The organism is Bordetella genomosp. 13 (genome assembly GCF_007679965.1).
Lineage (GTDB): Bacteria > Pseudomonadota > Gammaproteobacteria > Burkholderiales > Burkholderiaceae_B > Bordetella.
In genome coordinates this window covers 56,081-220,929 of sequence record NZ_VEHL01000011.1, presented here as the reverse complement: position 1 = coordinate 220,929, position 164,849 = coordinate 56,081, and the positions used below count along the sequence as shown (strand labels likewise).

Genomic DNA, 164,849 nt, shown 5'->3' with positions numbered 1-164,849 from the left:
TTGAAACGCTCGTCGTACTTCGCCATGCAAAAACCCCCGAAGGTCGGATCTCGTCCAACTTTCAGGGGTCAGTTCAAAGTTGCGGGCTTTTTTACACATATCGTAGCCATATCGCTGTCTTTTTTCGCCCTTATGCTGACGGACGTAATGCCTTTGCTATTGATGTGAACAATTGTGTAGTCGCAATAAAAAGGGTCGGTTGTTGCGGCACAATTACGCCCGTGGCGAAACAGCCCTGTCATTTCAATAGAGGAAGCTAATATGACTTCGCGAACGATTGGAGATTTCCGTGTGCGTTGTACCGTCGTCCAGGAAGAAGACAGGGGCTACGGGATCCGCATCTGTACCCGCCGCATCGGCGGCACCGCACCGGAAAAGCTCTGGCAGGTTCCTGGCCTGGCGTCCTACGCCAGCCGCGACGAAGCCGAACAGGGCAGCCAGGAAATCTTCGAGAAGGTCAATGGTGTGCGTTTCAACGGAGAACCCGAGTTTGCCCATGCGTCCGCATAATGGTTGGTGGCGCGCCTCTAGCGCCCCGCGCCGCTGGATCGACCTGATCCGCGAGCACTCTTCCCAAGCCGATGGCATTCAGCCCACGGCACCCCTGCATGCACGGTCTCCCATGCCCGTGCCCACGCCGCAACCCATGAAGTCGGCATGAAAACGCCGCCCTGGGGCGGCGTTTTTCATTCCAGCGACAGCCACTGCACGCACGCCCTCCTGGGCTAGCGGCGCCAGCCGCGATCGTGGTGATGATGGTGGCGGTAGTGGCCACGGCCGCCGCCGCCATAGTACCGGGGGCCGTAATACACCGGCGCCGGGTAATACACGGGCGGCGGCGGAGCCACGTACACCCGCGGCGGCGGCGCGACGTATACCGGGCGCGGGGCCACGTAAACGGGCGGCGGCGGGGCCACATACACCGGCGGTGGCGGATAGCCATACCCCGGAATGCCGATGCTGACGCCCACGTCGACACGGGCCAGCGCCGCGCTGGACAGCAGTACGCCCGCTGCGCCCAAGCCTGCGATCAGCCACTTTTTCATGATGCTCCTGCCTTGCTGCCCTGGGACAGCCAAGTTGAAAATATCCAGATCCATTGTCGGACGGTGCAGCGGGAAAAGCATGTCGGAACCGCGATGACTGGCGACGATCCGCAACAGAGTGCCCACTGCGCTCGAGACCATATTGCGCCGTCCCCGAGGACCGTGCAAGCTGGATGACAGGGTTTGAAATCGGCTGAAATAGGCGCGATGTCAGTCCTTGCCGCTGCCCTCGGAGGGCCTCGGTAGCATACGTTTACGCCTGTGGCGCCGCCGCCGCACCATCACTTTGCAGGGATACCCGCCATCATGACGACCGCCTCTCACGACCTGAAGCCTGGGTACTACTGGTACACCATGGAAAACGATCCGCCGGCCATCATCCACATCCATGACGATGGCGGGGCGACCCTCATGGGCACCGATCTGCGCATGGACGCCGACGAGGTATCCGGCATGATCGCCCAGGGTGAACGATTCTTCTGGATCGAGCCGCCGCAGCAATAGGCCGCGTGGTGTGGGCCGGGGCTTCCGGCCCACACTTTTCCATTGTTGACACCACAGTTTCTCTTCATTCCCGGCCACGCATTGCCGCCGCAACCGCTGCTGGCCGTCTAGCCCGCCATCTTCAACTCGCGCGAATCTCTTTCTTTCCGCATGAAATCACCGCCAGCAGGCATGCAATGTGCTGCAGAATGGTAGCGCTGCCAAAATCGCGTATTTTTTCAGCGGATTTTGGAGAATGATGCAATCGCGTTTTCCCTGCTTTTGTATGCGCTCCTATCAGGTACTCCCGGACTTGTGAGTATGTCATTATGGTTATGGATCCCTGACGGATATTTGTGCATTTTTGCGAGGAGGATAGCTTGGAGGTGACACGGGATGGACGCGCGGTGACGTATGCAGGTCGGCGCTACGAGTTTCTTACCGTTGATCAGGCGATGGGCTTTGCCAGATTTCTGTGCCAGGACAAGGGCCTGGATCACGCATGCAAAATCTGGAAACCCAAGCGGATCGTTGCTCATGCTCCGCCGCCCAGCGCGGGGCAGGGCCGCGTCGCCAGTCAATAGTTGCCCGACCCCCGGCGTTGCAACAACTGCGATCGATGCGCAGTCGCCCGGGGTCACTCCAGCTGTAAGCGAAAGTTCACAAAACATTCGAATAATTTCATGCTTTGTGAATATTCCTGCTAAGGTTCGCAGGAATTCATCAGTCCTGTGCAACACTCTGCGCAGTGGCGCCAGGTTTCGGGATACGGCATGGGTGGGTCGCGGACCTTACGTAGAGGGCGGTTGGGCATGCAGGTCTGGAGGGGCCAGCATGCGTGGTGGTTTGTCGTGCAGGCCGTGCTGGTATTGCTGGCGCCGGCCGTGCTGTGCGCCTTCGCCTCGCTCAGCGAGGCGCGGCGCCTGACTTCCACCCAGGCGGACATCGCCGCGCGCGTGCTGATGCACCAGGCGCAGACCATGTCCGCCTATGCATGGCGGGTGGTCGACGAACTGGGACCCCTGGCTGGGCGACCGTGCTCCATGGCGGAACCGACGCTGCAGTACATGGGCTCGATCTCTCCCTATCTGCGGTCCCTGTTGTTCGCGCGGGACGACGTCATCGAGTGCGCCGCGGGCGTCAACAGCAACGTGCGCCGCCTGTCGGTGCTGCTGCCCACTTTGTCCGCGTTGCCCCAGGGCCGCTCGATCGCCTCGGTGGGGGTCACGGCCGCCAGCGAGACCCGGCCCGCGGTGATCTTCGCGCAGAATCTTGACGATGTCACCGTGCTGGCGGTGCTCGATGGGCAATACCTGATCGACCTGCTCAATACCGTAGCCGACCTGCGCTCATACCATGTAGAGATGCACTTCGGCACCGGTGTGTCCATCCGCAGCCAGGGTTATCAGGGCGGGGCGGCTGGCTCCATGGCGCAGGTGCGCCGCCTGCGCTCCGACGACGATGCCGTGCAGGTCTCGGTCACCGTGCCCGCCGAGGATGTGTATGCCGCCTGGCGCCGCGTGGCGCTCGAGTTCCTGCCCGCCACGCTGCTGCTGGCCGGGGCGCTGGGTTTCATCGCGTGGCGTTTGCGGCTGCGCCAGCTCTCTCCGGTGGAGAGCCTGCGGCGAGGCATGCGCGCCGGCGAGTTCTATCTGTGCTACCAACCCATCTACGACGTGAAACTGGGGCTGTGCATGGGCGTGGAGGCGCTGATGCGCTGGCGCACGCCGTCGGGCGAGGAAGTGCGGCCCGACATCTTCATCGCGCAGGCCGAGACGCACGGCATGATCGTGCCGCTGACCTTGCACCTGTTCGAGCTGATCGAACGCGACGTGGCGCAATGGCCGCTGCGTCCGGGACTCCACATCGGCGTCAACCTGGCGGCCGAACACCTGGCCAGTTCGCACTTGGTCACCGACGTGTCGCACCTGCGCAGCGTGCTGCAGCAGCGCCAGATCGTACTGGTGCTGGAGATCACCGAGCGCAGCCTGGTGTCCGACGACGACACCGCGCGCCGCAATCTCGAGGCCTTGCGCGCGACCGGCGCGCTGGTGGCCATCGATGATTTCGGCGTGGGCAACTGTTCGCTGTCCTACCTGCATCGATTCCCCGTGGACTACCTGAAGATCGACCGGGGGTTCGTCAGCGCCATCGAATCGGTCGACGGCGAGGCGCCGGTGCTCGACGCCATCATCGCGCTGGCCGGGCGCCTGAAACTGCAGGTCGTGGCCGAGGGCGTGGAGACCGAAATGCAACTGCGCTATCTGCGGGCCCGTAACGTCTCGTATATCCAGGGCTACCTGTATGGCAGGCCAATGCCATGCGCGGACCTCGTTCCCTGGCTGCTACAGGACGGCCACGAGCCGCTGGCACCCTCGTTGGCGGCGTCTGCCGCGCACCTGCCGGCCTGACCGGCGCCACCGGAAATGCGCAACCAGGCGTGACAGGTTTGGTTGCCCTTTCTGGCCTTATGTCAGGCCTCGCTCACGCCAGTAACAGGCGGGCGGAGTAGAGTTGTTCGCACCCCATTAACAAAGTGGTTCGCCCACTGAAAGGAGAAGCACCATGTTCGGAACTTCCTCTATCCTGCGCCGCAGCGGCCTCGCCGCCGCCACCGTCGCCCTGGCGGGCCTGACCTTCGCGGGCTGCACGACCAACACCCAGAACAATTCGGCCACGCCGGCCCAGCAGCGCTCCGAGATCAACTCCGGCGCCGACTCCACGTTGTCCAAGCTGTACCAGGCTTCGCCGCAGTCGCGCGAACTGGTCCAGCGCGCCAAGGGCGTGCTGGTCTTCCCGGCGGTGCTGGGCGGCGGCTTCATCGTGGCCGGCGAATACGGCAAGGGCGTGCTGCGCGTGGGCGGCCAGCCGGTGTCCTACTACACCACCGCGGGCGGCTCGATCGGCTTCCAGGCCGGCGCCCAGTCGCGCGCCACCGTGCTGCTGTTCATGACCGACGCCGCGCTGAAGAAATTCCGCGAGAGCAACGGCTGGACGGTCGGCGCCGACGCCACCGTGGCCGTCGCCAAGATCGGCGCCAACGGCAGCATCGACAGCAATACCTACCAGCAGTCGGTCGTCGGCTTCGTGCTGAACAACGCCGGCCTGATGGCGGGCGTGTCGATCGACGGCAGCAAGATCACGCGCGATACGGGCCTGTAAAGCGTGTAGATACGGGCGGGCGCTCAGTCCGCCTGCTTGCCCAGGCCGGCGCGCGACGTCGTGCGCCGGGCCAGGCGCTGCACGGCCGGCAGGCTGTGGCGCAGGCCGCGGGCGGCCACCACGAAGGCGGCCTGCCCCAGATTGAAATCCACGCGCGCCATCAAGCCCGTGAAGTCCACCAAGGCGTTCACCAACGCGGGTTGATTAAGATTCTTTTCAATTAAGGCTCTCATGATAGGCTCCGTTCATGGAAAGGTATTCTATGGACGGCAGCGAATCGTATAAAGAGTGCCTATCGAAAGACACTTGTCCGAATTTGGGAACAATGGCCGCGACCCGGCCCGATTGTTCGAAGGCTCGGGCGTGCCGGCACCGGGCACGCCGGAATCGATTCCCGCCAGTAGCGGCGGGCGGCCGGATCGCCTCGGCCTGGCGGGCTCAGGTGTCCAGCTTCACGTCGAAGCCCCGCTTGACGCCCGGACGCGCCATCAGCGTGTCGTACCAGCGCCGCACGTTCGGGAAGTCCGCGAGGTCGACCTGGTGGCGCTCGTGGCGCCACGCCCAGCCGACGATGGCGAAGTCGGCCACAGACAGCGGTCCCGCCACGAACTCCGCCTGCGCCAGCCGGCGGTCCAGCACGCCGTACAGCCGGCGCGTCTCGTCCACGTAGCGCTTGGCGCCATAACGCCTGTCGTCCTCGTTCTGCAGGCCCAGGAAGTGGTGCGCCTGGCCCGGCATGGGGCCGAAGCCGCCCATCTGCCACATCAGCCATTCCAGCACGGGGATGCGCTCGGCCAGCGGCGCGGGCAGGAACTTTCCGGTCTTCTCGCCCAGGTAAAGCAGGATGGCCCCCGATTCGAACACGCTGACCGGCCCGCCCTGCGGGCCATCGGGATCGACGATGGCCGGGATGCGGTTGTTCGGGCTGATCGCAAGGAAGGCAGGGTCGAATTGCCTGCCGTTGCGGATGTCGACGGGGTGGACGGAATAGGGCAGCGCCATTTCCTCCAGCGCCACGCTGATCTTGCGGCCGTTCGGGGTATTCCAGGTATGCAGTTCGATGGTCATGGCCGGATGGGCTCCGAGGACGATCAGCTGAGGGCGGGGGCGATGTGCTGGCGGAAGGCGGGCCGGTCGTGCAGGCGCTCGTACCAGGCCTGCAGGTGCGGCGTGGACGGCCGGCGCAGGCTGGCCATTTCGTCGCCCAGGTAGCGCCGGCAGTAGGCGCCCAGCACGATGTCGGCCAGCGTGAAGGTTTCGCCTTCGACGTAGGCGCGGTCCCGCAGGCGCTCGTCCAGCACCAGCCACAGCTTGCCGGTCTCGTCCGCGGCCTTCTGCAGGGCGGCCATGTCGCGCTGTTCGGGCGGTGTGCGGATCATGCCCCAGAACAGCGGGCGTTCGGCCGGCTGCAGCGAGGCCAGGGTCCAGTCCAGCCAGCGCTCCATGCTGCCGCGCGCCCGGGCGCCCTGGGGATACAGGCCGCTGTCCTGGCCGTATTGCAGGGCCAGGTAGCGCAGGATGGCATTGGATTCCCACAGCACGAAGTCGCCGTCTTCCAGCGTGGGCACTCGGCCGTTGGGATTCATGGCCAGGTATTCGGGCTCGTTGTTGCGGCCGTGGTGCAGGCCGGCGTCGATGCGCTCGTAAGGCAATTGCAGTTCGTCGCAGCACCACAGCACTTTCTGCACGTTGACGGAATTCGCGCGGCCCCAGATCTTCAGCATGCTGTCTCCTCGTCGTAGGGGTGTCCAGGACCTGCCGTGGCAACGGCGCGGCGCCGGAACGTTCGCCGAAATTCTATGCCTATTCGGGCCCGCGCAGCGGCCCGATGCGACAGCCGGTGGCCGGCCCCGCGCTCGGCTATCATCGCGGCATATCCAGGCAGATCGCTTCGCATCCCATGTCCGCATCACGCCGTACCGCCATTGCCTTCGTTTTCGTCCTCGGCGTCCTGGGCGCCGCGCCTGTCCTGTCCGCCCAGGACAACGTCCCGGCTCGCCTGGGCGTCGCGGGCGGCAAGCCGGTGTTCCAGCCGCCCGGAGACTGGCGGACGGTATCGCAATGGGACAAGGAGGGCACGCACTATGCCGAGTACCGCTTCCCCTTGAAGTCGGTGGCCGGCCAGTTCGCGGTGGCGCGCCTGTCGCTGCGGCTGCTGGCGCGCTCGATCGACTATGCGGACCTGCCGGCCGAAGAGGCTCGCGCGCTGGAGCATGCCAGCGACGAGGCCATCCAGGACACCATGCGCGAGGTCGAAGGCATGCCCGGCATGGAGTTCGAGGCCGGCGGCGCGCAGCTGATCTACACGGCCCTGGAGAACGGCAAGCGCTATCACTACGTGCAGTTCATCAGCGTCAAGGGCGTGACGCAGGACGGCAGCGAGGCCAAGCCCGCCGTGGCGGTGGGCCTGCGCTGCCGCAGCGCGGTGGACGAGGATTCGCCGCAGCGCGCCGCCGCGGCGGAAGAGCTGGAGTCGCGCTGCTACGACCTGCTGGCCGACCTGGGCGGCGTCGAAGGCGGCGTGGCGGGGCCGGGCGGCGACGTGGATGCGCAAGGACAGGATACGGCGCCGGCCCCTTCCGCACGCTAGCCAGGCCTAAAAGCCATTTCGTATGGATTGCTGGCATGTAGAAGGGTTTGGTAGGACTTCCTTCGCCCAAGGCTTGCACAATCTCGGGGCACTTCCCCGCGCGGCGGACTGCCGTCGCCTTCAAGCCCGCCGCCAGAAGGATGCAAGCCCATGCCGGACATGCTGCTGTACAACGAGACCCCCTTCGCCGTGCCGGCGTTTCGCATCATCGCGTTGCTGGATGGCGAGATCTCGGACGAGGCGAACCGGGGCGCGTTGGCACAGGCCTACCAGCATTTCGAAGAGGCCTGGGGCGCCGCTGCCTACATGGCCTCTTATCGCTTCGGCAAGCATCGCGGCAAGATCCGCAAGCTCAACACCGGCCTCGTGGCGCAGGGCAGGGCCTTCTTCGAGCAGGCCGCCACGGAATATGGCGATGGCCTGCGCCGCTACGGCTACGTGCTGTCCGAGTTCGAAGATCCCGCGCTGCCGTATTTCGGCGTGGAGCAGCGCAGCGGCATGGCGTTCTTCGAGATCGACCTGCCGGCCGAGCACGCGCACAACGTCGCGTTCGCCAACCTGATCACCGACCTGCTCCTGGGCGCCAAGCTGATCTGCGGCGTCATGGGCATGGGTTTCTTCCTGCCGCCGCACAAGAGCAGCCTGGAATTCGAGCTGGCGCAGCAGTTGGACCGCTACCCGGCGGCCATCCACATCTCGCCGGCCATGGTGATGGACGGCGTGCGGCGCGAGAACTCCATGCATCGCTGGGCCGCCGACGAGCAGCCGGGCATTGCCGACATCGGCTGGCGCACCCTGATCGGATGGCCGTTCTTCGGCCGGGTCACCCACGGCCTCGCGGCGCTGGAGCGCGAGGTGGGCGTGTCCACGCGCTGCGGCAACAAGGCCATTGCCGTCACCGCGGGCGCCGAACCGGTATGGGGCGACGCGAGCAAGCACGAAAGCATCTCGGCCTACCGCGCCGTGGCGCGGCATCTGGCTCCCATCCGGTTTCCGCGTGGCTGCGCGCGCTGCTTCATGTTCGGCGGCAACGCCAATGACGACGCGCGGGCGGCCGAGCGCCTGGATGCGTATCTGGGCCGGTTCGGCTGAGGACGGCTGGATTCCACGCGCCTGCATCCGGCATGGCCGAACGCCCGGGACGGCGCGCGGTCAGCGGGGCTGCCGCGGCATCACAGGCGCGTGCTGCGCCATCAGCTCCACCATCCAGTCGATGAACACCCGCAGCTTGGCGCTGACGTGCCGGTTGGGCGGAAAGGCGACGTACATGGGCATCGGGTCCATCCGCCAATCTTCGAACAGGGGCACCAGTTCCCTGCGCGCCACGGGCCCTTTGGCCATGTAGTCGGGCAGCCACAGCACGCCCAGGCCGGCCAGTCCGGCTTCCAGGTAGGCGTTGCCGTCGTCCACCGCCAGCACGTAGCGGCCATGCAGGTGCAGGTCTTCCGCGCCGCGCCGCATGGCGTAGGGCAGGGCCTTGCCCAGCCGCGCCCACAGATAGCCCACCACGCGGTGGTGCGAGTTCTCCAGTTCCAGCGGATGGGCCGGCGTGCCAGCGCGCGCCAGGTAGGCAGGCGCGGCGTACACCCCCAGCCGCAGGTCGCCCACGTGGCGGGCCATCAGCGACTGGTCGGTCAGCTCGCCGCCGCGCACCACGCAGTCCACGTTCTCGCCCAGCAGGTCCACCATGCGGTCGCTGACGCCCATGTCGAACTGGATGTCGGGATAGCGCGCATGGAAGGCCGGCAGCGCCGGCACGATGATCGTGCGCGCCAGCGGACTGGGCACGTCCACGCGCAGCCGCCCGCGCGGCGCGGCCGACGCGCTGGACAGGCTGGTCTCGGCATCGTCCATGTCGGCCAGCAGCCGCACCACGCGCTCGTAGTACGCGGCGCCGTCGGCCGTGACATGGACGCGGCGCGTGGTGCGGTTCAGCAGCTTCACACGCAGCCGCGCCTCGAGCTGCTGCACCAGTTGCGTCACCGTGGCCCGGCTCATATGCAGGGTGTCGGCGGCCTTGGTGAAGCTGCCGGCCTCCACCACCCGGGCGAAGGCCTGCATCGCGTCGAATCGGTCCATGGGAGAGCTCCTTGGCAGCCGCGAAATCAGGCGGGTAGTCCGGCCTTGCGCAGGCCGCGGGTCAAGGTGTCCAGGTCGTCGGGCTTCTGGATCGGCAGCAGGTCGCGCAGGTTGGACAGCCGCAGCGCCGGATCCAGTTCGCGCAATCGGGCCAGGGCGTTGGCCGCCGCCATGTCGCGGCCGGCCAGCGCCTGGCTGGCCGCCAACACCGCCGCGGCCAGCAGGAAGCTCGGCAACTCGCGCAAGGACTTCTCCGCCCAGGCCACGGATTCGTCATGGCGGCCCTGGAACAGATGGGCCGCCGCGATGCCCGCCTGCATGCGGTACAGCTCCATGTCCAGCGGGCTCTGCCGCATGGCGTGCGTGAAGTGCTCGATGGCCGTGTCGGTCTGGCCATCCCACAGGCGCAGATAGGCGCCCAGGAACCAGGCGGGCGCCAGGTTGGGGTTCAGGGCCAGCGCGCGGTCCACCAGCGCGATGCCGCCCTTCAGGTCGCCGCCCAGATGGGCCGCGACCGGGCCGCAGCGAGTCAGCGCCACGGCATCGTTGTTGTCCAGCTCGATCGCGCGGCGCGCCAGGCGCAGGCCTTCGGCGATCTCGCGCGGGCGGTCCGTCATCCAGCCGTTCAGCTTGCGCCAGCAATGGCACCATGCCGCCATTGCATACGCCGACGAGAACTCCGGATCTGACGCGATGGCCTTTTCGAACAGCGGCAGCGCGTGGTCGATGGCCAGGCGGGTGCCTTGGTGCAGCCACGCCATGCCGCGCAGATAGCAGTCGTAGGCGTCCATGCTGTCGGTGGGCGTGTGGCGGGCGCGCTCGATCTCGGCGCGTTCCAGCTGGGGGGCGATGGCGCCCACCACGTCGCGCGTGATCTGGTCCTGCAGTTCGAAGATGTCTTCCAGCACGCCTTCGAAACGGCCGGCCCAGTGCAGCGCGCCGGTGGCCGCGTCGATCAGCTGGCCCGTGATGCGCACGCGGTTGCCCGCCTTGCGCCAGCTGCCTTCCAGCACGTAGCGCACGCCCAGCTCGCGGCCCACCTGCTTCACGTCCACCGCGCGGGCCTTGTACGTGAAGCTGGAATTGCGCGCCACGACGAACATCCAACGGTATTGCGACAGCGCCGCGATCACGTCCTCCACCACGCCGTCGGCCAGGTACTCCTGTTCCGGATCGCCGCTGAGATTCACGAAGGGCAGCACGGCGATGGACGGCTTGGCGGGCAGCACCGCCGGGGCGGCGGCTTTCGTCGCGGCCTGCCCGGTGGCCGGCTGCGGGGCCCCATCGGGCTGCGCGGCCCCATCGGGCGGCTGCAGGCCGGTTTCGCGGGCCTGCGCAACGAAGCGGAACCCCTTGCGGGCCACCGTGCGGATCACGCCCTGCTGCTGGCCGCTGTCGCCCACTGCCTTGCGTACGGCGTTGATGTGACTGGCGAGGGTGGATTCCGACACGATGCGGCCGGCCCAGACCGCCGCGATCAGGTCGTCGCGGCTGACCACGCGTTCGCGGTTCTGCGCCAGATAGACCAGCAGGTCGAAGACCTGGGGCGGGGTGGCGACCACCTGCGACGCCCGCGAGAGTTCCCGCCGGTCCAGGTCGATCACGCAGTCGTCAAACGCCAGCAGCATTCGGGCTTTCCTTGTTCTTCTGCCTGCCGGCGGTCCGGCCAGGAGGGGCTGTGCCCCGGATATGCGCTCGATAGTAAGCCAGGCGCCGCCGCCTGAAGGTATTCCCAAGGGAAAACCAAGGGAAAACAAAGGCCGCGGCAAAGCCCGGGGCGCGGCCCGTGCCCATACTGACTCCATCGATCGACGCCAACGGGCAGTCGACAAAACCCAGGAGAACACTATGAAGATCGTCGTCATCGGCGGCACCGGCCTGATCGGCTCGAACGTGGTGAGCCGGCTGCGCAGCGTAGGCCATGAAGTGGTCGCGGCGTCGCCCCGTTCGGGCGTCGATACGCTAACCGGCGAGGGCCTGGACCCGGCGCTGGCCGGCGCCAAGGTGGTGGTGGACGTGTCCAATTCGCCCTCGTTCGAGGCCCAGGCCGTCATGGGCTTCTTCACCACGTCCACGCGCAACCTGCTGGCCGCCGAGGCCCGCGCCGGCGTCGAGCATCACCTGATCCTGTCCATCGTGGGCGCTGACCGCCTGCCCGACAACGACTACCTGCGCGCCAAGGCCGCGCAGGAGGCGCTGATCGAGGCGTCGCGCCAGCCGTACACCATCCTGCGCGCCACGCAGTTCTTCGAATTCATCGGCGGCATCGTCGAAGCCGGCACGCAGGACGGCGTGGCCCGCCTGTCGCCCGCGCTGTTCCAGCCCGTCGCCGCGGACGACGTGGCGGCCGTGCTGGCCGACCTGGCCGTGGGCACGCCGTTGAACGGCACGATCGAGACCGGCGGACCGGATCGCTTCCCGCTGGACGAGCTGGCCCGCAGGTACCTGGCCGCGCAGGGCGACACGCGCGACGTGGTGGCCGACGTGCACGCCCGCTATTTCGGCAGCGAACTGGATGACCGCTCGCTGGTCACCGGCGAAGGCGCCCGCATCGCGCCTACGCGGTTTCAGAACTGGCTGATCCGCGCCGCGGCGCGCCCCTGAACGAACGGCGGCCGGCGGGATTGCCGCCGGCCGTCCGCGACGCTTTCCCTCCACGCTTCAACGAATACCTTCAATCAAGGAACAACCATGACCTCGCGCATCGACTATCAAAAGCAATCCTCCGAGCTGTTCAAGAAGTTCGTCGCCTTCAGCATGGCGCTGAAGCAGTCGCCCGTGGAAGAGACCGTCCGGCACCTGGTGGACATCCGCGCCTCGCAGATGAACGGCTGCGCCTTCTGCCTGGACATGCACGTCAAGGAAGCCACCAAGCACGGCGAACGCCAGCTGCGCATGCACCACGTCGCCGCGTGGCGCGAGTCGAACCTGTTCAACGACCGAGAGCGCGCCGCGCTGGAGTGGACCGAGATCCTCACGCAGCTGCCCACCTCGGGCGTGCCGGACGCGGTCTATGCCCGCGTGCGCGAAGCGTTCTCGGAAAAGGAGCTCTCGGACCTGACGTTCCAGGTGATGTCCATCAACGCCTGGAATCGCGTCAACGTCGCGTTCCAGGTCGAGCCGGGCATCTACGACAAGGCGTTCGGCATCGACGGTTCGGGTCTGGTCTGAGCCGCGCCCGCCCGCGCGCGCCCCTGGCGGCGCGCGACGGGCACGGCCATCCCGCCTTGATGGGCTTCGAAAAGGAAGAATCATGCGTACATTCAAGACGCTTGCCGCGTCGCTCCTGCTGGCCGCGGCCGGCATGGCCCAAGCCCATGCGCCCGCCGACGCATCGGCCCCCGGGCCCGACGTGAAACCGCTGATGGCCCAGTTGCTGTCCGACAATCCCGGCAAGGAAGTCGTGATGCTGCTGGTCGAGTATCCCCCGGGCGGCGCCGACCCGGTGCACACGCACGACGCCCACGGCTTCGTCTACGTGCTGGAAGGCTCGGTGGTCATGGGCGTGCGCGGCAAGGAGCCCGTCACGCTGCAGCCCGGCCAGACGTTCTACGAAGGCCCGGACGACGTGCATACGGTCGGACGCAATGCCAGCCAGGACAAGCCGGCGAAGTTCCTTGCCATCCTGCTGAAGAACAAGGACAAGCCGGTGTTGACGCCCGTGCGGTAAGCGCCGGAACGCGGACGGGGCACGCGTCGCGAGGGCCTCGCCCGCGTCGTTGCAGGCCCGGCGCCACGGACGAGCAACTGGACGCCTTCGAACGGCGCTTCGCGCTGAAGCTGCCCGAGGAGTTCAGGGCGCTCTACCGTTGGCGCAACGGCCAGGACCCGATGAACATGGAGGCCCTGCAGGGCAACTGGATGTTCGCCTCGCTGGAGGACAGCGCCGACAGCAAGGACGTCCTGGACGGCATGATCGGCTACGACTTCGAAGACCCCGCCTGGTGGCGCGCGGGCTGGGTGCCTTTCCTGGACAACGGCGGCGGCAGCCATCTGTGCCTGGACCCGCGCGCCGAGGACGGCGGGCAGCCGGGGCAACTGGTCGAGTTCTGGAAGGCCGACGCGGATCGCCCGATCGCGGCGTGGCCGGGGGATCTGGTGGCGTCGATGGAAGGCGGGACGCTAGAGCTGTCGTAGCGGGGCCGTCGCCTGCCTTTATCATTGCCCTCGTCGATGTAGAACGCGAGGCAGGACATGTTCAGAACGATCGCCGCCGCGGCGGCACTGGCGGGGCTGGCCGGATGCGCGGGCAGCGTGCAGACCACGGACCTGGAGTCCGGCAAGCCCATCCTGTTCCTGTCGGTGCGCTCGGCGGACGATGTCTACGCGTGCATCCAGCCCACGGTGGACCAGTGGGGCAGGGCGGCGGACGTGGCCCGCTTTCCCGCCGAACACCGCGTGGACGTGACGGTCTATCAGGACAATTTCCCGCAGCGGCAGGACTACTACCTGCTTCGCGTCGAGCCCACCCCGGGCGGCTCGGCGTCGCGGCTCTACAGCACCGGCGCGGATCATCCGCGCATCCCGGCAGCCAAGGTCGAAGACCTGCTGCGCGGCTGCACGACCTGACACCCAAGCGCGCGCGTCGGACTCGTTAAATCCCCGCTTTCCCAGCCCGTATGGCCAGCCTGGCCGGCATGCGCGTGCCTGTTCGGTTTTCAACAGAAAATCTTCAAATGTAATCCTTGTTGTCTGTCATCCCGCTGGCATGTAGCAAACCTAGCATTGTCGCGATCGTGAAATAGTCCGACCCAATTTATCTGCATTCAATTAAAACCTGAATAGAGTGGGACCATGAACAGAGTCGTCGTCGCGGAAACCGCCTTGGGCGCGGTGCTGGAGTTCAAGAGCATGCATGGACGGGAAGCGTTGTCCGAACTGTATGCGTTCGAAGTGGAACTCGTTGCGGAAACCAGCGCGATCACCGCCGACTCGGTACTCGGCAAACCCCTGACGCTGGAAATCGAAACGCAGAACGGCGCCAGGCGCCATCTCAGCGGCGACGTGGTGCGCTTCGCGTACGTGGGACACGAGGCCGGCGGCTTTCGCCTTGCCCGCTATCGCGCCACCGTATGCCCCTGGCTGTGGTACCTGACGCGCAACCGCGACTGCAGGATCTACCAGAACAAGAGCGTGGTCGAGATCCTGGACGAGGTGCTGGGCTCGTATTCCGGTTATGCCTACGAGAAGAAACTGCAGGGCAATTACCGCACACGCGAATATTGCGTGCAGTACGAGGAAAGCGATTTCGATTTCATCAGCAGGCTGATGGAACACGAGGGCATCTATTATTACTTCGAGCACGGCCAGAACCAGCACACGCTGGTGCTGGTCGACGACATCGGCGAGCACGAGCCGCTGCCGGATTATCCTTCGCTGGATTATTTTCCCCAGGAAGGCAACGTCGAGGAACAGGGCATCCATGCCTGGACCAGCGAGGAAGAGCTGCGCGGGCTGGAATACGTCGTCAACGACTATGACTTCAAGAAATCCAGCCTCAACCTGCAAAGCCGCCTGAAGGAAAGCTATTCGGTCCAGCAGGCCAACCACGAGATCTACGAATGGCAGGGCGGCTACGTCGACATCCAGGACGGCGAGCACTACGTCAAGGTGCGGCTGGAAGAAACCCGGTCCGCCAGCGAGCGCAGCAGCGGCACCTCCAACGTGCGCGGCATGGCGCCCGGGCACACGTTCCGCCTGCGCCAGAGTCCGCGCAAGGCGGACATCCGCGAATATCTGCTGATCTCGGTCGAGTACTTCCTGACCGAGGCGGGCTACCAGTCCGGGGAAGGCAACGGCGAATACCGGCTGGACTTCACGGTCCAGCCCACCAGCCTGCCGTTCCGCGCGCCCATGAAGACGCGCATTCCCAAGACCACCGGCCCGCAGACCGCCGTGGTCACCGGGCCGGCCGGCTCCGAGGTCTATACCGACTCGTACCAGCGCGTGAAGCTGCATTTCCGCTGGGACCGCTACAGCCCCATGGACGAGAGCAGCTCGTGCTGGGTGCGCGTTTCGAACGACTCGGCGGGCAGCGGGTACGGCGCCATCAGCACGCCACGCGTGGGACAGGAAGTGGTCGTCGATTTCATCGGCGGCAACCCGGATCGACCGCTGGTCACGGGGCGCGTCTACAACGACCGCCAGATGCCGGCTGGCGGTTTCGTGCCGTCGCCCACCATGGTGGGCTTCAGCAGCCGCTCGCATTACGGCAGCCCGGCCAACGAAAGCCATCTCTACATCGAGAACAAGCTGGGCAGCGAATATGTGAAGCTGCACTCCGAGAAAGACCTGCACGTGGTAGTGGAAGGCCTGGAGACGCGCGACGTGGGCCAGTCGCGCGTCACGCACATCGGCACCTTCGAGGAAAACACGGTCGGCGATTACCAGAAGAACATCGTCGAGTCGTATCGGGACACCACCGTCAACGGGTACGACACGCTGAAGGTCACGGGCGGCGACCGTACCGAGGATTTCGAGCATCGCTACATCAACGACACCAAGTCGGACATCGAAGTGACCTCCGCGGACGGCCACATCCACATCAAGGCCGACACGGGTTACGGCAAGTTCGAGGCCAACGACATCATCCTGGTGAAGTCGACCGGCGACAACAATGTGAACGTGCAGAAGGGTGGCGACGACCATCAACTGGGCCTGGAGGGCGACAACGCCATCCTGAAGGCCCCTACCGACGTCACCATCACGGCCACCGGCGGCAATGGTGAATTCTGGTCGTCGGGCACCATGAAGATCTTCGCGGACGCGGGCCCGCTGGACATCCAGCGCGGCGGCGCCGGCCACTCGATCAACATGGCCGGCGACAACATGACGATCAAGGCGCCGGCCAGGATCACGCTGGAATCGCCCGAGCTGATCTGGAACGGCTCGGCGCTCAAGGACACGCACAAGTCCCAGTTCACCAGCGGCATCTGGAAGGGCGAGGCGTTCGTCGAGGTCTTCCAGGCCCGGGCCTTCCACCAGTCCGCGTCGGTCCTGCGGCACCAGCTCAATGCGTCGCAAAGCACGTTCTACGTGATGAAGTCGGACACCGGGGTGCTGAAGCTGGACGTCTCGGCGTTCAAGGGCAACAACAACGCGACCGACATCAAGTTGGGCACGTTCCGGACGTGGTTCCAGGCCTTCATGCTGATCGTCTGAGCCACGCCCCGCCGATCGATGAAAGTCATCAAGCCCAATCGCCTGTCCGGCCTGACGCGTCCCTACCGATACCTGAAGCAAGACCACCTGGCCATCACCGCCTATGCGATGGTGGATTTCTCGGCCGGGTTCTGCCTGGTCGACGAGCAGCAGCTGTGGGGGCTGTTCGGCGAGGAGTCCGCCCAGGTGTTCGGGGCCGAGGCGCTGGATTTCGGCATTCCCAAGCCCAGGCCCGAGATCATCCTGAACGCCTACGGTTTCGGCAGATATGCCATCGACGGCAGGACCGCCGTGTCGGTCAGCGTCAACAACGTCAGGAAGGACCTGTGGGTGACCGGAGACCGGTACTGGTCCGACGGCAGGCCAAGCACGCCGCTGCCGTTCGAGCGCATGCCCATCTGCTGGAAGAACGCCTTCGGTGGCGAAGGTTTCCTGGAGAACTCGCAAGGCAAGGGCTACGGAAAGACCGTCGTCGACGGAATACCGGTGCGGTTCCTGCCCAACATCGAGGACCCCGCCAGCCCGGTCGTGCTGGAAGGGCAGCGCTATGCGCCCGCCGGGTACGCGGCCATTCCCATCGAATATCCCGGCAGGAACCGGATGATGGGCACCTACGATGAAAACTGGCGCGTCAACGAGTTTCCCGGCTTCGCGCGCGACATCGACTGGGAATACTTCAACCAGAGCCCGCCCGGGCAGCGGCTGAACGACCTGCGCGCGGGCGACGCGATCACCTTTACGCATCTGCACCCCGAGAAGCCGCATCTGTCCACGACCATCCCGCCGCTGGTGGCCAAGGCCTTCATCAAGCGGGCCGACAGGCCGGAACAGGAGAGCGGCTTTCTCGAGGCCGTTTCGTTGCGGCTGACCACGTACTGGGCATTTCCCCATCTGGAGAAGGCCATCCTGATCTTCCAGGGAGCGGCGCCCATCGACGAGGACGACGCCAGCGACATCAGCCATGTCCTATACGCCGCTGAGCATGCCGATGCGCCGCGCGCGCCGTCGTACTACGAAGCCATCTTCCACCAGCGGGTCGATCCTAAGACCGGCGGGCTGCATGCATTGCTGGACGCGGAACTGGTCGATTCGCGCTTCATGCGCACGCTGGCGCGCGACGAGATCGAACTGTCGCCGCTGCTGCGCAACAAGCTGGTCAAGCTCGAGAAGGAGATGGGTCCGAGTCTTTCGCGCGTGCAAGCGGGCGAGACGCCTGCGCGCGCCGCCGAGATACAGGCCGAACTGGCCTGGCTGGAGAAAAGCCGCAGCGGGAAGATCACGCGCGATGACCTCATCGAGGACATGCTGAAGAGGCAATCGTCCCAGAAGGACACGCTGCGCGACGCCAGGCGTCAACTACGGGAAAGCCTCAAGGAACTTGCCGCCAAGTCCGACGACGTGCCGCCGTCGATGAAGGAGGAGCGGGCCGCTTTCCTGCGGGAAAGCCGGCAATCGCTGCTGGCATCGCTGCGCGAATCGGCCGAAAGCCGCACCGTGCCCAGCGTCGCGGGCGTGGCCGACAGCAGCGCCGCGCAGGACACGTTGCGCCAGCTACGCCTGAAGCAGGCCGCGCAGTTCGAGGCGCTGCTGGACCGGGCGCCGGGCGCGACGCCGGCCAGGCGCGATTACTCCGGCCGCCCAAGAACGCTGCACCGCATTTTCGGCCTGCAGCAGCGGGTAGTGGAAGCCTTGCCGCCAGGGTGCGAGGGCTACGACCTGCGCGACTTCGTTGCCGCCGGCGCGTCGTATGCCGGCTGGGACGTCAGTGGCCTGACCCTGCGCGACAGCCGCATCTCCGGGTGCGACTTCGGCCGGTCGCGCATGGTGTGCGGCGACTTCGAGCGGGTCGTCTTCACGGGCTGCGATTTCTCGTCGGTGGATTGGAGCCTCGCCCATTTCACGCAATGCCAGTTCATCGATTGCCGCCTGCCGGACGTGGTGTCGGACAAGGCCAGGTTCGACGGCTGCCATTTCCTGCGTTGCGACCTGGCCCAGTGGATGCACTTCCGGATCACGATGCAGGGCTGCGTATTCGACCAGTGCCGCTTCGTGAACTTCTGCTACATGCGCGCCCGGTTGCGGCGGCTCGAGTTCAAGGACTGCCATTTCCTGCGGCACGCCTTCATCAAGACCACGCTGGCGGACTTCAGCATGGCGTGCTGCCACATCGATTCCATGGCATTCGCCGAGATGAGACCCATGGTGGGCTTTCGGGTGTCCCAATGCCAGGCCTCCAAGGTCAGCATTGCACCCGGAAGCGCCATCCAGGATTTCGAGATTTCCCATTCCACGTTTTCGGCGTCCGGCTTCCGTAAGGTGGATTTCAGCGCCGGCCGCATCGTGGCCAGCGATCTCGGTCATTGCGATTTCTCGGAGAGCCGCCTGCGCGACGTCAGTCTCGACGGCAGTTTCTTCAAGCGCTCGCTGTTCGTGCGCACCGACCTGTCGCAGGCTCGGATCACGAATTCGGATTTCAGCGAGGCCCAGATGAAATCGGCGGACCTGGCGGGCACGCACATGCGGCACGTTTCCTTCTTCAGCGCAGACCTGGCCATGATCCGGATCGACGAGACAACGATCCAGCAGGACATGTTGATTACCCGGTCCAACGTCTATCCGTTGCGCAATTGATCATGACACCCGAAGAGATAACACAGCAGTTCCTGGCGCAGGTCGGTGATGGCGATTCGATTGCCGGCCTGCTGTACAAAGGCCTGCACTGGCAGGACGCGTGGCGAGGCGCCGAGATACGGCAATGCATCTTCGAAGAGAATCGGTTCGCCGATACGGAATGGCAGGCTTGCCATGTGGACACGACGATTTTCGTAGGCGGCAATTGGTCGCGCATGGCGTTGAAGGATTGCGTCTTCTCGAATTGCCGGTTCGTGGACTGCGTGTTCGATGCCAGTACGTTCAACGCGCACCAGTTCGTCGGCTGCGCGTTCGAACGATGCGTGCTGCGCGGCTGCGACGCCTCGGAGGGCGCGGTGGTCAACAGCGAAACGCTCGACCTGCGTATCGAGGACTGCCGAATCGAGAAGTGGGTACTGACCGGCAGCCAGGACGTCCGGTTGCACTTCAAGGACTCTTCGTTCCTGCATCTGGCGTTGGCGGATTTCGATTTCTCCGGTCTGGCGATCGAGAACAGCCGCTTCACGAACCTGATCGCACTGGAGTGCACGGCCAAGGACTACGACTTTTCCGGCCTGCATCTCGTGCAGAGCCAGTTCACCGACAGCCACATGGCGGGTTGCGACTTCTCGCGGGCGGAATTGTCCCAGTCGTGCTTCAAGGGATGCGACCTCGAGGCGTGCCGGTTCGACCGGGCCACGCTCCGGCAGGCCTTGTTGCTGGAGGCGAATGCGGCGTACGCGGTGTTTGCCGGCGCGCAGATGGAATGCGCCAATCTGGCGGGCGCCAACTGCGAGCGCGCCGTGTTCCGCGGCGCCGACCTGAACATGGCGATCCTGAACCAGTGCAACCTGCAGCACGCCGATTTCGGCGAGGGCAGGATGCCGTTCACGGATTTTTCCTATTCCAACATCAGCCACGCCGATTTCCGCGGCGGGCAGTTCATGCGCAGCAAGCATCATGCGGTGATCGACGGCGGTACGCGCTACGGCGGCCGCGACGGCATTCTCGCGCCGGACCGTGAGCTGCTGCAGGCCGAGCAATGGGTGAGACGATGATCCAACGCAGACAGGACAGCGACGCGCAGGCGGACGTTGGGCAACAGGCCGATCCCGGACAGCCGGATGCGCTGCATCCGCTGCTGCAGCGCAAGGCCAACGTCTATACCGGAGACGCTCCCATCCACGGCGCGTTTCGGGTGGATGCCGCGGACGACATCGGGTTCATCGTCGGCGATCAGGCGCGTGGACGCCAGTACCCGGTCAGGCGGGCGGCCAGCTGCCTGCTGATGCCGCAGCCCGGCGACAAGGTGCTGGTATCGGGCGATGCGGCGGGCGGCCTGTACATCATCGCGGTGCTGGAGCAGGCCCAGCGCGGCAGCACGACCTTGCACGTCGAGGGCGAACTGGCCCTGTCCGCCGACGTGCTGGCCCTGAAGGCAACGAGCCGCGTGTCACTGGAGACCGATGCGTTCGCGCTGCGCGCCCGGTCGGGCGCCGTGGATGCGGCGGACTGGACGGTCAAGAGCCACTCGTACACCCTGGCCAGCGTGAACCTGAGCGTAGCGTCCATCGCCGCCCGGTACACGGGCGACCATCGCGAGTCGTATTTCCAGTCGGTGCGTGAAACCACGGGCCAGTCCACGCGCTACGTCGCGGGCACGGATACGGTCCAGGCAGTCAACCTGGACTATGCCGCCGATTTCATCGCCCGCCTGAGCGGCGACACGACCTTCATCAACGGCGAGACCCTGGTCAAGGCCGACGGCAAGCAGATTCTCGTGGGATAGCCGGGCGGCGCCCCTTATCGGAGGAAAAGAACATATGTTCGCAAACGCGCAGTTCGGTGGCATGGACCTGGGATTTCCCGACATATGCAAGACGCCGTTGCCACCCATCCCCTATCCGAACATGGCGTTCGGGCCCATGACCATTCCTGTGGCCTTCAACATCCTGCTTTGCGGCGGGCCGTGGCATAACATCATGAGCGTGCGCCCGATCTCGCTGGGCGACACGCCGGGTATCGGGGGCGGGCTGATCTCGCAGACGGTGATGTCGCGGCAGCAGCACCTGACCGGGGCGTTCACGGTCATCGTGCGGGGAACGCCCAGCACCCGGGTCACCAGCCTGGGGCCGACGAACCTGATCAATTGTCCGTCGGTGCGCGTGGTGCCCAGCCAGATCAAGACGCTGGTGCTGGCGCCGTGATGCCTGCCGGTGCGGCACGTCATCGCGTCAGGCCGCTGATCTAAAACTCGGGGATTCGAGAATCGTTATGGAAACTCTGGTGGCGTTGCTGGCCTGGACCATCGACAAGGTCTGGCCGTTTCCCGTATTCATCATCTGCCTGGTGCTGATCGTGCTGGGCATTGCGCGGCTGATGGGCGTGCAGCAGGGCAGCGTGCCGTTGATGGTGGTGCTCGTCCTGCTGATGATCTGCATTCCCTTCGGCACGCCGGTATTGCTGATCTGGGGGCCGGGCATGATCTCGCCCCTGGTGTATCGCTACGGCACGCCGGGGCAGGCGGTGATCGTGTCGTCCAGGGAGACGGGCAACGTCTACAACAACCGGCCCGTGCTGCGCTATGCCGTGTCGCTGCAGAAGGCCGATGGCGTACGCATCGACACGAAGTTCGACAGCTCCGATTTCAACGTCTATCCGTCACGGAGCGAAGTCGTCTATCCGGCCGCGGGCAGGCCTTTTCCGGTGCGCTATCTGGACAGCCGGCCGGAGAATTTCGTCATCGTGATGGATGGCGGCGGGGCGGCGGCCAGGTCCGCGCGATGACGGCATGGCATGATTGCTGCCCGTAAAGGCGCGCTGAGGGCACTGACGGCGCCATGCGATCTACGCCGGACGTGCCCGTCACATTGGGCCCGCTCGAAGGCCTCTCCAAGGACAGCCCATGCCTGACATCGACGAGTATCCCCTGCAGATCGGACCCGGCTACATCTGCTTCTGGGAAAACAGCGAGACCGGCGAATACTCGGCTCCGGAAGACGAAGCGCACTTCACGTATGCCTTCATCCAGGAGAAATTGGCCGAAGTGTTCGCGGTGCCCGACAGCTTCATCGGCGTGACCGACGCGCACGGCAACACGCTGCAGTTCGACGTCCAGTTGCCGGACGAGATCTGGCTGGATATTCCGTTGCTGGACAAGGCCGGGTCGCTGAGAAAGCAGACCGACCTGGCCGAGGCGCAGGCGTTGATCGGTCGACAAGCCGATGACCTGGGCACGTTGGAGATCGATGGGCTGATGTTCCAGGCGTGGGAATAGCGTCTTTCGGCCTACCGGCCGGACAGGTGCGCCAGGTAGGCGTGCCGAAAGTTCTCGGGCAGTTCGGCCAGCACCGCTTCGCACGCGGCCGCTGGGAAGGCGATTTCCCCTTCGCCCCAGCGGTCGTATTCCATGCAGATTCGAAGCGTGCCCTTGCCGAGATCCGCCCAGCAGTGATCCAGCCCGCCTCCGTGCTGGAGCTGCCAGCCGTGGGCCGCGAGCCAATCGCGCAGGGCATACCAATCGTCCGTGCGGATACTTGCAATGCGGATCGTGTCCATGCTGCCACCTGCCGCTGGGTTGGACGAGTCTGTCGCGGGCTCGCGGAACCAGTGTAGCGGCGGCCGTGGCACCCGCCCACAACAAAAAACCCGCAGGGCCTGTCGCCGTGCGGGTTTCTGGACTTGCTTGAATCCTGGCAGCAGCCAGGACCCGATATCTGGCGGAGAGGGTGGGATTCGAACCCACGGTACGGGGTTACCGTACGCCTGATTTCGAGTCAGGTACATTCGACCACTCTGCCACCTCTCCGGGTATCCGTTTTTCCTTGTCAAACCCCTTAGAGCCTGACCTGGAACGATCGCCTGCAGCATCTGGGTTTTTCAACCCTGGGGGTGTTGCCATCCCCGCGCCGTGGTCGTTTGGCTTTCGTCCGGACCTTCGCTTCCGTAAAAGCGAAGACCGCGACTATACCAGAAAATTTATTGCTGGGTAAACGTCCCGGCCACTTTTCGCCGAAGAACCGTTCCGGCAGGCCGGACGTCCTCCAGACGGACGAACCGCCGCGCCCGATTCCTTGTCAGAATGGCGTTCCCGCTCCCGCTCCCGCTACCCGCCGGCCCGCATGCAACTCCTCACGCTCCTGCTGCTTGCCGCCGTCCTCTGCGTGCCGCTGGCCACGCGGCTGGGCCTGGGCGCCATTCCGGGCTACCTGCTGGCGGGCATGCTGATCGGTCCGTCCGGGCTGTCCATGGTCTCCGACGTGCCCGCCATCCTGAGTACCGCGCAGTGGGGCGTGGTGATGATGCTGTTCCTCGTGGGCCTGGAACTGGCGCCCGCGCGCCTGTGGGCCATGCGTCGCGAGGTCTTCGGCGTGGGGGCGCTGCAGATGGCGGCCTGCGGCCTGCTGCTGGGCGTGACGGTCGGCCTGGGGCTGCGCCACCTGGCCGGCATGACCTGGGTCGGCGCGATGCTGTGCGGGCTGTCGCTGGCGCTGTCGTCCACCGCCGTGGCCCTGCGCCTGCTGGAAGAGCGCGGCCTGTTGCGCACCCCGCTGGGGCGTTCGGCGCTGGGCGTGCTGCTTTTCCAGGACATGGCCGCCATTCCCATGCTGGTGGCCGCCGGCCTGCTGGGCGCGGATGGCCAGTCCGAGCCCTCGGCCGACGCGGCGCTGCTCGCGGTGGCCGTGGTGGCGGTGGGCTACAAGCTGCGCCTGCTGGACTGGGCTGCCCGCTCGCAGCTGCACGAGCTCTTCACCGCCGCCGCGCTGCTGGTGGTGCTGGGCACCGCGCAATTATTCGACTATGCCGGCCTGTCGGCCGGGCTCGGGGGCTTCCTGGTCGGGGTGCTGCTGGCCGATTCGCGTTATCGCGACGAGCTGGAACGCAACATCGAACCCTTCAAGGGGCTGCTGCTGGGCCTGTTCTTCCTGGCCGTGGGCATGTCGGTGAACCTGCACGAGGCGCTGGTGTACTGGCCATACGTGCTGCTGGGCGTGCTGGCGCTGCTGGTGCTCAAGGGCATCGTGCTGTACGGCATCGCGCGCCTGGTGGGGCTGCCGCAGTATCACCGCCTGATGTATGCGCTGGTGCTGGCGCAGGGCGGGGAGTTCAGTTTCGCCATCTTCGCCGAGTCGCTGGACAACCACATCGTCACGCAGTCGCAGAGCGACCTGCTGACCATTGTGGTGGCCCTGTCGATGGGCGTGGCGCCGCTGGTGCTGAAACTGGCCGAGCGCCTGCCGCCGCGCTATGGCGGCATCCGGGGCATGGCGGTGCGGCCGGCGGGGTTCCAGGAGCCGGAGAACCCGGTGGAGGATGCCGTTCATCTTCCCTCAAGCCGGCAGGAGTAGCATGCCGGATGTCACTGTCCCCGTAGATCCCGCGCCCGGCGGCTACACTTGCCGTCCTGCGCATTCCTCTGTAGGAGCACGTTCATGCTGAAAGGTAAAGTCGCCGTCGTCACCGGTTCCACCAGCGGCATCGGCCTGGGTATCGCCACCGCCTTCGCGCAAAACGGCGCGGACGTGGTGTTGAACGGTTTCGGCGACGCCGCCGAAATCGAGAAGCTGCGCGCCGAGCTGGCCGCGCAGCATGGCGTGAAGGTGCTGTACGACGGCGCGGACCTGTCCAAGGGCGAGGCCGTGCGCCAGCTGGTGGCCAACACGGTGCAGAGCCTGGGCCGCATCGACATCCTGGTCAACAACGCCGGCATCCAGCACACCGCGCTGATCGAGGATTTTCCCGTCGAGAAGTGGGATTCGATCATCGCCCTGAACCTCTCCGCCGTGTTCCACGGCATGGCCGCCGCGCTGCCGCACATGAAGAAGCAAGGCTGGGGCCGCATCATCAACATCGCCTCGGCGCACGGCCTGGTGGGCTCGCCCAGCAAGTCGGCCTACGTGGCCGCCAAGCACGGCGTGGTCGGCCTGACCAAGGTCGCCGCGCTGGAAGCCGCGGGCCAGGGCGTCACCGCCAATGCCATCTGCCCGGGCTGGGTCCGCACCCCGCTGGTCGAGAAGCAGATCACCGCCATCGCCAAGGACAAGGGCATCTCGCAGGACGAGGCCGCGCGCGAGCTGCTGGGCGAGAAGCAGCCCTCGCTGCAGTTCGTCACGCCCGAGCAGCTGGGCGGCACCGCCGTGTTCCTGGCCTCGGACGCGGCCGCGCAGATCACCGGCGCGTCGATCTCGGTCGACGGCGGCTGGACGGCGCGCTGAGCGCATCACCCTCAAGGAAAAAATCACCATGCTGTTCCTGCTGTCCCCCGCCAAGAAGCTCGACTACGACTCGCCCCTGCACGTGCAGACGCACACGCAGCCGCTGTTCGTGGATCAGGCCGCCGCGCTGATCAAGGTGCTCAAGACGAAGTCCGCCGAAGACATCGCCGGCCTGATGGACCTGAGCGCGGCGCTGTCCGAACTCAACGTCTCGCGCTATGCCTCCTGGAAGCGCAGCTTCACGCAGGCGAACTCGCGGCAGGCGGTGCTGGCCTTCAACGGCGACGTGTACGAAGGCCTGCAGGCGGGCAGCCTGTCCGAGCGCCAGCTCGAATGGGCGCAGGAACACGTGGTGATCCTCAGCGGCCTGTACGGCGCGTTGCGTCCGCTGGACCTGATGCAGCCGTACCGCCTCGAGATGGGCACGCGCCTGGAAACCGCCAAGGGCGCCAACCTGTACGAGTACTGGGGCACCACCATCGCCGACTACCTGAACGAGCGCCAGGACGGCAAGCGCGGCCCGGTGGTCGTCAACCTGGCGTCCGAGGAATACTTCAAGTCGGTGGACCGCAAGGCGCTCAAGGCCCGCGTGGTGCAGTGCGTGTTCCAGGAATGGAAGAACGGCGCCTGGAAAATCATCAGCTTCCACGCCAAGCGCGCCCGCGGCCTGATGGCGCGCTACGCCATCGAGCACAAGATCGCCAAGGTCGAGGGCCTGCAGGGCTTCGACGCCGAAGGCTATGCGTACGACGCGAGCGCTTCCACCGAAGACAAGCTGGTGTTCCGCCGCAAGCAGGACTGATCCGCCCGCAGGCGCCGCCGCTGCCTTCGCAGGCAGCGGCGGTTTTTTCTATGCCGACGGACCGTCGTGGTCGTGGAGGAAATGCCTGCACGGCGGCGCGGGCCGCGTGCGCACCGGGCTGCCGGTCGTCAAGCCGTCGCCGTGGGCTGCGTGGCCGGCCGCACGGTGGGCTCGGCCAGCCCGATCAGTTCCTGTCGGATCTGCGTGCCCGCGCGCAGCATCTGCTTCAGCGGATAGGCCAGCGCGGCCAGTTCGCCGTCGGTCTCGAACTGGCTGGGCAGCGCGGCGGGGGCGGGACGGTTCTCGTCCAGCAGGTCCAGGATGCATTCCAGCGCGGTGCGCATGCTGTCGGGCATCTGCGGCAGCGCGGCCAGCAGCGGCATCGACGCCGTGATCTGCGAGGCCAGCACGTGGTTCTGGATCAGCAGGTTGTTGAACTCCGGCACGTTCACCTGGTGCGACTGAGGCTCGCTCATCATGCGGTAGAACGCCTCGGCATAGTTGCTGAAGGCAATGTGCACGTTCTTGCGGGCCAGGCGCCAGGCCACGTCGGCCTCGAGCGCTTCGGCCGAGGCCTCGGCGGTCAGTTCGGCCGGCGCGATGCCCGCGTTGCGCTGCACGGCGCGTACGTACTGCAGCCCCGCCTGCAGGTATTCGCGGTTGGCGCGCGTGGCGGCCTGCGCCAGCGGCTTCATGTAGCGTGCCTCCCACCACGGCAGCACGTAGCTGCACACCAGCGCCACGGCGCAGCCCAGCACGGTGTCCAGCGCGCGCTCGCTGATCACGGCCAGCGACACCGTGTCCGGCGCCACGAAATGGAACACCAGCACCACGTACAGCGTGTTGAAGATGGCGCTGCCCATGTAGTTCAGCAGCACCAGGCTGTTGCCCATGATGCATGCCGCCAGCAGGGCGGCGAAGAGGATGGCCGGCTTGTCGGTGATGGCGAACAGCCCCAGCGCCAGCAGGCAGCCGATCAGCGTGCCCATCAGGCGCCAGCCGTTGCGCTGGCGGGTCAGCGCGAAGCCGGGCTTCATGATGATGATGATGGTCAGCAGTACCCAGTAGCTGTGCGCGGCCAGGTTGGTGGCCAGCACGCTGCCGATCAGCCCCATGGCCACGGCGGCAGCCAGCGCGACCCGCACCGCGTAGCGGAAATGCGGCGAATCGAGGCGCAGGTTGCTGGTCAGCATGCCCAGCCGCAGCTCCTGCCGCGACATGAAGCGGGTCAGCGACTTGTCGATGCGCAGGTCGCTGGTGGGTTCGGGATGCACGCTGTCCTGCGTGTCGACGGCCAGCCGGTCGACGATGCGGGAGGCGTTGCGCAGGCGCCGCAGCACCTGCACCAGCAGGGCGATGATCTCGGGGTCCTTCTTGGTGATCTCATGGTTGCGCAGCTGTTCGATCTCGTATTCGATGGCGCGCAGCTCGGCGCGGGCGCTGCTGCGGTACTGCGTGGCGCGGGCGCGCGACACGTCCAGCGCGATGCGGTTCAGTTCCAGCGACATCTTCACCATGGCGTCGCGCACGAACAGCAGCACGTCGTGGCCGGCCAGCACGCGGCGCAGCGTGGCGTAGTCGGTCTGCGTGGCCACCAGCGTGTCCAGCAACTGCAGCATGTCGACGAACATGTTCCACAGCATGGTGCGCGCGCCGTCGCGAAAGCCATGGCCGCGCGGCAGGCTGCGCAGCACCACGTCGCGCGCGGCCTGGTGCTTCTCGGTCATGACCGACTGGCTCTGGATCAGGCGGCGGTACGACTCGTCCATGTCTGCGGTCTCGTCGTAGAAGCTGGCGCGCGCGGCCATGTAGTCGGCCGTGGCGAACAGCGCCACCGACATATTCTGGCGCTCTTCGCGCAGCCAGAAGATGCGGCTGAAGCCCAGGCTGAAGGCCACGTAGAACAGCGCGCCGCCCAGCGTGGCGGCCGAGTGCACGAGGATCTCGCTGGGGTGCAGCGGCGAGTGCATGGTCAGCGTCATGATCAGCAGGCCGGCGAAGCCGATCAGCCCGCCGCGCTTGCCGAACACCGAGAACATCGAGAACACGAAGCACTGCAGGATCACCACCAGCCACAGCAGCACGGGGAAGGTCGAGGCCATGCCCGTCAGCGTGACGGCGACCGTGCCCAGCAGGGCGCCGCCCAGCATCTCGTTGGCGCGGTGGCGCTGGGGGCCGCCCGGCTGGTCGATGATGGCCACGCATTGCGCGCCGAAGGTGGCCACCAGGCCGGTGGCGTAGTGCCCGAACAACACGCCAAGCACCAGCACGGGCAGCAGCATGCCCGCGGCCTGCCGCACGCCGCCGAAGAAGTAGTGGCTGTACAGAAAGCGCCGGATGCTGGCGATGCGCAAATCCATGGTGCGTGCGGGGTGACCGTAGAGAGATGCCAGGATGGGCCATGCGTAGCCCGATCAGGGCTGGTGCTTCACGACAGTATAGTTAAGTACGACCCCTTTTTGCCGCCGGGCCGCCCCAAGGCAAAAAGCGCCCCCTTGGGGGGCAGCTAGCCGAAAGGCGCGGCGTGGGGGCATCGAACGACGGTCTTTTTACACACGGATAAACGATTTGCTCCCGCTGCCGCAACGCGGTAAAGTTCCCCGCTTGCGCCGGAAGCCTATCCGTACCGGCGCGCGGGACAGCGGGCCCGCCGGACCACCTACCGGTCTGCCCGCCCCAGCATTATCTGCCGTTGGCCGCGCCAAAAGCGTGTGTTGCCAAGGCTTCCATTTCGACCTCCGACGTCCGCACTCCGGGCGTTTTGCACTGCGATCCTGACGGGCGCGTGCCGGGTCGGCAGGGTGTCCGGGTGGCGTGGCTCCGTGAGTCGCTAAGCGCCGGTCATGTTGTCGAGACGGTTCTCGTTCAGTTGCCGCCGTATCAGGGCGGGCAGCAGCCAGGCGAGCAGGGCCGGTTATGAAAGGAATACAACATGGAAACCAATGGCGCCGATATCGTCGTGCGCTGCCTGGCCGATGAGGGCGTGGAACACGTCTTCGGCTATCCCGGCGGCGCGGTGCTCTACATCTACGACGCAATCTTCAAGCAGGACAAGTTCCAGCACATCCTGGTGAGGCACGAGCAGGCCGCCGTCCACGCCGCCGATGCCTATTCGCGCGCCTCGCAGAAGGTCGGCGTGTGCATCGTCACCAGCGGCCCGGGCGTCACCAACGCCGTCACCGGCATCGCCACCGCGTACATGGACTCCATTCCGATGGTGATCATCAGCGGCCAGGTGCCCACGGCGGCCATCGGCGAGGACGCCTTCCAGGAGTGCGACACGGTCGGCATCACCCGTCCCTGCGTCAAGCACAACTTCCTGGTGCGCGACGTGAAGGACCTGGCCGAGACCATGCGGCGCGCGTTCTACATCGCGCGCACCGGCCGTCCCGGCCCCGTGCTGGTCGACATTCCCAAGGACATCACGCTCACCCCCTGCAAGTACGTGCCGCCCAAGGGCGAGATCAGCATGCGCTCGTACGCGCCCGTCAACAAGGGCCACCAGGGGCAGATCAAGAAGGCCGTGCAGATGCTGCTGCAGGCCGAGCGGCCCATGATCTACACGGGCGGCGGCGTGATCCTGTCCGAGGCCTCCACCGAGCTGCGCCAGCTCGCGGCACAGCTCGGCGCGCCCGTCACCAACACGCTGATGGGCCTGGGCGCCATGCCCGCCAGCGACCGCCAGTTCGTCGGCATGCCCGGCATGCACGGCACGTACGAAGCCAACATGGCCATGCAGCACTGCGACGTGCTGCTGGCCATCGGCGCGCGCTTCGACGACCGCGTCATCGGCAATCCCAAGCACTTCGCCCAGAACGCGCGCAAGATCATCCACATCGACATCGACCCCTCGTCGATCTCGAAGCGCGTGCGCGTCGACGTCCCCATCGTGGGCAACGTCAAGGACGTGCTGCAGGACCTGATCGCGCAGTACGAAACCGCCCGCGCCGAAACCAGGCCCGCCTCCATCGAGAAGTGGTGGCAGCAGGTCGAGGCCTGGCGTGGCCGCGAGTGCCTGAAGTACGCGAATTCCGACGAGGTCATCAAGCCGCAGTTCGTGGTCGAGAAGCTGTGGGAAGTGACCGGCGGCAATGCCTTCGTCACCTCCGACGTGGGCCAGCACCAGATGTGGGCCGCGCAGTACTACCGCTTCAACGACCCGCGCCGCTGGATCAACTCCGGCGGCCTGGGCACCATGGGCGTGGGCCTGCCGTACGCCATGGGCGTGCAGATGGCCAACCCGGGCGCGCAGGTTGCCTGCATCACGGGCGAGGCCTCCATCCAGATGAACATCCAGGAGCTCTCGACCTGCCAGCAGTACCGCCTGACGCCCAAGATCGTGTGCCTGAACAACCGGTTCCTGGGCATGGTGCGGCAGTGGCAGCAGATCGACTACGGCTCGCGTTATTCCGAGTCGTACATGGATTCGCTGCCCGACTTCGTCAAGGTCGCCGAGGCCTACGGCCACGTGGGCCTGCGCATCGAGCGTCCCGCCGACGTCGAGCCGGCGCTGCGCGAAGCATTCGTGAAGCACAAGGATCGCCTGGTCTTCCTGGACTTCATCACCGACCGCACCGAGAACGTGTGGCCGATGGTGAAGGCCGGCCGCGGGTTGACCGAGATGCTGCTCGGTTCCGAAGACCTGTAGGAGGAAAGCGATCATGAAACACGTGATTTCGGTGCTCATGGAGAACGAACCCGGCGCGCTGTCGCGCGTGGTCGGCCTGTTCTCCGCGCGCGGCTACAACATCGAGACGCTGACCGTGGCGCCCACCGAGGACGCCACGCTGTCGCGCCTGACGGTCGTCACCGTCGGTTCGGACGAGGTGATCGAACAGATCACCAAGCACCTGAACCGCCTGGTCGACGTGGTGAAGGTGGTCGACCTGACCGAAGGCGCCCACATCGAGCGCGAACTGATGCTGATCAAGGTTCGCGCCGTGGGCAAGGAACGCGAAGAGGTCAAGCGCATGGCCGACATCTTCCGCGGCCGCATCATCGACGTGACCGACAAGTCCTACACCATCGAACTGACCGGCAACCAGGAAAAGATCCAGGCTTTCATCGAGGCCCTGGACCGCAGCGCCATCATGGAAACCGTGCGCACCGGCGTGTCCGGCATCGGCCGCGGCGAACGCATTCTCAAGCTTTGAGCGGCGCGCCGCGCCAAACAAATCCCGCATTCAACACATCAAACATTCGAAGATACCGGAGCAACCCATGAAAGTTTTCTACGACAAAGACTGCGATCTCTCCCTCGTCAAAGGCAAGACCGTCGCCATCATCGGCTACGGCTCGCAAGGCCATGCCCACGCCCTGAACCTGCATGATTCGGGCGTCAAGGTCGTGGTCGGCCTGCGCAAGGGCGGTGCCTCGTGGAACAAGGCCGCCAACGCCGGCCTGGAAGTCGCCGAAGTGGCCGACGCCGTCAAGCGCGCCGACATCGTCATGATGCTGCTGCCCGACGAGAACATCGCCTCGGTCTACCGCAACGAAGTGCACGCCAACATCAAGGCCGGCGCCGCGCTGGCCTTCGCCCACGGCTTCAACGTGCACTACGGCCAGGTCGTGCCGCGCGAAGACATCGACGTCATCATGGTCGCGCCCAAGGCCCCCGGCCACACCGTGCGCGGCACCTACAGCCAGGGCGGCGGCGTGCCGCACCTGGTGGCCGTCTACCAGGACAAGTCGGGCGCCGCGCGTGACGTGGCCCTGTCTTACGCCAGCGCCAACGGCGGCGGCCGTGCCGGCATCATCGAGACCAACTTCCGCGAAGAAACCGAAACCGACCTGTTCGGCGAACAGGCCGTGCTGTGCGGCGGCGCCGTCGAACTGATCAAGGCCGGCTTCGATACGCTGGTGGAAGCCGGCTACGCGCCCGAAATGGCGTACTTCGAGTGCCTGCACGAACTGAAGCTGATCGTCGACCTGATCTACGAAGGCGGCATCGCCAACATGAACTACTCGATCTCGAACAACGCCGAATTCGGCGAGTACGAGACCGGCCCGAAGATCGTGACCGACGACACGCGCGCCGCCATGCGCCAGGCCCTGAAGGACATCCAGAACGGCGAGTACGCCAAGCGCTTCATCCTGGAAAACGCCGCCGGCGCCCCGACGCTGACCTCGCGCCGCCGCATCAACGCCGAATCGCAGATCGAGCAGGTCGGCTCGAAACTGCGCGCGATGATGCCCTGGATCGCCGCCAACAAGCTGGTCGACAAGACCAAGAACTGATGCCCGCGGCGCGGTAGGTGGGCCTGCGGGTCCACCTACCGCGCCGGGTATCGAACCAGGCCGGCTTCGGTCGGCAACCTGGCACCATACGGCACGCCTGTCCGGGCGTGCCGTTTTCTTTTGCGCCGGGCATGACAAGGAAGAGGCAGCCAGCATGGCAGGGGGGGGGGGCGACGTTTTCTGACTGAATTCTGAATGTAGTTGACAGGTGACGCCGGGATTGATGTAATCGCGATTCACTCTCTCGGGGAGTAGCCGGAGTCTGAAGTTTGGGCTCCTGCAGTGTCGTCAGTACGGAAGCCGGGTGGCCGTTGTCGCCGCCTCGGAATCCCGGCACTGTGGTCCGCGTCACGAACGCGGCTGGCGAGACCGGCATGGGTTTTTACATCCTCCCATCCCGTCATAAAGGGTCTCGTCATGGTATCTGTCGGTACGCCACTGCTGTGGTCGTTGTTCACGGTTTTCGTGATCGTCGCACTGCTTCTCGATTTCTTCGCCCTCAATCGCCAGGGCGCCCAAAAAGTCTCCATCCGCGCTGCCGCCGTCTGGTCCCTGATCTGGGTGGCAACCAGTTTCGTGTTCGTCGGCCTGCTGTGGTGGGGCCTGGGCGGCATGGGAGAGGACGCGGCCGCACGCGCACTGGCCAATGACAAGGCGCTGGAATTCATCACCGGCTACCTTGTCGAGAAGGCGCTGGCCGTCGACAACATCTTCGTCTTCCTGCTGATCTTCAGCTACTTCGCGGTGCCGGCGGAGTTCCAGAAGCGCGTGCTGATGATCGGCATCCTGCTGGCGCTGGTGCTGCGCGGCATCCTGATCCTGGTGGGGGCCTGGCTGATCGCGCAGTTCCACTGGATTCTCTACGTCTTCGGCGCCTTCCTGGTCTTTACCGGCATCAAGATGTGGTGGGCCGCGGGCCAGGAACCCGACCTGGAGAACAACCCTGCGCTGAAGTGGGTGCGCCGCAAGCTGACGATTTCGCCCGACTATGACGGCGAGCGTTTCTTCACGAAGATCGATGGCAGGAAGATCGCCACGCCCATGCTGGTGGTGGTGCTGCTGATCGGCATCGTCGACGTGGTGTTCGCGGTGGACTCGATCCCGGCGATCTTCGCGATCACGACCGACCCCTTCATCGTGCTGACCTCCAACGTCTTCGCGATCCTGGGCCTGCGCGCCATGTACTTCCTGCTGGCCGGCATGCACGAGCGGTTCCACCTGCTGCCCTACGGCCTGGCCCTGGTGCTGGTGCTGATCGGGACGAAGATGTTGCTTATCGACATCTACAAGATCCCGGTCATGTGGTCCCTGCTGGGCACGGGCACCATCCTGGCGGTGACCATGATCCTGTCGCTGCTCATCCCGGCCAGGACGGGCGAGTCCGCCGGCGGCGCCTATCCCTTCGGTGGCAAGGGCAAGGACGGTGAAAAGAAGGCTTCCTGATCCAGGAGCGCGGCCTTCGTCGAACTGCCTCCGAAGTCGGGCATGGATTCGACTTCGGGGGTATTTCACGTGAGGCATTATTTTCCGTGGGTCCGCCCCATTGCAGGAAAGGGGACGCTTAAATGGAGCGGCAAGCCGAGTCCGCCACGTGGAAGCTTTCAGGATGTCGCGCCGCAGCATGCAATGTCGCATATCCCCGGCGCGCAAGGGCTGGACATGGGTTAACCTGTCAGCTGTCCCCGGTATGTGCGAGTCCTAGCCACTGATGCCCCAATTTTCCATGCGCGATCCCGAGAATCGCCATCGCAGCATTTATCTGCTGCCCAATGCCTTCACCACGGCCGCGTTGTTCGCGGGGTTCTACGCCGTCGTGCAGGCCATGAACGACCGGTTCGAGACGGCGGCCATCGCCATCTTCGTGGCCATGGTGCTCGACGGCATGGATGGGCGCGTGGCCCGCCTGACCAACACGCAGTCCGCCTTCGGCGAACAGTACGATTCGCTGTCCGACATGACGTCCTTCGGGGTGGCGCCGGCGCTGGTGGCGTACGAATGGATCCTGCAGGACCTGGGCCGCTGGGGCTGGCTGGCGGCCTTCGTCTACGTGGCGGGGGCGGCGTTGCGCCTGGCCCGCTTCAACACCAACATCGGCGTGGTCGACAAGCGCTTCTTCCAGGGCTTGCCCAGCCCGGCCTCGGCCGCGCTGGTGGCGGGCTTCGTCTGGCTGGCCATCGACAACAAGCTGCCCATCCACGATACCTTCATGGCGTGGGCAGCCTTCATCATTACCATGTATGCCGGCGTGGCCATGGTGTCGAACGCGCCGTTCTTCAGCGGCAAGAGCTTCGCCCTGGGCCGCAGCGTGCCCTTCTGGGGCATCCTGGTCGTGGTGGCGGTGTTCGTGTTCGTGTCCAGCGATCCGCCGGTGGTGCTGTTCGGCCTGTTCGTGCTGTATGGCCTGTCAGGCTGGGTGGTGATGGCCTGGCGCTGGAATCGCGCCCGCCGCCTGCAGCAGGAGCGCCGGCGCGTGCCGCCGGTCTGAGGGGCTTTCAGGGCAGGGTCGTCATCGGCCCGTCCGCTTGCCGCGTCGGGGCGCCCTGGGTGCCCCGTCTCGTTTTCGGGGTTGGCTCACCAGAGGCCGAACTTGTCGTCGTCATACATGGGATCCGGCCCGGGGTGGAAGCGCGTGACGCGCGTCCCGTCGCGGCCCATGTACACGTACATCAGCGAATTCCACACGCTTTCCTGGCGGTAGCGGTAGGCCCACACGACTTCCCGCACGCTGGGCATGCCCACCTGGTCGATGCGGGCCGGCGGCCCGAATTCGCATTGCACGCGCTGGGCGGTCCATTCGGTGCCGTCGGCCAGCTTCTTGAAGTGCTCGTCGGTCAGCAGCGCCTCCATGCGGACCACGCGGCCGTCGGGCGTGACGTCGGTGCCCCAGGCATATTGGCCCATCGGCTGCTGGGTCCAGATGGCGCGCTGGCCGCCGTCGGGCTTGGTGCAGCTGAAGTTGGCCCGGCCGAACTGGGCCTCGGCCGTGGCGACCGGCGCGCCCGGTGGGACGTCCTGCACCATGGTGGTGCATGCGGAGAGGGCGGCCACGGCGGCCGTCAGGGCAAAACAGCGGGCAAGCGGACGGATGGGCGACATGGCCTGTCTCCTGGAAGCGACTTGCAGGGCGCGGACGGGCGCGCGGGTTTGGGACATTCTAACGAATCGGCTACAATGCTTTTTGCCCGACGAACGTTGTCGGGCATCGTTGTTTGAGAAGCACCGAAGAAGTATCCACTAGCAGTACCAGAAAGGCAGTACAGAAGAGCACTACCAGAAATACGGCGCGCGGGATGGCCTGCGCGCTATTTGCCAACCCACGGCTGGGCGCCTCGGCCCTGCCGCATGTCCGAAGAGGTCATCAATGTCTGTCGCTGACATCAAAAAGTCTGAAATCGTCTCGCAATTCCAGCGCGCTCAAGGCGATACCGGTTCCCCCGAAGTTCAGGTGGCTCTGCTCACCGCCCGTATCAACGAACTGACCGGTCACTTCAAAGAACACATGAAGGACCATCACTCGCGCCGCGGTCTGCTGCGCATGGTCAGCCGCCGCCGCAAACTGCTCGACTATCTCAAGGGCCGCAATCCCGACTCGTATCGCGCTCTGATCGAAAAACTCGGTCTGCGCAAGTGATCGACGGGGCTGGCTCCCCTTGGGGTATAGGCTCCCCATAGCAACCGTGGTCGGTGCGATCTATCGCAGCGGCCACGGTTTTTTATTTGCAAGGGATATCCGTCATGTTCAATAAAGTCACCAAAACGTTCCAGTACGGCCAGCACACGGTCACGCTGGAAACCGGCGAGATCGCTCGCCAGGCATCCGGGGCCGTCGTGGTCTCGATCGAGGATACCGTTGTCCTGGCCACCGTCGTGGCCGCCAAGAAGGCCAAGGCTGGCCAGGATTTCTTCCCGCTGACCGTCGACTACATCGAGAAGACCTACGCCGCGGGCCGCATCCCCGGTGGCTTCTTCAAGCGCGAAGGCAAGCCGTCCGAGAAGGAAACCCTGACGTCGCGCCTGATCGACCGTCCGCTGCGTCCGCTGTTCCCGGAAGGCTTCTACAACGACGTGCAGGTTGTCCTGCACACGCTGTCCGTCAACCCGGAAATCGATCCCGACATCGCCGCCATGATCGGCGCCTCGGCCGCGCTGGCCATCTCGGGCATCCCGTTCAACGGCCCGATCGGCGCCGCGCGCGTGGGTTACATCAACGGCCAGTACGTCCTGAATCCGACCGCTACGCAGGTCAATGATTCGGACCTGAACCTGGTCGTCGCCGGCACCGAAACCGCCGTGCTGATGGTCGAATCCGAAGCCAAGCAGCTGTCCGAAGAAGTGATGCTGGGTGGCGTGGTCTACGGCCACGAGCAGATGCAGACCGTCATCAACGTCATCCATGACCTGGTGCGCGAAGCCGGCAAGCCCGACTGGGACTGGAAGCCCGCCGCCAAGAACGAATCGCTGATCGCCGCCGTGTCGGCCGCCGCCCAGGAAGGCCTGGTCGCCGCCTACCAGATCCGCGAGAAGCAGGCCCGCACCACCAAGCTGCGCGAAGTCTACGCCGACGTGCACGCCAAGCTGGCCGAGCAGGCCGCCACCGCCGGCCAATCGGCGCCGGACGGCGTCACCGTGGACAACGTGCTGTTCGACATGGAAGCCCGCATCGTGCGCGGCCAGATCCTGAACGGCGAGCCCCGCATCGACGGCCGCGACACCCGCACCGTGCGCCCGATCAGCGTGCGCCTGGGCGTGCTGCCGCGCGCGCACGGCAGCGCGCTGTTCACCCGTGGCGAAACGCAGGCGCTGGTCGTCGCCACGCTGGGCACCAAGCAGGACGAGCAGATCATCGACGCGCTCATGGGCGAGTACCGCGACCGCTTCATGCTGCACTACAACATGCCCCCCTTCGCCACCGGCGAAACGGGCCGCATCGGCGTGCCGAAGCGCCGCGAAATCGGCCACGGCCGCCTGGCCAAGCGCTCGCTGGTCTCGCTGCTGCCGGCTGCCGAAGACTTCCAGTACACCATCCGCCTGGTCTCCGAGATCACCGAATCCAACGGCTCGTCGTCGATGGCCTCGGTGTGCGGCGGCTCGCTGGCCATGATGGACGCGGGCGTGCCGCTGAAGGACCACGTGGCCGGCGTGGCCATGGGCCTGATCCTGGACAACGGCAAGTTCGCCGTGCTGACCGACATCCTGGGCGATGAAGATCACCTGGGCGACATGGACTTCAAGGTCGCCGGCACCGACAACGGCATCACGGCCCTGCAGATGGACATCAAGATCCAGGGCATCACCAAGGAAATCATGCAGGTTGCCCTGGAGCAGGCGCGCGAAGGCCGCCTGCACATCCTGGCCAAGATGCGCGAAGCCCTGGGCGAATCGCGTGGCGAGCTGTCGGCCTTCGCGCCGCGCATGCTGACCATCAAGATCAACCCCGAGAAGATCCGCGACGTGATCGGCAAGGGCGGCGCCACCATCCGCGCGCTGACCGAAGAGACCGGCACGCAGATCGACATCTCCGACGACGGCACCATCGTCATCGCCAGCGTGGACGAGAGCAAGGCCAAGGAAGCCCAGCGCCGCATCGTCGAGCTGACCGCCGACGTCGAGGTGGGCCAGATCTACGACGGCTCGGTGCTGCGCCTGCTGGACTTCGGCGCCATCGTGCAAGTGCTGCCGGGCCGCGACGGCCTGCTGCACATCTCCGAGATCGCCAACTACCGAATCGCCAACATCAACGACGTGCTGAAGGTCGGCCAGGCGGTTCGCGTGAAGGTCATCGAGGCCGACGACAAGGGCCGCCTGCGCCTGTCCGTCAAGGCCATCGGCGGCATCGAGCAGCAGCAGCCCCAGGCCGCTGACGCCGCGCCGGCTCCGCAAGCCGAGTAATCCGGCGGTGCGCGGTCCGGTTGGACCGCGAGCCCTTCCGGCCACGCAAGGCCCCTTCCGGTTTCCGGCGGGGGCCTTGTGCTTTTTGGGCCACGGTTGCGGCCGCATGGGGGTTTTACGGTAAAGTCATGCCACCCTCGATGGGCGATCCCACGCGATGGGCTGCTGGCGGCAGGCCGCGGCGCGGCGTGCTGGCGACGTATCCCTTTCAGACGGAGCACGATGGCGACCTGGCTGCCGACGGCGCGCATATTTGGACTGGCCGCAGCCCTGCTGCTGGCGGGCTGCGTCATGCCACAGGGCACCGTGCCGTCCAAGGGGCCGCGCCAGGAAGGCATGTCGGCCGACCAGCTGATGCAAACCGACTTCAACCGGACGGTCACGCTGGCCATGCGCGACAACCTGTCCAGCCTGTACACGCTGCTGGACAAGCTCTACCGGCGCAATCCACGCGAATGGCGCAAGGCCGGCCAGGCCGACCAGGCGGCCGCCGTGGCCCGCGTGCGCGGCATGATCGAGCAGCGCCGCGCGCCTCCCGGGCTGTCGGGTCTGCGAGACATCCAGGTGCTGGCGGTGGCGCTGGACCCGGCCTACCAGGGCGACCGCGTGGCCGCCTTCGTCTACGGACTGGCCGACACCATCCTGGCCGCGCACGACGGCAAGACGCGCTTCTATGCCACCGACGCGCTGGACGGCCAGCGGATCTACAATGCCGCTCGCAATGTCGAGGCCGCCGCGTGGCTGCTGGCCTCGCGCCGCGGTCCGCAGGGCGGACCGCTGCTGCTGGCCAACGAGATGTCGGACGAGGCCATCAACCTGAGTTTCGAGCGCGAGTTCGGTGCCCTCATCGGACGGCTCGACCTCATCGCCAATCTGCTGGGCGAAAACACGCGGCGCATCGGCATCAATTACGCGCAAGGGCTGCTGTTCTTCAATTTCCTGCCCGTGCGCTGAACCGGAAAGACCTTATCGTGATCGACCTCGCCGCCATCGAAGCCGCCCGCACCCAGTTGCGGGGGCAGGTGCTGCAAACCCCTTTCACCCATTCCCGCACGCTGTCCGACATCCTGGGCGCCGAGATCTGGCTGAAGTTCGAGAATCTGCAGTTCACCGCCTCGTTCAAGGAGCGCGGCGCGCTCAACCGCATGCTGGCGCTGTCGGAAGCCGAGCGCAGGCAGGGCGTCATCGCGGTGTCGGCCGGCAACCATGCGCAGGGCGTGGCCTATCACGCGCAACGCATGGGCGTGCCCGCGGTCATCGTCATGCCGCGCTTCACGCCCACCGTGAAAGTGGCCAACACGCGGCGCTTCGGCGCCGAGGTCGTGCTCGCCGGCGATACCTTCGACGACGCCAAGGCACACGGCTACGAGCTGGCGCAGAGCCGCGGCCTGGTCATGATCCATCCGTACGACGATCCCGCGGTCATGGCGGGGCAGGGCACGCTGGCGCTGGAAATGCTGGAGGCCCAGCCCGACCTGGACATGCTGGTGGTGGCCATCGGCGGCGGCGGCCTGATCTCGGGCATCGCCACGGCCGCCAAGGCGCTCAAGCCAGCCATCGAGATCGTGGGCGTGCAGACCGAGCGCTTTCCGTCGATGTACGCCGCGATGCAGGGCGTGCCCATGGCCTCGGGCGCCTACACCATCGCCGAAGGCATCGCGGTCAAGTCGCCCGGCACGTTGACGGAGCAGGTCGTGCGACGCCTGGTCGATCGCATCGAACTGGTCAGCGAGGGCGAGATCGAGCATGCCATCGTGGTGCTGCTGGAAATCGAGAAGACCGTCGTCGAGGGCGCGGCCGCCGCGGGCCTGGCGGCGCTGCTGCAGGCCCAGGCGGCGGGGCGCACCGATTACCGCGGCAAGCGCATCGGCCTGGTGCTGACGGGCGGCAACATCGATCCGCTGATGCTGGGCGAACTGATCGAGCGCGGCATGGTGCGAGCCGGCCGCCTGGCGCGCATCCGCGTCGACCTGCGCGACCTGCCGGGCGCGCTGGCGCATGCCACCAAGCTGATCGCGGACGCGCATGCCAACATCACCGAGGTCCACCACCAGCGTGCCTTCACGGCGCTGCCCGCCCGCAACGTCGAGGTGGATTTCGTGCTGCAGACGCGCGGGCCCGAGCATATCCAGGAAGTGATCGAGGTGCTGAACGCGGCGGGGTTCGCGGCGAGCAACCACGACCATTGAAAAAGCCGGGGCGCCGGAACGTCCCCTTTGGTTCGTGGCCTGGCTCCGCTTCGACGGGGCGCATCGGAACCGTGCCGGAGAAGACGCGATGGCGGAGCGCGTCGCCCGACACGCGTCGAAGTGCAGGCGGCGCCGTACTGCACCGTGCCTGCGTATCCGGACGCCTACGCCGTCACCAGCCTCTTCAGTCGATAGAGCCTTTCGCGGTGCAGCGTGTTCTCCAGCGGCTCGGGTTCGCGGCCCAGCGCCACGTAGTCCTGCGAGACCTGCCGCACGGCGGCATCCAGCCGCTGCGCATCGGCCTGCCACCACTGCGCCAGGAAATGATCGGGCGCATAGGCGTCCAGCCCCTGGCGGCGCAGTTCCGAGCGGTTGAAATCCTTCAGGTTCCACGTCATCACCTGCACGGTGGGCGTGGCCTGGAGCCCGCAGCGTGCGCGGCGCGCCAGGCCCGCCGCGATCACGTGGAAATCCTTGGGATCGCTGTAGCGCAGCACGGCCTCGTAGGCCTGGATGTCCGATTCCATCGCCCCGGGAAAGCGCCGGTTCATGTCGTCCCATTGCGCGACCAGCATGTCCTGCGGCATCTGCCACAGGCGCGCGGCGTTGCGCCGCCATTCCTCGCCGATACGCTCGGTCCAGACCGGCTGGAAGACGCCCAGGTCGGCCACGCGCAGCAGCAGCCGGCGCAGCACGGTGGACATCAGCACGCAGGCGTCCAGGACGACGAAGGGAGGGGAAGCGATGGGCATGGGCATGGAGCAGGGCGGCGCGGCGGCCTGGGAGGTGCCGCGATTGTGGCGCCAACGGCAGGGATTCGGCAAATCCGGCCCGCGGCGTCATGGCATTTCGGGCGCCGCATGTCCGGGGCGATCAGGCCCCGGTCCGCTGAAACCGTGGTGCCCTGGCCCGGACCGTCTTTATTGCGTTCCCTGCACCGCCGCCATGCTCAGGCGGGTCACCAGCAGCAGCAGTTCGGCCTGGCGGCGCGTGCCCGTCTTCTGGAACAGCGAGGCCAGCTGCGTCTTCACCGTGGCGTAGGACACGCCCAGCGATTCCGCGGCCTGCGCCAGGCTCAGGTCCTGCTGCAGCAGTTCCAGCAGGCGCGCCTCGGCCGGCGTCAGCCGGAAGATGTCCGTCAGGCTCTCCTGCAGCGACAGCGGCTGCCCCGAGGCGCTGCGCACCAGCACCATGGCCAGCGGCTGCATGTGCGCGGCCGCGTAGCGGTGGTCGGGGGCCAGCGGCGTGGCCACGACGTAGTCCTCGCCGGACGTGTGCAGGCGGAATGCCGCGGCGCGCGCAGGGCCAGCCCGGCCACAGGCCGTCTGCAGGATGCGCTGCCACTGCGAGTGCGTGCGCAGCCGCTTGCCATGTTGCGCCTGCCATTGGTCGCCGCTGGTGTTGGCCAGCATCACGTGGCCTTCCGCGTCGACGATCAGCAGCGGCGCGGCGATGGCGTCCATCGAGGCCCTGGCCAGCGCCGCCTGGCGCTCCATGTCGGTCAGGCGCAGCCGCAGCCGCACGGATTCGCGCAGGTGCGGTACCAGGCGCAGCAGCGCGCGCTCGTCCTCGGCGGCGAACGGTCCGCGCTCTCTGGCGCGCTGGAACGAGATGTACCACTCGGCGCTGGGCAGCCGGACCATGGGCGCGCACATCAGGGCGCCCATGTCGTGGCGATGGAAGAAATCCTGGTAGAACTCCGACGCAGGGATGCGCGGATGGCCAAGCCCGCGCGGACCGCCGGGGCGGGAAGCCGCGGCGGGCCGGGCCGGCGGCTCGCGCGCCGGATCGTGCGCGACGTGATAGGCGTCGTAGTCGTCGACGACGGGAGAGGGCAGGTCGGGCGTGTCGGCCACCACCACCTTGCCGGGCGGCTCCAGCAGGATCAACGTGGCGTGTTGTCCGCCGACGTATTCGGTGACGGCCTTCAGCGCGGCGTGCCAGCGTTCGGTATGCAGGATTCCGGAATAAAGCTTGCCGACGATCTCTGCCTCTTCCCTCGTGGTTGCGTCCATGCCCTGTACCGGATTGCGCAGTGGACCTGCGGGTGATTTTTCCTCGCCGATGATAACGATAACAACGCGGATGAATCCCGTAGATATAACCCTGAACGGGGTTATGTGGAAAGGGTCGGGTGAATGGAATGCGGGGCTGCCCATATTGCGCAGGGCGTGCGGGCGGAATCCGGCGATTATTCCGGTAGGAGCGTAAGTATTTGCCGGACTGCGCTGTGCATGACATGCGGCAGCGTCGTCATTGTGCATGACGCCTCCAGGAATCTGCATGGAGACGCTTTTCGATCCATCGCGCCGGCAGTTTGATCGCAGCAGGGCGGAATACGAAAAAAGCCGCCCCTGCGTGGGCAGGGGCGGCTTCCGGATTGGTGCCCGAGGCCGGAATCGAACCGGCACGCCTTGCGGCGAGGGATTTTCTTGCCACTTCGGCTTTCGCCGCCGCCCGGGATATGTGGGCGTTCGTGGTCTGGAGCACGCCTTCACCATAGCCTGGCGGCCGTAGGTGCCCGCCGTCTGCTCTCTACACCTTCCCGGGCGGCTGCCTGGGCTTGGCTCGGCGTTGGCTCGGATGCCGGAGCATCCAGGGCGTTCGCCGACTTTGACGGGCGTCACTTCGGGCGTTTCCCCCCGAAGGCTCAAATTGTTCAAGTCCCTTGTGTCTACCGATTTCACCACTCGGGCTTTCGTGCCGAGGCACCGGCCGAAAGAGGCGGCAACTATACCACCCGGCCCCGATGCGGATTTGCGACGAATTCGTTTATTGCAATAGTGGTGACACAATGCAACGACAGGATGACAGCCTCCTTAACAGTCGACAGAGCGTAAGAGCGTCATGCCTATCCAGACTTCATCTCCGTCCCACCCCTGGTCCCTGCTGCGGCGTCGCGCCGCCCGCCTGGCCGCGCTGGCGCTGATCCCCTTGGCGCTGGCCGCCTGCGGCGGCAGCGACGATGACGACGATGATGAAGTGGCCGACAACACGCCGCCCGTCACGCAACCGGCGCCGGAAGACAGCACACCGCCCGTCGACACCCGCAACCAGGCCTACCTGAAGGCCGCGGAAGGCGACATCCTGAAGGTCAGGATCAAGGAGCTGATCCCCACGCAGCCGGCGCTGGGCTATGACCAGATCTACTACAAGCTCGGCCGCTGGCAGGGCGACTTCGACCGTCCCACCTGGGCGGCCGATCCCGATTCCCAGCTGGACTACATCAACGATACCGTCGGCAAGAAGTTCGGCGACTACTGCGAAGACACCGGCCAGCATGATTTCGGCGGCTTCGACACCATCGCCCAGGCACGCGCGGCGACGCTGGCGGATCCCACCACGTTCCAGTGCGAAAGCACGCCCGGCGCCGATGCCGACGACAAGGCCGTGATGAAGACGGTCGTGGTCGGCTACGACGGCAACCTGTACCTGACCGACGGCCACCACTCGTTCAGCGCGCTGCGCGAGATCTTCGACGGCGGCCCCGAGCTCGAGGTATACGTCCGCGTGTCGGCCAACTATAGCGACATCAAGACCAAGGAAGCCTTCTGGCAGAAGATGGTCGACGAGCGCAAGACCTGGCTGGTGGACGGCGACAACAACCCCATCACCGTCGACCAGTTGCCGATCCGCCTGGGCCTGGCCAATGGCACCGAGCCGGGCGGCATGTCCGAAGACCGCTACCGCTCGCTGGTCTATTTCACGCGCGACATCGCCTACTCTCAGGGCGATCTGCCCGAGTTCGCCGAGTTCCTGTGGGGCGACTGGATCCGCCGCCAGCAGGCGCTGCCCGGCACGCTGATCAAGCCGCTGTCCGGCTACCAACTGACCGCCACGACGACCGCCGAATTGAACACGGCGCTGGGCGAAAGCACGATCAACAAGAACAGCCTGGCCATCGGCGGCAGCAACGACAGCTACTCGGCCGCCGTTCGCGACGTGACGCGCCAGATGATGACGCTGAACGACACCGACGTGATCTACGGCGACTACACCGCCGGCAAGCTGGGCCACATCAAGCTGGTCGGCGGCGAGGACGCCACCAGCGACGCCGTGGGCGAGCTGAAGGACAGCACCCGCAGCGACGTCAAGACCGATGGCACCTCGCGCAAGGCCGGCAAGCTGTGGTTCGCGGTGCACTACCGCATGTGCGGCAAGCCTGCGGCGGGTACGTGCTGGGGGTACTGAGCTGAAATGCCTGGGTCTTGACCTGAAGCCTGCTGCTTAAGGTCGGATAGCATCGGCAGGAAGGGGACGGGAGACCGTCCCCTTCGTCATTTGGGTGGGGAATGCGCGGACAAGACGTTCTTCCGGGTGGATATTCAGGGCAGCGACGATTCAACCAGCGCGGCCCATTCCTGGAAATCCCGGGCCGGCCAGTTGTTGCCGAGTTTCAGCCCGGTGACGTCATAGGCGCGCGGCGCGCCGCCGAACCAGTTGAACCAGCCCTGGCCGGGAATATGCACCAGCGGGATGTCGAATTCCTTGATGTGGAACTCGGACCCGGGTGGAAACTCGTCTTGGCGAGGCACGCGGCGCGCGTGGGGCCTGGCGGGAAACAGGCGTTTCACCAGTTCAAACCGTATATCGCGCATAAGCCTCCCGCAGGAACCGCCTTCCTTGTTCGGTCAGGCCGCTATCTTCGACGAACTCGGAAAATGCGTCTGCCAATTTGCTGGCATCGCCCAGGCGGTCGATTATCTGCGGCTGGCCGAATACGGCGTGAAAGCGCTCGCCGGCCGGCAGCCAGGCGTAAAGCGCGCCCGTCGCGAATTCCAGGATGGCATCCCCGTGGGAAATCTGGAAGAACGCGTTCCAGGCATCGTCCGGGTCGGCCGCGCGGATCGTTTCCGGCGATTTTCCGAATTCGGCGTGATGGACGAGTATGGCTTCGCCGGCCGTGCCAGCCATCACGGCGAGGGCGTCGAAAGCATCCCTGTCCAGTACGTCCGGAAACACCCGCGCCGCGTAGGCGTGCGATTGCAGGAATGCGGGGCGCATGAGACGCCGTTCATCCAGCGCATCGTGGAAAAGCGTGGGGGTCATGGCTCGTGCCTTTGCGAGGGACGAGGGCAATGGTACGCCGAGCATCGAGAGGCAAGAACGGCGCCCAGGTTCGGAATTGGCGGAAGGAGTGGGATTCGAACCCACGGATGGTTGCCCATCGCCGGTTTTCAAGACCGGTGCAATCGACCACTCTGCCATCCTTCCTGCTGCGTTCGTGATCATCGCCGGCGATGGCGTTGCCGGATCGCGGGCCGGCCCGCGTGCGCGGCCGTTGGTCACTGAAGGGCTGCAATCATAATCCATACGGACGGCAGGCGTCTGCCGTGCGGCCGCGGCGGCTTCGTCAATCGCACCAAAGCACGGGATAATGGCGGTCTCAACCAAGTTGGAGGCAATCCCATGCGTGCAATCGAGATTTCCAAGCCCGGCGGCCCCGAAGTGCTGGTGCCGGTAGATCGTCCGATGCCCGAGCCCGGTCCGGGCGAAGTGCTGATCAAGGTGGCAGCGGCCGGCATCAACCGGCCCGACGTGTTCCAGCGCAAGGGCAACTACGCGCCGCCGCCGGGCGTCTCCGACCTGCCCGGCCTGGAAGTGGCCGGCGAGATCGTCGCGGGCGACGCCGCGGCCGCCGGCCTGGCGCTCGGCGACCAGGTGTGCGCGCTGGTGGCGGGCGGCGGCTATGCCGAATACTGCGTGGCACCGGCGCTGCAGTGCCTGCCCATTCCGAAGGGCCTGAGCCTGATCGAGGCCGCCGGCCTGCCCGAGACCTATTTCACCGTCTGGAGCAACGTGTTCGACCGCGGCCAGCTGGCCGACGGCGAGGCGCTGCTGGTGCACGGCGGGGCCAGCGGCATCGGCACCACGGCCATCCAGATCGCGCGCGCCATGGGCAACCCGGTGTACGCCACGGTGGGCAGCGACGACCGCGTGCGCGCCGTCGAAGAGCTGGGCGCCACCAAGGGCATCAACTACAAGACACAGGATTTCGTGCAGGAAGTGCTGGAGGCCACCAACGGCGCCGGCGTCAACGTCGTGCTGGACATGGTGGCGGGCGACTACATCCCCCGCAACGTCAAGTGCCTGGCCGACGATGGCCGCATCGTCATCATCGCGCTGCTGGGCGGCGCCCAGGCGCAGGTCGACTGCAATCATGTGCTGCGCCGGCGCCTCACCATCACGGGCTCCACGCTGCGCCCGCGCCCGGTGGCGTTCAAGGGGCAGATCGCGCGCGCGTTGCAGGCCCGCGTCTGGCCGCTGCTGGAGTCGGGCGCCATCAAGCCCGTGATCCATGCGACCCTGCCGCTGGAACAGGCTGCCGTGGCCCACGCCATGATGGAGTCGGGCGAAAACATCGGCAAAATCATCCTGACCGTCTGAAGGCTGTAACGGGCAGGCGCGTTGCGCGCCAACAGGATACAATCTTGGGTTTGACCGGGATTTTCCTTTTCCGGTCTTCCGATATCCAGAGATCGTTCCAAAGATCGCTTCGAAATACGATCCTCCGAGATCCTTGCCCATGACCACCACCCAAGCTCGCGCCCGCCTTGTGCTGGGCAACTGGAAGATGCACGGCACCCTGGCCGAGAACGCCGCGCTGCTGGAAGCCCTGGGCACCGCCGACCCGGCCGCGCATTGCCAGTTCGGGGTGTGCGTGCCTTTCCCGTACCTGAGCCAGGTGCAGCAGCTGCTGGAAGGCAGCTCCATCGCCTGGGGCGCGCAGGACGTCAGCAAGCACGAGAAGGGCGCCTACACGGGCGAGGTCTCCGCCGCCATGCTGGCCGAGTTCGGCTGCACCTGGGCGCTGGCCGGCCATTCCGAGCGCCGCTCGCTGCACGGTGAAACCGACCAGGTGGTGGCCGACAAGGCCGCCGCCGCGCTGGCCGCCGGCATCACGCCGGTGGTCTGCGTGGGCGAATCGCTGGAAGAGCGCGAGGGCGGCAACACCCTGGGCATCATCCAGCGCCAGCTGGCCCCCGTGCTGGCCCTGGGCGCCGACGCCCTGGCTCGCATGGTGCTGGCCTACGAACCCGTCTGGGCCATCGGCACCGGCCGCACCGCCAGCCCCGAACAGGCGCAGGAAGTGCACGGCGCCATCCGCGTGGCCCTGCAAGGCCTGGGCGTGCCCCAGGTCCAGGTTTTGTACGGCGGCAGCGTCAAGGCGGCCAATGCCGCCAGCCTGTTCGCCATGCCCGACATCGATGGCGCCCTGGTGGGCGGCGCGTCGCTGGTGGCCGAAGAATTCCTGCGCATCGCCGCAGCCTAAAGTTTCCGTTCGGAGTTTTTCATGTCTATCAATACTGTGTTGATGATCATCCAGGTCCTGTCGGCCCTGTCGATCATCGTGCTGGTCCTGCTGCAGCAGGGCAAGGGCGCCGACATGGGGTCGGCATTCGGCACCGGCTCGGCCGGCAGCCTGTTCGGCGCGTCCGGCGCCGCCAACTTCCTGTCGCGCTCCACCAAGTGGGCCGCCGTGGTCTTCTTCGTGTCCACCGCCGGCCTGGCGTACGTCACGCACTCGCTGCATATCGGCAACGCGGGCGGCAACGTCGAAAGCGGCGTCATGCAGAACTACCAGGACCGTTCGGTGCCCCAGGTGCCGGGTGGCGCCGCCCCGTCGTCCGTGCCGGGCGCCGGTTCGGTTCCGGCGGCGCCCGCCACGCCGCCCGCCGCCGATCCTTCGGTGCCGAAGGCTCCGGCCGAAACGCCCGCCGCGCCGGCCAGCCCCGCGGCTCCGGCCAAATAATCTTTCGTCCCGCCGGCGCGCGACCCCAAGGTTCGCCCGCCGCGTGCTCGACCCCCGACAGCCTGGCGCCGTATCGCGCCAGGCTGGTTCGTTTTCATGCCGCGGGCCGCATCCTGGCCCCGCGCCATCTGCCTCCCTCGATCAGCTCGCGCACCAGGCCGACCAGCACGTGTTCCACGGCCTGGCAGGCCAGGCTGGTCGCGGCGGCCGCCGAGACGCACAGCGCCGCGCGGCGCCGCAGCGTGTCGTCCAGGATCGGGATGCCCACGATGTCCGGGGCCACCGAGTTGCCTTCGGCCAGCGCCGACCACGGCAGCACCGTCCAGCCCCGGCCGTGCCGCACGCAGGTCAGCAGGATGGAGACCGCGCTGGTCTCGGCCACCAGCGTCAGCGGCAGGCCGGCTTCCGAGCATGCGCGCTCGACGATCACGCGCACCGAATTCGGAAAGCTGGGCAGCAGCAAGGGCAGGGCGGCCGCATCGGCCAGGCTGATCGCCTGCTGGCGTGCCTCGATCGGCAGGCCCACCAGCATCAGTTCCTCGTCGAACAGCGGCACCGTGCGCATGCCGTGGCGCGGCCGCACCTCCATGGCGATGGCCATGTCCAGGCGCTGCGTGGCCACGGATTCGGCCAGGCTGTAGGTCGAGGCCTCGATCAGTTCCAGCGTCACGCCGGGCAGCCGTTCCGCGGCCCGGTCGATCAGCGGCAGCGCCAGTACGCGCGAGGTGCTGGTCGGCAGGCCCACGGTGACGTGGCCCGACGGCGTCTCGCGCGTGCGCGCCACGGCCGCGCCGGCTTCCTCCACCTGCCGCAGCACGGTCTTGGCGTGCTGGTACAGCACCAGGCCGGTGTCGGTGGGACGTACGCCCAGCGGGCTGCGCTGCAGCAGCACCGTGTCCAGCTCGGCCTCCAGGTTGGCGATGTGCTGGCTGAGCGAAGGTTGCGCCACGTGCAGCGCCTGGGCGGCGGCCGTGATGCTTTCGAGTTCTACGATGCGGGCGTAGTACCGCAGTTGCCGCAAGTCCATCGGGTCGGGGGATAGGCTGTCGTTATGGGAAGCAGGCGCGAGGGCTCAGACTAGGCCTTGCCCGCGCCGGATGCACTAGAGATAACCCCTATAACGACGGGCAGTCGGCGCCGCCATGCCCCTACCATCGTTTTTTCCTATGGGTGCATCGGCAAAGCGTATTTGGTCGGCGGCGCCGCACGCGACGATGATGCGTTCGATCGGCCGGCATGTCGCCCGCCGCAACGTATTACCGGTAGTGCCATGTCCGCAGAATCGATCGACGCCTGGAAGGTTTCTCCGCAGCAATACGGGCAATCGCGTCCGCCCGAATATGCCTTGCCCGCCGCGCCGCAATCCCGCTACCTGACGATGCGCGACGGCTGCCGCCTGGCCATCGACGTGTATCTGCCGCAGGCGCAAGCAGGCCGCGAGCCGCCCGCGAGGCTGCCCACGCTGCTGTTTTTCACGCCCTATTACCGCCGCTTCAAGATGGCCGAGGGTGCCACGGGCGAGAACAATCCCAACACCGGCAAGTTCCGCGACTACTTCGTGCCGCGCGGCTATGCGGTCGTCGTGATCGACGTGCGCGGCACCGGCGCCAGCTTCGGCACGCGCGACAGCTTCCGCTCGCCGCGCGAGCGCGAGGACAGCCGCGAGGTGGCCGACTGGGTCATCGCGCAGCCGTGGTCGGACGGCGTGCTCGGCGCCACGGGCGTGTCGTACCTGGGCGCGGCCTCGGACTTCCTGGCCAGCACGGGGCATCCCGCCGTCAAGGCCATCGCGCCGCTGTTCTCGGTGTGGGACACGTATACCGACAACTATTTCCCGGGCGGCATCCAGCTCAAGGCGCTGACGCAGAGCTACGACGACCTGATGGTGGCCATGGACCACGACCGCCGCGAGATGCTGTCGCGCTTCGTGTACTACGCCAATCCGGACCTGCGCGGCCCGCATCCGGTGGACGAGGACGCGGACGGCACGCTGGTGCGCCAGGCCGTGCACGAGCACCTGGCCAATTTCCGCCAGACCGAGTTCATGCCCGAGTTCCGCTTCCGCGAGGAGGCGCTGCCGTACGATCCGGCCTTCAGCTCGGCCTCGTTCAGCCCCTATGCCGTGGCCGAAGGCACGCGCGAGGACGTGGCGATCCTGTCAGTGTCCGGCTGGATGGACGGCGCGGGCTATGCCAACGGCGCCATCGCGCGTTTCCTGACGCTGGACAAGAACCCGCGCCACCTGCTGCTGGGACCATGGGACCACGGCGCGCGCATCGACGTGTCGCCCTGGCGCCGCGCCGAGTCGCCCGAGTTTCCGCTGCTGACCGAGATCCTGCGATTCTTCGATCACTACCTGATGGGCCGCGACACGGGCCTGCAGCACGAGGCGCCGGTGCACTACTTCAGCCTGCATGCGCAGGCCTGGCGCGGCGCGCAGCAATGGCCGCCGCAGCAGGAACAGGTCGTACTTCACCTGAACGGCGACGGCCTGCTGGACCCGCGACCCGCGCACGCCGTCGGCTCGGACGACTATCAGGTGGACTTCACGCTGGGCACGGGCCACGGCACGCGCTACGAGCGCATCGCCGCCATCAACAGCACCGAGTACTACCCCGACTGGCACGGCCGGACCGACAAGCTGCTGAGCTACACCTCGGCGCCGCTGGATGGCGCGCACGAGCTGGCCGGCCACGCGCTGATCGAGCTGCACCTCGCCAGCAGCGAGCCGGATGCGGCGCTGTTCGTCTACCTGACCGAGATCGAGCCCGACGGCCGCGAGCGCTACGTGACCGAAGGCCTGCTGCGCGCGCTGCATCGCAAGGAGGCGCCGTGCCCGCCGATGTTCCGCACCTCCTGGCCCTTCCGCACCTTCCGGCGCGAGGATGCCCGCCCGCTGGTGCCGGGGCAGGCCGAGATGATCCGCTTCGCCCTGCTGCCCGTGGCGTGGCGCTTCTCGCCGGGCAGCCGCATCCGCGTCTCGCTTGCGGGGGCGGACGCCGACCATTGCGGCCAGATTCCGCATGGCCGTCCGCCGCGGCTGACCGTGCATCGCGGTCCCGGGCAGGACTCGCGCCTGCTGCTGCCACTGCGCAAGCTGGCCTGACCTGTTTCGCCTCACATCGTCGTCCATAGAGATCGGAGATCCGACATGCCTCACCTGACCCGTCGTCAACTGCTTTGCGCCGCCATGGCTGGCGCGGCGTTCCCTGGGCTGTCGTTCGCGGCCCGCCAGCAACTGGTGGTGGGGACGTGGGGCGGCGACTTCGGCGACATCCTCAAGGCGGCCGTGGACGACGCGCTGATGCAGCCCAAGGGCGTCGACGTCATCCAGGCCATCGGCGCGCCCATGCAGCGCCGCGCCAAGCTGCTGGCCGAACGCAGTTCGCGGCGCGGCAGCATGGACGTGGCCTGCCTGGCCGACTTCGACATCCACGCAGCCGCCGGCATGAACGCGCTGGCGCCCGTCAACACCGACAACGTGCCGCGCACGCGGCACGTGCTGCCCTTCCTGAAGAAGTCGCACGCGATTCCCCACATCTATTCGGCCCACGTCATCGTCTACAACACCGACATGGTGAAGACGCCTCCCAAGTCGTTCGCCGACCTGTGGGATCCGAAGTGGCGCGGCCGCGTGGGCCTGTGCGACTTCCTGTACACCACGAACACGACCATCGCGGCGGTCGTCGGAGGCGGGTCCACGACCAATTTCGCGCCGGCCCAGGCCAAGCTCGAGGAACTGAAGGCGCTCGACGCCAAGGTGCTGCCCTCGACCGAGGCGGTGGCCGTGGCGCTGAAGTCGGGCGAGATCTGGTTCACCATCATCGCCGCGGCGCGCGCCTACATGTGGCGCAAGCAAGGCGTGCCGGTGGCGCGCGTGGTGCCGACCGAGGGCGGCTTCCCGACCTCGTACGAAGCGGGCGTGCCGGCCAACAGCCGGCAGCAGAAGCTGGCGTACGGCTACCTGGACGCCATGCTGTCGCCCAGCGCGCAATCGGCCTTCGCCAGCCGCATGGGCTATCTGCCCACGGTGGACGACGTGAAGCTGCCGGAAGAGCTGGACCGTGAAATCAATTTCACGCCCGAGCAGCGCGACCAGATGCTGAAGCTGGACCTGGATTATCTGCAGCAGAACCAGGCGGCCATGCTGGACGCGTGGAACAAGACGTTCAAGGGGTGACCGCCGCTGCGCGGGCCTGATGCAGGCCTTTTCACGCCCCTGCCGTCACTTGCCTTTATGATGCGGCCAAACAACGCATACAGGAAAGGCTCGACATGGCAGTGGAATCCGGCGCAGGCGGTTTGGAACAAGTGCTCACCTTGCTGGGAGCGGCGGTCATCGCGGTACCGCTGTTCCGCAAGCTGGGATTGGGATCGGTGCTGGGCTACCTGGTGGCCGGCCTGGTCATCGGCCCCTTCGGACTTGGGCTGATCCGCGACGACGGCACCCTGCTGCACGTGGCGGAACTGGGCGTGGTGATGTTCCTGTTCATCATCGGCCTGGAGATGCGGCCGTCGCACCTTTGGGGCCTGCGGCGGCAGATCTTCGGCCTGGGCAGCGCGCAGATCCTGGCCTGCGGCCTCCTGCTGACCTGCGTGGGCCTGGCCTTCGGCTTCCCGCTGGCGGTGTCCTTCGTGTCGGCGATGGGCTTCGTGCTGACCTCCACCGCCATCGTCGTGCAGATCCTGAACGAGCGGGGCGACATCGCCCAGCCGGGCGGGCAGCGCATCGTGTCGGTGCTGCTGTTCGAAGACCTGCTGATCGTGCCGCTGTTGGCCATCGTGGCCTTCCTGGCCCCCGAGGGCGCCGCGCCGCGCGAATCGGGCGCGGTGCTCGAGAGCATCGGTATCGCCGCCGGCGCCATTGCCGTGCTGGTGGCCGCGGGGCTGTGGCTGCTGAACCCGTTGTTCCGCATCCTGGCCCGCGCCAAGGCGCGCGAGGTGATGACGGCCGCCGCGCTGCTGGTGGTGCTGGGCGCCGCGGTGCTGATGGAGAAGAGCAACCTGTCGATGGCCATGGGCGCCTTCATCGCGGGCGTGCTGCTGTCCGAGTCGAGCTTCCGCCATCAGCTGGAAGCCGACATCGAGCCCTTCCGCGGGCTGCTGCTGGGGCTGTTCTTCCTGGCCGTGGGCCTGTCGCTGCGCCTGGACGTGGTGTATGAGAACTGGCCGCTGATCGCGGCCAGCGTGCTGGCCATGATGGTGGTCAAGGCGCTGTGCATCTACGGCGTGGCGCGCTTGCTGAAGAGCTCGCGCGCCGAGGCGACGGATCGCGCCATCCTGATGGCGCAGGGCGGCGAGTTCGCCTTCGTCCTGTACCAGGCGGCCGCGCAACGGCAGGTGATCGATGCGCAGGTCAATGCCAACATGACGGCCATCATCGTGCTGTCCATGGTGTTGACGCCGCTGGCCGTGATCGCGCACAAGCGCATGATGCGCAAGGAAGCACCGTCGATGGACGGCGTGGACCAGGCGCGCGACCTGAAGGGCTGCGTGCTGATCGTGGGCTTCGGCCGCGTCGGCCAGATCGCCAGCCAGAGCCTGCTGGCCAGCGGCGCGGACCTGTCCATCATCGACAACGATCCGGAAGCGATCCGCAACGCCGAGAAGTATGGCTTCAAGGTCTACTACGGCGACGGCGTGCGCCCGGACGTGCTGCACGCGGCGGGCATCCACCATGCCCGGTTGGTCCTGATCTGCGTGGACGACAAGGCGGCCGCCACACGCATCGTCGAGAACGTGCAGGAGGCCAATCCGCATACCGGGATCCTGGTGCGGGCGTGGGACCGCGAGCATGCGGTGGAGCTGATCAAGCATGATGCCGATTTCGTGATTCGTGAGACCTTCGAATCGGGGATGGCGATGGGGCGCGAGGCGGTGCTGCGGTTGGGGGTGAGCGAGGAGCAGGCGGACGAGTACCTGGCCGAGGTGCGGCGGCGCGATGCGGAGCGGCTGGTGCTGGAGACGACGGGCGGGATCTTTGCCGGACGGGATCTGATCCTGGGGAATATGGCGAAGAAGCAGGGGTCGTAGGGGGCTTGGGAGCAACACAGGTGGGCGCCATGACGGCGTTCATTTGAGTGACGCGGTCGACTCATGCTAGAATTTCCGACTTCCTTCTCGAAGTGCAGCCTCAGCACATGGAGACCAAGGATCCGCCGAGCCACGGTAGCCGCCGCGGCACTGGCCCGGTAGGTGTAGCACCCCATGCCGACGTGGTGAAATTGGTAGACACGCTATCTTGAGGGGGTAGTGGCGAAAGCTGTGCGAGTTCGAGTCTCGCCGTCGGCACCAGGAATTACTCCAGAAATGTCTGGAATGTGAAAAAAGCCCGTAAGGATCAATGCCTTACGGGCTTTTCCCATCTTGGCCTCCCGGGATTGTCCAACTGAGCCATGAACCCTCCATGGTCTTCGTGCCGGGTTGAGCGATTCCGCGCAAGGGGCACGCCGCGGTGCGCGGCGAGGCGGACTTTTCAGCCGATAGCATCCATACCTGTCCCTTCCAGGCTAGGCAGCATCTTGCCGGGATTCATCAGGTTCCTGGGATCCAGCGCCCAAAGGAAAAGGGCCGTTCGTGCGAACGGCCCTCGATCCTTCAGGCCCGGGCCGCCTCAGGCAAGGGCGGCGCAGAACTCGGTGATGCGGCGGCAGGCCTCCCGCAGTTCGGCATCGGAGGCGGCATAGGAAATCCGGAAGTGGCCAGGCAAGCCGAATGCGGAACCATGCACGATGGCCACGCCTTGCGTGTCCAGCAATTCGAGCGCGAACCGTTCGTCGCTGTCGATGACCGTGCCCGACGGAGCTCTCTTGCCCAGCGTCCCGGCCATGGAGGGGAATACATAGAATGCGCCTTGCGGCACCGCGCATGACAGGCCGCTGGCGTGGTTCAAACGGTCGACGACCATGTCGCGGCGCGCCTGGAAAGCGTCACGTCGGCCGGCCAGGTAGTCCTGGGGACCCGACAGCGCCTCGACGGATGCCCACTGCGCGATCGAGCAGGCTCCCGACGTGACCTGGCTCTGTACCGCTTCCATCGCCGCGATCAGTTCGGGGTCGCCGGCGGCAAAGCCAACGCGCCAACCCGTCATGGCATAGGCCTTGGAGACGCCGTTCATGGTCAGCGTGCGTTCGAGCAGCCGCGGTTCGCATTGGGCCAGGGTGACGAATTCGGCGCCGTCGTAAACCAGGTGTTCGTAGATGTCGTCCGACAGGATGCGTACCTGGGGATGGCGCAGCAGCACCTCGGCCAGGGCCTCGAGGTCGGACCGCGTATAGGCCGCGCCGGACGGGTTCGACGGCGAGTTCAACAAGAGCCACTTCGTGCGTGGCGTGATGGCGGCTTCCAATGCCCCGGGCGTCAGCTTGAAGCCGACCTCGGCGCTGGAGAGCGCGATGACCGGTTTGCCGCCGCAAAGTGCCACCATCTCGGGGTAGGAGACCCAGTACGGAGCGGGAACGATGACTTCGTCGCCGGGATTCAGGGTGGCGAAGAAAGCGTTGGAGATGACCTGTTTGCCGCCGGAGCACACGATTGTCTGCGCCGCCTTGTAGCGCAGGCCGTTGTCGCGCTCGAACTTGTCCGCGATCGCCTCGCGCAGCTGGGGAATGCCCGCGACGGGAGGGTACTTGGTCTTGCCGGCCTCGATGGCGCGCACGGCCGCGGACTTCACGTTGCCGGGCGTATCGAAGTCGGGCTCTCCGGAGCTGAGCGCGATGACGTCGCGGCCGTCCGCCTTCAGCCGCCGCGCCTTTTCCGACATGGCGATGGTGGCAGGGGGGTTGATGCGCAGCAGTGCATCGGAGCGCAGCGTAGCTGGGGTGGTCATGATGGACGTCCGGATGGGCAGGGCTTCGCAGGGCCCTGGATAGAGGAAAACGCTAGCTGTCGGTAAATCATAATGAGGTTATGATAAATCACCGAGCGCCAAAACGGAATCGGGCCGCGCATGCGGAATGCACAACGGATCCCGGAGAAGGGAACATCATGATTGCAAGAAAACTTGGATTGGCCGCCGCCCTGGGCGTTTCGCTGGGCGCCTTGGCCCCCGCGCCAGCCTCGGCCGCCTTTCCCGACAAGCCCCTGCGGCTGGTGGTGGGCTTCGCGGCAGGAGGCTCCACCGATATCATCGCGCGCGTGCTGGCGCCGAAGATGGAGGCCGCTCTGGGCCAGCCGGTGATCATCGAGAACCGACCGGGCGCGGGCGGCGCGATCGCCGCGGAGGCGGTCCGCAAGGCCGAGCCCGATGGACAGACGGCGCTGTTGTGTACGACGGGGCTTTTTTCCATCCAGCCCTTCCTGCCGCAGCCCGCGCCTTTCGACGCGAGCCAGCTCACGCCGGTCACCGTGATCGCCAATACGCCCTACATCGTGCTGGTCAACAGGAGCAGCCCGGCCAAGACGTTTCCGGAGCTGGTCAGCTACGCCAAGGCGCATCCGGGCGAGCTGAACTTCGCGTCCTCGGGCAACGGCACGGCCTCGCACCTCGCCGGAGAAATGCTCGTGCAGCGTGCCGGGATCCAGATTCCGCACGTCCCCTACAAGGGGGCGGGACAGGCCATGACCGACCTCGTGGCCGGACGGGTGTCGCTGATGTTCGACCAACTGGCCAGTGCCATGCCGCAGATCAAGGCGGGCGGGGTCCGCGCGGTGGCGGTTGCGGGTCCGCAGCGCCTGGCGGCTTTGCCTGACGTGCCGACGACGCAAGAGGCGGGGCTGGCCGATTTCGATCCGACCCCTTGGGCTGGCCTGTGTACCTCGCCGGGGGTGCCGAAAGATCGCGTCGCGACTCTGCGTCAGGCCGTTCTGAAGGCGCTGTCCGACCCGGACATCCGCCAGCGCTTCGAGGCGGACGGCATGCCCATCGTCGGCAGCACGCCCGAGGAGTTCCAGGCGTTCCTGGTCAAGGACAGGCAGCGCTGGGGCGAGACCGTCAAGCACATCAAGTTCGAATAGGGCCAAAGCCCATCCCTGCCTTGGGATGGGCGTCCCGCCGCTGGCCTCAGATCACCCCGGCGGCCTTCAGCGCGTCTTCCAGCCACGGCGCCTTCAGCTTGCCTTCGCTGATTTCGCGCATGCGCTTTGCCTCGGCCTGCACCTTCTTTTCGGCCAGATCGAGCAACGCCTCGACCTGTTCACGGGGAATCGCCACGACGCCGTCCGCATCCCCCAGGATGAGGTCGCCCGGGTCGATGGCCACGCCGCCCGCGGAGATGGGCCAATTCACCCGGCCGCCCAGCCCCTTGGTAGGGCCATTGGGATTCGTGCCCACCGAGAAGATCGGAAAGTCGCCCCCCGCCAGTTCGTCGGAGTCGCGCACGGCGGCGTCGACGACGAAGCCGGCGATGCCGGCGGCCCTGGCCTGTGCGCTCATCAGCGCGCCGCACAGCGCCACGGTGCGGTCTGCTTTCCCGTCGACGACGATGACGTCGCCCGGCCGTGCGTTGGCCAGGGCTGCGTGGAACATCAGGTTGTCGCCTGGCCGTACTTCGACGGTGAACGCCGGGCCGCAGATCTTCATGTGCGCGCCCAGGGCGCGGATGCGGCCATCCAGCGCCCCGCGGCGTCCGGCGACATCGGAGAAGATCGCCGCCTGGTACGCCTTGGCGCGGGTCACCAGTTCGGGCGGCACGCGCTCGAAGTCGGTGCGGATGGCGGGGTGTGCATTGCTGGACATATATCTGTACTCCTCTGGGCCTGGTGGCAATAAAACATAACGTAGTTATGATATCGTCACATGGCCGTCCTGCCTAGGCGCACGGCGATTGTTCAAGGCTTAGAATCCCAGCTATGGAACCAAGCAGCATCGCGCCCGGCGGCCTGACCGGAGCGCGCAGGAAGAAGGCGCTGCTGACCAGCGCCCTGGGTATCGCAATGGCCATCATGGATGGCGTCATCGCGGCGGTCGCCCTGCCCAGCATCGCCAAGGATTTCGGCGTGGATGCCGCTTCGTCGGTCTGGGTCGTCAATGCCTACCAGTTGGCGGTCGTGATGGCCTTGCTGCCTTTCGCCGCGCTGGGCGAGATCGTCGGCTATAGAAGAGTCTACCTGGCGGGGCTCTGCCTCTTTGCCGTCTCGGCCGTGCTCAGTGCGACGGCGCCGAATCTGGAGTGCCTGACGCTGGCGAGAGCCCTGCAGGGCCTGGCGGCGGCGGGCGTGCTCAGCGTGAACCTGGCCCTTCTGCGCTACGCCGTGCCCAAAGAGCAATTCGGGCGAGCCATCGGCATGAACGCCACCATCGCGGCGCTGGCGTCGACCGCGGCGCCCATCGTGGCCAGTTTCATTCTTTCCGTGGGCACTTGGCATTGGCTGTTCGCCATCGGCGCGCCCGTCGGCATGGCCGCGGCCGGCTTGGGATGGCGATCGTTGCCGTACAGTCACCAGCGAGACGTCCGGGTCGACTGGCCAAGTGCCGTATTCAGCGCGGCCACGTTCGGCGGGGCCATGCTGACCCTGGTGAACCTGTCGCATGGGCTGGCGCCCGCCATGGTGGCTGCGCCGCTGGCGGTGGCCCTGATCGGAGGTTGGGCACTCGTTCGGCGACTGAGGCATGACCCCGCGCCCCTGTTGCCGCTCGACCTCTTGCGCATTCCCATTTTCAGGCTTTCCGTGCTGACCTCGCTGTGCTCGTTCGGGGCGCAAATGGTGGCGTTCATCGGGCTGCCGTTCTACTTCCAGCTGGGGCTGGGCTTCGATGCGGTCGACGCGGGCTTGATGCTTTCGCCATGGCCCTTGACGCTGGCGTGCACGGCCAGCCTGGCCGGCCGGCTGGCGGACCGCTATCCCGCCGGGGTGCTGGGCGCCATCGGCATGTCGCTGCTTTGCGCGGGCATGGCCGTCCTGGCGGCGCTGCCCGCCGCGACGTCTCTCGGCAGCGTACTGACGTGCATGGCGCTTTGCGGATTCGGCTTCGGCCTGTTCCAGCCGGCCAACAACCGCGCCATGATCGGGGCGGCGCCCCAAACGCGCAGCGGCGCAGCCAGCGGGATGTTGGGGACCGCGCGTCTGCTGGGCCAATCGGCGGGCGCGGCCTTGGTAGCGTACCTGTTGCACCGATTCGGCTCCGCGGGGGCATTGGCATGCGTCTACGCCGCAGCGGGTTTCGCGTTGTTGGCCGCGCTGGTCAGCGCGTCCCGCCTGCGGGCGGGCTCGGACAACTAGGCCGTCGCCTTCTTGCGCGCGGGGGCACGGCGCTGTCGAAGCGGTTCGGCGGGTGCGCCCGTCGTGTCGTGGGCGCCGTACCAGCCTTCGCCTTCGGGGTAGGCGTTCTTGCCGCCCACGCTGCGGCTCAGGCTCATCGCGGCATTGGCCAGCGCGGCACGGGCGGAGTCATCGGTATCGGGATCGAAGCGCGACGTGGGCCCTGACACCGTGAGAGCCCCGATCAGTTCGTTGTCCAGGCCGAAGATGGGGACCGACATGGAGGCCACGTGATCCGGATCGCCGCTGCCCGTGATGTTGCGCGATGTGCGCAGGTAACCCGAGGGATCGGCCTGCTGCCTGCGCCGAGCCGGATGGCCGAACCGCGACAGCACCTGGCCCGTGGCGGTCTCATCCAGGGGCAGGCGGCTGCCGGGATGGATCGTCACGCGCAGCAGCGATGGCGAGTCGATACGGTACAGGCAAAGACGCATGTCGTTCTCCAACACGTAGAACGATGAGGTCTCGCGAGTCTGCTCGGTCAGCGTGCGCAGCACCGGCAGCACGTATTGCGACATGTCGAAGGCGCGTTCGAACGCGCGTCCCAGCCGCAGCACCTGCGACCCGAGCTGGTAGCGCCCGTCGCTGCGCTTGATCACGTATCCGAGCCGCTCGAACGAGAGCATGTAGCGGAAGATAACGCTCTTGAACAGGCCCGTGGCTTCTTCCAGTTCCGACAGCGATCGGACGCCGTCCCCGCCGACGAAGGCGTCGAGGATCGAAAGTGTGCGGTCTACGGCGCTTACCGATCGATCCACTGCGGCCTTGGCCATGTTCTGTCTCCTGAGCAAAGTATCAAAATTATAACGTCCTGATGCTTTTGAACTTTGGAGATCGGCGCCGCGGTGCAGCGTCGGCGCAATGCGCCGCAGACGAGTGTGGAGACTACTGGGTGATCGGGCTGATGTTCGCCTCCTTCATCACGTTTCGCCACAGCGCCAGGTCATCGGAGATGCGCTGGCGGAATTTCGGACCGGCTCCGATGAGCACGGTGTCGCCGGTCTGGCTCAGGCGCGCCTGGAAGTCCCGATCCTCGAGCGTCCTGGTCAGCGCGTTCCTCAGGATCTCCAGCCTCGCTTCGGGCACTTTCCGGTTGCTCACCAGCCCCGTCCACACGTCCACATTGAACCCCGTGACGGACTCGGCCACGGTGGGGACCTGCGCCAGGGCGGGCAGCCTCTTGTTCGAGGTCACGGCCAGTGCGTCGAGTTTTTTCTCCTGGACCAGCGGCATCACCACCGACGGGCCGATCATCGCGATGTCGACGCGGCCTCCGGCCAGGTCGCTGATCGCGTCGTTGTCGCCTTTGTAGGGCACCTTCAGGATCTTCGACTTGGTCAGCACGCCCAGCCAGTCGACGGACAGCGATTTCACGTGTCCCGTGTAGGCCATCGAGATGCTCTCCGGATCGGCGGCAGCCTTCTTCAGCACCGTCGCGAAATCGGCGAAGGCCCCGGCCTTGCTGACCAGGATGTACGGATAGCTGGACACCAGCCCGATGTGGGAGAAGTCGGTCAGCGGATCATACGGCGTATTGGCATACAGCACCGGCGCGATCGACATCGTGCCGTTGGTCGTCAGCATCAACGTATAGCCGTCCGGGTCGCTGCTTTGCAGCGCGCGGGTGGCGATCAGGTTGTTGCCGCCGGGGCGGTTCTCCACCACGACCGATCGGCCCAGGTTCTTGCCCAGGCCCTCGGCCAGTATGCGGGCGATATTGTCCAGGGCTCCGCCGGCCGTGTAGGGAACGATCAGCCGCAGGGGGCGCGAAGGGAAATCCTCCGCCTGCGCGGCAGGCAGCGCGCTGGCGCAAAGCATCAGGCAGTACATCAGGAAGCGGCGCATGTAGTCTCCGTGGTAATGATCCGTGCCTCGATGTCCGAGGCACATTCTTGTGGATGGAAAGGGTTGCCCAGGACGTCAGCCCTGGAGGACGGAAAGAATGTTCTTCGCCGCGCCCACGGCCATGCCCCGCAGGCCGCCGTTGGTCGTGCCCCCGATGTGCGGGGTCAGTATGGCGTTGGGCGTGTCCGTCCACGGCGATTCGGCGGTGATGGGCTCGTTGACGAAGCAGTCCAGGCCCAGGTGGAGATCGCCCGCATGCAGCTTCTCGCGCATGGCGTCCTCGTCGATCATGCCGGCGCGGGCGGTATTGATGACGATGGCGCCCTTGCGCAGCAGGCCCAGCCGCCGCGCGTCCAGCAGATTGCGGGTCGAGTGGTCCAGCGGGCAATGCAGCGAAACCACGTCGCTGGACGCCAGCAGTTCCTCCAATTCCACTTTCGTCGCGCCGTCGGGCAACCGATGGGCCTCGAGATAGGGGTCGTTGACCAGGACGCGCATGCCGATGGCCTGGGCGAAACGAACCACCCGGCCGCCGATGGATCCGCAGCCGACCACTCCCAGGGTTGCGCCGGACAATTCGAAGCCGACGTAGCTCTGCTTGTCCCAATGCCCTTCGTGCATGCGCGAATCCAGCCAGCTGATGCGCCGGGCGCAGGCGAGGATGAGGCCCAGCGCGAGTTCCGCGACGGCCTGGCTGTTCGATCCGGTGGCGGCGATGGCCTTGACGCCGAGCCGCCTGGCGGCTTCCTGGTCGATCGCGTCCATGCCTACGCCATGTCTTCCGATGACCTTCAACTTGCGCGACGCGGACTGTACCTGCTCGTTGATCTTTCCATAGCGGGACAGGATGGCGACGGGCTGCTCACGCTCGACGAGCGCGACCAGGTCCTCCTGCGAGAATCGCGCTCCCGTGTAGCAGAGTCGGTAGTCCTTCAGCAACGCAACGGCGTCCGGGTGGATTTTCTCTTCGGTGATGACGATGGTTTCTTGAGTCATGGCTTTCTCTACGAATGATGAGTCTTGTGTGAAGCACGGCCTCAGCCGGGAAATCCGTACAGCGCGGCCGGGTTGTCGACCAGGATCGCCTGGCGCGCGCGCGCGTCGGCGGTCCAGTCGAAGAAGAGGTCCAGCAGCCGCCCGGCGTCGGGCGGTGCGGCAAGATTGATGTGCGGCCAGTCGCTTCCCCACAGCAGGCGCTGCGGATTGATGCGCACCAGATGCTCGTGCAGCGGCCGGACGTCCTCGTATCCGGGCGGCCGCTGCGACGGACGGTAAGGCGTGAGCTTCACCCATAGATGTCCTTCCGCGACGAGTTCGCACATCAGGGCGAAATGCGGATCGGCGACGCCATTGATGGGCTCGGATCGCCCCATGTGGTCGATGACGAATGGGATTCCAGCGGTGCGGATCACCGGAGCCAGCCGTGGCAACTGGTCCAGCGTGATCCACAGTTGCGCGTGCAGATCGAGCTGGCGCATCGCGGGCAGCAACGCATCCAGCGCCGAGATATCGACGACGTTCCGATATCGGGCAGAGCCGTTCCCGTCCAGCAGGCGGGACAGCCGCAAGCCGCGGACGCCCTGGTCCCGCAACGTTTTCAATGCGTGGAACGATGTATTCGCGGGCACGACGGCGACGCCGCGCAGGCGGTCGCTATCCACGGCCAGCGCGTGCAGCATGGCGGCGTTGTCCAGGCCATGGGCCGAGGCCTGCACGAGGACGCCACGCTGCATGCCGAGCTGGTCCAGCATGCCCAGGTATCGCTGCGCGGAGGCTTCGGGCGGCGTATAGCTGCGCTCGGCCTCGAGCGGAAAGGTGTCGTACGGCCCGAAGACGTGGCAGTGGCAGTCGCAGGAATTTCGCGGCGGCGTGCGTGCGGGCCGCGCCGGGAACGGCAATGCCGCGTCGTTCGAGGGCAGGGCCATCATTCCGCCTTCAACAGGCCCTGGCGGAACATCGTCTCCGCCATCTGGTCTTCGGCCAGCAGGAAGTCCCCGAACTTCGTGCTCGTGCCTGGCGAGGGAACCACGCCGAGGTCCTTGAGGCGCCCGATGACTTCGGCGTCGGCCAGCGCGGCATTCAATGCACGGTTGACCGTCTCGACCACCTCGGCCGGCGTTCCGGCGGGAGCGAGAACCCCGGTCACGGTGCTGACGTCGAAGTCCGTGCCGAGCCGTTCGGCAATCGGCCTGGCGGATGGAAGGTCCGGGGCCATCGCCTTGCTGGTTACCGCCAGCGGCAACAGCCTTTGCGCCTTGATGTGCGGCATGGAACTGGGCAGTTGATCCACCATGCCGTCGACTTGTCCGCCGATCAGGTCACTGAGCGCCGGCGCCGAACCCTTGTACGGCACGATGGTGAAACGCGCACGCGTGAGTTCCTGCAGGCGCAGGATCGCGACGTGGTTGGTGGTGCCGTTGCCGGGATGCGCGAGGGTCACTTCGTCGGGATGCGATTTCGCGAAGTCGAGCAGCTGCTCGAACGTCTTGAACCGTCCCTTCGCGCTGGCCGCCAGCACCATCGGCGTGGAGCCGATCGCCCCGACCGCCCGGAAATCGGAGGCCGCGAAGGGACGCTTGGCCAGCATGCGGGGCGCGATGGTGAAACTGCCATTCGCCGTACAGAGCAGCGTATGGCCGGAAGGCTCCGCACGCCTGACGAAGTCGGCGCCGATGACGCCCGCCGCGCCGGGCTTGTTCTCGATGATGACCGACTGCCCCAGCGTCTTCGACATCGAGGCGCCGACCAGCCGTGCCACGGCGTCGATGCTGCCGCCCGGCGCGTAGGGCACGATGATCGTGATGGGCTGGGTCGGAAAGTTCGTGTTGGCGCGCGCGCCCAGGGCGAGGGTTGCGGGCAGCAGCGCCACGGCGCGCATGAAGGAACGTCTTTGCATTCCTGTCTCCTGTTGGTTTTTTATTGGATTGCCGGCACGCCGGCGCGCCGAGGCCTGTGGCGCGGCGTTGCAGGGCGTACCGGTCGCGGCCGTGCCATGGCACGGCCGCAGGCTTGGGCGGAATCAGTGGCCCATCGCCGGCTCGGGCAGGCCGTGTTCCAGCGGCGGACGCGGCGGCAGGCCGAACGCCTCGGGCGTGGGCACACCCATGCGCGCGGTGCCGGGGCCGAAGCGCTCCGCGAATTCCGGGGCCAGGGGCCGATAGTCCGTGCGCAGCCACAGGCGCAGCAGATGGCGTTTGCGGTCTTCTTCTTCGTAATCCTCGAAGGCCGTGCGCGAGTGCACGATGACGTGGTTGTTCAGCAGCTGCATGTCGCCGGGCTCCATGGCCATTTCGAAACACAGCGCTTTGCTGCCCGCCAGTTCGTCGAACAGGTCCATCGCTTCCACCTGTTCCTTGGTCGCGGGCGTGCCGCGTTTCTCGAATGCGGGTTCGAAGGCGTTGCGCAGGTAGCGGCAGCTGAGCTTGCCGTCGAACCAGCTGAACACCGGAATCGGATGGTCGGTGAGGGGCGGGCGGCCCGGCAGGTGCTCGCCCTTCAGGTCGTAGTAGAAGCCTTCGTACAGGGGCCTGAGCAAGTCGGGGCGGCGCTTCAGGATCTCGTTGTGGATGGAGGTCGTGCTGGTGATGCGGCTGAAACCGCCCGTCTTGGACACGCGCAGGCACAGCAGGCCGACGACGTCGGTGTTGTCGGTATGGAAGTTCAGCTTGGCGCTGGTGTTGTAGCCACGGGTCTTGTGACCGTACTTCACGCCTTCGTCCTTGACGTGGCCCAGCAGATGGGCACGCGAGTTCTGGGTGACGGGGCGGCCCAGGTGCAAGCCGATGCCCCAATAGATGCGCGAGGCGTCATCCTTCGAATAGTCGAACACCGGCAGGCCGCGCAGCACCGCCATGCCGATACCTTCCTCGACCTGCTCCGCCACTTTCTTCAGGTCGACGGCAACCTTGTCCAGCGGGAAGTCTTCCTTGCGGATATCGGTGATGGGAATGTGGCGCACCTTGTCCAGGGCCGCGTTCAGCTCGGCAATGGCTTCGGGTCCGAAGCGGTAGATCCAGCTCTGGTCATTGTTCAGCTGTTCGGCCGTCCAGGCGGTGGCGTCGGTAACGGGTTGGTACTCGGACATTTCTTGCGTCTCCATGCAATGGATAGAGGGGGCAGGCGACCTGCCGGTTCACGGCGCGGCGCTTGACATGGCGCAATGTTCGAGCAAAAAATACATAAGAAAAAGCGATAAATTTTTATTTATATGAATAACTAATTGGAATTGAAATGATGACGTTCAAGCAGCTGGAGGCCATCTATTGGGTGGCGCAACTGGGCGGCTTTTCCCAGGCCGCGCAGAAGCTGCATACGACGCAGCCCGCCGTGTCCAAGCGCGTGCGGGAGCTGGAGGACGCGTTCGGCACACCCCTGTTCGACCGGACGCTGCGGGCGGCGCGCCTGACCGAGAAAGGCGAAGAGATGTATGCCATCGCCAAGGATCTGCTGGGCCGGCGCGAGCAGGCCATCCAGGGATTCGTCCAGGCGGCGCCGCCCGAGCGCCAATTGCGCATCGGCGTGACCGAGCTGACGGCGTTGACGTGGCTGCCGCGTTTCGTCAACGAGGTCCATGCCAGATTTCCCCGAACCTCTTTCGAGCCCGACATCGACGACAGCTTCGGCCTGCGCAACAAGCTGCTGGCGGGCAACCTCGATATCGCCATTCTTCCGGACCTGTTCGAGGACAGCCGCCTGGAAAAACGCACCTTGGGCAAGGTTCGCAATGCCTGGATGTGCAAGCCAGGACTGTTGCCGACGGCCAAGGCACTGAATGTCCACGACATCGCCGAACAGCGCGTGCTGACACAGGGAGGACGATCGGCGACCGGGCTGCTCTATGACGAATGGTTCCGCGCCGCGGGCGTCGGCACCCGGAACTGGATCGTCAGCAACAACCTCATGGCGATCATCGGCATGACTGTGTCCGGCCTGGGCGTGGCCCATTTGCCGCAGTTCGCCCTGCAGCCGCTGATAGACCTGGGCATGCTGGAAGTGCTCGACGTCAAGCCGCCCGTGCCGGATGTGGTTTTCGCGGCCGTGCACAAGGCAGAAAACCATAGCCTTGTAATGGACCAACTGGTGGACATTGCAATGCGCTGCTGCGATTTTGGCAGGGCGTTCCAGGGCGCGTAGCGTGCGACTTCACCGACCCAAGCAGCCGAGCAAGCTGGCTGTGGCGATCGCGTGGGAGGCCGGCCTGTTGGGTTGACGCTCGGCCATGGTGAGCAGCAATCAGAACGAAAAGATAGCCCTAGTAGGTGGTGGTGCCGAGCAGGCATTGCCGTATTCGGTTGACAGGAAAATACAAAAGCCCGTAAGGACAACGCCTGAACTGGCTTCTGACTTCATTCGACGCCGCCGTTGCGCGCGCACAGGACAGCGATGCGCGATCTCAGTCCACCAGCCCATTGGCCTTGGCGAAGGGATCGTGGTGAGGATCCTGGTTCCACTCGTACTCCGCGCCATGCGCGACCTGCAGCGCGGCCTCCTTGCCAAAAAGCCGTTCGATCAGGGCCAGCGACATGTCGATGCCGGCGGAGACACCGGAGGACGTGAAATACTTTCCGTCTTCCACCCACCGAGCCTGCCGGACCCAGCGCACATCCGGGCCCTGGCTGGTCGCCCACTGGTAAGCCCGCTTGTTGGTCGTGGCCTGATGCCCGTCGAGCAATCCCGTCTTCGCAAGCACCGCCGATCCCGTGCATACCGAGGCGACGTGCGGGGTGCGCTGCGCCAGCTGGCGGATGGCGGCGATGAAGGACGGGTTGTCGACTTCGCGCCGGGTGCCCATGCCTCCCGGGACGATCAGGACGTCCAGCGCGGGCGCATCGGCGAAGGTATGGTCCACGACGACCGCCGGGCCGCCGCTGCTTGCCGCCTGCCCCGCATGGTCGGCGAGCATGACGATGCGGACCCGGTCGCGCAGCATGCCGAACATTTCGAGCGGGCCGAACACGTCCAATAGCTCGAAACCCTCGAAAACGACCATGCCGACGAGCAGGACGCGAGCATCGGCGCGCGCGCTGGTGTGGGAAGGCTGTGACTGGGTCATGCGTCGCCTCTTTGGGTGCGTTGGACGGAAATCGCCCATCAGTGTTCTTTCCCAGTGTACGAGCGTGGACGAAGCTGTGGAACATGCCTCGAATCGCCGGCACGGTGGGTCGACCGAGTTATCACGATTAATTTAAGTTTGCGTGAGGATTTCGCGATGGGGTTCGGTCGACACTGTCCACATGGTCACTCCAACGCCCCCCTCTGCATCGGCCACAGACGCCGCCGCTTCACAGGTGATACACCCTGTCTGGCTGCGCGTGACGCACTGGTTGAACGCCTTGGCCGTCCTGGTCATGGTCGCCAGCGGCTGGCGGATCTACAACGCGTCGCCCCTGTTCGATTTCAGTTTCCCGGCGGGCGTCACGCTGGGCGGCTGGCTGGGCGGCGCGCTGCAGTGGCACTTCGCCGGCATGTGGCTGCTGGCTGGCAATGGCTTGCTGTACCTTGCCCTGACCCTGGGCAGCGGCCGCTTGCGGCATCGCTTTTTCCCGCTGTCGCCGCGCCGCGTCGCCGTTGACCTGGCCGCCGCGCTGCGCGGCCGCCTGTCCCATGCCGATCCCCGCGATTACAACGCTGTGCAGCGGCTGGCCTATCTATTCGCCGTGCTCGACATCGCGCTGCTGGTCCTGTCCGGCCTGGCGCTGTGGAAACCCGTGCAGTTCGACACGCTGCGCACGCTGATGGGGGGATATGACGCCGCCCGCTACGTGCATTTCATCGCCATGTCGTTGCTGGTGGCGTTCGTGGCGCTGCACGTCCTGATGGTGGCCCTGGTGCCCCGCACGCTGTCGGCGATGATCCGCGGCAAGTAGAAGGACACAGGATGACCTTACGCAAACGCTCCATTTCGTCCCGGCTGGATGGCCCGGCCATCGTGCAGGAGGCGCGCAGGCTGCTCGCCCCGCGCATCGAGCAGCCCGCGCGCCGGGCGTTCCTGCGGCGCACGTTGACCCTCGGCGGGCTGGCCATGCTGTCGGGCTGCAGCTTGAGCGATGACCAGAGCGTCGAGCAGGCGCTTGCCGCCGTGTCTCGTTTCAACGACCGCGTACAGGGATGGATCTTCGATCCCGGCCAGCTGGCTCCGACCTATCCCGAGTCGATGATCACCCGGCCGTTTCCCTTCAACGCCTACTACGGCATCGAAGATGTGCCACGGGTGGAGGAGGCGGACTACCAGTTGGAATTGTCCGGCCAAGTGGCCGAAAAGCGCCCCTGGCGCCTGGACCAGCTGCGCGCGATGCCGCAGGTGGAACAAGTCACGCGCCACATCTGCGTGGAGGGCTGGAGCGCCATCGGCAAGTGGGGCGGCGTGCGGTTCTCGGATTTCCTGCGGCGCGTCGGCGCGGACCTGCAAGCGAAGTACGTGGGCTTCAAATGCGCGGATGACTACTACACCAGCATCGACATGCCCACCGCGCTGCATCCGCAGACCCTGCTGGCCCTGACCTACGACGGCCGGCCGCTTCCGCCGGAGTACGGATTCCCCATGAAGCTGCGCATGCCGACCAAGCTCGGCTACAAGAACCCCAAGCATATCCAGGCCATTTACGTGACCAATACGTTCCCCGGAGGATATTGGGAGGACCAGGGCTACAACTGGTTCGGCGGCAGCTGATGATTTTTCCACCCGCGGCGACGCCGCAACCACTCGGAGCTTTCACCATGAAGAAAAGTGCGATCTACGCTGTCTCGATGTGCCTGGCCCTGGCCGCGGGCGGCGCCTATGCCGCCGACTCCATGAGCCGGGACGGCATGTCCAACGGTTCGATGTCCAAAGAGGGAATGAAGAAGGACGGGATGTCGAAGGACGGCATGAAAAAGGACTCGATGTCCAAGGACGGCATGACGAAGGATTCGATGTCCAGGGACGGCATGTCGAAGGACGGCATGAAGAAGGATTCGATGTCCAGGGACGGCATGTCGAAGAATGGCATGCAAAAGGACGGCATGTCCCGTGACGGAATGAAGAAGTAATCTCCAGGACCGCATCGCGTCGGGGAAGGGGTCAACGGCCCGCCAGTGCCCTGGCGGCATCCCACGCCGACAGGACCTGGGTGATGGCCGCGTCCATGGCGGCGTGGCGCACGCCATCGCGCGCCAGGACGGACAAGCCCAGCAGGAAGGAATCGAAGACGGTGGCCAGGGCGCGCACGTCGGTGTCGGGGCGCAGTTCTCCGCTGTCGACGCCGCGCTGCACGCACGCGGTGATGCCGGCGCGCGTGCGCGCGCGCGAGCGCGTCAGCGGCGCGGTGACTTCCGCATGTTCGGCGGAAGGGGCGCTCATCACGGCCAGGCCGACCATGCATCCCTTGGGATGCCCACGCTCGCACTGCATCCTGGCCGAGGCGCGCAGGGCGGTCTCGATCGCATCGCGCGCCGCCAGGTCGGTATCCCACAGCGGCTCGGTGACCCGGGCGAAGGTGGACAGATAGCGCTGCGCGCACTCCAGGAACAACGCTTCCTTCGAGCCGAAGGCCGCATAGAGGCTGGGCGCGGAGATCCCGTTGCCGATGCCCGCCTTCAACTGGCTCAGCGACGTCGACTCGTAGCCGTTCTGCCAGAAGATGTGCATGGCCTGCTCGATCGCCGCGTCCCGGTCGAAGGTACGCGGACGTCCCATTACCGCCATGTCTGGCTCCTTGGATGGTTTCGCTACTTAAATACTAGTCGATACATAAGTCGTTGACAACCGGCTGCCGTTCTACTATTGTACCGATCAATATATATGTTGCGCCGATGCCAGCCGATGCCTGCCCCGCGGGCCGGCTGCCGGGCCATTACGTTTCCCCGCCTCGGGGACTTTTTTTATCTACATATATACCGATCGATATATTTGTTTGCCTGGAGGGAATGCTGTGACCATTTCAAGTTCAACCGTGGCGGGCCCGGCGCGAGACGGGCTGCCGCTCGGCGCGCTGCTGGCGCTGGCCATGACGGGCTTCGTCTGCATCATCACCGAGACCCTGCCCGCGGGCCTGCTGCCGCAGATGGCGGCCGGTCTCGATACGTCGACGGCCCTGGCGGGCCAGACGGTGACGGCGTACGCGCTGGGTTCGCTGCTGGCCGCGATTCCGCTGACCATCGCCACGCAAGGCTGGCGGCGGCGCAAGCTGCTGCTGCTGACCATCCTGGGCTTTCTCTTCTTCAATTCAGTCACGGCGATCTCATCGAACTATTGGCTCACCCTGGCCGCACGGTTCTTCGCCGGCGTGTCCGCCGGGGTGGCCTGGAGCCTGCTTGCCGGTTATGCGCGGCGCATGGTGCCGGTCCACCAGCAGGGCAGGGCGCTGGCGGTGGCGATGGTCGGCACGCCGATCGCGTTGTCGCTGGGTGTGCCGTTCGGCACCTGGCTGGGCGCCGCGCTGGGCTGGCGCAGCGCCTTCGCGGTCATGTCGGCGCTGACCTTGGTGCTGATCGCATGGGTGCTGGCCAAAGTGCCGGATTATCCGGGCCAGGCGGGCCATCAACGCTTGCCGCTGCACAGGGTTTTCACGACGCCGGGCGTGCGGCCGGTGCTCGGCGTGGTGATGGCATGGATGCTGGCGCACAACATTCTCTACACCTACATTGCGCCGTTCGCCGCCCAGGCCGGCCTGCAATCACGGGTGGATGTCGTGCTGCTGACCTTCGGGCTGGCTGCCCTGGCCGCCATCCTCGGCGCCGGCCGGCTGGTCGACCGCCACCTGCGTGCCACCGTGCTGGCCAGCCTGGCCGTCTTCGCCCTGGTGGCCCTGCTGTTCATCTGGGTGGCGCACGTGCCCGCCGCGGTCTATGCCGGCGTGGCGATATGGGGCCTGACGTTCGGCGGGGCGGCGACGCTGCTGCAGACCGCGCTGGCCGATACCGCCGGCGAAGGCGCCGACGTGGCGCTCTCGATGAACGTGGTGGCCTGGAACACCGCCATCGCCGGCGGCGGCGTGGTCGGCGGCGTCCTGCTGGACCGGTGGGGCGCGGCGTCGTTCATGCCCGTGCTGGTGCTGCTGCTGGCCATCGGGTTCGTCATTGCGTGGTCCGCGCGAGCCCATGGCTTCAAGACCGGGCCGCGGCACGGCCACACGCCGCCCATCGCCTGACGCTGGACGTCGCGCCGCTGCCGTAGAAGCTGGCGCAGCGGTTCGAGTATTACCGCGTCCTCAACCGGAACGTGCAGGACAACAAGGAACTGGCCCGGACCCGGATCACGATTCCAGTGCTGGCCATTGGCGGTGGCGGCCATGGCGGCCTGGGCGAGTTCCAGGGAGAACAGATGCGACGCTATGCGACGAACGTGACCGCCAGCGTGCTGGAGGGCTGCGGCCACTGGTTGCCGGAGGAATGCGCCCGTCCTCTCGACGATGCGGTCGTGGGGTTCCTGGCCGCGCCTTGAGGGATGCGGCGCATGCCGCTGCGTCCGCTGTCGTGGCCTCGCCCGCCTTGCAGACCGCGAGGCGGGTTTTATTTTTACGAGGGTTTTCCCGTATGATTCGGCCTTCGGGCACCGGTACGTAGGCGAAATACGCACCCATTTGCCCGTTATTTGTACCTGTCGTCCCGCCATGCCGTTTCCCCCGGCGTACGGCATTCGCCTTCTCCGCATCACAGGCGCGTTCCGCCACGAGCCGACGCGCCGCCACGAGGAACCCCCATGAAGAACCGCCTGACCCTGAGCATCGCCATCGCCATGCTGCTGGGTGTCGCCGTCGGCTACGCATGCCACGCCAGCATCACCGATGCCGCGCAACTGAAGGAAGTCGCCGGCTACTTCTCCATCGTCACCGACATCTTCCTGCGGCTGATCAAGATGATCATCGCGCCGCTGGTGTTCGCCACGCTGGTGTCGGGCCTGGCCGGGCTGGACAGCGGCGGGGAAGTGGGCCGTATCGGGTTGCGTTCGGTGCTGTGGTTCGTGTGCGCGTCGCTGATCTCGCTGGGCATCGGCCTGGTCATGGCGAACGTGACGGCGCCGGGCGCGGGGCTGAACCTGACGGCGCCCGCGGCCGAGGTCAGCACGGGGCTGAACACCTCGGGGCTGAACGTGAAGGACGTCATCACGCATGCCTTCCCGACCAGCGTGCTGGACGCGATGGCGCGCAACGACATCCTGCAGATCCTGGTGTTCTCGGTGTTCATGGGCCTGGCGCTGAGCGCATTGAAGCGCGAGCCCAAGGTGGGCCACGTGGTGGACGTGATCGACGGCATGGTGCCGGTGATGCTGCGGCTGACGGATTACGTGATGCGCTTCGCGCCGCTGGGCGTGTTCGGCGCCATCGCGTCGGTGGTGACGCTGCGCGGGCTGGACGTGCTGTTCACGTACGGCAAGCTGCTGGGCTCGTTCTACCTGGCGCTGGTGCTGCTGTGGGCGGTGCTGATCGCCATCGGCTATGCCTTCCTGGGACCGAAGATCGTCACGCTGCTGAAGACGGTGCGCGAGCCGGCGATGATCGCGTTCTCGACGGCCAGCAGCGAGGCCGCGTTTCCGCGCCTGACGGAAAAGCTGGAGGAGTTCGGCGTGGACAAGAAAGTGGTGGGCTTCACGCTGCCGCTGGGCTATGCATTCAACCTGGATGGCTCGATGCTGTATCAGGCCTTCGCCGCGATCTTCATCGCGCAGGCCTTCGGCGTGGAGATGTCGGTCTCGCAGCAGGTGACCATGCTGCTCATCCTGATGATCAGCAGCAAGGGCATGGCCAGCGTGCCGCGCGGGGCGGTGGTGGTGGTCGCGGCGGTGGCCCCGATGTTCCATCTGCCGGCGGCCGGGATCGCGCTGATCCTGGCCATCGACCAGTTGCTGGACATGGGCCGCACGATGACGAACGTGATCGGCAACAGCGTGGCCACGGCGGTGATCGCGAAGTGGGAAGAGAAGCGCAAGCCCGTCGTCGACGCGGCTTGATCGAATGGGGCCTGCCATGCGCGGGCGTTTCTCGATTGGCGAGCGGGCAAGTGCAGACCGCGTGGCAATCGGGTCTTCGTTGTCGCTGAGGGCCACGCCGCGCAATGGTTCGCGGACACTGGCTCGCCTGATACGATGTCGCGATCCCGTTGCCGCAAACCCTCGCGGCAGGCCTCCCACATTCGCATGCTTGTACGCCTGACCTTCGACGATGGCCCCGGTCCATCGACTCCGGATCTGCTGGATGTCCTGCGCGACGCGTCCTGCAAGGCCACGTTTTTCCTGCTGGGCGGGAATCTGGCGCAGGATCGGGACACGGCCGTGCGCATGGCGCGGGAAGGACATCTGCTGGGCAACCACACGTATACGCATGCGCGTGCGGGCGATCTGACGGACGTCGAACTGGCCGCCGAGATCGAAGCTACAGATGCGTTGATTCGCGAGGTCTATCGCGATGCCGGGTGCGACGCACCGACAGGCATTCCGCCGCGCTTGCCGTATGGGGTGCAGCCGGATGATCCTCGGCTGCCCGTGCTTAGGCGTATGGGCCGTGAATCGGTCGGCTGGACGATGATCGCGGCCGATTGGCACCGGCCGCAGCCCTCGCCGGCGTCCTTGCTCGCCAGCATCGTGCACCACGTCGAGACGCAGAGGATACGCAAGCAACCCCCCGTCGCAGGACACGCGATGCCGCATCAACAGGATGGGCACGTGCTGCTCTGCCTGCACGACAGTTCCCGCCATCGCGAGCCGCGTCCCGCCACGGTGGAAACCGTGCGGCGCCTGCTAGCCGAGCCCGGTTTCCGGCAGCTGGTGGGGTAAGCCGGGCTGGCGCGCTGCCAGCAACTGGCGCCAGCAGCCCAGGAAGCCCATGCCGGCGCCCGGCGCCCACAGGCCGCGCCGGGCCGCATGCAGGTGGATCAGTACCTGGTCCGCGCAGAACAGAAGCATGAGCCTGCCGCGATGCGCTTGCAGCCATGCCGCGGGAACGTCCGGCCGGATCTGCGCATAGGCTCGCAGGCCGGCATCCCAGGCCGGCGCATCGAACACGAAGGCGTCCTCGCGCGAGACGTCGCGGGTCAAGGCGAACAGCGCGAAGGCGGCCTCGATCCACGGCGAGCCTTGCCCCACGTCGTCGAAGTCCAGGATGCCGCTGACGTCCTGATCGATGAGCAGCAGGTTGCCGGCGTGGTAGTCGCCATGCAGCCATTGCACGGGGCCTGGAATCCCGGCATCCAGTGACGACAACAGCCCGGCGATACTTGGGAGGACGCTGCCGTACTGATGTTCCGGTATCGACGGTATCGCGGCATTGGGAAGGCGCGACACTCGGGTATGGCGAGCACGTAGCCAAGCCAAGGCATCCTGCGTGTCCGTGGCCAGCGCGGCCAATGCACCGTGCAGGCGTGCCAACGTGCGCATGGCGTTGGCAATGCTTGCCGTGGGGACGTCGGGGTCGGCGTTCGCGGACGGCCCCGGCGGGCCATGGTCGTCATGGGTTCGTAGGGGAACGTGCCTTTCCGGGCCGCCGCACGCCGGGCGATCATGCGGCGGGAAGCCATCCGACGGGGAGGTCACGGTTCCCGAGAGCGCTTCTGTCTGCGGGGTGTTTATCGCGGTCATGCCCCGCGGGTCGTCCGCCTTGCCGGACAAGGCGCGCGAATTGCCGGCGCGACGCGATATGGAAACGCTTGGACCACTATCGTCCATGCGTGCTTCGCCAAATTCCCCCGCCCGTCCGGGAATCGCCTCGAACACGTGCAGCCAATGCGCATTCCAACGCAAGCAAGCCTGGCCATCGCTTGTCGGTACCAGCCGAGGCACCGCGGGCATCTCTGGCAACGCTGTCGGGCAGCCCGGTTCCAACGCCGTGTTCCTCGGCGTACCAAGCCACGCCAGCACGCTGGCCTCGTCCCGCACCTGCCGTTCCGGCTTGCCCGCCCACGACACGCGCAGCACCACGCTGCGCACCCCATCCCACGCCCAGTACGTTTTGTTAGTATGGCCCGTTGCCATGGCCCGCAGCGACGTCACGCGCAGTCCCCAGTGCGCATGCAACAGCGCGGCCAGCGTGTCTCTCTGTTCTACGCCATCGATCATGTCAGAGCGCATCTCCGCCCGCATGCGGGACATCAACGTCGAGTGGCTGACGCGGGCCGCGGAATTCGATCACCTGTTCAACATCCGCTGGCTGGGCGAACGCTTCTTCCACCTGCCCGGCGACATGCTGGCCATCCAGGAACTGGTGTGGCGCCTGCGGCCGTCGGTCATCGTGCAGACGGGCATTGCCGCGGGCGGGGGCGTGGTGTTCTCGGCCTCGATGCTCGAGCTGGCCACGGACCACGGACGCGTTGTGGCCGTCGAGCCGCGCCTGCGCGGCGAGGTGCGGCAGACGCTGCAGTCCCATCGCCTGGCGCACCGCATGCACCTGGTCGAAGGCGAATCCTGCGCGCCGGACGTGCTGGCCGCGGTGCGGGAACAGATCGAACAGGCCAACAGCCAGGGCCCCGTGATGGCCATCCTGGACCTGACGCACACGCATGCCCACGTGCTGCAGGAGCTGCGCTGCTACGCCGAACTGGTGTCGCGGGACAGCTACGTGGTGGTGATGGACACCGTCATGGAATACCTGCCCGCCGGGATGTTCCATGGCAAGCCCTACGGACGCGGCAACAATCCCGCTACGGCGGTGGCGGAGTTCCTGGACCAGGACGCGCGCTTCGAAGTCGACGGCGACATCGAGGACCGCGTCATCATGACGCTGTCTCCGGGCGGCTTCCTGAAGCGAGTGCGCTGATCAGCCGCGCGGCGTGGGCCGAGCCGTCGCGTTCGGCGTAGCTGGCCGCGATGCGAGCGGCGTTGTCGGCGTACGTGCCGGGCCGCTGCAGCAGGGCCTGGATCGCGTCGGCGATCCGCGCCACTGAGGCCTCGCGCAGGTCCAGGCGGCGGCCCGCGCCGGCCCGCTCGACGAAATGCGCCGAATGGAACTGGTCATTGCACAGCGGCGACAGCAGCATGGGCACGCCGCAGGCCAGCGATTCCATCACCGAATTGGCCCCGCCGTGGTTGATGAACGCGCGGGCGCGCCGCAGCAGCGCCAGCTGCGGCGCGTAGCGCACGGCGATGGCGTGCTCGCCCAGCGGCGGCAACTGGCCGCTGCCAGCCAGTTCGCCTACTGACAGCACCAGTTGCACGGCCATGCCGCGGGTGGCCTGCGCCACCTTGGCGAAGACGTCCGGGTGGTAGTAGAGCTGGCTGCCCAGCGACAGGTAGACCAGCGGCAATGCAGGATCCAGGCGGTCCCACGGAAACGGCAGCTCATCGCCGCGCGGGCCGCAAGGCAAGGCGGGGCCGGCCAGTTCGACGCCGGCCGGGGCCGGGCCCACCAGGGCCTGCGTGGTGAATGCCAGGGTCAGGTGCGGCGACAGCACGTCGCAGCCGCGAAAGCCGGCGCGCAGCCCGTAGCGGGCGAACAACGCATCGCGCTCGGGCGCCAGCCAGCGCACCGTGCGCAGCAGGTCCGAATCCATGTCGTCCGGCAGCACGGGGTTCAGGGAGTTCGACAGCGATACCCACGGCACGTCTTCCAGCGCGGCGGCGATGGCCGAGGCGTACAGCAGCGGGTCGATCACCACGACCGCGGGCCGGCATTGCCGGATCAGGGCGCGGATGCCGTCCACGAGGTCCGCGGCGCGCTCGACCAGCAGCGTGTGGATCCATTGCCGCAGCCACTGCGCGTCCTGGATGTTGGCCGCGAAGCCCGCGCCGCGGGACAGGTCGTGGCGCTCGGGCGTTTCGCGCGGGCCGAGGAAGGTGAAGCCGCCCGCGTGGTCCAGCTGTGCGCTGATGTCGGCGGGCGCGTAGAAGCCCACGTCGAAGCCGGCGGCGCGCAGGTGTTGCGCGGGCCCGATGCACGGGTTGACGTGGCCCTTCTCGGGCACGACGCAGAACAGGATGCGTTTCATGGTGAGGGGCACCGCAGGTGGTCCAGAGTCATCGTCAACGTTGCCCACAGCATGCGCTCGGTGTCGGCCTGCAGCGTGGGCGGGTCGATGTCCAGCGTGCGCGCCAGGGCATGGATGCGACCGCGATCCAGCAAGGGCGACAGGTCCATCGCGGGCGCCAGGCGGCCGCGCTTGGCGCCGCGCACCAGGCGGTCGGGCAGCTTCAATCGCGAACCCAGTTCGCGCAGGCAGTGCTTGTCCGGGTCGGGCGGCAGGGACATCAGATGCTGCACGACGGCGTCATCGATGAACGGCGCATGCAGCCGTACGGACGCGGCGTCGAACAGGGCATTGCACAGCGGCAGGTAGTTGGCGGACACGTCGCGCCGCATGACCTGGTCGGCGCCGTCGCCCGAGATGGCCGCGTCGATGCCGTCGGCGGCCATGGCGTCGGCCAGCAGCAGCTTGGCGACGGGGTGCAGGTTGAACATGGGTTCTTCCACGCAGCGCGCGGCGCGGGGCAGGGCGGCCACGAAGTCGTGTTCGCCCACGTGCACGACCTTCACGCGCGCGCCCAGGCGTTGCGCGATGTCCAGCGCGGGCTCGCGCTCGCAGTAGTCGGGCAGGCCGGTGGCCAGGATGTACGAAGGGACGTCCTGTTGCGCGCCGAGTTCCCTCAGCAGGGCCAGCAGCAGCGCGGAATCCAGGCCGCCGCTCAGGGCCAGGGCGACGCGCTGGCCGCTGTCCAGCACGCGTCGCAAGCTGTCGCGCAGCAGGGCGTGCAGATTGCCTGGCGTGGGGTGCAAGGGCGCGGCGTGCAAGGCCCATCCCGAGGCGGTTCGTTCCAGCGCATGTCCCGGCGGCACGGCGCGTACGTTGCGCAGCACGGTGTGGCCGGTCAGGCGGGATCCGTCGAGATAGCCGCGAATGGCAGCTGCGTCGGCATCGCCGGCCTGCGCGCCCGCCGCCTGCAAGGCCTGCAGGATGCCCTCGCCCATCCCGCCCGTCACATAATGCAGCCGCCGAAAACCGAACGGATCGCGCGTGCCGGCGATCATGCGTATTCGGCCTTCAAGGCGATCACCTCGGCCCGCTTCATGATGCGATGGGGGGCCTGCGGCGCGCTGCCGCCATGGCAATGCAGGCAGGCCTGCAGCGGGGCCTCGCGCAGCAGGTAGGCCAGCAGGTCGTCGCGCAGGCCGGCATCGTCGCGCAGCGCCAGGCCGTCGCCGTGGAAGTCGCGCTTGCCTTGGTACAGCGTATGGAAGTGCGCCGGCCGCGTGCACGTGTAGAACATGCCGTCGCGGATCATGTGGCAGCGTTCGCGTATCCAGCAGTCGGCGTAGATGCGGCGCGCCGTGTCCTCGTCATCGTCGGGGTGCACGCGCGTCATGCTGGAAAACGCGTCCTGCACTTTCCAGTTCAGGCGCACGCCGTGGCGCGCCGCCTGGGCTTCGATATGCGCGACCAGTGCCGGTGACAGGCCCGGCCTGGGATAGCGCGATATCGTGAGCGCGTCCACTTCCCGCCAGAACGCCTCGGGCATCTCGCCCAGCTTCAGGCCGTTGGTAGTGATGGAGATGACCGGCGCGATGCCCGACTGCCGTGCCAGGCGCACGAGTTCGATCAGCTCCGGATGCAGCAGCGGTTCGCCGCCGACCAGCTTGAATACCTTGGGACGCAGCACGCGGGCCGCGCGCCGCAGGTCGTCGGCCAGCGATTGCGGGCTGACGTGCCAGGCGGGCAACAGGGGCGACAGCGAACAGCATTCCGCGCAGGTCAGGTTGCAGTGGTCGACGATGTGGGTTTCCAGCGAACGCGTCTGGATGCGGCCATCGACCACGGGATAGCCGCGGTCCATCGGCGGCGGAAACACGTGCTGGCGGGCGGGAGTGTCCATGTCGCGGCTCAACGTTGTGCGTGCAGGCACTGCTGGTAGAAATCGATCAGCCGGCCGCGCGCGCCGTCCATCATCGACACCATGCGCAGCGCACCTTGCAGGGAGGTCTCGAAGCTGGGCGGGTCGGCCAGCCAGCCTTGCAGCAGCCAGTGCTTCAGGGCGTGCTGCAGGCAGGCGGCGTCCACGGCCCAGGCCATGCGCTCGGCGCGCAAGGGGCGCACGTGCAGATAGGCGTGCACGAAGGCTTGCGCAAGTTCGGGAGCTTCCAGCGGCAGGTGGTTCATGCAGCGCACGAGTTCGTATTCGCGGGGCGCGCCGATCGACGCTTCCCAATCCAGCACCAGCGGGGGCAGCGTGCCGCCGAACAGATAGTTGAATTGATTGTAGTCATTGTGGATGGGCCGCTGCGGGTCACCCCCGGGAAAGGCGGACAGGCTGCCGGGATGGTGCGCGTCGATCAGGCGCAGGCAGGTGTCCACGTATTGCCGCAGGCGCGCCGAGCCGGCATGCGTGGGCGCCCGGGCGGGCGCGTCTGCCAGTTCGCGACGCAGCGCGTCGGCATCCAGCGCCCGCAGGCGCGCCGACAGCGTGTCCAGCGCCACGGGCAGGCCTCGCAGCGCATCCAGTCCGACATGCAGGGCAGCCAGGCTGGCGCCCAGCGCGGCCCATTCTTCGGAGGCATAGGTGTCGTAGGTCCTGAACCGGCCCGTTTCCCAGCGGGTCAGCATGGCGCTGGCATCGTCGTCTTCCGATATCCACACCGCATCGCCCGATGCCGTGACCATGAGGTCCTGCACACGGAAGCGCGCATCGGGATGCGCCCGCAGGTGCGCGAGCAGCGCGGCCTCCTTGAACGCCCGGTCGCGCTGGCCGGTCCGGTACAGCTTCACGGCCACGTCGCCCGTGGCGGTCGGCAGGCGCCAGACGCGCTCGCTGATCCGCCGCGCGGGCCCGGCCTGCGTCAGGGCATAAGACCCGCACAGTCGGGCCAGTGCCTCGGGCGGAGGGGGCCGGTCGTCCATGCCTTCAGATCTGTTCCGCCGGCCCGTAGCGATACGGATGCCCGCTGACGAAGGTGTTGTGGCCCACATAGCGCAGCTTGTACATGGCCGGGCGGAACAGCGCCGACGGGCTGTTGTCCGCGATGCCCAGCAGCGGATACAGGTCGCGTCGCACGAAGAACGCGTTGTTGCCCATGTCGTCGCAGCACACCAGTTCGTAGCCCTTGCTGCGGCTCAGGTGGTACAGCGACTCCAGGCTGGCGCCGTAGTAAGTCGATCCGTCCCAGGCGTGGTCGGGGTTGAAGCGCATCACCCAGCGTTCGGGCGGCTGGTAGTAGGGGTTGTATTCGATGACCACGATGCGCGGCTGGAAGGCCGTCAGGCCCTGCCATACCCAATAATCGTTGCCGTCGATGTCCAGCGACAGCAGGTCGAAGTCCCGGGGCACGCCAGCCTCGCGCAGCAGGGCATCGACGTTGTCGGGCTGCACCTGCTGCTGCCGCAATTGCACGTTGCGCGCCGCGCCGTAGTTGGTGCGCAGCTTGTCGTAGCGATAGGCGCTGGCCTCCACCAGCAGGCCTTGCCATCCCCGTTCGCGCAACAGCAGCGCCGTGTTGCTGTTGCGCAGGCCGTCGCTGGCACCGATGTCCACACAATGCCGCGTCGTGGGGGCGATGCGCTCCATCAGGCGCGCAAGGATGGCCTCTTCGGTGCCCTGGGCGTACAGGCTGGGGGCCAGACCGGACAGGTCGAGCGCGGCGGGGGCGTCCTGCATGGCGTTCCTGAAAGGCGGCTTGGGGGAGGGGCCGCCTCAAGCCGGCGGCCAGGTCCAAGCCGAAGCCTATCAAAGAACGGCGTCGTTCAGGCGTTCGCGTCAGTTTCGGCCGTATGGCCCAGCAGGCGGCTGATGGCCTGGGCTTCGCGGCGCACCGCCTGCGCGATCGGGCCGTCCACCGAGGCATCGAAGCCGCCCGTGGCGCCCAGCGCGGTCAGCACGGCCCGCGGCCGGCCGGTGTAGTCGTACAGCGGCGCCGCCACGGCGCTGATGCCGGGCAGGTTGGTGTCGCGCACGCAGGCGCAGCCCGCCGCCAGCACGGACCGTTGCAGGCAGCCGATGGGGTCGTCGGCGTCCAGCAGCGCGCGGCGCTCCGGCGGCGCGCCGTCCAGTTCGGCCAGCGCCAGCTTGCGCACCGCGCTTTCGTCCAGCGTGGCCAGCAGCGCCCGGCCGGTGGCCGACCACAGCAGCGGCATCACCGACCCCACGCGCACGTTCACCGTCACGGGCAGGCCTGGTTCCTCGAAACGCACGATGGTGGGGCCCTTGTTGCCCATGACCGCCACGAAGCAGGTCACTTCAAGCTCCTCGCGCAGCCGCACCAGCGAGGCCTCTGCCATGCGGATGGGATCGGCCTGGCGCATGGCGGCCAGGCCCAGCAGCAGGCTTTCCAGGCCCAGGTAGTACTGCTGGGTGGCCGTGTCCTGGTTGATCAGGCCGGCCTCCATCAGGCTGACCAGGTAGCGGTGCACCTTGGCCGGGCTTTCCTCGACCGCGCCGGCCAGCAGCGTCAGCGTGGCGCGCCCGCCCAGCTCGGCCAGCGCCTTCAGCACGGCCATGCCCGTCTCGGCGGCCTGCACGCGCTGGCGGCGTTCGCGAGGTCGGGCAACGGAGGAGGCAGTCGTCATGGATCAGCGGTCGACAAGGAAAGCCGCAGGTTAAACCCGGATTGACGAATTACGCAATGCGTATATGATTTACGCAAAATACGCTGCAGTCCACATCGAACAGCCATAACACCCACGGAGACAATCCATGCGCCTGGTCCGCATCTCTCATCTCATTGCCGCTTGTCTGCTGGCGGTCGCCCCCGCCGCCCATTCCGCCGACGCCTATCCGTCCAAGCCCGTGCGCTGGGTCGTGCCCTACGCGGCTGGCGGCGGCTCCGACTTCCTGGCCCGCACCGTCGGCCAGGGCCTGACGACCCGCCTGGGCCAGACGGTCATCATCGACAACAAGCCGGGCGGCAACACCGCCATCGGCGCCGCCGAGACGGCCCGTTCCGCGCCGGACGGCTACACCATGCTGTCGGCCGACAACGGCACCCTGGTCTTCAACCCGGTGCTGTACCAGAAGCTGTCGTACGACCCGGTCAAGGACCTGGCACCCGTCACGCTGATGGGCCGCTTCCCCATGATCCTGGTCGCCGGCCCCGCGCTGAAGGCCAACGACGTGAAGGGCTTCCTGGACGCCGCCAAGTCCAGCGGCAAGGGCCTGGACTACGCCTCGGCCGGCGCCGGCAGCCCGCACCACCTGGCCATGGAATTGCTCAAGGTCAACACGGGCGTGAACCTGGTGCACGTGCCGTACCGCGGCGCCGCCCCGGCCCTGGCCGACGTGGCCGGGGGGCAGGTGCCCGCCATGATGGTCGACCTGGCCGCGGGCGCGGGCTTCATCCAGGGCGGCAAGGTGCGCGCGCTGGCGGTGGCCAACCCCACGCGCCTGCCGCAACTGCCCGACGTGCCCACGTTCGCCGAGCTGGGCTACAAGGGCGTCGAGGCCGCCGCGCTGGTCGGTATCGTGGTGCCGGCCGCCACGCCGCAGCCCGTCATCGACACGCTGAACCGCCAGCTGGTGGCCACCATCAAGGACCCCGCCATCCGCCAGAAGCTGGTCGACTTCGGCATCGAACCCGTGGGCAATACCCCGGCCGAGTACCGCGACCTGCTGCAGGCCGAACGCACCCGCTGGCACAAGCTGATCACCGACCTGAACATCAAGCTCGACTGAGCGTTTCGCCATCCGGCGCGGGCGGCGTTTCGGCGCCGGCCCGCGCCCCGTTTTCGATTCACCCCGGAGGACGCCATGTCTGATACCGCTACTTCCGCCCCGCGTTGCCCCATCCACCACGCCGCCGCGCCCGCCGCCCCCTCGGGCGGCTGTCCGGTGCACGTCAGCGCGCGCGCGGCCGAATTCGATCCCTTCGGCGACGGCTATCAGCAGGATCCTCCAGAATACGTGCGCTGGGCGCGCGAGCAGGAACCCGTGTTCTACAGCCCCAAGCTGGGCTATTGGGTGGTGACGCGCTACGACGACATCAAGGCGATCTTCCGCGACAACATCACCTTCAGCCCGTCCATCGCGCTGGAGAAGATCACCCCCACGGGCCCCGAGGCCAACGCGGTGCTGGCCGAATATGGCTATGCGATGAACCGCACGCTGGTCAATGAAGACGAGCCGGCGCACATGCCGCGCCGCCGCGTGCTGATGGAGCCCTTCACGCCCGAGGCGCTGAAGCACCACGAGCCCATGGTGCGCAGGCTGACGCGCCAGTACGTCGACAAGTTCGTCGATGACGGCCGCGCCGACCTGGTCGACCAGATGCTGTGGGAAGTGCCCCTGACGGTGGCACTGCATTTCCTGGGCGTGCCCGAAGAGGACATGGACCTGCTGCGCCAGTATTCCATCGCGCACACGGTCAATACATGGGGACGTCCCAAGCCCGAAGAGCAGGTGGCCGTGGCGCATGCCGTGGGCAACTTCTGGCTGCTGGCCGGCAAGATCCTGGACAAGATGCGGCAGGATCCGGACCAGCCGGGCTGGATGCAATACGGCATCCGCAAGCAGCGCGAACATCCCGAGGTGGTCACGGATTCGTACCTGCATTCGATGATGATGGCCGGCATCGTGGCGGCGCACGAGACCACCGCCAACGCCTCGGCCAATGCGATCAAGCTGCTGCTGCAGCATCCCGACGCGTGGCGCGACATCTGCGAGGATCCCTCGCTGATCCCCAACGCGGTGGAGGAATGCCTGCGCCACAACGGCTCGGTGGCGGCCTGGCGGCGCCTGGCCACGCGCGATACCGAGATCGCCGGAATATCGATCCCGGCGGGGTCGAAGCTGCTGATCGTCAGTTCCTCGGCCAACCACGACGAACGGCATTTCGCGGACGCGGACCTGTTCGACATCCGCCGCGAGAACTCCAGCGACCAGCTGACCTTCGGCTACGGCTCGCACCAGTGCATGGGCAAGAACCTGGCCCGCATGGAGATGCAGATCTTCCTGGAAGAGCTGACGCGCCGCCTGCCGCACATGAAGCTGGCCGAGCAGTCATTCACGTATGTGCCGAATACTTCATTCCGCGGCCCCGAACACCTGTGGGTGGAATGGGACCCCAGCCTGAACCCGGAGCGCCGGCGGCCCGAGCTGCTGGCCCTGCGCCAGCCGGTGCGCATCGGCGAGCCCACGGCCGGCGCCATCACGCGCACGCTGGTGGTCGAGCGCGTGGATGACGCCGCGCGCGACGTGGTGCTGCTGACGCTGGCGTCGCCGGACGGCAAGGCCCTGCCGCGCTGGGCCCCGGGCGCGCACATCGACGTGGAATGCGGCGACACCGGCCTGTCGCGGCAGTATTCGCTGTGCGGCGATCCCGCCGATGCGGGCCGCCTGCAGATCGCGGTGCTGCGCGAGGCGGAAGGCCGCGGCGGCTCGGCGTGGATGCATGCGAACGCACGCGTGGGCACGCGGCTGCGCGTGCGCGGCCCGCGCACGCACTTCCGGCTGGACGAGGACGCCCGCCGCGCGATCTTCATCGCCGGCGGCATCGGCATCACGCCCATCAGCGCCATGGCGCGGCGCGCGCGCGAACTGGGCATCGACTACGAGCTGCACTACAGCGGCCGCTCGCGCGCCTGCATGGCCTTGCTGCCCGAACTGGCGGCGCTGCACGGCGACAGGCTGCGCCTGCACGTGGGCGACGAAGGGCAGCGCAACGACTTCGCCGCCTTGCTGGCCGAGCCGCGCGCGGGCACGCAGGTCTATGCCTGCGGACCGGAACGCATGCTGGACGGCCTGGCGCGGGCCTGTGCGCACTGGCCCGAAGACACGCTGCGCGTGGAGCACTTCCATTCCACGCTGGGCAAGCTGGATCCGTCCAAGGAGCACGGCTTCGAGGTCGAGCTGAAGGACTCGGGCCTGACGGTGCACGTGCCCGCCGACCAGACCCTGCTGCACGCGCTGCGCGCCGCCAACATCGACGTGCAGAGCGACTGTGAAGAGGGCCTGTGCGGCTCGTGCGAGGTGCGCGTGCTGGCGGGCGACATCGACCATCGCGACGTGGTGCTGACGCGCGCCGAGCGCGAGGCCAACGGCAAGATGATGAGCTGCTGCTCGCGGGCCAGGGGCGGGAAGATCGTGCTGGAGCTGTAGGGCCGGGGCCGGCCCGTGGCCCTGGTGGCTCGGGCCTTTGACGCCGGTGGTGCGCCGCTGCGCGAGCGAGCCTCGGCGGCCTTGCTCGGTCGGATGGAGGCGCCGCGCGTGGCGCCTCGTCCTCAGCCGTCCGTCGACACCGTGACGCTTTCCCAGGCCTCGATCTCCTTCGCGAGATCCGACAGCTTGCCGCGCACCAGTCCCAGCGCATCGCTGCCCAGCAGCAGGTGCGCGGGCGGCTGGTCCGAATCGATGGCCGCCAGCATGGCGCGCGCCGCCTTCGCGGGATCGCCCAGCTGCTTGCCGTTTTTTTCCTCGCGCGCCTGGCGGATGGGGTCGAAGACCGCGTCGTAGTCCGGGATGGAGCGCGGCGCGCGGGCCATCGAACGGCCTGCCCAGTCGGTGCGGAACGAGCCGGGCGCCACGGCGGTGACCGCGATGCCGAACGAGGCGACTTCCTTGCCCAGCGCCTCGGAAATGCCTTCCAGGGCGAACTTGCTGCCGCAGTAGTACGTGATGCCGGGCATGGTGATGTGGCCGCCCATGGACGTGATGTTCAGGATGTGGCCGCGGCGGCGCTGGCGCATGAACGGCAGCACCGCCTTCATCATGGCGACCGCGCCGAACACGTTCACGTCGAACTGCCGGCGCATGTCCGCCAGCGGCGACTCTTCCATGACCCCTTCGTGGCCATAGCCGGCGTTGTTGACCAGCACGTCGATGGGGCCCACGCTGGCCTCGATCTCGCGCACGACGCCGTCGATGGCGTCGAAGTCGGTCACGTCGAGCACGCGGCCGATGGCGGCCTCGGCCGACAGGGCTTCGAAATCCTGCCTGGCTTGCGCGCTGCGCACGGTGCCCACCACCGTGTGGCCCGCGGCCAGGGCTTCCCGTGCCAGGGCGCGGCCGAAGCCGCTGCTGACGCCGGTGATGAGCAGGGTTTTGCGGGATGCCATCTGGATACCTCCGTGATGTTGATCAGAGGATTCATAATAGTTATGCTTGATCCGCTGTTTAACCCGGAATTCCCTGTTTTTCTTGCATAAAACTATGAAAACCAAAGCCGTGGCCAAGCAGTCGACGGGAGCGTCGTCCGATGACCGGAAGCGCATGGTGGCGCTGCTGCACGCCCTCGCCCCCGACGAGGGCTACAACCTGACGGCGTTGCCCAGCGTGCGCATCCTGCGGTCCGACCGCGCGCTGTCGCGCACGCCGGTCCTGTACGACCCCGGCATCGTGATCGTGTGCCAGGGCCGCAAGCGCGGCTACTTCGGCGAACAGCTCTATCTGTACGACGAGAACCACTACCTGGCCGTGTCGGTGCCCGTGCCGTTCGACATGGAAACCGAGGCCACGGCGGACCATCCCTTGCTGGCGCTGTACCTGCACCTGGATTTCACGATGGCGGCCGAGCTGGCCGAGCAGATCGACCGGCAGGGCGCAGCGGACCCCAGGCAGGCGCCGCGAAGCATGATGTCCACGCCGATGGACCCGGCGATGCAGGGATCGGTGCTGCGCTTTCTTGACGCCTTGAACGATCCACTGGAGGCCGACGTGCTGGGCCCGGGCCTGCTGCGCGAGCTGTACTTCCGCGTGCTGACGGGCGAGCAGGGCGGCGCGATGCGGCAGGCGCTGGCCATGCGCGGGCACTTCGGCAGGATAGGCAAGGCATTGCGGCGCATCCACGCCGACTATGCCAAGCCGCTGGACGTGGCGTTGCTGGCGGAAGAGGCCGGCATGAGCGAGCCCAGCTTCTACAGCCACTTCAAGTCGATCACGCAGGTCTCGCCCATGCAGTACGTGAAGTCGACGCGGCTGCACCAGGGACGCCTGCTGATGGTGCGCCGGGACCTGACGGCCGAGGCCGCGGGCTACGCGGTGGGCTATACCAGCCCGTCGCAGTTCAGCCGGGAATTCAAGCGCCTGTTCGGCGCCACGCCGGCGGCCGAAGCCAGGCGGATGCGCGAGAGCTTCGCGATTCCGCAGGCGTTCGAGGACGCGGTGTACGTGTCCTCGCACTGAAACGGCCGGTCCCGCGCGCGGTGATATCGTTCCAGGAGGGCACCCATAGCGAAGCGCGTCGACATGCAGAAAGACATACTCCGGGATTCGTTCGCGGGCCTGACGGCCTTCATCGCCGTGGCGCGCGAGCGCAGCTTCACGCGCGCGGGCGCGCGGCTGGGCCTGTCGCAGACCGCGGTCAGCCATGCCGTGCGCGGCCTGGAGCAAGGCCTGGGCGTGCAGCTGCTGGTACGCAACTCCCGCGCGGTGTCGCCCACCGAGGCCGGCGAGCGCCTGCTGCGGACCGTCGCGCCGCGGATCGAGGCCATCGACGCCGAGCTGCTGGCCCTGTCCGAACTGCGCGACAGCCCGACGGGCACCATCCGCATCACGGCGTCGGACCATGCGATCCGCCAGGTGCTCAAGCCCAAGCTCAAGACTTTCCTGCCGAAGTATCCGGGGATCAAGGTCGAACTGTCCGCGGACAACGGGCTGACCGACATCGCGGCGAATCATTTCGATGCCGGCGTGCGGCTGGGCGAGTCGGTGGCGCAGGACATGATCGCCGTGCGCATCAGCCCCGACGTGCGCTTCGCCGTCGTCGCCACCAAGCGCTACTTCGCCGCGCACCCGGTGCCGCAGGTCCCTGCGGACCTGATGCACCACAACTGCATCAACCTGCGCCTGCCCACCTACGGCGGGCTGTGGGCCTGGGAGTTCGAGAAAGACGGGCGCCAGGTCAATGTCCGGGTGGACGGCCAGTTGACTTTCAACACCATCTACGACTGCCTGGATGCCGCGGTCGAGGGGCTGGGCGTGGCCTACGTGCCGCAGGGAATGGCGCAGCCCTACGTGAAGGCGGGCCACTTGGCCAGCGTGCTGCAGGACTGGTGTCCGCTGTGGTCGGGCTTTCATCTGTACTATCCCAGCCGCCGGCAGCCGTCCGGCGCGATGGCGCTGTTGGTCGCGGCGCTGCGGCACGAGGGCTAGCGATGTGGTCGACGCTGGCGTATTCCCCTTTCCTGATGGCGGCGCTCCATGTCCCGGAAACCCTATAGCGAACTGCTCGCGCTGATCGCGGTCGCCGAGGAGCGCAGCTTCACGCGGGCGGCCGCCCGGCTGGGCATGTCGCAGTCCATGCTCAGCCACACCATCCGCGAGATGGAGACGCGCCTGGGCGTGCGGCTGCTGACGCGCACCACGCGCAGCGTGTCGGTGACCGAGGCCGGGCAGCGGCTGCTGGCGGCCGTATCGCCCCAGCTGCGGGACATCGAGGCGGAACTGCGATCCATCGTCGACCTGGGCGGCACGCCGGCCGGCACGTTGCGGTTCACCGCCACCGACCATGCGATCGACACGGTGCTGTGGCCGAAGCTGTCGCGGGTGCTGGCGGACTATCCCCGGATCAAGGTCGAGCTGCACGTCGACTACGCCTTCAGCGACATCGTCCAGGGACGCTACGACTTCGGCGTGCGCCTGGGCGACGGCCTCGGCAGCGATATTTCCGCCGTGCGCATCGGCCCCGACCTGCGCCTGGCCATCGTGGGCGCGCCTGCGTACTTCGCGCAGCGGCCGATGCCGGCCAGGCCGCAGGACCTGACGGCGCACGACTGCATCAACCTGCGGCTGCCCACCCGGGGAAACCTGTACGCCTGGGAATTGAAGAAGGGCGGACGCGCCATGAACGTGCAAGTGGAAGGGCGCGCGACGTTCAACGGCGTCTACCAGATCGTCAACGCCGCGCTCTCGGGCCACGGGCTGGCGTACGTGCCGGAAGACCTGGTCCGGCCGCATATCGATGCGGGCACGCTGGTGCCCGTCCTGGAGGCCTGGTGGCGCAGGTTTCCCGGCTATCACCTGTTCCACGCCAGCCGCCGCGAAACCCCGCGCGCCATGCAGGTCGTGATCGACGCGCTGCGCCATCCGGAATAGCGCCGCCGCTTCGATTCATCAATCTAGTGCATGGGAGCATGCAATCGGCGGCACCCTCGCACGCCGGCGATTGGCGATAAGCTCCGAGTCAGTCCAGGCGCGCGGCGCCGCCTGGCGGGCCACCGTGCGCCGGATGCCGGATAGAGGATCGAAGAATATGGAACTGAACATCAACGGCAAGACCTGTACGGTCGACGCGGAACCCGATACCCCCTTGTTGTGGGTGATCCGCGACGATCTCGGCATGACGGGCACGAAATACGGCTGCGGCCTGGCGCAGTGCGGCGCCTGTTCGGTGCTGATGGATGGGGCGGTGGTGCGTTCGTGCGTCATGCCGGTCGGCGGCATGGCCGGCCGCGCCATCACCACGATCGAGGGCGTCGAGCAGGACGAGGTCGGCAAGCGCGTGGTGGCCGCCTGGGTGAAGCACCAGGTGCCGCAGTGCGGCTACTGCCAGTCGGGCCAAGTGATGGCGGCCACCGCGCTGCTCAAGCACATTCCCCATCCGTCCGACGACGAGATCGCGGCCGCCATGATCAATCTTTGCCGCTGCGGCACCTACAACGCCATCAAGGCGGCGCTGCACGACCTGGCCGGCGGCAAGCCGGGCGATGCGTCCGGCGCGCGCCGTGCGGCGGCGGGGGCGGGCGTCATCGCGATCCACACCGCGGACCATGCCGGCTGCTGCGGCAGCGCGCGCACCGGGGAGGCCGCGTGATGAAAGACGCCATTTTCGTACCCGCCGCCGGTCCCGACTATCCCACCGGCGAACCTGTCAATGTGTCCCGCCGCCATCTGCTGCTGGGGGCCGCGGCAGGCGCCCTGGTGCTGGGCTTCGGCCTGCCCATGGGCCGCGCACGCGCGCAGGGCGTCACCACCTCGGAGCCCGCCACCCGCGTGCCCGCGTTCCTCGAGATCCGGCCGGACGGCCGGGTGCGCCTGTTGAGCCCCTTCATCGAGGGCGGGCAGGGCACCTTCACCGCGATGGCGCAGATCGTCGGCGAAGAGCTCGACGCCGATCCCTCCACCTTCATCGTGGAGAACGCGCCGCCGGGCCAGGAGTTCGTCGTGCTGGCCAACGGCCGGCGCATCACCGGGGGCAGCATGTCCGTGCGCATGGGCTACGCGGCCATGCGGCGCCTGGGCGCGATGGCGCGCCTGATGCTGCTGCAGGCCGCGTCCACGCAACTGGGCGTGCCGGTGGGCGAACTGTCCACCGAGCCCGGTAAGGTGGTCCATGCCGCGTCGGGCCGTACGCTGGCGTACGGCGAGCTGGCGCCGCGCGCGCTCGACCTGCCGGTGCCCGACCCCGCCGGCGTGACGCTGCGTGACCCCGGTCAGTTCCGCTGGATCGGCAAGCCCGTTCCCCGCCTGGACGCGCACGACAAGTCCACGGGCAAGACGCTCTACACCATCGACATGCAGGTTGACGGCATGCTGCACGCGGCCGTGCAGCACGCGCCGCGGCTGGGCATGACCGTGGCCGGCGTGCGCAACGAGGCGCAGGTGCGCGCCATGAAAGGGGTGCATTCCGTGCATCGCCTGCCCGGCGCCATGGCGGTGGTGGCCGAGCGCTGGTGGCATGCCAAGCGCGCCGCCGAGGCCCTGCAGGTCGACTGGCAGGAAGGCGGGCCGGATGCCGCCGCGCGCAGGATGCCCGCCGACTTCTCGACCGAGGCCTACCGCGAGCGCCTGGCGCAAGCGCCCGGCGCGGGCGAGGCGGCCGAGACCGAGGGCAATCTGGACCAGGCCCTGCAAGGCGCCAAGACCACGGTCAGCGCCACCTACCACAGCCCGTACCTGAACCACGCGCAGCTGGAGCCCTCGTCCACGCTGGCGCGCTTCAACAGCGACGGCACGCTGGAGGTCTGGGCGCCCAATCAGGCGCCCGACATGTTCCGCGCCGACATCGCCAAGCGCGCCGGCCTGGCGCCGGACAAGGTCATCGTCCATTCGCCGCTGCTGGGCGGTTTCTTCGGACGCCACTTCCTGTACGACACCGCCAATCCCTACCCGCAGGCGATCGCGCTGGCCAAGGCGGTGGGCCGGCCCATCAAGCTGATCTGGAGCCGCGAAGAGGAGTTCCTGCGCGACACGCTGCGTCCCACGGCCGCGGTGCGCTTTCGCGCCGGCCTCGACGCCGACGGCATGCCGGTGGCGCTGGAGGCCGTGACGGTGACCGAAGGGCCCACGGAAGGCATCAGCAACCGGCGCGGCGAGACGGTGGACCCGACCGCGGTCGAGGGCCTGGCGAAGAAGGCCTACGCGATCCCGAACCGCCGGATCGCGCAGATCTACGTGAAGCAGCCCGCGATGCTGGGCTACTGGCGTTCGGTCGGCAACTCGCTCAACGACTTCATGTACGAGGCGTTCCTCGACGAGTTGGCCGACAAGGGCGGCAAGGATCCCTATGAACTGCGGCTGCGGCTGCTGCAGGGCAACGCGCGGCTGACCACGCTGCTGAAAGCGGTGGGCGAGCTGTCGGGAGGATGGCGGCGCGGTCCCTACACCGCCGAGGACGGCACGCGCCGCGCGCGCGGCGTGGCGATGGCGTCGCCGTTCGGCACCGAGGCGGCTGTGATCGCCGAGGTGTCCCTGGAGCAGGGCCAGGTCAGGGTGCACGACATCTGGGAGGCCATCGACCCGGGCAACATCGTCAACCCCGCCATCGTCGAGGCCCAGGTCAATGGGGCCGTCGCGCTGGGGCTGTCGCAGGCGCTGGTGGAAGAGGCCGTCTACAAGGACGGCATGCCCGCCGCGCGCAACTACGACCTGTACCCCATCCTGCCGGCGGCGCGCATGGCGCGGGTGCACGTGCGCGTGGTCGAGAGCGGCGCCAAGATGGGCGGCATCGGCGAGCCGCCGCTGCCGGCCGTGGCCCCGGCGGTGGTCAATGCGGTGGCGGCGCTGACGGGCGAGCGCGTGCGCAGCTTGCCGCTGTCTCGCCATACCTTCAAAGTCTGAGGCGGGCGTATCCGTGAACAGTAGCGACAAGAACATGAAGAAGCGCGGATTTCCCCGGAAACGGCACGTGGTGCTGCTGGCCGCCCTGGCTGCGGCGGCCGGCGTGGCGTGGTTCGTGACGAGGACGCCCGCCTCGGCTTTCGATGGCGACGCCGCGGCGCAGACGCCTTCGGACGCCATGGTCCGGCAGGGCGAGTACGTGGCGCGGCTGAGCGACTGCGTGGCCTGTCACAGCGTGCCCGGCGGCGCGCCCTTTGCTGGCGGGCTGGAGATGGCCACGCCGCTGGGGTCGATCTACGCGACCAACATCACGCCGGACAAGGACACGGGCATCGGCAGCTACAGCCTGGCGGACTTCGACCGGGCCGTCAGGCACGGCGTGGCGCGCGACGGGCACAGGCTGTATCCCGCGATGCCGTATCCGTCGTACGTCAAGCTGAGCGATGACGACGTGCGCGCGCTGTACGCTTACTTCATGCACGACGTGCGGCCCGCGCGCCAGCAGAACAAGCCCAGCGAGATCGAATGGCCGCTGAACCAGCGCTGGCCGCTGGCGCTGTGGAACGCCGTGTTCACCGGGTCGGGCAGCTATGCGCCCGTGGCCGCGGAAAGCGGCGACCCGCTCTGGCTGCGCGGCGCCTACCTCGTGCAGGGCGCGGGCCATTGCGGCAGCTGCCACACGCCGCGCGGCGCGGCCTTCGACGAGAAGGCCTACGACGAACGCGATCCGCGGTACCTGTCCGGCGCGCTGCTCGATGGCTGGTATGCGCCCAGCCTGCGCAACGACCACAACACCGGCCTGGGCCGCTGGAGCGAGGCGGAGGTCTACCAGTTCCTGAAGACGGGCCGCAACGCGCACGCCGTCGTCTTCGGATCGATGACGGACGCCTTCAACAACTCGACCCAGTTCATGAAGGACGAGGACCTGAAGGCGGTGGCGCGCTACCTGAAGTCCCTGCCTGGCGATCCGGCGCGCGACGGCAAGCCCTGGCAGTACGTGGCGGCGACGCAGGCCGCGCCGGGCTCGGCCGAGTTCCTGAAGATCCCCGGCGCGCAGACCTACATGGCCCGATGCAGCGCCTGCCACGGCGTGGACGGGCGCGGGCAGGGACAGTGGATTCCGCCGCTGGCGGGATCGGCGTCTTCGCTGGTCAAGGAGTCGGCCTCGCACATCAACGTCACGTTGAACGGCTCGGGCCGCATCGTGGCCGACGGCGTGCCCGACGCCTACCGGATGCCGCCCTTCCGCAACCAGCTGTCCGACAAGGAGATCGCGGACGTGCTGAGCTTCGTGCGCACGTCCTGGGGCAACACGGGCGGCGCGGTGTCGCAGGCCGACGTGAAGGCGCTGCGGGACCGCACCGATCCCGCCAGCAGCGAGGTCATCGTGCTGCAGATGCGCTGACGGGCGAGGGCGTGCGGGCGTCAGTCCGCCTTCACGCCCTCGACCTGGATCTGCAGGCGCGTGTACATCTGGAAGCCGAAGTCCTTGCCGAAGTCCACGCCGTAGTCGTCGCGGCTGAATTCGCCCTTGGCGTCGGCGCCGCACACTTCGCGCTTGAGCATGGGGTTGTCGTAGCACTTGAACGAATCCACCGTCAGCGTGAGCGGCCGGGTGACGCCATGCAGGGTCAGTTCGCCCTCGATCTTCGCCGGACGGTCGCCCTCGAACACGAATTTCGTGCTCTTGTAGACCGCCTTGGGGAACTTCGCGGCGTCGAGCATCTTGGCGCTGACGATCTCCTTGTCCAGGTCGGCGTTGCCGCTACTGACGCTGGCCGCGTCGATCTCGACTTCCAGGCTGCCGGTCTTGGCGGCGCGGTCGATCACCACCTTGCCCGAGCTCTTTTCGAACTTGCCGCGCCATACCGACGCGCCGTTGAAGTGGTCGACCTCGAAGCTGGGATAAGTGTGCGTGGGATCGAGCTCGTAGGTGACGGGCGCCGCGATGACGGGCGTAGCGGCTAGCAGGAGGCAGGTGGCGAGCAGTTTTTTCATGGCGGAATCTTCATCAGGCAAGAGGGGAAAACGATCCTAGCATGGCGAAATCCGCGGCTTCGCGACGTTCGCGAGATGCACTGTTCCATCAGCCGGCCATCGCTTCCGGCCGCCATTCCAGGTCGTCCAGCCGGGTGGCCGGCGACAGCGCGAAAGTCTCCCGCTTGTCCCGCACCTCGTCCGACGGCGTGCGGCCGAAGAAGCGCTTGAATTCGCGGCTGAACTGCGACGGGCTTTCGTAGCCCACCTTCGCCGCGGCGCCCGCCGCCGTCAGCCCGTCGCGGATCATCAGCAGGCGGGCCTGGTGCAGCCGGGTCGACTTGATGTACTGGATCGGCGAGGTCTGCGTGACCGTGCGGAAGTTCGCATGGAAGGCCGGCACGCTCATGCCGGCCTCGCTGGCCAGCTGCGCCACCGTCAGCGGCTGCGCGTAATCCGCGTGGATGCAGTTCAGCGCCTTCGCCACGCGGCCGAAGCGCCCGTTGTGCGCCAGCGCCGCGCGCATGGCCGCGCCCTGCGCGCCGGTCAGCACGCGATAGCAGATCTCGTGGACGATGGCGGGCCCCAGGACCCTGGCATCCAGCGGCGACGACAGCGCGCGCAGCAAGCGCAGCGTCGCATCGGCCAGGTCGTCGTCCAGCGGCGTGGACACGATGCCCAGGGGCGCGCCCCGGCCGGGGCCGGCGGCATCGTCCAGCTCGGTGATCAGCGCGCTCAGTTCCAGCAGGTCCAGCCGGATGGCCACGCCCAGCATGGGCTCGTCCTCGCTGGCGAGGGTCTCGGTGGAAAAGGGCAGCGGCACCGACAGCACCAGGTATTGCTGCGGGTCGTACACGTACATCTCGTCGCCCAGGAATCCCAGCTTGCGGCCCTGGCAGACGATGACGATGCTTGGCTCGTACAGCACCGGCGTGCGCGCCAGCGGGCGGTTCGAACGCATCAGGCGCACGCTGTCCAGGGCGGATTGGGTATAGCCCTCGTTGGGCGCCAGGCGCATCAGGATGTCGGTCATCTTCAGCGATGCCGGGGTGGTGCTTCTCACGATGGGTCTCCGTGTCGGCCGCGTGGTTCCATTGTAGGCGGCCCGCGGCGCAGGGGTCGAGACGATCGATAGGAATGGGCAAGCATCGAATCGTCATGGGTATTCAAGCCGCGGGCCCGCGCTTCTACCATTTCTACACAGGCTCTTGATATGCAAGGCCGAACAACCGCCCAGGCCGGCACGGCCCTGAAAATCGCGTGCCCACCGCCGGCCATGGCCCATCGATAGGAGTGTGCAAATGGAAAACCAATCCCGACAGTCCAAGGTCATCCTCGTCACCGGCGCCAGCAGCGGCATCGGCGAGGGCGCGGTGCGCCTGCTGGCCGCGCAGGGGCACCGCCTGGTGATCGGCGCGCGCCGCACCGACCGCCTGGCCGCGCTGGTCGATTCGCTGGGCGAGGCCGGCGAATCGGTGCGTTACCGCGCGCTGGACGTGACCTCGGCCGAGGACACCGCCGCCTTCGCGCAATACGCGATGGACACGTTCGGCCGCATCGACGTCATCGTCAACAACGCGGGCGTGATGCCGCTGTCGCCGCTGAACGCGCTGAAGCTGGACGAGTGGAACCGCATGATCGACGTCAACATCCGCGGCGTGCTGCACGGCATCGCCGCGGTGCTGCCCATCATGGAGCGGCAGGGCGAAGGCCAGGTCATCAACATCTCGTCCATCGGCGGCCTGGCGGTGTGGCCGCAATGCGCGGTGTACAGCGCCACCAAGTTCGCGGTGCGCGCCATCTCCGACGGCCTGCGCCAGGAGACCGACAGGCTGCGCGTGACGGTGATCTGTCCCGGCGTGGTCGAGTCCGAGCTGGCCGACACGATCACGGACGCCAGCGCGCAGGCGGCCATGCGCCAGTTCCGCAGCGTGGCGATGACCCCGGACGCGATCGCCCGCGCCATCGCCTATGCGATAGACCAGCCGGCCGGCGTGGACGTGAACGAGATCGTGGTGCGTCCGACGGCCAGCCCGTATTGAGCGTCTCCGGGCGCGGTCGCCGCTGGCTGCCGGCGCCCGGCAGGCCACGCGGGCATCCCTCATCCCTCATCCAAGGAGCATCCATGAACGAACAACCGAAGGCCTGGTTCATCACCGGAGCCTCCAAGGGCATCGGCCGCCGGCTGGTGTCGCACGCCCTGGCGCGCGGCGACCGCGTGGCTGCCACCTCGCGCTCGCTGGCGCAACTGGCCGAGGCCCATCCGGATGCGCCCGCCGGGCGCTTCCTGGCGCTGCAGGCCGACCTGGCCGACGAGCAGAGCATCGCCGCCGCCATCCGGCGGACCATCGACGCGTTCCGCCACATCGACGTCGTGGTCAACAACGCGGGCTACGCCCAGCAGGGCGCCATCGAGGCCCTGTCCGACGCCGAACTGCGCCGCAACTTCGAGGTCAACGTCTTCGCGCCCGCCACGGTGCTGCGCCATGCCTTGCCGCACCTGCGTGCGCGGCGCGCCGGGCACGTCATCAATATTTCGTCCATCGTGGGCTACCAGGGCGGCTACGCGGGCTGGGGCAGCTACGCGGCCAGCAAGTTCGCGATCGCGGGCCTGACGGAATCGCTGGCGGCCGAGGTGGCGGAACTGGGCATCAAGGCCACCGTGGTCTATCCCGGCCCGGTGCGCACGGATTTCCTGGCCAGCGACGCGCTGGCCGTGTCCGAGCGCCAGATCGACGACTACGCAGAGGCCCGTGCCTCGCTGGACCTGCACCTGGACACGCTGCACGGCAACCAGCCCGGCGATCCGGACCGGCTGGCGCTGCTGATCATGCAGGCGGCCGACGTGGCCGAGCCGCCGCTGCACCTGTTCGCGGGCAGGATCTCCAACGAACTGGCCGAACAGAAGATGCAGTCGGTGCGCCGGGATATCGAGGCGTGGCGGGGCTCGGCGCTGGCCACGGACTACGCCGGCTGACCCCGCGGGGTATTCCGGTCCCGCATGGGTCCGATCGAAACCGGCATGTCCCGTAATGGCCATTTCTCCCTACCATGTGGCGGGAGGCCGCCACGCGGCGGCCGTCAGGCCAGGGAGGCAGGATGACCGAGACGGTGCAGATCGAGGTACGGCAAGGTGCGCTGCGCGGCGCGCGGCAGGGCGAGGTGTGCAGTTTCCGCGCCATCCCCTATGCGACGCCGCCCGTTGGGCCCCTGCGCTTCGCGCCGCCGCGGTCCGCCGCCGCCTGGCAGGGCGTGCGCGATGCGACGCGTTCGGGCCCGATTCCTCCGCAACTGCCCTCGCGACTGCGCGAGGCCATGGGGGATTTCGAGGCGGAACAGTCGGAAGACTGCCTGCACCTGACGGTGTGGACGCCCGGCATCGAGCCGGCCGCGCGGCCCGTCGTGGTCTGGCTGCATGGCGGCGCCTGGCAGAGCGGCGCGGGGGACCTGCCCTGGTACGACGGCGCGCGGCTGGCCGCGCAGGGCGACGTGGTCGTGGTGGCAGTGAACTATCGGCTGGCCGCGCTGGGCTGGCTGTACGTGCCCGGCGAAACGGCCAACGTGGCGCTGCTGGACATGGAGGCGGCGGTCGACTGGGTGATGGACAACATCGCCGCGTTCGGCGGCGACGCCTCGCGCGTGACGCTGATGGGCCAGTCCGCCGGCGCCTCGTCGATCTGCGCGATGCTGGCCCGCCAGCCGCGCTTTTCACGCGCCATCCTGCAGAGCGCGTCGCTGGGGCGCGGCTACCGTAGCGCGCGGCAGGCCCAGGCGCTGGGCGACCTGGTGCTGCGGGCGGCGGGCGCCCGGACGCTGGCGCAGGCGCGCGAGCTGCCTTTCCAGAATTTCCTGCAGGCGCAGCGCGATCCGCAGGTCGTGGCCGCGCTGCAGGCCGAAGGCTCGGGCCGCTCGCTGTTCGGGCCGGTCCGCGACGGGGACGTCCTGCCCGACGACGTCGAGCCGGCCCTGCGGCGCGCGGCCGGCCGCGCGGACGTGCTGGTGGCCTATACCCGCGACGAGATGGCCGCCTTTCCCGGCGCCGATTGGGACACCGTGCCCGCTCACAGCGAGCAGGTCTTCGGGGCGCCCGGCCGGCAGTGGGCCGAGTGGGCGCGGCAGCAGGGCCGGCAGGCCTGGCTGGCGCGCTTCGACGTGGCGCCCACGCCGCGCTTCGGCGCCTGCCACTGCATCGAGCTGCCCTTCGTGTTCGGCACGCTGGAGGCCTTCGCCGACGCGCCCATGCTGCAAGGCCTGGACGGGCAGGCGGCGCGCGGGCTGGCGCAGGCCACGCAGCAGGCCTGGCTGGCTTTCATCCGCGGGCAGGAGCCGGGCGGTGCGGCCGCATCGTGGCCGGCCGCACCGCACGTGCAGGCGCTGGACGCCGGCTGAGGTCCGCGCGGCACACCAATACACATATCACAAGGGGGTAGTTCATGTTCCAGCGTCTCAGGCGAGCCGCGATGGCAGTCTTCACCGTGGCCGCCGCACTGGCCGCCGCACTGGCCGCCGCATCGACCGCGCAGGCCGCGTTTCCGGACCGTCCCGTCCGCATCATCGTGTCCAATCCGCCCGGCGGGCCGGTGGACGTGATGCTGCGCGTGCTGGCCGCCAGGCTGGGCGAGGCCTGGGGCCAGCCCGTCGTGGTGGAGAACCGTCCCGGGGCGTCCGGCATCATCAGCACCAGCGCCTTGCTGAAGTCGCCACCTGACGGCTATACGCTGGGCATGGTGGTGGCCTCGACCGTCACCATCGTGCCGTTCGCCGTCGACCAGTTGCCGTTCGACACCGAGAAAGACCTGCAGCCCATCGCGCTGGTGGCGCGCACGCCGTTCCTGTTCATCGTGGCGGCCGACAGCCCGCTGCGCACCTGGGACGACTTCGTGCAGGCCAGCCGGCAGCGCAGCCTGAGCGTGGGCTCGTTCTCCGTCGGCACGGCCTTTCACCTGGTGTGGGAGCAGACCGCGCGTCGCGCCGGCATCAAGGCGCTGTACGTGCCCTCGTCGTCGTCCAGCAAGACCCAGAGCGACCTGATCGGCGGCCAGCTGGACGTGGCGCTGGATGCGCCGTCCAGTTCCAAGGGCCTGATCGACAGCGGCCGGCTGCGGGCGCTGGCCATCACCAGCCCGCAGCGTTTCGGCGGCCTGCCCGACACGCCCACGCTGGACGAGTCGGGCCTGACGGGCTATGCGCCTCAGCCGTGGATTGGCCTGATGGCCCCGGCCGGCGTGCCGCGCGAGCGCGCCGAACAGATTCAGCAGGCCGTGGCGCGCATCTTGAGCGAGCCCGCGATGAAGGCGCAGATGCAGACCCTGGGCATGATCCCCATTGGCGGCACCGCCGACGAGCTGGCCCGCACCATCGCGGCCGACCGGGCCGAGATGGCGCCGCTCATCAAGGAGCTGGGCATACGGCTGCAATAGGCCGCGGCGCCATTTTGCAAGGGTTTGTGCGGCGTTGCGCCAGGCGGGGCAGGGGAGAATAATCGTCCGAACTGCCGTGGCCGCTTCACATGACGCCGTTCAAGGGAAAACTCCGCATCCGCCACCTGGAAATCGTGCTGATGGTCGCCGACCTGGGCAACCTGTCCAAGGCGGCGGCCCAGTTGCACAGCACGCAGTCCGGCCTGTCGCGCGCCATCGCGGAAATCGAGGAGCTGGTCGGGGCGCGCCTGTTCGAGCGCACGGCCAAGGGCACCACCTGCACGCCGCTGGGGCAGGCCATGTGCCGCCATGCGCGACAACTGCTCAGCGATTACCGCAAGGCCGAGGTCGACCTGGCCGCCATGTCGCGCGGCGACGAGGGCAGCCTGACCGTCGGCGTGTTCTCGCTGTTCTCGGGCTGGCCCGTCGGGCAGGCCGCGGTGGCGTTCCAGCAGGCGTATCCGCGCGTGACGCTGTCCGTCCAGGTCGGCACGCACGAACAGCTGATCGAAGACCTGGATTCCGGCGCCATCGACATGTTGATCAGCCGCTTCCCGGCCACGGCGAATCCGCACAGCTACCGGTCGGTGACCCTGCTGAACGATCCCGTGGTGCTGGCCTGCGCGCCCGGACATCCCCTGGCCGCGCGCCCGCGGGCCAGCCTGGCGGACTACCTGCGCTATCCGTGGATCACGGCATTGCCCGGCAGCCGCATCCGCGGCGAACTGGAGGCCGTCCTGAACCAGGCCGGCCTGCCCGTTCCCGCCATGGTGGGCGCGCTGTCGCTGGAACTCAGCCGCGAGATGCTGCGCACCGGCGACTACGTGTGGATGCTGCCCGGCTCGGTGGCCGAGGTATGGCAGGCGCGCGGCGAGCTGCGCGTGCTGCCGGCCCGGCCCGCGCTCAGCCGTTCGCCGCTGGCCGCCATATGGCGCCGCGACCGCTCCAGCAGCCGCCACATGCGGGCCTTCGCGATGATCCTGGCGCAGGGCATCGCCGAGGACGGCCTCGCGCAGCAGGGCGGACAGGCGCAGCGCAGCCCTGCCGACGCCGCGCACGTGCCCGCATAGCGCGCCTGGCCACCGGCCAGTCCCTACACTTGCTTTCACATGTGTCCTCAATACGCTTAGCAACTTTGATAGGGTTGGGTGTTACAGAAGCAGGGTGATCCGCGGCCGGTCCGTGTGGCCGCGGACGTCAAGAACAAGGATTCACGCATGTCGACCAAGAAGACACTGTCCCAGACAGTCTCCCCCCTCACATTCTTCGGCTCGGCCATCATCGCGCTCGCATTGATCGCCTATGCCAGCCTGCGGCCCGAATCAGCCAACGCATTCTTCGAACACGCCAATGCCTGGGTCATCGCCGAAGCCGGCTGGTTCTACCTGCTGGCCGTGGGCTTCTTCGTGGTGTTCCTGATCGGGCTGGCGATCAGCCCGTACGGCCGCATCAAGCTCGGCCCCGACGACTCCTCGCCGGACTACAGCTACGGCACGTGGGTGGCCATGCTGTTCTCGGCCGGCATGGGCATCGGCATCGTGTTCTACGGCGTGGCCGAACCCATCACGCACTTCTCGCAGCCGCCCGACGCCGAGCCGCGCTCGGTGCAGGCGATACGCGATGCGATGGAGATCACGTATTTCCACTGGGGCGTGCACGCGTGGGCCGTGTACGCATTGCTGGGCATGTGCCTGGCGTACTTCGGGTATCGCAAGAACCAGCCGCTGTCGCTGCGCTCGGCGCTCTATCCGCTGATCGGCGAACGCGTCAACGGTCCCATCGGGGCGGTGGTGGACATCTTCGCCGTGGTGGGCACGCTGGCCGGCCTGGCGACCTCGCTGGGCCTGGGCGTGTCGCAGCTCAACGCCAGCCTGAACTACCTGTTCGGCCTGACGCAGTCGCTGGACATGCAGCTGTGGCTGATCCTGATCGTCACCATCCTGGCCACGATCACAGTGGCGACGGGCCTGGACTACGGCGTGCGCCGCCTGAGCGAATTCATCATCATCCTGTCCTTCGTGCTGATGTTCCTGCTGCTGTGCCTGGGACCCTCCGCCTTCCTGATGCAGGCATTCGTCGAGAACCTGGGCCTGTACCTCAGCGGCTTCGTGGCCCGGACATTCCACGTGTACGCCTACGATCCGACGCCATGGGTGGGCAAGTGGACGCTGTTCTACTGGGGCTGGTGGATTTCGTGGGCGCCCTTCGTGGGCCTGTTCATCGCGCGCATCTCGCGCGGCCGCACCATCCGCCAGTTCCTGCTGGGCGTGCTGTTCGCGCCGGCCGGCTTCAGCTTCATCTGGTTCACCATCTTCGGCGACCTCGCCATCTGGCTGGACATCAACCGCGCCGGCGGGGACATCTCGGCCACGGTGGCCAAGGACATGTCGATCGCGCTGTTCACCGTGTTCGAATACCTGCCCTGGTCGCAGGTGCTGGCCTGGATGACGGGCATCCTGGTGGCGGTGTACTTCATCACGGCTTCCGACGCGGGGGCGCTGGTCATCGCCATGATCACCGCGCGTTCCAATGACGACGAAGAGCCGGCGTTGTGGCTGCGCGTGTTCTGGGCACTGACCTGCGGCGCCGTGGCCGCGTGCCTGCTGCTGGCGGGCGGGCTGGACGCGGTGCAGACCGCCGCGCTGATCGCGGGCCTGCCCCTGGCGGTGGTGCTGCTGTTCACGTGCTGGGGCATCTGGAAGGCGCTGTCCGACGAGGCCTCCATGCTGGCCACGCAGTCGCTGCAGGCCGCGCCGCTGTTGCCGTCGGACGGCCAGGTGCCGTGGCGCCGCCGCCTCAGCGCCATCGTCAGCCATCCCACGCGCGACCAGGTCAACCGCTTCATCGACGGCACGGTCAAGCCCGCGCTGACCTCGGTGCAGGAAGAGCTGGCGCGCCGCGAGCTGCAGGCCGAGATCGAGACGCTGGAAGACGGCGTGCAGCTGAAGGTGCTGCATGGCGACGGCACCCCGGAGTTCCTGTATGCGGTGCGCCGCCAGAGCCATCCGATTCCCGCCTTCGCCCTGTCGGACCAGCGAGGCAGCAAGGACGAGCGCCGCCGCTATTCGCGCGCAGAGGTCTACCTCAGCAACGGCGGGCGCGGCTACGACATCTATGGCTACAGCGCCGACCACGTGATTTCCGACGTGATTACGCATTACGATAGATTCCGGCATTATCTGCATACCAAGTAGCCTTACCCCGCGACAAGGACGACGTCATGGATCTGCAGTTGAGTGGCAAGCGCGTGCTGATAACCGGCGCGTCCAAGGGCATCGGACTGGCGTGCGCCGTGTCGTTCGCCCGCGAAGGCGCCCGGCCGGTGCTGGTGGCGCGCGATGCGCAGGTCCTGGCCGAGGCCGCAGGCCAGGTGGCCAAGCAGGCGGGCGTACAGGTCGACATCATCGCGTGCGACCTTGCCGAGCCTTACGCGGCGGCGCGCCTGGCCGACAAGGTCGGCGGGCTGGACATCCTGGTGAACAACGCCGGCGCCATCCCGGCGGGGTCGCTGGACCAGGTGGACGACGCCCGGCTGCGCGCCGGCTGGGAGCTGAAGGTGCACGCCTACATCGCGCTGTGCCGCGAGTACTACCCGCAGATGCGCGAGGCGAAGTCGGGCGTCATCGCCAACATCATCGGCATGGGCGGCGCCAACCCGCGCGCCGACTACATCGCCGGCGCCGCCGGCAACGCCGCGCTGATCGGCTTCACGCGCGCCCTGGGCGGCGAGGCGCCGGACCACGGCGTGCGCGTGTTCGGCGTGAATCCCTCGCGCACGCGCACCGACCGCGTCATGACCATGGCGCGCCAGCGCGCCGAGGCCCGCTGGAACGACGCGGAGCGCTGGCAGGAAACCCTGACGGGCCTGCCCTTCGGCCGCCTGATGGAGCCGGCCGAAGTGGCGGACATGGTGGTGTTCGGCTGCTCGCCGCGTGCCGGTTACCTCAGCGGCACGGTCATCGACCTGGACGGCGGCGAGCAGTACGCGAGGCGTTGACGGGAAGGGGGCGCCGCTCGCGCGCCGGGCTGGGTTCGGCTGACGCGGGTCTTCAGTAAAGCGCCTGGATGCCCTTGCGTCGTATCACGTTCAACAGCGCCAGCGCAGGGCCCTTGGCCTGAGTGGCGCCACGTTCCAACTGCGATACATAGCCTGCCGTCATGTTGAGATAGCGCGCCAATGCCGCTTGGCTGAGATGCGCGCGTTCGCGAACTTCGCGCACCTGTTTGGCGGAAAGAGGCTCCGCCGTGGGCAACGTTGCCGCCCCAAGATGACGGGCGGTGATCTTTTCGTGCGTCGCCTCGTCCATGATTCCCAGCCGCCGTTGCGCGTCGGCCATTTCAATCAGTTCGCCGGCAAGGCGGCTACGCCTGGTCGTCGTCATTTCGTATCTCCTGATCGCCTTCATCGATAGCGTCACGAATGGCGTCGGCCGGCGCGGTCCGCCTCGCGGTATGCCACGATCATGCGGAATCCGGCCGATCGGCCTTGGCCGGGGCGTGGACGCGCTGCTTGATCAGGCCTCCTCCGAGGTCCGCGTCGATGAGGCCCTTGCGCGCCCGCTCTACCGTCATCCGCAATGCGGCATCGGAAAGTCCTTCATGTCGGGCAAATCGTCGGACTCCCCTCGTCTTGGAGACTCTCAACATGCCACTCTATGGCATGTAAAACTATAGTACTTGAGCATATAGATCCGCAAACTGCGTGATTTGCCGAAGGCAGATTGCATCGCAGCTTGCCGGAGGATGCACGCCGTGAGGGACGAAGATGCCTCAGCTCACGGCGTCGCTTTCCAGCGCACGTCCATCAATGCCCCGACACCGCCGCCTTCCCCGGCTTGTCGTGCGTGCCGTACTTTTCCACCATCGTGGCGCTGGCGCGGTTCAGGCCGAGCACCCGCACGTCGATGCCGTTGCGGCGGAACTTATGCACCACGCGGTCCAGGGCGTCCACGGCGGTGATGTCCCAGAAGTGGGCGTGCGACAGGTCGAGCAGCACGCGCGGGATGTCTTCCTTGAAATCGAATTCGCCCGCCAGCGATTCGGACGACGCGAAGAACACCTGCCCGCGCACGCTGTAGCGCCGCGTGGCGCCGCCGTCTTCCAGCGCCGACTCCACCCGCAGGATGCGCTGCACCTTCGAGGCGAAGAACACCGCGCTCAGCAGCACGCCGGCCAGCACGCCCAGCGCCAGGTTGTGCGTGGCCACGACCACCACCACCGTGGTCAGCATCACGAACGACGAGCTGCGCGGATGCGTGGCCAGGTTGCGGAACGAGCGCCAGTCGAAGGTGCTGATGGACACCATGATCATCACGGCCACCAGCGCGGCCATCGGGATCTGCTTGACCCACGGGCCCAGGAACACCACCAGGATGATCAGCATGATGCCGGCCACCAGGCTGGACAGCCGCGTGCGACCGCCGGATTTCACGTTGATGATGGACTGGCCGATCATGGCGCAACCGGGCATGCCGCCCAGGAAGCCGGCCACGATGTTGGCGCAGCCCTGGCCGCGGCATTCGCGGTTCTTGTCGCTGGGCGTGTCGGTGAAATCGTCCACGATGGACGCGGTCATCAGCGATTCCAGCAGGCCGACCACGGCGATGGCCACGGAATAGGGCAGGATGATGCGCAGCGTGTCCAGCGAGAACGGCACCGCGGGCAGCGCGAACGACGGCAGGCTGCCGGGAAAGGCGCCCATGTCGCGCACCGTGCGCACCGGCAGGTCCAGCGCCAGCGCCACGATGGTCAGCAGGATGATGCAGACCAGCGGCGAGGGGATCGTCCTGGTCAGGTACGGGAACAGGTAGATGATGGCCAGACCGGCCGCCACCAGCACGTAGACCGTCGGCGGGCCCGCCGTCAGTTCCGGGATCTGCGCCAGGAAGATCAGGATGGCCAGCGCGTTGATGAAGCCGGTGATGACCGAGCGCGATACGAAGCGCATCAGGCCGCCCAGGCGCAGCAGGCCGGCGCCGATCTGCAGGAAGCCCGCCAGCACGGCGGCCGCGAACACGTATTGCACGCCGTGGTCCTTGACCAGCGAGGTGATCAGCAGCGCAACCGCGCCGGTGGCGGCCGAGATCATGGCAGGGCGGCCGCCGGTGATCGCCGTGACCACGGCGATGCTGAAGGCGGCGTACAGGCCCACGCTGGGGTCCACGCCCGCGATCAGGGAAAAGGCCAGCGCCTCGGGGATGAGCGCCAGGGCGACGACCAGGCCGGACAGCAGGTCGCCGCGGACGTTAGAGAGCCAGTCCTGGCGCAGCGAGGAGTTGATCATGATGGTTGCGTATGTCGGATGAAAAACGGAAGACGGGCAGATGCCAGCCGCGCGTGCGCTCGGGGTCCGGGCGAATCCGGACGGACGATGACGAGAAAGGGGCGTGAACCCGCCATTGCTTGCGGCGGCATGCGCCGCCGTCGCCGCGGCGACCGACCTCTGGAATCAGGGGCTGGAAGGAATCCAGGCAGAGAGGTCGGGGCGGCAGTTACATGGGTAGGCGGCGGGTCGGAAGGAAAATGCAGCGCGGATTGTAGGCCTGCGTCTGGGCCGGCTGCAAATCGTCCGTGCGGACGTCCGCGCCGGCTATCGTCGGGCCGCGGCGGGGTCGCGTGACAGCCTGGCCATCCAGGCGCGCAGGCGCCGCCAGCCGATCACCACGCCGGTCACCGAGATCACCAGCCCGCCCAGGCTCAGCACGATCAGCGCCACGTCGCGCAGCAGGACCTCGCGCAGCATCGCGGGCATGTCCCAGCTGTGCAGGAAATTGAACAGCCAGCGCCCCGCGCGCTGCGAGCGGTCCAGGCTGGCGGCGATCTCGCCGGTGCGCAGGTCGATGTAGACGCGGGTGCCGCCGGCATCCGCGAAATCAAGCCGCAGCACGGGCAGGCCGCGCGCCTGCGCGCCGTTCATGGCCTCGAGCTGGCGCTGGTAGTAGTAGTCATCGTAGCGGTCCAGCACCTGCCTGGCGACGATGGGCGCCTCGAACAGTCGCGCCGCGGCCGGCATCAGCTGCTGCGGGGTCCATTGCCGGGCAATCGCGGGATGCCCCTGTCCATCGTCGAATACCAGCCGGCTGGCGGCCGAGGCGTCGTACGCCAGCACATGGGGCACGCCCGCAACGCGGCGCCATTGCAGCTCGACCGCGCGGAAACCGCTCTCCTGCAAGGTCCGCAGCATGCGAGCCGGATCCTGCAGCGCGGCGCAGTCCGCTCGGCATCGGCCTGGGTGCCCCGATCCACCTGGCCCGTCCGGGGTCGGCAGGCCGCCGCGGCCGCCGTCGCCTGCATCGCGATACGCCACCACGTTCGGGCGCCCGTGCGCGGGCGAGAACACGTCCAGCGGATTCATCGACATCAGCCCGCTGAAGATCCACGTGAACAGGATGCCGCTGAACAGCAGCCCCACGACGTGGTGCCATTGCATCCAGCCCTCGCGATACGGCGAGCGCGAGCCGGATCTGTAGCGGCCCCGGAAGCGCCAGCGCCAGATGCCGACCACGATACCCGTGGCCGCGCTGAGCGTGCAGAACGCGGACAGCACGATCACCGTCCACGTCCACACCGGATCGACCGGCTGGTTGCGGAACAGGTACAGCCAGTGCAGCCAGGCGCCCACGTAGTTCCAGCGCTGCTGCGCCAGCGGCGCGTCCATCACCACCTGGCCGGTGGCCGAGGACACGTACAGCGTGCCCGGCTCCGCGCCTTGCAGATCCACGCGCCGCAGCGGCCGGTGCGGATCCAGCCCGCGGGAATGGGTCCAGCGGTCTTCCCAGACCTCGCCGTCGTCGCGCACCGATGATTCCGGCGCGAAGGCCCGCGCGGCGGCCTCGGCGCGCGCGCCATCGACCGGACCGGCCGGCTGTCCCGTCGCCGCGGCATAGGCGCGCGGCACGCCGCGCGCATCCGTCCGCACGTAATGCGGCTCGCCGCGGATGGACGTCAGGACGGTGTCCGCGCCGCCTGGCGGCAACGCGGACGGCGCCACGCAGCAGCCCTGCGCCGGCAATGCGGGCAGGGCGCCCAGGCGCTCCCAGGGCGTGAGCTTGGGATAGCCCACGTACAGCATGACCACGCCGCTGATGAACCACAGCGCCATCAGCACGCAACCGGCCACGCCGGTCCAGCGATGCACCAGATACGTCAGCCGCCGCGCGCGGGCGCCGAGGTTCGTCATGGCGATTCTCCCGCGTCAGAAACGGTGGTTCAGCGTGAGCTCGACCCGCCGGTCGGCACCGTACAGCCATTGCGTGGACGTGTAGTAGGCCGTGCTGTAGTAGGCCCGGTCGAACACGTTGTAGCCGCGCAAGGTCACGGTGGTGTCTCGGTTCATGTCCCAGCGCAGGGCCAGGTCCGTCGTGGTGTAGGACGGCAGCTCCAGGGTGTTGGCGCTGTCGGCATAGCGCTTGCCCACGTAGCGCAGGCCCCCCATCGCCGTCCAGCCCGGCTGGAAGTTCCAGCTTATCCACAGGTTGGCCAGGCGCTCGGCCACGTTGGGCGGCACCTTGCCCTGGCGCGACACCGCCACGCCGTCCTGCGCCTCGGAGAAGTCGTCGTACCTGGCGCGCAGCGCGGTGGCGTTGGCCTCGACCTTCCAGCCGGGTGCCACGTTCAGCGCCAGCGAGGCTTCCAGGCCGCGCGACGACTGCTGGCCCACCTGCACGCTCAGGCTGGGGTCGAGCGGGTCGCGCGTCACCAGGTTCGACTTCTTGATGTGATAAGCCGCCACCGTCAGTTCTCCGCGGCCATCCCAGAAGCCCTGCTTGACGCCGACTTCGATCTGCTTGCCGCGCGACAGCTCGAAGTCGGCATTGGACGGACTGAGCATCAGCAGCCCGCCCACCGGATCGGCCGCCTCGGAATATTGCGCATAGACCGACAGGTCGGGCTGGATGTCGTACACCGTACCCACGCGCCAGCCGATGTCGGAATACGTGCGGTCCAGCACCTGTTGGCCCGCCACCAGGTCTTGCCGCCGCAGCCGCGCGTGGTCGTAGCGCAGGCCGCCCAGCACGCTCCATCGCGAGGTCAGCGCCACGCGGTCCTCGGCGAACAGCGAATACTGCTCGGCCTTGTTGCGGTAGCGCGGGATGAACGGGATGTCGCTGGTGAAGTAGCCGGGATCGAAATCGTAGGGATCGACCGGCCCGCTGCTGCCCGTGTAGGTGTTGTTGGTGTGCTGGAACGTACTGCGGTTCACGTCGAAGCCTACCGACAGCGTGTTGTCCAGGCCGCCCAGCCTGCCCTTGAACGTGGCATCCGTCGTCAGGCCCGTCTGCTTCTGGTCATGCGAGATGGCCGTGTTGTCGGAGCGGTCGATCAGGCGCGTGGCGGAATCGTAGACATAGCTTTCGGCGTTGCGCCAGTCGCGCTGGCTGTCCACGTGATACAGGCGCGTGCGCAGCGTGGTGGCGTCGTTGGGCGTCCAGGTGGCGTCCAGCTGCGTCCACTGGTCGCGAAAGCGCATGAAGCTGTCGCGCACGTTGTAGTTCTTGTCGCGCAGCGATTCCAGCTGGCGTCCGTCAACCAGCGGCGTGCCGAAGTAGCGCATGGGCCGCTGGTAGCCGTAGGCATGGCTCAGCGTGAACGACAGGTCGGGCGTGGCGTCCCAGCGCAGCGCGCCCGAGAACGTGGCGTCGCCCGAATCGCCGCGGTCCACCCAGCCCGCGGTGTGGTTGCCGCTGACGTCCAGGCGATACGACAGCTGGTCGGTCAGCGCGCCGCCGCTGCCCAGGCCCAGCCGGGCCGTGTCCTCGGTGCCCACGGTTGCCTGCACCTCGCTGCGTATCGGGCCTTGCGTCGGCTTCCTGGGCACGACATTGACCACGCCGCCGATGGCGCCGTCGCCGTAGATCACCGAGGCCGGGCCGCGCAGCACCTCGATCCGCTCGATGGACCACGTGTCGAACGGAAAGGTCACGCCCACGCCGCCGTACTGGCGCAGGCCGTCGTACAGGCGCATCACCGAGGCGCTGTCGGTGAAGCCGCGCGTGGACAGCGCGGACAGGCCGTTGCCGGGATGCGGCATCGCGCTGATCGCGCCGGCGCGGGTGATGGCGTCGGACACGTTGGCATCGCCGCGGTCTTCCAGCTGCTGGCGCGTGATCACGTCGAGGCTGGCCGGCGTCTGGCGCGGCGTCAGGCCGAGGTTGGAGCCGGTGGAGGCGGGCGTGTCCAGCGTGTCTTCGACGCGGTCCGCGCTGACGGTGATCGGCGCCATCAGCGCGGGCGCCTGGCCCAGCGCGGGCGCGGCGACCAGGCCCAGCGGCAAGAGGCCGGCTGCGCGCCGCAGGGCTGCCCGCAGGCGGCCCGAAAGAGGGGAGAACATGGTGTCGTTCCTGAATGCATGGGCGGGCAAGGCCGGCGGACGGCACGGTGCGGGCATGGCGGCGCCGCGGACTCATGCCGCATGCGTCCGCGATGCGCCCAGCGGCGATCGCGCCGGCACGCGCGCACGGCCTGTGCGTCGGCGTGCGCGGTCCCGCGGATTATCGGTAGGAAGATCGCGCCGGGTCCGCCAAGGCGGACGGCCGGACGCCGGGCATTCAGGCGAAGACGGGTGGCGCGCGCGCCAGCGAGACGTTCCAGACCGGCGCGGCGCGCGGGGCGGGGTCGTCGGCGACCACCAGGCGCGCATAGCGCACCAGCACCGCCGCGATGTGCGGCGTTTCAGTGGTCGGCAGCAGGGAAGGGGTGTGGCACAGCAGGCAATGGCCCGTGGCGCGGCTGACGGACGGCGTGTCGCCGTCGGAGGACTTGACCGCCAGGTCGACGGCCACGAACTCGTGCGTGGCCGAATTGCACAGCTGCACCCACACCGTGCGCGCGACGGAACTCGTGCCGCTGGCCAGCCCCAGTGCGGGAACCAGCGTGGCATAGAGGAACGCGATCAACAGGAGCCAGCACGATCGGCGTCGTGCCGAAATGCTCAGGCCCATGGTGTGTGTCGTTATCGATTATCAGGCGTGCTTGACGCGGGAATTCTAGCAGCCGCGGATGGATTTGCGCGTGCCGCAAAATGTCGCACCGCGGCGGCGGCGCGATCCGTGAAGCTTCAAGCATCCGCGGTGGCTGGGTCATCGCGCCCGCGCCCGCCGCGTTGTCCGCCTTCCTGTACAGTTGACGGCTGTCTGGCCGCCATCGCCGGCCGCGCTTTTCCGTTGCTCCGATTCCGCTCATGCCAGAAACCGCCTTCCTGCCTCCCGCCATCGTCTGGTTCCGCGACGACCTGCGCCTGGCCGACAACCCCGCGCTGGCGCGTGCCGCCAAGTCGGGCGCGCCGCTGGTCTGCGTGTACGTGCTGGACGAGGTCCACCCCGATGCCCGCGTGCTGGGCGGCGCCTCGCGCTGGTGGCTGCACCGCGCCTTGCAGGCGCTGGACGCCGCGCTGGCGGAGCAGGGCGGATCGTTGCTGCTGCTGCGCGGCGACGAGACCCGCGCCATCGCCGGGCTGGCCGACGCCGTCGGGGCCGGCGCGGTCTACTGGAACCGCCGCTACGCCCAGGCGCAGCGCAACGTGGACGCAGGCCTGAAGGCCGCGCTGCGCCAGCGTGGCCTGACCGTCGAAAGCGCGGGCGGCAGCCTGCTGTTCGAACCATGGGAAGTGAAGACCGGCTCGGGCGGCCCCTTCCGTGTCTACACGCCGTTCTGGCGCGCGGCCGGCAAGCTGGGCAGCGTGGCGCAGCCCTTGCCGGCGCCGCGCGCGCTGTCCTTCGCGCCGCTGCCCGCGACGTTGCCGATGCGCGCCTCGCTGGAGGACCTGAAGCTGCTGCCCCAGCCGCCCGAGCCCGATTGGGCCGGCGGCATGCGCGAGGCCTGGATCGGCGGCGAGTCCGCTGCCATGCAGGCCCTCGGCGGATTCCTGAAGCGCGGCCTGCAAGGTTATGCGGCGGGCCGCGACCGCCCCGACCAGCAGGCCACCAGCCGCTTGTCGCCCTATCTGCGCTTCGGCGAGATCTCGCCGCGCCAGGCCTGGCACGCCGCGCAGGCGGCCGACGGTGACGGCCGCGAGAAATTCCTGGCCGAGCTGGGCTGGCGCGAGTTCTGCTACAGCCTGCTGTACCACTATCCAGACCTGCCCACCCGCAACTTCCGCCGCGAGTTCGACCACATGCCCTGGCGCGACGACGCGGCCGGCCTGCGCGCCTGGCAGCGCGGCCAGACCGGCTATCCGCTGGTGGATGCCGGCATGCGCCAACTGTGGACCACCGGCTGGATGCACAACCGCGTGCGCATGGTCACGGCGTCGTTCCTGGTCAAGCACCTGCTGATCGACTGGCGCGTGGGCGAGGCCTGGTTCTGGGATACCCTGGTCGACGCCGACCCGGCCAGCAATGCGGCCAACTGGCAGTGGGTGGCGGGCTGCGGCGCGGATGCCGCGCCGTATTTCCGCGTCTTCAATCCCATCATCCAGGGCACGAAGTTCGATCCCAAGGGCGACTACGTGCGCCGCTGGGTGCCCGAACTGGCCGGCCTGCCGGCCTCGGTGATCCACGAACCCTGGAAGGCCTCGGCCAACCAGCTGGCGGCCGCAAAGGTGAGGCTGGGCCGCGATTATCCCAAGCCTATCGTCGTGCACGAGGAAGGGCGCAAGCGGGCGCTCGAGGCCTTCGCCACGCTGACGGGCAAGGACCAGGGTTGACGATTGCCGCGCCGGTGCAGGCGCGGCCCGTCCGCCCCGGGGCCCGGTCCAACGCGGCACGCCGCATCGCTTGCGGGCCGGGCGTGCTAACCCGCCAGATACGCCACCAGGTGCATCAGTCCATACAGCAACCCGCCGATCAGCGCCCCGACGAACGTGCCGCTCAGCCGGATGGATTGCAGGTCGCTGCCCAGGTTCAACTCCAGCTGGCCGGTCAGTTCCTCGGCGCTCCAGGCCTCGACCCGGGCCACGATGAAGCGGCGGATCTTCTCCCGGTACGCTTCCACCAGCGGCTCCACGGTCTCGGTCACCCAGTCGTTGAACCAGGCCTTCATCTCGGGCTGCTGGTCGATGCGCTTGCCCAGGTTCAGCGAGGCCTTGAACAGCGCGGCCCGCACCTCGGAGTCGTCGCGCGCCAGGTCCACGCGTAGCCAGTCCAGCGCGCTGCGCCAGATGTCCTGGATGTACCGCGACAGCTCGTGGTTCTCCAGCACGCGGTCGCGGAACAGGTCGATGCGGGCGCGCAGCGCAGTGTCGGTGCGCAGTTGCGCGATGAAGCGGGGAATGTTCCGTTCCAGCTTCACGCGCAGTTCATGGTCTTTGTCGCGGGCCATGTCCAGGAACAGCTGGCGCATGCCCGCCGCCACCTTGTCCGCGATGTTCTCGGCCACGGGCTTGTCCAGCCGCACCCAGCGCATCACCGACCACAGCTCTTCCGCGATCTTCTGGGCCAGCACGCCGCGCGTGGCGGGCGCGCCGGGGATGTCGGCGATGTCGCGCAGCAGGCTGTCCATCGCATCCTGGTGGCGGCCGTCCTGGGTCAGCACGGTCAACAGGCGCGCCAGCAGGTCGGACACGTCCAGCCTGCCGAGCTTCTCCTTGGTGTTCGCGCGGATGAAGTCCTGCAGCTCGTCGCTGTCCAGCAAGGCCACCAGCCGCGGCGCATGCCGCACCACGAAGTCGGCCAGCCGCGCGGCCGATTCGGGCCGTGACAGGGCATGCACCAGCCGCTGGGCCGGATCGAAGGCGTGCAGGCGCTCCAGCACCTGTTCCTTTCCCAGGAAGTGGTCGCAGATGAAATCGGCCAGGCTGGCGCCGATGCGATCCTTGTTGCGCGGAATGATGGCCGTATGGGGTAGCCAGCGCAGCCCCAGCGGGTGCCGGAACAGCGCCACCACCGCGAACCAGTCGGCCAGCCCGCCCACCATGGCGGCTTCGGCCATGGCGGCCAGGGCGCCGATGTACACGTTCCGGTGTCCCGGATCCAGCGCCGTCAGCGCCACGAAAACCAGGCACGCGCCCAGCAGGCTGTACGTGGCGTGGCGCTTCTTGCGGCGCAGTTTCAGCACGCGGGGGTCGTGTCCGGACACGCCGCCCTCACTTGCGCAGATAGCGCTTGCTGCCGTTGGCCGTCACGCAGTATTGGCCACCGCGCGGTCCGGTGCAGAAACGGTTGTCGCCGCAGGAGCAGCCTTCGCCCGCCGCTGACGCCTTGGGAGCGGGCGGTCCGGCGGACAGCCGCGCCATGCCCGTGTACGCCGGGCAGGACTTCATGCTGCCGCTGGCCGATCCGTCGTTGCAGATGAAGGTTTCGCCTTCGCAGCGCGAGATGCCGCCCTTGCTGCCCGAGCACGGTTTGTTGGCGGCCTGCGCCGGCATGACGGCGGCACACCCGAGCGCCAGGGCCGCCACGGCAAGCGCCGCGAGACGTCGGGCTGCGTCGCAACGGCTCATGGCGGTTCTCCCTGCCTCAGTCCGCGCCCACGCCCAGCCCGCGCAGCGCATCGCCCAGCTGCGCGAACCGGTACGGCTTCTGCACCGAGGCCATGCGCGGGTGCGCGGGCAGGTCGCCCTCGGCCACGTTGGCGCCGCTGGCGATCACGATGGCCAGGTCGGGATAGCGTTGCGTCAACGTGCGCACCAGGTCCTCGCCCTTCATGTCGGGCAGGCCCATGTCCACGATGGCGCCCCGGAACGCGCCGGGCTCGGCCTCGAGCAGCCGCAGCGCCTCGCCGCCCGTGGCGGCCTCGACGACCTCGTAGCCCAGCTCTTCCAGGCCGTCCAGCGCCAGCATGCGGATCAGGTCCTCGTCCTCGATCAGCAGGATGCGCGCCGGTCCGTCGCTGGCCGGTTCCTCGCCGGCCGCGTCGGGCGCCCTGCGGTCCAGGATGTCGCGGATGCGGTTGGCCAGGTCCACGAACGAGAAGGGCTTGGGCAGCAGGTCCACGCCCGCGGGCAACTGCCCGCCGTGCGTCAGCGCGCCCTCGGCATAACCCGACGTGTACAGCACCGGCAGGCCGGGCCGCAGCGCGCGCGCCGCCTCGGCAAGCTCGCGGCCGTTCATGCCCTTGGGCAGGCCCACGTCGGTGAACAGCAGCGAGATGTCCGGATGGCGATCGATCTGTTCCAGCGCCTCGGGGCCATCGGATGCCTCGTGCACCGTGTAGCCCAGGTCCTGCAGGATGCGCACGGAATGGATGCGCACGCCCGTGTTGTCCTCGACCACCAGCACCACCTCGCCGGCGCGCGCCTCGGGCGCCTGCCCGTCCAGGCGCGTCTCGGCTTCCGGCAGGCCCGTAGTGTCCTGGCGCGGCAGGTACAGGTGCACCGTGGTGCCCGCGCCCAGCGTGCTGGCGATCTGCACGTGGCCACCCGACTGCTTGACGAAGCCGTACACCTGGCTCAGGCCCAGGCCGGTGCCCACGCCGATGTCCTTGGTGGTGAAGAACGGCTCGAAGACCTTGTCCAGCAGCTCGGCCGGTATGCCCGTGCCGGTGTCGGCCAGGCTGATCCGCACGTATTGCCCCGGCAGCAGGTCGTCGGCCTCGGCGCGGCCGATGCCGACCTCGACGTTGCCGGTGCTGATGTGGATGACGCCGCCGTCGGGCATGGCGTCGCGCGCGTTGACGGCCAGGTTCACCAGCGCGCTTTCCAGCATGTGCGGGTCGATCAGCGTGTCCCACAGCTCGGCCGACAGCTCGGTGCGCACCTCGACCTGTTCGCCCAGCGTGCGCGACAGGATCTCGATGGTGTCGGAGACCAGGCTGTTCAGGTCGATGCGGCGCGGCTGCAGCGGCTGGCGCCGCGCGAACGACAGCAACCGCTGCGTCAGCGCCGCCGCCCGCTGCGCGCCCAGCTTGGCATGCGCCAGCGCGGTCGCCGTGCGCCCGGGCACGCTGGTCAGCGTGCGTTCCAGCGTCTCCAGGTTGCCCAGGATGACGGTCAGGAAGTTGTTGAAGTCGTGCGCCACGCCGCCGGTCAACTGGCCGAAGGCCTCCATCTTCTGCGCCTGGCGCAGCTGCTCTTCGGCGCTGCGCGCGGCGCTCTCGGCGTCGGCCCGCTGTTGCATCTCCTGCAGCAGGCGTTCGTTGGTGCTCAGCAGTTCGGCCGTGCGCGCCGCGACCATGTGTTCCAGCTCATCGCGGGCGCGCTTGGTGTCCGTGATGTCGACGTTGATGCCCAGCAGCCCCAGGAAGCGGCCGCCGCGGTCCACGCGCGGCACGCCCTTGCACTGCAGCCAGCGCAGGTCGCCATGGCGGTCCAGCACGCGCATTTCCATCTGGAACTCGCGCCGCTCGTGCGTGGCCCGCTGCATGGCGTCCAGCACCTGCGGCAGGTCGCGGCCATCGATGGCGCGCTGCCAGCCCTGGCCCAGCATGGCGCCGGCGGGCTGGCCGAACAGGTCCTCGAAGTGGCGGTTGGTGAAGATCATCTCGCCGCGCTCGTCCGTCTCCCAGATCAGGGCGGGAGCGCTGTCGGACAGGGTGCGGAAGCGTTCTTCGCTGTCGCGCAGGGCTTCCTCGGCGCGCGTGCGGGCGCGCCGGTCCTCGGCCTCCAGCAGCGCGCGCCGCGCCGCGGCGCCCAGGCGTTCCAGGCGCTCCTTCAACACGTAGTCGGTGGCGCCTTCCTTCATGGCCTTCACGCCGATCTCTTCGCCGATGTATCCGGAGACGAAGATGAAGGGCACTTCGGGCGCCAGTTCGGCGGCCATGCGCTGCGCCGCCCAGCCGTCGATGTCGGGCAGCGAGAAATCCGACACCACCAGGCTGATGCCGCCCTGGCGCAGTCGTGCTTCGTACGATTGACGGTTGCTGGCGCGATGCAGGGGCATGCCGGGCAAGGCTTCGCCGAGGTGATACAGGATCAGCTCGGCGTCCAGGTCGTCGTCTTCGAGAATCAGAACGCTCACGGCTCGTCCGCAATCCTTCGTTTGGCTTTGGCGATGTCGCGTTCGCGATGCATGGGGGGCGGCTGGTTCAGGATGGCCCAGAACATGCCCAGGTTGCGGATGGCCGAGAAGAATTCGGCGAACTCGACCGGCTTGACCACGAACGAATTCACGCCCAGCCGGTAGCTGCGCACCACGTCGCGCTCCTCGCGCGACGAGGTCAGCATCACCACCGGGATCTGCTGCTGCTGCGGATCGGCCTTCAGGCGCGACAGCACTTCCAGGCCATCGACCTTGGGCAGCTTCAGGTCCAGCAGGATCACCGCCGGGTCGCCCGCCGGACGGGTGGCGTGCACGCCCTGGCGATACACGTAGTCCAGGGCCTCGGCGCCGTCGCGGACCACCACGACCTCGTTGGCGATATTGCACTGCGCAAGCGCCGCGAGCGTCAGTTCGACGTCGTTGGCGCTGTCCTCTACCAGCAGGATGGGGCGCAGATCTTTCATTTTTTCCATGTATGACTCATTGTGCGGGAAGCGCAAAAGAAAAGCGCGCGCCTTGGTCGACGGCGCCTTCGCCTTTGATCCAGCCGCCATGCTTCTCGACGATGCGCTTTGACAACGCCAGGCCGATGCCCGTGCCCTCGAAGTCGTCGTGATGGTGCAGGCGCTGAAATACGCCGAACAGCTTGCCGACATACGCCATGTCGAAGCCCACGCCGTTGTCCTCGACGACGAAGACGGTGGTGGGCCCGCTGTTCGATCCGGTAATGCGTATCACCGGCGCCTCTCTGGTGCCGGAGTACTTGACCGCATTCTCCATCAGGTTGTACCAGACCTGCCGTAGGTATTTCGCGTCGCCGTAGGCAGGAGGCAGCGGCGAGATGTCCCAGGTCGGGCGCGCATCGGGCAGGCTCAGTTCGACCGCCTGCCGCACCTCGGCAACCATCTTGTTCATGTCCAGCGGCTGCGGCGACAGCGCCGCGCGGCCCAGGTGCGAGAAGCGCAGCAGGTCATCGACCAGCCGGCCCGCCGTCACGGCGGCGCGCACGATGTTGTCGATGTAATGCGTGGACGTGTCGTCCAGGTCGCCTTCGCGGCGCTTGAGCAGCTCGGCGAAGCCGGCGATGTGGCGGAACGGCGCGCGCAGGTCGTGCGAGACCGAATACGAGAACGACTCGAGCTCGACGTTGCTGCGCTGCAGCTGCTCGGTCAGTTCGGCTCGTTCCTCGGCGCGCTTCAGGATCAGGTTGACCACCACGTTGCGGAAGTCCGTCAACGCATCGACTTCCGAGCGCCGCCAGGCAATGGCGCGGTTGCGCACCTGTTCCTGCCAGATGTCGAACGACTTGCGCGGATGCAGGCGGCCCGACACCGGATCGACCGACTTGTGCGGATTGCCGCGCCAGCTGACGGTGCGAACCACCTGCGGCCGGAACCACAGCAGGAAGCTCTGGTGCACGCGCGAGATGGACGCCGCCGCCAGGCCGCTGGCCACGTCCGAGAACGCTTCGGCCTCGGGCCATTGCCCCGCCAGATGCTCGGTGGCGTAGGTCTGGTCGACCTGGTGCTCGGCCAGCCAGTCGACGATCTGGCTGATCTGGCCTTCGGACGGCGTATTGCCCACGGTGTAGATCTGGTTCTGCCAGACCAGCGCCGCGCCCTGCGCCTGCAGCAGCGACATCCAGGCGGGCGAGCGCTCCTTGAAGCCGTCCTGCAGGTTTTCCGAGCGCGCCAGCAGGTCGACCAGCTCGACCTCGACCTTCTTCAGCTCGATGCGGTGCGTGTGTTCCGAGATGCGTTCGTTGGCGCCCAGCTGCTGCGCCACGATGCGGCCGAGCAGTTCGCTGGCCGCGCGCACCTGCGGCTGTACGTAGTGCGGGCGGGCGCTGTGGCAGGACAGCAGGCCCCACAGCTCGCCGTCGATCACCAGCGACACCGACATGGACGCGTACGTGCCCATGTTGCGCATGTATTCGACATGGATGGGCGAGACGCTGCGCCACGTCGCATAGGTCAGGTCCAGCGGCTGCCGGTCGGGGCCGATGAAGGCGGGCTCGATCGGCACCGGCACGTAGCCCGCGTCGGGGATCAGCCGCACCCGGTTCAGGCAGTACAGCGCGCGCGCCTGGGCGGGAATGTCCGAGGCGGGGAAGCGGTGGTTCATGTACACCGGCAGCACGCCGTTGTTGTCCTCGGCCACCACCGTGCCGTGCCCGTCGCTGTCGAAGCGATACACCAGCACGCGGTCGAAGCCGGTCAGGCGGCGCATTTCGGCGGCGCTGCGCTGCAGGATCACGTCCACGTCGCCCGCGGGGTCCAGGTCGTCCAGGAACGAGCGCAGTTGCGGATACAGCGCGTCCAGCGTGGCGTGGCGCTGCACGTCCACCGCCTCGAATTCGACCAGCAGGCCCTGCGGGCTGCGCGAGCCGGACAGGTACAGGTGGCGGTCGCGCACGCGGATGTTGAGGCTGAGGGTCTCGCCGTCGCCGGCGGCCCAGTCGCGGATGGCGTCCAGCGCCAGGTTCCAGCCCTCGTCGCCATTGTCCGCCAGCGGCTTGCCCGGGGTGATGGTCAACCCGGTGATGTCGGCGCAGTTGACGCTGGCGCTGATCACGCACTGGTCCTGCGCGGCGAGCAGGAGCAACGCGCCAAACGGCTGGATGGCGCCGGGGATGCGGATGGGCTCCTGGGCACACTGATCCAGATTCAGATCAGCCGTGGACGAAGTTCCTGTTTGTTGCACCGTTGCCAGACCCTCTACTCGTTGGACGTTGCCTGCTTAACCCTCAGAGAATAACACCCCCTAAGTGTCCGCTTACGCGGTTACAACTGCGTGCCGCCCGGGGCTGGTGCCGTGGGAGACCTGGACGGGCCATGGCGCGTTCTTGCCTATACTGGGACACCCGTCGTCCCCTCGCCGCTTACGTGCACCGCTACGCCCCCGGCTCATTCCCCCGTTGCTTACGGCTGCCTGCCCTGTGGCTGGCGCTGTCGCTGCTGGCCGGCTGCGCCGCCTCGCATCAGCCCATGGGGCCCGCCGTGCAGGCCCCCCGGCTCGAGGACCAGGCGCTGGTCACGCCGGACGGCATGATGCTGCCCCTGCGCCAGTGGCTGCCGCCCGGGCCGCCCCATGCGGCCATCCTGGCGCTGCACGGCATGAACGACTATTCCAATGCCTTCGCCCTGCCGGCCGAGTACTGGGCGCAGCAGGGCATCGCCACTTATGCGTACGACCAGCGCGGCTTCGGCCGGGCGCCGCAGCCGGGCATCTGGTCGGATACCGGGACCATGGTGGCCGATCTGAACGCCGCCGCCGACGCCATCCACGCCCGCCATCCGGGCGTGCCGCTGTACGTGCTGGGCGAAAGCATGGGCGGTGCCGTCATCGTGGCCGCGCTCGCACAGGCGCAGCCGCCCCAGCACGGCGGCGGCCCCCTGACGCGCCGCATCGACGGCGCCATCCTGTCGGCGCCCGCCCTGTGGGGACGCCAGACCATGAACCTGTTCTACCGCCTGACGCTGTGGGCGGCCTACCAGGCCGTGCCCGGCATGTCGCTGGAGCCTCCGGCCGGCCTGAAGATCGTGCCGTCCGACAACGACGAGATGCTGCGCGCCCTGGGCCGCGATCCGCTGGTGCTCAAGCGCACTCGGATCGACGCGGTCAACGGCCTGGTCGACCTGATGACCACGGCCTACGACGACCTGGACCGCCTGCCGCACGACGTGCCGGTGCTGGTGCTGTATGGCCAGCACGAGCAGGTGCTGGACCGCAAGTCGGTCTCCGAGGCGCTGGCGCGGCTGGACGCGGTCCGGCCGTCCATGCCCGTGCGCCAGGCCGTCTATGCGCGGGGCTATCACATGCTGCTGCGCGACCGCTGCGCCGCCACGGTCTGGAGCGACGTGGCGTCGTGGGTGGACGCCCCCGGCGCACCCTTGCCCAGCGGGGCGGACCGCACGGCGTGGATCGAGGAAAAGGGCCACGGCGCCGAATGTCCGGGCGGCCTCGCCGCCGATGCCGAGCCCGCGAAAGACCGCCGCGTCCAGTCGTCCGCGCCCGCCAGCGGACAGTTTCCACCCGTGCCCGTGCCGACCGACTGATACGGCCGCCACGAGGTTATAGGGATATAGCGCTTGCGTCGTTCGTGCGCGCAGGGGCGGGGTTTATCCTGGCCGCGAGATCAAAAACCCCGCACCGCGACGCTCGAAGCCGATCATGATCATTTCCCTGCAAACCGCATCGCCCGCGCTTTCCCTGTCATGGCTGCCCGCCGTCGACGTCGTGGCACGGCTGCTGGACGTCACCGCCCGTTATTTCGCCATGCCGTTGCCGGAGAAGAAACATGGCCGCCCGTGAGGTCCGCCGTGCCGAGCACCCGGTCGACCCGCTCTTTCTCGACCGATGGTCGCCGCGCGCCTACGCCGACGAAGCCATCGGCGCCGACACGCTGCTGACGATCCTCGACGCTGCGCACTGGGCGCCGTCTTCCTACAACTTCCAGCCCTGGCGTTTCGTCTATGCACGGCGCGGTACGCCGTCCTGGGACCGCCTGCTGGGTACCTTGAACGAATTCAATCGCGGCTGGGCGCAGGCCGCCTCGGCGCTGGTCGTGATCCTGTCCAAGACCACCGCCACGCCGCGCGGCCAGCAGGAAGCGGTGCCCAATCCCACGCACAGCTTCGATGCCGGGGCCGCGTGGGCCTTCCTGGCCCTGCAGGCCAGCCTGCTGGGCTGGCACGCGCACGGCATGGCGGGGATCGATCGGGATCTGGCGCGGCGGACGCTGGGCGTGCCGGATGACTACGCCATCGAAGCGGCCGTGGCCATTGGCCGCCTGGGCGACAAGGCCACGCTGCCCGCCTCTCTGCAATTGCGCGAAGTGCCCAGCCAGCGCCTGCAACTGGCCGACGTCGCGGCCGAAGGCCACTGCAGCGGCCTCGGCGCGGCCTGAGGCGCGCGCTCAGTTCTCCAACGCCCGCAGTTGATTCCGGTATCGGGCCACGACGTCCGCCAGGAGGTCGCTGCCGCCCAGGTCCTGGTGCCTGTCGATGAAGGCCGTCAGCGCCTGGCGGTATTCCTGCCTGAAGGCGTCGTTGTCCGGGCCGGCCCGCCACTGGCGTTCGGCGCGCTCCACGGCGGCCTGCTCCTGGCGCAGCAGCCGTGCCTGCCCGTAGGCCGACTCGTCGCTCATGATGACGATGTTGCGCTCGACGCCGGGCACATACTTCACCTTGAATGACTGCCCCTCGGGCGGGATCAGTATTTCATTGCGGATCGGCCAGATCGCCACGCTCATCGTCGTGAAGGTCGTGGCCACGCTGGGCCCCGAGGCCGGCTTGACCACCACGTCGTGCTCGTACACGCGCTGCTCGTTCAGCAGCATGCTGGTCTCGCGCGAATCGATCATCACGGCGGTGCCTTCGGTGCCCGCCGCGTTCAGGAATGCCGCATTGAGAAAGTTTCCGAACATCGCGTTCGCCGCGCCCAGGATCACCATGGGGATCATCAGGATGAATCCCCAGGCGCTGCCGCGTCGCGCCAGCGCGTAGAGGCCGATCAGCAGGCCGGCGCCGGTCAGCGCCATGAACACCGCGATGGAATGCTGGACCACGAAGAAAAGCAGGGCGGAAAGCGTACTCATGGGCGTCCTGTCCGTATCGGGGCTGGATACGGTAACACCGGCGCCTCTGCGTCGTGCGCGCGAGCGCGCTAGGCCTGCAAGGGGGCAGGGGGAAGGTCGCCCTGGCCCAGCCGTACCCGCCACGCTTCCAGCAGAGCCAGGTTGATGTGGAAGTCGCAGGTGGTGGCCGCGGGCTTGGGCGCGGCGGCCAGCGTGACCAGCTCGTTCAACAGCGCCACCACGTCGCGCTGGGACAGCAGCAGGGCGAAAGCTTCTTCCATGACATGGCGGGCCCACAGCGGCTGGTTGAGATCGAAGCCCACGAACCACCGATACAGAAGATTATGGTTCAGTTGCTCGTGCAGGCTGGTGTCGGACGGAATCGAATACAGAATGCGGACCAGCAGCGCGCGCATCAGTGGCTCGGGCGCGATGCGCATTTTGTATGAGCCCAAGGCGGTTTTGAGCCTGCCGTTTTCCATTTCCAGTTTGGCGTTGATGGCATCCCGCAGAAAACCCAGGATATGGGCGTCGGGCAGGAACTGCTCGATTTTCGGGTGGCGCGCCCACGTGGCATGTCCGACCAGCCATACCACTGGCGACTTGTATCGCCACACGCATACCGGTTCGATTTCCGCCTGCGCGATATAGGTCGCGAATTTGCTGTAGAAATCGCTCATCTTGACGTGCCGGGTGCCCGCTGGCGACATGAAGGAACCCTGTGGGCGCCGTGGCATCGCGGAATCGTTCGAATCGGACGGAATGGGCATGGTTTTCCTCGGGCGGGCGTGGCTGCGGCGCCCTGTCCCCGGTCGATGGCCGGGAATGGGCGCCGCAGGACGTAGGGTGTCTTCGGTAAAAAAACACCGGTATGGGAATATATAGAAATTTATGCGATAAATTCGTAACTGATAAATGAAATTTCGTTTTCTGTGCGTTGAAATTTCGCGCGGGTAAGGAAAATCGGTATTTTTGCCGGAGAAATTCCAGCGCTGCCGCCGCTTAATCGGTTTGTCATTTTGGCTTGCTAAGCCCGGCCGGCTGATTTTCTGCCGTTGTAAATCAGCGGTCGGCCCTCCGCGCGCATGCTTTCCATGTCAGCGCTTGCGGTTCAGCCGGTATACCAACGTTTCCAGACGGGTCAGGCCCCGCTGCGCAAACTTCGGTTCTTTCTCCAGGGTGTCGCGGCGATAAACCTGCTCGGCCACGCTGTGCGGTCCATACAGCGCCTGCACCTCGGTGTCGTTCACCGAGAACGGCGGTCCGTCCATCTGCTGCTGGGGATAATCCAGCGTGATCAGCAGCCCCTCGTAGTCGTCGGGCAGTTGGCTGTAGACGTGCTGCACGTAAGTTGCGCGCATCTCGGGCGGCAGCGCGACCAGCGCCGCGCGGTCGAACACGCCCCGGCAGCTGGCCAACGTCTGCGCGTCCAGCGCGAAGATGTCGCCGCATACGATTTCGATGTCGCCCGCCACGTAGTGCCGGCCGGCGGACGATTCATGGATTTCGGGTCGCAGCGCCTGCTCCTCGAAGAACTGCGCCACGGCCAGCGGCGACAGCTCCACGCCCAGCACGCGCAGGCCCTGGTCGGCCAGCCAGCGCATGTCCAGCGTTTTGCCGCACAACGGCACCAGCACGCGGCTGCCGCGCGGCAGCCGCAGCAGCGGCCAGTAGCGCTCCAGCGGCGGCGTGACGCGCGCCTGATGAAAATTCGTTTGCCCGTCGCGCCAGCGTTCCAGCCAGAATTCCGCTTCCATGCCGCTCCTCGTCATCGATAGGGGAAGGCCGGTGGGGCGGCCTTCGGTGCCGGTATTGTAGGGATCGGGCCTTTCTAGATGAATCCCGCCACGGCGTGCGGCACGTAGGGCGCTTCCAGTTGCGCGATCTCGTCGTCGTCCAGCACCAGCGACAGCGAAGCCACCGCGTCCGCCAGGTGCTGCGGCTTGGAGGCGCCGACGATGGGGGCGGTCACGCCGCGCTTCTGCCGGAGCCACGCCAGCGCCACCTGAGCGCGCGGCACGCCGCGCGCCTGGGCCACTTCGCCGACGCGGTCGATCACCGCGCCGTCGGCCTGCGCCGTACGGTCGTACAGCTTGCCGCCATACACATCGGTTTCCACGCGCGCGGTGTTCTCGCCGACGGGCCGCGTCAGGCGGCCACGCGCCAGCGGGCTCCATGGAATCACCGCCACGCCCTGGTCCACGCACAGCGGCAGCATCTCGCGCTCTTCCTCGCGATACAGCAGGTTCAGGTGATTCTGCATGCTGGAGAAGGGCGTCCAGCCATGTTCGCGCGCCAGGTACAGCGACTTGGAGAACTGCCAGGCATGCATGGACGACGCGCCGATGTAGCGCGCCTTGCCCGCCTTGACCACGTCGTGCAGCGCCTCCAGCGTCTCCTCGATGGGCGTGCCATAGTCCCAACGGTGGATCTGGTACAGGTCGACGTAGTCGGTGCCCAGCCGGCGCAGGCTGTTGTCGATCTCGGCAAAGATGGCCTTGCGCGACAGGCCCATGCCGTTGGGTCCCGGCCGCATGCGGTTGTACACCTTGGTGGCCAGCACGACTTCTTCGCGGCGTGCGAAGTCCTTGATGGCGCGCCCCACGATTTCTTCCGACGTTCCGTCGGAATAGGTATTGGCGGTGTCCAGGAAGTTGATGCCCGCCTCCAGCGCCTGCCGGATCAGCGGCCGGCTCTGGGCCTCGTCCAGCGTCCAGCTGTGCGCGCCGCGCTCGGCCACGCCGTAGGTCATGCAGCCCAGGCACAACTGGGACACCTCCAGGCCGGTGGAACCGAATTTCACGTATTTCATTGCCGGGGCGGATGACATCGGAAAACTCCTGTGAGGGGGAAGCGGTAGGGACTCTTACTGTAGACCAGCGCGGACCAACAACGGCTGAATCGAGATTGCGTGTCCAGGCATTGACAAGCGAAGAACGGTCGTTCTACCATGCGGCCGTGCATAGAGAACGATCGTTCTCCAATTTTGAATTCTGGTTTTGCCGCCTGCCCATGACTACGCACGAAGCGCCTTCCGACCTGCAGATCCGCCTGCTCGATGCCACCGAACGCCTGGTCTATGCCGACGGCATTCATGCCACGGGCATGGACAGCATCGTGCGCGCCTCCGGCGTGGCCCGCAAAAGCATTTATCGCCATTACCCGACCAAGGACGAACTGGTGGCCGCGGCGCTGCTGCGGCGCGACGAGCGCTGGATGCAGTGGTTCATCGCCGAGACGTCCCACGCCGCCGACCCTGTCGAGCGCGTGCTGTCCATGTTCCCGGCGCTGCGGCATTGGTTCGAATCGCCGGGTTTCCATGGCTGCGCCTTCATCAACGCCGCTGGCGAGATCGGCGATGCCGACCATCCCATCCGCGCGGTCTCGCGCCTGCACAAGCAGCGCCTGTATGACTACGTGCTCGAGCGGGTCGCGGCCTGCCCGGTGGCCGATCCCGACGAGCTTGCCAGGCAGCTGCTGGTGCTGGTCGACGGCGCCATCGCGGTGGCGCTGGTCATGGGCGATCCGTCGGCCGCCGACAGCGCCGGACGCGCGGCGCGGGCGCTGCTGGCGTCCGCCACCAAGTAGGTCGTTTCCGCGTTTCCCTCGAAGTCTTCACTTGAACATCCGCCACCCCCAGGAGCCTGCCATGTCGAACACGAACGAAGTCCGCCCGCCCGTACCGCCCTTCACGCGCGAAACCGCCATCCAGAAAGTCCGCCTGGCTGAGGACGGCTGGAACAGCCGCGACGCCGCCAAGGTGGCGCTGGCCTACAGCCTGGACACCAAGTGGCGCAATCGCGCCGAGTTCGCCACCAACCGCGACCAGGCGCGCGGCTTTCTCGAACGCAAGTGGGCCAAGGAGCTGGACTACCGGCTGATCAAGGAGCTGTGGGCCTTCACCGAGAACCGCATCGCGGTGCGCTATGCCTACGAGTGGCACGACGATTCCGGCAACTGGTTCCGCTCGTATGGCAACGAGAACTGGGAGTTCGGGCCGGACGGCCTGATGGTGAATCGTTATGCCAGCATCAACGACAAGCCCATCGCCGAGTCCGAGCGCAAGTTCCGCTGGCCGCTGGGCCGCCGTCCCGACGACCACCCGGGGCTGTCCGACCTGGGGCTGTAGAACGCGACACCGCCGGGCGGAGCACGTCGGGCGGCGGTGACGGCCGCGCACGGCTGCGTGGCGACGCCGGCTGCCACCCGGATGTCACGTTCCCTCCCTACCATTCGGCACGTTCAGTTCCACGTCATAGTAGAGCTGACGCCACTCTTAACCATTGAATGGTGCCGCCGAATGAACGCCCGATTTCCGTTGGTGAAACGCCCCTTGGCCCACGTGCTGGCCGCCTCGACCCTGGCCCTGGTGCTGGCCGCGTGCGGAGGCGACAAGAAGGATGACGATACGCCGCCCGTGGCCGAAACGCCGCCGGCCACGCAGCCGCCCGCCGCCGAGCCCGTGCAGGTGGCGTTCATGCCCGACATCCATTTCCACGACGTCTACGCGACCTTCGAGGACGGCTCCTTCCGCGGCCTGCCCAACACCAAGTCGGGCCGCAACGCCACCATCCGCACCATGCAGGCGCAGATGACCTCGACGCGCCTGTTCAACGAAAACTACTTCGCCTTCCTGGCCGCGCTGGATGACGCGGTGGCGCGCGGCGTGAAGGTCATCGCGCTGCCGGGCGACTTTTCCGACGACGGCCAGCCGATCCACATGCGCGGCCTGAAGAAGATCCTGGACGAGTACTCGATCCGCCACGGCATCGAGTTCTTCGCGGCGCCCGGCAACCACGACCCCAACGTGCCGTTCGGCCGCCCCGGCGGCAAGAGCGACTTCCTGGGCACGGACGTGAACACCGGCGTGGCCGGGGCCCCGCAGGCCATCTACAGCCGCGGCGCGGGCGGCTGCACGACGGGTTATGGCGATTCGTGGACGCGCCTGGGCAACGGCACTTACTGCACCGAGGAGATCCGCGAGCAGGGCTATCCGGAGATCACGGCGGCCCTGGCCAATCATGGCTTCATGCCCAAGGCCAAGTACCGCTATTACGAGACGCCCTACAGCACCTATACGTACGACACTTATTCGTACGAAGAGGCCGCCGAGCAGGCGGTGTGGACGAGCCGCGAATACGAGATCTGCCGCGAAGGCTCGGGCGGCAAGTATCGCCAAGACGGCTATACCTTCTGCCGCAATGTTCCGGACACGACCTATCTGGTCGAACCCGTCGAGGGCATCTGGCTGGTCGGCATCGACGCCAACGTGTACGTGCCCACGGGCGCCGGCGTGCGCGACTTCTCTGGCTCGGGCGACGCCGGCTACAACAAGATGCTGACCCACAAGCAGCACGTGATCGAGTGGCTGACCGACGTGGTGGCGCGCGGCAAGGCCGCCGGCAAGCAGGTCGTGGCGTTCAGCCATTTCCCCATGAGCGAGTTCTTCAACGGCGCGTCGGACGACATCGTGGCGCTGCTGGGCGCCGGCAAGATGCAGATGGTGCGCCGTCCCGCCGAGGACGTGACGCGCGCGCTGGCCGAGACGGGCCTGCAGGTCCACGTGGGCGGCCACATGCACTTCAACGACACCGGCATCCGCAAATACGACGGCGACCACGCGCTGTTCAACATCCAGGCGCCGTCGATGGCGGCCTACGTGCCGGCCTATAAGGTCCTGGCGCTGGCCGGCAACGAGATCGAAGTCCAGACCGTGCGCCTGGACAACGTGCCGCGCTTCGACGAGCTGTTCGAGCACTACCATGCCGAGCACGACTACTTCACGGCCAACCCCGGCGCGCTGCCCGGCGGACAGACGCTGTGGGACGACAGCATCCTGGAAGCGACCGACTATGGCGACTACAGCACGCGCTACATGTCGGAACTGGTGCGCCTGCGCCTGCTGAACGACGACTGGCGCTGCGAGATGCGCGAACTGGTGAAAAGCCCGCTGGACGGCGTCGACCTGCTGGTGCTGTCGCAGCTGCGCACCGGCGTCACGCTGAAGGAGCTGAGCGTCACGGGCGACCATGGCCTGTTCAGCCCGGCCTTCTTCAATTGCCTGGCCGACATCGGTCCCGCCGCCATGCCCAACCCGGACTACGCGGCGGACCGCGCGGCCGCCGAGACCCGCGCCCGCGCCCTGGCCCAGGCCAACGGCATGCGCCTGGAGGACTTCGCCGCCTGGAAGGCGCTGGACCTGGCGGGCGACTTCGTGCGCCTGGCCAACGCCGGCGACCTGGCCTTCGCCGACATCCCCGAGGCCCGCGCCCGCCAGTACAAGCTGCTGGCCGAGGCCCTGGCCCAGACCAACGCCACGCTGGCCATGAACGGCACCCAGGTCCAGAACGACAACGAGGTCGGCGCCTTGTTCCAGGCCCGCTTCAAGCCCCTGATGGCCATCATGCTGAAACTGGCCAATGGTGCGCCGACCCGGCACTTCACCATCGACCTGCGTACCAATGAACTGACCGATCTGACGGCGGAGGTCTCGCCGTTCTGATCGGGCGCAGACCCGCCCTGTGGGCCTTTTCCTGACGTTTTGATATACGGGCTTGCGGCTGGTTGCCGCTGAGGGCCGGGCGCGTCTTGCCGGGCCGTCCCGCCTTCCGGTATCTTCCCTCGCATGATTCCCGATCCGCAGGGCGACACCCGGGGCGTGCCCCCGCTTACCGGCCATGAGCCGTTCTTCATCGTCTGGAACCAGGGTTCGGGCCGCAACGACGCCGAACTCGTGCGTTCGACCATCCAGCGCGTGCTGGAGGAAGCCGGCCGCACGTACGAATTGATCCCCGTCGACGACGGCAGGAAGCTGCCCGACGTCGCCCGCCGCACCGTGGAGAAGGCGCGTGAGCAGGGCGGGGTGGTGGTGGCCTGCGGCGGCGACGGCACGCTGAACGCCGTGGCGCGCGCCGTGCTGGGCAGCGGCGTGCCGTTCGGCATCCTGCCCCAGGGCACCTTCAACTACTTCGGCCGCGCCTACGGCATTCCGCAGGATACCGAGATCGCCACGCGTGGCCTGTTGGGCGCGCACATCGAGCCCGTGCAGGTCGGCATGCTCAACGGCCAGGCCTTCCTGGTCAACGCCAGCCTGGGCCTGTATCCGCAACTGCTGGAAGACCGCGAGGCATACAAGCAGCGTTACGGCCGCAGCCGCCTGGTCGCGCTGTGGTCCGCGCTGGTCACGCTGCTGCACGGCGGGCATCGCCGCCTGGCCCTGCACCTGGACAGCGAAGCGGTGCAACGCGTCATCCGCACGCCCACGCTGGTGGTCGGCAACAACGCGCTGCAACTGCGCCAGATCGGCATTCCCCAGGCCGAGGAACTGGAGCGCGGCAAGCTGATGGCCATGACCGCCAAGCCGGTCGGTTCGCTGGCGCTGTACGGGCTGCTGGTGCGCGGCCTGCTCAGCCGCCTGGGCGAAGCCGAGAACGTGATCAGTTTCCCCTTCGAAAGCATGACGGTGCGGCTGGGCAAGCGCCGCCGCGGCGACATCAAGGTCGCCATGGACGGCGAGATCTGCTGGATGCGCGCGCCTCTGGAGTTCCGCGTCGCGCCCGAGCCCCTCATGATGCTGGTGCCCGCCCAGGAGCATCGCGTGGAGGTGGCATGACGGATATCCTGCACATCACCGACACGCATTTCGGCACCGAAATGCCGGCGGTGGTGCAGGCCCTGCTCGAACTGGCCGCGCAACGGCGGCCCGATCTTGTCCTGCTCAGCGGCGACATCACCCAGCGTGCGCGCCGCAACCAGTTCGCCGCGGCGCGCCGCTTCATCGAGGCCCTGCAACTGCCCGTGTTGACGGTGCCGGGCAACCACGACATCCCGCTGTACAACGTGCTGGCCCGCCTGCTGGATCCGTACGGCAACTATCGGCGCGCGCTGGGCGCGGTGCTGGAGCCCAGCTACGAGGACGACCGCCTGCTGGTGCTGGGCGTGAACAGCACGCGGCCGCGCCGCCAGAAGGACGGCGAGGTCTCGCACCTCCAGGTGCAGCGGGTGGCGCAACGGCTGCGCGCCGGCCGCCCCGAGCAACTGAAGGTGGTGATGCTGCATCATCCGGTGCGCGCCATCGAGCCCACCGACGTGGCCAATCTGCTGATCGGCCGCGAGCTGGCGGTGCCGGCCTGGGTCGACGCCGGCGTCGACCTGATCCTCGGCGGCCACATCCATCTTCCGTACGTGGTGCCCGTGCTGGGATCCGCGGGCGAGGCCGGGCGGCGCGCCTGGGCCGTGCAGGCGGGCACCGCCGTCTCGCACCGCGTGCGCGGCAACGTGCCGAATTCGGTCAACCTGATCCGGCACGAGAGCCGGGACGGCACGTCCCGCTGCGAGCTGGAGCGCTGGGATTTCCAGGCCGGGCAGGGCGCCTTCGCCTGCGTCCACGCCACTCCATTGTGGTGATCGCGCCATGGAACCGATCGCCGCCTGGGTCGCCGGCCATCCGCTGACGCTGATCCTGCTGCTGCCCGCGTTGTCGGCGACGGCGGCGCTGGGCATCTGGCGGCTGGCCGCGCGCTTGCCCGCCGGACGCCGGCGCATCGTCCTGTACGCCGGCTTGGCCAGCGGCATGGCCGTGCTGTTCGTCGCGCCGGCGCTGTCGGTGGGCGGGCAGGGCGGCCTGGTCGCGTTCGACATGACGCTGGCGCGCCATCTGGGCACCTCGGTGGCGCCGCGTCTGCTGTGGGCGCTGTCGTGGTTCACCCACCTGGGAGACCGGAATTTCCTGACCTTGGTGGCGGTAGGGATGACCGCGCTGCTGTTGCTGCGCCGGCAATGGCTGCTGGCCGCGGGCTGCGTGGCCGCGACGCTGGGCGGCGGGCTGCTCAACATGCTGCTCAAGCGCGCCTTCCAGCGCGCGCGGCCCGCCTTCGACCACGGCTACGCGGACGTTTCCGGCTGGAGCTTTCCCAGCGGCCATGCCTCGGCGGCGATGGCCGTCTACGGCATCGCCTGCTACCTGCTGCTGCGCGTGCTGCCCGTGCCGTGGCGGCCGGCCTGCGTGGCCGGCGCGGCCGCGCTGATCATGGCCATCGGTGTCAGCCGGGTGCTGCTGCAGGTGCATTACGCCAGCGATGTCGCTGCCGGCTTCGCCATCACGGCGTTGTGGCTGGCGCTGTGCGTGACGGTGCTGGAGCGGCGCGTCGGGCCGCCGACGCGCAAGTGAGAATGCGGCCGTGCGCGCGCGGCGCCAGGCGTTGCGCTCACGTCTTTCGCACCGCGGACGTCGCCGCGTCACGACGGCGCCCGGATCAAGTCTTCGGCACCGACCACGTACTGACGATGTGCGCCACGGGCTCGCCGCCCTGTTCGGGGTACAGCATCACTTCCCCCGCGGTCAGCCGGCCCGTCTTGAACAGGCGCGCCTCGGCATGCACCGCGCCGGGCGGGCTCTTGCGCAGGAAGTTGATGGTCAGGCTGGCGGTCACGGCCTCGGGCTGGCCTGTCGCGCCCACCACGGCGGCGTACAGCGCCAGGTCGGCCAGGCCCATCAGCATCGGGCCGGCCACGATGCCGCCCAGCCGCTGGTGGCCGTCGCTGGCCGGCAGCACCGCATGGGCGGTGCCGTGGCCGATGTCGGTGATGTCGATGCCCAGCACCTGGGCAAACGGATGCTGCTCCAGCAGCAGGCGCTTGAAGTCGGCCACGCTGATGCGCGCGGGCAGGGTGGAAGAAGCCGTGGTCATGGCTGGCGGTGCTCCAGGGTGTCGCAGTATCGGTCCAGCAGGGGCTGGGCCTGCTGGCCCAGCGACTTGAGCCGCCGCGTATGGAACAGCAGCAGCAGACCCATCAGGTAGGTGAAGACGTTCATCTGTTCGATACGGGCCGTGTCCGCGTCCATGCGGCCCGACGCGGTCAGGCCGGCGCCCAGCTGCTCGACGCACGCCGCCAGCCGGGCGTTCAGATCCTCGTCCGCCTCGCGTCCCAGGCCGTGCGCGCCCATGCCCTGGAACAGGTACATGCCCAGCGAGAATTCGGTCTCGTGGCGGGCGTAATAGTCGAAGAAGGCCTGGATCACCCGGCGCGCGCCGCCGCGGTCGTCCGGCACGCCGCGGATGTGATGCGCCAGGTGCAGGCGCAGCCGTTCCAGCGAGTCGCGCAGCAGGGCGGCATAGATCGCCTCCTTTCCCGAAAACCACGGATAGATCGCCCCGGTGGTGCAGCCGGCCTCCTTCGCGATGGCGCGCATGGTGGCGCCCGGCAGGCCGTCGCGCGCGAAAACGCGCTGGGCCGCATCCAGGATGGCCTGGCGGCGCTGGGCGGCAAGGCGTTCGTCGGCGGTTCGGGCGGAGGAATCCGGCATCGGCAGCAGGAAACGACGAAGGGGACGGGGGGAATAACGATGTTATCCGAAGCGGCCCTCCTATGGCGCCGCTCAGACGAAATCGTTGCTCGCTGCGGGTTTTCCCTATCAAAACAGGCACATGGCGAGGCATCTTCGGGCAGTATCTGCCCAGTTTTCCGCCTTGTGTTGCAGGTTTCCAACACGAGTGCCGGAAAGCTCGGCTTTTCGGGCTTACAACGTAGCCAGCCCTGCCGATTTTTGATGCAATAGCGTCAACTTCCCTTCGCGGAGTTAGGGGGGCGGCAGGCTGGAAGCTGCATTGCTGCTCTTGTCACTCAAATCAACGGAGATTTCTTCAATGAAAAAGACTCTGCTCGCAGCCGCCCTGCTCGCCGGCTTCGCTGGCATTGCCCAGGCTGAGACCTCGGTGACGCTGTACGGCATCATCGATACCGGTATCGGCTACAACAAGATCGATACCCCGGCCTACGATCACAGCCGTATCGGCATGATCAACGGTGTGCAGAACGGCTCTCGCTGGGGTCTGCGTGGTACCGAAGATCTGGGTCAAGGCCTCCGCGCTGTCTTCCAACTGGAATCGGGTTTCGACTCGAGCACCGGTAACTCGGCTCAAGGTGGTCGTCTGTTCGGCCGTCAAGCCACTGTCGGTCTGGCCAGCGACAGCTGGGGCCAACTGGACTTCGGTCGCCAAACCAACATCGCGTCGAAGTTCTTCGGCTCGATCGACCCGTTCGGCGCCGGCTTCGCCCAAGCCAACATCGGCCACGCCTTCAGCGCTGCCAACACCAACCGCTACGACAACATGGTTCTGTTCCAGACCCCGTCGTTCGGTGGCTTCCAACTGGGCGCTGGCTACTCGTTCAACGTGAACGGTTCGGGCAACTTCGCCACGGCCGACAACGTTCGTGCCATCACCGCCGGCGCTCGCTACGCCAATGGCCCGCTGCAAATCGCTCTGGCCTTCGACCAACTGCGTGGCAATGCTGCCGCCACCGGTGGTTCGGGTGACCTGGAAGACGCCAAGCCGCGTCAATACACGGTCGGCGCGTCGTACAACTTCGAAGTGGTCAAGGTCGCTCTGGCCTTCGCCCGCACCGAAGACGGCTGGTTCGCTGGTCAAGGTCCTGGCGCTCCGACCGGCGGCGTGCCCGCCTCGGCTCTGCCCGGCGGCGGCACCACCACCGCTTCCTACCCGACGTACCGCTTTGCTGACGGCTTCCGCGCCAACTCGTACATGGCCGGTCTGACCGTGCCCCTGGGCGCGACCAGCCTGTTCGGTTCGTGGCAGATGATCGACCCGAAGAACGACGCCCTGACCGGCGGCGACGAAACCAGCAACGTGTTCAGCCTGGGCGCGACGTACGACCTGTCGAAGCGCACCAACCTGTACGTCTACGGTTCGTACGCCAAGAACGCGCTGTTCATCGACGACGCCAAGAGCACCGCTGCCGGCGTCGGTGTCCGTCACCGCTTCTAATCGTACGCAGGGCGCAAGTCCTGCCTCGATTCGCACGGTATGAACGGGCCTCGGCCCGTTCGCTGAAAAGCCACCCTTTGGGTGGCTTTTTCCATGTATGGAGCAGTGCCTTGCGGCACTGGGCTTAAGGCGTGAGTAACCAGTTGAATGCTACAATCTGAAGGTTTGCGCATTTGACGGACGCATCATGAACCTGCAACAGTACTTCCCCGTCCTGCTGTTTATCGTAGTGGCAACCCTGATCGGGTTTGCCCTCTTGACGGCGGGTTCTCTGCTAGGGCCGCGGCGTCCGTACGCCGAAAAGCTCTCGCCCTACGAGTGCGGCTTCGAAGCCTTCGAAGACGCGCGCATGAAGTTCGATGTGCGCTACTACCTCGTAGCCATCCTCTTCATCCTGTTCGACCTGGAAATCGCTTTCCTGTTCCCGTGGGCCATCGCCCAGGGCACGGTCGGCCTCGTCGGCTTCTGGACGGTCATGGTCTTCCTGACCGTGCTGACGGTGGGCTTCATCTACGAATGGAAAAAGGGCGCGCTCGACTGGGAATGAGTGGGGCGACCCACCTGTTCCGCAAGCTCGCTATCAGGAACCACTATGGCTATAGACGGCATTCTCAAGCAAGGTTTCATCACCACCAGCGCCGATAAGTTCATCAACTGGGCAAAGACCGGTTCGATGTGGCCCATGACCTTCGGTCTGGCCTGTTGCGCGGTCGAGATGATGCACGCCGGCGCGGCGCGCTACGACCTTGACCAATTCGGCATCATTTTCCGCCCCAGTCCCCGCCAGTCCGATCTGATGATCGTGGCCGGCACGCTGTGCAACAAGATGGCTCCCGCCCTGCGCAAGGTCTACGACCAGATGCCCGAGCCGCGCTGGGTCGTTTCCATGGGCTCCTGTGCCAACGGCGGCGGCTACTACCACTACTCGTATTCGGTGGTGCGTGGCTGCGATCGCATCGTGCCGGTCGACGTCTACGTCCCGGGTTGCCCTCCCACGGCCGAGGCGCTGGTCTATGGTCTGCTGCAAATGCAGAACAAGATCCGCCTGACCAACACCATCGCGCGCTGAGGCGCGCTCCGTAGTTGCCAGGCGGTTGCCGCCCGTTCGCAAGAACCGGCGGCGGCGAAACTGTGTATCGGTTTATCTATGCGTACATGATGATGACCAGGCTCGAAACCCTGAAAACCCATTTGCAGGCCGCGTTCGGCCAGGAAGCCGCGCTGACTGAGGCGTTGGGCGAACTGACGCTGGAAGTGCCGGCTGAACAATGGTTCTCCGCTTGCACCAAGCTTCGTACCGACCCGGGTCTGCGCTTCGAAAGCTGCCTCGACCTGGCGGGCGTCGACTATCTCACCTGGGGCAATGGCACGCAGGCGCCGCAGCGTGGTCGCTACGCCGTTGTCCTGCACCTGCTGTCCATCGAGCACAACTGGCGCCTGCGCGTGCGTACCTTCGCCGCCGACCCCGAGTTTCCCGTGGTGGCATCGCTGGTCGAGTGCTGGCCCGGCGTCAACTGGTACGAGCGCGAGGCGTTCGACCTGTACGGCATCATCTTCGAAGGCCACCCCGACCTGCGCCGTATCCTGACGGACTATGGCTTCATCGGCCACCCGTTCCGCAAGGATTTCCCGCTGTCGGGCACCGTCGAGATGCGCTACGACCCCGAACAGAAACGCGTCATCTACCAGCCGGTCACCATCGAGCCGCGCGAGATCAATCCGCGCGTCGTACGTGAAGACTCCTACGGCATGGGACGTTAATCATGGCAGAAATCAAGAACTACACGCTCAACTTCGGCCCGCAGCACCCGGCCGCGCACGGTGTGCTGCGCCTGGTGCTCGAACTGGACGGCGAAGTCATCCAGCGGGCCGACCCGCACATCGGCCTGCTGCACCGTGCCACCGAGAAGCTGGCCGAACACAAGACCTTCATCCAGGCGCTGCCCTACATGGACCGCCTGGACTACGTCTCGATGATGTGCAACGAGCACGCCTACGTGATGGCCATCGAGAAGCTGCTCGGCGTCGAGCCGCCGCTGCGCGCCCAGTACATCCGCGTGATGTTCGATGAAGTCACGCGCATCCTGAACCACCTGATGTCGCTGGGCTCGCACGCGCTGGACGTGGGCGCCATGGCGGTGTTCCTGTATGCCTTCCGCGAGCGCGAAGACCTGATGGACGCCTACGAGGCCGTCTCGGGGGCGCGCATGCACGCGGCCTACTACCGTCCGGGCGGTGTCTACCGCGACCTGCCGGACGCCATGCCGCAGTTCCAGAACACCAACAAGTACCGCAGCGAGAAAGACGTCCGCGCCATCAACGACGCGCGTTCGGGCTCGCTGCTGGACTTCCTGGAAGACTTCACCAACCGCTTCCCGGCCTGCGTCGACGAGTACGAAACCCTGCTCACCGACAACCGCATCTGGAAGCAACGCCTGGTCGGCATCGGCGTGGTGGATCCCGACCGCGCCAAGGCGCTGGGCTTCACCGGCCCCATGCTGCGCGGCTCGGGCGTGGCCTGGGACCTGCGCAAGACGCAGCCCTACGAGGTGTACGACCTGGTCGACTTCGACGTGCCCGTCGGCGTCAACGGCGACTGCTACGACCGCTACCTGGTCCGCGTGGCCGAGCTGCGCGAAAGCAACCGCATCATCCGCCAGTGCATCGAGTGGCTGCGCAACAACCCCGGCCCGGTCATGGTCGAGAACCACAAGGTCGCGCCGCCCAGCCGCACGGCCATGAAGACCAACATGGAAGAGCTGATCCACCACTTCAAGCTCTTCACCGAAGGCTTCCACGTGCCCCCGGGCGAGGCCTATGCCTCGGTCGAGCACCCGAAGGGCGAGTTCGGCATCTACCTGGTGTCGGACGGCGCCAACAAACCGTATCGCCTGAAGATCCGCGCGCCCGGTTTCGCCCACCTGCAATCCCTCGATGAAATGTCGCGCGGCCACATGATCGCCGACGCCGTCACCATCATCGGTACGCAGGACATCGTTTTCGGCGAGATCGACCGCTGACGGCCCGCCGCCAGTACAGAGCGCCCGCATAAGAACCGGATTCCCATCATGCTGCTTTCCGAACAGGCCTACCAGAAGATCGATCGAGAACTTGCCAAGTTCCCGGCCGACCAGCGGCAGTCCGCCATCATGGCCTCGCTTGCCATCGCGCAAGAAGAAAAGGGCTGGCTGCCCACCGAAGTGATCGAAGACGTGGCGAACTATATCGGCGTGCCGCCGATCGCCGTGCAGGAAGTCGCCACGTTCTACAACATGTTCGACGTTGCCCCCGTGGGCCGCCACAAGATCGCCGTCTGCACCAACTTGCCCTGTGCCTTGCGCGACGGCGAGCGTGCCGGCGACTACCTCAAGCGCAAGCTGGGCGTCGAATACCGTGAAACCACGGCCGACGGCAAGTTCACGCTGATCGAAGGCGAATGCATGGGCGCCTGCGGCGACTCGCCGGTCGTGATCGTCAACAACAAGCATATGTGCGTGCGCATGACCGAACAGAAGCTCGACGCGCTGATCGACACCCTGAAGGGAGAATCGGCATGAACGCGCCCGACCTGTACACCAACCTGGCCCAGGGCCTGCAGCCCGATCCGGCCAACGACCTGGCCACGTCGATGTGCTTCCACGGCCGCCATCTCCAGCCCCAGATCCTGGACGGCGTGGACGGCAGCAACTGGCGCCTGGAAGAGTACGTCAAGCGCGGCGGCTACGAGGCCCTGCGCAAGATCCTGACCACCGGCATGAAGCCGGAAGACGTCATCGCCGAAGTCAAGGCGTCGGGCCTGCGTGGCCGCGGCGGCGCGGGCTTTCCCACCGGCCTGAAGTGGAGCTTCATGCCGCGCGCGTTCCCCGGCCAGAAGTACCTGGTCTGCAACTCGGACGAAGGCGAGCCCGGCACGTTCAAGGACCGCGACATCCTGCGCTTCAATCCGCACATCGTCATCGAAGGCATGGCCATCGCCGCCTTCGCGATGGGCATCAGCGTGGGCTACAACTACATCCACGGCGAAATCTTCGAAGTCTACGAGCGCTTCGAGGAAGCCCTGGAAGAAGCCCGTGCCGCGGGTTTCCTGGGCGACAAGCTGTTCGGCTCCGAGTTCAGCTTCCAGCTGCACGCGTTCCATGGCTACGGCGCGTACATCTGCGGCGAGGAAACCGCGCTGCTGGAATCGCTGGAAGGCAAGAAGGGCCAGCCGCGCTTCAAGCCGCCGTTCCCGGCCAGCTTCGGCCTGTACGGCAAGCCCACCACCATCAACAACACCGAGACCTTCGCGGCGGTGCCCTGGATCATCCGCAACGGCGGCCAGGCCTACCTCGAGGTCGGCAAGCCGAACAACGGCGGCACCAAGATCTTCTCGATCACCGGTGACGTCGAGCGTCCCGGCAACTACGAAATTCCGATGGGCACGCCGTTCTCCACGCTGCTGGAGCTGGCGGGCGGCATGCGCGGCGGGCGCAAGCTGAAGGCCGTCATCCCCGGCGGCTCCAGCGCCCCGGTGCTGCCGGCCGACCTGATGATGGCCTGCACGATGGACTATGACTCCATCGCCAAGGCCGGCTCCATGCTGGGTTCGGGCGCCGTCATCGTGATGGACGAGACGCGCTGCATGGTGAAGTCCCTGCTGCGCCTGTCGTACTTCTATTTCGAGGAAAGCTGCGGCCAGTGCACGCCGTGCCGCGAAGGCACGGGCTGGCTCTACCGCATGGTGCACCGTATCGAGAATGGCCAGGGTCGTCCCGAAGACCTCGACCTGCTCGACAACGTTGCGCAGAACATCATGGGCCGCACGATTTGCGCCCTGGGCGATGCCGCCGCCATGCCGGTGCGCGGCTTCATCAAGCATTTTCGCGACGAATTCGCGCACCACATCGACCACAAGTCGTGTGTGGTCCCGAAATATCTGTAAGCGTCAGGAACAGCAATGGTTGAACTAACCGTCGACGGCAACAAGGTCGAAGTCCCCGAGGGCAGCATGGTGATGCATGCGGCCCAGAAGATCGGGCTCTACGTGCCGCATTTCTGCTACCACAAGAAACTGTCCATCGCGGCCAACTGCCGCATGTGCCTGGTCGAAGTCGAGAAGGCGCCCAAGACCCTTCCGGCGTGTGCCACGCCCGTGACCAACGGCATGGTGGTGCACACCTGCTCCGAGAAGGCCAAGGCCGCCCAGAAGTCGGTCATGGAATTCCTGCTGATCAACCACCCGCTGGATTGCCCGATCTGTGATCAGGGCGGCGAGTGCCAACTGCAGGATCTCGCCGTGGGCTATGGCGGCTCGTCTTCCCGCTACCAGGAAGAGAAGCGCGTGGTGTTCCACAAGGACCTGGGCCCGCTGGTGTCGGCCGAGGAAATGTCGCGCTGCATCCACTGCACCCGCTGCGTGCGCTTCGGCCAGGAAATCGCCGGCGTCATGGAGCTGGGCATGCTGGGCCGCGGCGAGCACTCCGAGATCACCACCTTCGTGGGCCGCACGATCGAGTCCGAACTGTCGGGCAACATGATCGACATCTGCCCGGTCGGCGCCCTGACCTCCAAGCCGTTCCGCTACAGCGCCCGTACCTGGGAACTGGCGCGCCGCCGCTCGGTCAGCCCGCACGACAGCGTGGGCGCCAACCTGGTCGTCCAGGTCAAGGGCGACCGCGTGCTGCGCGTGGTGCCCTTCGAGAACGAAGCCGTCAACGAATGCTGGATCAGCGACCGCGACCGCTTCTCGTACGAAGGCCTGAACAGCGAAGACCGCCTGGCCGCCCCGATGATCAAGGGCGCCGACGGCAAGTGGCAGGAAGCATCCTGGTCGGATGCCTTGCAGGCCGTGGCCCAGGGCCTGTCGCGCGTGCGTGACAGCTTCGGCGCGGGCCAGATCGGCGCGCTGGCGTCCGAATACGCCACCACCGAGGAATATGCGCTGCTGGGCCGCCTGGTGCGCGCCCTGGGTTCCGAGAACGTCGATTTCCGCCTGCGCCAGACCGACCCCGCCTTCGACGCGGCCCTGTCGGGCGCGCCGTGGCTGGGCCTGCCGATCGCCGAGATCGACAACCTGGACCGCGTGCTGGTGGTCGGCTCGTTCCTGCGCAAGGACCACCCCCTGATCGCCCAGCGCCTGCGCCAGGCTGCCAAGCGCGGCACGCAGATCTCGCTGATCGACGGCGCCGCCGACGACCAGCTGCTGCCGGTCACCGCGCGCCTCACCGTGGCGCCCTCCGAGCTGGCCGCCGCGCTGGCCGAAGTGGCCGTCGCCCTGGCGCAAGCCAAGGAACAACCGGTCGCCGCCGAATTCGCGTCGGTCGTGCCCGGCGAGAACGCCAAGCTGATCGCCGCCAGCCTCGCCTCCGGCGCCAACATCGCCGTGCTGCTGGGCAACCTGGCCGTCTCTTCGCCGGTGGCCGCCACGCTGGCCGCCAACGCCAGCGCGCTGGCCACGCTGGCAGGCGGCAAGTTCGGCTTCCTGACCGCCGGCGGCAACACGGTCGGCGGCTACCTGGCCGGCGCCGTGCCGGGGCAGGGCGGCAAGACCGCCGCCGCCATGCTGGCCGAGCCGCTGAAGGCCTACGTCGTGCTGCATGCCGAACCCCTGCTGGATGCCGACAACGGCCCGCAGGCGCTGGCCGCGCTGCGCGGCGCGCAGTTCGCCGTGGCGCTCACGCCGTACCGCTCGTCCGCGCAGGACTGGGCCGACGTCATGCTGCCCGTCTCGCCGTTCACCGAAACCTCGGGCACCTACGTCAACGCCCAGGGCGCCGCGCAAAGCTTCAAGGGCACGGTCGCGCCGCTGGGCCAGACCCGTCCGGGCTGGAAGGTGCTGCGCGTGCTGGGCAACGTGCTGCAGCTGCCGGGCTTCGACGACGAAACGTCGGAATCGGTGCGCGACACCGTGCTGGCCGGCGGCTTCGAGAACCGTCTGTCCAACGCCATCAAGGCCTCTGCCGGCCTGGGCAAGCGCCTGGGCGGCCTCGAGCGCCTGGCCGACGTGCCGATCTACCGCTCCGACGCCATCGTGCGCCGTTCCGAACCGCTGCAGGCCGCCCCGGCCTCGCGCGCGCCGGGCGCCCGCATGAACGGCCGCACCCTGGCGCAGCTGGGCCTGACGGCCGGCGTCAAGGTGCGCGTGGCCACCGCGGCCGGCTCGGCCGAGCTGGAAACGGTGCAGGACGATGCCGTGGCCGATCGCGCGGTGCGCATCGCCGCGGCTTGGGAACAGACGGTCGCCTTGGGCGGCGCGTTCGGTGAAATCAGCGTGGAGCGTGCCTGATGAATTGGCTCAACGTAATCGAAAGCCACGGTGAGGCGCTGCTGGGCGCGACGCCGTGGCTGGTGATCTGGACGATCATCAAGATCGTCGTGATCGCGGTGCCCATCATCCTGTGCGTGGCGTACCTGACGTACTGGGAACGCAAGATGATCGGCTGGATGCACGTCCGCCTGGGGCCGACCCGCGTCGGCTTCAAGGGCCTGCTGCAGCCGTTCGCCGACGTGTTCAAGCTGCTCACCAAGGAAGTGGTCGTCCCGTCCGAGGCCAACAAGGTCCTGTTCGTCGTGGCGCCCGTCGTGACGCTGATGCCGGCCCTGGCCGCCTGGGCGGTGGTGCCGTTCGGTCCCGAAGTGGTGCTGGCCAACGTCAACGCGGGCCTGCTGTACGTGATGGCCATCACGTCCATCGGCGTGTACGGCGTGATCGTGGCCGGCTGGGCCTCGAACTCCAAGTACGCCTTCCTGGGCGCGCTGCGCGCCTCGGCGCAGATGGTGTCGTACGAACTGGCCATCGGCTTCGTGCTGGTCACCGTGCTGCTGGTGTCGGGCAGCCTCAACATGAGCGAGATCGTGCAGGTGCAGGGCCGCGGGTGGTTCGCCGACAAGGGCATCACCTTCATGTCCTGGAACTGGCTGCCGCTTCTGCCGCTGTTCGTGATCTACGTGATCTCGGCCGTCGCCGAAACCAACCGCCACCCCTTCGACGTGGTGGAAGGTGAATCGGAAATCGTGGCCGGCCACATGGTCGAGTACTCGGGCATGGCCTTCGCGCTGTTCTTCCTGGGCGAATACGCCAACATGATCCTGCTGTCGTGCATGGCGTCGATCATGTTCCTGGGGGGCTGGATGTCGCCGATCGACATCGCGCCGCTCACGTGGATTCCGGGTTGGATCTGGCTGGGCATCAAGACCTTCTTCGTGGTGTCTCTGTTCGTGTGGTTCCGCGCGTCGTTCCCGCGCTACCGCTACGACCAGATCATGCGGCTGGGTTGGAAGATCTTCATCCCGCTGACCGGCGTGTGGCTGGTCGTCGTGGCGATCTGGATGCAGACGCCCTGGAACATTTGGCGCTGAGGCGCCGGGTCGAGGCAGGATTATGGAAGCGATCAAAGATTTTTTCGGCAGCCTGCTGCTGTCCGAGCTGCTCAAGGGCATGCGCCTGACGGGCAAGTATTTTTTCAAGCGCAAGATCACGCTGCGCTATCCCATGGAAAAGACGCCGGCCTCGCCGCGTTTCCGTGGCCTGCACGCACTGCGCCGCTACCCCAACGGGGAAGAGCGCTGCATCGCGTGCAAGCTGTGCGAAGCGGTGTGCCCGGCGCTGGCCATCACCATCGAATCGGACGTGCGCGATGACGGCTCCCGCCGCACCACGCGCTACGACATCGATCTGACCAAGTGCATCTTCTGCGGCTTCTGCGAGGAAAGCTGTCCCGTGGACTCCATCGTGGAAACCCACATCCACGAATACCACGGCGAGAAGCGCGGCGACCTGTACTTCACCAAGGACATGCTGCTGGCCGTCGGCGACCGCTACGAATCCGAAATCGCCCAGCGCCGCGCCGAAGACGCGCCTTACCGTTGATCGCCAGGGCCTGATTCCATGACTTTCACTTCTGTCCTGTTTTACATCCTGGCCGCAGTCCTGGTGATCGCCGCGTTCCGCGTCATCACCGCGCGCAGCCCGGTCACCGCCGTGATGCACCTGATCCTGGCCTTCGCCAACGCGGCGATGATCTGGATGCTGCTGGGCGCCGAGTTCCTGGCGCTGCTGCTGGTGCTGGTCTACGTGGGCGCCGTGATGGTGCTGTTCCTGTTCGTGGTGATGATGCTCGACATCCGTGTCGACCACCTGCGCCGCGGCCTGAAGACGTACCTGCCCATGGGCCTGATCGTTGGCGGCATCATGGTGCTGGAAATGGCCTTCGTGCTGGGTACCACCTGGCACGGCGCCGGCCCGCAGGCCGCCACGGCCCCCGACTACAACAACGCCCGCGCGCTGGGCGAGGTCATGTACACGCAGTACGTGTACGCGGTCGAGGTCGGCGCCGCGCTGCTGCTGGTGGGCATGATCGCCGCGATCGCGCTGACCCTGCGCGGCCGCCGCGACGTCAAGTACAACGATCCCGCCGCCGCCGTCCGCGTGCGCGCCAAGGACCGCTTCCGCATGGTGAAGATGCAGCCCCAGCGCGAGCGCGCTGCCGAGGCGGGCGTCGCGGCCGATGCCGCCACGGCCGCTCCTGCTGCGCAAGGAGAAAAGCAATGACGTTGACGCTGGCCCACTTCCTGATCCTGGGGGCGATCCTGTTCGCCATCGGCATCTTCGGCATCTTCCTGAACCGCCGCAACCTGATCATCCTTCTGATGTCCGTCGAGCTGATGCTCCTGGCCGTCAACATGAACTTCGTGGCGTTCTCCACGTGGTCCGGCGACGCAGCCGGCCAGGTGTTCGTGTTCTTCATCCTGACCGTGGCCGCCGCCGAGGCCGCCATCGGCCTGGCGATCCTGGTGCTGCTGTTCCGCAACCTGAACACGATCAACGTCGAAGACCTCGATCGCCTGAAGGGCTGATGGGATAACGGAAGAAAATGTCTACCACTAGCTCCCCCAATCTGTACCTGCTGATCGCGCTGGCCCCGCTGGCCGGCGCCATCCTCGCGGGCCTGTTCGGCACCGGCTTCCTGGGCCGGCCCATCGGTCGCCGCGGCTCGCACATCATCACCATCCTGGGCGTGCTCATCTCGGCCATCGGTTCGGTGGTCGTGCTGGGCGACGTGCTCAACGGCCTGCGTTTCGACGGCAACGTCTACACCTGGAGCCTGATCGGCAAGACCGAGCTGTCCATCGGTTTCCTGATCGATCCGCTGTCGGCCATGATGATGGTCGTGGTCACGTCCGTGTCGCTGATGGTGCACATCTACACCATCGGCTACATGGCCGACGATCCCGGCTACCAGCGCTTCTTCGCGTACATCTCGCTGTTCACCTTCTCGATGCTGATGCTGGTCATGTCCAACAACATGGTCCAGCTGTTCTTCGGCTGGGAAGCGGTCGGCCTGGTGTCGTACCTGCTGATCGGCTTCTGGTACACGCGTCCCACGGCGATCTTCGCCAACATGAAGGCGTTCCTGATCAACCGCGTGGGCGACTTCGGCTTCGTGCTGGGCATCGGCCTGCTGTTCGCGTCGGTCGGCTCCATGCACTACGGCGACGTGTTCGGCCAGGCGGCCCGCCTGGGCGCCGAGACCTTCCCCGGCACCGACTGGAAGCTGGTCACCGTGGCGTGCATCTGCCTGTTCATCGGCGCCATGGGCAAGTCGGCCCAGGTACCGCTGCACGCCTGGCTGCCCGACTCGATGGAAGGCCCCACGCCGATTTCGGCGCTGATCCACGCCGCCACCATGGTGACGGCCGGCATCTTCATGGTCGCGCGCTTCTCGCCGCTGTTCGAGCTGTCGGATACCGCGCTGTCGTTCGTGATCGTGATCGGCGCCATCGGCGCGCTGTTCCTTGGCATCCTGGGCATCATCCAGAACGACATCAAGCGCGTGGTGGCGTACTCCACGCTGTCGCAGCTGGGCTACATGACCGTCGCGCTGGGCGCTTCGGCCTACTCGGTGGCGATCTTCCACCTGATGACCCACGCGTTCTTCAAGGCGCTGCTGTTCCTGGGCGCGGGTTCGGTGATCATCGGCATGCACCATGACCAGGACATCCGCAACATGGGCGGCCTGCGCAAGTACATGCCCATCACCTGGATCACCTTCCTGCTGGGCACGCTGGCGCTGGTCGGCACCCCGTTCTTCTCGGGCTTCTACTCGAAGGAACACATCATCGAGGCGGCCGCCGCCGCCGACGTGTGGGGCGCGGGCTTCGCGCACTACGCCACGTTGATCGGCGTGTTCGTCACCTCGCTGTATTCGTTCCGCCTGTACTTCCTGGTCTTCCACGGCAAGGAGCGCTTCTCGACCGACGGCCATGCGGCCCACGGCCACGCGGCGCACGACCATGGCCATGACGACCACGCCCATGGCCACGACGACCACGCGCACGACGACCATGGCCATGGCCACCACGGCGGCACGCCGCACGAGTCGCCCTGGGTGGTCACGCTGCCGCTGCTGCTGCTGGCGATCCCGTCGGTCATCATCGGCGCGCTGGTGGTCGATCCAATGCTGTTCGGCAAGTTCTTCGACGGCGTCATCACCGTGCTGCCGCAGCATCCGGCGATGCACGAGCTGCACGAAGAGTGGCACGGCTGGGTGGCCTTCGGCACGCATGCCTTCGTCACCGTGCCGTTCTGGCTGGTGGTGGCGGGCGCCGTGGTGGCCTGGTACTGCTACCTGGTCAATCCCAAGGTGCCGGCGGCCATCCACTCCAGCCTGTCGGGCGTGATCCGCATCCTCGAGAACAAGTACTTCGTCGACTGGGTCAACGAGCAGATCATCGCGCGCGGCGCGCGCTGCCTGGGCCGCGGCCTGTGGCAGACCGGCGACCGCGCCCTGATCGACGGCGTGGTGGTCAACGGTAGCGCCAAGGCCGTGGGCTGGGTGGCTGCCATCAGCCGCCACCTGCAGTCCGGCTTCATCTATCACTACGCGTTCGCGATGATCATCGGCATCATGGCGCTGGTGACTTTCTTTGTGCTGATTCCCCAATGATGGCAAGCGACATGGCATCCAACAACTTTCCCTGGCTTACGCTTGCGATCTTCGTTCCGATCGTATTCGGTCTGCTGGTGCTGGCGCTGGGTCGCGACGAGAATCCGGGCCTGGCGCGCAAGCTGTCGCTGCTGGGCGCGGTGATCGGCTTCCTCGTCACCATTCCGCTGTACACCGGTTTCGACAACACCACGCCGGCGATGCAGTTCGTCGAGATGGCGCCCTGGATCTCGACCTTCAACGTCAACTACCACCTGGGCGTGGACGGCATTTCGCTGTGGTTCGTGCTGCTGACCGCCTTCATCACCATCATCGTGGTGGTGGCGGGCTGGGAGGTCATCACCAACCGCGTGGCGCAGTACATGGCCGCGTTCCTGATCCTCTCGGGCCTGATGATCGGCGTGTTCGCGGCGCTGGACGGCCTGCTGTTCTACGTGTTCTTCGAAGCCACGCTGATCCCGATGTACATCATCGTGGGCGTGTGGGGCGGACCCAACCGAGTCTACGCGGCGTTCAAGTTCTTCCTCTACACGCTGATGGGCTCGCTGCTGACCCTGATCGCGTTCATCTACCTGTGGCACGCCTCGGGCGGCTCGTTCGACATCCTGACCTGGCACCAGACCAAGCTGGGCTACACGCCGCAGGTGCTGATCTTCGTGGCGCTGCTGGCGGCGTTCGCGGTGAAGGTGCCGATGTGGCCGGTGCACACCTGGCTTCCCGACGCCCACGTCGAGGCGCCCACGGGCGGCTCGGTGGTGCTGGCGGCGATCATGCTGAAGCTGGGCGCCTACGGCTTCCTGCGCTTCTCGCTGCCGATCGCCCCCGACGCCTCGCACAGCCTGGCCGGCCTGATGATCACGCTGTCGCTGATCGCGGTCATCTACATCGGCCTGGTCGCCATCGTCCAGGAAGACATGAAGAAGCTGGTGGCGTACTCGTCCGTGGCGCACATGGGCTTCGTCACCCTGGGCTTCTTCATCTTCAACACGGCCGGCATCGAGGGCGCCATCGTCCAGATGGTCTCGCACGGCTTCGTGTCGGGCGCGATGTTCCTGTGCATCGGGGTGCTGTACGACCGCATGCACTCGCGCCGCATCGCCGACTACGGCGGCGTGGTCAACGTGATGCCGCGCTTCGTCACGTTCTTCGTGCTGTTCTCGATGGCCAACAGCGGCCTGCCGGCCACCAGCGGTTTCGTCGGCGAGTTCATGGTCATCATGGGCGCGGTCGAGCACAACTTCTGGATCGGCCTCCTGGCCGCCACCGCGCTGATCCTGGGCGCCTCGTACTCGCTGTGGATGGTCAAGCGCGTGGCCTTCGGCGACATCGCCAACGACCACGTCCGCGAGCTGACCGACATCAACACCCGCGAGTTCCTGCTTCTCGGCGTCATGGCGATCGCCGTGTTGTACATGGGTATCTATCCCAAGCCCTTCACCGACGTCATGCACGTCTCGGTAGAGGCCCTGCTGCAACACGTGTCCGTCTCGAAACTGTAAGACCTAGACAATGATGCAATCCCACATCGATTTCGCCTTGGCGCTGCCCGAGATCCTGTTGCTGGTCATGGGGCTGGCGATCCTGATCGCCGACGTGTTCAGCAAGCATCCCGAGCGCAAGACCACCTTCGTCCTGACGCTGCTTTCCCTGGGCGTGCTGACCGTGGTGTCGCTGATCCAATGGAGCGACGGCGTGCAGGGCAAGACCTTCAACGGCCTGTACATCACCGATTCGCTGTCGCACCTGCTGAAGATCACCTCGTACGTCGCGGTGGCCGTCACCCTGGTCTATGGCCGGCTGTACGCCCAGGCGCGCGACATGATGCGCGGCGGCGAGCTGTACGTGCTGACGCTGTTCGCCCTGCTGGGCCAGATGGTGATGATCTCGTCCGGCAACCTGCTGTCGGTGTACCTCGGCCTGGAACTGATGTCCCTGGCCCTATACGCGCTGATCGCGCTGCGCCGCGACGACGCCACGGCCACCGAGGCCGCCATGAAGTACTTCGTGCTGGGCGCGCTGGCTTCGGGCTTCCTGCTGTACGGCATGTCCATGGTGTACGGCGCCACCGGTCACCTGGACCTGGCCGAGGTCGCCGCCACCATCCAGATGGGCAAGGCTGCCCAGATGCCGCTGGTGTTCGGCATCGTGTTCCTGGTCGCCGGCCTGGCGTTCAAGCTGGGCGCCGCGCCGTTCCACATGTGGGTGCCCGACGTCTACCAGGGCTCGCCCACGGCGGTCACGCTGATCCTGGGCGCCGCGCCCAAGATCGCCGCCTTCGCCATCACGCTGCGCCTGCTGGTCGACGGCATGCACGGCCTGGCGGCCGACTGGCAGCCCATGCTGGCCATCCTGGCGGTGCTGTCGCTGGCGATCGGCAACCTGACGGCCATCGCGCAGAGCAACTTCAAGCGCATGCTGGCGTACTCGACCATCTCGCACATGGGCTTCGTGCTGCTGGGCCTGATGTCGGGCGTGGTGGACGGCAAGCCGGACGCCGCCGCCGCGGCCTACGGCGCCTCGCTGTTCTACATGCTGACCTACGTGCTGACCACGCTGGCCAGCTTCGGCATCATCCTGGTGATGACGCGCCAGGGCTTCGAGTGCGAGCAGATCGACGACCTGAAGGGCCTGAACCGCCGCAGCCCGTGGCGCGCCTTCATCGTGCTGCTGCTGATGTTCTCGCTGGCCGGCCTGCCGCCGCTGGTGGGCTTCCATGCCAAGCTGGCCGTGCTGCAGGCGCTGGTCCAGGCCGGCCACGTGACGCTGGCCGTGGTGGCGGTGCTGTTCTCGCTGATCGGCGCCTTCTACTACCTGCGCGTGGTGAAGGTGGTGTACTTCGACGAGCCCGCGGCCGAAGCCGCCGTGCCGGCCGGTTCGTTCGGCCAGCGTGGCCTGATCTCGGTCAACGGCCTGCTGATCCTGGTGCTGGGCATCCTGCCCGGCAGCCTGCTGGCGCTCTGCGTGCAGGCCATCCAGTCCTCGCTGCTGCAGTAGGCAGGGCGGACGCGTGAATCAGACGCTCGCGGTCTGGCTGCTGATCGCGCTGGCCCTGGTCAGCGCCAACCTGCCTTTCCTGACCGAGCGCGTCTTTGCCGTGCTGCCCTGGAAACAGGGTGGCGTGGCGGCCGCCAAGCCTTTCTGGCTGCGGCTGGTCGAAGTGTTCGTGTTCTATCTGATCGTCGGCGCGCTGGGCTTCGCCTTCGAAAGCGCGCTGGGCAATCGGTTCGGACAGACTTGGGAGTTCTACGCCATCACCCTGTGCCTGTACCTGGTGCTTGGGTATCCGGGATTCGTGTACCGCTACCTGTTCCGCCGGCCGCGCGAGGCGGTCTAGCAGATTCGAGCATCAGGCGCCTGGCTTGGCGCGCTTCCTGAACGGAATGTCAATCGGCCGCTGGTGATCCAGCGGCCGATTGTCTTTTCATGGCGTGCGCAAGCGCCGGGCGGCGTCACGCCCGGACTGCAAAAACGCGTGGCTCGCGATCGCATCGGTGCGGTCGTTTGCACGCCCATTTTTTGTATGCAAAAATATACTTAAGTACACAACGGCGCTCAAGCCGCACGGAGACAAGGTTCCATGCCCATCCTGCATGCGAATTCGCAGGCGTTCGCCGCCTACAACGAGATCAAGCGCCGCATCCTGGGCGGGGATTTCGCCCCGGGCGCCCGCCTGCGGGAGACCGAGGTGGCGGAACTGCTGACACTGGGGCGCACGCCGGTGCGCGAGGCCCTGAAGCGCATCCAGGACGAAGGCCTGCTGCGGCAGGAACCCGGCCGCGGACTGGTCGTGGCCGAGATGGACCAGCAGGAGGTGGGCGAGCTGTACGCCATGCGCGAATCACTGGAGTCCACCGCGGCCTCGCTGGCCGCGCAACACGCCAGCGAGGCCGAGATCCTCAACATGGAAGCCATCCTGATGGAGGGCGACAACGACCCCGTCGCGCAGAACCTGCGCTTTCACGAGGCCATCTACAGCGCGGCGCACAACCGCTACCTGATGCGCCTGCTGCGTACCCTGACCGACACCACGTACCTGCTCGGGCGCAGCACGCTGGCGTCGCCGGTGCGCGCCGAAGCGGCGTTGCGCGAGCATTCCGCCATCGTGGCGGCGATCCGTGCCCGGGACCCGGAAGCGGCCGCGGCCGCAGCGCGGCATCACATCCACCAGGCCCTGATGGAGCGGCTGAAGATGTTGCGGCAGGGCTGACCGGGCAGCGCTGCGGACGCCGTGCTCCGAACGCGTGGCGGTTCATGTGCGGTCATCGCCGAAAGCGGATTGCAAAAAAGCTCCGTGAAGAGGCGGACGGCAGGGGAACGGCGGACAGCGACTGCAGGCAAACGAAATAAGGCGGACGGCAGACAACGGACGGCAAGGACACATCTCCAAAGCCGCCGCGGCCATCGGCAAACAATAGATTTTTCACAGTATCGAGGAGACGACTCATGACTACCCTGAACACGCTGCGCCGGGCCCTGCTGGCCGTCGCGGCCACCGCCGCCGTCGCGCTGCCCACGCTGGGCTGGGCGCAGTACCCGGACAAGCCCATCAAGCTGATCGTGCCCTTCGCCGCGGGCGGCGGCACGGACAGCATCGCGCGCGACATGGCGCGCACCCTCAGCGACCGGCTGAAACAGCCGGTGGTGGTGGAGAACCGCGGCGGCGGCGGAGGCTCCATCGGCGCCGGCATGGTGGCGCACGCCGAACCCGATGGCTACACATTGCTGTTCGCCACGTCCACGTTCGTGACCAACGCGGCCGCCGAGGTGACCACGCAGTACGACGTGGAGAAGTCCTTCGCGCCCATCGCGCTGATCGGCCGCGGCCCGCTGCTGGTGGTCACCACCAAGGACCTGCCCGTGGACAGCGTGGCCGACCTGCGCAAGCTGGCCGCCGGCAAGCCGGGCGAGATCAACTTCTGCTCGGCGGGCGCCGGCAGCATCAACCACCTGTCGGGCGAGCTGTTCAAGCAGAAGGCCAAGGTGGACATGACGCACGTGCCGTACAAGGGCAGCGGCCCGGCCACGGTGGACCTGCTGGCCGGCCGCGTGCAGGTGTTCTTCGCCACGGTGCCGACCATCCTGGGACAGGTGAAGGACAAGCGCGTGAAGTTGCTGGCGGTGACCAGCAAGGAGCGTTCGCGCCTGTTCCCCGACACGCCCACCATGGCCGAGGCGGGCGTGCCCGATTTCGACATCAGCACCTGGTGGGGCGTGCTGGCGCCCGCGGGCACGCCGCAGGCCGTCATCGACACGCTGAACAAGGCAGTGAACGCCGCCGCCAGCGACGAGCTGGTGCGCCGCCGCCTGACCGAGGAAGGCGCGGACCTGTATGCCGGCAAACCCGCCGATTTCGCCCGCACGCTGTCCAGCGAGATGACGCTGTGGCGCGGGGTCGTGAAGCAATCGGGCTTCAGCCTGAACTGACGCAAATCGCAAGGAGACGACACTCATGAATCCCAACACCCATCCCGATCCCGCGCGGCGCCGGCTGCTGCTGGGCGCTGGCGCCGCCGCCGCGAGCGCCGTTCTTTCCGGCCGCGCGCTGGCCGCCGACGCCTATCCGTCGCGCGCCGTGACCGTGACCGTTCCGTATGCGCCGGGCGGGCAGGGCGACGTGTTCGCGCGCATCCTGGGCGAGCGCCTGGGCAGCAAGCTGAAGCAGACCTTCGTGGTCGAGAACCGGCCCGGCGCGTCGGGCACGCTGGGCTCGCGGCTGGTGGTGCGGGCCACGCCGGACGGCTATCACCTGCTGATGGGACAGACGGGCGAGATGGTGGTCAATCCCTTCGTGATGCCCAACCTGGGCTACGACCCGCAGAAAGACTTCATCGCGGTGGCGCTGGTGGGCGATTCGCCGCTGGTGCTGGCGGTGCCGGCGGCGTCGCCGTATGCCGACCTGAAGGCCCTGATCGCCGCGGCGCGCGCCAAGCCGGACGCCATCAGCTATGCCTCGTCGGGCACCGCCACGCCGGGCCACCTGGCCGCCGCGGCCCTGGGCCTGGCGACCAAGACCAGCATGGTGCACGTGCCGTACAAGGGCGCGGGCCAGGCCATGGCCGACCTGCTGGGCTCGCACGTGGACTGCTTCTTCTCCAGCGCCTCGGCCGCCATGCCGCACATCAGCGCGGGCAAGCTGCGCGTGCTGGCGGTGTCCACGCCGCAACGCGTGGCGGCGCTGCGCGACGTGCCCACGGTGGCCGAGAGCGTGGCGCCCGGCTTCTCGTTCAGCCTGTGGGGCGGTTTCTTCGCGCCGGCGAACACGCCGCGGCCGGTGGTGGACCTGCTCAACCGCGAGATCAACGCGATCCTGGCCGATCCGTCGATCCGCCAGCGTTTCGAGGCCGACGGCACGACGGTGCGGCAGAATAGTCCCGCCGAGTTCGCCACATTTGTGCGCACCGAGGCCGACAAGTACCAGCAACTGGTCAAGGCGACCGGCGTGCGCGCCGAAAGCTGATCGTTTCTCCATTCTTTTCATCATCGAGGATGCTTCCATGAAAATCGTAGTTCTGCCGGGTGACGGCATCGGCCCTGAAACCGTGGCCGTGGCGGTCGATGCACTGCAGGCGGTGTCCGGCCGCTTCAACCTGGGCCTGCAGCTGGAGCACGACGTGGCCGGCCACGACAGCCTGAAGCAGCACGGCGCCACCGTGACGCCCGCGTTGCTGGAGAAGGTGAAGGCCGCCGACGGCCTGCTGCTGGGCCCGATGGCCACCTACGACTTCAAGGACGAGGCCCGCGGCGAGATCAACCCGTCGAAGTACTTCCGCAAGAACCTGGACCTGTACGCCAACATCCGACCGGCCCGCACGTATCCTGGCATGCAGGCGCGCCTGGGCGAGTTCGACCTGGTGGTCGTGCGCGAGAACACGGAAGGCTTCTACGCCGACCGCAACATCGAGTCGGGTGGCAGCGAAATGCTGATCACGCCGGACGTGGTGGTGTCGCTGCGCCGTATCACGCGCCTGTGCTGCGAGCGCATCGCGCGTTCGGCCTTCGAGCTGGCCATGACGCGCAAGAAGCACGTGACCATCGTGCACAAGGCCAACGTGCTGAAGATCGGCGACGGCATGTTCATCGACATGTGCCACCAGGTGGGCAAGGAATTCCCGGAGGTGCGCGTGGACGACGTGATCGTCGACGCGATGATGGCCCACGTGGTGCGCGCGCCGGACCGCTACGACGTGATCGTCACCACCAACATGTTCGGCGACATCCTGTCGGACCTGACCGCCGAACTGTCCGGCAGCCTGGGCCTGGGCGGCTCGCTGAACGCCGGCCGCGAGCATGCCATGGGCCAGGCCGCGCACGGCTCCGCACCGGACATCGCGGGCCAGGACATCGCCAACCCGATCTCGCAACTGCTGTCGGCCGCCATGCTGCTGAACTGGTATGGCCAGCGCAAGGGCCTGCGCAACTTCATGGACGCCTCGGCGGCCATGGAGCGCGCCATCGCCTCGAGCATCGCGTCGGGCGAATGCACGCGCGACGTGGGCGGCTCGCTGGGCACCCGCGCCGCGGGCGAGGCGTATCTGCGTCATCTGCAGGCGGCATGAGCATGACGGGCCGCCCCGAGGGCGAATGCCGGAGTGCGGAGCACGGAGGTTTGCCGATGAACACCACAGGCCTCACCGAGGCGGAACTCGCCCTCCTGCCCGCCGGCGCCTGCGATTGCCACGTGCACGTCATCGGGCCGCAGGCGGACTACCCCATGGCGGGCGACCGCCACTACACGCCCGGTCCGGCCAGCCTGCAGGCGCTGCAACGGCACATGGCGGACGTCGGCCTGGCGCGGGCAGTGATCGTGCAGCCCAGCGTGTACGGCACCGACAACCGTTGCATGCTGGACAGCCTGGCGCGCATGCAGGGCGCGGGGCGGGGCATCGCCGTGGTCGACGAGGGGATCGACGACCAGGGCCTGCGGGCCCTGCATGCCGGCTGGGTGCGGGGGCTGAGGCTGAACCTGGAAAGCGCCGGGCAGAGCGATGCCGCGGCGATCCAGCGCAGCCTGGCGGCGTGGGCCGAGCGCCTGGCGCCGCTGGGCTGGCATCTGCAGATCTATGCCTCGCTGGACGCCATCGCGGCCGCGGCGCCCGCGCTGCGCGGCCTGCCCGTGCCGGTGGTGCTGGACCATTTCGCGATGATCCCGTCCGGCTTGTCTTTGGACGACGCTCGGGTGCGCACGGTGTTCGGACTGGTGCGCGAAGGCGCGGCCTACGTGAAGCTGTCGGCCTCGTATCGCATCGAGTCGGCGCAGGACCAGTCCAATGCCACGGCCGCCTTGGCGCGAGCCTATGCGGACTGCAATCCGGACCGCTTGCTGTGGGCCAGCGACTGGCCGCATACCAATCGCGAACCGGGCAAGGGACCGCTGGAGGTCAGCGCGTATCGGGACATCGGTCGCAAGCGCCTGCTGAGTGAAGCGGCGGCCTGGTTCGGCGACGACGCGACGATGCGCCGCGCGCTGGTCGCCAATCCCGCACGCCTGTATGGCTTCGAGGCGGTCGCCGCTTAGCCGCCGATCGGCTCGCCGCCGTTTGCTGAGTGTCCCGACCCGCGTCCGGCAACGGACGGGGGCGGCGCGCTTCACGCTGCCTGTCTTTTCCGGTTCAGGCGACGGAAGCAGGCAGGGTGCTTCACGCCACGGGCATGCGGCAAGCGTCCCGCGGATGGCGCGGTCCTGTAGGACTGGCGGCGGCCAAGCCGCTTCGCATCGGCACGGACGCGGCGAGGTCCGTCATGGCGTACGGAGGACAAGGCCACGCAAGGCAAGACCGTATGCAAGCCGGCGCCTCGCAAGCATGCCATCCGCCCGTGTTAACGTAATCGCACCTCATCACAGGCCGCGCGCAGCCCACTGTCCATGACCAGTACGCCGACCCAGACCAGGCGCTTTCGGGGACGACGCATCGTCCGTATCGGCGCATGGTCCGCGGCGACCTTGCTGGCGTTGGCGCTGCTGGCCGTGCTGGGCGGATGGCTGTTCATGCGCGCCAGCCTGCCGCAGCTGGACGGGCAACTGGCCGCGCCCGGCCTGCATGCCGCTGCCGCCATCGCGCGCGACGCCGACGGCAACGTCACCGTCACCGCCGCCAACCGCATCGACGCGGCCTATGCCACCGGCTTCGCGCATGGACAGGACCGCTATTTCCAGATGGACATGATGCGCCGCCTGGCGGCGGGCGAACTGGCCGCGCTGGTCGGCCCCAGCGTGCTGCCGCTGGACCGGCGCAATCGCCTGCATCGCTTCCGGGCGCGCGCCGAGGCCGCGTACGCCACGTTGAGCGAGGACGAAAAACTTCTGCTTGCGCGGTATGCCGCCGGCGTGAACGACGCGCTGGCCGCCGCGGACGCGCGGCCCGTGGAATACCTGGCGCTGGGCGCCGCGCCGCGGCGCTGGCTGCCCGAGGATTCGCTGCTGGCCATCGATGCGATGTACCTGAACCTGCAGGGCATGCAGATCCTGCGCGTGCTGTCGCGCGGCGCGTTGCGCGAGATGGTTCCGCCGGACCTGCTGGCCTTCATGACGCCGCGCGCCAGCCACTGGGACGCCACGCTGGATGGCATCGCGCCGGGCGAGGTGTCCGCCGTGCCGGCCACGCGTCCCGATTGGCTGGACCCCGCGCCGCAGGATGCGCCGGGCGTGCCGCGCGCGCAGGGAGAGGCGCGGACGATAACCGCTTCACAAGGCGCGATGCCGCCATCCGCGCACGCCATGCCGCCTGCGCAATACGCGCGACTGCCGCAAGCCATGCACGTGGAGCGATCCGCCCGCGACACACTGGCCGCCAGCCTGCTGGCCGGCGTCGGCCTGGATCCCGGCAGTCCCGCGGGATGGCGCCAGGACGGTCCCGCGGCGGCGGTGGGCAGCAGCGGCTTTGCCGTCGATGGCGCGCACGGCGCCGGCGGCCTGGCCCGCGTGGGCAACGACATGCACCTGGGCCTGTCGCTGCCGAACACCTGGTATCGGCTGACCCTGGAATTTCCGGATCCGGACGCGCCGGGCCGCACGCGCCGCGTGTCGGGCGTCAGTCTGCCGGGCACGCCGGCGGTGGTGGCGGGCAGCAACGGCGACGTGGCCTGGGGCTTCACCAACAGCTACGGCCAGTTCCTGGACCTGGTCGCGGTGGAGCGCGATCCCAGCCAGCCGCGGCGCTACCTGGGCCCGGCGAGCGAATGGGAGACGGCCCGCGAATACATCGAAACCATCGCGGTGAAGGGGCAGCCCAGCGTCACGCAGACGGTCTACGAGACGCGCTGGGGGCCTATCCTGGAGGCCGACGGGCGCGCCTACGCGGTGCGCTGGGTGGCGTACCTGGCGGGCTCTACCGACCTGGGGCTGATGGGCCTGGAAGGGGCCCGCGACGTGCCGCAGGCGCTGCGGCTCGCGCAGGGCTCGGGCGTGCCCACGCAGAATATCCTGGTGGCTGGCCGCGACGGCCGCATCGGCTGGTCGCTGGCCGGGCCCTTGCCGCTGGCGGTGCTCGACCCGGATGCGTTTCCAGTGGCGGCCAGCCAGGTGGATGCACCGGCGGGCCGCCTGGCGCCCCAGGCCTATCCGATGATCGTCGACCCGCCCGGCGGACGGCTATGGTCGGGCAACAGCATGCAGCTGGGCGATCCGGCACGGCAACGCCTGATCGGCGACGGCGGTGCCGACGTGGGCGCGCGCGCCACGCAGATCCGCGACGGCCTGCTGGCGCTGCCCGAGGCGGACAACGCCGCGCTGCTGGCCGTGCAGCTGGACGACCGGGCGCGCTGGGTCGACTCGTGGCGCAAGCTGGCGCTGGAAACGCTGGACGACGCGGCCGTGCGGGATCATCCCCAGCGCGCCGCGTACCGGCGCCTGGTGGCCGGCTGGAACGGCCGGGCCGACGCCGACGCGGTGGGCTACACCTTGCTGCGCGACCTGCACGACGCCTTCTACGACGCGTGGTTCGGCCGCCTGGACGAGCGGCTCGCCGTGGCCGCGCCCAGCCTGTCGCCCGCGCCCACGGTAGGACGCGCCGCATCGCGCCTGGAGGCGGTGATGGAACGGTTGGCACGCGAACAGGCCTGGATCCCGGCCGGGCATGCGGACTGGCGGGCATTCGTGCTGGACCGCGTCGATGTTGCGATCGCGGCCCGCACCGCCGGCGGCGCGCGCCTTGAAGACGCCCGGTGGGGCGAGCGCAATCGCCTGGCCGTGGGCCATCCCTTCGCGCGCCTGCTGCCCGCGCCGCTGCGCGGCTGGCTGTCGGCGCCGGCGGACGCCATGCCGGGCGACGTCGACAATCTGCCGCGCATCCAGCATCCGTCGTTCGGCGCGTCTGAACGCTTCGTGGTGGCGCCGGGCCACGAGGCCGACGGCCTGTTGCACATGCCGGGCGGCGCCTCCGGCCACCCCTTGTCGCCGTTCTTCCTGGCGGGCCATCGTGCCTGGGTGGAGGGGCGCGCGACGCCTTTCCTGCCGGGACCGCCTGCGCATCGGCTGACCTTGCAGCCGGCGCCGGCGCAAGCGGGCAGCCGCTGAGCGCGCCTGCCCGATCAGGCCTCGAACCAGTTCAGCACGCCGTCCAGTCCCGATACGTTCAGCGCATAGGGCGCCTGGCGGCGCACGATGGGCTTGGCGTGATAGGCCACGGCGTAGCCGGCCAGTGCCAGCATCTTCAGGTCGTTGGCGCCGTCGCCCAGGGCGATGATCTGCTCCCGCGCGGCGCCATGCTGCGCGGCAAAGGCGCGCAGGTAGGCAGCCTTGGCCTCGGCGTCCAGGATGTCGCCCAGCACTCGGCCGGTCAGCCGGCCGTCGTCGCCGATCTCCAGCGTGTTCGCATGGGCGCTGTCCAGTTGCAGGCGTTCCTGCAACCGGCCCGTGAAGAAGGTGAAGCCGCCCGACACCAGCAGCGTCCTGATGCCGGCATCGCGCGCGGACGCCAGCAGCCGTTCGGCGCCGGGGTTCAGGCGCAGCTTGTCCTGGTAGACGCGTTCCAGCGCTTCGGCGGACACGCCTTCCAGCAGCGCCACGCGGCGGCGCAGGCTTTCGGAGAAGTCCTTGATCTCGCCGCGCATGGCGGCCTCGGTGATCTGCGCGACCTGTTCGCCGCGTCCGGCCCAGGCGGCGATCTCGTCGATGCACTCGATGTTGATCAGCGTCGAGTCCATGTCCATGGCCAGCACGCGGCAATCCGACAGGCGCCGGCCGGCCGGCACGAAGGCCGCGTCAACGCCATGCGATTCGCTCCAGTCGCGGACCTCGTCGCGGGTCTGGGCATCGTCCTGCACGTCCAGCAGCCGCGCCGCCGTGGTGGAAATGCGCGCCACGCCTTGCGCTTGGGCCAGGGCCGCCAGTTGCTCGGCGTGCTCGACGGCGAGGGCGGGGGATTGGATGACGAGGTGGGTCTGGCTCATTTTGCTTTTGAACGGGAAGTTCGTTTTCAGGAAAAGGTGGATATCTGAGTGCCGAGGTGAAGGCGTCTGGATGTGGAGGCGATGTCGCTCGAAGGCGTCCCGCAGGGGAGCCGGAAGGCCGTGCCGGCCAATTGGAGGAGGGGAAGTCCCCGAAGGGGACCGAGGGCGCCTGGTGGCGCGCCCGAGCCCGACGACTTGGCCGGCGCGACCCGTCGCACCACGCAGAGGCGCCAGAAGAACTCAAACCCCGCCGCCCGCAAGATTAACAAACCCGCAGACTACGCCCCCAACCCTACCGCAGCGCCCGCAATATCCCCCGTATGGCATCGACCCGCTCCTTCACTTGCGGCGCCTTGATCTCCGCCCGCAGGCGATCCTGCCCCGAGAACCGGATGTGCCGCTGCTTCTGCACCAGTTCCACCATGCGCACCGGTTCGATGGTCGTCTTCGGCCCGAACTGCAGCAGGGCCTGCGACTCGCTGACGTCGATCTTCACGATGCCCAGCGGCTGCGCGGCCAGGCGCAGGCGGTGCGTGGCCAGCAGGGTCTGCGCGGCGTCCGGCAGCTTGCCGAAGCGGTCGATCAGTTCTTCCTGGATGTGGATCAGGTCGTCCTCGTCCTGCGCGTGCGACAGGCGCTTGTAGATGGCCAGGCGGCCATGCACGTCCGCGCAATAGTCGCTGGGCAGCAGGGCGGGCGCGTGCAGGTTCACCTCGCAGGCCAGGTTGAAGGGCGCGTCCAGGTCCGGCTCTTCGCCGACCTTCAGCGCGCGCACGGCCTCGTTGAGCATCTCGTTGTACATCGAGAAGCCGACTTCCTGGATGTTGCCCGACTGCGAATCGCCCAGGATCTCGCCCGTGCCGCGGATCTCCAGGTCGTGCATCGCCAGGTAGAAGCCCGAGCCCAGCTCTTCCATCGCCTGGATGGCCTCGAGCCGCTTCTTGGCGTTGGTGGTGATGGCGTCCTCGCCCGGCGTCAGCAGATACGCATAGGCCTGGTGATGCGAGCGGCCCACGCGCCCGCGCAGCTGGTGCAGCTGCGCCAGGCCGAAGCGGTCGGCGCGGTGGATCACGATGGTGTTGGCCGACGGCACGTCGATGCCGGTCTCGATGATGGTCGTGCACAGCAGCACGTTGTAGCGCTGCTGGTAGAACCCCTTCATCACCTGTTCCAGCTCGCGCTCGGGCATCTGGCCGTGCGCCACGCCCACGCGCGCCTCGGGCACCAGCTCTTCCAGGCGGGCACGGCGGTTGTGGATGGTCTCGACCTCGTTGTGCAGGAAGTACGCCTGGCCGCCGCGCTTGAGCTCGCGCAGCAATGCCTCGCGGATGGTGCTGCCGTCCTCGCGCCGCACGAAGGTCTTGATGGCCAGGCGCTTCTGCGGCGCGGTGGCGATGACCGAGAAATCGCGGATGCCTTCCAGCGACATGCCCAGCGTGCGCGGGATGGGCGTGGCGGTCAGCGTCAGCACGTCGACCTCGGCGCGCAGCGACTTCAGCGCTTCTTTCTGGCGTACGCCGAAGCGGTGCTCCTCGTCGATGATGACCAGGCCCAGGCGCTTGAAATTCACGTCTTTCGACAGGATCTTGTGCGTGCCGATGACGATGTCGACGCGGCCGTCGTTGATGCCCTCGATGGCCGCGGAGACTTCCTTGGCGGACCGGAAGCGCGACAGCTCGACCACGCGCACCGGCCAGTCGGCGAAGCGGTCGGCGAAGGTCTGCGCGTGCTGCTCGGCCAGCAGCGTGGTGGGACACAGCAGGGCGACCTGCTTGCCGTTGGCGATGGCCAGGAAGGCGGCGCGCAGCGCCACCTCGGTCTTGCCGAAGCCCACGTCGCCGCAGACCAGGCGGTCCATCGGCCGGCCCGACGTCATGTCCAGGATGACGGCCTGGATGGCCGCGGACTGGTCCGGGGTTTCCTCGAAGCCGAAGCCCTCGGCGAAGGCCTCGTAGTCGCCCAGCGGCAGCTTGAACGAGAAACCCTCGCGCGCGGCGCGCTGCGCGTACAGCGCCAGCAGTTCGGCGGCGGTGTCCCGCACCTGCCTGGCGGCCTTGCGGCGCGCCTTGTCCCACTGGCCCGAGCCCAGCTGGTGCAGCGGCGCGGCTTCCGGGTCGGCGCCGCTGTAGCGGGCGATCACGTGCAGCTGCGACACCGGCACGTACAGCGTGCTGCCGTTGGCGTACTCGAGATGCAGGAACTCCATCTCGCCTTCGCCCATGTCCATGTTCACCAGGCCGTGATAGCGCCCGATGCCGTGCTGGGCATGCACGACGGGATCGCCCGCGCGCAGCTCGGCCAGGTCGCGCACCATGGCCTCGACGTTGCTGGTGCGCTCCTGCGCGCGGCGGCCGCGGCGCGAGGCGGTGTGGCCTGGATAGAGATCGTTTTCCGTCAGGAAGACCAGGCCGGCGCCGGGATGCCCCGCGTCGGGATGCCCCGCGCGGGGCTGCCCCGCGCCGGGCTGCCCCGCGCCGGGTATGACGAACCCGGCCGACAGCGGCGCCACCGCCAGGCCGAAGTGCGCGTCCGCGTCCAGGAACGCCTGCACCGAGTCGGCCTGCAGGTCGGGCGCCAGGCCGTGCTCGGCCAGCATCTGCGCCAGCGTCTCGCGGCGGCCGGCCGAGTCGGCGCACAGCAGCACGCGCATGTCCGGACGCGCCAGCAGGGCGCGCAGCCGCATCACCGGGTCGTCGGCGCGGCGCGAGATGCTGACGTCGGGCGCGGCGGCGAAGTCGGGGTGGTTGCGTTCGCCGCCCAGCGCCAGCCGCGGGAAGTCGCGGAAGTGCCCGTACAGGCCCTCGCCGTCGAGGAACAGCGCATCCGGCGGCAGCACGGGCCGCTCGCGGTCGCTCTTCAGGAAGTTGTAGCGGCTGGCCGTGTCCTGGCCGAAGCGCGTGATGGCGTCGTCGATGTCGCCCAGCGTGACCGTGATGGTGCCGGGCGCCAGGTAGTCGAACAGCGTGGCGGTCTGGTCGAAGAACAGCGGCAGGTAGTACTCGACACCGGCGAACGCGATGCCGTTGCCCATGTCGCGGTAAGGCACCGCGCGCGAGGGATCGCCCTCGAACACTTCGCGAAAGCGCGCGCGGAAGCGGTTGCGCGCATCTTCGTCCATCGGGAATTCGCGGCCCGGCAGCAGTTGCACGTCGCGCACCGGGTACAGGCTGCGCTGGGTGTCCACGTCGAAACTGCGGATGGATTCGATCTCGTTGTCGAACAGGTCCAGCCGGTAGGGCAGCACCGAGCCCATCGGGAACAGGTCGATCAGGCCGCCGCGCAGGCAGAACTCGCCGGGCGCGGTGACCTGGGTGACGTGCGTGTAGTTCGCCAGGGTTAGCTGGGCGCGCAGCGCGGCTTCGTCCAGCGTGTCCTTCTGGCGGAACGAGAAGGTGTAGGCCGCCAGGAACGCCGGCGGCGCCACGCGGTACAGCGCCGTGGTGACCGGCACCGTTAGCACGTCGACCTCGCGCTGCATCAGTGCGTGCAGCGTGTGCAGGCGTTGCGAGATCAGGTCCTGGTGCGGCGAGAACGCGTCGTAAGGCAGGGTTTCCCAGTCGGGCAGCTGCCGCACGCGCAGTTGCGGGGCGTACAGCGGGATCTCTTCGGCCAGGCGCTGGGCTTCCAGCGGGTCCGCGGTGAACACCACCAGCGGCCGGCCTGCCTGGCGGGCCAGATCGGCCAACAGCCAGCCGTCGGCCGAGCCGGGCGGGCGCGGCTGCGCATAGCGGGCGCCGGGTTTGAGGGCAGCAAGCGTGGCGGCGGTGGCGGGCAAGCCCTGGGACGCCGCGGGGGTAGGTAAGGAATCGGACATCAGGTGGAAGATTATAAAATCCCGGGACCATGTCCGACACACTTATCGCCATCGTGCCCGCCGCCGGGGTGGGCGCTCGCGCCAGCCTGCCCGGCGGCCAGGCCCTGCCCAAGCAATATCGGCTGCTGGACGGCCAGCCCATGCTGCGGCGCGCCGTGCGGGCGCTGCTGGCGGATCCGCGCATCGCCCAGGTCCGCGTGGCCGTGTCGGCGGACGACGGCTGGGTCGACGAGGCCCTGCATGGCCTGCCGCGCACGGTATGGCGTGCCTGCGGCGGCCCCACGCGCGCCGACACCGTGGCGGCCGCGCTGGCCGACAGCGGCGCGGACGAACAGGATTGGGTGCTGGTGCACGACGCCGCACGGCCGGGCCTGACGCCGGCTGCCCTGGCGCGCCTGATCGACGCCTGCCTGGCCGACCCGGTGGGCGGCCTGCTGGCCTTGCCGGTGGCCGACACCGTGAAGATGGGCGGGCCGGCCGGCCTGCCCGTGGCTCAGGCCGGCAGCGGGTTGGCGCCGCCGGTGGCCGATCCCGTGAAGGCGGGCGGCGCCCGTGTCGCCCGCACGGTCGACCGGCAGGGCCTGTGGCTGGCGCAGACGCCGCAGATGTTCCGCGCGGGCCTGCTGGGCCGGTCGCTGGCCGCCGCGGCACGAGACGGCCTGGCGGTGACCGACGAGGCCTCGGCGATCGAGGCCGCCGGCCACGCGCCATGCCTGGTGACGGGCGAGGCGCGCAACTTCAAGGTCACGTGGCCGGACGATTTCGCATTGATGGAACGCTGGCTGTAGTCGCCCGCCGACGCCTGGCGTTCCCGTGCGTGGCGCGGGCCCCCGCATCCAGGGAGGGCCGCGCCTGCGCGTGGCGACGGCGCGTGCCGCCTCGGTCCGCGCGGCCGTGCGCCGTCGCCGTTCTCAGTTCTGCGCGGCGAACCGGCACAGCTGCAGCGCCGCGGCGCTGGCGTGCTCTGAACGCACGGCCAGCGCCACCGGATATCCGAGCGCCTGGCCGTCGGCCGAACGCAGGTCGGCATAGGCCACGCCCTGCATGGCGATGCGGCGCGTGGAAGCCGGAATCAGCGCAATGCCCAGGCCCAGGCGAACCAGCGCCAGGGTGGCCAGCAGGTCGGGCTCCGACTGAAGCGCCTGCATCTGGGCGCCGACCTGCTGCAGGATGGCGCTGACGGCGGCATGGTAGCCCGGGCTGGCGGCATGCGGATAATGCGTGACCAGGCGTTCGCTGGACAGTTCAGGCAGGCGCACCAGTCCGGCGGCCGCCAGGCGATGTCCCACCGGCACTGCCAGGCAGAAGCGCTCCTGGCCCAGGGACTGGGTCCTCAGGTTGGGGTAACTGGCGCCGCCCGGAACGCAGACCCCCAGGTCGATGCTGCCGGCTTCCAGTGCGGAAATGATTTCTTGCGTGGATCCCGTGCTCAACGACAGGCGGATGCCCGGCTCGGCCGCGTGAAAGCGTTCGAGCAACGCCGGCAGCAACGTCAGCATGGCGCTGTCGATGCTCTTGACGCGCAGCACCTCGCGCGAACCCTGCGCGGCCCCGCGCGCCACGTCCACCGATATGTCGGCCTGGCGCAGCAGATAGCGCGCCTCGCGCAGGAACACCACACCGGCCGGCGTCAGCGAGACCGAAGCACGCGTGCGGTGCAGCAACGGCGCGCCGACGACCGCTTCCAGGCGCCGGATGGCCGCGCTCAGCGGCGGCTGGGTCATGCACAGCCGTAGCGCCGCCCGCCGGAAATTCAGTTCCTCGGCGACGACGATGAACTGCCGCAGCTGTCTCAGTTCCATCGTCGCGATATCCCCATCGATGTGCGCGCACGGACCCGGTCGCGGCGGCCGCGGCTTCCTATTTGAGCGTGATGCCGGTGCGCCCGACCACGTCGCGCCAATAGACCTGGTCGCGGGCGATCATCGCATTGAACTGCGCGGGTGTGAAGTCGCGCGATTCGATGGCCCGCCTGGCCAGCTGTTCCTGGAACGCCGCGCTGCGCGCCACGTTGGCCCAGGCGTCCTGCAGCCGCTGCCGCACCGGGTCGCTCAGGCCCGCCGGCGCGAAGATGCCCAGCCAGCTCTCGGGCTCCAGGCCGCCGATCCCCTGTTCCGAGAACGTCGGCACCTGCGGCAGGGCGGTCAGCCGCTTCTTGCCCGTGGACGCCAGCGCGAGGATGCGTCCGGTATGGATCAGGTCCTCGGAGCCCGCCACCGTCTGCAGGGAGAAGTCGACCTCGCCGCCCAGCAGCGCAAGGATGGCCGGATTCTGGCCCTGGTAAGGAATGTGTACTACGTCCAGCTTCTGCACGATGGCCAGCTGCTCGGCCATGACGTGCGACGGCGCGCCCACCCCGCCCGAGGCATAGGTGTACTTGCCTGGATTGGCGCGGATCAGGTCGATCAGTTCGGCGGTGGTGCCCGCGCGGGTCTTCTGCGGATTGACCATCAGCACGAAGGCCTGGTCGCCCAGATAGCCGATGGTGGTGAAGCTCTTCAGGGGATCGTAGTCCACCTCGGGCCGCAGCACCTTGTTGATCACCATGCCGAACGAGCCCAGGCCGAGCGTGTAGCCGTCGGGCCGGGCCTTGGCCAGACGGGCGGCGCCGATGGTGCCGCCCGCCCCGGCATAGTTCTTCACGACCACGGCCTGGCCCAGTTCCTTGCCCAGCCCGTCCGCGGCCAGGCGCGCCGCCACGTCCAGCAGGCCGCCGGGCGCATAAGGCACGATCACCTCGATCGGGTGGTCCGGATACTGTTGCGCACAGGCAGCGCCGGCCGCCCCCATCATGCCCAGGACGGCCAGCAACCGGCTGGCGACCCGACGAAAAGCCTGCTTCATGCGGTATTCCCCTTGTAGGTACAGGTATCGTGCAGCTGCCTCAGGCGCGCGCCACGGCGCGGGCGCCGGCGCGCAGCGACGTGACATACGCGTTGGGCAGTTCCAGCCCGG

At 67.5% G+C, this 164,849-nt stretch carries 151 protein-coding genes, 3 tRNA genes and 1 pseudogene (1 of these 155 cut by a window edge); 97 read left to right on the top strand and 58 right to left on the bottom strand.

Annotated features, from left to right (window positions below; genetic code table 11):
• The first annotated feature begins 261 nt into the window (after positions 1-261).
• On the top strand, positions 262-510 hold the full coding sequence (locus FS845_RS23950; protein ID WP_144640232.1) for a hypothetical protein: 249 nt from the start codon (positions 262-264) through the stop codon (positions 508-510).
• 215 nt (positions 511-725) lie between these two features.
• On the opposite strand, the gene FS845_RS23945 is transcribed toward FS845_RS23950, so the two are convergent.
• Positions 726-1,046, bottom strand: coding sequence for a virulence factor (locus FS845_RS23945; RefSeq protein ID WP_144640229.1), 321 nt, complete (start codon positions 1,044-1,046; stop codon positions 726-728).
• Positions 1,047-1,352: 306 nt separating this feature from the next.
• Between FS845_RS23945 and FS845_RS23940 the strand changes: the two genes are divergently transcribed.
• The 3 genes from FS845_RS23940 to FS845_RS23925 all read left to right on the top strand — a co-directional run bounded on the left by FS845_RS23940 (position 1,353) and on the right by FS845_RS23925 (position 4,691).
• Positions 1,353-1,550, top strand: a complete 198-nt coding sequence (locus tag FS845_RS23940) for a hypothetical protein (protein ID WP_186332402.1) — start codon at positions 1,353-1,355, stop codon at positions 1,548-1,550.
• 791 nt (positions 1,551-2,341) lie between these two features.
• Entirely contained in the window at positions 2,342-3,940 is a 1,599-nt protein-coding gene (locus tag FS845_RS23930; protein WP_186332400.1) for an EAL domain-containing protein, read from the top strand.
• A gap of 154 nt (positions 3,941-4,094) precedes the next feature.
• Positions 4,095-4,691: a YSC84-related protein gene (locus FS845_RS23925; RefSeq protein WP_144640220.1), complete on the top strand. Its 597-nt coding sequence runs from the start codon at positions 4,095-4,097 to the stop codon at positions 4,689-4,691.
• A gap of 23 nt (positions 4,692-4,714) precedes the next feature.
• Here FS845_RS23925 and FS845_RS23920 read toward each other — a convergent pair whose 3' ends face one another.
• The 3 genes from FS845_RS23920 to FS845_RS23910 all read right to left on the bottom strand — a co-directional run bounded on the left by FS845_RS23920 (position 4,715) and on the right by FS845_RS23910 (position 6,415).
• Positions 4,715-4,924, bottom strand: a complete 210-nt coding sequence (locus FS845_RS23920; protein ID WP_144640217.1) for a hypothetical protein — start codon at positions 4,922-4,924, stop codon at positions 4,715-4,717.
• Between the two features lie 205 nt (positions 4,925-5,129).
• Positions 5,130-5,759, bottom strand: a complete 630-nt coding sequence (locus FS845_RS23915) for a glutathione S-transferase family protein (protein WP_144640214.1) — start codon at positions 5,757-5,759, stop codon at positions 5,130-5,132.
• A 23-nt stretch (positions 5,760-5,782) separates the two neighbouring features.
• Positions 5,783-6,415, bottom strand: coding sequence for a glutathione S-transferase family protein (locus FS845_RS23910; RefSeq protein WP_144640211.1), 633 nt, complete (start codon positions 6,413-6,415; stop codon positions 5,783-5,785).
• A gap of 176 nt (positions 6,416-6,591) precedes the next feature.
• Between FS845_RS23910 and FS845_RS23905 the strand changes: the two genes are divergently transcribed.
• Together FS845_RS23905 and FS845_RS23900 are read left to right on the top strand one after the other, a co-directional pair.
• Positions 6,592-7,281 (top strand): hypothetical protein, encoded by a 690-nt coding sequence (locus tag FS845_RS23905; RefSeq protein ID WP_144640207.1) that lies wholly within the window; start codon positions 6,592-6,594, stop codon positions 7,279-7,281.
• A 150-nt stretch (positions 7,282-7,431) separates the two neighbouring features.
• The gene (locus FS845_RS23900; protein WP_144640204.1) at positions 7,432-8,373 is read left to right on the top strand and encodes a type VI immunity family protein; all 942 of its coding nucleotides are present in this window, start codon (positions 7,432-7,434) and stop codon (positions 8,371-8,373) included.
• 60 nt (positions 8,374-8,433) lie between these two features.
• Here the strand turns inward: FS845_RS23900 and FS845_RS23895 are convergent, their stop codons facing one another.
• Both FS845_RS23895 and FS845_RS23890 read right to left on the bottom strand, forming a co-directional pair.
• Positions 8,434-9,360 (bottom strand): LysR family transcriptional regulator, encoded by a 927-nt coding sequence (locus FS845_RS23895; protein WP_144640201.1) that lies wholly within the window; start codon positions 9,358-9,360, stop codon positions 8,434-8,436.
• A 26-nt stretch (positions 9,361-9,386) separates the two neighbouring features.
• Complete coding sequence (locus FS845_RS23890; protein WP_144640198.1) at positions 9,387-10,988, bottom strand: winged helix-turn-helix domain-containing tetratricopeptide repeat protein; 1,602 nt, start codon at positions 10,986-10,988, stop codon at positions 9,387-9,389.
• A gap of 220 nt (positions 10,989-11,208) precedes the next feature.
• Between FS845_RS23890 and FS845_RS23885 the strand changes: the two genes are divergently transcribed.
• From FS845_RS23885 to FS845_RS23830, 12 genes and pseudogenes are all read left to right on the top strand, one after another.
• Positions 11,209-11,964, top strand: a complete 756-nt coding sequence (locus FS845_RS23885) for an SDR family oxidoreductase (RefSeq protein ID WP_144640193.1) — start codon at positions 11,209-11,211, stop codon at positions 11,962-11,964.
• 87 nt (positions 11,965-12,051) lie between these two features.
• Positions 12,052-12,531 (top strand): carboxymuconolactone decarboxylase family protein, encoded by a 480-nt coding sequence (locus tag FS845_RS23880; RefSeq protein WP_144640189.1) that lies wholly within the window; start codon positions 12,052-12,054, stop codon positions 12,529-12,531.
• 82 nt (positions 12,532-12,613) lie between these two features.
• A complete protein-coding gene (locus tag FS845_RS23875; protein WP_144640186.1) occupies positions 12,614-13,030 on the top strand; it encodes a cupin domain-containing protein in 417 nt (138 codons plus the stop codon).
• A 71-nt stretch (positions 13,031-13,101) separates the two neighbouring features.
• Positions 13,102-13,497 (top strand): annotated as a pseudogene (locus tag FS845_RS23870) (SMI1/KNR4 family protein); the annotation flags it as partial.
• Between the two features lie 57 nt (positions 13,498-13,554).
• Positions 13,555-13,929, top strand: coding sequence for a hypothetical protein (locus FS845_RS23865; protein WP_144640180.1), 375 nt, complete (start codon positions 13,555-13,557; stop codon positions 13,927-13,929).
• A 225-nt stretch (positions 13,930-14,154) separates the two neighbouring features.
• Positions 14,155-16,521, top strand: a complete 2,367-nt coding sequence (locus tag FS845_RS23860) for a type VI secretion system Vgr family protein (RefSeq protein ID WP_144640177.1) — start codon at positions 14,155-14,157, stop codon at positions 16,519-16,521.
• Between the two features lie 18 nt (positions 16,522-16,539).
• Entirely contained in the window at positions 16,540-19,152 is a 2,613-nt protein-coding gene (locus FS845_RS23855; protein ID WP_144640174.1) for a DUF2169 domain-containing protein, read from the top strand.
• A 2-nt stretch (positions 19,153-19,154) separates the two neighbouring features.
• Positions 19,155-20,210 (top strand): pentapeptide repeat-containing protein, encoded by a 1,056-nt coding sequence (locus FS845_RS23850; RefSeq protein ID WP_144640171.1) that lies wholly within the window; start codon positions 19,155-19,157, stop codon positions 20,208-20,210.
• Positions 20,207-20,941 (top strand): DUF3540 domain-containing protein, encoded by a 735-nt coding sequence (locus FS845_RS23845; protein WP_186332399.1) that lies wholly within the window; start codon positions 20,207-20,209, stop codon positions 20,939-20,941. Before FS845_RS23850 ends, FS845_RS23845 begins: the two co-directional genes overlap by 4 nt.
• Positions 20,942-20,975: 34 nt before the next feature.
• Positions 20,976-21,359: a DUF4150 domain-containing protein gene (locus FS845_RS23840; RefSeq protein ID WP_144640165.1), complete on the top strand. Its 384-nt coding sequence runs from the start codon at positions 20,976-20,978 to the stop codon at positions 21,357-21,359.
• Between the two features lie 67 nt (positions 21,360-21,426).
• On the top strand, positions 21,427-21,939 hold the full coding sequence (locus FS845_RS23835; protein WP_144640162.1) for a hypothetical protein: 513 nt from the start codon (positions 21,427-21,429) through the stop codon (positions 21,937-21,939).
• A gap of 118 nt (positions 21,940-22,057) precedes the next feature.
• Positions 22,058-22,429 (top strand): hypothetical protein, encoded by a 372-nt coding sequence (locus FS845_RS23830; RefSeq protein WP_144640160.1) that lies wholly within the window; start codon positions 22,058-22,060, stop codon positions 22,427-22,429.
• A gap of 11 nt (positions 22,430-22,440) precedes the next feature.
• Here FS845_RS23830 and FS845_RS23825 read toward each other — a convergent pair whose 3' ends face one another.
• Both FS845_RS23825 and FS845_RS23820 read right to left on the bottom strand, forming a co-directional pair.
• Complete coding sequence (locus FS845_RS23825; RefSeq protein ID WP_144640157.1) at positions 22,441-22,710, bottom strand: hypothetical protein; 270 nt, start codon at positions 22,708-22,710, stop codon at positions 22,441-22,443.
• A gap of 159 nt (positions 22,711-22,869) precedes the next feature.
• Positions 22,870-22,960, bottom strand: a tRNA-Ser gene (locus FS845_RS23820).
• Positions 22,961-23,273: 313 nt separating this feature from the next.
• Between FS845_RS23820 and FS845_RS23815 the strand changes: the two genes are divergently transcribed.
• The 3 genes from FS845_RS23815 to yaaA all read left to right on the top strand — a co-directional run bounded on the left by FS845_RS23815 (position 23,274) and on the right by yaaA (position 26,169).
• Positions 23,274-24,500 (top strand): cation:proton antiporter, encoded by a 1,227-nt coding sequence (locus FS845_RS23815; RefSeq protein ID WP_144640154.1) that lies wholly within the window; start codon positions 23,274-23,276, stop codon positions 24,498-24,500.
• 84 nt (positions 24,501-24,584) lie between these two features.
• Positions 24,585-25,367 (top strand): 3-hydroxybutyrate dehydrogenase, encoded by a 783-nt coding sequence (locus FS845_RS23810; protein ID WP_144640152.1) that lies wholly within the window; start codon positions 24,585-24,587, stop codon positions 25,365-25,367.
• 28 nt (positions 25,368-25,395) lie between these two features.
• A complete protein-coding gene (yaaA, locus tag FS845_RS23805; RefSeq protein ID WP_144640149.1) occupies positions 25,396-26,169 on the top strand; it encodes a peroxide stress protein YaaA in 774 nt (257 codons plus the stop codon).
• A 128-nt stretch (positions 26,170-26,297) separates the two neighbouring features.
• On the opposite strand, the gene FS845_RS23800 is transcribed toward yaaA, so the two are convergent.
• Complete coding sequence (locus FS845_RS23800) at positions 26,298-28,529, bottom strand: FUSC family protein (protein WP_144640145.1); 2,232 nt, start codon at positions 28,527-28,529, stop codon at positions 26,298-26,300.
• Positions 28,530-29,101: 572 nt separating this feature from the next.
• On the opposite strand from FS845_RS23800, the gene FS845_RS23795 reads away from it, so the two are divergent.
• From FS845_RS23795 to pssA, 5 genes are all read left to right on the top strand, one after another.
• The gene (locus FS845_RS23795) at positions 29,102-30,817 is read left to right on the top strand and encodes an acetolactate synthase 3 catalytic subunit (protein WP_144640142.1); all 1,716 of its coding nucleotides are present in this window, start codon (positions 29,102-29,104) and stop codon (positions 30,815-30,817) included.
• A gap of 13 nt (positions 30,818-30,830) precedes the next feature.
• On the top strand, positions 30,831-31,322 hold the full coding sequence (ilvN, locus tag FS845_RS23790; protein WP_144640139.1) for an acetolactate synthase small subunit: 492 nt from the start codon (positions 30,831-30,833) through the stop codon (positions 31,320-31,322).
• Between the two features lie 67 nt (positions 31,323-31,389).
• On the top strand, positions 31,390-32,406 hold the full coding sequence (gene ilvC / locus FS845_RS23785) for a ketol-acid reductoisomerase (RefSeq protein WP_144640137.1): 1,017 nt from the start codon (positions 31,390-31,392) through the stop codon (positions 32,404-32,406).
• Between the two features lie 417 nt (positions 32,407-32,823).
• The gene (locus FS845_RS23780) at positions 32,824-33,849 is read left to right on the top strand and encodes a TerC family protein (RefSeq protein WP_144640134.1); all 1,026 of its coding nucleotides are present in this window, start codon (positions 32,824-32,826) and stop codon (positions 33,847-33,849) included.
• 265 nt (positions 33,850-34,114) lie between these two features.
• Positions 34,115-34,891 carry a CDP-diacylglycerol--serine O-phosphatidyltransferase gene (gene pssA / locus FS845_RS23775; protein WP_144640131.1) on the top strand — a complete coding sequence of 259 codons (777 nt, stop codon included), beginning with the start codon at positions 34,115-34,117 and terminating at the stop codon, positions 34,889-34,891.
• An 86-nt stretch (positions 34,892-34,977) separates the two neighbouring features.
• Here the strand turns inward: pssA and FS845_RS23770 are convergent, their stop codons facing one another.
• Positions 34,978-35,502: a hypothetical protein gene (locus FS845_RS23770; RefSeq protein ID WP_144640128.1), complete on the bottom strand. Its 525-nt coding sequence runs from the start codon at positions 35,500-35,502 to the stop codon at positions 34,978-34,980.
• Positions 35,503-35,767: 265 nt separating this feature from the next.
• Between FS845_RS23770 and rpsO the strand changes: the two genes are divergently transcribed.
• The 4 genes from rpsO to FS845_RS23750 all read left to right on the top strand — a co-directional run bounded on the left by rpsO (position 35,768) and on the right by FS845_RS23750 (position 40,484).
• A complete protein-coding gene (gene rpsO, locus FS845_RS23765) occupies positions 35,768-36,037 on the top strand; it encodes a 30S ribosomal protein S15 (RefSeq protein ID WP_066132974.1) in 270 nt (89 codons plus the stop codon).
• A gap of 104 nt (positions 36,038-36,141) precedes the next feature.
• Positions 36,142-38,295 carry a polyribonucleotide nucleotidyltransferase gene (gene pnp, locus FS845_RS23760; protein WP_144640125.1) on the top strand — a complete coding sequence of 718 codons (2,154 nt, stop codon included), beginning with the start codon at positions 36,142-36,144 and terminating at the stop codon, positions 38,293-38,295.
• A 222-nt stretch (positions 38,296-38,517) separates the two neighbouring features.
• Positions 38,518-39,249 carry a hypothetical protein gene (locus tag FS845_RS23755; protein WP_144640122.1) on the top strand — a complete coding sequence of 244 codons (732 nt, stop codon included), beginning with the start codon at positions 38,518-38,520 and terminating at the stop codon, positions 39,247-39,249.
• A gap of 17 nt (positions 39,250-39,266) precedes the next feature.
• Positions 39,267-40,484 carry a threonine ammonia-lyase gene (locus FS845_RS23750; RefSeq protein ID WP_144640119.1) on the top strand — a complete coding sequence of 406 codons (1,218 nt, stop codon included), beginning with the start codon at positions 39,267-39,269 and terminating at the stop codon, positions 40,482-40,484.
• Positions 40,485-40,648: 164 nt separating this feature from the next.
• Here the strand turns inward: FS845_RS23750 and FS845_RS23745 are convergent, their stop codons facing one another.
• On the bottom strand, positions 40,649-41,236 hold the full coding sequence (locus FS845_RS23745; RefSeq protein ID WP_409929331.1) for a PIN domain-containing protein: 588 nt from the start codon (positions 41,234-41,236) through the stop codon (positions 40,649-40,651).
• Positions 41,237-41,404: 168 nt separating this feature from the next.
• On the bottom strand, positions 41,405-42,499 hold the full coding sequence (locus FS845_RS26640; protein WP_186332398.1) for a helix-turn-helix transcriptional regulator: 1,095 nt from the start codon (positions 42,497-42,499) through the stop codon (positions 41,405-41,407).
• An 832-nt stretch (positions 42,500-43,331) separates the two neighbouring features.
• Between FS845_RS26640 and FS845_RS23735 the strand changes: the two genes are divergently transcribed.
• Entirely contained in the window at positions 43,332-44,675 is a 1,344-nt protein-coding gene (locus FS845_RS23735) for a ParB/Srx family N-terminal domain-containing protein (RefSeq protein WP_144640111.1), read from the top strand.
• Between the two features lie 134 nt (positions 44,676-44,809).
• On the opposite strand, the gene FS845_RS23730 is transcribed toward FS845_RS23735, so the two are convergent.
• From FS845_RS23730 to FS845_RS23720, 3 genes are all read right to left on the bottom strand, one after another.
• Positions 44,810-45,019 (bottom strand): hypothetical protein, encoded by a 210-nt coding sequence (locus FS845_RS23730; RefSeq protein ID WP_144640108.1) that lies wholly within the window; start codon positions 45,017-45,019, stop codon positions 44,810-44,812.
• A gap of 43 nt (positions 45,020-45,062) precedes the next feature.
• Positions 45,063-45,533, bottom strand: a complete 471-nt coding sequence (locus tag FS845_RS23725) for a hypothetical protein (RefSeq protein ID WP_144640105.1) — start codon at positions 45,531-45,533, stop codon at positions 45,063-45,065.
• A gap of 77 nt (positions 45,534-45,610) precedes the next feature.
• A tRNA-Ser gene (locus FS845_RS23720) sits at positions 45,611-45,698 on the bottom strand.
• A 195-nt stretch (positions 45,699-45,893) separates the two neighbouring features.
• Here FS845_RS23720 and FS845_RS23715 point away from each other — a divergent pair.
• The 3 genes from FS845_RS23715 to secG all read left to right on the top strand — a co-directional run bounded on the left by FS845_RS23715 (position 45,894) and on the right by secG (position 48,237).
• Entirely contained in the window at positions 45,894-46,871 is a 978-nt protein-coding gene (locus FS845_RS23715) for an NAD(P)H-quinone oxidoreductase (RefSeq protein WP_144640102.1), read from the top strand.
• 139 nt (positions 46,872-47,010) lie between these two features.
• Positions 47,011-47,757, top strand: a complete 747-nt coding sequence (gene tpiA, locus FS845_RS23710) for a triose-phosphate isomerase (protein ID WP_144640099.1) — start codon at positions 47,011-47,013, stop codon at positions 47,755-47,757.
• A 21-nt stretch (positions 47,758-47,778) separates the two neighbouring features.
• On the top strand, positions 47,779-48,237 hold the full coding sequence (gene secG, locus FS845_RS23705; protein ID WP_144640097.1) for a preprotein translocase subunit SecG: 459 nt from the start codon (positions 47,779-47,781) through the stop codon (positions 48,235-48,237).
• A 94-nt stretch (positions 48,238-48,331) separates the two neighbouring features.
• Here the strand turns inward: secG and FS845_RS23700 are convergent, their stop codons facing one another.
• On the bottom strand, positions 48,332-49,264 hold the full coding sequence (locus FS845_RS23700) for a LysR substrate-binding domain-containing protein (RefSeq protein WP_144640094.1): 933 nt from the start codon (positions 49,262-49,264) through the stop codon (positions 48,332-48,334).
• 243 nt (positions 49,265-49,507) lie between these two features.
• Here FS845_RS23700 and FS845_RS23695 point away from each other — a divergent pair, with 243 nt between their 5' ends.
• The 4 genes from FS845_RS23695 to FS845_RS23680 all read left to right on the top strand — a co-directional run bounded on the left by FS845_RS23695 (position 49,508) and on the right by FS845_RS23680 (position 54,531).
• A complete protein-coding gene (locus FS845_RS23695; protein ID WP_144640091.1) occupies positions 49,508-51,343 on the top strand; it encodes a CocE/NonD family hydrolase in 1,836 nt (611 codons plus the stop codon).
• A gap of 45 nt (positions 51,344-51,388) precedes the next feature.
• Positions 51,389-52,417, top strand: coding sequence for an extracellular solute-binding protein (locus FS845_RS23690; protein ID WP_144640088.1), 1,029 nt, complete (start codon positions 51,389-51,391; stop codon positions 52,415-52,417).
• 95 nt (positions 52,418-52,512) lie between these two features.
• Complete coding sequence (locus FS845_RS23685) at positions 52,513-54,270, top strand: monovalent cation:proton antiporter-2 (CPA2) family protein (RefSeq protein WP_144640085.1); 1,758 nt, start codon at positions 52,513-52,515, stop codon at positions 54,268-54,270.
• A 176-nt stretch (positions 54,271-54,446) separates the two neighbouring features.
• A tRNA-Leu gene (locus FS845_RS23680) sits at positions 54,447-54,531 on the top strand.
• A 319-nt stretch (positions 54,532-54,850) separates the two neighbouring features.
• Here the strand turns inward: FS845_RS23680 and FS845_RS23675 are convergent.
• Positions 54,851-56,065 (bottom strand): pyridoxal phosphate-dependent aminotransferase, encoded by a 1,215-nt coding sequence (locus FS845_RS23675; protein WP_144640083.1) that lies wholly within the window; start codon positions 56,063-56,065, stop codon positions 54,851-54,853.
• Between the two features lie 179 nt (positions 56,066-56,244).
• Here FS845_RS23675 and FS845_RS23670 point away from each other — a divergent pair, with 179 nt between their 5' ends.
• Complete coding sequence (locus tag FS845_RS23670) at positions 56,245-57,192, top strand: Bug family tripartite tricarboxylate transporter substrate binding protein (RefSeq protein ID WP_260986423.1); 948 nt, start codon at positions 56,245-56,247, stop codon at positions 57,190-57,192.
• Between the two features lie 46 nt (positions 57,193-57,238).
• Here the strand turns inward: FS845_RS23670 and FS845_RS23665 are convergent, their stop codons facing one another.
• Positions 57,239-57,913, bottom strand: a complete 675-nt coding sequence (locus FS845_RS23665) for an RraA family protein (RefSeq protein WP_144640077.1) — start codon at positions 57,911-57,913, stop codon at positions 57,239-57,241.
• A gap of 113 nt (positions 57,914-58,026) precedes the next feature.
• On the opposite strand from FS845_RS23665, the gene FS845_RS23660 reads away from it, so the two are divergent.
• Entirely contained in the window at positions 58,027-59,397 is a 1,371-nt protein-coding gene (locus tag FS845_RS23660; RefSeq protein WP_144640074.1) for an MFS transporter, read from the top strand.
• On the opposite strand, the gene FS845_RS23655 is transcribed toward FS845_RS23660, so the two are convergent.
• The 6 genes from FS845_RS23655 to FS845_RS23630 form a co-directional block, all read right to left on the bottom strand.
• A complete protein-coding gene (locus FS845_RS23655; protein WP_144640071.1) occupies positions 59,394-60,209 on the bottom strand; it encodes an IclR family transcriptional regulator in 816 nt (271 codons plus the stop codon). The genes FS845_RS23660 and FS845_RS23655 overlap by 4 nt on opposite strands.
• Before the next feature lie 112 nt (positions 60,210-60,321).
• Positions 60,322-61,281, bottom strand: a complete 960-nt coding sequence (locus tag FS845_RS23650) for a Bug family tripartite tricarboxylate transporter substrate binding protein (protein WP_186332397.1) — start codon at positions 61,279-61,281, stop codon at positions 60,322-60,324.
• A 75-nt stretch (positions 61,282-61,356) separates the two neighbouring features.
• Positions 61,357-62,277 (bottom strand): hydroxyacid dehydrogenase, encoded by a 921-nt coding sequence (locus FS845_RS23645; protein WP_144640065.1) that lies wholly within the window; start codon positions 62,275-62,277, stop codon positions 61,357-61,359.
• 41 nt (positions 62,278-62,318) lie between these two features.
• Positions 62,319-63,179 (bottom strand): amidohydrolase family protein, encoded by an 861-nt coding sequence (locus FS845_RS23640; RefSeq protein WP_186332396.1) that lies wholly within the window; start codon positions 63,177-63,179, stop codon positions 62,319-62,321.
• 26 nt (positions 63,180-63,205) lie between these two features.
• Positions 63,206-64,159 (bottom strand): Bug family tripartite tricarboxylate transporter substrate binding protein, encoded by a 954-nt coding sequence (locus tag FS845_RS23635; protein ID WP_186332395.1) that lies wholly within the window; start codon positions 64,157-64,159, stop codon positions 63,206-63,208.
• Between the two features lie 141 nt (positions 64,160-64,300).
• Positions 64,301-65,365 (bottom strand): TauD/TfdA family dioxygenase, encoded by a 1,065-nt coding sequence (locus FS845_RS23630; protein WP_186332394.1) that lies wholly within the window; start codon positions 65,363-65,365, stop codon positions 64,301-64,303.
• Between the two features lie 146 nt (positions 65,366-65,511).
• Between FS845_RS23630 and FS845_RS23625 the strand changes: the two genes are divergently transcribed.
• Positions 65,512-66,414, top strand: a complete 903-nt coding sequence (locus FS845_RS23625) for a LysR family transcriptional regulator (RefSeq protein ID WP_313960325.1) — start codon at positions 65,512-65,514, stop codon at positions 66,412-66,414.
• Between the two features lie 259 nt (positions 66,415-66,673).
• Here FS845_RS23625 and FS845_RS23620 read toward each other — a convergent pair whose 3' ends face one another.
• Positions 66,674-67,333: a DJ-1/PfpI family protein gene (locus tag FS845_RS23620; protein ID WP_222130024.1), complete on the bottom strand. Its 660-nt coding sequence runs from the start codon at positions 67,331-67,333 to the stop codon at positions 66,674-66,676.
• Positions 67,334-67,514: 181 nt separating this feature from the next.
• Here FS845_RS23620 and FS845_RS23615 point away from each other — a divergent pair, with 181 nt between their 5' ends.
• Genes FS845_RS23615 through FS845_RS23605 form a run of 3 tightly spaced genes read left to right on the top strand, consistent with a single transcriptional unit; the run spans position 67,515 to position 69,309 of the window.
• Entirely contained in the window at positions 67,515-68,147 is a 633-nt protein-coding gene (locus FS845_RS23615; protein ID WP_144640053.1) for a cytochrome b/b6 domain-containing protein, read from the top strand.
• An 11-nt stretch (positions 68,148-68,158) separates the two neighbouring features.
• Positions 68,159-68,950 (top strand): molybdopterin-dependent oxidoreductase, encoded by a 792-nt coding sequence (locus FS845_RS23610; RefSeq protein ID WP_144640050.1) that lies wholly within the window; start codon positions 68,159-68,161, stop codon positions 68,948-68,950.
• A gap of 47 nt (positions 68,951-68,997) precedes the next feature.
• Positions 68,998-69,309, top strand: a complete 312-nt coding sequence (locus FS845_RS23605; RefSeq protein WP_144640263.1) for a pentapeptide MXKDX repeat protein — start codon at positions 68,998-69,000, stop codon at positions 69,307-69,309.
• 31 nt (positions 69,310-69,340) lie between these two features.
• Here the strand turns inward: FS845_RS23605 and FS845_RS23600 are convergent, their stop codons facing one another.
• Positions 69,341-69,964: a TetR/AcrR family transcriptional regulator gene (locus tag FS845_RS23600; protein WP_144640047.1), complete on the bottom strand. Its 624-nt coding sequence runs from the start codon at positions 69,962-69,964 to the stop codon at positions 69,341-69,343.
• A gap of 247 nt (positions 69,965-70,211) precedes the next feature.
• Between FS845_RS23600 and FS845_RS23595 the strand changes: the two genes are divergently transcribed.
• The 4 genes from FS845_RS23595 (at position 70,212) to FS845_RS23580 (ending at position 74,029) form a co-directional block, all read left to right on the top strand.
• The gene (locus FS845_RS23595) at positions 70,212-71,408 is read left to right on the top strand and encodes an MFS transporter (protein ID WP_260986426.1); all 1,197 of its coding nucleotides are present in this window, start codon (positions 70,212-70,214) and stop codon (positions 71,406-71,408) included.
• A gap of 71 nt (positions 71,409-71,479) precedes the next feature.
• On the top strand, positions 71,480-71,701 hold the full coding sequence (locus tag FS845_RS23590; protein ID WP_144640044.1) for an alpha/beta fold hydrolase: 222 nt from the start codon (positions 71,480-71,482) through the stop codon (positions 71,699-71,701).
• Positions 71,702-71,959: 258 nt separating this feature from the next.
• Entirely contained in the window at positions 71,960-73,207 is a 1,248-nt protein-coding gene (locus FS845_RS23585) for a dicarboxylate/amino acid:cation symporter (protein WP_144640041.1), read from the top strand.
• Positions 73,208-73,393: 186 nt separating this feature from the next.
• On the top strand, positions 73,394-74,029 hold the full coding sequence (locus tag FS845_RS23580) for a polysaccharide deacetylase family protein (protein ID WP_144640038.1): 636 nt from the start codon (positions 73,394-73,396) through the stop codon (positions 74,027-74,029).
• On the opposite strand, the gene FS845_RS23575 is transcribed toward FS845_RS23580, so the two are convergent.
• The gene (locus FS845_RS23575) at positions 73,994-75,307 is read right to left on the bottom strand and encodes a phosphotransferase (protein ID WP_186332393.1); all 1,314 of its coding nucleotides are present in this window, start codon (positions 75,305-75,307) and stop codon (positions 73,994-73,996) included. The genes FS845_RS23580 and FS845_RS23575 overlap by 36 nt on opposite strands.
• Here FS845_RS23575 and FS845_RS23570 point away from each other — a divergent pair.
• Complete coding sequence (locus tag FS845_RS23570; RefSeq protein ID WP_144640032.1) at positions 75,306-76,004, top strand: cephalosporin hydroxylase family protein; 699 nt, start codon at positions 75,306-75,308, stop codon at positions 76,002-76,004. The genes FS845_RS23575 and FS845_RS23570 overlap by 2 nt on opposite strands.
• Here FS845_RS23570 and FS845_RS23565 read toward each other — a convergent pair.
• The 6 genes from FS845_RS23565 to FS845_RS23540 all read right to left on the bottom strand — a co-directional run bounded on the left by FS845_RS23565 (position 75,961) and on the right by FS845_RS23540 (position 81,735).
• On the bottom strand, positions 75,961-77,172 hold the full coding sequence (locus FS845_RS23565; protein WP_144640027.1) for a glycosyltransferase: 1,212 nt from the start codon (positions 77,170-77,172) through the stop codon (positions 75,961-75,963). The two genes, FS845_RS23570 and FS845_RS23565, sit on opposite strands and share 44 nt — an antisense overlap.
• On the bottom strand, positions 77,169-78,209 hold the full coding sequence (locus FS845_RS23560; protein ID WP_144640025.1) for an asparagine synthase-related protein: 1,041 nt from the start codon (positions 78,207-78,209) through the stop codon (positions 77,169-77,171). Before FS845_RS23560 ends, FS845_RS23565 begins: the two co-directional genes overlap by 4 nt.
• On the bottom strand, positions 78,206-79,051 hold the full coding sequence (locus FS845_RS23555; RefSeq protein ID WP_144640022.1) for a radical SAM protein: 846 nt from the start codon (positions 79,049-79,051) through the stop codon (positions 78,206-78,208). The genes FS845_RS23560 and FS845_RS23555 overlap by 4 nt, the downstream gene beginning before the upstream one ends.
• Before the next feature lie 8 nt (positions 79,052-79,059).
• Positions 79,060-80,073, bottom strand: coding sequence for a phosphotransferase enzyme family protein (locus FS845_RS23550; protein ID WP_144640019.1), 1,014 nt, complete (start codon positions 80,071-80,073; stop codon positions 79,060-79,062).
• A gap of 4 nt (positions 80,074-80,077) precedes the next feature.
• A complete protein-coding gene (locus FS845_RS23545; RefSeq protein ID WP_144640016.1) occupies positions 80,078-80,827 on the bottom strand; it encodes an FkbM family methyltransferase in 750 nt (249 codons plus the stop codon).
• An 86-nt stretch (positions 80,828-80,913) separates the two neighbouring features.
• Complete coding sequence (locus FS845_RS23540) at positions 80,914-81,735, bottom strand: IclR family transcriptional regulator (RefSeq protein ID WP_260986422.1); 822 nt, start codon at positions 81,733-81,735, stop codon at positions 80,914-80,916.
• Positions 81,736-81,862: 127 nt separating this feature from the next.
• On the opposite strand from FS845_RS23540, the gene FS845_RS23535 reads away from it, so the two are divergent.
• Both FS845_RS23535 and FS845_RS23530 read left to right on the top strand, forming a co-directional pair.
• Complete coding sequence (locus tag FS845_RS23535; RefSeq protein ID WP_144640013.1) at positions 81,863-82,837, top strand: Bug family tripartite tricarboxylate transporter substrate binding protein; 975 nt, start codon at positions 81,863-81,865, stop codon at positions 82,835-82,837.
• A 75-nt stretch (positions 82,838-82,912) separates the two neighbouring features.
• Entirely contained in the window at positions 82,913-85,258 is a 2,346-nt protein-coding gene (locus tag FS845_RS23530) for a cytochrome P450/oxidoreductase (protein ID WP_144640011.1), read from the top strand.
• Positions 85,259-85,380: 122 nt separating this feature from the next.
• Here FS845_RS23530 and FS845_RS23525 read toward each other — a convergent pair whose 3' ends face one another.
• Positions 85,381-86,214 carry an oxidoreductase gene (locus FS845_RS23525; RefSeq protein WP_144640008.1) on the bottom strand — a complete coding sequence of 278 codons (834 nt, stop codon included), beginning with the start codon at positions 86,212-86,214 and terminating at the stop codon, positions 85,381-85,383.
• 94 nt (positions 86,215-86,308) lie between these two features.
• On the opposite strand from FS845_RS23525, the gene FS845_RS23520 reads away from it, so the two are divergent.
• The 6 genes from FS845_RS23520 to FS845_RS23495 all read left to right on the top strand — a co-directional run bounded on the left by FS845_RS23520 (position 86,309) and on the right by FS845_RS23495 (position 93,560).
• Positions 86,309-87,280 (top strand): AraC family transcriptional regulator, encoded by a 972-nt coding sequence (locus FS845_RS23520; RefSeq protein WP_144640005.1) that lies wholly within the window; start codon positions 86,309-86,311, stop codon positions 87,278-87,280.
• A gap of 63 nt (positions 87,281-87,343) precedes the next feature.
• Positions 87,344-88,249, top strand: coding sequence for a LysR family transcriptional regulator (locus FS845_RS23515; protein WP_144640002.1), 906 nt, complete (start codon positions 87,344-87,346; stop codon positions 88,247-88,249).
• Between the two features lie 48 nt (positions 88,250-88,297).
• Positions 88,298-89,191: a LysR family transcriptional regulator gene (locus tag FS845_RS23510; protein ID WP_144639999.1), complete on the top strand. Its 894-nt coding sequence runs from the start codon at positions 88,298-88,300 to the stop codon at positions 89,189-89,191.
• Positions 89,192-89,348: 157 nt separating this feature from the next.
• A complete protein-coding gene (locus FS845_RS23505; protein WP_144639996.1) occupies positions 89,349-89,909 on the top strand; it encodes a (2Fe-2S)-binding protein in 561 nt (186 codons plus the stop codon).
• Positions 89,909-92,155, top strand: coding sequence for a xanthine dehydrogenase family protein molybdopterin-binding subunit (locus FS845_RS23500; protein ID WP_144639993.1), 2,247 nt, complete (start codon positions 89,909-89,911; stop codon positions 92,153-92,155). The genes FS845_RS23505 and FS845_RS23500 overlap by 1 nt, the downstream gene beginning before the upstream one ends.
• Positions 92,156-92,189: 34 nt before the next feature.
• Entirely contained in the window at positions 92,190-93,560 is a 1,371-nt protein-coding gene (locus tag FS845_RS23495) for a cytochrome c (RefSeq protein ID WP_144640254.1), read from the top strand.
• Between the two features lie 20 nt (positions 93,561-93,580).
• On the opposite strand, the gene FS845_RS23490 is transcribed toward FS845_RS23495, so the two are convergent.
• Complete coding sequence (locus tag FS845_RS23490; protein WP_144639990.1) at positions 93,581-94,153, bottom strand: YceI family protein; 573 nt, start codon at positions 94,151-94,153, stop codon at positions 93,581-93,583.
• Positions 94,154-94,241: 88 nt separating this feature from the next.
• A complete protein-coding gene (locus FS845_RS23485) occupies positions 94,242-95,165 on the bottom strand; it encodes an AraC family transcriptional regulator (RefSeq protein WP_144640252.1) in 924 nt (307 codons plus the stop codon).
• Positions 95,166-95,433: 268 nt separating this feature from the next.
• Here FS845_RS23485 and FS845_RS23480 point away from each other — a divergent pair, with 268 nt between their 5' ends.
• The 7 genes from FS845_RS23480 to FS845_RS23450 all read left to right on the top strand — a co-directional run bounded on the left by FS845_RS23480 (position 95,434) and on the right by FS845_RS23450 (position 103,549).
• Complete coding sequence (locus tag FS845_RS23480; protein WP_144639987.1) at positions 95,434-96,174, top strand: SDR family oxidoreductase; 741 nt, start codon at positions 95,434-95,436, stop codon at positions 96,172-96,174.
• A gap of 83 nt (positions 96,175-96,257) precedes the next feature.
• Positions 96,258-97,109 (top strand): SDR family NAD(P)-dependent oxidoreductase, encoded by an 852-nt coding sequence (locus FS845_RS23475; RefSeq protein WP_144639984.1) that lies wholly within the window; start codon positions 96,258-96,260, stop codon positions 97,107-97,109.
• Positions 97,110-97,231: 122 nt separating this feature from the next.
• Positions 97,232-98,521: a carboxylesterase/lipase family protein gene (locus FS845_RS23470; RefSeq protein ID WP_144639981.1), complete on the top strand. Its 1,290-nt coding sequence runs from the start codon at positions 97,232-97,234 to the stop codon at positions 98,519-98,521.
• Positions 98,522-98,592: 71 nt separating this feature from the next.
• The gene (locus tag FS845_RS23465; RefSeq protein ID WP_144639978.1) at positions 98,593-99,552 is read left to right on the top strand and encodes a Bug family tripartite tricarboxylate transporter substrate binding protein; all 960 of its coding nucleotides are present in this window, start codon (positions 98,593-98,595) and stop codon (positions 99,550-99,552) included.
• Between the two features lie 89 nt (positions 99,553-99,641).
• Positions 99,642-100,622, top strand: a complete 981-nt coding sequence (locus tag FS845_RS23460) for a LysR family transcriptional regulator (RefSeq protein ID WP_144639975.1) — start codon at positions 99,642-99,644, stop codon at positions 100,620-100,622.
• Positions 100,623-100,769: 147 nt separating this feature from the next.
• Positions 100,770-102,746 carry a BCCT family transporter gene (locus tag FS845_RS23455; RefSeq protein ID WP_144639972.1) on the top strand — a complete coding sequence of 659 codons (1,977 nt, stop codon included), beginning with the start codon at positions 100,770-100,772 and terminating at the stop codon, positions 102,744-102,746.
• A 26-nt stretch (positions 102,747-102,772) separates the two neighbouring features.
• Positions 102,773-103,549, top strand: a complete 777-nt coding sequence (locus tag FS845_RS23450) for an SDR family oxidoreductase (protein WP_144639969.1) — start codon at positions 102,773-102,775, stop codon at positions 103,547-103,549.
• A gap of 52 nt (positions 103,550-103,601) precedes the next feature.
• Here FS845_RS23450 and FS845_RS23445 read toward each other — a convergent pair whose 3' ends face one another.
• The 6 genes from FS845_RS23445 to FS845_RS23420 form a co-directional block, all read right to left on the bottom strand.
• Positions 103,602-103,934 (bottom strand): helix-turn-helix domain-containing protein, encoded by a 333-nt coding sequence (locus FS845_RS23445; protein WP_144639966.1) that lies wholly within the window; start codon positions 103,932-103,934, stop codon positions 103,602-103,604.
• 79 nt (positions 103,935-104,013) lie between these two features.
• Positions 104,014-104,199: a type II toxin-antitoxin system RelE/ParE family toxin gene (locus tag FS845_RS26970; RefSeq protein WP_222130023.1), complete on the bottom strand. Its 186-nt coding sequence runs from the start codon at positions 104,197-104,199 to the stop codon at positions 104,014-104,016.
• Positions 104,200-104,356: 157 nt separating this feature from the next.
• Positions 104,357-105,835 (bottom strand): SulP family inorganic anion transporter, encoded by a 1,479-nt coding sequence (locus FS845_RS23435; protein WP_144639963.1) that lies wholly within the window; start codon positions 105,833-105,835, stop codon positions 104,357-104,359.
• A gap of 306 nt (positions 105,836-106,141) precedes the next feature.
• A complete protein-coding gene (locus FS845_RS23430; protein ID WP_144639960.1) occupies positions 106,142-107,731 on the bottom strand; it encodes a PepSY domain-containing protein in 1,590 nt (529 codons plus the stop codon).
• Between the two features lie 15 nt (positions 107,732-107,746).
• A complete protein-coding gene (locus FS845_RS23425; RefSeq protein ID WP_144639957.1) occupies positions 107,747-109,882 on the bottom strand; it encodes a TonB-dependent receptor in 2,136 nt (711 codons plus the stop codon).
• Positions 109,883-110,099: 217 nt separating this feature from the next.
• Positions 110,100-110,492: a DUF2946 family protein gene (locus tag FS845_RS23420; RefSeq protein ID WP_144639954.1), complete on the bottom strand. Its 393-nt coding sequence runs from the start codon at positions 110,490-110,492 to the stop codon at positions 110,100-110,102.
• Between the two features lie 239 nt (positions 110,493-110,731).
• On the opposite strand from FS845_RS23420, the gene FS845_RS23415 reads away from it, so the two are divergent.
• The gene (locus FS845_RS23415) at positions 110,732-112,195 is read left to right on the top strand and encodes a cryptochrome/photolyase family protein (protein ID WP_144639952.1); all 1,464 of its coding nucleotides are present in this window, start codon (positions 110,732-110,734) and stop codon (positions 112,193-112,195) included.
• Between the two features lie 86 nt (positions 112,196-112,281).
• Here FS845_RS23415 and FS845_RS23410 read toward each other — a convergent pair whose 3' ends face one another.
• From FS845_RS23410 to FS845_RS23395, 5 genes are read right to left on the bottom strand one after another with little or no spacing between them, the layout of a single operon-like run.
• Positions 112,282-113,544: a DUF445 domain-containing protein gene (locus FS845_RS23410; RefSeq protein ID WP_144639949.1), complete on the bottom strand. Its 1,263-nt coding sequence runs from the start codon at positions 113,542-113,544 to the stop codon at positions 112,282-112,284.
• Between the two features lie 28 nt (positions 113,545-113,572).
• A complete protein-coding gene (locus tag FS845_RS23405; protein ID WP_260986421.1) occupies positions 113,573-113,929 on the bottom strand; it encodes a hypothetical protein in 357 nt (118 codons plus the stop codon).
• Between the two features lie 16 nt (positions 113,930-113,945).
• The gene (locus tag FS845_RS23400; protein WP_186332392.1) at positions 113,946-116,384 is read right to left on the bottom strand and encodes a response regulator; all 2,439 of its coding nucleotides are present in this window, start codon (positions 116,382-116,384) and stop codon (positions 113,946-113,948) included.
• The gene (locus FS845_RS26635) at positions 116,381-116,878 is read right to left on the bottom strand and encodes a response regulator (RefSeq protein WP_260986420.1); all 498 of its coding nucleotides are present in this window, start codon (positions 116,876-116,878) and stop codon (positions 116,381-116,383) included. The genes FS845_RS23400 and FS845_RS26635 overlap by 4 nt, the downstream gene beginning before the upstream one ends.
• A gap of 7 nt (positions 116,879-116,885) precedes the next feature.
• Positions 116,886-119,108, bottom strand: coding sequence for an ATP-binding protein (locus FS845_RS23395; protein ID WP_144639943.1), 2,223 nt, complete (start codon positions 119,106-119,108; stop codon positions 116,886-116,888).
• 131 nt (positions 119,109-119,239) lie between these two features.
• Here FS845_RS23395 and FS845_RS23390 point away from each other — a divergent pair, with 131 nt between their 5' ends.
• The 3 genes from FS845_RS23390 to FS845_RS23385 all read left to right on the top strand — a co-directional run bounded on the left by FS845_RS23390 (position 119,240) and on the right by FS845_RS23385 (position 121,314).
• Entirely contained in the window at positions 119,240-120,463 is a 1,224-nt protein-coding gene (locus FS845_RS23390; RefSeq protein WP_222130022.1) for an alpha/beta hydrolase, read from the top strand.
• A 115-nt stretch (positions 120,464-120,578) separates the two neighbouring features.
• Complete coding sequence (locus FS845_RS26630; RefSeq protein ID WP_186332391.1) at positions 120,579-120,719, top strand: hypothetical protein; 141 nt, start codon at positions 120,579-120,581, stop codon at positions 120,717-120,719.
• Positions 120,706-121,314 (top strand): nitroreductase family protein, encoded by a 609-nt coding sequence (locus FS845_RS23385; protein WP_144639940.1) that lies wholly within the window; start codon positions 120,706-120,708, stop codon positions 121,312-121,314. The genes FS845_RS26630 and FS845_RS23385 overlap by 14 nt, the downstream gene beginning before the upstream one ends.
• Before the next feature lie 9 nt (positions 121,315-121,323).
• Here the strand turns inward: FS845_RS23385 and FS845_RS23380 are convergent, their stop codons facing one another.
• The 4 genes from FS845_RS23380 to FS845_RS23365 form a co-directional block, all read right to left on the bottom strand.
• On the bottom strand, positions 121,324-122,004 hold the full coding sequence (locus FS845_RS23380) for a hypothetical protein (protein WP_144639937.1): 681 nt from the start codon (positions 122,002-122,004) through the stop codon (positions 121,324-121,326).
• A 68-nt stretch (positions 122,005-122,072) separates the two neighbouring features.
• Positions 122,073-122,753 (bottom strand): transposase, encoded by a 681-nt coding sequence (locus FS845_RS23375; RefSeq protein WP_144639933.1) that lies wholly within the window; start codon positions 122,751-122,753, stop codon positions 122,073-122,075.
• 327 nt (positions 122,754-123,080) lie between these two features.
• Complete coding sequence (locus FS845_RS23370; RefSeq protein ID WP_144639930.1) at positions 123,081-123,740, bottom strand: thiopurine S-methyltransferase; 660 nt, start codon at positions 123,738-123,740, stop codon at positions 123,081-123,083.
• Between the two features lie 74 nt (positions 123,741-123,814).
• Positions 123,815-124,795 carry an aldo/keto reductase gene (locus FS845_RS23365; protein ID WP_144640246.1) on the bottom strand — a complete coding sequence of 327 codons (981 nt, stop codon included), beginning with the start codon at positions 124,793-124,795 and terminating at the stop codon, positions 123,815-123,817.
• 200 nt (positions 124,796-124,995) lie between these two features.
• Between FS845_RS23365 and FS845_RS23360 the strand changes: the two genes are divergently transcribed.
• From FS845_RS23360 to FS845_RS23335, 6 genes are all read left to right on the top strand, one after another.
• Positions 124,996-125,571 (top strand): TetR/AcrR family transcriptional regulator, encoded by a 576-nt coding sequence (locus FS845_RS23360; RefSeq protein ID WP_144639927.1) that lies wholly within the window; start codon positions 124,996-124,998, stop codon positions 125,569-125,571.
• Between the two features lie 61 nt (positions 125,572-125,632).
• Positions 125,633-126,112, top strand: coding sequence for a DUF1348 family protein (locus FS845_RS23355; RefSeq protein ID WP_144639924.1), 480 nt, complete (start codon positions 125,633-125,635; stop codon positions 126,110-126,112).
• Between the two features lie 192 nt (positions 126,113-126,304).
• A complete protein-coding gene (locus tag FS845_RS23350; RefSeq protein WP_260986419.1) occupies positions 126,305-128,485 on the top strand; it encodes a metallophosphoesterase family protein in 2,181 nt (726 codons plus the stop codon).
• A gap of 123 nt (positions 128,486-128,608) precedes the next feature.
• Positions 128,609-129,595, top strand: a complete 987-nt coding sequence (locus FS845_RS23345) for a diacylglycerol/lipid kinase family protein (RefSeq protein WP_144639919.1) — start codon at positions 128,609-128,611, stop codon at positions 129,593-129,595.
• Positions 129,592-130,389, top strand: a complete 798-nt coding sequence (locus tag FS845_RS23340) for a metallophosphoesterase family protein (RefSeq protein WP_144639916.1) — start codon at positions 129,592-129,594, stop codon at positions 130,387-130,389. The genes FS845_RS23345 and FS845_RS23340 overlap by 4 nt, the downstream gene beginning before the upstream one ends.
• Positions 130,390-130,396: 7 nt before the next feature.
• Positions 130,397-131,152 (top strand): phosphatase PAP2 family protein, encoded by a 756-nt coding sequence (locus tag FS845_RS23335; RefSeq protein WP_144639913.1) that lies wholly within the window; start codon positions 130,397-130,399, stop codon positions 131,150-131,152.
• A gap of 85 nt (positions 131,153-131,237) precedes the next feature.
• Here the strand turns inward: FS845_RS23335 and FS845_RS23330 are convergent, their stop codons facing one another.
• On the bottom strand, positions 131,238-131,672 hold the full coding sequence (locus tag FS845_RS23330; protein WP_144639910.1) for a PaaI family thioesterase: 435 nt from the start codon (positions 131,670-131,672) through the stop codon (positions 131,238-131,240).
• The gene (locus FS845_RS23325; RefSeq protein ID WP_144639908.1) at positions 131,669-132,289 is read right to left on the bottom strand and encodes a TetR/AcrR family transcriptional regulator; all 621 of its coding nucleotides are present in this window, start codon (positions 132,287-132,289) and stop codon (positions 131,669-131,671) included. Before FS845_RS23325 ends, FS845_RS23330 begins: the two co-directional genes overlap by 4 nt.
• 340 nt (positions 132,290-132,629) lie before the next feature.
• Between FS845_RS23325 and FS845_RS23320 the strand changes: the two genes are divergently transcribed.
• The 22 genes from FS845_RS23320 to FS845_RS23215 all read left to right on the top strand — a co-directional run bounded on the left by FS845_RS23320 (position 132,630) and on the right by FS845_RS23215 (position 157,205).
• Entirely contained in the window at positions 132,630-133,769 is a 1,140-nt protein-coding gene (locus tag FS845_RS23320) for a porin (RefSeq protein ID WP_144639905.1), read from the top strand.
• 187 nt (positions 133,770-133,956) lie between these two features.
• Positions 133,957-134,316: an NADH-quinone oxidoreductase subunit A gene (locus tag FS845_RS23315; protein WP_066132778.1), complete on the top strand. Its 360-nt coding sequence runs from the start codon at positions 133,957-133,959 to the stop codon at positions 134,314-134,316.
• Between the two features lie 45 nt (positions 134,317-134,361).
• The gene (locus tag FS845_RS23310; protein WP_066132774.1) at positions 134,362-134,838 is read left to right on the top strand and encodes a NuoB/complex I 20 kDa subunit family protein; all 477 of its coding nucleotides are present in this window, start codon (positions 134,362-134,364) and stop codon (positions 134,836-134,838) included.
• Positions 134,839-134,924: 86 nt separating this feature from the next.
• Positions 134,925-135,530, top strand: a complete 606-nt coding sequence (locus FS845_RS23305; protein ID WP_144639902.1) for an NADH-quinone oxidoreductase subunit C — start codon at positions 134,925-134,927, stop codon at positions 135,528-135,530.
• 2 nt (positions 135,531-135,532) lie between these two features.
• The gene (locus tag FS845_RS23300; RefSeq protein ID WP_066132768.1) at positions 135,533-136,789 is read left to right on the top strand and encodes an NADH-quinone oxidoreductase subunit D; all 1,257 of its coding nucleotides are present in this window, start codon (positions 135,533-135,535) and stop codon (positions 136,787-136,789) included.
• A gap of 48 nt (positions 136,790-136,837) precedes the next feature.
• Positions 136,838-137,326 carry an NADH-quinone oxidoreductase subunit NuoE gene (nuoE, locus tag FS845_RS23295; protein ID WP_144639900.1) on the top strand — a complete coding sequence of 163 codons (489 nt, stop codon included), beginning with the start codon at positions 136,838-136,840 and terminating at the stop codon, positions 137,324-137,326.
• On the top strand, positions 137,323-138,690 hold the full coding sequence (gene nuoF / locus FS845_RS23290) for an NADH-quinone oxidoreductase subunit NuoF (protein WP_144639897.1): 1,368 nt from the start codon (positions 137,323-137,325) through the stop codon (positions 138,688-138,690). Before nuoE ends, nuoF begins: the two co-directional genes overlap by 4 nt.
• Before the next feature lie 15 nt (positions 138,691-138,705).
• On the top strand, positions 138,706-141,033 hold the full coding sequence (gene nuoG, locus FS845_RS23285; protein WP_144639894.1) for an NADH-quinone oxidoreductase subunit NuoG: 2,328 nt from the start codon (positions 138,706-138,708) through the stop codon (positions 141,031-141,033).
• Entirely contained in the window at positions 141,033-142,106 is a 1,074-nt protein-coding gene (gene nuoH, locus FS845_RS23280; protein ID WP_144639891.1) for an NADH-quinone oxidoreductase subunit NuoH, read from the top strand. Before nuoG ends, nuoH begins: the two co-directional genes overlap by 1 nt.
• Before the next feature lie 22 nt (positions 142,107-142,128).
• A complete protein-coding gene (gene nuoI, locus FS845_RS23275; protein WP_144639888.1) occupies positions 142,129-142,617 on the top strand; it encodes an NADH-quinone oxidoreductase subunit NuoI in 489 nt (162 codons plus the stop codon).
• Between the two features lie 18 nt (positions 142,618-142,635).
• On the top strand, positions 142,636-143,298 hold the full coding sequence (locus tag FS845_RS23270) for an NADH-quinone oxidoreductase subunit J (protein ID WP_144639885.1): 663 nt from the start codon (positions 142,636-142,638) through the stop codon (positions 143,296-143,298).
• Entirely contained in the window at positions 143,295-143,603 is a 309-nt protein-coding gene (gene nuoK / locus FS845_RS23265; protein ID WP_144639882.1) for an NADH-quinone oxidoreductase subunit NuoK, read from the top strand. Before FS845_RS23270 ends, nuoK begins: the two co-directional genes overlap by 4 nt.
• A gap of 17 nt (positions 143,604-143,620) precedes the next feature.
• Complete coding sequence (gene nuoL / locus FS845_RS23260; protein WP_144639879.1) at positions 143,621-145,693, top strand: NADH-quinone oxidoreductase subunit L; 2,073 nt, start codon at positions 143,621-143,623, stop codon at positions 145,691-145,693.
• Entirely contained in the window at positions 145,690-147,192 is a 1,503-nt protein-coding gene (locus tag FS845_RS23255; RefSeq protein ID WP_144639876.1) for an NADH-quinone oxidoreductase subunit M, read from the top strand. The genes nuoL and FS845_RS23255 overlap by 4 nt, the downstream gene beginning before the upstream one ends.
• A 10-nt stretch (positions 147,193-147,202) precedes the next feature.
• Positions 147,203-148,687 (top strand): NADH-quinone oxidoreductase subunit NuoN, encoded by a 1,485-nt coding sequence (gene nuoN, locus FS845_RS23250; protein ID WP_144639873.1) that lies wholly within the window; start codon positions 147,203-147,205, stop codon positions 148,685-148,687.
• Between the two features lie 13 nt (positions 148,688-148,700).
• Positions 148,701-149,027: a DUF2818 family protein gene (locus FS845_RS23245; RefSeq protein WP_144639870.1), complete on the top strand. Its 327-nt coding sequence runs from the start codon at positions 148,701-148,703 to the stop codon at positions 149,025-149,027.
• Between the two features lie 243 nt (positions 149,028-149,270).
• Complete coding sequence (locus tag FS845_RS23240; protein ID WP_144639867.1) at positions 149,271-149,900, top strand: GntR family transcriptional regulator; 630 nt, start codon at positions 149,271-149,273, stop codon at positions 149,898-149,900.
• A gap of 236 nt (positions 149,901-150,136) precedes the next feature.
• Positions 150,137-151,117 carry a tripartite tricarboxylate transporter substrate binding protein gene (locus FS845_RS23235; protein WP_144639864.1) on the top strand — a complete coding sequence of 327 codons (981 nt, stop codon included), beginning with the start codon at positions 150,137-150,139 and terminating at the stop codon, positions 151,115-151,117.
• A gap of 25 nt (positions 151,118-151,142) precedes the next feature.
• Positions 151,143-152,150, top strand: coding sequence for a Bug family tripartite tricarboxylate transporter substrate binding protein (locus FS845_RS23230; RefSeq protein WP_144639861.1), 1,008 nt, complete (start codon positions 151,143-151,145; stop codon positions 152,148-152,150).
• A 37-nt stretch (positions 152,151-152,187) separates the two neighbouring features.
• Complete coding sequence (locus FS845_RS23225) at positions 152,188-153,249, top strand: isocitrate/isopropylmalate dehydrogenase family protein (RefSeq protein ID WP_144639858.1); 1,062 nt, start codon at positions 152,188-152,190, stop codon at positions 153,247-153,249.
• A 56-nt stretch (positions 153,250-153,305) separates the two neighbouring features.
• Positions 153,306-154,208 carry an amidohydrolase family protein gene (locus tag FS845_RS23220; protein ID WP_260986418.1) on the top strand — a complete coding sequence of 301 codons (903 nt, stop codon included), beginning with the start codon at positions 153,306-153,308 and terminating at the stop codon, positions 154,206-154,208.
• A gap of 348 nt (positions 154,209-154,556) precedes the next feature.
• Positions 154,557-157,205 carry a penicillin acylase family protein gene (locus FS845_RS23215; protein ID WP_144639855.1) on the top strand — a complete coding sequence of 883 codons (2,649 nt, stop codon included), beginning with the start codon at positions 154,557-154,559 and terminating at the stop codon, positions 157,203-157,205.
• Positions 157,206-157,219: 14 nt separating this feature from the next.
• Here the strand turns inward: FS845_RS23215 and serB are convergent, their stop codons facing one another.
• Positions 157,220-158,080 carry a phosphoserine phosphatase SerB gene (gene serB, locus FS845_RS23210; protein WP_144639852.1) on the bottom strand — a complete coding sequence of 287 codons (861 nt, stop codon included), beginning with the start codon at positions 158,078-158,080 and terminating at the stop codon, positions 157,220-157,222.
• Between the two features lie 292 nt (positions 158,081-158,372).
• Positions 158,373-161,894: a transcription-repair coupling factor gene (gene mfd, locus FS845_RS23205; protein WP_144639848.1), complete on the bottom strand. Its 3,522-nt coding sequence runs from the start codon at positions 161,892-161,894 to the stop codon at positions 158,373-158,375.
• A 29-nt stretch (positions 161,895-161,923) separates the two neighbouring features.
• Between mfd and FS845_RS23200 the strand changes: the two genes are divergently transcribed.
• Entirely contained in the window at positions 161,924-162,682 is a 759-nt protein-coding gene (locus FS845_RS23200) for a 2-C-methyl-D-erythritol 4-phosphate cytidylyltransferase (RefSeq protein ID WP_144639845.1), read from the top strand.
• Positions 162,683-162,805: 123 nt separating this feature from the next.
• On the opposite strand, the gene FS845_RS23195 is transcribed toward FS845_RS23200, so the two are convergent.
• The 3 genes in view from FS845_RS23195 to FS845_RS23185 are tightly spaced (at most 58 nt apart) and all read right to left on the bottom strand, a layout consistent with a single transcriptional unit that may run on beyond the window.
• The gene (locus tag FS845_RS23195; RefSeq protein ID WP_144639842.1) at positions 162,806-163,696 is read right to left on the bottom strand and encodes a LysR family transcriptional regulator; all 891 of its coding nucleotides are present in this window, start codon (positions 163,694-163,696) and stop codon (positions 162,806-162,808) included.
• 58 nt (positions 163,697-163,754) lie between these two features.
• Positions 163,755-164,738 (bottom strand): Bug family tripartite tricarboxylate transporter substrate binding protein, encoded by a 984-nt coding sequence (locus FS845_RS23190; protein WP_186332390.1) that lies wholly within the window; start codon positions 164,736-164,738, stop codon positions 163,755-163,757.
• A 40-nt stretch (positions 164,739-164,778) separates the two neighbouring features.
• Positions 164,779-164,849 carry the final stretch of a TauD/TfdA family dioxygenase gene (locus tag FS845_RS23185; RefSeq protein ID WP_144639838.1) on the bottom strand. The gene runs 1,030 nt beyond the window's last position, so the window shows 71 of its 1,101 coding nt (coding positions 1,031-1,101); the start codon falls outside the window, past its right edge; the stop codon is at positions 164,779-164,781.

What these genes read in the sequence shown, in the direction of transcription:
- FS845_RS23470 (WP_144639981.1), top strand. Translation starts at nt 97,232, where the DNA reads ATGACCGAGACGGTGCAGATCGAGGTACGGCAAGGTGCGCTGCGCGGC.
- FS845_RS23565 (WP_144640027.1), bottom strand. Translation starts at nt 77,172, where the DNA reads ATGAAACGCATCCTGTTCTGCGTCGTGCCCGAGAAGGGCCACGTCAAC.
- mfd (WP_144639848.1), bottom strand. Translation starts at nt 161,894, where the DNA reads ATGTCCGATTCCTTACCTACCCCCGCGGCGTCCCAGGGCTTGCCCGCC.
- FS845_RS23465 (WP_144639978.1), top strand. Translation starts at nt 98,593, where the DNA reads ATGGCAGTCTTCACCGTGGCCGCCGCACTGGCCGCCGCACTGGCCGCC.
- FS845_RS23340 (WP_144639916.1), top strand. Translation starts at nt 129,592, where the DNA reads ATGACGGATATCCTGCACATCACCGACACGCATTTCGGCACCGAAATG.
- FS845_RS26635 (WP_260986420.1), bottom strand. Translation starts at nt 116,878, where the DNA reads ATGGAAAAAATGAAAGATCTGCGCCCCATCCTGCTGGTAGAGGACAGC.
- FS845_RS23575 (WP_186332393.1), bottom strand. Translation starts at nt 75,307, where the DNA reads ATGATCGATGGCGTAGAACAGAGAGACACGCTGGCCGCGCTGTTGCAT.
- FS845_RS23665 (WP_144640077.1), bottom strand. Translation starts at nt 57,913, where the DNA reads ATGTCCAGCAATGCACACCCCGCCATCCGCACCGACTTCGAGCGCGTG.
- FS845_RS23890 (WP_144640198.1), bottom strand. Translation starts at nt 10,988, where the DNA reads ATGCTGCTGGCGTTTGACGACTGCGTGATCGACCTGGACCGGCGGGAA.
- FS845_RS23850 (WP_144640171.1), top strand. Translation starts at nt 19,155, where the DNA reads ATGACACCCGAAGAGATAACACAGCAGTTCCTGGCGCAGGTCGGTGAT.
- FS845_RS23795 (WP_144640142.1), top strand. Translation starts at nt 29,102, where the DNA reads ATGGAAACCAATGGCGCCGATATCGTCGTGCGCTGCCTGGCCGATGAG.
- FS845_RS23385 (WP_144639940.1), top strand. Translation starts at nt 120,706, where the DNA reads ATGGCCGCCCGTGAGGTCCGCCGTGCCGAGCACCCGGTCGACCCGCTC.
- FS845_RS23570 (WP_144640032.1), top strand. Translation starts at nt 75,306, where the DNA reads ATGTCAGAGCGCATCTCCGCCCGCATGCGGGACATCAACGTCGAGTGG.
- FS845_RS23240 (WP_144639867.1), top strand. Translation starts at nt 149,271, where the DNA reads ATGCCCATCCTGCATGCGAATTCGCAGGCGTTCGCCGCCTACAACGAG.
- FS845_RS23370 (WP_144639930.1), bottom strand. Translation starts at nt 123,740, where the DNA reads ATGGAAGCGGAATTCTGGCTGGAACGCTGGCGCGACGGGCAAACGAAT.
- FS845_RS23895 (WP_144640201.1), bottom strand. Translation starts at nt 9,360, where the DNA reads ATGGACCGATTCGACGCGATGCAGGCCTTCGCCCGGGTGGTGGAGGCC.
- pssA (WP_144640131.1), top strand. Translation starts at nt 34,115, where the DNA reads ATGCCCCAATTTTCCATGCGCGATCCCGAGAATCGCCATCGCAGCATT.
- FS845_RS23510 (WP_144639999.1), top strand. Translation starts at nt 88,298, where the DNA reads ATGTCCCGGAAACCCTATAGCGAACTGCTCGCGCTGATCGCGGTCGCC.
- ilvN (WP_144640139.1), top strand. Translation starts at nt 30,831, where the DNA reads ATGAAACACGTGATTTCGGTGCTCATGGAGAACGAACCCGGCGCGCTG.
- FS845_RS23585 (WP_144640041.1), top strand. Translation starts at nt 71,960, where the DNA reads ATGAAGAACCGCCTGACCCTGAGCATCGCCATCGCCATGCTGCTGGGT.
- FS845_RS23490 (WP_144639990.1), bottom strand. Translation starts at nt 94,153, where the DNA reads ATGAAAAAACTGCTCGCCACCTGCCTCCTGCTAGCCGCTACGCCCGTC.
- FS845_RS23855 (WP_144640174.1), top strand. Translation starts at nt 16,540, where the DNA reads ATGAAAGTCATCAAGCCCAATCGCCTGTCCGGCCTGACGCGTCCCTAC.
- FS845_RS23845 (WP_186332399.1), top strand. Translation starts at nt 20,207, where the DNA reads ATGATCCAACGCAGACAGGACAGCGACGCGCAGGCGGACGTTGGGCAA.
- FS845_RS23545 (WP_144640016.1), bottom strand. Translation starts at nt 80,827, where the DNA reads ATGCAGGACGCCCCCGCCGCGCTCGACCTGTCCGGTCTGGCCCCCAGC.
- FS845_RS23605 (WP_144640263.1), top strand. Translation starts at nt 68,998, where the DNA reads ATGAAGAAAAGTGCGATCTACGCTGTCTCGATGTGCCTGGCCCTGGCC.
- FS845_RS23270 (WP_144639885.1), top strand. Translation starts at nt 142,636, where the DNA reads ATGACTTTCACTTCTGTCCTGTTTTACATCCTGGCCGCAGTCCTGGTG.
- FS845_RS23505 (WP_144639996.1), top strand. Translation starts at nt 89,349, where the DNA reads ATGGAACTGAACATCAACGGCAAGACCTGTACGGTCGACGCGGAACCC.
- secG (WP_144640097.1), top strand. Translation starts at nt 47,779, where the DNA reads ATGTCTATCAATACTGTGTTGATGATCATCCAGGTCCTGTCGGCCCTG.
- FS845_RS23655 (WP_144640071.1), bottom strand. Translation starts at nt 60,209, where the DNA reads ATGGCCAAGGCCGCAGTGGATCGATCGGTAAGCGCCGTAGACCGCACA.
- FS845_RS23430 (WP_144639960.1), bottom strand. Translation starts at nt 107,731, where the DNA reads ATGACGAACCTCGGCGCCCGCGCGCGGCGGCTGACGTATCTGGTGCAT.
- FS845_RS23235 (WP_144639864.1), top strand. Translation starts at nt 150,137, where the DNA reads ATGACTACCCTGAACACGCTGCGCCGGGCCCTGCTGGCCGTCGCGGCC.
- FS845_RS23325 (WP_144639908.1), bottom strand. Translation starts at nt 132,289, where the DNA reads ATGCCGGATTCCTCCGCCCGAACCGCCGACGAACGCCTTGCCGCCCAG.
- tpiA (WP_144640099.1), top strand. Translation starts at nt 47,011, where the DNA reads ATGACCACCACCCAAGCTCGCGCCCGCCTTGTGCTGGGCAACTGGAAG.
- FS845_RS23650 (WP_186332397.1), bottom strand. Translation starts at nt 61,281, where the DNA reads ATGCGCCGCTTCCTGATGTACTGCCTGATGCTTTGCGCCAGCGCGCTG.
- FS845_RS23460 (WP_144639975.1), top strand. Translation starts at nt 99,642, where the DNA reads ATGACGCCGTTCAAGGGAAAACTCCGCATCCGCCACCTGGAAATCGTG.
- FS845_RS23885 (WP_144640193.1), top strand. Translation starts at nt 11,209, where the DNA reads ATGAAGATCGTCGTCATCGGCGGCACCGGCCTGATCGGCTCGAACGTG.
- FS845_RS23835 (WP_144640162.1), top strand. Translation starts at nt 21,427, where the DNA reads ATGGAAACTCTGGTGGCGTTGCTGGCCTGGACCATCGACAAGGTCTGG.
- FS845_RS23365 (WP_144640246.1), bottom strand. Translation starts at nt 124,795, where the DNA reads ATGAAATACGTGAAATTCGGTTCCACCGGCCTGGAGGTGTCCCAGTTG.
- FS845_RS23375 (WP_144639933.1), bottom strand. Translation starts at nt 122,753, where the DNA reads ATGCCCATTCCGTCCGATTCGAACGATTCCGCGATGCCACGGCGCCCA.
- FS845_RS23690 (WP_144640088.1), top strand. Translation starts at nt 51,389, where the DNA reads ATGCCTCACCTGACCCGTCGTCAACTGCTTTGCGCCGCCATGGCTGGC.
- FS845_RS23515 (WP_144640002.1), top strand. Translation starts at nt 87,344, where the DNA reads ATGCAGAAAGACATACTCCGGGATTCGTTCGCGGGCCTGACGGCCTTC.
- FS845_RS23425 (WP_144639957.1), bottom strand. Translation starts at nt 109,882, where the DNA reads ATGTTCTCCCCTCTTTCGGGCCGCCTGCGGGCAGCCCTGCGGCGCGCA.
- FS845_RS23305 (WP_144639902.1), top strand. Translation starts at nt 134,925, where the DNA reads ATGATGATGACCAGGCTCGAAACCCTGAAAACCCATTTGCAGGCCGCG.
- FS845_RS23455 (WP_144639972.1), top strand. Translation starts at nt 100,770, where the DNA reads ATGTCGACCAAGAAGACACTGTCCCAGACAGTCTCCCCCCTCACATTC.
- FS845_RS23635 (WP_186332395.1), bottom strand. Translation starts at nt 64,159, where the DNA reads ATGCGCGCCGTGGCGCTGCTGCCCGCAACCCTCGCCCTGGGCGCGCGC.
- FS845_RS23660 (WP_144640074.1), top strand. Translation starts at nt 58,027, where the DNA reads ATGGAACCAAGCAGCATCGCGCCCGGCGGCCTGACCGGAGCGCGCAGG.
- FS845_RS23420 (WP_144639954.1), bottom strand. Translation starts at nt 110,492, where the DNA reads ATGGGCCTGAGCATTTCGGCACGACGCCGATCGTGCTGGCTCCTGTTG.
- FS845_RS23480 (WP_144639987.1), top strand. Translation starts at nt 95,434, where the DNA reads ATGGAAAACCAATCCCGACAGTCCAAGGTCATCCTCGTCACCGGCGCC.
- FS845_RS23900 (WP_144640204.1), top strand. Translation starts at nt 7,432, where the DNA reads ATGCCGGACATGCTGCTGTACAACGAGACCCCCTTCGCCGTGCCGGCG.
- FS845_RS23355 (WP_144639924.1), top strand. Translation starts at nt 125,633, where the DNA reads ATGTCGAACACGAACGAAGTCCGCCCGCCCGTACCGCCCTTCACGCGC.
- FS845_RS23335 (WP_144639913.1), top strand. Translation starts at nt 130,397, where the DNA reads ATGGAACCGATCGCCGCCTGGGTCGCCGGCCATCCGCTGACGCTGATC.
- FS845_RS23445 (WP_144639966.1), bottom strand. Translation starts at nt 103,934, where the DNA reads ATGACGACGACCAGGCGTAGCCGCCTTGCCGGCGAACTGATTGAAATG.
- FS845_RS23755 (WP_144640122.1), top strand. Translation starts at nt 38,518, where the DNA reads ATGGCGACCTGGCTGCCGACGGCGCGCATATTTGGACTGGCCGCAGCC.
- nuoI (WP_144639888.1), top strand. Translation starts at nt 142,129, where the DNA reads ATGGAAGCGATCAAAGATTTTTTCGGCAGCCTGCTGCTGTCCGAGCTG.
- FS845_RS23190 (WP_186332390.1), bottom strand. Translation starts at nt 164,738, where the DNA reads ATGAAGCAGGCTTTTCGTCGGGTCGCCAGCCGGTTGCTGGCCGTCCTG.
- FS845_RS23950 (WP_144640232.1), top strand. Translation starts at nt 262, where the DNA reads ATGACTTCGCGAACGATTGGAGATTTCCGTGTGCGTTGTACCGTCGTC.
- FS845_RS23925 (WP_144640220.1), top strand. Translation starts at nt 4,095, where the DNA reads ATGTTCGGAACTTCCTCTATCCTGCGCCGCAGCGGCCTCGCCGCCGCC.
- FS845_RS23220 (WP_260986418.1), top strand. Translation starts at nt 153,306, where the DNA reads ATGAACACCACAGGCCTCACCGAGGCGGAACTCGCCCTCCTGCCCGCC.
- nuoK (WP_144639882.1), top strand. Translation starts at nt 143,295, where the DNA reads ATGACGTTGACGCTGGCCCACTTCCTGATCCTGGGGGCGATCCTGTTC.
- FS845_RS23450 (WP_144639969.1), top strand. Translation starts at nt 102,773, where the DNA reads ATGGATCTGCAGTTGAGTGGCAAGCGCGTGCTGATAACCGGCGCGTCC.
- FS845_RS23770 (WP_144640128.1), bottom strand. Translation starts at nt 35,502, where the DNA reads ATGTCGCCCATCCGTCCGCTTGCCCGCTGTTTTGCCCTGACGGCCGCC.
- FS845_RS23675 (WP_144640083.1), bottom strand. Translation starts at nt 56,065, where the DNA reads ATGACCACCCCAGCTACGCTGCGCTCCGATGCACTGCTGCGCATCAAC.
- FS845_RS23600 (WP_144640047.1), bottom strand. Translation starts at nt 69,964, where the DNA reads ATGGCGGTAATGGGACGTCCGCGTACCTTCGACCGGGACGCGGCGATC.
- FS845_RS23830 (WP_144640160.1), top strand. Translation starts at nt 22,058, where the DNA reads ATGCCTGACATCGACGAGTATCCCCTGCAGATCGGACCCGGCTACATC.
- FS845_RS23320 (WP_144639905.1), top strand. Translation starts at nt 132,630, where the DNA reads ATGAAAAAGACTCTGCTCGCAGCCGCCCTGCTCGCCGGCTTCGCTGGC.
- FS845_RS23495 (WP_144640254.1), top strand. Translation starts at nt 92,190, where the DNA reads ATGAAGAAGCGCGGATTTCCCCGGAAACGGCACGTGGTGCTGCTGGCC.
- FS845_RS23530 (WP_144640011.1), top strand. Translation starts at nt 82,913, where the DNA reads ATGTCTGATACCGCTACTTCCGCCCCGCGTTGCCCCATCCACCACGCC.
- FS845_RS23560 (WP_144640025.1), bottom strand. Translation starts at nt 78,209, where the DNA reads ATGATCGCCGGCACGCGCGATCCGTTCGGTTTTCGGCGGCTGCATTAT.
- FS845_RS23520 (WP_144640005.1), top strand. Translation starts at nt 86,309, where the DNA reads ATGAAAACCAAAGCCGTGGCCAAGCAGTCGACGGGAGCGTCGTCCGAT.
- FS845_RS23865 (WP_144640180.1), top strand. Translation starts at nt 13,555, where the DNA reads ATGTTCAGAACGATCGCCGCCGCGGCGGCACTGGCGGGGCTGGCCGGA.
- nuoN (WP_144639873.1), top strand. Translation starts at nt 147,203, where the DNA reads ATGATGCAATCCCACATCGATTTCGCCTTGGCGCTGCCCGAGATCCTG.
- FS845_RS23620 (WP_222130024.1), bottom strand. Translation starts at nt 67,333, where the DNA reads ATGACCCAGTCACAGCCTTCCCACACCAGCGCGCGCGCCGATGCTCGC.
- FS845_RS23405 (WP_260986421.1), bottom strand. Translation starts at nt 113,929, where the DNA reads ATGAGCCGTTGCGACGCAGCCCGACGTCTCGCGGCGCTTGCCGTGGCG.
- FS845_RS23645 (WP_144640065.1), bottom strand. Translation starts at nt 62,277, where the DNA reads ATGACTCAAGAAACCATCGTCATCACCGAAGAGAAAATCCACCCGGAC.
- FS845_RS23300 (WP_066132768.1), top strand. Translation starts at nt 135,533, where the DNA reads ATGGCAGAAATCAAGAACTACACGCTCAACTTCGGCCCGCAGCACCCG.
- nuoF (WP_144639897.1), top strand. Translation starts at nt 137,323, where the DNA reads ATGAACGCGCCCGACCTGTACACCAACCTGGCCCAGGGCCTGCAGCCC.
- FS845_RS23905 (WP_144640207.1), top strand. Translation starts at nt 6,592, where the DNA reads ATGTCCGCATCACGCCGTACCGCCATTGCCTTCGTTTTCGTCCTCGGC.
- FS845_RS23915 (WP_144640214.1), bottom strand. Translation starts at nt 5,759, where the DNA reads ATGACCATCGAACTGCATACCTGGAATACCCCGAACGGCCGCAAGATC.
- FS845_RS23310 (WP_066132774.1), top strand. Translation starts at nt 134,362, where the DNA reads ATGGCTATAGACGGCATTCTCAAGCAAGGTTTCATCACCACCAGCGCC.
- FS845_RS23475 (WP_144639984.1), top strand. Translation starts at nt 96,258, where the DNA reads ATGAACGAACAACCGAAGGCCTGGTTCATCACCGGAGCCTCCAAGGGC.
- FS845_RS23255 (WP_144639876.1), top strand. Translation starts at nt 145,690, where the DNA reads ATGATGGCAAGCGACATGGCATCCAACAACTTTCCCTGGCTTACGCTT.
- FS845_RS23800 (WP_144640145.1), bottom strand. Translation starts at nt 28,529, where the DNA reads ATGGATTTGCGCATCGCCAGCATCCGGCGCTTTCTGTACAGCCACTAC.
- FS845_RS23230 (WP_144639861.1), top strand. Translation starts at nt 151,143, where the DNA reads ATGAATCCCAACACCCATCCCGATCCCGCGCGGCGCCGGCTGCTGCTG.
- FS845_RS23735 (WP_144640111.1), top strand. Translation starts at nt 43,332, where the DNA reads ATGCCTATCCAGACTTCATCTCCGTCCCACCCCTGGTCCCTGCTGCGG.
- FS845_RS23725 (WP_144640105.1), bottom strand. Translation starts at nt 45,533, where the DNA reads ATGACCCCCACGCTTTTCCACGATGCGCTGGATGAACGGCGTCTCATG.
- FS845_RS23940 (WP_186332402.1), top strand. Translation starts at nt 1,353, where the DNA reads ATGACGACCGCCTCTCACGACCTGAAGCCTGGGTACTACTGGTACACC.
- FS845_RS23525 (WP_144640008.1), bottom strand. Translation starts at nt 86,214, where the DNA reads ATGGCATCCCGCAAAACCCTGCTCATCACCGGCGTCAGCAGCGGCTTC.
- FS845_RS23910 (WP_144640211.1), bottom strand. Translation starts at nt 6,415, where the DNA reads ATGCTGAAGATCTGGGGCCGCGCGAATTCCGTCAACGTGCAGAAAGTG.
- FS845_RS23700 (WP_144640094.1), bottom strand. Translation starts at nt 49,264, where the DNA reads ATGGACTTGCGGCAACTGCGGTACTACGCCCGCATCGTAGAACTCGAA.
- pnp (WP_144640125.1), top strand. Translation starts at nt 36,142, where the DNA reads ATGTTCAATAAAGTCACCAAAACGTTCCAGTACGGCCAGCACACGGTC.
- FS845_RS23695 (WP_144640091.1), top strand. Translation starts at nt 49,508, where the DNA reads ATGTCCGCAGAATCGATCGACGCCTGGAAGGTTTCTCCGCAGCAATAC.
- FS845_RS23875 (WP_144640186.1), top strand. Translation starts at nt 12,614, where the DNA reads ATGCGTACATTCAAGACGCTTGCCGCGTCGCTCCTGCTGGCCGCGGCC.
- FS845_RS26630 (WP_186332391.1), top strand. Translation starts at nt 120,579, where the DNA reads ATGATCATTTCCCTGCAAACCGCATCGCCCGCGCTTTCCCTGTCATGG.
- FS845_RS23390 (WP_222130022.1), top strand. Translation starts at nt 119,240, where the DNA reads ATGGCGCGTTCTTGCCTATACTGGGACACCCGTCGTCCCCTCGCCGCT.
- FS845_RS23715 (WP_144640102.1), top strand. Translation starts at nt 45,894, where the DNA reads ATGCGTGCAATCGAGATTTCCAAGCCCGGCGGCCCCGAAGTGCTGGTG.
- serB (WP_144639852.1), bottom strand. Translation starts at nt 158,080, where the DNA reads ATGAGCCAGACCCACCTCGTCATCCAATCCCCCGCCCTCGCCGTCGAG.
- FS845_RS23540 (WP_260986422.1), bottom strand. Translation starts at nt 81,735, where the DNA reads ATGACGACTGCCTCCTCCGTTGCCCGACCTCGCGAACGCCGCCAGCGC.
- FS845_RS23625 (WP_313960325.1), top strand. Translation starts at nt 65,512, where the DNA reads ATGATGACGTTCAAGCAGCTGGAGGCCATCTATTGGGTGGCGCAACTG.
- FS845_RS23615 (WP_144640053.1), top strand. Translation starts at nt 67,515, where the DNA reads ATGGTCACTCCAACGCCCCCCTCTGCATCGGCCACAGACGCCGCCGCT.
- FS845_RS23535 (WP_144640013.1), top strand. Translation starts at nt 81,863, where the DNA reads ATGCGCCTGGTCCGCATCTCTCATCTCATTGCCGCTTGTCTGCTGGCG.
- FS845_RS23685 (WP_144640085.1), top strand. Translation starts at nt 52,513, where the DNA reads ATGGCAGTGGAATCCGGCGCAGGCGGTTTGGAACAAGTGCTCACCTTG.
- FS845_RS23195 (WP_144639842.1), bottom strand. Translation starts at nt 163,696, where the DNA reads ATGGAACTGAGACAGCTGCGGCAGTTCATCGTCGTCGCCGAGGAACTG.
- FS845_RS26640 (WP_186332398.1), bottom strand. Translation starts at nt 42,499, where the DNA reads ATGGACGCAACCACGAGGGAAGAGGCAGAGATCGTCGGCAAGCTTTAT.
- FS845_RS23920 (WP_144640217.1), bottom strand. Translation starts at nt 4,924, where the DNA reads ATGAGAGCCTTAATTGAAAAGAATCTTAATCAACCCGCGTTGGTGAAC.
- FS845_RS23215 (WP_144639855.1), top strand. Translation starts at nt 154,557, where the DNA reads ATGACCAGTACGCCGACCCAGACCAGGCGCTTTCGGGGACGACGCATC.
- FS845_RS23825 (WP_144640157.1), bottom strand. Translation starts at nt 22,710, where the DNA reads ATGGACACGATCCGCATTGCAAGTATCCGCACGGACGATTGGTATGCC.
- FS845_RS26970 (WP_222130023.1), bottom strand. Translation starts at nt 104,199, where the DNA reads ATGTTGAGAGTCTCCAAGACGAGGGGAGTCCGACGATTTGCCCGACAT.
- FS845_RS23860 (WP_144640177.1), top strand. Translation starts at nt 14,155, where the DNA reads ATGAACAGAGTCGTCGTCGCGGAAACCGCCTTGGGCGCGGTGCTGGAG.
- FS845_RS23780 (WP_144640134.1), top strand. Translation starts at nt 32,824, where the DNA reads ATGGTATCTGTCGGTACGCCACTGCTGTGGTCGTTGTTCACGGTTTTC.
- FS845_RS23485 (WP_144640252.1), bottom strand. Translation starts at nt 95,165, where the DNA reads ATGACCGACATCCTGATGCGCCTGGCGCCCAACGAGGGCTATACCCAA.
- FS845_RS23415 (WP_144639952.1), top strand. Translation starts at nt 110,732, where the DNA reads ATGCCAGAAACCGCCTTCCTGCCTCCCGCCATCGTCTGGTTCCGCGAC.
- rpsO (WP_066132974.1), top strand. Translation starts at nt 35,768, where the DNA reads ATGTCTGTCGCTGACATCAAAAAGTCTGAAATCGTCTCGCAATTCCAG.
- FS845_RS23200 (WP_144639845.1), top strand. Translation starts at nt 161,924, where the DNA reads ATGTCCGACACACTTATCGCCATCGTGCCCGCCGCCGGGGTGGGCGCT.
- nuoL (WP_144639879.1), top strand. Translation starts at nt 143,621, where the DNA reads ATGTCTACCACTAGCTCCCCCAATCTGTACCTGCTGATCGCGCTGGCC.
- FS845_RS23380 (WP_144639937.1), bottom strand. Translation starts at nt 122,004, where the DNA reads ATGAGTACGCTTTCCGCCCTGCTTTTCTTCGTGGTCCAGCATTCCATC.
- FS845_RS23810 (WP_144640152.1), top strand. Translation starts at nt 24,585, where the DNA reads ATGCTGAAAGGTAAAGTCGCCGTCGTCACCGGTTCCACCAGCGGCATC.
- FS845_RS23345 (WP_144639919.1), top strand. Translation starts at nt 128,609, where the DNA reads ATGATTCCCGATCCGCAGGGCGACACCCGGGGCGTGCCCCCGCTTACC.
- FS845_RS23555 (WP_144640022.1), bottom strand. Translation starts at nt 79,051, where the DNA reads ATGGACACTCCCGCCCGCCAGCACGTGTTTCCGCCGCCGATGGACCGC.
- nuoE (WP_144639900.1), top strand. Translation starts at nt 136,838, where the DNA reads ATGCTGCTTTCCGAACAGGCCTACCAGAAGATCGATCGAGAACTTGCC.
- FS845_RS23745 (WP_409929331.1), bottom strand. Translation starts at nt 41,236, where the DNA reads ATGCCCATCGCTTCCCCTCCCTTCGTCGTCCTGGACGCCTGCGTGCTG.
- FS845_RS23315 (WP_066132778.1), top strand. Translation starts at nt 133,957, where the DNA reads ATGAACCTGCAACAGTACTTCCCCGTCCTGCTGTTTATCGTAGTGGCA.
- FS845_RS23610 (WP_144640050.1), top strand. Translation starts at nt 68,159, where the DNA reads ATGACCTTACGCAAACGCTCCATTTCGTCCCGGCTGGATGGCCCGGCC.
- nuoH (WP_144639891.1), top strand. Translation starts at nt 141,033, where the DNA reads ATGAATTGGCTCAACGTAATCGAAAGCCACGGTGAGGCGCTGCTGGGC.
- FS845_RS23550 (WP_144640019.1), bottom strand. Translation starts at nt 80,073, where the DNA reads ATGGACGACCGGCCCCCTCCGCCCGAGGCACTGGCCCGACTGTGCGGG.
- FS845_RS23330 (WP_144639910.1), bottom strand. Translation starts at nt 131,672, where the DNA reads ATGACCACGGCTTCTTCCACCCTGCCCGCGCGCATCAGCGTGGCCGAC.
- FS845_RS23630 (WP_186332394.1), bottom strand. Translation starts at nt 65,365, where the DNA reads ATGTCCGAGTACCAACCCGTTACCGACGCCACCGCCTGGACGGCCGAA.
- ilvC (WP_144640137.1), top strand. Translation starts at nt 31,390, where the DNA reads ATGAAAGTTTTCTACGACAAAGACTGCGATCTCTCCCTCGTCAAAGGC.
- FS845_RS23840 (WP_144640165.1), top strand. Translation starts at nt 20,976, where the DNA reads ATGTTCGCAAACGCGCAGTTCGGTGGCATGGACCTGGGATTTCCCGAC.
- FS845_RS23815 (WP_144640154.1), top strand. Translation starts at nt 23,274, where the DNA reads ATGCAACTCCTCACGCTCCTGCTGCTTGCCGCCGTCCTCTGCGTGCCG.
- nuoG (WP_144639894.1), top strand. Translation starts at nt 138,706, where the DNA reads ATGGTTGAACTAACCGTCGACGGCAACAAGGTCGAAGTCCCCGAGGGC.
- FS845_RS23500 (WP_144639993.1), top strand. Translation starts at nt 89,909, where the DNA reads ATGAAAGACGCCATTTTCGTACCCGCCGCCGGTCCCGACTATCCCACC.
- FS845_RS23580 (WP_144640038.1), top strand. Translation starts at nt 73,394, where the DNA reads ATGCTTGTACGCCTGACCTTCGACGATGGCCCCGGTCCATCGACTCCG.
- FS845_RS23225 (WP_144639858.1), top strand. Translation starts at nt 152,188, where the DNA reads ATGAAAATCGTAGTTCTGCCGGGTGACGGCATCGGCCCTGAAACCGTG.
- FS845_RS23880 (WP_144640189.1), top strand. Translation starts at nt 12,052, where the DNA reads ATGACCTCGCGCATCGACTATCAAAAGCAATCCTCCGAGCTGTTCAAG.
- FS845_RS23945 (WP_144640229.1), bottom strand. Translation starts at nt 1,046, where the DNA reads ATGAAAAAGTGGCTGATCGCAGGCTTGGGCGCAGCGGGCGTACTGCTG.
- FS845_RS23360 (WP_144639927.1), top strand. Translation starts at nt 124,996, where the DNA reads ATGACTACGCACGAAGCGCCTTCCGACCTGCAGATCCGCCTGCTCGAT.
- FS845_RS23435 (WP_144639963.1), bottom strand. Translation starts at nt 105,835, where the DNA reads ATGATCAACTCCTCGCTGCGCCAGGACTGGCTCTCTAACGTCCGCGGC.
- FS845_RS23930 (WP_186332400.1), top strand. Translation starts at nt 2,342, where the DNA reads ATGCAGGTCTGGAGGGGCCAGCATGCGTGGTGGTTTGTCGTGCAGGCC.
- yaaA (WP_144640149.1), top strand. Translation starts at nt 25,396, where the DNA reads ATGCTGTTCCTGCTGTCCCCCGCCAAGAAGCTCGACTACGACTCGCCC.